The sequence below is a fragment of the Tardiphaga sp. 37S4 genome, assembly GCF_021044645.1.
GTDB lineage: Bacteria > Pseudomonadota > Alphaproteobacteria > Rhizobiales > Xanthobacteraceae > Tardiphaga > Tardiphaga robiniae.
The window spans coordinates 1,319,525-1,545,974 of record NZ_CP088008.1 but is presented as its reverse complement, the minus strand read 5'-3'; the positions used below and the strand labels follow the sequence as shown (position 1 = coordinate 1,545,974).

Annotated in this window: 217 protein-coding genes, 1 tRNA gene, 1 pseudogene and 1 riboswitch (1 of these 220 only partly in view); of the genes and pseudogenes, 110 read left to right on the top strand and 109 right to left on the bottom strand. The window is 61.9% G+C overall.

Annotated elements, in window-relative coordinates; genetic code table 11:
• The 4 genes in view from LPB73_RS07330 to LPB73_RS07315 are tightly spaced (each overlapping or abutting the next) and all read left to right on the top strand, a layout consistent with a single transcriptional unit that may run on beyond the window.
• On the top strand, positions 1-123 hold the 3' portion of the coding sequence (locus tag LPB73_RS07330; protein ID WP_231080128.1) for a hypothetical protein. The gene continues 114 nt to the left of window position 1, outside the view; only the last 123 of its 237 coding nucleotides appear in the window; its start codon lies beyond the left edge, outside the window; it ends in the stop codon at positions 121-123.
• Positions 120-455, top strand: a complete 336-nt coding sequence (locus tag LPB73_RS07325) for a hypothetical protein (protein ID WP_231080127.1) — start codon at positions 120-122, stop codon at positions 453-455. The genes LPB73_RS07330 and LPB73_RS07325 overlap by 4 nt, the downstream gene beginning before the upstream one ends.
• Positions 448-705 carry a hypothetical protein gene (locus LPB73_RS07320; protein WP_231080126.1) on the top strand — a complete coding sequence of 86 codons (258 nt, stop codon included), beginning with the start codon at positions 448-450 and terminating at the stop codon, positions 703-705. Before LPB73_RS07325 ends, LPB73_RS07320 begins: the two co-directional genes overlap by 8 nt.
• Positions 702-1,001 (top strand): hypothetical protein, encoded by a 300-nt coding sequence (locus LPB73_RS07315; RefSeq protein ID WP_231080125.1) that lies wholly within the window; start codon positions 702-704, stop codon positions 999-1,001. Before LPB73_RS07320 ends, LPB73_RS07315 begins: the two co-directional genes overlap by 4 nt.
• Positions 1,002-1,201: 200 nt before the next feature.
• On the opposite strand, the gene LPB73_RS07310 is transcribed toward LPB73_RS07315, so the two are convergent.
• On the bottom strand, positions 1,202-1,429 hold the full coding sequence (locus LPB73_RS07310; protein ID WP_231080124.1) for a hypothetical protein: 228 nt from the start codon (positions 1,427-1,429) through the stop codon (positions 1,202-1,204).
• 146 nt (positions 1,430-1,575) lie between these two features.
• Here LPB73_RS07310 and LPB73_RS07305 point away from each other — a divergent pair.
• From LPB73_RS07305 to LPB73_RS07295, 3 genes and pseudogenes are all read left to right on the top strand, one after another.
• Positions 1,576-1,953: pseudogene (locus tag LPB73_RS07305) on the top strand (DNA cytosine methyltransferase); the annotation flags it as partial.
• Positions 1,954-2,241: 288 nt separating this feature from the next.
• Complete coding sequence (locus LPB73_RS07300) at positions 2,242-2,427, top strand: hypothetical protein (protein ID WP_231081290.1); 186 nt, start codon at positions 2,242-2,244, stop codon at positions 2,425-2,427.
• A gap of 265 nt (positions 2,428-2,692) precedes the next feature.
• Positions 2,693-3,685 carry a tyrosine-type recombinase/integrase gene (locus tag LPB73_RS07295; protein ID WP_231080123.1) on the top strand — a complete coding sequence of 331 codons (993 nt, stop codon included), beginning with the start codon at positions 2,693-2,695 and terminating at the stop codon, positions 3,683-3,685.
• A 190-nt stretch (positions 3,686-3,875) separates the two neighbouring features.
• On the opposite strand, the gene LPB73_RS07290 is transcribed toward LPB73_RS07295, so the two are convergent.
• The 3 genes from LPB73_RS07290 to LPB73_RS07280 all read right to left on the bottom strand — a co-directional run bounded on the left by LPB73_RS07290 (position 3,876) and on the right by LPB73_RS07280 (position 5,004).
• A complete protein-coding gene (locus tag LPB73_RS07290; RefSeq protein WP_120286918.1) occupies positions 3,876-4,115 on the bottom strand; it encodes a hypothetical protein in 240 nt (79 codons plus the stop codon).
• 65 nt (positions 4,116-4,180) lie between these two features.
• Positions 4,181-4,552 (bottom strand): hypothetical protein, encoded by a 372-nt coding sequence (locus LPB73_RS07285; RefSeq protein ID WP_089264912.1) that lies wholly within the window; start codon positions 4,550-4,552, stop codon positions 4,181-4,183.
• A 155-nt stretch (positions 4,553-4,707) separates the two neighbouring features.
• Complete coding sequence (locus tag LPB73_RS07280) at positions 4,708-5,004, bottom strand: hypothetical protein (RefSeq protein ID WP_120286919.1); 297 nt, start codon at positions 5,002-5,004, stop codon at positions 4,708-4,710.
• 108 nt (positions 5,005-5,112) lie between these two features.
• Here LPB73_RS07280 and LPB73_RS07275 point away from each other — a divergent pair, with 108 nt between their 5' ends.
• Genes LPB73_RS07275 through LPB73_RS07265 form a run of 3 tightly spaced genes read left to right on the top strand, consistent with a single transcriptional unit; the run spans position 5,113 to position 5,823 of the window.
• On the top strand, positions 5,113-5,394 hold the full coding sequence (locus LPB73_RS07275) for a hypothetical protein (RefSeq protein WP_093762019.1): 282 nt from the start codon (positions 5,113-5,115) through the stop codon (positions 5,392-5,394).
• A gap of 8 nt (positions 5,395-5,402) precedes the next feature.
• Positions 5,403-5,681 (top strand): hypothetical protein, encoded by a 279-nt coding sequence (locus LPB73_RS07270; RefSeq protein WP_093762017.1) that lies wholly within the window; start codon positions 5,403-5,405, stop codon positions 5,679-5,681.
• On the top strand, positions 5,650-5,823 hold the full coding sequence (locus LPB73_RS07265) for a hypothetical protein (protein ID WP_170849843.1): 174 nt from the start codon (positions 5,650-5,652) through the stop codon (positions 5,821-5,823). The genes LPB73_RS07270 and LPB73_RS07265 overlap by 32 nt, the downstream gene beginning before the upstream one ends.
• A 78-nt stretch (positions 5,824-5,901) precedes the next feature.
• Here LPB73_RS07265 and LPB73_RS07260 read toward each other — a convergent pair whose 3' ends face one another.
• Complete coding sequence (locus tag LPB73_RS07260; protein ID WP_089264916.1) at positions 5,902-6,432, bottom strand: gamma carbonic anhydrase family protein; 531 nt, start codon at positions 6,430-6,432, stop codon at positions 5,902-5,904.
• A gap of 48 nt (positions 6,433-6,480) precedes the next feature.
• Positions 6,481-6,810 carry a DUF6949 family protein gene (locus tag LPB73_RS07255; protein ID WP_092147243.1) on the bottom strand — a complete coding sequence of 110 codons (330 nt, stop codon included), beginning with the start codon at positions 6,808-6,810 and terminating at the stop codon, positions 6,481-6,483.
• A gap of 229 nt (positions 6,811-7,039) precedes the next feature.
• Here LPB73_RS07255 and LPB73_RS07250 point away from each other — a divergent pair, with 229 nt between their 5' ends.
• On the top strand, positions 7,040-7,747 hold the full coding sequence (locus LPB73_RS07250; protein WP_231080122.1) for a hypothetical protein: 708 nt from the start codon (positions 7,040-7,042) through the stop codon (positions 7,745-7,747).
• 867 nt (positions 7,748-8,614) lie between these two features.
• Here LPB73_RS07250 and LPB73_RS07245 read toward each other — a convergent pair.
• Genes LPB73_RS07245 through LPB73_RS07235 form a run of 3 tightly spaced genes read right to left on the bottom strand, consistent with a single transcriptional unit; the run spans position 8,615 to position 10,621 of the window.
• On the bottom strand, positions 8,615-9,220 hold the full coding sequence (locus LPB73_RS07245; RefSeq protein ID WP_231080121.1) for a hypothetical protein: 606 nt from the start codon (positions 9,218-9,220) through the stop codon (positions 8,615-8,617).
• Between the two features lie 4 nt (positions 9,221-9,224).
• Positions 9,225-9,863 (bottom strand): hypothetical protein, encoded by a 639-nt coding sequence (locus LPB73_RS07240; protein WP_089264921.1) that lies wholly within the window; start codon positions 9,861-9,863, stop codon positions 9,225-9,227.
• A complete protein-coding gene (locus tag LPB73_RS07235; protein ID WP_231080120.1) occupies positions 9,860-10,621 on the bottom strand; it encodes a MotA/TolQ/ExbB proton channel family protein in 762 nt (253 codons plus the stop codon). The genes LPB73_RS07240 and LPB73_RS07235 overlap by 4 nt, the downstream gene beginning before the upstream one ends.
• A gap of 194 nt (positions 10,622-10,815) precedes the next feature.
• Here LPB73_RS07235 and LPB73_RS07230 point away from each other — a divergent pair, with 194 nt between their 5' ends.
• Positions 10,816-12,195 carry a HAMP domain-containing sensor histidine kinase gene (locus tag LPB73_RS07230; protein ID WP_231080119.1) on the top strand — a complete coding sequence of 460 codons (1,380 nt, stop codon included), beginning with the start codon at positions 10,816-10,818 and terminating at the stop codon, positions 12,193-12,195.
• The gene (locus LPB73_RS07225; protein WP_068736182.1) at positions 12,192-12,842 is read left to right on the top strand and encodes a response regulator; all 651 of its coding nucleotides are present in this window, start codon (positions 12,192-12,194) and stop codon (positions 12,840-12,842) included. Before LPB73_RS07230 ends, LPB73_RS07225 begins: the two co-directional genes overlap by 4 nt.
• A 74-nt stretch (positions 12,843-12,916) precedes the next feature.
• On the opposite strand, the gene LPB73_RS07220 is transcribed toward LPB73_RS07225, so the two are convergent.
• From LPB73_RS07220 to LPB73_RS07205, 4 genes are all read right to left on the bottom strand, one after another.
• Positions 12,917-13,135: a DUF3126 family protein gene (locus LPB73_RS07220; protein ID WP_068736180.1), complete on the bottom strand. Its 219-nt coding sequence runs from the start codon at positions 13,133-13,135 to the stop codon at positions 12,917-12,919.
• A 174-nt stretch (positions 13,136-13,309) separates the two neighbouring features.
• Positions 13,310-14,137: a serine O-acetyltransferase gene (gene cysE, locus LPB73_RS07215; protein ID WP_068736178.1), complete on the bottom strand. Its 828-nt coding sequence runs from the start codon at positions 14,135-14,137 to the stop codon at positions 13,310-13,312.
• A gap of 226 nt (positions 14,138-14,363) precedes the next feature.
• Entirely contained in the window at positions 14,364-15,116 is a 753-nt protein-coding gene (locus tag LPB73_RS07210; RefSeq protein WP_231080118.1) for an alpha/beta fold hydrolase, read from the bottom strand.
• Positions 15,117-15,186: 70 nt separating this feature from the next.
• A complete protein-coding gene (locus LPB73_RS07205) occupies positions 15,187-16,395 on the bottom strand; it encodes a hypothetical protein (protein ID WP_231080117.1) in 1,209 nt (402 codons plus the stop codon).
• A 229-nt stretch (positions 16,396-16,624) separates the two neighbouring features.
• Between LPB73_RS07205 and LPB73_RS07200 the strand changes: the two genes are divergently transcribed.
• Both LPB73_RS07200 and LPB73_RS07195 read left to right on the top strand, forming a co-directional pair.
• Complete coding sequence (locus LPB73_RS07200) at positions 16,625-16,870, top strand: zinc-finger domain-containing protein (RefSeq protein ID WP_089265655.1); 246 nt, start codon at positions 16,625-16,627, stop codon at positions 16,868-16,870.
• Positions 16,871-16,879: 9 nt separating this feature from the next.
• The gene (locus LPB73_RS07195) at positions 16,880-18,046 is read left to right on the top strand and encodes an FAD-dependent monooxygenase (protein WP_231080116.1); all 1,167 of its coding nucleotides are present in this window, start codon (positions 16,880-16,882) and stop codon (positions 18,044-18,046) included.
• A 10-nt stretch (positions 18,047-18,056) separates the two neighbouring features.
• Here the strand turns inward: LPB73_RS07195 and LPB73_RS07190 are convergent, their stop codons facing one another.
• From LPB73_RS07190 to LPB73_RS07180, 3 genes are all read right to left on the bottom strand, one after another.
• Positions 18,057-18,473, bottom strand: a complete 417-nt coding sequence (locus LPB73_RS07190; protein WP_231080115.1) for a twin-arginine translocation pathway signal — start codon at positions 18,471-18,473, stop codon at positions 18,057-18,059.
• Positions 18,474-18,555: 82 nt separating this feature from the next.
• Positions 18,556-18,642: transfer RNA gene (locus LPB73_RS07185), tRNA-Leu, on the bottom strand.
• 126 nt (positions 18,643-18,768) lie between these two features.
• The gene (locus LPB73_RS07180) at positions 18,769-19,092 is read right to left on the bottom strand and encodes a c-type cytochrome (RefSeq protein WP_231080114.1); all 324 of its coding nucleotides are present in this window, start codon (positions 19,090-19,092) and stop codon (positions 18,769-18,771) included.
• A gap of 212 nt (positions 19,093-19,304) precedes the next feature.
• Here LPB73_RS07180 and LPB73_RS07175 point away from each other — a divergent pair, with 212 nt between their 5' ends.
• Both LPB73_RS07175 and LPB73_RS07170 read left to right on the top strand, forming a co-directional pair.
• Positions 19,305-20,672: an HlyD family secretion protein gene (locus LPB73_RS07175; RefSeq protein ID WP_231080113.1), complete on the top strand. Its 1,368-nt coding sequence runs from the start codon at positions 19,305-19,307 to the stop codon at positions 20,670-20,672.
• The gene (locus LPB73_RS07170; protein ID WP_231080112.1) at positions 20,669-22,615 is read left to right on the top strand and encodes a glycosyltransferase; all 1,947 of its coding nucleotides are present in this window, start codon (positions 20,669-20,671) and stop codon (positions 22,613-22,615) included. Before LPB73_RS07175 ends, LPB73_RS07170 begins: the two co-directional genes overlap by 4 nt.
• 47 nt (positions 22,616-22,662) lie before the next feature.
• On the opposite strand, the gene LPB73_RS07165 is transcribed toward LPB73_RS07170, so the two are convergent.
• The 8 genes from LPB73_RS07165 to LPB73_RS07130 all read right to left on the bottom strand — a co-directional run bounded on the left by LPB73_RS07165 (position 22,663) and on the right by LPB73_RS07130 (position 30,570).
• The gene (locus tag LPB73_RS07165) at positions 22,663-23,427 is read right to left on the bottom strand and encodes a DeoR/GlpR family DNA-binding transcription regulator (RefSeq protein ID WP_231080111.1); all 765 of its coding nucleotides are present in this window, start codon (positions 23,425-23,427) and stop codon (positions 22,663-22,665) included.
• A gap of 148 nt (positions 23,428-23,575) precedes the next feature.
• Positions 23,576-24,577 carry a 4-hydroxythreonine-4-phosphate dehydrogenase PdxA gene (gene pdxA / locus LPB73_RS07160; RefSeq protein WP_231080110.1) on the bottom strand — a complete coding sequence of 334 codons (1,002 nt, stop codon included), beginning with the start codon at positions 24,575-24,577 and terminating at the stop codon, positions 23,576-23,578.
• A complete protein-coding gene (locus LPB73_RS07155) occupies positions 24,574-25,824 on the bottom strand; it encodes a four-carbon acid sugar kinase family protein (RefSeq protein WP_231080109.1) in 1,251 nt (416 codons plus the stop codon). The genes pdxA and LPB73_RS07155 overlap by 4 nt, the downstream gene beginning before the upstream one ends.
• A gap of 1 nt (position 25,825) precedes the next feature.
• Complete coding sequence (locus LPB73_RS07150) at positions 25,826-26,854, bottom strand: 2-keto-3-deoxygluconate permease (RefSeq protein WP_305801702.1); 1,029 nt, start codon at positions 26,852-26,854, stop codon at positions 25,826-25,828.
• Between the two features lie 287 nt (positions 26,855-27,141).
• Entirely contained in the window at positions 27,142-28,098 is a 957-nt protein-coding gene (locus LPB73_RS07145; RefSeq protein WP_231080108.1) for a PDR/VanB family oxidoreductase, read from the bottom strand.
• On the bottom strand, positions 28,095-28,610 hold the full coding sequence (locus tag LPB73_RS07140) for an MOSC domain-containing protein (protein WP_231080107.1): 516 nt from the start codon (positions 28,608-28,610) through the stop codon (positions 28,095-28,097). Before LPB73_RS07140 ends, LPB73_RS07145 begins: the two co-directional genes overlap by 4 nt.
• A gap of 155 nt (positions 28,611-28,765) precedes the next feature.
• On the bottom strand, positions 28,766-30,022 hold the full coding sequence (locus tag LPB73_RS07135) for an MFS transporter (RefSeq protein WP_414716903.1): 1,257 nt from the start codon (positions 30,020-30,022) through the stop codon (positions 28,766-28,768).
• A gap of 200 nt (positions 30,023-30,222) precedes the next feature.
• Positions 30,223-30,570 (bottom strand): RidA family protein, encoded by a 348-nt coding sequence (locus tag LPB73_RS07130; RefSeq protein ID WP_231080105.1) that lies wholly within the window; start codon positions 30,568-30,570, stop codon positions 30,223-30,225.
• A 329-nt stretch (positions 30,571-30,899) separates the two neighbouring features.
• Between LPB73_RS07130 and LPB73_RS07125 the strand changes: the two genes are divergently transcribed.
• Positions 30,900-31,463 (top strand): helix-turn-helix domain-containing protein, encoded by a 564-nt coding sequence (locus LPB73_RS07125; protein ID WP_068736144.1) that lies wholly within the window; start codon positions 30,900-30,902, stop codon positions 31,461-31,463.
• Between the two features lie 109 nt (positions 31,464-31,572).
• Here the strand turns inward: LPB73_RS07125 and LPB73_RS07120 are convergent, their stop codons facing one another.
• Positions 31,573-33,198: an ABC transporter substrate-binding protein gene (locus LPB73_RS07120; RefSeq protein WP_120292628.1), complete on the bottom strand. Its 1,626-nt coding sequence runs from the start codon at positions 33,196-33,198 to the stop codon at positions 31,573-31,575.
• Positions 33,199-33,357: 159 nt separating this feature from the next.
• Between LPB73_RS07120 and LPB73_RS07115 the strand changes: the two genes are divergently transcribed.
• Complete coding sequence (locus LPB73_RS07115) at positions 33,358-33,597, top strand: hypothetical protein (RefSeq protein ID WP_231080103.1); 240 nt, start codon at positions 33,358-33,360, stop codon at positions 33,595-33,597.
• On the opposite strand, the gene LPB73_RS07110 is transcribed toward LPB73_RS07115, so the two are convergent.
• Positions 33,594-35,213, bottom strand: a complete 1,620-nt coding sequence (locus tag LPB73_RS07110; protein ID WP_231081099.1) for an ABC transporter substrate-binding protein — start codon at positions 35,211-35,213, stop codon at positions 33,594-33,596. The two genes, LPB73_RS07115 and LPB73_RS07110, sit on opposite strands and share 4 nt — an antisense overlap.
• 330 nt (positions 35,214-35,543) lie before the next feature.
• Between LPB73_RS07110 and LPB73_RS07105 the strand changes: the two genes are divergently transcribed.
• The 8 genes from LPB73_RS07105 (at position 35,544) to LPB73_RS07070 (ending at position 45,016) form a co-directional block, all read left to right on the top strand.
• Entirely contained in the window at positions 35,544-36,677 is a 1,134-nt protein-coding gene (locus tag LPB73_RS07105) for a M20/M25/M40 family metallo-hydrolase (protein WP_184518207.1), read from the top strand.
• Between the two features lie 246 nt (positions 36,678-36,923).
• Positions 36,924-37,865: an ABC transporter permease gene (locus tag LPB73_RS07100; RefSeq protein ID WP_089264942.1), complete on the top strand. Its 942-nt coding sequence runs from the start codon at positions 36,924-36,926 to the stop codon at positions 37,863-37,865.
• Positions 37,866-37,878: 13 nt separating this feature from the next.
• Entirely contained in the window at positions 37,879-38,763 is an 885-nt protein-coding gene (locus LPB73_RS07095; RefSeq protein ID WP_089264943.1) for an ABC transporter permease, read from the top strand.
• Positions 38,760-40,445 carry an ABC transporter ATP-binding protein gene (locus LPB73_RS07090; RefSeq protein ID WP_414716872.1) on the top strand — a complete coding sequence of 562 codons (1,686 nt, stop codon included), beginning with the start codon at positions 38,760-38,762 and terminating at the stop codon, positions 40,443-40,445. The genes LPB73_RS07095 and LPB73_RS07090 overlap by 4 nt, the downstream gene beginning before the upstream one ends.
• Positions 40,446-40,475: 30 nt before the next feature.
• On the top strand, positions 40,476-41,999 hold the full coding sequence (locus LPB73_RS07085) for a M81 family metallopeptidase (protein WP_089264944.1): 1,524 nt from the start codon (positions 40,476-40,478) through the stop codon (positions 41,997-41,999).
• A gap of 11 nt (positions 42,000-42,010) precedes the next feature.
• Positions 42,011-43,171 carry a M20 aminoacylase family protein gene (locus tag LPB73_RS07080; RefSeq protein WP_089264945.1) on the top strand — a complete coding sequence of 387 codons (1,161 nt, stop codon included), beginning with the start codon at positions 42,011-42,013 and terminating at the stop codon, positions 43,169-43,171.
• Positions 43,172-43,445: 274 nt separating this feature from the next.
• On the top strand, positions 43,446-44,336 hold the full coding sequence (locus LPB73_RS07075; protein ID WP_231080102.1) for a crotonase/enoyl-CoA hydratase family protein: 891 nt from the start codon (positions 43,446-43,448) through the stop codon (positions 44,334-44,336).
• Between the two features lie 8 nt (positions 44,337-44,344).
• Complete coding sequence (locus tag LPB73_RS07070; protein WP_231080101.1) at positions 44,345-45,016, top strand: alpha/beta fold hydrolase; 672 nt, start codon at positions 44,345-44,347, stop codon at positions 45,014-45,016.
• A 4-nt stretch (positions 45,017-45,020) separates the two neighbouring features.
• Here the strand turns inward: LPB73_RS07070 and LPB73_RS07065 are convergent, their stop codons facing one another.
• From LPB73_RS07065 to LPB73_RS07055, 3 genes are all read right to left on the bottom strand, one after another.
• A complete protein-coding gene (locus LPB73_RS07065; protein ID WP_231080100.1) occupies positions 45,021-45,998 on the bottom strand; it encodes an NADPH:quinone oxidoreductase family protein in 978 nt (325 codons plus the stop codon).
• A complete protein-coding gene (locus LPB73_RS07060) occupies positions 45,998-46,627 on the bottom strand; it encodes a 2-hydroxychromene-2-carboxylate isomerase (RefSeq protein ID WP_231080098.1) in 630 nt (209 codons plus the stop codon). The genes LPB73_RS07065 and LPB73_RS07060 overlap by 1 nt, the downstream gene beginning before the upstream one ends.
• Before the next feature lie 61 nt (positions 46,628-46,688).
• A complete protein-coding gene (locus LPB73_RS07055) occupies positions 46,689-47,393 on the bottom strand; it encodes a glutathione S-transferase N-terminal domain-containing protein (RefSeq protein WP_231080096.1) in 705 nt (234 codons plus the stop codon).
• Between the two features lie 134 nt (positions 47,394-47,527).
• On the opposite strand from LPB73_RS07055, the gene LPB73_RS07050 reads away from it, so the two are divergent.
• On the top strand, positions 47,528-48,550 hold the full coding sequence (locus LPB73_RS07050; RefSeq protein WP_231080095.1) for a methionine synthase: 1,023 nt from the start codon (positions 47,528-47,530) through the stop codon (positions 48,548-48,550).
• 112 nt (positions 48,551-48,662) lie between these two features.
• Here LPB73_RS07050 and LPB73_RS07045 read toward each other — a convergent pair whose 3' ends face one another.
• The 3 genes from LPB73_RS07045 to LPB73_RS07035 all read right to left on the bottom strand — a co-directional run bounded on the left by LPB73_RS07045 (position 48,663) and on the right by LPB73_RS07035 (position 50,642).
• Positions 48,663-49,286, bottom strand: coding sequence for a hypothetical protein (locus LPB73_RS07045; RefSeq protein ID WP_231080094.1), 624 nt, complete (start codon positions 49,284-49,286; stop codon positions 48,663-48,665).
• Between the two features lie 23 nt (positions 49,287-49,309).
• On the bottom strand, positions 49,310-49,834 hold the full coding sequence (gene gpt / locus LPB73_RS07040; protein WP_068736116.1) for a xanthine phosphoribosyltransferase: 525 nt from the start codon (positions 49,832-49,834) through the stop codon (positions 49,310-49,312).
• 73 nt (positions 49,835-49,907) lie between these two features.
• Complete coding sequence (locus tag LPB73_RS07035; protein WP_231080093.1) at positions 49,908-50,642, bottom strand: competence/damage-inducible protein A; 735 nt, start codon at positions 50,640-50,642, stop codon at positions 49,908-49,910.
• A 221-nt stretch (positions 50,643-50,863) separates the two neighbouring features.
• Between LPB73_RS07035 and LPB73_RS07030 the strand changes: the two genes are divergently transcribed.
• The 7 genes from LPB73_RS07030 (at position 50,864) to LPB73_RS07000 (ending at position 57,731) form a co-directional block, all read left to right on the top strand.
• Positions 50,864-52,282, top strand: a complete 1,419-nt coding sequence (locus LPB73_RS07030; protein WP_089264954.1) for a circularly permuted type 2 ATP-grasp protein — start codon at positions 50,864-50,866, stop codon at positions 52,280-52,282.
• A 156-nt stretch (positions 52,283-52,438) separates the two neighbouring features.
• Positions 52,439-53,383, top strand: coding sequence for an alpha-E domain-containing protein (locus LPB73_RS07025; protein ID WP_068736110.1), 945 nt, complete (start codon positions 52,439-52,441; stop codon positions 53,381-53,383).
• A gap of 40 nt (positions 53,384-53,423) precedes the next feature.
• A complete protein-coding gene (locus tag LPB73_RS07020; RefSeq protein ID WP_231080092.1) occupies positions 53,424-54,266 on the top strand; it encodes a transglutaminase family protein in 843 nt (280 codons plus the stop codon).
• A 78-nt stretch (positions 54,267-54,344) separates the two neighbouring features.
• On the top strand, positions 54,345-55,091 hold the full coding sequence (locus LPB73_RS07015; protein WP_093756417.1) for a proteasome-type protease: 747 nt from the start codon (positions 54,345-54,347) through the stop codon (positions 55,089-55,091).
• Positions 55,088-55,621 (top strand): GNAT family N-acetyltransferase, encoded by a 534-nt coding sequence (locus tag LPB73_RS07010; RefSeq protein WP_231080091.1) that lies wholly within the window; start codon positions 55,088-55,090, stop codon positions 55,619-55,621. Before LPB73_RS07015 ends, LPB73_RS07010 begins: the two co-directional genes overlap by 4 nt.
• Before the next feature lie 22 nt (positions 55,622-55,643).
• Positions 55,644-56,402, top strand: coding sequence for an SDR family oxidoreductase (locus LPB73_RS07005; protein ID WP_231080090.1), 759 nt, complete (start codon positions 55,644-55,646; stop codon positions 56,400-56,402).
• A 78-nt stretch (positions 56,403-56,480) separates the two neighbouring features.
• Entirely contained in the window at positions 56,481-57,731 is a 1,251-nt protein-coding gene (locus LPB73_RS07000; protein WP_184518253.1) for a NupC/NupG family nucleoside CNT transporter, read from the top strand.
• Positions 57,732-57,750: 19 nt separating this feature from the next.
• Here LPB73_RS07000 and LPB73_RS06995 read toward each other — a convergent pair whose 3' ends face one another.
• The 3 genes from LPB73_RS06995 to LPB73_RS06985 all read right to left on the bottom strand — a co-directional run bounded on the left by LPB73_RS06995 (position 57,751) and on the right by LPB73_RS06985 (position 59,854).
• Positions 57,751-58,812: a dipeptidase gene (locus LPB73_RS06995; protein ID WP_231080089.1), complete on the bottom strand. Its 1,062-nt coding sequence runs from the start codon at positions 58,810-58,812 to the stop codon at positions 57,751-57,753.
• A 101-nt stretch (positions 58,813-58,913) separates the two neighbouring features.
• The gene (locus tag LPB73_RS06990; RefSeq protein WP_231080088.1) at positions 58,914-59,462 is read right to left on the bottom strand and encodes a cupin domain-containing protein; all 549 of its coding nucleotides are present in this window, start codon (positions 59,460-59,462) and stop codon (positions 58,914-58,916) included.
• A gap of 107 nt (positions 59,463-59,569) precedes the next feature.
• Positions 59,570-59,854: an usg protein gene (locus LPB73_RS06985; protein WP_089265658.1), complete on the bottom strand. Its 285-nt coding sequence runs from the start codon at positions 59,852-59,854 to the stop codon at positions 59,570-59,572.
• A gap of 419 nt (positions 59,855-60,273) precedes the next feature.
• Between LPB73_RS06985 and LPB73_RS06980 the strand changes: the two genes are divergently transcribed.
• The 3 genes from LPB73_RS06980 (at position 60,274) to LPB73_RS06970 (ending at position 63,054) form a co-directional block, all read left to right on the top strand.
• Entirely contained in the window at positions 60,274-60,591 is a 318-nt protein-coding gene (locus LPB73_RS06980; protein ID WP_089264960.1) for a co-chaperone GroES, read from the top strand.
• Positions 60,592-60,633: 42 nt separating this feature from the next.
• Complete coding sequence (gene groL / locus LPB73_RS06975; RefSeq protein ID WP_089264961.1) at positions 60,634-62,277, top strand: chaperonin GroEL; 1,644 nt, start codon at positions 60,634-60,636, stop codon at positions 62,275-62,277.
• Positions 62,278-62,658: 381 nt separating this feature from the next.
• Positions 62,659-63,054, top strand: coding sequence for a RidA family protein (locus tag LPB73_RS06970; RefSeq protein ID WP_414716871.1), 396 nt, complete (start codon positions 62,659-62,661; stop codon positions 63,052-63,054).
• Here the strand turns inward: LPB73_RS06970 and LPB73_RS06965 are convergent.
• Positions 63,051-63,365 carry an ArsR/SmtB family transcription factor gene (locus LPB73_RS06965; RefSeq protein WP_116664309.1) on the bottom strand — a complete coding sequence of 105 codons (315 nt, stop codon included), beginning with the start codon at positions 63,363-63,365 and terminating at the stop codon, positions 63,051-63,053. The two genes, LPB73_RS06970 and LPB73_RS06965, sit on opposite strands and share 4 nt — an antisense overlap.
• An 83-nt stretch (positions 63,366-63,448) precedes the next feature.
• Here LPB73_RS06965 and LPB73_RS06960 point away from each other — a divergent pair, with 83 nt between their 5' ends.
• The gene (locus LPB73_RS06960) at positions 63,449-64,201 is read left to right on the top strand and encodes an SDR family NAD(P)-dependent oxidoreductase (protein ID WP_231080087.1); all 753 of its coding nucleotides are present in this window, start codon (positions 63,449-63,451) and stop codon (positions 64,199-64,201) included.
• Positions 64,202-64,295: 94 nt separating this feature from the next.
• Here LPB73_RS06960 and LPB73_RS06955 read toward each other — a convergent pair whose 3' ends face one another.
• Both LPB73_RS06955 and LPB73_RS06950 read right to left on the bottom strand, forming a co-directional pair.
• Positions 64,296-64,649, bottom strand: coding sequence for a hypothetical protein (locus LPB73_RS06955; RefSeq protein ID WP_231080086.1), 354 nt, complete (start codon positions 64,647-64,649; stop codon positions 64,296-64,298).
• Between the two features lie 127 nt (positions 64,650-64,776).
• Positions 64,777-65,604 carry a transglutaminase domain-containing protein gene (locus LPB73_RS06950; RefSeq protein WP_120292670.1) on the bottom strand — a complete coding sequence of 276 codons (828 nt, stop codon included), beginning with the start codon at positions 65,602-65,604 and terminating at the stop codon, positions 64,777-64,779.
• A 277-nt stretch (positions 65,605-65,881) separates the two neighbouring features.
• On the opposite strand from LPB73_RS06950, the gene LPB73_RS06945 reads away from it, so the two are divergent.
• From LPB73_RS06945 to LPB73_RS06925, 5 genes are all read left to right on the top strand, one after another.
• Positions 65,882-66,145: a hypothetical protein gene (locus LPB73_RS06945; protein ID WP_068736091.1), complete on the top strand. Its 264-nt coding sequence runs from the start codon at positions 65,882-65,884 to the stop codon at positions 66,143-66,145.
• Positions 66,142-66,438, top strand: coding sequence for a hypothetical protein (locus tag LPB73_RS06940; protein ID WP_068736086.1), 297 nt, complete (start codon positions 66,142-66,144; stop codon positions 66,436-66,438). Before LPB73_RS06945 ends, LPB73_RS06940 begins: the two co-directional genes overlap by 4 nt.
• 62 nt (positions 66,439-66,500) lie before the next feature.
• Positions 66,501-66,680 (top strand): hypothetical protein, encoded by a 180-nt coding sequence (locus tag LPB73_RS06935; protein WP_068736084.1) that lies wholly within the window; start codon positions 66,501-66,503, stop codon positions 66,678-66,680.
• Positions 66,681-66,695: 15 nt separating this feature from the next.
• The gene (locus LPB73_RS06930) at positions 66,696-66,971 is read left to right on the top strand and encodes a DUF1488 family protein (protein WP_231080085.1); all 276 of its coding nucleotides are present in this window, start codon (positions 66,696-66,698) and stop codon (positions 66,969-66,971) included.
• A 69-nt stretch (positions 66,972-67,040) separates the two neighbouring features.
• On the top strand, positions 67,041-67,955 hold the full coding sequence (locus tag LPB73_RS06925) for a tetratricopeptide repeat protein (RefSeq protein ID WP_089264968.1): 915 nt from the start codon (positions 67,041-67,043) through the stop codon (positions 67,953-67,955).
• Between the two features lie 47 nt (positions 67,956-68,002).
• Here the strand turns inward: LPB73_RS06925 and LPB73_RS06920 are convergent, their stop codons facing one another.
• Positions 68,003-69,139, bottom strand: a complete 1,137-nt coding sequence (locus tag LPB73_RS06920; protein ID WP_231080084.1) for a DUF2778 domain-containing protein — start codon at positions 69,137-69,139, stop codon at positions 68,003-68,005.
• A 475-nt stretch (positions 69,140-69,614) separates the two neighbouring features.
• On the bottom strand, positions 69,615-70,316 hold the full coding sequence (locus LPB73_RS06915; RefSeq protein ID WP_231080083.1) for a DUF899 family protein: 702 nt from the start codon (positions 70,314-70,316) through the stop codon (positions 69,615-69,617).
• Positions 70,317-70,482: 166 nt separating this feature from the next.
• Between LPB73_RS06915 and LPB73_RS06910 the strand changes: the two genes are divergently transcribed.
• The gene (locus tag LPB73_RS06910; protein ID WP_231081097.1) at positions 70,483-71,004 is read left to right on the top strand and encodes a DUF6886 family protein; all 522 of its coding nucleotides are present in this window, start codon (positions 70,483-70,485) and stop codon (positions 71,002-71,004) included.
• Between the two features lie 167 nt (positions 71,005-71,171).
• Here the strand turns inward: LPB73_RS06910 and LPB73_RS06905 are convergent, their stop codons facing one another.
• Together LPB73_RS06905 and LPB73_RS06900 are read right to left on the bottom strand one after the other, a co-directional pair.
• Entirely contained in the window at positions 71,172-71,978 is an 807-nt protein-coding gene (locus tag LPB73_RS06905; protein WP_231080082.1) for a sensor domain-containing diguanylate cyclase, read from the bottom strand.
• Positions 71,959-73,722, bottom strand: coding sequence for a CHASE domain-containing protein (locus tag LPB73_RS06900; protein WP_231080081.1), 1,764 nt, complete (start codon positions 73,720-73,722; stop codon positions 71,959-71,961). The genes LPB73_RS06905 and LPB73_RS06900 overlap by 20 nt, the downstream gene beginning before the upstream one ends.
• 180 nt (positions 73,723-73,902) lie before the next feature.
• Between LPB73_RS06900 and LPB73_RS06895 the strand changes: the two genes are divergently transcribed.
• Both LPB73_RS06895 and LPB73_RS06890 read left to right on the top strand, forming a co-directional pair.
• A complete protein-coding gene (locus tag LPB73_RS06895; RefSeq protein WP_089264972.1) occupies positions 73,903-74,406 on the top strand; it encodes an RrF2 family transcriptional regulator in 504 nt (167 codons plus the stop codon).
• A 38-nt stretch (positions 74,407-74,444) separates the two neighbouring features.
• Complete coding sequence (locus LPB73_RS06890) at positions 74,445-74,909, top strand: carboxymuconolactone decarboxylase family protein (protein WP_231080080.1); 465 nt, start codon at positions 74,445-74,447, stop codon at positions 74,907-74,909.
• A 111-nt stretch (positions 74,910-75,020) separates the two neighbouring features.
• Here the strand turns inward: LPB73_RS06890 and LPB73_RS06885 are convergent, their stop codons facing one another.
• Positions 75,021-75,995 carry a Bug family tripartite tricarboxylate transporter substrate binding protein gene (locus LPB73_RS06885; protein ID WP_231080079.1) on the bottom strand — a complete coding sequence of 325 codons (975 nt, stop codon included), beginning with the start codon at positions 75,993-75,995 and terminating at the stop codon, positions 75,021-75,023.
• A 294-nt stretch (positions 75,996-76,289) separates the two neighbouring features.
• Between LPB73_RS06885 and phhA the strand changes: the two genes are divergently transcribed.
• On the top strand, positions 76,290-77,177 hold the full coding sequence (gene phhA, locus LPB73_RS06880) for a phenylalanine 4-monooxygenase (protein WP_231080078.1): 888 nt from the start codon (positions 76,290-76,292) through the stop codon (positions 77,175-77,177).
• Here phhA and LPB73_RS06875 read toward each other — a convergent pair.
• Positions 77,163-77,612: a helix-turn-helix transcriptional regulator gene (locus LPB73_RS06875; RefSeq protein WP_068736063.1), complete on the bottom strand. Its 450-nt coding sequence runs from the start codon at positions 77,610-77,612 to the stop codon at positions 77,163-77,165. The two genes, phhA and LPB73_RS06875, sit on opposite strands and share 15 nt — an antisense overlap.
• Positions 77,613-77,982: 370 nt before the next feature.
• Here LPB73_RS06875 and LPB73_RS06870 point away from each other — a divergent pair, with 370 nt between their 5' ends.
• The gene (locus LPB73_RS06870) at positions 77,983-79,359 is read left to right on the top strand and encodes an outer membrane protein (protein ID WP_231080077.1); all 1,377 of its coding nucleotides are present in this window, start codon (positions 77,983-77,985) and stop codon (positions 79,357-79,359) included.
• A 51-nt stretch (positions 79,360-79,410) separates the two neighbouring features.
• Here the strand turns inward: LPB73_RS06870 and LPB73_RS06865 are convergent, their stop codons facing one another.
• Together LPB73_RS06865 and LPB73_RS06860 are read right to left on the bottom strand one after the other, a co-directional pair.
• A complete protein-coding gene (locus tag LPB73_RS06865; protein ID WP_231080076.1) occupies positions 79,411-80,919 on the bottom strand; it encodes a glycosyltransferase family 39 protein in 1,509 nt (502 codons plus the stop codon).
• Positions 80,920-80,926: 7 nt separating this feature from the next.
• Entirely contained in the window at positions 80,927-82,060 is a 1,134-nt protein-coding gene (locus tag LPB73_RS06860; protein ID WP_231080075.1) for a glycosyltransferase, read from the bottom strand.
• Positions 82,061-82,515: 455 nt separating this feature from the next.
• Here LPB73_RS06860 and LPB73_RS06855 point away from each other — a divergent pair, with 455 nt between their 5' ends.
• A complete protein-coding gene (locus tag LPB73_RS06855) occupies positions 82,516-83,823 on the top strand; it encodes a M20/M25/M40 family metallo-hydrolase (protein ID WP_231080074.1) in 1,308 nt (435 codons plus the stop codon).
• Between the two features lie 35 nt (positions 83,824-83,858).
• On the top strand, positions 83,859-84,662 hold the full coding sequence (locus tag LPB73_RS06850) for a DUF72 domain-containing protein (protein ID WP_231080073.1): 804 nt from the start codon (positions 83,859-83,861) through the stop codon (positions 84,660-84,662).
• 16 nt (positions 84,663-84,678) lie between these two features.
• On the opposite strand, the gene LPB73_RS06845 is transcribed toward LPB73_RS06850, so the two are convergent.
• Positions 84,679-85,641 (bottom strand): Bug family tripartite tricarboxylate transporter substrate binding protein, encoded by a 963-nt coding sequence (locus LPB73_RS06845; RefSeq protein WP_231080072.1) that lies wholly within the window; start codon positions 85,639-85,641, stop codon positions 84,679-84,681.
• Between the two features lie 145 nt (positions 85,642-85,786).
• Between LPB73_RS06845 and LPB73_RS06840 the strand changes: the two genes are divergently transcribed.
• Together LPB73_RS06840 and bcsS are read left to right on the top strand one after the other, a co-directional pair.
• Positions 85,787-86,251 carry a DUF488 family protein gene (locus tag LPB73_RS06840; protein WP_175365812.1) on the top strand — a complete coding sequence of 155 codons (465 nt, stop codon included), beginning with the start codon at positions 85,787-85,789 and terminating at the stop codon, positions 86,249-86,251.
• Positions 86,252-86,384: 133 nt separating this feature from the next.
• A complete protein-coding gene (gene bcsS, locus LPB73_RS06835) occupies positions 86,385-87,227 on the top strand; it encodes a cellulose biosynthesis protein BcsS (protein WP_231080071.1) in 843 nt (280 codons plus the stop codon).
• 8 nt (positions 87,228-87,235) lie between these two features.
• Here bcsS and LPB73_RS06830 read toward each other — a convergent pair whose 3' ends face one another.
• The 10 genes from LPB73_RS06830 to LPB73_RS06785 all read right to left on the bottom strand — a co-directional run bounded on the left by LPB73_RS06830 (position 87,236) and on the right by LPB73_RS06785 (position 96,009).
• Positions 87,236-88,558, bottom strand: coding sequence for an adenylate/guanylate cyclase domain-containing protein (locus tag LPB73_RS06830; protein ID WP_231080070.1), 1,323 nt, complete (start codon positions 88,556-88,558; stop codon positions 87,236-87,238).
• Between the two features lie 53 nt (positions 88,559-88,611).
• Entirely contained in the window at positions 88,612-88,938 is a 327-nt protein-coding gene (locus LPB73_RS06825) for a DUF4189 domain-containing protein (protein WP_315844185.1), read from the bottom strand.
• Positions 88,939-89,093: 155 nt separating this feature from the next.
• Complete coding sequence (locus LPB73_RS06820) at positions 89,094-90,698, bottom strand: NTP transferase domain-containing protein (RefSeq protein ID WP_231080069.1); 1,605 nt, start codon at positions 90,696-90,698, stop codon at positions 89,094-89,096.
• Positions 90,695-91,411 carry an XdhC family protein gene (locus LPB73_RS06815; protein ID WP_231080068.1) on the bottom strand — a complete coding sequence of 239 codons (717 nt, stop codon included), beginning with the start codon at positions 91,409-91,411 and terminating at the stop codon, positions 90,695-90,697. The genes LPB73_RS06820 and LPB73_RS06815 overlap by 4 nt, the downstream gene beginning before the upstream one ends.
• Entirely contained in the window at positions 91,408-91,737 is a 330-nt protein-coding gene (locus tag LPB73_RS06810) for an XdhC family protein (RefSeq protein ID WP_068736040.1), read from the bottom strand. Before LPB73_RS06810 ends, LPB73_RS06815 begins: the two co-directional genes overlap by 4 nt.
• 11 nt (positions 91,738-91,748) lie before the next feature.
• Positions 91,749-92,915, bottom strand: a complete 1,167-nt coding sequence (locus LPB73_RS06805; protein WP_231081096.1) for a vWA domain-containing protein — start codon at positions 92,913-92,915, stop codon at positions 91,749-91,751.
• Positions 92,916-93,105: 190 nt separating this feature from the next.
• Positions 93,106-94,014 carry an AAA family ATPase gene (locus tag LPB73_RS06800; RefSeq protein ID WP_231080067.1) on the bottom strand — a complete coding sequence of 303 codons (909 nt, stop codon included), beginning with the start codon at positions 94,012-94,014 and terminating at the stop codon, positions 93,106-93,108.
• Between the two features lie 38 nt (positions 94,015-94,052).
• Positions 94,053-94,859, bottom strand: coding sequence for an FAD binding domain-containing protein (locus LPB73_RS06795; RefSeq protein ID WP_089264989.1), 807 nt, complete (start codon positions 94,857-94,859; stop codon positions 94,053-94,055).
• Between the two features lie 46 nt (positions 94,860-94,905).
• Positions 94,906-95,391 (bottom strand): (2Fe-2S)-binding protein, encoded by a 486-nt coding sequence (locus tag LPB73_RS06790; protein WP_089264990.1) that lies wholly within the window; start codon positions 95,389-95,391, stop codon positions 94,906-94,908.
• A gap of 171 nt (positions 95,392-95,562) precedes the next feature.
• On the bottom strand, positions 95,563-96,009 hold the full coding sequence (locus tag LPB73_RS06785; RefSeq protein ID WP_089264991.1) for an SRPBCC family protein: 447 nt from the start codon (positions 96,007-96,009) through the stop codon (positions 95,563-95,565).
• A gap of 209 nt (positions 96,010-96,218) precedes the next feature.
• Between LPB73_RS06785 and LPB73_RS06780 the strand changes: the two genes are divergently transcribed.
• Genes LPB73_RS06780 through LPB73_RS06770 form a run of 3 tightly spaced genes read left to right on the top strand, consistent with a single transcriptional unit; the run spans position 96,219 to position 98,773 of the window.
• Positions 96,219-97,568, top strand: a complete 1,350-nt coding sequence (locus LPB73_RS06780) for a 3-carboxy-cis,cis-muconate cycloisomerase (RefSeq protein ID WP_231080066.1) — start codon at positions 96,219-96,221, stop codon at positions 97,566-97,568.
• Between the two features lie 22 nt (positions 97,569-97,590).
• Positions 97,591-98,370, top strand: coding sequence for a 3-oxoadipate enol-lactonase (pcaD, locus tag LPB73_RS06775; RefSeq protein WP_231080065.1), 780 nt, complete (start codon positions 97,591-97,593; stop codon positions 98,368-98,370).
• 13 nt (positions 98,371-98,383) lie between these two features.
• The gene (locus LPB73_RS06770; protein WP_231080064.1) at positions 98,384-98,773 is read left to right on the top strand and encodes a carboxymuconolactone decarboxylase family protein; all 390 of its coding nucleotides are present in this window, start codon (positions 98,384-98,386) and stop codon (positions 98,771-98,773) included.
• Here the strand turns inward: LPB73_RS06770 and LPB73_RS06765 are convergent.
• Together LPB73_RS06765 and LPB73_RS06760 are read right to left on the bottom strand one after the other, a co-directional pair.
• Positions 98,770-99,381, bottom strand: coding sequence for a hypothetical protein (locus LPB73_RS06765; RefSeq protein ID WP_231080063.1), 612 nt, complete (start codon positions 99,379-99,381; stop codon positions 98,770-98,772). The genes LPB73_RS06770 and LPB73_RS06765 overlap by 4 nt on opposite strands.
• A gap of 236 nt (positions 99,382-99,617) precedes the next feature.
• On the bottom strand, positions 99,618-99,770 hold the full coding sequence (locus tag LPB73_RS06760) for a hypothetical protein (protein ID WP_170849538.1): 153 nt from the start codon (positions 99,768-99,770) through the stop codon (positions 99,618-99,620).
• 304 nt (positions 99,771-100,074) lie between these two features.
• Between LPB73_RS06760 and LPB73_RS06755 the strand changes: the two genes are divergently transcribed.
• The 6 genes from LPB73_RS06755 to LPB73_RS06730 all read left to right on the top strand — a co-directional run bounded on the left by LPB73_RS06755 (position 100,075) and on the right by LPB73_RS06730 (position 106,556).
• Positions 100,075-100,992, top strand: a complete 918-nt coding sequence (locus LPB73_RS06755; RefSeq protein WP_089264995.1) for an ABC transporter permease subunit — start codon at positions 100,075-100,077, stop codon at positions 100,990-100,992.
• Between the two features lie 10 nt (positions 100,993-101,002).
• Positions 101,003-102,325 (top strand): high-affinity branched-chain amino acid ABC transporter permease LivM, encoded by a 1,323-nt coding sequence (gene livM, locus LPB73_RS06750; RefSeq protein WP_305801701.1) that lies wholly within the window; start codon positions 101,003-101,005, stop codon positions 102,323-102,325.
• Positions 102,322-103,152: an ABC transporter ATP-binding protein gene (locus LPB73_RS06745; RefSeq protein WP_231080062.1), complete on the top strand. Its 831-nt coding sequence runs from the start codon at positions 102,322-102,324 to the stop codon at positions 103,150-103,152. The genes livM and LPB73_RS06745 overlap by 4 nt, the downstream gene beginning before the upstream one ends.
• A gap of 11 nt (positions 103,153-103,163) precedes the next feature.
• Positions 103,164-103,886, top strand: a complete 723-nt coding sequence (locus LPB73_RS06740) for an ABC transporter ATP-binding protein (RefSeq protein ID WP_175365835.1) — start codon at positions 103,164-103,166, stop codon at positions 103,884-103,886.
• Positions 103,887-104,025: 139 nt separating this feature from the next.
• Entirely contained in the window at positions 104,026-105,135 is a 1,110-nt protein-coding gene (locus tag LPB73_RS06735; RefSeq protein WP_089264999.1) for a branched-chain amino acid ABC transporter substrate-binding protein, read from the top strand.
• A gap of 305 nt (positions 105,136-105,440) precedes the next feature.
• Positions 105,441-106,556: a branched-chain amino acid ABC transporter substrate-binding protein gene (locus LPB73_RS06730; RefSeq protein WP_093756457.1), complete on the top strand. Its 1,116-nt coding sequence runs from the start codon at positions 105,441-105,443 to the stop codon at positions 106,554-106,556.
• A gap of 263 nt (positions 106,557-106,819) precedes the next feature.
• Here the strand turns inward: LPB73_RS06730 and LPB73_RS06725 are convergent, their stop codons facing one another.
• Positions 106,820-107,554, bottom strand: coding sequence for a cytochrome c biogenesis CcdA family protein (locus tag LPB73_RS06725; protein ID WP_231080061.1), 735 nt, complete (start codon positions 107,552-107,554; stop codon positions 106,820-106,822).
• A gap of 138 nt (positions 107,555-107,692) precedes the next feature.
• Between LPB73_RS06725 and LPB73_RS06720 the strand changes: the two genes are divergently transcribed.
• Both LPB73_RS06720 and LPB73_RS06715 read left to right on the top strand, forming a co-directional pair.
• Entirely contained in the window at positions 107,693-108,685 is a 993-nt protein-coding gene (locus tag LPB73_RS06720) for a P1 family peptidase (protein ID WP_231080060.1), read from the top strand.
• Between the two features lie 66 nt (positions 108,686-108,751).
• Entirely contained in the window at positions 108,752-109,003 is a 252-nt protein-coding gene (locus LPB73_RS06715; protein WP_231080059.1) for a KTSC domain-containing protein, read from the top strand.
• On the opposite strand, the gene LPB73_RS06710 is transcribed toward LPB73_RS06715, so the two are convergent.
• Positions 108,968-109,717, bottom strand: coding sequence for an EF-hand domain-containing protein (locus LPB73_RS06710; RefSeq protein ID WP_231080058.1), 750 nt, complete (start codon positions 109,715-109,717; stop codon positions 108,968-108,970). The genes LPB73_RS06715 and LPB73_RS06710 overlap by 36 nt on opposite strands.
• A 278-nt stretch (positions 109,718-109,995) precedes the next feature.
• On the opposite strand from LPB73_RS06710, the gene rpe reads away from it, so the two are divergent.
• A complete protein-coding gene (gene rpe, locus LPB73_RS06705) occupies positions 109,996-110,697 on the top strand; it encodes a ribulose-phosphate 3-epimerase (RefSeq protein WP_231080057.1) in 702 nt (233 codons plus the stop codon).
• A gap of 541 nt (positions 110,698-111,238) precedes the next feature.
• On the top strand, positions 111,239-112,027 hold the full coding sequence (locus tag LPB73_RS06700; RefSeq protein ID WP_231080056.1) for a DUF2259 domain-containing protein: 789 nt from the start codon (positions 111,239-111,241) through the stop codon (positions 112,025-112,027).
• A 267-nt stretch (positions 112,028-112,294) separates the two neighbouring features.
• Here LPB73_RS06700 and LPB73_RS06695 read toward each other — a convergent pair whose 3' ends face one another.
• Positions 112,295-112,804 carry a hypothetical protein gene (locus LPB73_RS06695; RefSeq protein ID WP_120292740.1) on the bottom strand — a complete coding sequence of 170 codons (510 nt, stop codon included), beginning with the start codon at positions 112,802-112,804 and terminating at the stop codon, positions 112,295-112,297.
• Positions 112,805-112,811: 7 nt separating this feature from the next.
• Positions 112,812-113,678, bottom strand: a complete 867-nt coding sequence (locus LPB73_RS06690; protein ID WP_158596866.1) for a hypothetical protein — start codon at positions 113,676-113,678, stop codon at positions 112,812-112,814.
• Between the two features lie 211 nt (positions 113,679-113,889).
• Between LPB73_RS06690 and purB the strand changes: the two genes are divergently transcribed.
• The 5 genes from purB to LPB73_RS06665 all read left to right on the top strand — a co-directional run bounded on the left by purB (position 113,890) and on the right by LPB73_RS06665 (position 118,224).
• Complete coding sequence (purB, locus tag LPB73_RS06685; protein ID WP_231080055.1) at positions 113,890-115,200, top strand: adenylosuccinate lyase; 1,311 nt, start codon at positions 113,890-113,892, stop codon at positions 115,198-115,200.
• 80 nt (positions 115,201-115,280) lie between these two features.
• Positions 115,281-115,835: an MOSC domain-containing protein gene (locus LPB73_RS06680; protein WP_231080054.1), complete on the top strand. Its 555-nt coding sequence runs from the start codon at positions 115,281-115,283 to the stop codon at positions 115,833-115,835.
• A gap of 322 nt (positions 115,836-116,157) precedes the next feature.
• Positions 116,158-116,949 carry a glutamate racemase gene (gene murI, locus LPB73_RS06675; protein WP_231080053.1) on the top strand — a complete coding sequence of 264 codons (792 nt, stop codon included), beginning with the start codon at positions 116,158-116,160 and terminating at the stop codon, positions 116,947-116,949.
• A gap of 79 nt (positions 116,950-117,028) precedes the next feature.
• Positions 117,029-117,436: a cupin domain-containing protein gene (locus LPB73_RS06670; protein ID WP_093756467.1), complete on the top strand. Its 408-nt coding sequence runs from the start codon at positions 117,029-117,031 to the stop codon at positions 117,434-117,436.
• A 17-nt stretch (positions 117,437-117,453) separates the two neighbouring features.
• The gene (locus LPB73_RS06665; protein ID WP_231081094.1) at positions 117,454-118,224 is read left to right on the top strand and encodes an HpcH/HpaI aldolase family protein; all 771 of its coding nucleotides are present in this window, start codon (positions 117,454-117,456) and stop codon (positions 118,222-118,224) included.
• A gap of 58 nt (positions 118,225-118,282) precedes the next feature.
• Here the strand turns inward: LPB73_RS06665 and LPB73_RS06660 are convergent, their stop codons facing one another.
• Complete coding sequence (locus LPB73_RS06660) at positions 118,283-118,720, bottom strand: hypothetical protein (RefSeq protein WP_231080052.1); 438 nt, start codon at positions 118,718-118,720, stop codon at positions 118,283-118,285.
• Between the two features lie 355 nt (positions 118,721-119,075).
• Between LPB73_RS06660 and rpsD the strand changes: the two genes are divergently transcribed.
• Together rpsD and LPB73_RS06650 are read left to right on the top strand one after the other, a co-directional pair.
• Complete coding sequence (gene rpsD, locus LPB73_RS06655) at positions 119,076-119,693, top strand: 30S ribosomal protein S4 (RefSeq protein ID WP_089265666.1); 618 nt, start codon at positions 119,076-119,078, stop codon at positions 119,691-119,693.
• 247 nt (positions 119,694-119,940) lie between these two features.
• Positions 119,941-121,008 (top strand): threonine aldolase family protein, encoded by a 1,068-nt coding sequence (locus LPB73_RS06650; RefSeq protein ID WP_231080051.1) that lies wholly within the window; start codon positions 119,941-119,943, stop codon positions 121,006-121,008.
• A gap of 156 nt (positions 121,009-121,164) precedes the next feature.
• On the opposite strand, the gene LPB73_RS06645 is transcribed toward LPB73_RS06650, so the two are convergent.
• The 4 genes from LPB73_RS06645 to grxD are packed head-to-tail and all read right to left on the bottom strand — an operon-like array spanning position 121,165 to position 124,648.
• On the bottom strand, positions 121,165-122,445 hold the full coding sequence (locus tag LPB73_RS06645; RefSeq protein ID WP_231080050.1) for a serine hydrolase domain-containing protein: 1,281 nt from the start codon (positions 122,443-122,445) through the stop codon (positions 121,165-121,167).
• Positions 122,426-123,724: a serine hydrolase domain-containing protein gene (locus LPB73_RS06640; protein ID WP_231080049.1), complete on the bottom strand. Its 1,299-nt coding sequence runs from the start codon at positions 123,722-123,724 to the stop codon at positions 122,426-122,428. The genes LPB73_RS06645 and LPB73_RS06640 overlap by 20 nt, the downstream gene beginning before the upstream one ends.
• A gap of 46 nt (positions 123,725-123,770) precedes the next feature.
• Entirely contained in the window at positions 123,771-124,313 is a 543-nt protein-coding gene (locus tag LPB73_RS06635) for an O-acetyl-ADP-ribose deacetylase (RefSeq protein ID WP_231081093.1), read from the bottom strand.
• Positions 124,313-124,648, bottom strand: a complete 336-nt coding sequence (gene grxD, locus LPB73_RS06630; RefSeq protein WP_068736311.1) for a Grx4 family monothiol glutaredoxin — start codon at positions 124,646-124,648, stop codon at positions 124,313-124,315. Before grxD ends, LPB73_RS06635 begins: the two co-directional genes overlap by 1 nt.
• Positions 124,649-125,007: 359 nt before the next feature.
• Here grxD and egtB point away from each other — a divergent pair, with 359 nt between their 5' ends.
• The gene (egtB, locus tag LPB73_RS06625) at positions 125,008-126,243 is read left to right on the top strand and encodes an ergothioneine biosynthesis protein EgtB (protein ID WP_231081092.1); all 1,236 of its coding nucleotides are present in this window, start codon (positions 125,008-125,010) and stop codon (positions 126,241-126,243) included.
• A gap of 43 nt (positions 126,244-126,286) precedes the next feature.
• Complete coding sequence (gene egtD, locus LPB73_RS06620) at positions 126,287-127,252, top strand: L-histidine N(alpha)-methyltransferase (protein ID WP_231080048.1); 966 nt, start codon at positions 126,287-126,289, stop codon at positions 127,250-127,252.
• Positions 127,253-127,418: 166 nt separating this feature from the next.
• On the opposite strand, the gene LPB73_RS06615 is transcribed toward egtD, so the two are convergent.
• Positions 127,419-127,655, bottom strand: coding sequence for a BolA family protein (locus LPB73_RS06615; protein ID WP_068735968.1), 237 nt, complete (start codon positions 127,653-127,655; stop codon positions 127,419-127,421).
• 181 nt (positions 127,656-127,836) lie between these two features.
• Between LPB73_RS06615 and LPB73_RS06610 the strand changes: the two genes are divergently transcribed.
• The 3 genes from LPB73_RS06610 to LPB73_RS06600 all read left to right on the top strand — a co-directional run bounded on the left by LPB73_RS06610 (position 127,837) and on the right by LPB73_RS06600 (position 130,499).
• The gene (locus LPB73_RS06610) at positions 127,837-128,199 is read left to right on the top strand and encodes a DUF427 domain-containing protein (RefSeq protein ID WP_093756475.1); all 363 of its coding nucleotides are present in this window, start codon (positions 127,837-127,839) and stop codon (positions 128,197-128,199) included.
• Positions 128,200-128,308: 109 nt separating this feature from the next.
• Complete coding sequence (locus LPB73_RS06605) at positions 128,309-129,481, top strand: acyltransferase family protein (RefSeq protein WP_231080047.1); 1,173 nt, start codon at positions 128,309-128,311, stop codon at positions 129,479-129,481.
• 58 nt (positions 129,482-129,539) lie between these two features.
• Positions 129,540-130,499 carry a 2-hydroxyacid dehydrogenase gene (locus tag LPB73_RS06600; protein WP_231080046.1) on the top strand — a complete coding sequence of 320 codons (960 nt, stop codon included), beginning with the start codon at positions 129,540-129,542 and terminating at the stop codon, positions 130,497-130,499.
• A gap of 73 nt (positions 130,500-130,572) precedes the next feature.
• Here LPB73_RS06600 and purL read toward each other — a convergent pair whose 3' ends face one another.
• Complete coding sequence (gene purL / locus LPB73_RS06595; RefSeq protein WP_231080045.1) at positions 130,573-132,780, bottom strand: phosphoribosylformylglycinamidine synthase subunit PurL; 2,208 nt, start codon at positions 132,778-132,780, stop codon at positions 130,573-130,575.
• 222 nt (positions 132,781-133,002) lie between these two features.
• Here purL and LPB73_RS06590 point away from each other — a divergent pair, with 222 nt between their 5' ends.
• The 4 genes from LPB73_RS06590 (at position 133,003) to LPB73_RS06575 (ending at position 136,641) form a co-directional block, all read left to right on the top strand.
• Positions 133,003-133,482 (top strand): PaaI family thioesterase, encoded by a 480-nt coding sequence (locus LPB73_RS06590; RefSeq protein ID WP_371419948.1) that lies wholly within the window; start codon positions 133,003-133,005, stop codon positions 133,480-133,482.
• A 196-nt stretch (positions 133,483-133,678) separates the two neighbouring features.
• The gene (locus tag LPB73_RS06585) at positions 133,679-134,425 is read left to right on the top strand and encodes a helix-turn-helix domain-containing protein (protein ID WP_231080044.1); all 747 of its coding nucleotides are present in this window, start codon (positions 133,679-133,681) and stop codon (positions 134,423-134,425) included.
• A 114-nt stretch (positions 134,426-134,539) separates the two neighbouring features.
• On the top strand, positions 134,540-135,448 hold the full coding sequence (locus LPB73_RS06580) for a PhzF family phenazine biosynthesis protein (protein WP_231080043.1): 909 nt from the start codon (positions 134,540-134,542) through the stop codon (positions 135,446-135,448).
• Entirely contained in the window at positions 135,445-136,641 is a 1,197-nt protein-coding gene (locus tag LPB73_RS06575) for a serine hydrolase domain-containing protein (RefSeq protein WP_231080042.1), read from the top strand. Before LPB73_RS06580 ends, LPB73_RS06575 begins: the two co-directional genes overlap by 4 nt.
• Positions 136,642-136,704: 63 nt before the next feature.
• Here the strand turns inward: LPB73_RS06575 and catC are convergent, their stop codons facing one another.
• The 4 genes from catC to LPB73_RS06555 form a co-directional block, all read right to left on the bottom strand.
• Positions 136,705-136,995, bottom strand: coding sequence for a muconolactone Delta-isomerase (gene catC / locus LPB73_RS06570; RefSeq protein WP_231080041.1), 291 nt, complete (start codon positions 136,993-136,995; stop codon positions 136,705-136,707).
• 3 nt (positions 136,996-136,998) lie between these two features.
• Positions 136,999-138,174 carry a muconate/chloromuconate family cycloisomerase gene (locus LPB73_RS06565; RefSeq protein WP_231080040.1) on the bottom strand — a complete coding sequence of 392 codons (1,176 nt, stop codon included), beginning with the start codon at positions 138,172-138,174 and terminating at the stop codon, positions 136,999-137,001.
• A gap of 91 nt (positions 138,175-138,265) precedes the next feature.
• The gene (locus LPB73_RS06560) at positions 138,266-139,471 is read right to left on the bottom strand and encodes an ABC transporter substrate-binding protein (protein WP_231080039.1); all 1,206 of its coding nucleotides are present in this window, start codon (positions 139,469-139,471) and stop codon (positions 138,266-138,268) included.
• A gap of 91 nt (positions 139,472-139,562) precedes the next feature.
• A complete protein-coding gene (locus LPB73_RS06555; protein ID WP_231080038.1) occupies positions 139,563-140,561 on the bottom strand; it encodes a Bug family tripartite tricarboxylate transporter substrate binding protein in 999 nt (332 codons plus the stop codon).
• Positions 140,562-140,706: 145 nt separating this feature from the next.
• Between LPB73_RS06555 and LPB73_RS06550 the strand changes: the two genes are divergently transcribed.
• Complete coding sequence (locus LPB73_RS06550; protein ID WP_231080037.1) at positions 140,707-141,603, top strand: LysR substrate-binding domain-containing protein; 897 nt, start codon at positions 140,707-140,709, stop codon at positions 141,601-141,603.
• Positions 141,604-141,713: 110 nt separating this feature from the next.
• Here the strand turns inward: LPB73_RS06550 and LPB73_RS06545 are convergent, their stop codons facing one another.
• The 7 genes from LPB73_RS06545 to purC form a co-directional block, all read right to left on the bottom strand.
• Positions 141,714-143,258, bottom strand: coding sequence for a L,D-transpeptidase (locus LPB73_RS06545; protein WP_231080036.1), 1,545 nt, complete (start codon positions 143,256-143,258; stop codon positions 141,714-141,716).
• A 224-nt stretch (positions 143,259-143,482) separates the two neighbouring features.
• Positions 143,483-144,937, bottom strand: a complete 1,455-nt coding sequence (locus LPB73_RS06540; protein WP_231080035.1) for a GntP family permease — start codon at positions 144,935-144,937, stop codon at positions 143,483-143,485.
• Between the two features lie 4 nt (positions 144,938-144,941).
• Positions 144,942-145,961 carry a patatin-like phospholipase family protein gene (locus LPB73_RS06535; protein WP_231081091.1) on the bottom strand — a complete coding sequence of 340 codons (1,020 nt, stop codon included), beginning with the start codon at positions 145,959-145,961 and terminating at the stop codon, positions 144,942-144,944.
• A 346-nt stretch (positions 145,962-146,307) separates the two neighbouring features.
• Positions 146,308-147,267 carry a tripartite tricarboxylate transporter substrate-binding protein gene (locus LPB73_RS06530; RefSeq protein WP_414716902.1) on the bottom strand — a complete coding sequence of 320 codons (960 nt, stop codon included), beginning with the start codon at positions 147,265-147,267 and terminating at the stop codon, positions 146,308-146,310.
• Positions 147,268-147,275: 8 nt separating this feature from the next.
• The gene (gene purQ, locus LPB73_RS06525) at positions 147,276-147,977 is read right to left on the bottom strand and encodes a phosphoribosylformylglycinamidine synthase subunit PurQ (protein WP_231080034.1); all 702 of its coding nucleotides are present in this window, start codon (positions 147,975-147,977) and stop codon (positions 147,276-147,278) included.
• 14 nt (positions 147,978-147,991) lie between these two features.
• A complete protein-coding gene (gene purS, locus LPB73_RS06520) occupies positions 147,992-148,231 on the bottom strand; it encodes a phosphoribosylformylglycinamidine synthase subunit PurS (RefSeq protein ID WP_089265033.1) in 240 nt (79 codons plus the stop codon).
• 10 nt (positions 148,232-148,241) lie between these two features.
• Positions 148,242-149,009 carry a phosphoribosylaminoimidazolesuccinocarboxamide synthase gene (purC, locus tag LPB73_RS06515; RefSeq protein ID WP_170849540.1) on the bottom strand — a complete coding sequence of 256 codons (768 nt, stop codon included), beginning with the start codon at positions 149,007-149,009 and terminating at the stop codon, positions 148,242-148,244.
• Between the two features lie 347 nt (positions 149,010-149,356).
• Here purC and LPB73_RS06510 point away from each other — a divergent pair, with 347 nt between their 5' ends.
• The 3 genes from LPB73_RS06510 to LPB73_RS06500 all read left to right on the top strand — a co-directional run bounded on the left by LPB73_RS06510 (position 149,357) and on the right by LPB73_RS06500 (position 153,444).
• Positions 149,357-149,680 carry a DUF1476 domain-containing protein gene (locus tag LPB73_RS06510; protein ID WP_089265035.1) on the top strand — a complete coding sequence of 108 codons (324 nt, stop codon included), beginning with the start codon at positions 149,357-149,359 and terminating at the stop codon, positions 149,678-149,680.
• Between the two features lie 390 nt (positions 149,681-150,070).
• A complete protein-coding gene (locus LPB73_RS06505; protein WP_231080033.1) occupies positions 150,071-152,416 on the top strand; it encodes a TonB-dependent siderophore receptor in 2,346 nt (781 codons plus the stop codon).
• Positions 152,417-152,418: 2 nt separating this feature from the next.
• Positions 152,419-153,444 (top strand): extracellular solute-binding protein, encoded by a 1,026-nt coding sequence (locus LPB73_RS06500; protein WP_231080032.1) that lies wholly within the window; start codon positions 152,419-152,421, stop codon positions 153,442-153,444.
• A gap of 244 nt (positions 153,445-153,688) precedes the next feature.
• Here the strand turns inward: LPB73_RS06500 and LPB73_RS06495 are convergent, their stop codons facing one another.
• Positions 153,689-154,711 carry an LLM class flavin-dependent oxidoreductase gene (locus LPB73_RS06495; RefSeq protein WP_093756492.1) on the bottom strand — a complete coding sequence of 341 codons (1,023 nt, stop codon included), beginning with the start codon at positions 154,709-154,711 and terminating at the stop codon, positions 153,689-153,691.
• A 271-nt stretch (positions 154,712-154,982) separates the two neighbouring features.
• Between LPB73_RS06495 and LPB73_RS06490 the strand changes: the two genes are divergently transcribed.
• Positions 154,983-157,001 (top strand): phospholipase D-like domain-containing protein, encoded by a 2,019-nt coding sequence (locus LPB73_RS06490; RefSeq protein ID WP_231080031.1) that lies wholly within the window; start codon positions 154,983-154,985, stop codon positions 156,999-157,001.
• A gap of 33 nt (positions 157,002-157,034) precedes the next feature.
• On the opposite strand, the gene LPB73_RS06485 is transcribed toward LPB73_RS06490, so the two are convergent.
• Entirely contained in the window at positions 157,035-158,099 is a 1,065-nt protein-coding gene (locus LPB73_RS06485; RefSeq protein WP_231080030.1) for an alpha/beta fold hydrolase, read from the bottom strand.
• A gap of 120 nt (positions 158,100-158,219) precedes the next feature.
• Between LPB73_RS06485 and LPB73_RS06480 the strand changes: the two genes are divergently transcribed.
• Positions 158,220-158,984 (top strand): hypothetical protein, encoded by a 765-nt coding sequence (locus LPB73_RS06480; RefSeq protein ID WP_231080029.1) that lies wholly within the window; start codon positions 158,220-158,222, stop codon positions 158,982-158,984.
• A 209-nt stretch (positions 158,985-159,193) separates the two neighbouring features.
• Here the strand turns inward: LPB73_RS06480 and LPB73_RS06475 are convergent, their stop codons facing one another.
• Positions 159,194-160,072: an AraC family transcriptional regulator gene (locus tag LPB73_RS06475; protein ID WP_231080028.1), complete on the bottom strand. Its 879-nt coding sequence runs from the start codon at positions 160,070-160,072 to the stop codon at positions 159,194-159,196.
• A 378-nt stretch (positions 160,073-160,450) separates the two neighbouring features.
• Here LPB73_RS06475 and LPB73_RS06470 point away from each other — a divergent pair, with 378 nt between their 5' ends.
• Positions 160,451-162,793, top strand: coding sequence for a DUF2254 domain-containing protein (locus tag LPB73_RS06470; RefSeq protein WP_231080027.1), 2,343 nt, complete (start codon positions 160,451-160,453; stop codon positions 162,791-162,793).
• Positions 162,794-163,048: 255 nt separating this feature from the next.
• Here the strand turns inward: LPB73_RS06470 and cynS are convergent, their stop codons facing one another.
• From cynS to LPB73_RS06450, 4 genes are all read right to left on the bottom strand, one after another.
• On the bottom strand, positions 163,049-163,537 hold the full coding sequence (gene cynS / locus LPB73_RS06465; protein ID WP_231080026.1) for a cyanase: 489 nt from the start codon (positions 163,535-163,537) through the stop codon (positions 163,049-163,051).
• Positions 163,538-163,577: 40 nt separating this feature from the next.
• Entirely contained in the window at positions 163,578-164,465 is an 888-nt protein-coding gene (locus LPB73_RS06460; RefSeq protein ID WP_231080025.1) for an ABC transporter ATP-binding protein, read from the bottom strand.
• A gap of 222 nt (positions 164,466-164,687) precedes the next feature.
• A complete protein-coding gene (gene ntrB / locus LPB73_RS06455; RefSeq protein WP_175367927.1) occupies positions 164,688-165,527 on the bottom strand; it encodes a nitrate ABC transporter permease in 840 nt (279 codons plus the stop codon).
• Between the two features lie 205 nt (positions 165,528-165,732).
• The gene (locus LPB73_RS06450) at positions 165,733-167,118 is read right to left on the bottom strand and encodes a CmpA/NrtA family ABC transporter substrate-binding protein (RefSeq protein WP_231080024.1); all 1,386 of its coding nucleotides are present in this window, start codon (positions 167,116-167,118) and stop codon (positions 165,733-165,735) included.
• Positions 167,119-167,284: 166 nt separating this feature from the next.
• Between LPB73_RS06450 and LPB73_RS06445 the strand changes: the two genes are divergently transcribed.
• From LPB73_RS06445 to LPB73_RS06435, 3 genes are all read left to right on the top strand, one after another.
• Complete coding sequence (locus tag LPB73_RS06445; protein ID WP_231080023.1) at positions 167,285-169,189, top strand: sigma 54-interacting transcriptional regulator; 1,905 nt, start codon at positions 167,285-167,287, stop codon at positions 169,187-169,189.
• A gap of 391 nt (positions 169,190-169,580) precedes the next feature.
• Entirely contained in the window at positions 169,581-170,672 is a 1,092-nt protein-coding gene (locus LPB73_RS06440) for a tetratricopeptide repeat protein (protein WP_231081090.1), read from the top strand.
• A 131-nt stretch (positions 170,673-170,803) separates the two neighbouring features.
• Positions 170,804-171,439 carry a hypothetical protein gene (locus tag LPB73_RS06435; RefSeq protein WP_231080022.1) on the top strand — a complete coding sequence of 212 codons (636 nt, stop codon included), beginning with the start codon at positions 170,804-170,806 and terminating at the stop codon, positions 171,437-171,439.
• A gap of 156 nt (positions 171,440-171,595) precedes the next feature.
• Here LPB73_RS06435 and LPB73_RS06430 read toward each other — a convergent pair whose 3' ends face one another.
• The 6 genes from LPB73_RS06430 to LPB73_RS06405 all read right to left on the bottom strand — a co-directional run bounded on the left by LPB73_RS06430 (position 171,596) and on the right by LPB73_RS06405 (position 181,712).
• Entirely contained in the window at positions 171,596-172,309 is a 714-nt protein-coding gene (locus tag LPB73_RS06430) for a M48 family metallopeptidase (RefSeq protein ID WP_231080021.1), read from the bottom strand.
• A gap of 2 nt (positions 172,310-172,311) precedes the next feature.
• Entirely contained in the window at positions 172,312-175,527 is a 3,216-nt protein-coding gene (locus tag LPB73_RS06425; protein ID WP_231080020.1) for a type I restriction endonuclease subunit R, read from the bottom strand.
• Complete coding sequence (locus LPB73_RS06420; RefSeq protein WP_231080019.1) at positions 175,520-176,698, bottom strand: restriction endonuclease subunit S; 1,179 nt, start codon at positions 176,696-176,698, stop codon at positions 175,520-175,522. The genes LPB73_RS06425 and LPB73_RS06420 overlap by 8 nt, the downstream gene beginning before the upstream one ends.
• Positions 176,695-179,142 carry a type I restriction-modification system subunit M gene (locus LPB73_RS06415; RefSeq protein ID WP_256461267.1) on the bottom strand — a complete coding sequence of 816 codons (2,448 nt, stop codon included), beginning with the start codon at positions 179,140-179,142 and terminating at the stop codon, positions 176,695-176,697. Before LPB73_RS06415 ends, LPB73_RS06420 begins: the two co-directional genes overlap by 4 nt.
• Before the next feature lie 321 nt (positions 179,143-179,463).
• Positions 179,464-180,282 (bottom strand): isocitrate lyase/PEP mutase family protein, encoded by an 819-nt coding sequence (locus LPB73_RS06410; protein WP_231080017.1) that lies wholly within the window; start codon positions 180,280-180,282, stop codon positions 179,464-179,466.
• Positions 180,283-180,497: 215 nt separating this feature from the next.
• Entirely contained in the window at positions 180,498-181,712 is a 1,215-nt protein-coding gene (locus LPB73_RS06405) for a TrmJ/YjtD family RNA methyltransferase (RefSeq protein WP_231080016.1), read from the bottom strand.
• Between the two features lie 287 nt (positions 181,713-181,999).
• Between LPB73_RS06405 and LPB73_RS06400 the strand changes: the two genes are divergently transcribed.
• From LPB73_RS06400 to LPB73_RS06375, 6 genes are all read left to right on the top strand, one after another.
• Positions 182,000-183,721, top strand: coding sequence for an alpha/beta hydrolase (locus LPB73_RS06400; protein WP_231080015.1), 1,722 nt, complete (start codon positions 182,000-182,002; stop codon positions 183,719-183,721).
• A gap of 250 nt (positions 183,722-183,971) precedes the next feature.
• The gene (locus LPB73_RS06395) at positions 183,972-185,696 is read left to right on the top strand and encodes a carbamoyltransferase C-terminal domain-containing protein (protein ID WP_231080014.1); all 1,725 of its coding nucleotides are present in this window, start codon (positions 183,972-183,974) and stop codon (positions 185,694-185,696) included.
• 220 nt (positions 185,697-185,916) lie between these two features.
• Positions 185,917-187,131 (top strand): NADP-dependent isocitrate dehydrogenase, encoded by a 1,215-nt coding sequence (locus tag LPB73_RS06390; RefSeq protein WP_068735892.1) that lies wholly within the window; start codon positions 185,917-185,919, stop codon positions 187,129-187,131.
• Positions 187,132-187,225: 94 nt separating this feature from the next.
• The gene (locus LPB73_RS06385) at positions 187,226-189,292 is read left to right on the top strand and encodes a prolyl oligopeptidase family serine peptidase (RefSeq protein WP_231080013.1); all 2,067 of its coding nucleotides are present in this window, start codon (positions 187,226-187,228) and stop codon (positions 189,290-189,292) included.
• A 45-nt stretch (positions 189,293-189,337) separates the two neighbouring features.
• Positions 189,338-189,865, top strand: coding sequence for a DUF3455 domain-containing protein (locus LPB73_RS06380; RefSeq protein WP_231080012.1), 528 nt, complete (start codon positions 189,338-189,340; stop codon positions 189,863-189,865).
• 140 nt (positions 189,866-190,005) lie between these two features.
• Entirely contained in the window at positions 190,006-190,710 is a 705-nt protein-coding gene (locus tag LPB73_RS06375) for an SDR family oxidoreductase (protein ID WP_231080011.1), read from the top strand.
• Positions 190,711-190,732: 22 nt separating this feature from the next.
• Here LPB73_RS06375 and ybaL read toward each other — a convergent pair whose 3' ends face one another.
• Both ybaL and alaS read right to left on the bottom strand, forming a co-directional pair.
• Positions 190,733-192,424 carry a YbaL family putative K(+) efflux transporter gene (gene ybaL, locus LPB73_RS06370; RefSeq protein WP_231080010.1) on the bottom strand — a complete coding sequence of 564 codons (1,692 nt, stop codon included), beginning with the start codon at positions 192,422-192,424 and terminating at the stop codon, positions 190,733-190,735.
• A gap of 257 nt (positions 192,425-192,681) precedes the next feature.
• A complete protein-coding gene (gene alaS / locus LPB73_RS06365; protein WP_231080009.1) occupies positions 192,682-195,363 on the bottom strand; it encodes an alanine--tRNA ligase in 2,682 nt (893 codons plus the stop codon).
• Positions 195,364-195,635: 272 nt separating this feature from the next.
• Positions 195,636-195,728, top strand: a riboswitch (glycine riboswitch).
• A 141-nt stretch (positions 195,729-195,869) separates the two neighbouring features.
• Here alaS and gcvT point away from each other — a divergent pair.
• The 3 genes from gcvT to gcvP are packed head-to-tail and all read left to right on the top strand — an operon-like array spanning position 195,870 to position 200,320.
• Positions 195,870-197,018 carry a glycine cleavage system aminomethyltransferase GcvT gene (gene gcvT, locus LPB73_RS06360; RefSeq protein ID WP_231080008.1) on the top strand — a complete coding sequence of 383 codons (1,149 nt, stop codon included), beginning with the start codon at positions 195,870-195,872 and terminating at the stop codon, positions 197,016-197,018.
• Positions 197,019-197,029: 11 nt separating this feature from the next.
• A complete protein-coding gene (gene gcvH / locus LPB73_RS06355) occupies positions 197,030-197,395 on the top strand; it encodes a glycine cleavage system protein GcvH (protein ID WP_231080007.1) in 366 nt (121 codons plus the stop codon).
• Positions 197,396-197,455: 60 nt separating this feature from the next.
• Complete coding sequence (gene gcvP, locus LPB73_RS06350; RefSeq protein WP_231080006.1) at positions 197,456-200,320, top strand: aminomethyl-transferring glycine dehydrogenase; 2,865 nt, start codon at positions 197,456-197,458, stop codon at positions 200,318-200,320.
• Positions 200,321-200,362: 42 nt separating this feature from the next.
• Here gcvP and LPB73_RS06345 read toward each other — a convergent pair whose 3' ends face one another.
• Both LPB73_RS06345 and LPB73_RS06340 read right to left on the bottom strand, forming a co-directional pair.
• Positions 200,363-200,860, bottom strand: coding sequence for a ferritin-like domain-containing protein (locus LPB73_RS06345; RefSeq protein WP_089265675.1), 498 nt, complete (start codon positions 200,858-200,860; stop codon positions 200,363-200,365).
• A 113-nt stretch (positions 200,861-200,973) separates the two neighbouring features.
• Positions 200,974-202,146 (bottom strand): M20 aminoacylase family protein, encoded by a 1,173-nt coding sequence (locus tag LPB73_RS06340; RefSeq protein WP_089265062.1) that lies wholly within the window; start codon positions 202,144-202,146, stop codon positions 200,974-200,976.
• Between the two features lie 165 nt (positions 202,147-202,311).
• Between LPB73_RS06340 and LPB73_RS06335 the strand changes: the two genes are divergently transcribed.
• The 5 genes from LPB73_RS06335 (at position 202,312) to LPB73_RS06315 (ending at position 206,693) form a co-directional block, all read left to right on the top strand.
• A complete protein-coding gene (locus LPB73_RS06335; protein WP_093756521.1) occupies positions 202,312-203,931 on the top strand; it encodes a GMC family oxidoreductase in 1,620 nt (539 codons plus the stop codon).
• 77 nt (positions 203,932-204,008) lie between these two features.
• Positions 204,009-204,959: a metallophosphoesterase family protein gene (locus tag LPB73_RS06330; RefSeq protein ID WP_231080005.1), complete on the top strand. Its 951-nt coding sequence runs from the start codon at positions 204,009-204,011 to the stop codon at positions 204,957-204,959.
• 12 nt (positions 204,960-204,971) lie between these two features.
• Positions 204,972-205,301, top strand: a complete 330-nt coding sequence (locus tag LPB73_RS06325; RefSeq protein WP_231080004.1) for a cupredoxin domain-containing protein — start codon at positions 204,972-204,974, stop codon at positions 205,299-205,301.
• A 79-nt stretch (positions 205,302-205,380) separates the two neighbouring features.
• Positions 205,381-205,944: a sigma-70 family RNA polymerase sigma factor gene (locus tag LPB73_RS06320; protein WP_231080003.1), complete on the top strand. Its 564-nt coding sequence runs from the start codon at positions 205,381-205,383 to the stop codon at positions 205,942-205,944.
• Positions 205,941-206,693 (top strand): anti-sigma factor family protein, encoded by a 753-nt coding sequence (locus tag LPB73_RS06315; RefSeq protein WP_231080002.1) that lies wholly within the window; start codon positions 205,941-205,943, stop codon positions 206,691-206,693. Before LPB73_RS06320 ends, LPB73_RS06315 begins: the two co-directional genes overlap by 4 nt.
• Before the next feature lie 3 nt (positions 206,694-206,696).
• Here the strand turns inward: LPB73_RS06315 and hpnO are convergent, their stop codons facing one another.
• Positions 206,697-208,088, bottom strand: a complete 1,392-nt coding sequence (gene hpnO, locus LPB73_RS06310) for an aminobacteriohopanetriol synthase HpnO (RefSeq protein WP_089265067.1) — start codon at positions 208,086-208,088, stop codon at positions 206,697-206,699.
• Between the two features lie 99 nt (positions 208,089-208,187).
• Between hpnO and LPB73_RS06305 the strand changes: the two genes are divergently transcribed.
• A complete protein-coding gene (locus tag LPB73_RS06305; RefSeq protein WP_231080001.1) occupies positions 208,188-208,895 on the top strand; it encodes a DUF2147 domain-containing protein in 708 nt (235 codons plus the stop codon).
• On the opposite strand, the gene LPB73_RS06300 is transcribed toward LPB73_RS06305, so the two are convergent.
• Complete coding sequence (locus tag LPB73_RS06300; RefSeq protein WP_231080000.1) at positions 208,885-211,473, bottom strand: MMPL family transporter; 2,589 nt, start codon at positions 211,471-211,473, stop codon at positions 208,885-208,887. The genes LPB73_RS06305 and LPB73_RS06300 overlap by 11 nt on opposite strands.
• Positions 211,474-211,858: 385 nt before the next feature.
• Here LPB73_RS06300 and ispH point away from each other — a divergent pair, with 385 nt between their 5' ends.
• Both ispH and hpnH read left to right on the top strand, forming a co-directional pair.
• Positions 211,859-212,812 carry a 4-hydroxy-3-methylbut-2-enyl diphosphate reductase gene (gene ispH, locus LPB73_RS06295; protein ID WP_231079999.1) on the top strand — a complete coding sequence of 318 codons (954 nt, stop codon included), beginning with the start codon at positions 211,859-211,861 and terminating at the stop codon, positions 212,810-212,812.
• Between the two features lie 42 nt (positions 212,813-212,854).
• Positions 212,855-214,024, top strand: coding sequence for an adenosyl-hopene transferase HpnH (gene hpnH / locus LPB73_RS06290; RefSeq protein ID WP_120292861.1), 1,170 nt, complete (start codon positions 212,855-212,857; stop codon positions 214,022-214,024).
• A gap of 105 nt (positions 214,025-214,129) precedes the next feature.
• Here the strand turns inward: hpnH and LPB73_RS06285 are convergent, their stop codons facing one another.
• The 6 genes from LPB73_RS06285 to LPB73_RS06260 form a co-directional block, all read right to left on the bottom strand.
• Positions 214,130-214,864, bottom strand: a complete 735-nt coding sequence (locus LPB73_RS06285; protein ID WP_120292863.1) for a phosphorylase — start codon at positions 214,862-214,864, stop codon at positions 214,130-214,132.
• Entirely contained in the window at positions 214,861-216,834 is a 1,974-nt protein-coding gene (shc, locus tag LPB73_RS06280) for a squalene--hopene cyclase (RefSeq protein WP_414716870.1), read from the bottom strand. The genes LPB73_RS06285 and shc overlap by 4 nt, the downstream gene beginning before the upstream one ends.
• 42 nt (positions 216,835-216,876) lie before the next feature.
• Positions 216,877-218,127 carry a hydroxysqualene dehydroxylase HpnE gene (gene hpnE / locus LPB73_RS06275; RefSeq protein ID WP_231079998.1) on the bottom strand — a complete coding sequence of 417 codons (1,251 nt, stop codon included), beginning with the start codon at positions 218,125-218,127 and terminating at the stop codon, positions 216,877-216,879.
• Positions 218,127-218,981, bottom strand: coding sequence for a presqualene diphosphate synthase HpnD (gene hpnD / locus LPB73_RS06270; RefSeq protein WP_374725736.1), 855 nt, complete (start codon positions 218,979-218,981; stop codon positions 218,127-218,129). Before hpnD ends, hpnE begins: the two co-directional genes overlap by 1 nt.
• Positions 218,978-219,859, bottom strand: a complete 882-nt coding sequence (gene hpnC, locus LPB73_RS06265; protein ID WP_068735856.1) for a squalene synthase HpnC — start codon at positions 219,857-219,859, stop codon at positions 218,978-218,980. The genes hpnD and hpnC overlap by 4 nt, the downstream gene beginning before the upstream one ends.
• Positions 219,860-220,090: 231 nt before the next feature.
• Positions 220,091-220,333, bottom strand: coding sequence for a cysteine rich repeat-containing protein (locus LPB73_RS06260; protein WP_068735855.1), 243 nt, complete (start codon positions 220,331-220,333; stop codon positions 220,091-220,093).
• 438 nt (positions 220,334-220,771) lie between these two features.
• Between LPB73_RS06260 and LPB73_RS06255 the strand changes: the two genes are divergently transcribed.
• Positions 220,772-221,272, top strand: coding sequence for a hypothetical protein (locus LPB73_RS06255; protein WP_068735853.1), 501 nt, complete (start codon positions 220,772-220,774; stop codon positions 221,270-221,272).
• A gap of 85 nt (positions 221,273-221,357) precedes the next feature.
• On the opposite strand, the gene LPB73_RS06250 is transcribed toward LPB73_RS06255, so the two are convergent.
• The 3 genes from LPB73_RS06250 to LPB73_RS06240 form a co-directional block, all read right to left on the bottom strand.
• Positions 221,358-223,697 (bottom strand): efflux RND transporter permease subunit, encoded by a 2,340-nt coding sequence (locus LPB73_RS06250; RefSeq protein ID WP_231079997.1) that lies wholly within the window; start codon positions 223,695-223,697, stop codon positions 221,358-221,360.
• A 247-nt stretch (positions 223,698-223,944) separates the two neighbouring features.
• A complete protein-coding gene (gene eutC / locus LPB73_RS06245) occupies positions 223,945-224,730 on the bottom strand; it encodes an ethanolamine ammonia-lyase subunit EutC (protein ID WP_231079996.1) in 786 nt (261 codons plus the stop codon).
• A gap of 16 nt (positions 224,731-224,746) precedes the next feature.
• Positions 224,747-226,330, bottom strand: coding sequence for a B12-binding domain-containing radical SAM protein (locus LPB73_RS06240; protein WP_231079995.1), 1,584 nt, complete (start codon positions 226,328-226,330; stop codon positions 224,747-224,749).
• Between the last annotated feature and the right edge of the window lie 120 nt (positions 226,331-226,450).

Sequence of the window (226,450 nt, the reverse complement as noted above, 5' to 3'; positions counted from 1 at the left end):
TCCAAGGGAATGCTGCGCCCACTTTGCATATCGGGGCGATGGACTTGGCACGCAACCACTGACGGCCGCGCCGCCCTCGCGTCTATTCCAGAACAACGTGGCAGCGGAGGTCAGAGGTCATGAGCGGTTTCAAACCTTCAGACCTGGCTCGTGCTGCCCTGCATGAAATGCACGGTGATCTCGCGGACACAGCTTTGAAAAAGTTTTTTGAGATGTGGGAGGCTGAGGTCGAAGATCTTGAGGCCCCTCGCAAGGCCGGTTCGGTGATCGCTCACGCTTATATGGGCGTAGCCGCACGGTTTGCGATTTTAGGCTGCGAGTATTCTGACACGAAGCCCAGCCTTGAAGTGTGGATGGCATTCGCAAAGGAAGAATTCGAAAGCGCCATTCGGATGTGGGAGAGCGCTGACCCCAGCCCAGAAGTCCCAGCGACGGAGGGCCGTAGCGATGGCTGATCGTAAGATGATCCTTCTGCTCAAGATGATCGATGCGGCACACGGATCAATTGATGCGTCTGATCAGTCGCATTCTCTGCTCAACTATTTTTGCGGAGACCGCGATCGGGGCGACGACACATTCAATCTCGTGGCGAAAGCCGGTCTCATCCGCGTCACTCACGATTCGCGGATGGAAACCTCAACGGCATATCTGACCGACGCCGGGAGGCTTGCCATCTCCCCTCCTGACGGAAAGGTCGCGCCATGACCGACGATGAATTGCTTTACGCTGCCAACGAGACGGTCGAGCAGCTTAAGTCCTATGAGGCAGAGCTTGCTGGGCGGCACCTCGGCAAGATCGTCAAAGCCTACGGTTCAAAGGAATTTCAGGTTGACGGCGTTGAATACCAGTATGGCGAGCTTCGCCTCGTAGGCTTCATTCTGAAGGTCAACGGCACATGCGGCGTCCGCCGATACGCCATGTCGGTCGAGGAAGCGGAGTTTATCGAGGTATCCTCCGACACGCGCCATGATGGCGACACCGCTACGGATGGTGCGGCATGATCAGCCTAGCCGCTTCATCGCGTACTCGCCAGAACGGCCTGTTGCTATCAGGTAGAGCAGGAAACGCTGTGCTGGCGGCGGAACGTCCCGCTCGCCGGACGCCCAGCGCCGCGACGTTCGATCGTCAACGCCAAGCAGCCGAGCTGCCGCGACTTGCGACAGGCCCAGCTTCTCAATCGTCTCTCGGTATTCGTCGGGGGTCATTGGATGGTAGAGATCGTGACGCTGGCGACGCGAACCGTGCTGCCGGTCGCGCGGTCAAGCAGATCATGGCCGACCTTGCGGCGCTCACCGATGGCCCAATTCTCCGCCTGTGCAGCACCGCGCGTGTCGTGGGTCTTAGTGGCACCCGAGGCGTAATGGGTCGTCACACGATGCGTGTACGGCGCGGCGGCAAGAACTTCGAGGCGGCTGCGGATATCGGTCATCTGTCTCTCCATCACCGGACAAAATCGCCCTTGCGATGGATCTGGTATAGGGCCATTGGCCCTTCCCGTCAAGGGGGAGTTTTGTGAATGTCCTCGACCTGTTCAGCGGCATCGGCGGATTCTCGCTCGGCCTTGAGCGAGCCGGAATGCGGACAGTCGCATTCTGTGAACTCGATCCATTCGCCCGCCGCGTCCTCGCTAGGCACTGGCCGGACGTCCCCTGCTTTCACGACGTCACACAGCTTGACGTTGCCCATCTCGACGAGCGCATTGACGTCATCTGCGGCGGCTTCCCATGCCAAAACGTCAGCGCCGCTGCTACCGTTCATGGAGGGCAGTCCGGCCTCGATGGAGAGCAAAGCGGCCTCTGGTCCGAGTACGAACGGCTTATCCGAGATTTGCGCCCCCAATATGCGATCATCGAAAACGTCGATCGCCTCACCCGGGACGGACTTGACCGAATACTCAGGGCGCTTGCCGCCCTCGGGTATGATGCGGAATGGGACACTATCCCAGGGTGGCTTGTTGGCGCCCCTCAGGCCCGCCAAAGGGCTTGGATTGTTGCCTACCCTGCCGGCAAGCGAGTGGAAGGACTGTTCGAAAGCGTCCGTCTTGGCGCGGCTCGACAAGGGAGGCAGGGTAGCGCGCCGCATCTGCTCGACGTCGCGCATTCTGCCTTTGGTGGAGATGATCGTTTTCCTCAACCCCTCCTTCGGGGAATGGATGACCGGCCTGCCAATTGGGTGGACCGACTGCACACCCTTGGCAACGCCGTCATCCCCCAAATTCCAGAACTCATCGGACGCGCGATCATGACCGCCCATCACCCCGCGGCCTTCATCAACGCGCTGGCAGAGTCGCGAGACGTCGATCTGACGCTCAAGCACTTGCAGGCGACATGGAACGATTACTGTGAGCAGCGGGCAGAGATCGCGCGGCTTCGCGAGCAGTTGAAGGCATCCGCGCTCCCTCCGCAACAATCGGGAGGCGGCACATGAGCCGAGCCCTGACCTTGGCCGAAACGGCCTCCGAGCTGCGCAAATCCAAGCGCTGGTTTCAGGATTGGCTGTCAAAGCACCCTGTGGATGCTTACGGTAAACCGTATTTCAGCACGCTCGGCCGGACTAAGGTTTTCCAGGAAACCGACATCTCCCGTATTCTTGAGGCAACAAGGGTCGCACCACAATGCCCCTCAAAGTCGTCCCGCCCCGCGCCGGTAAGACGCCGAATTGGTCCATCCGAGGCACATACCTTGGAATCCCAGTGGACCGAAGCGCAGGCTCTCCTAAGAAAGCCGTTGCGGAGCGAGAGCTTAAAAAGCTCGAAGGCCGGATCGAACGTGGTGAGTATCCCGAGAAACCCCAGCAGCCGGGCGCCCCAACCTTCCTGAGCGCCGCCATCGCTTACATGAAGGCCGGCCGATCGAGCCGGTATGTCGGTCGTTTGATCGAGCACTTTAAGGACACGCCGTTGCACGAGATCGACCAGAGCGCGATCAACGAGGCTGCCGTCACGCTGTATCCCAGCGTGTCGCCGGCCACGCGCAACGTGGCGGTCTACACACCCGTGAGCGCGATCTTGCATCATGCGGGGATCGAGATCGTGGTGCAGCGGCCGAAGGGTTACAAGGGCAACGCCAAGACGCTGTGGCTGTCCCCGCCCGACGCGTTCGCCATCATCAAAGCTGCGAACGCGCTGGACCCTGAGATGGGCCGTCTGCTGTCGTTCCTGCTGTTCACTGGCTGCCGTATCGGTGAGGCGCTGGCGCTGGACTGGCGCGGCGTCAGCCTGGACCAGCGGACCGCCTACATCGAGAAGTCGAAGAACGAAGACCCACGGACAGTCAGGATGAAGCCCGAGCTGTGCGCCCTTCTGGAGCCCCACAAGAGGCAGTCCGGCAAGGTGTTTCGTTTCCACCAGGGCGGGCACCGGAACTTCATCTTCCTCAATGCCAAGGTCACGGCATGCGGACTGCCGGCGGTCGCGCGGCCGAAGAAAGGCGAACGCCAGCAAGTGCCGCCCTATCGCTTTTCTTGGGTCACCTTCCATACGTTCTGCCACACCTGGGCGACGTGGATGCGGATGTTCGGCGGCGCCGACGTGCAGGGCTTGGTATCAACCGGGCGCTGGCGCGATGAGCGATCTGCAAAGCGCTATACGCACACGGTCGCGCATCAGGAATGGGATCGCACCGACCTTCTGCCATCAAGTGGAGAATACGTGGGAACGCCTACCCGAAAGGCAAAAGCTCAATGATTTCAATTACCGGGTTATCTCTCCCCCAAGAGCTGGCCGCAACTTTTTGGAGTGGTGCTCGCGCAGCTTCCGACAGGAAGCGGCCGACAATGGGTGGGAACAGATGCAGGCTTGGCTGACGAACTACAAAGTGCTTGACTGATCCCGGACTGACGTCCGAGGAACACGAACAGACAAGAAAATCGCCGCACTAGTCGCGGCGATTTGCGTTTCGGTCGATGGTGCCGTCGGGCCGATAGCCGAAGCGCACGAGTGCAGTCGCTGTCAACCGCTTCCCGAACCGGCGTTCGAACTCACAGAACATCCAGACGAAAGCCATCACCAGCGCAAAGACGGTGGTGACAAACAGCAGCGTGAGATTGGCAATGTCGAGGGTCATGGTCATCGTTTCGATTTTGCAAAACGCGTACCAGGCAATCTGACCAGCCATGATGTGGCTCCAGCACAGCCATGCTGGAGCCGACGAGGTAATCAGGTGGCGTCGCTCAAGGCCAATCAGTCACAAACCTCGACACGACGCACCCGATATCCAGCCGGTGTCCGTACGCGCTTACGCGTTATGTAACATCCGCCTTCGTCATCATAACCGCCATAAGCGTAGGGGTACCCACCGTAATACGCATAGGGGCCGTAGCCGTAGTAACCGCCATAAAGGCCGGCGCCGGCGAGGCCAAATCCCAATCCTATTCCAGCACCGCGAAATCCACGGCCGAAGCCGCCGCCATGCCAGCCACCACCACCATGGAATCCACCGCCGTGGAATCCGCCGCCACCATGCCCGCCGCCACCGCGCGCCGATGCGGCTGTCGGCGCGACCAGCGCGACTGCGGCAAGGGTCAACAGACCAAACACCAATTTGCGTAACATCAACTACACTCCGTCACGGGTCACTTACAGCGCCGCCCAGTCAAATAGGTAGCTCTTTCGTTCGCGAACCGCCACGGTGCGACGATCAATAGCCGTCACTTGTTCGCGACTGTCGGTTACGGTGTGTTGCTGAAAGCCTGTCGCGCAACGTTGCGCTAGCACCCCTTGCAGATGCTCTTCACCTTGCGATCAACGGCACGATCCTGCGCATCGACCGCTGCATCGCCTGTCGCCGGCTTGCCATCCGGCGACGCCTGTCCGGTCCCGCTCGCGCCTGCCGTGATCCCGGTCGCGGCGCGTCCACCGCTCGCATTCGCCGTGCCTGCACTATTGGTGCCCGCAGCGCCACCTGTCGCGCCGCCGCCTGCGCCGCCGGATTGGGCGAACGCCGCGACTGACGACAACAGGACGGTAGCCGTTGCAGTCGCGATGAGTTTCGAGGAATGCGCCATTGGAAATCTCCTTTGGCGTTCAACGAGACCAGCGGAAACGGGTTCCGTTGCGGGAACGAATTTGGCGCTCGCGGCTTGAATCCCTGACATTGCCGAGGAGAAGCCTGCGTGTCCTGGGACAAGCCGTTTCGCGAACCGATCGAATTGCCCGACGGCAACACGCTGGTGTCGCTGCGCGACGCCGGCGCTTACATCACACAGCTGTCACCGTCTGAACACGATGCGAAGGAGTGGCAGACCGCGATGCATTGCCTGATCGAGGCGGCTGACTACGGCGGCCCTATCAGTTTCGCGCGGCTCGGCGTTGCACAGGCGCTGCATCGCCATCAGGAGAAAGTATTCGACCCGACGCGCAAGCGATCGCGCTGGCGCAAGCCGGGCCTGAGTTAGCAGATGTCATGCGCAAGCTGATCGACTTCGACGACGAGACCCTCGACAAGCTCATCCAGCTTGGCCGCGACCGCATGGCGACGACGCAAGAACTTGCGGATGAAGCCTTCGCCGACCTCCTGAAGAAGCACGGCGTTCCGATCGATCTCAAGGATGCGCTTCGCAAGAGCGTGAAAGCCGCCGGTCCATCATCGGCATCAAGCCGCAACACTGCGATGCGCCCCGCCTCGTCACGTCCAGCAAGGAAGAAGGCCCATGCCAAACGATCCGCAAAAAGATCCATTTGAGGAAGGCGAGCGTGCCGCCAGCGAGGGCATCCCCGCCGAAGCCAATCCCTATCAGGATGGCACCGAGGAGCATTCGCTATGGAGTGCCGGCCACGAGCGCGTGGCCGGCGAGACAGAAGCCAATGAGTCCGAAGGGACGTGATCGCGCTGCAAGGCTCTGGCTTTGTGTGGTGACGCGTTTTCTTGATACGAACCGGTACCCGCTTCGCTCGAAAACGCTCTAGCCGATCTTCTTGAGACCTTTCTGGAAACGCGGGCCGTTGGCCGCATAGAATCGCGCCGCGCTGCCCATCGCCGTCACCTGCTCCGGCGACAGCGTGCGAATGACGCGCGCCGGCGATCCGATGATCAGCGAATTCTCCGGAAATTCCTTGCCCTCGGTGATCACCGAGCCGGCGCCCACGATGCTGTTCTTGCCAATTTTTGCGCCGTTCATCACGATCGAGCCCATGCCGATCAGCGCGCCGTCTTCAATCGTGCAGCCGTGCAGGATGACATTGTGGCCGACGGTGCAGTTCTTGCCGATGGTCAGGGGAAAGCCCTTGTCGGTATGGCACGTGCAGTTGTCCTGCACATTGGAGCCTTCACCGATCTCGATCCATTCGTTGTCGCCGCGCAGCACCGCGCCGAACCAGACACTCGCCTGCTCCAGCAAACGAATCTTGCCGATCACATCGGCCGTGTCGGCGATAAAGTAATTTCCGCTAGCCGGAAGATCCGGTCCCTGCCCGTCGAGTTCGTAGATTGCCATGATTTAGTGGTCTCCCTTTGCGGGAGACACTGCCACGGATTCTTGCGCTTAGGCCAGTATGCCCAGCGCTTCCAGGGTCATCACGATGAAGGTGCCCGACATCAGGCTCCAGATGCCCGACAGCACCGTCGCGATCATCACGAACTGAATGCGATGCTGCTCGGCTGCACCGTTTCGGAGCGTGTTGCGCATGATGATGAAAGGCGCCGTGAAGACCAGCAGCGGCACGGCTGCGAAGGCTTCAGGGGATGGCCCCTGCTGGAGCAGGCTGAAGCTCGGGGGACGTTTGGCAAAGGCCTGATAGGCGCTTGCAATGGCACCTGCGAGCGCGAAGCCAATGCATAGCTGGAAGAATGAATTCAACGCATCGGGGGACATCGAAGCTCTTTCACGGCACGTACAAACACCGCCCTGCATCGCAAAATGCGAAGCTCCCCGCCAGCACAACGTTAATAAAGGGTTAACGGCACGGTCGGGAACCGCGTGCGGTGCATGGCTCCCGGATACCGCCTGCGGTGAGGCGCGCGAGGCCGTTAACCATCGGCTGGCATATTCGCGGTTGATTCGCCCACCCGGTACACCGTCCCAGTTCCAATTTAGCGTGCGCATGTCTCTGCTGTTTCCGACCCACCCGACGACGCGGCCGCGGCGCCGCCACCGCCGCAACCACGTCGTACCGATGCTGATCGGTGCAGCGCTTGCAGCCCCCGCTATCGCAGTGGTGGCGTATCTGCTGTGGCCGACCTGGCAGAGCCAGAAGCCCGGCGATCCCGACCGTATTCCGGTGAGCGTGGGCGCCACACTGCTCAACGTCCCCACCCATGCGTTTCGCCGCAAGGTGCAGAAACATTCAGGGCCGCAGGAACGCGTCGATCTGAGCTATGTCTATCCATCGCTGGAAGCGAGCAACCTGCCGAGGCATGTCAGCGTCGAGAATTTCGATGAGAACGCACAGCCGATCGATCGCATCTTCGTCTCGATCTCGGCGCATCACGATGCAACCTCGCCGGACACCCGCCTGCGCACGATCTATCCGCGCTATATCGACCGTGCGACATCAAGCGAAGACGGCTTGACCACGCAGCCATTCCGCGACAACTCGCCCTACAGCAATGAAGATCTGTTTCTCGGCACAACGCCGGCGCTGGTGGCGCGCTGCACGCGCGACGGTGCCACGGAAGGCATGTGCATGAGCGAACGCCGCATCGGCGGCGCCGATCTCATTTTCCGCTTTCCACGTAGCTGGCTCGCGCAATGGCGCGACGTGGGCAATGCGATGGATCGACTGACGATGCAGCTCAGCGGGCTGCGGTAAACGCCCTCGTCGTGATTGCGCTGATCGTCGGATGTGGGGTGAGCGTCTGCTCCCTAGCCACCCTACGATCTTGCGTAACGCTCTCCGTCGGACTCGTTCCGGCCATCCACGCCTTTCACCGCCGCCAAGGCGTGGATACCCGACATGCGCCGGGCATGACGGCGTCTGGTTTGAGCGTGCGCGCGTCACGTTATTTCAGATTCAACTGTCAAACAGCCACTGCTCTTCAGACATGCGTCATCGCCCCCATTTTTTGCGGCGCGGGGGCGCCGTCGTGTCTTGCATTCCCGCCCCCTTGTGAGAGGGCGTGCGGAACGCCAGGTGCCCGTTGCACCCTTGGGCCTGATGCGAATGCGGTCTTCCGCAATCTAGAGTGCATCAGGACTTTCGGAGGCGCCGAGCGAGTGCCCGACGTTCCGCCTGCGGTGTTTTTTCGGTTGCTTGCACTTTGCCTCGACGAACGCTCCGATCGCGAATTAAAGTCCCAAGGCGATGGGAAGGGAGCCTCAAGCGAGTAAGCCGGACGCGTTCTGACTTTGGTCGTCCGTCACACTGTCCAGGAGTCTTTCCATCCGAAGGCTGGCCGTCTCCTTGCCAGTGGCAGTGCTGGCGCAGATCCGTCCTGCCCGAAGACAGACGTCACCCCCAAACCGCGTGACGCCGCATCTCCGGCGTCCACCGCATCCCACCCCGCGAACGTGACGATCGCGATCGCCCCTCTCGGTGGGGCAGGACGGAGGGGAATATAAACCTGATAGGGATACTGTCAACGGGGATAGGAAAAAATGTTTGATGGCTGCATCACCGCCCCAAACTGTCATTCCCCGCCACCCCAAGCGGAGTTAACGCTCGCGCCGGCCATCGCCGCTACGGCACATCTTTGGCTGGCAGGACGGGCACGGACAGCGGGGCGAATGTGATGGACTGGGAGTCGCCGCGCATGAAAGCGGGGTCCAGCAGGCCACCGCCGGACGGATCGCCGCCCGGCTCCCCGCTGGCGAACAACGCACCTGGCGGTCCCCCTGGTGGCAACTCGCCCTCGCCGGATCCGAATTGCGCGGCACGCCCGCCTTGCGGATGACCCGCGGCGATCTCGGTGCGTGCGCGCTCGGCCTTGCGCGCCAGCGCGGTGGAGTAAGGCCGCCGATAGGCCCGCGGCGCCCCGCTCGGGAGATTGTCGTCGTCGAGGGCCTCGACCCACATGTGGATGGCACCTGGCTCGCCCTGGGCGATGTTGGGCTCGACGCTGCGCACCCACAACAGCTGGAAGTTCGGCGGCAGCGGATCGTCCGCCGACCAGCCGAGCAGGCCCTGGGTGCGGAAGAACACCAGCACGTAAAACGCCGAAGTCACCGCCACCGCACCGGCCTTCACCGGCCACGGCAGCCGCGTCCGCACCACCGCCAGCAACAGCAACAGGCCGAGCAGCACGTAGCCGAGCGACAGACCGATAATGCTGGTTTGCAGGCTCATCGCTTCATCCGGCCTTGCGCTCCCTGTACCGCTTGTTCAGCATCTGCACGAGCGATGTCTGGTCGTGATTGACCTCGGTAACGTTGCCGGTCTTGTCCATGATGAAGCGCACCGCGGTTGTCTCGGCGCCGCCATGATCGACATTGACGGTGTCGTAGTGCACCACCTGTACTTTCGGATTCAGCTTCTCGACCTTGACCGTCACTGGCACTGGCTGTCCGGTCAGCGCGGCGAAATGGTAGATGTTGACGATGTACTCGCCGGCCACGATGCCGCGCAGGCTGACGATCTCCTGGCGGATCGGCGACCGCACCTTCTGGCCGTTGACCATGATGAAATCGTTGAGCCCGCCGCGGTCATCGCGGTCGAGCACCATGAAGCCGGTCTCGCGCCGCCGGTACCATACAATGTTGCCGAGCGGATCCTGCACGAACATGTCGATGTCGTCCGGGTGCTTGTCGGGCCAGCTCACCGTGATCATGAATTCCAGCTTGGGATCGACCTTGCCTTCGTCGTCCTTGGTCTTGATCGCCAGCAGCGCAATGAAGAACAGGAAGGCGATCACCTGCAGCGCCTTGAACAGCATGACGCCGAGCGGATCGAACGGCGCTTCCTTGCCAGAGAATTCAAACTCGTCGATCACTTCGCGTGCTCCGCTTCACGTTCGAGCAGCGACACGGCGTGGACGTCGATGACGCCGACGGCAAAGGCGAACAGTTTGGCGGTCGCGTCCTCCAGCATGTAATATTGGATGCGGATCAGGATCGAACCGATCAGCCCTGCCAGCGTGGTATACATCGCCACCGCCATGCCCTCGCTCATCAGGTTCATGGAGGCCTTGATGGCGCCCTGATTGCCGGTGTCGAGGCCGGCGATCGGCGCCAGCATCATGATGAAGCCAACTATCGTGCCGATCAGGCCGAGTTTCATCAGCGTGTCGCCGGCAAAGCCGCCGAAGCCGTTCGAGCCGCGCAAATTGCCGGCGAGACGACGCAGCAGCAGCGTCTGGTCGAGCTGCCGACCGCTTTGCAGTGCGGATTTCACGGCGAGGTCGCGGATATGCGACGCCATCAGGCCTTTCGGTAACGCACCGACGCCGTCGATCGCAACACCGTCGCCGGCCACGACGATGCGTTGGCCGCCCTCCGCGAATAGCTCCGCTGCACCCCGCGCAGCATCGGCTTCGCGCGACACCGCGATCAGGCGCCACAGGCAATGCAGCGACGCACCGAAATAGAGCAGTACGATCACTGACGAGATATAGGTGCGATCGACGGCAAGCATCTGCCGCACCAGGCCATAGTGCCAGAGCAGAACCGCGGCGAACAGGCAGAGCCCGGTAAAGATCAACCAGTGCAGCAGCGGCGCGCGATCTGCCGGATCGAGATGATGCCGGCTCACCACATGTCCCTCCTGCTGGTTGTTTCACCGATCACGATCGGCGGTTGGTTTCAATCTGCCGCCTGTATGACTGAGCCTCCAAGGGCATCGCACCCGCCACATACCGGGCAAATTGCCCAAACGATGCAGAACCGCTTGCCAGACCGCGGTGCGTGCCGCTTTAATATCAATGTCTCACCGCGGGGAATGCGATCATGCGCCTGCTGATACATCTCGTTCTTCGTCTCGTCGCCGTGGTGCTGCTCTGTCTGGCCTGTACGATCGGATGGATTCTGGTCGATGCGCACCGCACCATCGAGGCCGACACCGCCGCCTCCGCCGACCGCGTCGCGACAACCCTGCAGAACCTGTACTGGCGCGAATTGCTGTGGCGCGATGGCACTTACCGCGATGCACTGCTGCCGCTGCCGGACTGGAAATCCATTGCGACCATGAAGGTGATCGCGCCAGGCGTGTGCATTGACTTCCGGCTCGGCAGCGCGCCGCCGTTCGACCTGTGCAGCCAGACCGAAGACATCGGCAGCCCGGCACCATCATGGTTCGTCAGTCTCTACGGCGCGCTGTTCGGGCCACATGCCACGGTGACGCGGCCGCTTACCGTGCGGCAGCGCGATGCCGGCACCGTGCAAGCCCGTGTCGACCCCGCCACCGCCGTGCGTCAGGCATGGCGGCAGGTGACCGTGATGGTCAGCATCGCCGCGGCGATGGCGCTGGCCATCAGTCTGCTCGCGATCCTCCTGATCGGCCATGCGCTGATGCCGGCCCGGAGCATCGTACGCGGCCTGCGCCGCCTCGAACATGGTGACCACCGCCATCGCCTGCCCGCTTTCGGCGCCACCGAATTCAGCCATATCGCCCGCGCCGTCAACGATCTCGCCGGGCGTCTCGCGGCCACCACCGCCGAACGCGTGGCGCTGACCAAACGACTGTTTCAGGTACAGGAAGAAGAACGCCGCGCACTGGCGCGCGATCTGCACGACGAGTTCGGCCAGTGCCTCACCGCCACCGCGGCGCTCGCCGCAGCCATCGAGACCGGCGCCACACCGTCCCGTCCCGATCTGGCCGACGATGCCCGCGCTATCGCCCGCATCACCGGCCAGATGATGACGACGCTGCGCAGCGCGCTGGCGCGGCTGCGCTCGCAGGATCTCGAGGAACTGGGATTGCAGGCCAGCCTTGTGCAACTGGTGGCGCAGTGGAATGCGAGCACAACGCGGCGCGCCGTGTTTCATCTCGACGTAACCGGCGATCTCACCGCCGTCCCCGCAGAAGCCGCCGTCAACATCTACCGCATCGCGCAAGAGTGCCTCACCAACGCCGCACGCCACGGCCGGCCGCAGCACGTTCATCTCCGCGTCAGCCATGGGGAAGAGGTCCGCGACGCCGTCGCCCTCAGTGTCGAGGATGACGGCGGCGGCGACGCCAGGCAGGCCCACACCGCCTCCGGCCACGGCATTCTCGGCATTCGCGAGCGCATCGCAGCGCTTGGCGGCAGCCTGTCGATCGGCCCGGCGGCACACGGTATCCGCGTGGCCGCGGTGATTCCGCTGCTGCCACGACAAGCGGCGGCATGACCGCCGTCAGCATCTTGCTGGTCGACGACCATCCGGTGGTGCGCGAAGGCTATCGCCGGCTACTGGAGCGGCAGGTCGGTTTTCGCGTCAGCGCCGAGGCCGAGGATGCCGCTGCGGCCTATCGCGCCTATCAGGCAGAGCGCCCGGACGTGGTGGTCATGGATCTGTCGCTGCCCGGCCCCGGCGGGCTGGAAGCGATCCGGCATATCCGGCAATGGGATCGCACCGCGCGCCTGCTGGTGTTCACCATGCATGCAAGCGCCGCGTTCGCGCTGAAAGCGTTCGAGGCTGGCGCCTGCGGCTACATCACAAAGAGCAGCGCGCCGCACGAACTGGTGCGCGCCATCGCTACCGTCGCCCGCGGCGGACGCGCATTGAGCGAAGACATCGCGCGCGAAATCGCCAGCGAGCGGCTCGGCAACGAACGGTCGCTGGTGGAAGATCTCGGGCCGCGCGAAACGGAAATCCTGCGGCTGGTGGCGTCAGGCTGGACCACGGAGCAGATCGCGACGTCGCTCAATCTGAGCACCAAGACCGTGCAGAATTATCACTACCAGATCAAATCGAAGATCGGCGCGCGCACCGACGCGCACCTGGTCTGGCTTGCCACCGCCGCCGGCCTGGTCGCGCCGGACAACGCGGCCTAGCGTGTGATGTACAGAGCGCGAGGGCCTGCGCTTGCGCTGATCTCGCCGCCGCCAAGCGGGGGCAAGGTGCATCCTCAGCCGTTATCGACGAGGTCTTCTTCCAGGATCGCCATCTGGAACTGGAACGAGCGATCGTCGTCTTCGTCATCGACGAACAGCACGCCGATAAATTCTTCGCCGATATAGACTTCGGCGGAGTCGTCCTTCTTCGGGCGCGGCACCACGCGGAGCTTCTGGTTGCCGAACACGCGCTTGAGATAGGCGTCGAGCTTTCTGACTTCCTGAACGTCCACAGGTGTCTCCAATGCAGTTGATGTCTGTTGAGCTGATGGAGAGAAGCTTTAATGCGAGATGGCGTCCACGGCTAGGCCGTTTCTCGAAAAATCACGCCATCCCACAAGTGAACGAAAACGCGTGCAATATCAGCGCTTGCAAATCGCAAGCCCAGAAGTCTCAGCCCCTGAAAATCAGAGCCCGATCGCGTTCAGCATCTGGTTCATGGTGCGCGACGGCTCCGAACAGCCGGCTTCGCCAACGATCTTCGCCGGTACGCCCGCCACGGTGACGTTGTGCGGCACAGGCTTGACGACGACCGAGCCCGCGGCAATCCGCGCGCAATGGCCGACTTCGATATTGCCGAGAATCTTGGCACCGGCGCCGATCAGCACACCGTGACGAATCTTCGGATGGCGGTCCTCGTTTTCCTTACCGGTGCCGCCGAGCGTCACGCCGTGCAGGATCGACACGTCGTCTTCGATCACAGCCGTCTCGCCGACGACAAAGCCGGTCGCGTGATCGAGAAAGATTCCGCGGCCGATCTTGGCGGCAGGATTGATGTCGGTCTGGAAGGCGGCCGACGAGCGGCTCTGCAGATACCACGCAAAGTCCTTGCGGCCTTTTTTGTGGAGCCAATGCGCAAGACGATGCGCCTGGATGGCGTGGAAGCCCTTGAAGTACAGCAGCGGATCGATGAAGCGCGTGGTGGCGGGATCGCGGTCGAACACGGCGACGAGGTCGGCGCGGAACGCATTGCCAAGATCCGGCTCGTCGCGCAGCGCTTCGTCGAAGGTCTGGCGGATCAGGTCGCCGGACAGCGCTGCGTGATCGAGACGTTCCGCAACCCGGTGCACCACCGAATCTTCCAGACGGTTGTGATGCAGCACGGTCGAATAAATGAAGGATGCGAGTTCAGGCTCGCGATGGACGATGTCTTCCGCCTCGGAACGGATGCGATCCCAGATCGGATCCAGCGTTGCGAGTTTTGAATTCTGCGGATTGATGCTCTGCACGGCCATGGCGGACTCGCAATTTCCTGAATACGGCGTCGATTATAGCACAAGGCGCATCGCTGTCGCGACACGGCTCCTGCCATCGTGAACGGTGGCTTACCCGGCAATCACCTGCCAACACTTTGAAAGCGCAGGCGTTTCCGGTGGAAGCCCCGTCCGCCCACAAACCGGGCGTGCATCAGAAGTGGGCGCTCATGTGATCAAAACAAGGTGCGCCCCTCGCCAATTGTCATCACGGGCGGCGGGACAGGAAATCCAGCACACCTTCCTTGTAGACGCGATCGCCGACCGCCCGCATGTGATCGCGGTTCGGAATATCCAGCACTTCGGAGCCGGCGATGACCTTCTGCAACTCCTGTGCGGAGCCGCTGATCTCGTCCGTCGTTCCCACCGCGATCAGCAGCGGCACCTTGATGGCGGCGGCTTCCTCATTCGTCATCAGCCGGCGCGAGCCGCGCAGACAGGCTGCGAGCGCGCGGCGATCCGAACGGGTCTGATCGGCAAAAGCGCGGAACGTGCGGCCGACGGGATCGGTGACGTCGTCGAGCGAGTCCGCCTCGAGCGCGAGGGCGACATTCTCGCCGGGACCACCGCCCTTGATGAGGCCGATGCCGAGACCGCCGAAGATCGCGCCGCGGATCAATTCGGGATGGCTATAGGCGATATAGGCAGTGATGCGCGCCCCCATCGAATAACCCATCATGTCGGTGCGCACGATACCAAGATGCGCGAGCAGCGCGCGCACGTCGGCGGCCATCGCACCGATGCTGTATTGTTCGGAATCGTAGAGCTTGCTGGAATCGCCGTGGCCGCGATTGTCGAGCGCGATGACGCGGCGATTGTGCTTCTTCAATTCCGACACCCAGGTCGGGTAGACCCAGTTGACGTTCTTGCTCGATGCAAAGCCATGCACGAGAACGATCGGATCGCCCTCGCCTTCATCGAGATAAGCAATTTCGACAGCGCCGTTGTGAAAGCTCGGCATCCAGAATTCCGTTACGATTGAGAGATGGGGTGATTGAGAGAATGAATGGTGGTGATGGGAAGCGCTCAGTTTACCCGTGGACGAGCACCGGCGCCAGTGAGTGAGCCGGCGCCGGATGGCGGAGAGCCATGTCCCTGAGTAATGCGTCCTTGCGTGAGATGTCCTGCAGCAGAGCGTCCTGTCGTACCGCCAGATCACGCTGCGCGCGCCTCGCCTTGGAGCGCAGCAGCCACGACCAGGTGATGCGTTCCGTGGTTGCCTTGATCGACACGACAAATCCAAGCAGCGCGAACAATGCCCAGAACACCCACATCGAAAGATTGAACGCGCCAGCCGCCAGCAGCAGCGCGCCGCGGCCGAACATCTTCATGATGGCGCGGGTCTGACCGCCTTTGACTTCGGCGAGTCGCGCCGCGCGCGTGACGTCTTTCGGGCTCTGGGCGATACGCAGCGTATCGAGCGCGCCGCGCGTGCCGGCCTTCTCGCCGACACGGCCGACATCTCCGGCAAGACGCACGATGCCGCCTGCCTTCTCAGTGCGGAACGCCGCCTTCACCGCGGTGATGGTCTGGCCCGGCCGCAGCACGGAGGCATCGGCCACGGCCGCGCGCAACATCGGCCCATCCACCACGCCCCGCGCCGAGCGTGCCGCCCAGGTGGTGAGCCCCTCGCCGATCCGTCCGACCTTGCGCGCGTCCTTCACCAGCGTAAGACCCGCGCGCACCGGCGCGACTCCGCCAACGCTGACATAGGTCGCTGCGGTGACAGCCAGACCGGCCGCGGCAAGGCCGAGGATCAGGTGATCGGTATCCTCACCCATCGCCATGTGCTTGCCCTCGCGCACCACGTCGCGGATATCGCCGAACACAAAGAGATCGCCGGCAACGGTACCCGACAGGCTGCCGACATCATCGGCCGTGCCGGTGACAAAGCCGGTCGCAAAGCGGCTGGCGAAATGGGAGGCGGAATTCTCGTCCGCAACCGCCTCGGTCACGCGCCTGGCGAGATCGTCCGGCAGTTGAACATTTCTGGCAGCCGCAACATCGGCAAAGCTTTTGGCGAGGTCGGCATCCCTGGCCGCGAGCGCCTCCTCGATATTGCGGGCGAGCACCGCGGGATCCTTCCGCAATGCAGAGCTGAGTTGCGCATCGGCCAGAGCAACCGGGTCGTCCTGCGCGGCCAGCACGGCGCCGGCGTCGCGCGCATGCGGCAGCAACAGCAGGCCGGCGGTCGCGCAGACCGCTACCCCCGTCAAAGCTGTGTCGAGCCGGAACCACATGGCAGAAAACCCTATCCTTGCACCTCTTTAGAAATGGTGCGTCACATCGTGGACACAACTGCCCCGACGAAAGAAGGGCTATTCGGAGACACCCGAATTGTGTCGAATTTGTACGGATGAATGACCCCTGCACGGTCTAGGAATCATGGTTCCGGACCAGTATGGTGCGCCGCACTGAATGGCGCGCCGGTTCATACGCCCGCGGCTGTTGCGAGCAAAGGTAGAGAAGATGTCCGACCACGTGGTTCCGCACTTTCACAATGACGCCGGCGTTCCGATCATCGAGATCGGCTCGCAGGAATTCATGTGCGTGGGTGCCAATCCGCCGTTCGATCATCCGCATGTCTTCCTCGACCTCGGCAACGACAACGAGATCATCTGCCCGTATTGCTCGACCTTGTATCGCTTTGCCGCCGATCTCGGCGCCGGCCAGTCACGTCCGCCGGAATGCGTGGTGAAAGACAAGGTTGCCTGATTTCCGGCCGTGACGGCGCCGCGCACCATCGTCATCGCTGGTGCGGGCATCGGCGGACTGACGGCCGCGCTGGCGCTCGCCGCCCGGGGCTTTCGCGTCCTCATCTGTGAGAAGACGGAACGGCTTGAAGAAGCCGGCGCCGGACTGCAGCTCTCGCCCAATGCGACCCGCATACTGATCGGCCTCGGCCTGCAATCGCGCCTTGCGCCCCATGTCACGACGCCCGCCCGTGTGAGCATCATGACCGCGCGCAGCGGCGGCGAAGTGATCCGCCTGCCGCTCGGCAGCGCAAGCGATGACGCGCCCTACTGGCTGGTGCACCGGGCCGATCTGCAATCGGCCTTGCTTGGCGCGGTCACCGCGCATCCCGACATCGAACTGCGCCTCGGTTGTCCCGTGGACAACCTCCGCGCCACGCCCGCCGGCATCACGGTCAACGGCGAGTCGGCGCTGGCCTTGATCGGCGCCGATGGCGCGCGGTCTTTCGTGCGACGGCAACTGTTTCCCGAAACGCAGCCGCACTTCTCCGGCCTGATCGCCTGGCGTGGGACGCTGGAAACGAGCCGGCTGAAAAGCGACTTGGTCCCCCATGGCGTCCAGCTCTGGATGGGGCCGAAGGCCCATCTCGTTGTCTATCCGGTGTCATCGGGCGAGCGGATCAACATGGTCGCCATCATGCCCGGCGCCGTGATGCAGCCGGGCGGCAGCGATGCTGGCGACGCCAGCGAGATCCGCCAACATTTTGCAGCGTCGCGCTGGCCCGCCAATGCACGCGCCATGATCGAGAGCGTCGATAACTGGCGGCGCTGGCCGCTGTTCACGATGCCGGATGGCGGCGTGTGGCACGAGGGATCCGTGGCGCTACTGGGTGATGCCGCCCATGCGATGCTGCCTTTCGCCGCGCAGGGCGCAGGCATGGCCATCGAGGATGCGGCGGTGCTGGCGGAGTGCCTTGCCGCCGCTGGCCACGATGCCGCAGCGATCGCGCCCGCACTCGCGCGCTACGCCGCGCTGCGCCAGCCGCGCGTGGCCCATGTCCAGCGAACCGCGCGGCAATCCGGCCAGATCTATCATCTGCGCGGGCCCATGGCGCTGGCGCGCGATCTCACGATGCGCGCGCTGGGTGCAGAACGTCTGCAGGCGCGGCAGGACTGGATCTATAACTGGAGACTGTGACCCGGGTGGCTCAGGAGCGGGCGCCAGCACGCTTGCGCGGCGTAATGGGTTCTGATGCCACCGGCGCTTTTGGCGGACTGGCCACACACTTGCTCTTCTGCCAGTTCTCTTCCGCCAGCTTCGCCTGCGCCCGCGTCGAGATGTAATCGTTGCGATAAGCGAGTTCGCTGACCACCGCGCCGCCCGTGCCGGTCTGCGCCTTGTCGATCAGCCCCTGCAATTCGGCCGTCCGCGTCGCAAGCGTCTTGCGCTCGGTCTCAAGCTGCGGGCAGTCATAGAGGTCATATTTCGCAGGATCGACAAAGGCGCCCGACACCATGCCATCGCCCATGCTCGCGCAGCCGCCGAGATAGCCGGCAAGGACAAACAGCGACACTATCGCAGCAGCGCGCGTCGGCAGGCGGAAACGAGGGTGACGGTCGATCATCGGGACTTTCTAGCCGGGCAGGATTGACGTTGCGTAAAGCAGCCGCCGGTGGCCGGATTGAGGCCGAAGTTCCCCTGAAGGCTGGTGCGGACGGCGGGAATCGAACCCGCACGACGTTGCCATCGAGGGATTTTAAGTCCCTTGCGTCTACCAGTTCCGCCACGTCCGCGCGCGTTGTTTCTTCTAGGCTTTTGGCCTTCCGGTCAACGCATGTTTTGCAGCTTTTCCGTCGTGTTCTGCAGACTGCACTGAGCCCCGCCAGCAACGAGTCATCGGGAATTGCGCGACATCCAGATTATTTGGCCTTGGCGATCTTGTCAGTCAGGTACTCATTCAGATCCCGAAAGTCCCTGACCGTCCATGCGAACGGCGGCAATTTCACGCCGTTTTCGCGCAACGTTCTTGGAATGAGATCGCCGTTGGGACGGAGTATGACGGACGATACGATCACGCCGGGATAATCAAGCAGGCGCTTCTTGAACTCGGGTGTCGTGAGATCGGGTGCAGGCGGATTGCTCTTATCAGCCAAAGGCCCTGTGCCCTTAAAGTCATTTCCGTGGCACATCGCGCAGCGGCTCAAGAAAATCCGCTCGCCATTCCTGTTGTCTGCAAGAGACATCGACGGCATGCAAAGCACGATCGCTAATGCAGCAGCAATGCCTCCCTTCCTAGGTATCATAGCGCCCGGCCTCCGAGATTGCGCAGTTTTATCGAAAGATGCGGGGTCTACCTTAGCGGGCTCTTAAGCGGGCGCACACTCTACTCACCTGACATGGAATCGCTTCGAAGGACCGAGTTGGTCCGCTCACCGACAATTTGGGTTCGGCTGCCATGGATCGTGCGCAAAAGACTCAATTTCCTTCGGGGTTCGCACCTTCGTCCGTTGTCGAGGAAGATGTTCCATCCTTCGATCCCGGCGCCAGAGGATTGCAGCGCGATCTGGAAGACCGACTGAAGCCGGATATCGACGAGCCCGCAAACCGCGGTTCGCCTGATCAGACAACGCCTCCGCGCTCATATAGCACCGTTCGGCGGGTGCTGAAGATCGCTGCCGGTCTCACCATTGTTGCCGTGTTCGGATGGCTGCCACTCAGGGCAATCCTGCAGACCTCCAGCGTGGAGGCCGTGGTCAATGCCAGGCTCGTGACGCTAAGGTCGCCGATCGATGGCGAAGTCAGTTCGAAGTCCGGCCGTTCGACGTCGAGCGCAGTGAATGAAGGTGACCTCCTCCTTCGCGTCGTGAATGCACGGGGCGATCGAAATCGGCTGGATGATCTCAGACGACAGATGTCGCGACTGGACAATGAGCGCCCAAGTCTGGCGACCAAATTCGCCTCGGCTCAAGCCGCGCAGCAAGATCTCGCGCGCCAGGCCTCCCAATTCAGGGAAGGCCGTACCCTCCAACTGGAAGCGCGCATCGCTGAAATACAGTCGGTGATCGAAGCCGCTGCGTCCCGGCGGGAAGAGGCAACCGCCGCCGTAGAGCGAGCATCGTCGCTGATCAAGTCGGGCAGCGTCTCCAGCGTGGAATTCGCCCGCTTGACCCGGGAACAATCGGTCGCCCAGCAAACCGAAATCGGCGCCCGTCGCAGACTTGATGCCGCCAAGATCGAGCTCATTGCCGCGCAGAAGGGCACGTATCTGGGCGATAGCTACAATGACCGCCCAAGTTCGGTCCAGCGCGAAGAAGAGATGCGGCAACGTGCAAATGATCTCCAAGCCGATCTGGCGCATGCGAATGCCCAGATCGCGTGGCTCGCGAGCGAGATCGCGTCCGAGCAACTGCTTTATGTCAGCCGATCGGAAGCGGACATCAAAGCGCCCGTGACTGGCCGGATCTGGGAGATGATGACGTCGCCGGGCGAGGATGTCCGGGCCGGACAACCATTGCTGAAGCTACTTGATTGCAGCGGCGCTGTGGTAACGGCGAATGTCACCGAACGTGTTTACAACAGGCTCAGGCTGGGTGATCAGGCGATTTTTGAGCCAAATGATGAAAGTCCGGCGATAAAAGGGTTGCTCGTGAATCTCACTGGCGCGTCTGGCGCGCCCGCGAACCTGGCCATCAATCCCGACACGCTCAACAAGGAACCCTATCGTGTGACGGTCTCGATGCCCAATCTCGATACCACGGGCAAAGACTGCGCAGTGGGGCGCACGGGACGGGTCGTATTCAATCACGACACGTCGAAACCATGATCTCAGCCTTCGCACCAGGCATCGCCGCTCTCGGTGCTTGTCTCGCAATCACGCCGATGCTGAAGCGCGACAGCACGTTCGCCCGATCATTGATGACCGGGATATCCGTCATTCTGCTGATCCGATACTTCACGTGGCGTGTCACGCAGACGCTTCCGCCACCCGGCTTTACCGCCGACTTTTTCGTCGGGTACCCCTTCATGCTGGCGGAGGCTGCCTCGTTATTTGGCGTCTGCCTGTCGATGCTGTTTCTCAGCCGAACGATTGATCGCTCTGCCGACGTCGAGGTCGGAATAAAAAAAGCCGCGGCCGCCGCGCGGGTTCCGCTCGTCGATGTCTTCATCTGCACCTATAACGAGGAGCAAGCGATCCTCGAACGCACGATCATCGGCGCCACGGGACTGGACTACGGCAACTATCGTGTCTGGGTCCTGGATGATGGGCGACGGCTATGGCTCAAACGCCTGACCGAAGTGCTCGGCTGTCATTACCTGACTCGTCCAGACAATCAGCATGCAAAAGCAGGTAACATCAATCACGCTTTGCGCCATGTCGCTGGACTACAAAACAAACCGGATTTCGTTGCCATCCTGGATGCCGACTTCGTCCCTCTGCCGGAGTTTCTCACGCGCGCGACCAGTTTGATGGAAGACAAGACCATTGGCATCGTGCAGACGCCGCAGCACTTCATCAATCCGGATCCGATCCAGTCCAATCTGGCCGCCACCGAGGTATGGCCCGACGAGCAACGTTTCTTTTTTGATATTCTGATGCCGGCCAAAGACGCCTGGGGGGTGGCTTTCTGCTGCGGCACATCGTCGGTGATCCGCTTTTCAGGCCTCATGGAGATCGGTGGATTCCCGACGGACTCGGTGACTGAGGACTATCTCGTCACGTTGCGTCTGAAGGAGCGTAATTATCACACGGTTTATCTGAACGAACGGCTCACGCTTGGATTGGCGCCCGAAGGCCTCAAGGAATACATCACCCAACGCGGTCGATGGTGCCTCGGCTTCATGCAGATCGTAAGAGGCCGAAGCGGGCCCTTTTCATCGCAATCAAAACTCGCCCTGATCGACCGGCTTTCGCTCGTCGACGCTTTCATGAGCTGGGCCGGGGCTTATGGAACGAAGATGCTTGGCCTGATCGTGCCGTGGCTCTATCTCCTGTTCGGGATCAAGGCGATTTACGCCGATCTCTCCGAACTGTTGACATACTTCCTGCCCTTCTACGTCTGGCACGCATTTACGATGACCTGGATTTCCCGCGGTCGCTCGCTGGCGATTATGACGGACGTCTCGCAGTACATCGCGGCACCGGCGGTCCTGAAAGCAATCATCACGGGCCTGATCAGACCAAAGGGTCACAAGTTCAAGGTCACCGCCAAAGGTGGCGATCGCAATCAGAGGTTCATCGAGTGGCCGCTTCTGCGGCTTTATGGATCCGCGCTGCTGATAACCATGCTGGCGATCGCTTACGCTTTCATTATCAATCTGAAGGGAGAGAGCATTGCTTACGGCGGACTAGCGCTTGGCTGGAGTTTGTACAACTGCGTCGTCCTCGCAATCGTGTGCTTCATCTGTATCGAGCAGCCTCGCCGTCGGAAAGCCGAGCGATTTGAGCGCAATGAGCCCGTCCTCATTCACGAGGACAGCGCCCCGCGGCTGGTTCGCATGGCAGACATCTCGATAACCGGTGCTCGCTTCATCGATCCCGCGCCGCCGCAGGTGGGGACTGTTCTCAAGTGCAATGTATACGGTCAGAATGTGTCGGCAACGGTCATGCGACGAACGAGCGATGGTTTCGGCGTTCGCTTCGAAGAAGCCGCTGCAACGCGAATTCGCGTCGTACGCGCCTTTTACGCGGGAGAGTATGTTCGCGCTTTTCACGGTGTCCGGGCAGTCCCGGTTGGCAAAGCCTTACTGATGCGACTGTTCAATTGAATATCATACCCATATCGGCACGGCGTCAGAACACGCATACAGCCGCGCTACGCCCCCGCCACGACGATATGCGCCCCTGCTTCCTCCATCAGCTTGCGTTGCTCCGCCGAGGCGCCGGCGCCCGTCACCAGCGTCCAGCGCGGCGGCAGCGGCGCCCAGGCGTCCTGTTCGGCGCGGCCGAGCTTGCCGGCGTCGGCGAGCACGATGACCTCCTTGGCCTGCTGCATCATCAGGGACTTCAAGGCGACCTGATCGAGGTCGGCCTCGCACAACCCGCGACCGCTCACGACACCGTCGGCGCTCATGATGGCGCGGTCGGCCGTGAGCCGGCGCAGTCCCTCGCTGGCCAGCGGCCCCATGGTGCTCATGCTGGTCGAGCGCAGCGCGCCGCCCAGCACCACGAGTTCGATGCTTGGTGCCTTGGCGAGAAACGGCAGCAGCGCGATATTGTTGGTGATGATGCGCAAGCGGCGCTGCAGCAGCAGCTTGCCGAATGCCGCGACCGTCGATCCGGCATCGAGGATCAGCGTATCGCCGTCCTCGATCAGGTCGATCGCGGCGCGCGCAATGGCCTGCTTTTCCTTGCCCTGGACCGCGAAGCGCTGGTCGAGCGTGGTCTCTGCGACATGGCCGGTGAGAATCGCGCCGCCGTAAGTGCGGCGCACCGCGTTGTTCTTCGAGAGATGCTGCAGGTCGCGCCGCACGGTGGACCCGGACACACCGAAGCGCCGTGCGAGATCGTCGACATCGATCTCGCCGGCGTTCAGGGCGTCCAACAGGCGTGAGCGACGTTCCTTGTTGCGCATCGACATCGAACCTCAGCCAATCAAGCTGGTATTTACCAGCGTTTCGTCATGGCCGGGCAGCGCGAAGCGAGCTTCGCTTGACGTCCCGGCCGTCCACGTCTTCGAAGTAACAAGACGTGGATGCCCGGCACAAGGCCGGGCATGACGGAGATTGTCAGGCCGCCTTGGATCCCGGTGCGAGATCCACCGCCTGCCGCAATGCCTCCAGAAGGCTCCGCTCATCGGCGACGCCCTTGCCGGCGATGTCGAAGGCGGTGCCGTGATCGACCGAGGTGCGGATGACAGGAAGGCCAACCGTGATGTTCACGCCGGATTCCAGACCCAACACCTTGATCGGACCATGGCCCTGATCGTGATACATCGCGACCACCATGTCGTAGTCGCCGCGGCCGGCGAGGAAGAACAGCGTATCGGCCGGCAGCGGACCGCGGACGTCCCAGCCCTTCTTCTGGCAGACTTCGACGGCCGGCGTGATCTTCTCGGCTTCCTCGCCGTAGCCGAACAACCCGTTCTCGCCGGCATGCGGGTTGATGGCGCAAACGCCGATCTTCGGATTCTTGATGCCGGCCTTCACCAGCACCTCATGGCCGCGGGTGATGACGCGCTCGACCAGGCCCGGCTCGATCTTCTTGATGGCATCGATCAGGCCGATATGCGTCGTGACGTGGATCACGCGCAGCTTCGGCGACACCAGCATCATCGACACTTCCGGCGTGCCGGTCAGATGCGCGAGCAGTTCGGTATGGCCGGGATATTTGTGGCCCGCCGCATGCAACGCTTCCTTGGAGAGCGGCGCGGTGCAGATGCCCTGCGCGATGCCGGCCTGAACGATTTCCACAGCCTTCTCAATGAAACGGTAAGCCGCCTCGCCTGCCACCGGGGAGTTCTGTCCGAACGGCAGGTCATCGGGCACGATCTTCAGATCCACGCACTGGACGTTTTTCGACGCGAAATTCGCCGCCTTTGCATCGGCCAGTGAGTCCACGCCGATCCTGGCGCCGACGATCTCGCCCGCCTTGCGCAGGCGATTGGCGTCACCGATCACCAGCGGATTGCACATCGCGAGCATTTCCGGATGCGCGAAGGCCTTCATGATGACCTCGGGGCCGATGCCTGCGGGATCGCCCATGGTGATCGCAATGGTCGGACGGGTCATGTGAAGCTTCCTTGAGTTCGGACAGTGTGAAGACGTTCGCGAATTTTGATCAGGCTGTTCTCGTCGCCGAAGGCGCCGGCCTTGGTGGCGATCGGCACGGACAATGCGCCGAGCGTAAGCCCGAGCGAAACGCCGGGCTCGATCTCGTCGGCCAGACGGATTCCGTTGACACCGAAGCGCGACAGCAGTGCAGCGGCGGTCTCGCCGCCGGTCGCAGCAAAGGCACCGATGCTCGACGCCACGGGCATGAGCGCATCGGCGAGATTTTGCGCAAGCTGCGGGCCGAGCGACATTTTCGGATTGTCATCCATCACGATCTCGACCAGGACATCGCCGCCTGCGATCAAGCCTTCGGTCACGCGCGCGGCCAACGCCGCCTGCCCTACCTTGTCGCCAAGCAGGACTTCAGGTGTGACAGGCAGATGAGTGACGGTGCCGCTGGCGACAAGCTTGCGCGCTGCGGAGCGCGACGCGCCCGCGAGCGAGCCGACCACGATCAGCGTGCCGTAGATGCTGGGCGGAATTTCCAGCTTCTCGGCGGCACTGGTGTCATCGAGCGCCGCCAGCGCATGTGCAAGGCCGGCGCTACCGATGAACACTGTCGCCGGCGAAATCTTCAGGCTGGCTTCGGCGATCAGATGCAGGTCGTGCTCGGTCTCCGCATCGCAGATCGCAACGACGCTGTCGCCAGACGCGATACGCGCAAGGTGGGTTCCGAGATGCCCGCCGCGGATGATTTCGAGCAACACCTTCTCGCTGCGAATACCAGCCGATGCCAATACATCAGCGATGTCGGCATTGTCGTAGGTGTGATCGCGCTTCCAGACCTCGGCTTCCTCAAGCGGACGACCATTGACGACGACGCGGCCATTGATCGTGGTGCGGTTGGTCGCCGGAAAGGCCGGCGCGAAGATGCCGAAGGCCGAACCAGACTGCGCCTTGAGATGCGCGAGCGCAGCCGCCGTCTCGGAGGCCGGCTGGCCGCGCAGCGTCGAGTCGATCTTCTTGAACAGGAGCCGATCCGGCTCCATCAATTGTTGCAACACGTCGGCGTGGCGACGCGCAGCGGCCTCGGCCGTGAGGCCGCGGCTCGCTGCATCATAGGAGATAACCGGATGCTGGCGATCCCCGGCGCTTGCGACGTCGCCCCAGGTCACGGCAGCCGCAAGGCCCCGGCGACCGAAGGCGATGGCGCAGTCCGCTGCACCGGTGAGATCATCGGCGAGGATCAGCCAGCGTCCCGCCATCTTAGTGCCCAGCCACTGGTGCGGCTGATGCGACGCTTGGCGCGGCAGGCGTCGTCGCCTCTTCGCCCGGCTCGACATCACGGCCGACGATGCCGGCAACCCACGAGGTGAGGATCGGCGTCAGGATCGCCGTCACGACCACGCAGGCCGCGATGAGGATGGTCGCCGGGCCGGCAGCAGCGGCATAGGCCGGATTGGCCGCGGCGACGATTGCAGGCACAGCCGCAGCATTGCCGGCGGTCGACGCCGCAGCAACACCCGCAACGCCGTTGCCGCCGGTGAGACGATCAACGAGGAACAGCGGAATGCCGGTCACGATCACGACGGCAACGCCCATGCCGACGCCGAGCAGACCAGCCTGCCAGACCTGCGTCAGGTTCAGGCCGGTGCCGAGCGCGAAGGCGAAGAACGGGATCATCACAGGCACAGCCTTGCTGAGGAAGTCGCGCAGTTCGCGATCGAGATTACCAAGGATCATGCCGGCCACCAGCGGCAGGATCGCGCCGACGAGCGCAGGCCACTGGAACGACGACAAACCGGCAACGCCAAGCGTCACCATGGTGAGGAACGGACCGCTTTCCAGCGTCATGATGCTGTAGGCACCCACATCGCGCGGACGGCCATACTGGCCCATCAGCGCCATGTACAGACCGCCATTGGTGTCGTTCATGGCGGCGACGATCGCCAGCGTCGAGACGCCTGCGAAGATGCCGGCGGTGACCGGCGCTTCACCGAGGAAGCGGCCGAAGATCAGGCCCAAGATAATTGCGGTGCCGACCTTCACGATCATCAGGGCGCCGCCCTTCTTCACGATGTAAGGCGTCGCCTTGAAGTCGATGCTCGCGCCCATGCACACATAGAACACGGCGAGAATGCTGAGGGCGCCGCCGGAGAACAGCGCGCCGGTGAAGGAGCCGAAGAATTTCGGGGTGTTGGGGGCAAAGGTCGCGAACAGCGCGCCGATCAGCAGCGGCACCGTCATCATGCCGCCCGGCACCTTCTCAATCGCCCGCTTAATTGGAATCTGCATGGTCTATTTCCTTCCCGCGCCGTGCGCATCACTGATTATTCTGCGCAATTTCCCTCAGGAGCCCCTGCGCATACCGCCCGATATGCGCAATTTACGCAGACATCAAACACTTTTTGCGCACTTTGCGCAATTTTTAAAAATTAGTTAAGCGGTCAAGGTATGTTTGTAAGCCATCCAAAGCGGGCGGTTCGCTGACCGGAACGTCGGGCGTTGCGATGCGCTGCATGAAACGCAAACAGGCGGCAACGGTGCATCCGTTGCCGCCTGTTTGGCCGTCAGATCGGACGTCAGAGATCGAGAACCAGACGATCCCCAGCGGAACCCGCCACGCAGACCAGCAGGCTGCGTTCGCGTTCCGCCGGCGACAGCACGCGGTCGCGATGCACCGGCTGCCCTTCCAGCCAGTCCACCTTGCAGGAGCCGCAGATGCCGCCGCAGCAGGATGCCGGCACGTCGATGCCGATATCTGTCAGCGCCGACAGCATGGTCTGTCCTGCAGCCACGGTGATTTCCCGGTTCGATTTTGCGAGCGCGAGCACATAGGGCTTGGCGTCGGGATCGATCGGCAGCGGCGGCGGCACGAAGCGCTCGATATGAACGCGATCGGCGGGCCAGTCGCGTGATGCCTGTTCGAAGTCGTCGATCATGCCGTCGGGACCGCAGCAGGCAAGCGCGACATCCGACAGTGGCCGGCCGACCAGTGCCGCAATATCCGGGCGCTGCCCACTCGACGTGTCGTGAATCACCACATGACCGGACTTGCGCAGCGGCGCGAGCAGATCGGCGAGTGGCGGCTCACCGCGCGCAATCATGTGCAGCATGAATTTCGAACGGCCCATGCGCTTGAGCCAGGCCGCCGCCGACAAGAACGGCGTCACGCCTATGCCGCCACCGATGAAGGTGAAGCGCGTCACATCCGCAGACAGATCGAGTCCGCCGCGCGGCAGCGTCACGCCGATGGTGTCGCCGACCTTGACCGCGTCATGCAGCACAATCGAACCGCCCCGCCCTTCGGCCTCGCGCTTCACTGCCACGACATAGCGCTTGTCATCGGCGGGATCGTTGCAGAGCGAGTAAGTCCGCACCAATCCACGGGGCAAATGCAGATCGATATGTGCACCCGGCCGGAACGGCGGCAGCTCCCAGTGATCGGGATCGACCAGCGAGAACAGCTTGATGCCTTGGCCGCCGTCCTCGATCTTGTCGACGACGGTCCTAACCCTGGTGATCGGCACCGCGCTCATTGCACGTTCCGCACGGCGTCGCCGACACGCACGGTGCCACCCTGCAGAATCCTGCAGTTGAGGCCGGAGCGATTGATCAGCGGATCGAAGATCGCCTTGCCGGTGATCTCCTCGATATGCCGGCACGGGATCGACAACCGCGTCGATTCCAGCAGCGTCTCGCCGAGCCAGAACTGACGGCCAACAAGATGCGTCAGCGGCACGCCGGATACGGTGACATTGCGGCGATGCTCCTCGGGGGCGAGATCGATATTGTGATCGCGCTTCAGGGCTACCAGCGTCTCGTATTCGAACAACGTGACCTGACGCCCCTCTTCGGGCTTGTGCGAATAGAACCCCTCCTCGCGGCCGATCATGTAGCGATCGCCCTCGATGCCCTTGCCGGCAATCAAAGTGAGTTCTGGCATTTCACGCATCGGCAGGAACGCGCGCGGCGTGATGTGGAGATAGCGCACCACGCCGGTCCATGACGAGACCACGGCAGTGGATGCGGAAGTAACGGTATCGAGCATTGCTTTCGTCCTTGTAGAGGCTTGGGCGACACATCACTCCGTCATGGCCGGGCAAAGCGCGAAGCGCGGCTTCGCTGGATGTCCCGGCCATCCACGTCTTCATGCGGTCAAAGACGTGGATGCCCGGCATGCGCCGGGCATGACGAAGACTGCGTTCAGATCAGTTCCTTGTTCGCCATTTCCGGCGCAAAGGATGTCGCGATTGCGGTGATGCAGGCGCAGAAGATCAGGAACACCGATACCGGCCAGGTCGCACCGGCCCATGTCATCAGCGACGCCGCGATGAGCGGGCTGAGACCGCCCGAGATGGCCGCACCGACCTGGAAGCCGAGCGATGCACCGCTATAGCGCAGCTTCGCGGTGAACAGCTCCGAATACCAGGGCGCACCGATGCCGAACATCACCATCTGGCCGAACGAGATTGCGACGACAATGGTGAGGATCACGATGGTCGGATCGCGGGTATCGAGCAGCCAGAACATCGGGAATGCGAAAGCCGCGCAAAAGAGGCAGCTCGCATAGAACATCGCCTTGCGCCCGACCTTGTCCGACAGCCAGCCGAAGAACGGGATCGAGAACAACGCAACGAAGGATGCGATGAAGGCGCCGTTCAGCACCAGCCCGCGCGACAGGCCGAGCTTCGACGTCGCATAGGACATGATGAACACGCCGGCGATGCTGGCATAAGCGATCTCCGAGATCTTCAGTCCGACGGCGGTGAAGAACGGACGGCGGTGATACTTGAAGATGTCAACGATCGGCATCTTGGCGACTTCATTCTTCGCCTTGAGCGCGCGGAAGGCCGGAGTCTCTTCCATGCTCATGCGGATCCAGAGGCCGACGCCGACCAGCAGGATCGAGATCAGGAACGGAATGCGCCAGCCATAGCTCATGAAGTCTTCTTCAGGCAGTTGCGACACCAGCGCGAACATGCCGATGGCTGCGAGATTGCCGACGGGATTGCCGACCTGCACCATGCTGCCGAGGAAGCCGCGTTTATGCGTAGGACAATTCTCGACCACCATCAGAACCGCGCCGCCCCATTCACCGCCAAGGCCGATGCCCTGCAGGAAGCGGAGTGCGATGAGCAGGATCGGCGCCGCGATGCCGATCTGCGCATAGGTCGGCAGCAGGCCGATGGCGAAAGTGCCGAGGCCCATCACCATGATCGTAATCGCAAGCATCGCCTTGCGGCCGACACGGTCGCCATAGTGACCGAAGATCGCGGCACCAAGCGGACGCGCGAGGAAGCCAACCGCATAGGTGCCGAAGGCTGCAATAGTCGCGAGCGCCGGATCGCCAGCGGCGAAGAACACCTTGTTGAACACCAGCGCGGTTGCCGCGCCATAGATCAGGAAGTCGTACCATTCGACGGCGGTGCCGATCACGCTCGACCAGACGATCTTGCGCATGGCCGCATCGTCGGGATTCTCCGCCGTGGCGGTGACTGTATTGAATTCTTCTGCGACGGTCATGTTCACTCCTTCAAAAGACATGTTCAGTTTCAGGCGCGCGGGCTCTTTCCGTGCCGCGACATCTCGCGGCGCAGTCCGGGTCTTCTCGTGAACTTTCGCTGTTGCTTCAGTCGCCTCAGCGCAGGCGTCAGTGGCGCTTAAGGAATGGCTGCGATGGCTGCGATCTCGACTCTGATCGAGGGATTGGCGAGCCGCGCTTCGACACAGGTGCGTGCAGGCGATGCGCCTGCCGGCACCCACTCATCCCAGACTGTATTGAAAGCCGCGAAATCCGCGATGTTGGGCAACCACACCGTCGCGCTCAGGATCGATGACTTGTCGGTGCCGGCTTCGCCGAGCAGTGCATCGATCTTGGCGAGCACTTCGGCGGCCTGCGCTTCGACACCGACAGACAGATCGTCCGGCACTTGCCCTGCGAGATAAACGAGACCACCATGCACCGTGGCCATGCTGAGCCGCTTACCGGGCTTCAAACGCTTGATCATATATCTGCCTTCGTGTCGTTTTCTGAGGACATATTCCCGTCATCAAAATCCAACAGGTTTACTGACAGAAATCAACGTCACGAAAATCGGCATCTGATGCCTAAATCGGCAAAAGGCAGCTGATGCACATAACGCAGGCTAAAAATCTGCATTTCCCGGCACTTTTGCCTAAATTATCCTTGCTCGTGCTGGAAATATCTGCAGCAATGTTTTCCTGTAGAAACACTCCGGCATCGCTCTGGAGCTCTTTCAAAGAGATCAGCGAGACGGCCCTTCCACCATCGCCGCGCGCACTCTAAAAGAATAAGCACCTCATCAGGAGATCGACGTTGCTCGACGTCAGCAAGAATGCGGTTGGCTTCAACCTGCGCCAGCTACGCACCACCAAGGGACTGACGCTGGATCAGCTCGCCACCCAGAGCGAACTGACGCGCGGCTATATCTCCCTCGTCGAGCGCGGCCTGAAAACGCCGTCGGTCAATGCGCTGCTGCGCCTCGCCGCAGCGCTCGATGTCAACGTCACCTATCTGTTCGACCCCAACCCAACGCCGGCCCCGCGCTACACGCTGTTCCGGCAGGACGAACAGCAAACCCCCATGCAGGACGACGGCGTCGATCTGCTGGCGCTGGCTGCGGGACGCACACGCAAGATGATGGAGCCGTTCCTGATCCGGCCGCCGCTGAAATTCGCGCCGCGCGCATCGCATGCGGGCGAGGAATTCCTGTTCGTCATATCAGGCAAGATGGCTATCAAGATCGAGGACGAAGAGATCGTCCTGAAGAAAGGCGACTGCCTGTACTTTTCCGGAGAGACCCCGCACTGGGTGCGCAGCATCGGCAAGCCCAAGGCCGACGTGCTGCTCGTGGTGTCGGCGGCATCGCCCGAGCGGTAGTACCGGCTCATCCCCGTCATTACGAGGTCGTTCGCAAAAACAAAGACGCCGGCCTGATCAGTCAGGCCGGCGCTCTCTTATTCAAACCTGCCCGCCGCAGCGGCGCCGGTTACTCCTTCTTGTCGATGTTCCAGAACACCGGGGTGGCGGCGCCCGGTAGCACGCCGGTCAGCGACTTCCGCCATATGCTGGGGATCCGGTATTCGCCAAGCGGCAGATACGCGACCTGCTCGAGCGCACGGGCCTGGACTTCCGCAGCGGCAGCCTTCTGTTCCGCAGGCGTCGCTGCGCGCGCATACTTGTCGCGCAGTTCTTCGATCTTGGCGTCCTCGAACCATCCGAACCAGCCGCCATTCTTGCCGCGGCCCGACGTCGAGACGTTGGAAACCGGGTTAAGAATATCAGCAGCGACCCAATTGGTGAAGAACATGTTCCAACCGCCCTCCTTGACGGGCTTCTGGCTGGCGCGGCGCGTCACCACGGTCTGCCAGTCGGTGGCTTGCACTTCGACCTTGAAGCCGGCATCGCGCAGAAGCTGCGCTGCAACGATCGGCTGCGCCTTCAGCGACGACACATCGGTGGGCGCCATGATGACCACGGGCGTGCCATCGTAACCGGAATCGGCCAGCGCCTTCTTGGCTTCCGCCATGCCGCTGCCCTTGACCATGGTTTCCGAACCGACGTCGGTATCATTCGGCGTGCCGCAGCCGAACATGGCACCGCAGATCTTCATGTAGTCGGGATTACCGACCAGCGCATCGAGCACCGGCTTCTGGTTCATCGCGAGGAATGCCGCGCGGCGAACCTTGACGTTGTCGAAGGGAGGCAACAGGAAGTTCATACGCCCCAACGTCTGGTAACCGAGCTCGTTCAGAACCTCGATCTTGAGGTCCTTGTCCTTGACGAGAATCGGCAGCAGATCGTAGGGACCGTTCTCCATGAAATCGATGTCGCCGGACTGCAGCGCGTTCACCGCCGTCTGCGCATCGGGCATCGTGACCCATTCGACGCGGTCGACCTTGACGACCTTGCCACCGGCCGCCCAGCTCGCAGGCTCGGAGCGCGGCACGTAGTCCTTGTTCTTCTCATAGACCGCCTTCACGCCCGGCTGGAATTCAGCCTGCACGAACTTGAACGGACCCGAACCGATCTGCTCTGGAATAGCCTTGCCGGCGGGCGTCTCGGCGAGACGCTTCGGCATCATGAACGGCACCAGCGAGGACGGCTTGGCAATCGAGTCGAGCACGAGGCCATAGGGCTCTTTCAGCGTCAGCACGATGGTCTTGGCGTCTGGCGCCTCGATGCTCTTGGTGAAGTCCATGAGCTTCTGGCCCATGCCGTCGTTACGACCCCAGCGTTGCAGCGATGCGGCGCAATCTTCCGCGGTCACCGGCTTGCCGTCGTGCCACTTCAGGCCATCGCGTAGCGTGAAGGTGTAGACCATCTTGTCATCGGAGACCTTGTACTCCGCCATCTGCGGCTGGACTTTGAAGTTTGCGTCCATCGCCAGCAACGTGTCGTAAACCATGTAACCGTGATCGCGCACGATATAGGCCGTGGTGATGCCCGGATCGAGCACACGCAAATCGGAATGCATCACCGCAGTGATGGTCTTGCCGGCAGCATGCGCGGGCGACGACAAAACCGGCAGCGCCAGCGCAACGGCTACCGCCAGACCTGGTAGCGTCAATTTCGTGAAGGCCGCAGAACGCTGCCAACGTGACATGTAGGACATTCGATCTCTCCTGACTTGAAACTGACCATCGGTCGATGATTGCTTGTGCAACGCGATAGAAATTTAGGCGCCACCACGCGTTGGCTTTATCTTTTAGACATCAAAGACTTGCATCAAGCGTGATGCGCGTCAATCGCGTTTTCCACGCGCTACATCCACATGCTGCAGAATGCATTCCAATGCACATCGTCAATTGCAAAGGCAATTACCTGCTGCTGCCAAGTCACGCACGCAGTCAACGGCATGCTCGACCCCGCTGCACGCGACATGGCAGTCATGGGTGCGACCATCGAACGCATCGCTCGAGGAGAGGTCATTCGCAAAAACAAGAACGCCGGCCTGATCACTCAGGCCGGCGTTCTGTTACTTCACACGAACCGCGACAGCGGCGCCGGTTAGTCCTTCTTGTCGATGTTCCAGAACATCGGAATGGCAGCGCCCTGGGTGACGCCGGTCAGCGAGGTGCGCCAGATGCTCGGCACCTTGTATTCGCCGAGCGGGATGTAGATGACCTTGTCATAGATCTCCTTCTGGATCTCGGCGGCGAGCTTCTTCTGCTCTTCCGGCGTGGTCGCGCGTGCGTATTTGTCGCGCAGCACTTCCAGCTCGGCATCTTCGCTCCAGCCGAACCAGCCGCCATTGCTCTTGCCGCGGCCGGAGGTCGCGACATTGCTGATGGGATTGAGAATGTCGGCGCCGACCCAGTTGGAGAAGAACATGTTCCAGCCGCCCTCCTTGACGGGCTTCTGGCTCGGACGACGGCTGAGCACCGTCTGCCAATCGGTGGCCTGCACTTCGACCTTGAAGCCGGCATTGCGGAGCAGTTGCGCCGCAACGATCGGCTGCGCCTTCAACGTGGTCACGTCGGTCGGCGCCATGATCACCACCGGCGTGCCGTCATAACCGGCCTCGGCGAGCAGCTTCTTGGCTTCCTCGACGCCATTGCCCTTCACCAGGCTTTCCGAACCGACATCCGTCGCATTCGGCGTGTCGCAACCGAACACCGCGCCGCAGACCTTATAATATTTGGGATCGCCGACCAGCGCATCCAGCACCGGCTTCTGGCTCATTGCCAAAAACGCGGCACGGCGAATCTTCGGATTGTCGAAGGGCGGGTTAAGGAAGTTCATGCGACCGAAGGTCTGGAAGCCCAGAGGGTTGAGCACTTCGATCTTAAGCTCCGGATCCTTCGCCAGGACCGGCAGCAGGTCGTAGGGACCATTTTCCATGAAGTCGATGTCACCCGACTGCAGCGCATTCACCGCGGTCTGTGCATCGGGCATGGTGATCCATTCGACGCGATCGACCTTCACCACCTTGCCGCCGGCCTGCCAGTCGGTCGGCTCGGAGCGCGGCTTGTAGTCCTTGAATTTCTCGTAGACCGCCTTCACGCCGGGCTGGAATTCAGCCTGCACGAACTTGAACGGACCGGAGCCGACCTGTTCGGGGATCGCCTTGCCTGCGGGGGTCTCGGCGAGACGCTTCGGCATCATGAACGGCACCAGCGACGACGGCTTGGCGATCGAATCCAGCACGAGGCCGTAGGGCTCCTTCAGCGTCAGCACGATGGTCTTGGCGTCGGGCGCCTCGATGCTCTTGGTGAAGTCCATGAGCTTCTGGCCCATGCCGTCATTGCGGCCCCAGCGCTGCAGCGACGCGGCGCAGTCTTCGGCGGTGACCGGCTTGCCGTCATGCCACAGCAGGCCGTCGCGCAGGGTAAATGTATAGACAAGCTTGTCGTCGGAGACCTTCCAGTCGGCCATCTGCGGCTTGATCTCGTATTTCGAGTTCATGCCGAGCAGCGTGTCGTAAACCATGTAGCCGTGGTCGCGGACGATATAACCGGTGGTGATACCGGGATCGATCACACGCAGATCGGAATGCATCACTGCAGTGATGGTCTTACCTGCAGCATGCGCGGGCGACGACAGCACCGGCAGCGCGAGCGCAACGGCGACCGCCAGACCGGGCAGCGCAAATTTCGTGAAGGCCGCAGAATGCTGCCAACGTGACATGTAGGACACTCAATCTCTCCTGACTGGAATCTGACCATCGATCGATGATCGATTATGCAACGCGATAGAATTTTAGGCGCCTTCGCGTATTGCCTTTATCATTTAGGCTTCAAGGACTTGGCATCAAGCGTGATGCGCGTCAATCGCGTTTTCCACGCGATACATCCACACGGTGTAGAATGCATTGCAATGCACATTGTCGATTTGCAAAGGCGATTGCGCTGCTGCTAAGTCATGCGCGAACTCTCGCCGACAAACTCTCGCAATGTGCGCAGGCACGGAGCGCCTTGATCATCCGTGACGAAATTCTCATCCAAGAGGAATGACTTGATGAACCCCGCCGAACTCCCGTTTGATCTCGAGAACATGTTGCAGGGCCTGCGCATCTGGGTCGAATGCGAGAGCCCCACATGGGACGCGAATGCGGTCAACAGCATGCTCGACCTCGCTGCACGCGACATGGCAATCATGGGTGCGACCATCGAGCGCATCGCGGGACGTCAGGGATTCGGCGGCTGCATCCGCGCCCGTTTTCCACATCCGAAATTCGGCGAACCCGGTATCCTGATCGCGGGCCACATGGATACGGTTCATCCGGTTGGCACCATTGAAAAGCTGAAGTGGCGCCGCGATGGCGAGCGCTGCTACGGCCCGGCGATCTGCGACATGAAGGGCGGTAATTATCTATCGCTGGAAGCCATCCGCCAGCTCGCACGTATCTCCTATACGACGCCGCTACCCATCACCGTACTGTTCACGCCCGACGAGGAAGTCGGCACGCCATCGACCCGCGACATCATCGAAGCTGAAGCCGCGCGGAACAAATACGTGCTGGTGCCCGAGCCCGGTAGTGCGGGCAACGGTGTCACCACTGGCCGCTATGCGATCGCCCGCTTCAATCTCGAAACCATCGGCCGGCCCAGCCATTCGGGCGCGACGCTGTCGAACGGCCGCTCTGCGATTCGCGAAATGGCGAAGAAGATCGTGCAGATCGACGAGATGACCGGACCGGACTGCACGTTCAGCGTCGGCATCGTGCATGGCGGACAATGGGTCAACTGCGTTGCCTCGTCATGCACCGGCGAAGCGCTGAGCATGGCCAAGCGTCAGGAAGATCTCGATGCCGGCGTCCAGCGCATGCTCGCTCTCTCAAGTACCGAGAATGACGTGACCTTCAACGTCACCCGCGGCGTCACCCGCCCGGTGTGGGAACCGAACGCGGCGACCATGGCGCTGTTCGAGAAAGCCAAGGCCATCAATGGTCGCCTCGGCCTGCCCGAACTGACCCATGGCAGCAAGGGTGGCGGTTCGGATGGTAATTTTACCGGCGCAATGGGCATCCCGACCCTCGACGGCCTCGGCGTTCATGGCGCCGATATGCACACGCTCAACGAATATATCGTCGCGCAGAGCCTTGTTGATCGTGGCCGCCTGATGGCGGGATTGCTGGCAACCCTCGATTGATGCAACGTCGCCCGGTTTGCACATGCATCGCATGGCGCAAATCGGGCGGTGGCACAGGACTTGCTACCTTTACGTTTAAGTTTAGCGAACTTCGGGTTGAGGCAAGTTGCGACAGTGAATCATTGTTTCTCGAAAAATCTGTGTTTCTCGCGGACCATGACGACCAAGAGCAGCGAGCCCGTGACGTTTCCGGTTGACCGACGCGGTCCAGTTACGTTCGATCAACACCACCACTAGGAAAGCGCCATGCTCGGATACCTCATTCGCCGGATTCTTGCGGCCATACCCGTTATGGGTGTGGTGGCCCTGTTTGTCTTCCTGCTGCTTCGGCTGACGCCCGGCGATCCTGCCGCGATCATCGCCGGCGATAACGCGACGGCCGAGCAGCTCGACCGCATCAGGACGCAGCTCGGTCTCAACGAACCGCTCTACACGCAGTTTTTCAGCTGGGTCTGGCGGCTGCTGCACGGTGACTTCGGCACCTCGCTGATCTCCAACGTGCCTGTGCTGCAGATGGTCAACCAGCGCATCGAGCCCTCTTTGAGCATTGCATTGAGCGTGATGCTGGTTTCGATCCTTGTTGCGATCCCGCTCGGCGTCATCGCCGCATGGAAACACGGCACATGGATCGACCGTTTCGTGATGGCGCTGTCAGTGATCGGCTTCTCCGTGCCGGTGTTCGTGATCGGTTACGTGCTGGTCCAGGTGTTCGCGATCGAACTGCGCTGGTTTCCGGTGCAGGGTTTCCGCAGCATCTCGCGTGGATTCGGGCCGTTCTTTGAGCGCATCACGCTGCCGACCGTCGCGCTGTCCTTTGTCTATGTCGCGCTAATCGCGCGCATGACCCGCGCGGCGATGCTCGGAGTGCTCGGCGAAGACTATGTCCGCACCGCGCGCGCCAAGGGCATCAACGAGAGCGGGGTGCTGTTCCGCCACGCGCTGCGTAACGCCGCCGTGCCGGTCATCACGGTGATCGGTACCGGCTTCGCACTGCTGATCTCCGGCGTCGTCGTCACCGAAAGCGTGTTCAACCTGCCCGGCATCGGTCGCTTGACGGTCGATGCCGTGCTGGCGCGGGATTTTCCCGTGATCCAGGCCATGATCCTTTTGACCTCGGGCGTTTATGTCGGGGTCAATTTGCTTATCGACCTTGCCTACGCACTGCTCGATCCCAGAATTCGTTACTAGGAATCTGTATCTGATGGCGATCGAATCCCTTCCCAACCCGGCCCTCCCCTCCCGCAGCGGTCCGTCGCTCGGCTTTCTCACCGCGACGCCGATTATCGCCTTGGCAACGATTTGCCTGACGCTGGTGATCCTGTCGGCGATCTTCGCACCGTGGCTGACGTCGCACGATCCGCAATTGCTGGCACCCGCCTTGCGGCTGAAGCCGGCCAGTTCGGAATATCTGCTCGGCACCGACGCTTACGGCCGCGACGTGCTGGCGCGCATCCTCTATGGCGGTCGCATCTCGCTCCTGATCGGCCTCGGCGCCGCCGTCACCAGTATTGTCATCGGCCTGTTCATCGGCCTGTTCTCGGGCTTTTTCAAATTGGCTGACGCTGTGATGATGCGTGTCATGGACGGCCTGATGGCGATGCCCGGCGTGCTCCTGGCCATCGCCGTCGTGTCGCTGTCAGGCGCCACCCTGACGACGGTGCTGATTGCGATCACTATTCCGGAAATCCCCCGCGTCGCGCGACTGGTGCGTTCCGTGGTGCTGTCGGCGCGTGAGGAGCCCTATGTGGAGGCGGCGATCTCGCTCGGCTCCAGCATGCCGAAGATCATGTTGAAGCATCTGATGCCCAACACGGTGGCGCCGCTGATCGTCCAGGGCACCTTCATCGCCGCATCCGCCATTCTCACCGAGGCGATCCTGTCGTTCCTCGGCGCCGGCATCAGCCCGGAAACCCCGACCTGGGGGAATATCATGGCCGAGGGTCGCGCCTTCTTCCAGGTCAAGCCATCGCTGATCTTCTGGCCGGGACTACTGCTCTCGATTGCCATCCTCTCCGTCAATCTGATCGGTGACGCTGCCCGCGATGCGCTCGATCCCCGCATGAAACAGCGTGAGGCCGGCAAGTGAGTGAACTAGTGAACCCCACCGTGAATACCCGCCCCGTCGCACTGGAAATCGAAAACCTCGTTGTCGGCGTCGGCAAGAGCGGCACCGGCAAGAAGATCATCGACGGCATTTCTCTCCAGGTGCGCCAGGGCGAAACGCTCTGCGTGGTCGGCGAAAGTGGTTCCGGCAAGTCGGTGACCTCCCTCTCCACCATGGGCCTGCTGCCGCGAGATTCACTCAAAGCCATCGGCGGCAGCATTAAGTTGGTCGGTGAGGACGTGCTGCAAGCCAGCGACCGGCGGCTGCGCGAACTCCGCGCCACCACCATGGCGATGATCTTCCAGGAGCCGATGACGGCGCTCAATCCAGTCGTCCCCGTTGGCAAGCAGATCGACGAAGTACTACGCACCCACACCAGTCTCGGCGCCAGCGCCCGCCGTGCGCGCATTCTCGACATGATGGAGCAAGTGCGGCTTCCCGATGTGAAGCGCATCTTCGCGTCCTATCCGCACCGCCTGTCGGGCGGCCAGCGCCAGCGCATCATGATCGCCATGGCGCTCGTGCTGGAGCCGAAACTGCTGATCGCCGATGAGCCAACGACAGCGCTCGACGTCACCACCCAGGCGCAGATTCTCAAGCTGATGCGCGACCTTCAGAAGGATCACGGCACCGCCGTGCTGTTCATCACTCACGACATGGGCGTGGTGGCCGACATCGCCGATCGCGTCGCCGTGATGCGTCATGGACGGTTGGTGGAAACCGGAGCATTGAAGGATATTCTGAGCGCGCCCACGCAGGACTATACTCGTAACCTGCTGTCGTCGGTGCCGAGCCTCATTCCCCGCGCGGCTCGCGAGGAAGTGGGCTTCAATCCAGTCGTGCTCGAAGCGAATGAGCTCGGCAAGGTCTATCGCGAGCGTTCCATGTTCGGGAAACCACGCGAGGTCCACGCAGCCCAGGACGTCACGCTGACACTGCGCAAGGGCCGCACGCTCGGCATCGTCGGCGAAAGCGGCTCCGGCAAATCGACCGTGGCGCGCTGTATCGTCCGACTGATCGATCCAACCTCGGGCGGCATCCGTCTCGCCGGACGCGAAATCTCCGACCTGTCACGTCATGCGTTGCAGCCGCACCGCAAGAAGATACAGATCGTCTTCCAGGACCCCTATCGTTCGCTCAATCCGCGCATCACCATCGGCGAGTCCATTTGCGAAGGTCCGATCAATTTCGGCACCAAACATTCGGTGGCCATGGCCAGGGCGCGCGAACTGCTCGAACTGGTCGGTCTTCCACCTGACGCAGTGTCGCGCTATCCGCACCAGTTCTCCGGCGGCCAGCGCCAGCGCATCGCCATTGCGCGCGCGCTTGCCCTCGATCCGGAAGTGCTGGTGGCCGACGAAGCCGTCTCGGCGCTCGACGTCTCGGTGCAGGCGCAGGTGCTGCGGCTGCTCGACGACATCCAGACCCGCCTCGGCATCGCCATCCTGTTCATCACCCACGATCTGCGCGTCGCCGCCCAGATTTGCGATGACGTTGCCGTGATGCAGCATGGCCGGGTGGTGGAACAGGGCCCGGCAGCGGAAGTCCTCGCAAATCCGCAACAGCCCTATACGCGCCAGCTGCTTGACGCGGCGCCCGGACGAGGATGGGATTTCGCCAACTTCCGCGCGGTCGATGGCAGCACCACCGTGCCGGCGGCCTGAGCCCATACCGAAACTGACCCTGGATTCTGAATGACCCGTATCGCTGTCGGCGGCTTTCTGCACGAGACGAACACGTTTGCGCCGACCAAGGCGACCTATGAGGCCTTTGTACATGGCGGCGGCTGGCCGTCGATGACCCATGGCGCCGACGTCCTCAAGGTGATGCGTGGCATCAATGTCGGCCTCGCCGGCTTTGTCGAGGAAGCAGAAATCCGCGGCTGGGAGCTGATCCCGACCATCGCCTGCGGCGCGAGCCCTTCGGCGCATGTCACCAGGGACGCGTTCGAGCGCATCGTCGGCGAGATGATTGACGGCATCAGGGCAGCGCTGCCCCTCGATGCGGTCTATCTCGATCTGCACGGCGCCATGGTCACCGAACATCTCGACGACGGCGAAGGCGAAATCGCGCGGCGCGTGCGTGAGGTGATCGGGCCGGACATTCCGTTCGTGGTCAGCCTCGACCTGCATGGCAACATCTCGCCGGAGACGGTCGAATACACCGACGCGCTGATCGCCTATCGCACCTATCCCCATGTGGACATGGCCGACACCGGCCGCGCCTGTGCACGCCACATGGACTTGCTGCTCGCCGGCAACCGCTTCGCCAAGGCATTCCGGCAATTGCCGTTCCTGATTCCGATCAGCTGGCAATGCACCAATGACGAGCCGACCAAGAGCATCTATCTGAAGCTGGCCGCGCTGGAACATGACCAGGTGCCTACGCTGTCGTTCTGCCCGGGCTTTCCTGCCGCCGATTTCCCGCATTGCTGCCCGAGCGTGTTCGCCTATGGCGTGACGCAGGCTGATGCCGACGCCGCAGCGGACACCATCGTCAAGCTGGTGATGGGCCACGAGGATGATTTCGACGGCAAAATCTACAGGCCGGACGAAGGCGTGCTGCATGCCATGGAGCTGGCGAAGACCCTCACCAAGCCGGTCGTTATCGCCGACACCCAGGACAATCCCGGCGCCGGCGGCGACAGCGACACCACCGGCATGCTGCGCGCGCTGGTGAAGAACAAGGCGATCAAGGCCGCCCATGGCGTGATCTACGATCCCGCTGCAGCGAAGGCTGCCCATCAGGCCGGCGAAGGCGCTACGGTCAAACTCTCCATCGGCGGCAAGTCGGGCATCCCCGGCGATGCGCCTTACGAGAACACGTTCGTGGTCGAGAAACTGTCGGACGGCAAGTTCGTCGCCAATGGCCCCTATTATGGCGGTCGCGACATGGATATGGGCCTCTCGGCCTGTCTGCGTATCGACGACGTTCGCGTCGTCATCTCCTCGCACAAGGCCCAGCTCGCCGACCAGTCGATGTATCGCTATGTCGGCATAGAGCCGACCGAGCAGAACATTCTGGTCAACAAGAGCTCGGTGCATTTCCGCGCGGACTTCGAGCCGATCGCCGGCAAGCTGCTGATCTGCGCCGCGCCCGGCGCGATGCCCGCGGATACGTCGGTGCTGCCCTGGAAGCATCTGCGTCCGGGCATTCGGCTGAAGCCGAACGGCGAACCATTTACGCCCCAGACCTCATCACCTGCCCTCGTGCCGTGAACGGATAACTTATGCCCACACTCGAACGTATCGACGCTTTCGCCGACGAACTCACCGCCATCCGCCGCGACCTGCACGCGCATCCGGAAATCGGCTTCGAGGAAGTCCGCACCTCCGGCATCGTTGCCGACAAGCTGACTTCATGGGGCGTCGAAGTGCATCGCGGCTTAGGGGGGACCGGCGTCGTCGGCGTGTTGAAGGGCAAAGGCTCGGGCACCAAGCGCATCGGCCTGCGCGCCGACATGGACGCGCTGCCGATGGAAGAGAACACCAATCTCGCCTGGCGCTCGACCATTCCGGGCCGCTTCCACGGCTGCGGCCATGACGGCCACACCACCATGCTGCTCGGCACCGCACGCTATCTCGCCGAGACCCGCAATTTCGACGGCACCGTGCATTTCATCTTCCAGCCCGCCGAAGAAGGCCTCGGCGGTGCGCGCGCGATGATCAAGGACGGTCTGTTCAAGCAGTTTCCTTGCGACGAGATCTACGGCCTGCACAATGCACCGGACATGAATCACGGCGAAGTCGGCATCTTCCCGGGTCCTGCAATGGCCGCCGCTGATTTCTTCGACATCACCATCCGGGGCTATGGCGCCCACGGCGCGATGCCGGAGCGCTCGAAGGACCCTGTCGTGATCGCGATGTCGCTCGGTCAGGCAATGCAGTCGATCGTCAGCCGCAATGTCAATCCGTTCGAATCCGCGGTGCTGTCGATCACCCAGATCCATTCCGGCTCGGCCTATAACGTCATCCCGGATGATGCGAAGCTCTGCGGCACCGTGCGCTGTTTCTCCGAGAAGGTCCGGATGCAGATCCGCGAGCGGATGCATGCGCTCGCTGCTGGCATGGCGACGGCATTCGACTGCGAGATCAAGGTCGATATCCGCGACGGCTTCAGCGTGCTGGTCAATCAGGAAGAGCATTCGAAGGCCGTCGAAGACGTTGCACGCACGATCGTCGGCGACGCCAATGTGATCACCCGCGCGAAGCCGAAAATGGGCTCCGAAGATTTCGCCGACATGCTGCATGCCGTGCCCGGCGCCTATTTCTGGGTCGGCCAGGAAGGCTCGGTGCCGGTGCACAATCCCGGCTATTATCTCGACGATAAGATCCTGCCCATCGGCGCCAGCATGTTCGCCCGCATCGTCGAAACCCGGCTGCCGGCGTAGGAAGCGGCAGCCAACGCTGCAGGCATAATTCCGCAGGATGGGTTGAGAGCAGCGAAACCCGTCACGCTTGTGTGCGAAGGATGGGTTTCGCAAGAGCCCTACCCATCCTACAATCCTGCACCTAGCACGTCATTCCGGGGCGCGCGCATCTTCGCGCGCGAACCCGGAATCCAGTAGTAATGAAAACACGTCGGGATTCCGGGTTCGCGCCAAGTGGCGCGCCCCGGAATGACGATTTCAACGACAACAAAAAATAAACAGGGAAGAAACCATCATGGCCTATGAGACCATCCTCTACAGCGTCGACGAGCAGATCCTCACCATCACGCTCAACCGCCCTGAAAAGCTCAATGCCTATAACGCCAGCATGCAGGCCGAGCTGATCGACGCCTTCGACAAGGCCGATGCGGACGACAACGTGCGCGCGATCATCGTGACCGGTGCCGGACGTGGCTTCTGCGCGGGTGCTGATCTCTCCTCGGGTGCTGACACCTTCGATCGCGACGCGCGGCGCGGCCCGGTGAAGCGCCTCGCCAGTGGTGATGTCGATTACAGCGATCCGATGGTGCGCGATGGTGGCGGTCAGGTGACCCTGCGGATCTTCAAATGCCTCAAGCCGGTCATCGCCGCGGTGAACGGGCCGGCCGTTGGCATCGGCGCCACCATGCAGCTCGCGATGGACATCCGCATCGCCTCGGAAGCTGCACGCTTCGGCTTCGTGTTCTCCCAGCGCGGCATCGTGCCGGAAGCCGCGTCGAGCTGGTTCCTGCCGCGCCTCGTCGGCATCTCGCAGGCGCTGGAATGGTGCTACTCCGGTCGCGTCTTCCCGGCGCAGGAGGCCCTGGCCGGCCGACTCGTCAGCAAGGTTGTGCCGCCCGACGATCTGCTGCCAACCGCTCGCGCGCTGGCCAAGACCTTCATCGACAAGACGGCGCCGGTCTCCGTCGCGCTGATCCGCCAGATGATGTGGCGCATGATGGGCGCCGACGATCCCATGGAAGCGCACAAGATCGACAGCCGCGGCATCTATGCGCGCGGTCGCTCCGAGGACGTCAAGGAAGGCGTCGTGGCCTTTCTCGAGAAGCGCCCGGCCGAATTCAAGAACAAGGTCAGCACGGACATGCCGAGCTATTTCCCGTGGTGGGACGAGCGCGACTACAAATAGGACGACGAATGAATCCGACGCCCTCTGGTCGTCCACGCGAGGGCGTCATTTTTCTGCACGGCATCAGCCGGTCGTTCCGATCTTTCATCAAGATGCAGCAGGCGGTCGAAGCCGCAGGACTCGCCACGCGGAACATTGGCTATCCCAGCCGGCGCAAGACGCTGTCTGCACTGGCCGATGACATCCATCCCGCCATCGCGCCGTTTGCCGAAGCCAACGAAGGCTGCACGCATTTCGTCTGCCATTCGATGGGGGGCCTGCTGGCGCGTGTTTATCTGGCGCGCCACCGTCCATCACGTCTGGGCCGCGTGGTGATGCTGGGCACGCCGAATGGCGGCAGCGAAATCGCCGATCTGTTCAAGAACTGGCTGCCCTATCGCCAGTATTTCGGCCCGGCGGGGCAACAACTCGTTACGATGCGGGATGACGTAACTGAGGCGATGCTTCCCCCAGTTGACTATCCGGTCGGCATCATCGCCGGCGATCGTACGCTCGATCCGATCGCTTCGCGCTTGATGTTGCGTGGCCCGAATGATGGCCGTGTCACCGTCGCGCGTACGAAACTTGAAGGCATGACCGACCACCTCATCATCCATGCGTCACATGCGATGATGATCCGGAATCGGGAAGCAATCATGCAGACCATCGCCTTCCTGAAGGACGGCCAGTTTCGGCGCTGAGCGCTCAGCCCATGGTCAGCGCCACACGCCCGATCGCCTTGCGCTCCGTTAGCAGCCGCATGGCAGCCGCAACATCCGCCAGCGGCAGGCGATGCGAAACGTTTGGCCTGATCTTTCCTGCCTCTGCCCATGCGAGGAGCTGCGCAATGCGGGCTTCGCCGATCTTCGGATCGCGCCGCGCCGCCTCGCCGGCGCGGACGCCGAGCACGCTGGCGCCTTTGATGAGCACGAGATTGGTTTTCGCCACGCCGATGCCTCCGGTGAAGCCGATCACCAGCAGGCGGGCGCCCCAATTGATGCAGCGCAGGCTCTGCTCGAAGATGTCGCCACCGACCGGGTCGAACACCACATCGGCGCCCTTGCCATCGGTGATGCGTTTCACGGCATCGCGGAACGGCTCCGAGCCATACAGCACGCCGTGATCCGCACCGCGCGCTTTGGCGACTGCAAGCTTCTCTTCAGATGACGCCGCCGCAATCACCGTAGCCCCAAGCAGCTTGCCGATCTCCACCGCTGCCAACCCCACGCCGCCGCCGGCGCCATGCACCAGCAGCACTTCGCCCGCCCCGATCTGGCCGCGATCGACCAGCGCGTGATGCGCGGTGCCGTGGGCGGCAAGAAACGTCGCCCCCTCCGCGTAGTCGAATGTCGACGGCAGTGGAGCGAGTTGTGCCGGCGTCACCACGACTTCGTCCGCATAGCCGCCATGACGCAGCTTGACGATGACACGATCCCCGACCGCGATGCCGGGCACATCGCTGGCGATTTCGCTGACGTCGCCCGCCGCTTCCATACCCGGCGTGAACGGCAGCTCCGGTTTGAGCTGATATTCGCCGGCCGCCATCAGGATATCCGGAAAATTGATTCCGGCAGCGCGCACGGCAACGCGGACCTGCCCGGGTTTCAGCGGCACTGATGCAAATTGTTCGAGGCGCAGGCTTTCAGGTGACCCGAGCTCGCGGCAAACGATTGCTTTCGGCATCAGGCGGCGCTCTCGGCGCTTCCAGCGCCAACGCGGCGACGCTGCAGCGCCTCACGGATCAACGGCAGGCGGTCATTGCCGAAATACATGTCGGTCCTGTTGAGATAGATGGTCGGCGAGCCGAAGCCGCCCCGTGCGATCACGTCATCCGTATTGACCTTGAGCTGGTCCTTGATCGCCTGATCGCCGATGCCCGCGAAGAATTTCGCGGGATCGATGCCGGTGCGCGTACAGATCTCGGTGAGAATATCATCTTTCGAGATATCCTTGTCGTCCCCCCAATAGGCTTCGAACACCCCGCGCGCGAACGGCACCATCGCGTCGCTTCCAAGCCAGATGCAGCCGCGCATCGCCTTGACGCTGTTCACGGGAAATACCGTCGGCGGCATCTTGATCGCAAGGCCCGCCGAGCGCGCCCAGTCGCCAAGGTCCTTCTTCATGTAGCGCGCCTTCGCCGGCACCGGCGTCTTGCGCGATTCATAGACGCTGGGATTGATCGAATTGAAGATGCCGCCGACCAGAATGGGCCGCCACGAGATCTCCTCGCCGAATTCCTTCGCCAGTGGCTGGATGTTGTGGAAGGCGAGGTAGGTCCAGGGGCTGGAACAGTCGAAGAAGAATTCGATCATGGGTGTTTCCTCGTTTTGTTATTATTTTCTTCGTCATGCGCGCGTTCCGGAATGACGAGCTCTATTGCTGCGCCTGCGCATGCGCCGGCGCATCGACACCGAACATGATCTTCCTCGCCTGCTCATCCATCGGCTTCTTCTCTTGCTTGCCGACGGCAAGCCCCGCCTGCACCTGCGGCCGTGCGCGGACGAGCGCGAACCAGCGCTTCACGTTCGGGAAATCATCCAGCGTCAACCCCTGCGCCTTATGGGTCATGATCCACGGAAAGCACGCCATGTCGGCGATGGAGTAGTCGCCGGCGATGTAATCGCGGCCTTCCGCGAGATGCGCATCGAGTACGCCGTACAGGCGCTTGGCTTCGCGGGTATAGCGATCCATCGCATAGGGAATCTTCTCGGGGGCATAGAGCAGGAAATGCCCGTTCTGGCCGAGCATGGGGCCGAGCCCGCCCATCTGCCACATCAGCCATTGCATGACGTCGAAACGCTTGCGTATCTCGGTCGGCATAAACCGGCCGGATTTCTCGGCGAGATAGATCAGGATTGCGCCGCTCTCGAAAATCGACACCGGCGCGCCGCCATCGGCAGGCGCATGATCGACAATGGCCGGCATGCGGCCGTTGGGGCTGAGTTTCAGAAACTCCGGCTGGTGCTGGTCGCCGCGACCGAGCTGCATCGGGACGACCGTATAGGGCAGCCCGCATTCTTCCAGCATGATCGAGATTTTCCAGCCGTTCGGCGTCGGTGCGTAATGCAGGTCGATCATGTAATTTTCCCGGCGTCCTCGATACGTTTTGGGCGATCCTAGCCCTCCCTTATGGATGCGCCAATCCCATATACGGAGGGTCAGGAACGTGGCAGATAGGCCTCCGCAAAACACAATTTCCGGGGAGCGAACAAATGCTGTTTCCAACCACCATCGCCGGCTCGCTGCCGAAGCCCGAATGGCTCGCCGAGCCGAACAAGCTGTGGCCAACCTGGCGCTCCTCCGGCGACGAACTGCTGCGCGCCAAGCGCGACGCGACGCTGCTGGCGGTGAAAGTGCAGGAAGATGCCGGCGTCGACATCGTCACCGAAGGCGAGCAGGCGCGGCAGCATTTCGTCCATGGCTTTCTGGAAAAGGTCGACGGCATCGACTTCGCCCACAAGGTCGAGATGGGCATCCGCAAGGACCGCTACAAAGCGATGGTGCCGCAGGTGATCGCGCCGCTGCAGCTCAAGGGCCGCGTGCACGCCTTCGAGGCGCAGGCTGCCCGCGCGCATACGACGAACAAGTTCAAGTTCACGCTGCCCGGCCCAATGACCATTATCGATACCCTGTCGGACAGCTATTACGGCGACCGCGTCAAGATGGCCTTTGCCTTCGCCGAACTGCTGAACCAGGAAGCGCTCGCGCTGCAAGCCGACGGCGTCGACATGATCCAGTTCGACGAGCCGGCCTTCAACGTCTTCATGGACGAAGCCGCCGACTGGGGCGTCAAGGCGCTCGAGCGCGCCGCGCAGGGCCTTACTTGCGCGACAGCCGTTCACATCTGCTACGGCTACGGCATCAAGGCCAATACCGACTGGAAGGAAACCCTCGGCAGCGAGTGGCGACAGTATGAAGAGATCTTCCCGGCCATCGATGCCAGCCCGATCCAGCAGGTCGCGATCGAATCCCGCAATTCGCGCGTGCCGCTGGAATTACTGGGACTGCTCAAGAACAAGATCGTGCAGGCCGGTGTGATCGATGTCGCCAGCGATGAGGTCGAGACGCCGGAAGACGTCGTCGCCACCATCGAGGCCGTGATGAAGCACGTGCCGAAGGACAAGATCGTGCCGACGACCAATTGCGGCATGGCTCCGATGCAGCGCGATATCGCGGAAGCGAAGCTGCGCGCACTGGGTGCGGGTGCGAAGCTCGCAAGGCAAAAGCTGGGGTAAGCCGTTCCCCGCAACAAACGCCGTCATGCCCGGCCTTGTGCCGGGCATCCATGTCTTAGCACCAAGCAAGGAAAGACGTGGATGGCCGGGACAACCCCGGCCATGACGAATTCTAGTTTCCCGCGGCAGCACTCACATGCAGCACCGGACGATAGCCGGCGCGAAATGCATTCAGCGTCGATGGTGGCGTCAGCAGCTGCGCGTCGACGAGCTCGACATCCGCCGCGCGATAGCCCGCAAACGACCACCGCAACGCCCGCGCCTCCAAGATCAGATAGCTCTCACCACCCGCCTGCACCATCGCCCCATCCGGCAATGCCTCGACGGGTCCATCCGGCGGATGCACTCGCTTCTTCCTGTTATCCAGCCGCTCGCGATGCAGTACCGCATCGATCTCCGTCGCCCGCACACGCGTGACGCCGTTGCCCTCCTCCCACGCCGCGCGAAAGCGGTTGGCATCGTCGCGGCGGCAATAGAAGCATGGGCGGTGACCGGCGGCGAAGGATGTGGCCTCGTCGAGGAAGAACAGTTCGGTCCAGCTACGTGTCGCCATCACATCGCGGCGACGCCCGCGAAACTCGCAGACGCAGGTGATCCAGGCCGGATTGGACCAGCGCCTGTTCAGGAGCGTTTTGGTCGAAGGATCGTGGATGATGCCACGATTGCCGGTGAACGTCCCGCGCTCCGGTGTCGCGACGATATCGCCTGCCGGCGTGACACGATTTTGCAGCGGCAATCGCGTCTCCTCGCAACGAGCGCCTAGCCTGCGCCTTCGCGCATCGGCGGCTGGAACGACAGGCCGAGATCCCACGGAAAGAAGATCCAAGTGTCCTGCGACACTTCGGTGATGTACGTATCCACCAGCGGCCGGCCCATGGGCTTGGCATAGACAGTCGCAAAGTGCGCTTTCGGCAGCATGTCGCGAACGATACGCGCCGTCTTGCCGGTATCGACGAGGTCGTCGATGATCAGGAGGCCCTTGCCGTCGCCGCCACCGAGTTTCAACGCATCCGCCGACAGCCCCTTCAGTACCTGCAACTCGCCGCGCTTGTTGTGCTCATAGCTGGCGATGCACACCGTATCGATGACGCGGACGCCGAGCTCGCGCGCCACGATCGCTGCCGGCACGAGGCCGCCGCGGGTGATGGCGATGATCGCGTGAAATGGACCGGCGCTGTTCAGCCGCCAGGTCAGCGCGCGGCAGTCGCGATGGAATTGATCCCAGGACACCGGGAATGCCTTGCCGGCGCGCTCCTCAGCACTCAATTCCGGATGATCGGCCATGTTCGTCTCCTCACATCGGTCGCCCTCAGGCGGCCGGACTTATGTTGATCCACTCGTTAGTTCACTCTCAATTTCACTTGGGCGCGTTGATTGTCGCCAACATCGCCTTGACGGCCTCCATTGCCGCATTGAGCTTATCCTGATCGCGCGAACGCACCACCAGATTGGTGTTCGGCTTGCCCTGTTCGTCCATGAACGGATAGCTGCCGATGATCGTGTCGGGATGCGCCTTCGCGATATCGCGCAGCGGACCACCGACGTCGCCCTCCCGCGCATTGGCCTTCACTGTGTCGGACAGCATGCGTACGCCGGACTTCAGCTTTGGCGCGACGATGTCCATCATCGCCTGCATGATCGTCGGCACGCCGGCCATCACGATCACATTATCGATCTTGAAGCCGGGCGCCAGGATGGTCGCGCTCTGGATCAGGTCGGCGCCATCAGGGATGCGTGCCATCCGCAGCCGAGCTTCGTTCAGGTCGGCGCCGAAGCGCTCCTGGAAACGCGCGACCACTTCGGGATGATGATCGATCTTGACGCCGAACGCCTTGGCCACCGCATCGGCGGTGATGTCGTCGTGGGTGGGGCCGATGCCGCCAGTGGTAAAAACGTAGGTGTAGCGTTTACGCAGCGCATCGAGCGCAGCGATGATGTCCGGCTCATCGTCAGAGACGACACGGACTTCCTTGAGATCGATGCCGATATTGGTGAGGTACTCGGCAATGAATCCGATGTTCTTGTCCTTGGTCCGACCTGACAGAATCTCGTCGCCGATCACCAGGATGCCCGCGGTCACAATCTCGGTCATTTGTCGTTCCTCACCATTCCCGGGACCATGCGCAGGCAAAGTCCTGATGTCACGGGGTTTTGCTGCCGAAACGAGCAGCGTCCAGCCGTTTTTTCAGGCAGCTTTACACGCATCTCATACGAATTGCTCTTGTTGAATGCATATCGTGCTGGCCCGCCCCTTGCTACCATCCCTTTCAGTCGTGCAATCTCCGTACGGCCTCGAAACAACAGTCAGGGTACATGGCAGTCGCGTTCGACGAAATGAACGGGCCCCAAGGCGAACTCCGCCCGGCCTATGAAGAACTCTCCCGCTGGCTCAAGGAGACGCCTCCGGACGCTTTGGAACATCGCCGCCAGGAAGCGGAGCTGCTGTTCCGCCGGATCGGCATCACCTTCGCGGTTTACGGCGACTCCGAATCCACCGAACGGCTGATCCCCTTCGACGTCATTCCGCGGATCATTTCCGGCAAGGAATGGACCCTGCTGGAAAAGGGCCTGAAGCAGCGCACCCGCGCCATCAACATGTTCCTCAAGGACATCTATCACGGCCGCGAAATTCTCCGCGCCGGCCTGATCCCCGATGACCTGATCTTCCAGAACCCGGTGTTCCGTCCGGAGATGAACGGTCAGGACGTCCCCCACGATGTCTATGTGCACATCGCCGGGATCGACATTGTCCGCACCAATCCGGACGAATTCTTCGTTCTCGAAGACAATGCCCGCACGCCCTCCGGCGTCTCCTACATGCTGGAGAACCGCGAGATCATGATGCGGCTTTTCCCCGACCTGTTCGCGCGACATCGCGTCGCGCCGGTCGAGAAATATCCAGACGAGCTACTATCCTGCCTGCGCTCTGTCGCACCGCGCTCGGCCTCGACGGAGCCCACCGTCGCGCTGATGACGCCCGGCGTTTACAACTCGGCCTATTACGAACACTCGTTCCTGGCCGACAAGCTCGGCGTCGAACTGGTCGAGGGCCGCGACCTTATCGTCAAGAACGATGAGGTCTTCATGCGCACCACCGAAGGCCTCAAACGCGTCGACGTGATCTATCGCCGCGTCGATGACGATTTCCTGGATCCCCTCACCTTCCGCCCGGATTCAGCGCTCGGCGTCCCCGGCCTGATGTCCGCCTATATGGCCGGCAACGTCACGCTGGCCAACGCGGTCGGCACCGGCATCGCCGATGACAAGGCGATCTACAGCTACATGCCGGAAGTGGTGAAGTTCTATCTCGGCGAAGAGCCCATCCTGAAGAATGTGCCGACCTGGCGCTGCCGCGAACCTGGCGATCTCGCTTATGTGCTCGATCACTTAAGCGAACTCGTCGTCAAGGAAGTCCACGGCTCCGGCGGTTACGGCATGCTGATCGGGCCTGCCGCCACCAAGGCCACCATCGAAGCGTTCCGCGACAAGCTCAAGCGCGAGCCGGAAGGCTTCATCGCCCAGCCGACGCTGGCGCTGTCGACCTGCCCGACCTGCACCGAGTCAGGCCTCGCGCCGCGTCACGTCGATCTTCGCCCCTTCGTGCTCACCGGCAGCAAGAACGTCTCCATCGTCGCAGGCGGCCTGACCCGCGTGGCGCTGAAGGAAGGCTCGCTGGTGGTGAATTCCAGCCAGGGCGGCGGCACCAAGGATACATGGATACTGGATGAGTAATTTAGGTTTGATAGCATTACTGACCACCGCCGCCGGTGCGCTCCCCTCCCCCTTGCGGGGAGGGGTCGGGGGTGGGGGTCCACAATTGACGTCGTCCCGTGTTGTTACCCCCCTCCCCAACCCTCCCCCGCAAGGGGGGAGGGAGAAGAGCTGAGCATGCTGTCGCGCACCGCCGAGAACCTTTACTGGCTAGCCCGCTATGTCGAACGCGCCGAATATCTCGCGCGCACGATCGAGGCGACACTGCGCGTCACCGCGCTGCCGAACACCTATATCGGCCAGACCAATGAATGGGACTCGGCACTCCTTACCGCAGGCGTCAGCGCGGCCTTTTACGAGATCTACGAGGAAGCCAACGAGACCAATGTCGTTGAGTATCTCTCGTTCTCGACAGCCAATCCCTCCTCGATCCGCAACTGCATCGAGGCGGCGCGGCTGAATTCGCGCTCGGTCCGCACCGCGCTGACTGGCGAGATGTGGGACACGATCAACAGCGCTTGGCTGGAATTGCAATCCGCTTGGAGCGGCGGTGCCAAGACACGCGAGCAGCTGGCGAATTTCTTGCGCTTTGTGCAGGAGACATCGCTGCGCTTCGACGGGTCAGCCTACCGCACCATGCTGCGCAACGATGCCTACTGGTTCTCGCGGCTCGGCCTGCATCTGGAACGCGCCGACAACACCGCGCGCATTCTCGACGTCAAATATCATCTGCTACTGCCCGAAGACGAACATGTCGGCGGCCCGCTCGACTACTATCAATGGACCTCGATCCTGCGTTCGGTCTCCGCACTGACTGCCTATCACTGGGTCTATCGCGAGACGCTGAAGCCCTGGCTGATCGCTGATCTGCTGATCCTCAACGACACGCTGCCGCGCTCGCTGGCGAGCTGCTACGGCAATCTGGTCCGCAATCTCGACCAGATCGGCGTGTCCTATGGCCGTCAGGGCGCAGCGCAGCGCCACGCCCGCGGCGTCCGAAACCGCCTCGAACACAGCAACATGCAGGATATTTTCCAGCATGGGTTGCATGAATTCATCCAGGAATTCATTGCAGATAACAGCCGTCTGGGCGACATCATTGCCAAACAATACCTGATTTGAGCTAGCGTCCCGGCTCATCTGCAGATTCGGACACGTTGCCATGCGCCTGCGTATCGCCCATTCGACCACCTATCGCTACGAGCCGCCGGCTTCGGGCGTGATCCAGATTTTGCGGATGACGCCGGGCAGCCATGACGGCCAGTATGTCGCCGAGTGGCAGATCGATGTCTCCACGGATTCGCGCCTGGATTTGCATGAGGACGCGTTCGGCAACGTCACCCATGTGCTGACCCATGGGCCGATCGCCGACCTCACCGTGACCGTCGAAGGCCTGATCGACACCCAGGATACCGGTGGCGTGCTCAAGGGCACCGACGAGCGCTTTCCGCCGAGCTTCTTCCTACGTCAGACCGATCTCACCGACCTCAGCGCAGCGATGCAGACCTTTGCCAAGGATCTGTCACCAAGCGCGGAGACCGACGTACTTGGCTTCCTGCACGCGTTGATGATGGCCATCAACGAGCACATGACCTTCGACGTCGATCCAACCAGCACCGGTACTTCGGCCAGCGAGGCCTTCATCGGCAGGCGTGGCGTCTGCCAGGATTACGCGCATATCTTCATCGCCTGTGCCCGCTCGGCCGGCGTCCCTGCCCGCTTCGTCTCCGGCCATTTCTGGCGTGCCGATGGCGAGACCAACCAGCAGGCTGGCCATGCCTGGGCCGAGGCCTATGTGCCGGATCTCGGCTGGGTCGGCTTCGACCCCGCCAATGCCATCTGCACCACCGACGCCCATGCCCGCGTTGCCATCGGCCTGGATTACCTCGGCGCAGCCCCCGTCCGCGGCACCCGCTATGGCGGCGGCACGGAAACCCTGACCGTCGCCGTCAAGGTCGATCAGGCCAACGGCCGCGGTCAGTCCCAATCGCAGAGCCAGTCCTGAACAACCTCAAACTGGTTTTCCGAGGTTGCCCGGTCGATACCCACCGCGTAAGACGCTTCCCTGACCAAGGGACCGACGATGACCTATTGCTGCGGAATTCTCGTCAAGGACGGCCTGGTGATGATCGCGGACACGCGCACCAATGCCGGGCTCGACAACATCTCGACCTTCCGCAAGCTGCACATCTTCAACCAGCCCGGCGACCGCATCATGGCGGTGGCCTCCGCCGGCAATCTGGCGATCAGCCAATCGGTGCTCTCCACCCTGAGCGAGGGGCTGGAGAACCCGACTACCGGCGAGCTGGAGACCCTGCTGAACGCGCCCACGATGTTTCAGGCTGCGCAGCGCATCGGCCGCGCCATCCGGCACGTCAACGCCACCGAGGGCAAGGCGCTGGAGGCCGAGGATATCAATTTCGACGTCTCGTTCCTGTTCGGCGGCCAGATCAAGGGCGCCAAGATGCGGCTGTTCATGATCTACCCGGCCGGCAACTTCATCGAATGCACGGTGGACACGCCCTATCTGCAGATCGGAGAGCACAAATACGGCAAGCCGGTGCTCGACCGCGCGATGCATTACGACGTCGAACTCTATGAGGCGCTCAAGACCGGCCTGATCTCGATGGACTCGACCATGCGCTCGAATATCGGCGTCGGCCTGCCGATCGATGTGCTGGTGGTGCGCACCGATGTCTGCGACGCCGATCTCAATCACCGTATCGAAGCCGGCGAGCCCTATTTCCACGACCTGCGCTCGCGCTGGTCGGCAGCACTGCGCGCGGCCCATCAAAACATTCCGCGCCCGCCCTACAAGAAAGACAATTGAGCGCGGCCGCAATGACCGCAGTTCCGATGAAATGGCGCATCATGACGGAGGCAGACCTGCCGTCCGTCCTCGCCATCGCCGATGCCGTTCATCCCGATTTTCCCGAAGATGAGGTCGTGTTCGCGAACCGCCTGGCGCTCGATCCAAACGGTTGCGCCGTGCTCGAGGCCCAGGACGGGATCAAGGGTTATCTCGTCAGCCATCCCTGGCAATTCAGGGAGCCACCGTCACTGAACAGCCTGCTGACAATGCCCGCAGCGCCCTCGACCTTCTACATTCACGATCTCGCATTGCTGCCCGAAACCCGCAGATCCGGCGCGGCGACCGTGGCCGTCGATATGATGGCGGCACGCGCCAGGCTCATGCAACTGCCCAACATGACGCTTGTTGCCGTCAACAATTCAGTTCATTTTTGGCAGCGGCACGATTTCACCATCATGCGCGATTCCGAATTGGATCGGAAACTGCAAAGCTACGGCGACAACGCACGTTTCATGGTCCGGGACCTCACTCAAAAAGACCTCTCGTAAAAAGAAAACAGGGACGAAACAGATGACCAACAAGATCGCACTTGTGACCGGAGCTGGCACCGGCGTCGGCCGTGCCGCATCGCTTGCGCTGATGAATGCCGGTTTCACCGTCGTGCTCGCCGGTCGCCGGCTCGAACTACTGCAAGAGACCCAGAAGCTCGGCGCGGCCAATGGCGGCAAGAGCCTCCCTGTGAGCGCCGACATGGCCGACCCCACCTCCATCGCCGCGCTGTTCGCCAGGATCATGCAGGAATTCGGCCGGCTCGACGTGCTGTTCAACAATGCCGGCATGGGCGCGCCCGCGATTCCGTTCGAAGACCTCGGCCTCGAACAGTGGCAGGCTGTGGTGAACACCAATCTCACCGCACCGTTCCTGTGCACGCAGCACGCCTTCCGCATCATGAAGGATCAGACGCCCCGCGGCGGCCGCATCATCAATAACGGCTCGATCTCAGCGCATGCGCCGCGCCCGTTCTCCGCCGCCTACACGTCGACCAAACACGCCATCACCGGCTTGACCAAGGCCAGCAATCTCGACGGCCGCGCCTATGACATCGCCGTCGGCCAGGTCGATATCGGCAACGCCGCCACCCCGATGACCGACCGCATGGTCAACGGCCCTGGCGTGCTGCAGCCCGACGGCACCTCGAAGCAGGAGCCACGCATGGACGCCAAAGCCGTCGGCGACGCCGTCGCCTATATGGCCGGCCTGCCGCTCGACGCCAATGTGCTGACCATGACGGTCATGGCGACGAAGATGCCGTTCGTCGGACGCGGCTAAAACGTAATCCGCCTCAGCGGCATTGCGATTGCATGACATGGGAAGCCGCGGCATCATCGCCGCGGTTTCGGGGGATTTATGCTTCAGCTACAATCGGCGTTCGGCGTCATCGCACTTTTGGGGATCGCCTGGGCGCTCGGTGAAAACCGCAGCAAGGTGTCGCTGAGACAGGCCGCGATCGGTCTCGCATTGACGATCGTCGCTGCCGTGATCCTGCTGAAGCTTCCCGTCGTGACGCGCGCCTTCAGCAGCATCAACGATGCTGTCAGCACCATCGCCGCAGCGTCGCGCGCCGGCACCTCCTTCGTGTTCGGTTATCTCGGCGGCGGCGCACTACCGTTCGATCTCAAGAATCCCGGCGCGGATTTCGTGCTCGCACTGCAGGCACTCCCCGTGGTGCTGGTCATCAGCGTGCTGACCAGCCTGCTCTTCTACTGGCGTATCCTGCCGCCGATCGTGCGCGGCATGGCGTGGCTGCTTGAACGCACACTCGGCATCGGCGGCGCGGTCGGGCTGTCAACGGCCGCGAACATCTTTCTGGGCATGGTCGAAGCCCCGTTGTTTATTCGCCCTTACCTCGCGCAGCTCACGCGCAGCGAACTGTTTCTGGTGATGACGGGCGGCATGGCGGGGATCGCCGGTACCGTGCTGGTGCTCTACGCCACTTTCATGGCGCCGCTGATCCCCGATGCATCGGCGCATTTCGTGATTGCTTCCGTGCTCTCGGCGCCAGCTGCGATCCTTGTCAGCCTGATCATGGTGCCTGAGACGGAGGATCGTCGCACCGGTGGATTGCTGGCCAATCCGGACGCATCGGCCACGAGCACGATAGATGCGATCGTCAAGGGCACGAGTGCAGGCATCGAACTGCTCGTCAACATCATCGCCCTGCTGCTGGTCTTCGTGGCGCTGATGTATCTCATGAACGCGATCCTCATGATGATGCCGACCGTGGGAGGCAACACGCTGTCCGTGCAGCGCCTACTGGGTTACGTGATGGCACCGGTGTGCTGGCTGATGGGCCTGCCGTGGGACCAGGCGCTGACCGCGGGCTCGCTGATGGGCGTCAAGACGATCCTCAACGAGTTGATCGCCTATGTTCAATTGGCGAAGCTCGGTCCCGATGCGCTGGATGCACGCTCGCGCCTCATCATGCTTTATGCGCTGTGCGGATTTGCAAATTTTGCCAGCCTCGGAATTATGATCGGAGGCCTGGGCACCATGGCGCCGGAACGTCGTAACGAAATCAACGCGCTCGGTGTGAAGTCGATCGTCTCGGGGACGCTGACGACCTGCCTGATGGGCGCGATCGTCGGCATGCTCACCTGAGACACGCCGCCAGCGCCGGTCAGCCGATCGTCCGCTGCAGCAGATCGAACCAGTTGCGCGCGCCGAGCTTGCCGAGCAGCGTCTCGGAATAGCCCTTGTCGCGCAAGGCCACGAACAGCGCCTGCAGGCCCGCGGCGGATTCGATGGCCTCGGGCACCACTGCGCCGTCGAAATCCGATCCCAGCCCGACGTGATCCTCGCCCAGCTTCTCCAGCAGATAGTCGATCTGCTGCACCATCAGCTCGATGCCGGTGTCGGGCCGCATGCTGCCGTCGGGGCGCAGGAAGCAGGTCGCGAAATTCAGGCCGACCATGCCGCCGGTGTCGCGGATCGCGGCGAGCTGCTTGTCGGTGAGATTGCGCGGCGACGGGCACAGCGCGTGGGCATTGGAATGGGTCGCCACCAGCGGCGCCTTCGACAGCCGCGCCACATCCCAAAAACCCTTCTCGGTGATGTGCGACAGGTCGACCAGAATCTTCAGATCATTGCAGGCGCCGATCAACCGCTCGCCGGCCGCGGTGAGACCGTCGCCGAGATCGGGCCCGGACGGGAAGTGAAACGGCACGCCATGGCCGAAGATGTTGGTCCGGCTCCACACCGGCCCGATCGACCGCAACCCCGCCGCATAGAGAACGTCGAGGAATCTGAGCTCGGCGTCGATGGCCTCCGCGCCTTCCAGATGGACCACCACGGCCAGCGCCTTGCGCTCAATGGCGGACCGGATTTCGGCGGTGGCGGTGCAGATCGCCACCGCGCCTGCGGAAGCACGTTCGAGCTGCAGCAGGATGGCCAGTTCGGCGACGACGGAATTGCGCGCCTCGTCCATCGTCAGCGGCTCGGGAAGCGGCACGGCGTAGCGTCCGCCCGTCATCTGCGCCATGAATCCCGATGACGCCTGAGCCGCCGGCGAATACAGCGCGAACAGCCCGCCGACGAACGCGCCGGCCTTCGCCTTCGGCAGGTCGATGTGACCGGCGGCTTCCCCGGTCAGGAAGTCGGATACCGGATCGTGCGATTGCGATTTGTACAGCCGCAGCAGCACATCGTTGTGACCGTCGAAAACCGGAACGGATGCAGTCATGAGATACTCGTTGAGGGCCAGGGCAGCGACGGGCTCAGCATAGCTGATTCAATGCCACTGCGACGCGCGAACAAGGCACGCGTCGCATTTCCGCACGCGAACTACCGGACTTCCACCGTCTTGAATTCCGCCGGCAGGATTACTTCAAGCAATTCGCAATTGTCGGAGTAATCGCGGATCAGGTGCCTGATGCGCGGCGGCTGGGTCCAGCATGACCCCTGACGCATGGTCATCTCGCCCTCGCCTTCCATATAGGCCTTCACCCAGCCATTCAGCACATAGACCAGCTGAAACTCGGCATCGTGATAGTGAAGCTTGGAGACCTCTTTCGGATCGCAAGGTCCGATCAGCCGGATGACATGCGCATGCGCCAAACCGCCGGTCGCAGCGGCAACGCCGAGATCGCGATACTTCGCGTAGGCACGCAGGCCGTCGCCGAGAAATGCTTCTTCCTGATAGTGGCTGATCGCGACGCGCTGCTTGCGGCGCGGGCCGGGTTTCGCCGCGGCCTTGGCGACAGCTTTTGTACTCGCCTTGGCCGGCTTGCCAACAGCGAGCTTTTTTGCTGCTTTCGCTACCACCTGTGTCGCAGGCTTCTTCGTCACAGCCGTTTTCGCCGCGCTCTTTGACGTTCGCTTCAGCTTCGCCATGTCGTGTTTCCCACCCGGCGCAATGCCTAACAAACGGCCAGCGCGTCCGGGAACCTAGCTGTAGTTCAGCACAGCGGCAATTCATCCGGCGCGTTGAGAGGCGCGGACTAGTGCAACCGGAAGACGCCATCCACGGCACGAAGCTCGGCCGGCTTGATCAGTTTCGAATGCGCGACGGTGACCGCAAAGAGCGGGCCATCGAGCTTCTCCTGCCAGAAATCAAGGAAATCCTTCAGCGCGGGAAACTTCGGAAACAAATCATAGTTCTGCCAGACATAGGTCTGCAGCAGCGAGGGATGGTCGGGCATGCGGTAGAGGATCTGTGCCGTCGTCAGTCCGTAGCCAAGCACCTGCTTTCTGAAATCGTCAGAAACTGCATTTCTCGAGACCATGTTCAACCTCCATGGACAGAGCGCATTCGGCTAAGTGGATTCCGGTTTGACGTCGAACTTCGCTCTGCTCTCCTGTGACCGTGCTGACTGCAGCGAACCGGCTTCCACTTCGCCCATGACAACACGATGCATGAAATGTGACGCAAGCAACGTCTTCATCACAAGCTTAAAAGTTTAATAATGTATTGAAAGCCGAGTGTTAGCAGCCACTTACCGTGGATGCTAACGGATTCGAGAACCGGTATCGGAGGGTCTTAACCAATTCTGGCACCCGTCATATTTGAGTGCCAAAATATTTGATACAGACCCTTGCCGGTGAGGAACGTTCGGCCTATGTCCGGACAAGCTGCGCTGGCACTTGTTGGCTCAGACTGCCAATTTAAATTTCTCAAGCATCTACAGAAACTTAGGAGGACTGCATGAAATTCCGTCCGCTTCACGATCGCGTTGTGGTTAAGCGTATCGACGCCGAAGAGAAGTCCGCTGGCGGCATCATCATTCCGGATAGCGCCAAAGAGAAGCCCTCCCAGGGCGAGATCGTCTCCGTCGGCCCGGGCGGCCGCGACGAAGCCGGCAAGCTGATCCCGATCGATCTGAAGGTCGGCGAGCGCGTGCTGTTCGGCAAGTGGTCGGGCACCGAGGTCAAGATCGATGGTCAGGACCTGCTGATCATGAAGGAAAGCGACATCATGGGCGTCCTCGAAGGTGCCGCTCCCGCCAAGAAGAAGGCCGCTTAAGCGCCTTTTCCCCACCCATCCTGATTTTCAAGGAAGCAAAACATGTCAGCTAAAGAAGTGAAATTCGGCGTTGATGCCCGCGACAAGATGCTGCGCGGCGTCGACATTCTCGCCAACGCCGTGAAGGTGACGCTCGGTCCGAAGGGCCGCAACGTCGTCATCGACAAGTCGTTCGGCGCGCCCCGCATCACCAAGGACGGCGTCACCGTCGCCAAGGAAATCGAGCTCGACGACAAGTTCGAGAACATGGGCGCCCAGATGGTGCGCGAAGTGGCCTCGAAGTCGGCCGACGCAGCCGGCGACGGCACCACCACTGCTACCGTGCTCGCCCAGGCAATCGTCCGTGAAGGCGCCAAGTCGGTTGCTGCCGGCATGAACCCGATGGATCTGAAGCGCGGCATCGACCTGGCTGTGGAAGCCGTGGTTGCTGACCTCGTCAAGAACTCCAAGAAGGTCACCTCGAACGACGAAATCGCCCAGGTCGGCACCATTTCGGCCAACGGCGACGCGGAAATCGGCAAGTTCCTCGCAGACGCGATGAAGAAGGTTGGCAACGAAGGCGTCATCACGGTTGAAGAAGCCAAGTCGCTCGAAACCGAACTCGACGTCGTCGAAGGCATGCAGTTCGACCGCGGCTACATCTCGCCCTACTTCGTCACCAACGCCGACAAGATGCGCGTTGAATTCGACGACGCCTACATCCTAATCAACGAGAAGAAGCTCTCCTCGCTGAACGAGATGCTGCCGCTGCTCGAAGCCGTCGTGCAGACCGGCAAGCCGCTCGTCATCGTCGCAGAAGACGTTGAAGGCGAAGCTCTCGCCACCCTCGTCGTCAACCGTCTGCGTGGCGGCCTCAAGGTCGCTGCCGTCAAGGCTCCGGGCTTCGGCGATCGCCGCAAGGCCATGCTGCAGGACATCGCGATCCTGACCGGCGGCCAGGCGATCTCGGAAGATCTCGGCATCAAGCTCGAGAACGTCACGCTTGCCATGCTCGGCCGCGCCAAGAAGGTGATGATCGACAAGGAAAACTCCACCATCGTGAACGGCGCCGGCAAGAAGGCCGACATCGAAGCACGCGTGGCGCAGATCAAGGCGCAGATCGAAGAAACCACTTCGGACTACGACCGTGAGAAGCTGCAGGAGCGTCTCGCCAAGCTGGCTGGCGGCGTTGCCGTCATCCGCGTCGGCGGCGCGACCGAAGTCGAAGTGAAGGAGCGCAAGGACCGCGTTGATGACGCGATGCATGCGACCCGCGCTGCGGTTGAAGAAGGCATCGTCCCCGGCGGCGGCGTCGCTCTGCTCCGCGCTTCGGAACAGCTGAAGAAGATCAAGACCGCGAACGACGACCAGAAGACCGGCGTCGAGATCGTCCGCAAGGCCCTGTCGGCTCCGGCTCGCCAGATCGCCATCAACGCAGGCGAAGACGGTTCGGTCATCGTCGGCAAGGTCCTCGAGACCGCAACCTACAGCTACGGCTTCGACTCGCAGACCGGCACCTACGGCGACATGCTCAAGAAGGGCATTATCGATCCGACCAAGGTTGTCCGTGCAGCGATCCAGAACGCAGCTTCGGTTGCCGGCCTGCTGATCACCACGGAAGCCATGGTTGCCGAGCTGCCCAAGAAGGGCGGCGCAGGCGGCGGCGGCATGCCTCCGGGCGGCGGCATGGGCGGCATGGACTTCTAAGTCCAACCACTCAAGCTTCGATCAAATAGAAAACCCCGGCAGCAATGCCGGGGTTTTTGTTTGGCTGATACTCAAGTCTTTTGATCTTCATGTCTGATAAAGTTAGACTCTTTCACTTTTCGTCGGCAGTTTTTCCAGTACAGCTTCGAGAAGCTCTTGAAGGCTCGTGATTTGATTGATTAGTTCGACGGCCTCTCGCCTATTAATCCCCTGACAATTATCTCGCTGCCAAAGCACACCGGCCCGAGGATTTCCTTGAACCCATCGCAATCCGAAAGATGGGTATCGCTGCGCTCACCCATCCGACACACTTCGACCTCCGCCGAAACATCGCCGTTGGCGATCCTGTACGACGTGACCATCGCCTAGGGAGCATGGATCATGAAACAGGTTATCCGCATCGAGCCGCTATCGACCTACATGGAGCGGCGGCGGGCGCCGGTGTCCGCCGTGACCCGCCACGGCGACACGCTCTATGTGTCGGGTTTTCCGCCGTTCGATCCAGCCACGGGTGAGATCGTGGTCGGCGCGTCGGTGGAGCGCCAGACCGAGATCGCGCTTGATCGGCTGAAACTTTGCGTCGAGACCGCGGGCTCATCGCTGGACCAGGTGCTCAAATGCAACGTCTATTGCACCTCGGCCGAACACTTCCCCGCCGTGAACGCGATCTACGCGCGTTATTTTCCCAACGACCCGCCTGCCCGCATCTTCGTCTGCGTGCCGACATGGTTCGCCGATTTCGATATCGAAATCGATTGCATCGCGGCGATCGGCTAACCCGCCTCCGCGTGCGTCAGGATCAGCTTCAGCAATCCCGGAAACCGCGCGTCAATGTCGGCCTCGCGGACAACGTTGCGATGCTCGACGCCGCGCTTGGTGGTCTGCACCACGCCAGCCTCGCGCAGGATGCGAAAGTGATTGGAGACCGTCGACTTGGCCATGGTGCAGGGTGCCGCCGCCGCGCACGACATGCAGTCGTGCTGGCCGATCATCGCCTTGACCATCTGCAACCTCGCCGGATCAGCCAGCGCCGAGAGCACGCCGGCAAGCGTGATGTCCTTGGTCGCGGGGTGAACGAATTGAACCATAAAAAAGATATAGGCGCCCCCTTGCGCTGGTTCAATAGTCCCATACTTCCGAACTATTGAAGCATCCAAGAGGGATCACGACCATGACCAAGACATTCGAAGGCAAAGTTGCGCTGGTGACCGGCGGCTCCAAGGGCATCGGCGCTGAAATCGCCATCCAGCTCGCCGCCGAGGGCGCTGCCGTCGCCGTCAATTACGCATCCAGCAAGAAGGGCGCCGACGAGGTTGTCGCGAAGATCACTGCCAAGGGCGGCAAGGCCATCGCCGTGCACGGCAATCTCGCCGAGCCGGACGGCGCCAAATCCGTGGTGGCCGAGACCGTCAAGGCGTTCGGGCCGATCGACGTTCTCGTCAACAATGCGGGCGTCTACGAATTCGCGCCGCTCGATAGCATTACGCCGGAGCACTTCCACAGACATTTCGATCTGAACGTGCTTGGGCTGCTGCTCGCCTCGCAGGAAGCGGCCAGACACTTCAACGCCAATGGCGGCAGCATCATCAACATCTCATCGGGCGTCTCGACGATCACCCCACCGGGCTCGGCGGTCTACACCGCGACCAAGGCCTCGGTCGATGCGATCACATCGGTACTGGCAAAGGAGCTTGCGCCGCGCAAGATCCGCGTCAACGCCGTCAATCCCGGCATGATCGCGACCGAGGGCGTGGTATCAGCCGGATTCCATGAAGGCGACATGCGCAAGTGGATCGAATCCGTCACGCCCATGGGCCGCATCGGCAAGGTCGAGGAAATCGCCTCCGTTGTGGCATTCCTGGCTTCGGATGCTGCATCTTACGTGACGGGCGAAACGCTGCACGCCACCGGCGGCTTCAGGTAACCCACGCGCTCTGCTCAACAATCCGACATAGGCCAAGGGCGGTGCAATCAGCACCGCCCTTGCTTGTTATCGCGAGGCCAGATCTCGCCTTGCCTCAATCATCATCACCGCCGGCCGGCGGCATCTGCGGCATCGACGGTGTCTGCATGCGATCCGCCGCTGATGGCTTCATGCGTTCGCGTGACGGAGCTTGCCCACGCATCATCTGAGCCTGATCGTGCTCGATCTGCGGAAAGAACACATCATAGCAGGCGCGGCTCAAGCGCGGTCCTGCGCTGCGCAAGCAATTTTCTACCCGCCCCTCATCCGGCATTGCCGATGTACAGAGGCGAAACGCATCCGGCGTGCAGGCTTCGCGCTGCGCCTCCGTGCCGCTGCCCAAAGCCACGACGCTGGAACCCGCAATCAATGCCACGGCGGTCGTCAGGCTTGTCAGAGTGTTTGCCATCGGTCCTGTCCTTACGAAGTTATGACAGGTGAAATTCTCAGCGGCGCGCTCGGTTCCTTCCTGGCCGCTCACATGCTGCTGAAAATGCAGGCCTAAGCGAGTGTAACGACAGAGCCCACAAAGCGAGTCAGTTGACCGCCTGCGTGCTTTCGTCGATCTCGTCGGTCCACACCTTGAAACTCACCAGCGTGTTCGGCCCAAAAGTTTGCGTGATCGGCACATCCGCGGCATCGCGGCCCTGCGCGATCAACACACGTCCGATGCGCGGGATGTTGTTGCGGGCGTCAAATGTATACCAGCGGCCGCCGATATAGGCTTCGAACCAGCCGGCGAAATCGCCGTCGGCCCATGGCTTCGGCATACCGATGTCACCGAGATAGCCGGTGCAGTAGCGCGCTGGAATATTCATGCAGCGGCAGAAGGTGATGGCCAGATGTGCATAGTCGCGGCAAACGCCCTTCCCCTCGTTGTAAGCGTCCCAGGCGGTCTTGGTCGCGCGTGCGTGCTCGTAACCGAACTGGATATGGTTATGCACGAAATCGCAGATTGCCTGCACGCGCGCCCAGCCAGGCACAGTCTTCTCAAACAGCTGCCAGGCGACGTCCGACAGCCGATCCGTCTCGCAGTAACGGCTGCCGAGCAGATAGACGATCGTCTCGGCCGGCAGATCCTCTACCGCGTGCTGGATGGCTGACGGCACGATAATGTCCGGCTTGCCGCTATCGTTGACGATCCCGTCGGCTTTGAACGTGATGCGGCCCGTCGGCGCAACAATGCGGCTGCACCAGTTGCCAAAGCCATCGCGATAGGGCGTGATCGGAACTGAGGGATTTATCGTGAGATAGTCCGGCACCACCACGTCGGAGGCACGCGTGAAGTGCATGCCCATCACGATCATGACGGGCGTCGGCTGCGGGAAATCATAGATCATCTCGTAGCCAACACGGATCTTCATGCAAAACACCTCATCCCGGCAAATCGTTGATTTCAAAAGCGAGACATCGCAAGCGTTGCACATTGCACGACGATCTTGCGAGAAAAACCCAGCGCAAGCGTCGGCGAGAATGTCATCGATGTCAGATACATCCTCGAAATGGCGACAAAACGTCCAATAACAAGACAATCATAGCGAAATTCGACGAAACACCGGATCGCTCAAAGAAATCGATGGCTAATGTCTGTGAATAGGCGCACGCTGAAAGCATGCCGTATCTCAGCAGCGACATGCGCGCGTGACCACGAGATCGCGCCGTGAGACCGTTACTTTCAAGCATCCTTTCCAGTTGAAGGGCCTTGGTCGTTTGATCCCGGCAGGGTCGTATGACGTCATCACCGATGAGGAGATGATCGAGGGACTGTCCTTCGCCAGCTATCGGCGCACGGCGACCATGATGATCGTGCCCGGTGCACCACCCCATACAAGTTCCATGGAGATGATCTCCATTGGGTCGCTTGAGCTGGCAGATGTGCAGCGTATCGATGCGAGCGCACCATGACCGACACTCCCGTCGAGCTGGATAGCCGCCGCGGCATGGCGGCACAGAAAGCCACCGATATCCGGCGCAGTCTCGCCGAAGTCGAATCCAATGCCGCAGCACTGCGTGAGCGGCAGCTGGCACTCGAAGAGCAGTTACTGACCACGCCGGCCACCACATGGCCTGAGGCTGCAGCGAAGGCGCGCTACGTCCTCAATCTCTACGGCGCATCGCTCAGCGCACAGGATACCCAGCACCGCGATCTGATCGCCATCGTTCTGGACGATTTTACGCGGCTTGCCGCCAACGACTGATCCCATCATTACGCAGGTCGCAGCGATCCCGCAGCAGCCAGCGCTCAACCGAAAGCATCCTCATGCAGAACCTCTTGCACCGTCACGTTCAAGTCGCAGAATCTCTCCGCCTCGGCGTCGAGTCCGGCTGGTACAGCACCAAGATCAGCGGAACCTTTGTCACGGGCCCACATCCCACCGAGGCCGAATGCTTGCGCAAGATCGCTGAACTCAACCCTGTCGTGCCGAAGCGCAAGGCCTAACGCGGGAAGACGACGATGGCGCTTACACACGGTGTTTTCCAGAGCTTCGAATATAATCGCATGGTCGTCCTGTTCTCGATGATGAATGACGCGATCGAAGTCACCTGCGCGATCAGCACCAGTGCGATGGACGAGCTTGAAAAGGCGAAACGCACCAAGCCCGAACAACGCGAGGAGCAATTCGTCCGGCTGCGCGATCGCATCGAGGCCTGCGCAGCGCGCAAATTCGCGAACGCCGAATTTGAGGGCAAGCCGCCCGGTATCGTGCTGCGCAGCATCGATTTCCGGTAGCCTCTCCCACCATTGAACCCTTCCTCCTCGCGGTGTGACCAACGCCTGTCACACGCGAGAGGTCGAGCCATGCGCCACTTTCCAAGCCTGAACCGTTGCGCCATCCGCGTCCTGTTCGCTGCCATGCTGGCGAGCGCAGCAATGCCGATCGCGCAAGCTGCCGCCGACGATGCACAGCAATGTACCGATGCCTCCGGCGTCCTGGCGATCGCGGCCTGCGACCGCGCCATCGCGTCAGGCAACTACCGCGGCCGCCAGCTTGCTGAGCTGCATTTCAACCGCGCCTTCGAATATAATGAACGGCACGAGAGCGGCCCTGCCATGGCTGCCTTCGACGAAGCCATCCGCCTGAACCCGGATTATGCCCGCGCCTATTTCATGCGCGGCAATCTCTGGCTCGCCCGCGGCGACAACGACCGCGCCATCAGCGACTTCAGCGTGGCGCTCGGTCTCGATCCCAACAACACCGATGCCTATGTCAATCGCGGTGTCGCCTGGTACGCCAAGGACGATAACGACCGCGCTATTGCCGACTACGACATGGCGATCCGTCTCAATCCGCAGGAAGGCGGCGCCTATAGCAATCGCGGCGGCGCCTGGCTGGTGAAGGGCGATCATGCGCGCGCCATCGCCGATTTCGGCGAAGCGATCCGGATCAATCCGAACGATCCCTGCCCGGTGTTCAACCGCGGCTTCGCCTTCAGCCTGAAGGGGGACAACGATCGTGCCATCGCCGACTACAACGAGGCGATCCGCATCGCACCGACCTATGTGGCGGCGCTGACCAATCGTGGCAGCGTGTGGTCCGACAAGGGCGACAACGACCGCGCCATGGCCGATTTCAATGCGGCGCTGCGCATCAATCCGAAATACGCCAAGGCGCTCTATCTGCGCGGCATGACACGGCTTGAAATGGGCGACATTACGGGCGGCGCAGCAGATGTCGCCAGCGCACGGAAGATCGATCCGAAGGTCGGCTCATAGTCACTTAACGCGCATCGCCTTCATGAGCGGCACGTCAGTCATATCGATCAGTCGAGTTTGGCAACCACGATGAGGCGCTTCACTTCGCCGTTGCGATAGGCCTGCAGAAACTTGTTGTAGTCCCGGAACGAGACGCAGCCATTGGAATCGCCATTAGGACCGAGCATGTAGGTATGCGCGAGCAGACCCGTGCGGCCATGGATCGCGCCCTCGCCGCCGACCGGCGTCAGGCGCAGCGCGGCCACACCGTGGAACAGAGCCTCGCGCGGCTTCAGGTCATAGATGTGCGGCGGCGTCACGCCGCGCATCTTCTCATGGGCATAAGCGGGATTGTCGAGACGGCTGCCGAGGCCGGAATGCGCTTCCAGCTTGGTGCCGTCGGGCATGTACACTTTACGCGCGGAGATGTCGTAGACCGCGGTGGTGCGATCGCTCAGGGTGGGCTCATTGCTAGCCGCCGCATCGGTGCCATTGCTCAGCACGCCGCCGTCGGAGCCGGCATAAGCGAGCACGGGGCCGGACTGCGGAGCGTTGCCGCCGAACAGTTTCTCGAAGACGTTGAAATTGCCGGACTTGGGCTGCGCAGCCAGCGCCAGCCGCGCCTTCTGAACCAGTGAGTCGTGGCCATAGGCACCGCCCCTGGCGGCGCTGGCCTGTGCGACCGGCTGCGACGGCGCTTGTGTTGCCTGCTGCGGCGCGGACGGCGTACGGGCATCGGAGGGCCGTGCGGCCGGCATCGGAATGCTGTCGACGAGCTGGCGCACCGTCGGTGCCGGCTGCATCAGTGCGACTTCCTGCGGCTTCGCGGCTGGTGCAGGGATCACAGCTTCAGAAGCCGCGTTGCGCTTGACGAAGCGCTCGGGCGCGGCGCCCATCGAATAGGTCGGGTCGAACCAGGCGACCTGACGCTTGGGCTCGGTCTGCGCGGCAGCGAGCGGCGCATTAACGGCCGGCTCGAAACGCTCTGAGAAGGAAGTACGGTGTTCGGTGCGCGAGAAACGGCTGTCGAAGCGCTCAGCGAAGGACGACTGGCCAATGCCTGCATCATTGCCGAGATTGGCCGAGACCATCGCAGGCTGCACGCCGTTCTGGAAAAGCTTGCCGGCGAGCGTCCATCCACCGGTCAATGCGACGGCGGCAAGAGCAGCGCCGGTCACGAAGATACGTGAACTGGATTTCGACACTTGATGCTGGCCTCGGCGTGAGGGTGCAGAATGGTTCAACGCACGTTTACTGCTGCTCATACGCCTGACGTCCAACACACGTTTACTAAGCTCCCTGCCCGTTGTGCCTGACGAGACACACAGGTCTCGAAAAGCACCGCGCAGGGATGCGAAACGCCATTAAGGCGAGTTTTAGTTAAATGCGAATTAATTGGAGGTCCCCCACCGATTGCCTACCTAAAGGCCTGCCAATCATGGCCTTTTTGAGTAACCGACAGGACGAATTCGGGGAACCTGCGAGAGCTTTGTGGGCTCTCGCAGGCCGGTCTCAGGCGCGCTGGGGTTTTGGGTCACGCCCGGCCCGAACTATTGGCGCGCTGTGATTAGGCCATTGGCCTAGTGCGAGGCTGGTGCGCGTGGAACCATGTTGGTTTCGCGGTATTTAGGTAATCTGAGCCATCGATTTGGCCCGCGTAGCCGCTAAATGGCCACGACCTCAGTAGTTCAGCTTCGGATACCAGTCGGTGCCCCGCCCTTCCGGCGTAACGTCCAGAATCGTCCAGAGCGGCATCAGATCTGGCGCCCCGCGCGGGTCCTGGCCGGGATCGGCCGTAGATCCATCCATCTCGCCGCTCCAGAAATGGCGAATCTTGCCGCTGCGGCGGGTGAAGACGTTGAAGGCAGCATCGTCGCCACCGTCCTTGGTCAGCCCGTGATAGTCGCGGCTGAACGCGCCGGAGGTGTCCGAGAACAAAGGCAGGTAATGCCAGCCACGCTGCTTCTTGAAAGCGACCAGCCGCTCGATCGGCGAGCGCGCCACAACGGCCAGCGCCACGCGCTGCGTAATGTCAGGCACCTCGCCGTCCCAGGCCGACAGCAGCGATGTGCACATCGGGCACGGCTTCTCGCGCTGCGGCCCGTACATGTAGGAGTAAACGACGAGCGTCTGCTTGTCGCCGAACAGGCCCGCGAAATTCACGGGGCCCTTCTCTCCGATGAAGTCGTAGTCCTTGGTCACCTCGCCGCCATCTGGTAGCGCACGACGCAGCTCCGCGACGCGTTCGATCTGACGCCGCAGTTCGATCTCCTCGACAAGCAACGCATTACGCGCATCGCGGTATTCACGGCTCTCATTGGGATAGCGAAAACTGGCCTTCTTCACGAGTTCGGCCACAGGCGTCAGGCTGGAACCGGTCATGACATGATCCTCCCTTGGTGAATTTCAACGTGTTCCGTCTGAAAGACGTTCCGGGAGCGGCCGATCCGACATGACGATCCACAAATTCATCACGCGCAGCTTCGTGAACGGCCAAACACGCATGACGGTCATTGACGCGCCGAGCATGGACGCACATGAGTGCGCCATGCGCCTGTTTCATTTCAGCGAAGAGAACAACATCGAAGTCTTCATGCCGCGGCAGGTGGAGGTTGCGACGCCTCGCGCCCAGGGACAGGAGTGGCTCAACGGCCCCTTGGTCTGGGCGATCGATGACTGGCATGCGCCGATGTATCTGTTCCCGCGCGACTGCCCGCGTATTTTTGTCTGGCCGACAGCGAGCACGACGCCGGAATACCTCACGGCCTACAAGAAGATGACCACCTGCCGCATGGTCGCGCATATAGAGCTTGCCTGGCTGGACCGGCTCTCCCACACCACCATCTATCGCTACGAGCTTTCGCCGGACGGGTTTGAATCGCTGGACGATGCGGGTATGTGGATTTCGCGCACGCCGTCCATGCCGCTGAACATGGAGCGGATCGACAACATCGAAAAGGCACTGGAAGCCGCCGGCGTCGAATTGCGCGTCCTGCCGTCCCTGAAGACGCTGGCGCCCTTGTGGGAGACATCGCTGCATGTCAGCGGCATTCGCCTCCGCAATGCATAGGACGGACCGATCGCGCCGCCTTAAACCGACAAAGTATGCCTGGACGTTCAGGAGTCGTAGGATCGTAGCATCCTCGCGACATTCATCGCTCGTTGTCACGATGTGTGAGGGGTATCGCTTCGGCGCGATGCGCCTACGTTCTACCCATCCTGTAATGACCCACGAGCTCAGGCCGCGGTGTCGGCCTTTGCACGGCGATGACTGACCACGACGCGGTTGCGGCCCTCTCGCTTGGCCTCGTAAAGCGCGGCGTCGGCGGCCGCGAGCAGATCATCGCCCTCGGCGACGTGCACCGGCATCACCGCCAGACCGATCGACAGTGTGACGCCATCGAGCGTGGCCGATGGCAGCGTCACCTGCATGCGATACACGGCATCGAGCACCTGCTGCGCCCGCTGCGCCGCAACCTCGACCGTGACGCTCGGCATCAACATCAGGAACTCCTCCCCGCCGAACCGGCCGATGATATCCGAGGCGCGCGTCGTCTCACGCAATATCCTGCCGAGGCCGCGCAGCACGGCATCACCGGCCTCATGGCCGTGGCTGTCATTGATACCCTTGAAGTGATCGATGTCGAGCATCGCCAGCGCGAGCGGCTTGCCGTCCTGCTGGCTGCGCGTGGTCTCGCGCACCAGGGCATCTTCTAGGTAGCGGCGGTTGTGAAGATCCGTCAGCGGATCGCGCACCGCCTGCTGACGCAGCAGCTCGCGGAGTTCGAGATTGGCCATCGCCAGCGACACCTGTTCGGCCAGCATCGTCGCCAATTGATCCGCCCCCTCACCGAACACAGAAGTATGCTCGCGATACAGCAGACCAAGCAGGTTGTTCTGCGCGATCAGCGGCTGACAAACGAACCCCGTACCGGTGACACCGCACGGACCGGCATGATTGCAGACCAGTCCCTGACTCGCCTCTGAAATCGGGAATGTCGTGCCACGACGCAGCGCCCAGCAGTCATCGATCGGAAACGACACCGCATCGGCCTGTAGTGCGCCCCCAATGGGCGCCGCGCTGAACTGCGTTGCGTGCGTTATTCAGATAGTACAGCGCTCCTGCCTCTTCCGTGAACAGGTAGCCTGCATAGGTCTGAACCGCCGCGAAAATCTCTTCGCGCGACTGACACGACTGCAGCACGCCCGAGAGTTCAGTGAGCAGAACGATTTCCTTGGCGCGAATTTCCGACAGTTGCAGCGAGGTCGTCAGCCGTTCGTTGGCCTCCTCCATAGCCTGCGCATGCGCGCGCCGCTCCGCCTCGACAGCGAGCGCGTCGGTCTTGTCCTGGATCACCCAGAGGATATCGCCGGTCGCCAGCGGCTTGCCATAGGCATCGACCAGCAGCGTGGAACCGTCGCTGCGGCGCAGATGCAGTTCGACTTCCGTCGCCATGGCGCTGTCACGAATACGATCCAACGCGGCATCGAACGCCTCCCCGTCCTCCTTCGTCGCAACCAGCTCGTCGATCGTGTTGCCGAGAAGCGCAGCGGAGCTGCGACCGCAGAGTTCAGCGATCCGGCGATTGCCGCGCAGGATCCGGTGGCCGGCCGTAAACAGGATGCCTGCCAGCGGATTGTCGACCAGCGCGCGCTGCTCGGCATCGAGCGTGCTGAGATTGCCGGACAACCGGCGCGATCTCATCGTGATCACGGCGAGCAGCATCATCAGGAGGCTGATGGCGGTGCCGCTGGCGAGGACGACGTTCGGCACTGTATGGCTGACTTCGTAGATCGAGCCGGGATTGGTGGTGAACAGCACGCGCCAGACGCGCTCGCCGACAACCAGCGAACGATCCGCCGAGATCCCCGCCGACATCACCATTTGCGTCACGAGACCGAGATTGGGCTCAAGACTGTCATACATGAGGGTCGGAGTGACGGTCGCATCTTCCGGCTCGCCAATCATGACGCCTTCCTGCGTCGGCTTGGCATAACCGCGATCAACCACCTGGATATGCATCTGCTGCAGCGTGCGCGGATCGAGGATGCCGCGCATCAGGTCATTGGTGCGATAGACCGATGCAACAAAACCGTGGAGCGCTGCGTTTCGCTGCGAGACGGTCTGCGTGGGCTCGCCGGCCCGGTAGATCGGCGCACGGATAATGAAACCGAGGCCACCCGAGGTGTCCTGCACCAGTTTGACCGGCGGCGTCGCGACAATCCGGCCGGTCTCCGCGGAACGCCGCAGCGAGTCCAGTTGCGCAGGATTGGCACCGGCATCGAAGCCCAGCGCATTTTCGTTGCCACGCATCGGCTCGACGAATTCGACTACGTTGTAGATTGATCGTGGCCCCGGCGGACGCACGGCGAAATCCGGCTGTCCGGAATGCTCGATGCTCTTGTCGGCACGAACTTCCGCAATGAAGGCATCTAGATGATCCGGCGTCACATGACGCAGCGACTGCAAGGCCTGGAAGCCGGGATAGCGGCGGCCGAGATCGAGCACATCGATGTAGCGACGGAACTGGGCGCGATCGACGCGGCCGATCGAGGCGTACAACCCCTGCATGCTGACCAGTACTTCGGCGTGGGTGCGCAGCCGTTCGCTGATCGCATTGGAAATATCAACCGCGTCGACCGCGAAGCGACGCTGCATATCGGCCGCAATCAGACGCTCCGAGAATTCGCGAATGGCGAATGTCGCGGCGAGGCCGGCTCCGAGAATGGCTGCTGCAACGAAAGTCGTCCGCCGCGCCTGCGGCGCCAGCAAGTCACGCAATGCCATGTCGAGTTCCCTGAACTGACCCGGCCCCCGGCTTCGGATCACAGTACCTAGGTCGGGTGATACCGGCTTCGGGATTTAGATTCTGTTGCGCTGCCCACCAGCGAACCACCTCAGGACCTGACACTTGACGACATCCTTAATCGCGGATAATAATTATCCACGATAGAGGTGAAATAAGCCATGAAGATGAGCGACGGGGTTGAGCAGGCGATCCACAGCGTGGCGATGCTCGCAGGCCTGCAATCGAACGGCGTGTTGTCCGCCGGCGCCCTCGCCGAATTCCATGGCGTGTCCACCAGCTATCTCCTGAAACACCTGCAGGCGCTTTCGGGCGCCGGCTTGCTCATCGCACAGCCTGGCCCGACCGGCGGCTATCGCCTTGCCCGGACGCCAGACCAGATCACCTTGCTCGATGTCGTCCTTGCCGTTGAGGGCGATGCGCCCGCCTTCCGCTGCAGCGAAATCCGCCAGCGCGGGCCCAATCCCCTGCCCGGCAAACCCACGGCGCCCTGCGGCATCAATGCCGCGATGCTGCGGGCCGAGCGCGTCTATCGCGATGAGCTGGCCAAGGTGAGCATCGCCGATGTGCTCGGCGATCTCCGCGCCAAGGACACCGACGGCGCCATTGCCGCCCGCGGCTGTGCCTTTCTGGAGCTCAACGAACGACGCCGTAACGCCAACTGAAACCTGAAACCTGAAACCACACACCAAGGAGAAAGACCATGCAAGCCCGCCTCAACATCGCCAAGGCCGCCCCCGACGCCTACAAGGCCGTCGCCGCGCTCGATCAATATGTCGTCAAGGAAAGCGGCCTCGAGCCTGCGATCGTCCACCTCATCAAGCTCCGCTCGTCGATCATCAATGGCTGCGCCTTCTGCGTCGACATGCATGTGAAGGAATCCCGTCACGACGGTCTCAGCGAACAGTGGATCAACATGATGTCGGTCTGGCACGAATCCACGGTCTATACGCCGCGCGAGCGTGCCCTCCTCGCCTGGGTCGATGCCGTCACGCTGATCGCGCAGACGCGCGCGCCCGATGCCGATTATGAAGCGCTGCGCGCGCATTTCTCGGAAGAGGAATGCCTCAAGATCACGGTGGCGATCGGCGCCATCAATGTCTGGAACCGTCTTGCCGTCGGCTTCCGCGTTCCGCATCCGATCGAGAAGCCGAAGGCTGCTGCCTGAACACAGGCTTCAGCAGATAATCGATAAGCGAAAGGCCGGGTTGAAAATTCAACCCGGCCTTTCTTGGTTTCAGCTTGGCCCGACCGATGTGTCAGGCAATATGGCTAGTAGTCAGAAAAGCTTCGCGCCAGACGCATCGACGACGCGTCCCCAGCGGGCGTAATCGTTCTTGATCGTCTTGGCGAAGGCCTGAGGCGTCGAGGTCGTGATGCTGAGGCCCTGCTTTTCGAGACGCTCGCGAACATCCGGCAGCGCGCCGATGCGCACCACTTCGGCGTTCAGGCGATCGACAATGGCATCGGGCGTCCCTGCAGGCACGACGAGGCCGAACCAGGAGTCGACGACAAAGTCAGCCACGCCTGCTTCCGCCGGCGTCGGCACATCGGGCAGCTGCGACGAGCGCTCGCGGCTGGTGATCACGAGACCCTTGACCTTGCCGTCGCGGATCTGCGGCGCCAGCACCGTCAGGGTGTCGAAAGACAGGTTCACCTGATTTCCGAGCAGTGCATTGACGGCCGGAGCGCTGCCCTTGAACGGCACATGCAGCAGATCCGTCTCGGTCAGGCTCTTGAACAGCTCGCCGCTCAGATGGCAGAGCGTGCCGGGTCCGCACGACGAGTAGGTGAATTTCCCCGGCTCGCGTTTCGCCGCAGCGACGAGCTCCTTCACTGATGACACGGGCGTATCTGGGCTGGCCGCGAGCACGTATGGCACCGACGTGAGCATCGCCACCGGCGTGAAGCTCTTGAAGGGGTCGTAAGAGATGGTCTTGTTGATATGCGGCAGGATCGTGAGCTGCCCTGCGGGCGCCAGCGACAGCGTGTAGCCATCCGGATCGGCCTTGGCGACCGCGTCGGCAGCAATAGCCGTACCGGCACCAGCCTTGTTCTCGACCACGACTGTCTGCTTCAGCGCCTCGCCGAGCTTGTCGGCATAAACCCGCGCCGTGATGTCAGCAGCGCCGCCCGGCGGGAATGGAACGATCAGCTTGATCGTCCGGCTCGGCCAGTTATCAGCGAAAGCCCCTGTGGCGCCGGAAACCAGCAACACTGCCGCGAAAGCGCCTGAGAGGAAGCGAGAAGACATGACGGACCGCACGGTCGTATTCCTTATGATCGATGATGGGAGTGTTCTGCCCGTGGCTCCCGCGAGGTTTCGCCGAGATTTCGCAATCATTTCAGCGATGTGGGACCACGTTTGTTACCACTGAAAATGTCATCGAGACGGGTGTCCGACAAGGAAACGCCTTTGCAAATAAGATCTGGACGATGGTGGATTGCTATCGTCGGACGGGCGGATGCGAGAAGTTGCTTCTTTTGACGGAACTATTCGGCAGCGGAACCTTATGCTCTGATCGGACCGTCGGAGTCGGAGAGCGTCATGACCGAGCTGAACCAGTCGACCGAGAAGAGCCGCTACCTCAGCGCCCCGAAACGCCCTGACTTCACGCTGGACCAGGACTGGGGCTCCTACTCCGCCGCCGAGCACGATCGCTGGGACCGCCTGTTCGCCCGCGCACAGACCGTCCTTAAAGGCCGGGCTTGCAACGAATTCCTCGTTGCGCTGAACACGCTGCAGCTGTCCGAATCCGGCATTCCCGATCTGGAGAAACTGAGTGCACGTCTAAAGCCGCTGACCGGCTGGCAGGTCGTGCCGGTCGCCGAACTGGTGCCCGACGAGATCTTCTTCGATCATCTTGCCAATCGCCGCTTCCCGGCCGGCGCCTTCATCCGCCCCGAACACGAAATGGACTACCTGCAGGAACCGGACATCTTCCATGACGTCTTCGGGCACGTTCCGCTATTGGCGAACCCGGTCTATGCCGACTTCATGGAGGCCTATGGAAAAGGCGGCCAGCGCGCGATGGCGCTCGGCCAGTTGAAAAACCTGGCACGATTATACTGGTACACGGTGGAGTTTGGACTGATGAACAGCGCGGACGGGTTGCGCATCTTCGGCGCCGGCATTCTGTCGTCAGCAACAGAGTCGGTCTTCGCCCTGGAAGACGCCTCGCCGAACCGGATCACGTTCGACCTCGAACGCGTGATGCGGACGAACTACATCATCGACGATTTCCAGCAGAGCTATTTCGTCATTGAGAGCTTCGAGAAACTGCTGCAGGACAGCTATCAGGATTTTGGCGCACTCTATACCCGCCTGGCCAAAGCAGACGACATCGCGGCCGACGAGGTGACCCCTGAGGATCACGTCATCAGCCGCGGGACGCTGGACTATTTCAAGCGCAAGCGCGCGTCAGCCATTCATTGACTGGATGCGGAATTTAGCCGGCGACGCGCCGAAGCGACGACGGAAGCTGCGGTGGAAATAGGATAGTTCGTTGAAGCCGCAGGCGGCCGCGACTTCACTGATCTTCAGGCTGCACTGCCGATCGCCGGTCAGCATGCTGCGGGCCTTTTCAAGCCTCAGCTCCATGATGCGATCGGTGATGCTGAGGCCGGAACCCTGCAGCAAATCCTGAACGTAGCGGACGGACAGGCCGAGCTTCTCGGCGACCACCCGGGTCGAGAACTGCTGGTCGGCAAAGCTCTCATTGATCTGGTTGATCACGCTGGCGATCCGCGCTCCGCGCAGGCCGCCGACCTCGGTGAGGTTCACGGGGTCCGGCTTTTCGATGCTGTGCACCTTGGCACGGTCGGATCCAAAGTCGGAGTGGCTGCTGAATGCGAGATTTGTGTTTTCCATGTTCCCAATCACCGCCCATTTCAATGTGTGCGGAGATAGGTCGTCCGGACCCCTGACTTTGGTTCAACGCCGACGACGATAATTTATCGTCTTTCGAAACCATAGCGGCGCACTGCGCCCCGATGGTGACCCATAAGTCGTTGGCCGGTGGTCGTCGTGTGGTCCCAAGATCGCGTTCCCCAGTAGTACTTCCAGGTGAGACCGAGCGGCGACAGCCGCTCACAATGCGACGCCAAGAGCGCGATCCAGCACAAGTCACGCGCTTACGACCACGACGAGAGCGGTATTTTTATACATGGTCGCTGCCGAAATGACGCGCGAAGCAGCTCCGATTCCTCGAGGGCCGCCAGCGCACCTGCAAGGAAACGACATGAAACAGCTTCTCCTCGGCACCATCGGCATCCTCAGCCTCGGCAATGTCGCCATCGCCGCAGACGTGCCGGCCCGCGCCTATACCAAGGCCTCCGCCATCGATCCCGCCTATAACTGGACCGGCTTTTATGCCGGCGTTCATGCCGGTTATGGTCTCGGCGGGACCGAATGGCAGATCCTGAATATCCGGACCGACGGCGCGCTGGGCGGCATTCAGGCCGGCTACAATCAACAGATCGGCAATCTGCTACTCGGCATCGAGGCCGACATCAGCTTTAGCGGCATCAAGGGCAATCGCACGGTGAGCGTTCTGAACCAGGCCACCCTGTCCCAGACGTCGCAAATCAACTGGCTATCGACCGTGACCGGACGCGTTGGCTTCGCCAATGGCCGCTGGCTCACTTACGCCAAGGGCGGCTTCGCCTGGGCCAATGAAGATCACGGCTACGACGTTCAGGTTTCGGTGCCGGGGCCGGACCGGCTTACACTGTCCGGCAGCGAGACACGGCGGGGTTGGATCGTCGGCGCCGGCATGGAATATGCGCTTGCCAACAACTGGTCGCTGCGCGGCGAGTATAATTTCATCGGCTTCCCCGACCACGAGTTCGATTTCAGCGGCACGCGGGCCTCCACCGGGCCGATCGCCTCCACGGCTTCGACCAAGCAGACGCTGCATCTCATCAAGCTCGGCGCGAATTACCAGTTCGGCGCTCCCGATGCCGCCAAACCGATCCCGCCGCTGCAATACGCACAGTCAGGATTCAATTGGACCGGGCTCTATCTCGGTGCGCAGGCAGGCTACGGATCGGGACACGGCGACTGGCGCGACTACACGCCCGATGGGAAGTTCTCGATGACCGGAGGCTTTGGCGGCGGCCAGATCGGCGCCAATGTGCAGCTCGGGGTGATCGTCATGGGTGTTGAAGGTGAACTGGTCGGCGGCAATATCGGCGGCGGTACTCGCACCAATTTTGATAACAATCTCGATATGCGCTCGCGCACCGAATGGCTCGCAATGGCCACCGCACGTATCGGCATGGTGACCAACGAGCGCTGGCTGACCTATCTCAAGGGCGGCGTCGCCCTCGCCGGGGATCATCACGCCATATCACTGTCGTCGGGTCCACAATACGCAAATCTCGACGGATCCCGCCTTCACACCGGTTACGTGGTCGGTGCCGGCGTGGAATACGGCTTCGCGCCAAACTGGTCCGTCAAGGCGGAGTACAACTACATCGGCTTCGGCCACGACAATGCGAGCCTCGAAGGCGTGATCAATGCCCCTCCGATGGTCGGCCCTTATTATCTGAATGCCGATATTGCCCAGACCATGCAGCTCGGCAAGATCGGCGTGAACTATCACTTTGCGCCATGAACGCGACAGCCGACCACCATCGCGCTATCAAGCGCATGGTGGTCGCGCCTCCTAGCGCGGCAGCATCTCGGGTGGCGGCGAACGGTCCAGTACATCGCCTTTCGCGCCTTCCAGCAGATTCAGCTCGACATTCTCCACGACCAGCGGGCCACGTTTGCGTTTGAGGTCAGCCACTTTCTCGATATTCGCAAAAGCCGCCCGCCATTCCGGATTGGCCGCAGCATTTTGCTCACCCACCAGCAAAAGGTTGCCGGATAGCTGCTCTGCAGTCGGCTCCGGCATGTTCACCCAGCGAATCCGCTGGGTGCGCTGGAAGACACAGGTCCCCTTCGGCAGATAGAAGGTCAGCCATCCCGTGGTGCCGTAATCGGGCGCCACCACGCATGTGGCCCCGACACGGACGCGAACCGCCTCGACGTCGGCCGCCAGTTCGACAAAACCCACGCCGATGCTGCGTACTGTCGCATCACGCTTGTAGCCGGACAGCAGACCCGTATTGGCCTGCACCACCAGTGCCGTGAACATGACGACGCCGGTCGGCCCCGCCCAGCGCAGGCAGAAATCCACCGTGCGCTGCTCGCGAGGCTTCCATTGCACGATGGTTGCCGCGACGGCAGCAATGATGGCCAGCGTCGGATAGACTGGCGCGAACCAGTTGGCTTCGACGCGGCTGTGCAGCGCATGCCAGCCGAAATACAGCACGATGACCCAGAACATCGCATTCAGCAGCACCCGCGCCGGCCACGCTCCGGGCCTGCGGACGGCCAGGGCATAGAGGCCCATCACGCCGAGAATGAATACCAGCGGTGTCGCGAAGGCGAATTGGGTCGGAATCAGTTCGGCGATGAAGGCCGGATTGAAGTGATCGATCCGGGCGCGTCCGAGCTGCTTGATGAAAGACACCCAGCCATGTTCGGCATTCCAGAACAGCACCGGCGAGAACACCGCGAGCGCTACCAGACCGCCGAGATAGGGCCATGGCGAGATCAGCCAGCGCCGCATCTTCGGTACGGCAATGAGCCAGATCAGGATCGCCGGCCCGAAAAACAGCGCGGTATATTTCGATAGTAGCGCTACGCCGACAGCCAAGCCCACCGCGAGCCACCACGCGCCCTGCCCGGTGGCCAGCACCTGGGCCAGCGCCAACAACACGAAACTCGAGGCGACCAGCACCGGCGCGTCCGGCGTGACGATCATCAACCCGACCGACGTGATCATCGTCGCGTTGAGCAGGATCACCGCCGTTGACGCGGTCCGTCGACCGCCGAACAGCAGCTCGGCCGTGCGATACACCGCCCAGCTCATCGGCAGTGCCAGCAGGACCGAGACGACACGTACACCGAATTCGGTATCGCCCGCGATCATGGTGCCGAGCCGGATCACCACTGCGACCATCGGCGGGTGATCGTAGTAACCGCCCGCCAGATGTTTCGACCACATCCAGTAATAGGCTTCGTCGAAGGTCAGCGGCGTCCATGCGGCCGCCGCGAGCCGCAGCAGCACCAGACCGACGACCACGGCCGCAGTGCCGCGAACCAGCCGCAGTTCCTGCGCGGTCATCCAGCGATCACCGTTTCCGCCACACGAACAGGCCCGACATCGCGTAGTTCCAGACCACGCCCATCAGCGCGCCGGAAGCACCCGCCAGCCACCAGATCGGCTCCTGGTCGAAGACCGACCAAGCCACGCCGACATTGGCGAGCAGACCCACGCTGCAGACCACGTAGAAGATCGCCAGACCACGCAGGATGCCGAAACCTTTCAAACGCTGGTCGCGATAGGTCAGGAAATTGTTGAGCAGGAAGTTGCCGGTCATCGCGCAAAACGCCGCAATGGCCTGCGCCTCTGCGAATGGCGGATCGAAAACTTCCAGCGTGACGAACAACACGGCGAAATGCACGAACAGGCCGATCGAGCCGACCATAGCAAACAGCAGGAAGCGCAGCGACACGGTATCGTTGGTCAGCTTCGCCAGCACCAGGCCCAGGAAGTCGAGCGCCACCATGGAATCGAGCTTGCTCTCACCATGCAGGCGTGAGCCGAAGGTGTAGGGCACCTCGATGACACGAAGATCGCCTTCTGCCGTCGCGACAACATCGAGCAGGATCTTGAAGCCCTGCGTTGAGAGTTTCGGCGCCAGTTGTTCGAAGCGATCGCGGCGGATCATGAAGAAGCCGCTCATCGGATCCGCGATCTTCACGCGCAATACGCGTTGCGCGACAGCAGTGGCGAATTTACTGGCGCCGAGGCGCTGCTGGTTGAAACTGTCGGCACTGCCGCCCTCGATATAGCGGCTGCCGATCACCAGTTCGGCGGCGCCGCTTTCGATCAGACCAAGCATCTTGCCGAGCTGGGTCTCATCGTGTTGCAAGTCGCCGTCGATCACCGCCGCGCAGGGCGCGCTGGAGGCCAGCATACCTTCGATACAGGCGCCTGACAGGCCGCGCCGGCCGATGCGGCGGATGCAGCGGACACGCGAGTCACCCCGCGCCAGCTCACGGACCGCGTCGGCCGTGCCGTCCGGCGAATTGTCGTCGACGAAAATGACTTCCCAGGAAATGCCGACCAGCGCCGCGTCCAACCGCTGCACCAGGGTGGCGACATTGCCGCGCTCGTTGAAAGTGGGGACGACAACGGACAGCTGCAGCGGAGCGCCCGCCTGCAATATCTGTCCGGGCCCCGGTCTGATGGCTTCGTTCATGGCGCCAGCATATATCTGCCGCGCCGGACCATGCCAAGGCGGACAGGGAACGGCGAGGCCTTAACTGGTGCCGGAACAAGCCATCAGAGGGGGAATGGCCAAAAGTGGCCCAAAAATGCCAACGACCCCGAACAACAGGCGCACGTACATCCGGCGCACCAAGCTATTCAAGGTCGTCCCAGCGCCGGAGCTATTAAGCATCATCGTCGCCGTTGGAAACAAAATAGGGATGCTGGAGACGTTCCGCAAGGGGGTCCCGGGACTGCGTTCAACGCCGCACCGGCCGCAAACACCGCACCCTGGCACCATTCTGTTGCTGGCGAGCTATAGCCAGTCTCGCGGGTGCCCGCTACCTTACCCTGGTCAACAGCGGCGCGTTCGCGCGGTTTTCTCGAGGCGGAAGCCCTCCTGAACCGCGACCACAATCGTCTCCGCGCATGATAATCGGAGATGCCATGCGACGCTCGCTCGGACCATGCCTATTCGCTGCATCGCTGACGCTGGCATCCTTCGGCGCCAGCCATGTCACCGCGCAGACAATTGATACCGTCACGACGACGGTGCTGTCCGATTCGCGCGTCATGGCTGCGCTCGATGCCATCAAGGCCGACGATGCCCGCACCCTGAAAGAGCAGATCCGGATCACCGAAATTCCCGCGCCTCCGTTCAAGGAGAATCTGCGCGGCAACTATATTCTGTCACGGTTTCAGGAACTGGGCTTCAAGGACGCCGTGATCGACGCCGAGGGCAATGTGACCGCCCGGCGCAAGGGCACCGCCGGAACGCCGAAGCTGGTCATCTCCGCACATCAGGACACTGTCTTTCCCGAGGGGACCGACGTCACGGTGAAGGAAAAGGACGGCGTCTATCTGGCGCCGGGGATCGGTGACGATGCCCGTGGGCTCGCGGCCTTGCTGTCTTTGATGCAGACCCTCAACACCCAGCAGATCGCGACGGTCGGGGACGTCATGTTCGTCGCCAGCGTCGGCGAAGAAGAGCTGGGCAATCTGCGCGGCGTCAAAGCCCTGTTTCGCGACAACAAGGACATCGACGGCTTCATCTCGATCGACGGCCTCGGCGTCACGCGCATCGTCAACCAGGGAACCGGAAGCCACCGCTACGAGATGATCTTCAAGGGTCCGGGCGGTCACAGTTTTCAGGAATTCGGCCTGCCGAGCGCGACCCATGCGCTGGGTCGCGCGGTCGCGAAAATCTCGGAGCTGCAGACACCCTCGGATCCGAAAACCACTTTCACAGTCGGAACGGTAAGTGGCGGCACATCCGTCAACGCCATCGCAGCCGAAGCCCGCATGACGATCGACATGCGATCGAATTCGACCGAAGAACTGTTGAAACTCGAAGCGAGGCTTCTCGATCAGGTGAAGGACGCAGTTGGTGAAGAAAACAAACGCTGGGGATCGGACAAGATCACTGTCGAGATCAAACTGATTGGCGACCGCCCGGCGGGCGTTGTCGCAGAGGACTCTCCCCTCGTGCAGGCGACCGCGCGCGCCGTGACCGCGCTGACCCGCGCGCCCCATGTCACCTTTGCCGGCTCCAGCACGGACTCCAATCTCGCGATGTCGCTCGGCATCCCTGCGGTGACCATCGGCGGCGGCGGCCAGGGCGGCAACTGGCATTCGCGCAATGAATGGTACAAGCCCGTCGACGCTTATATCGGGCCGCAGAATGCACTGCTGACGATGCTGGTGCTGACCGGCGTGGAGGGCGTAACCAAGCCGGTGCTGCCGGCGCGGCACTGAGTAACACGGCGAATACTGAAAGGATCGGCCTCACAATGGTTGCGAAATCCGGACAAATCCGTATCGGCATCGGCGGTTGGACTTTCGCGCCGTGGCGCGGGGTGTTCTATCCGGAGAAACTCACGCAAGCGAAGGAGCTCAGCTATGCCGCGTCCAAGCTGACCTCGATCGAGATCAACGGGACCTTCTACGGCTCGCAGAAGCCGGAGAGCTTTCGCAAATGGGCGCGCGAGGTGCCGGAAGATTTCGTATTCTCGCTCAAGGGCCCCCGCTTCGCAACCAATCGCCGGGTGCTCGCCGAAGCCGGCGAGAGCGTGAACCGGTTCTATGATTCCGGCGTGCTCGAACTCGGCGACAAGCTCGGCCCCGTTCTGTGGCAATTCGCGCCAACCAAGAAATTCGACGAAGCCGATTTCGGGAAGTTTCTCGAATTGTTGCCGACCGAGCTCGGTGGGCGCAAGCTGCGCCATGTGGTCGAGGTCCGCCACGACAGTTTCTGCGTGCCGGCCTTCATTGCGCTGCTACGACAGTTCAAGATCCCCGTGGTATTCTCCGAACACGCCACCTACCCGGCCATTGCCGATGTCACCGGCGACTTCGTCTATCTGCGTTTGCAGAAGGGTGAGGACAGCATCAAGACTGCCTATCCACCGAAGGCGCTGGATGCCTGGGCCAAACGTTTCGAGACCTGGGCCGGCGGCGGCGAGCCAACCGACCTACCGCGCGTCGACGACGCCAAGGTCAAGAAGCAGCCACGCGACGTGTTCGCCTATGTGATCCACGAGGCCAAGGTGCGTGCACCACACGGTGCCATGGCGTTGATCGAGCGGGTGACGTAGCGCCCGCCAGCATTACTCAATCGAGCTTGATGCCGGCCTCGCGGATCAGTTTTGTCCAGGTCGCATGTTCTGATGCGATGAAGCCGTTGAGCTTGTCGTCGGGCATATCCCAGGGCTCACCGCCGCTTTTCTCGAACCGCTCCTTCAGATCGGGCAACACCGCCCGAATGTCCTGGCGGAGTTTTGCGATTACCGGAGGCGGCGTTTTTGCCGGCACGAAAATGCCCAGCCATGAATCCACGTCGAAGCCGGGCACGCCCGCTTCGGACATGGTCGGCACGTCAGGCGCCAGCGGGCTCCGCTTCGACGACAGCACCGCGATGCCCCTCACCTGCCCCGTCTGCACATAAGGCAGCCCGGCAGCAATCGAATCGAAGAACAGATCGATACGCCCCGCCAGCAAATCGGCGAAGGCCGGTGGAGATCCCCTGTAAGGCACCTCCTGCAGCTTGACGCCGGCAGACTTCATGAAGGCCGCGGCCACCAATTGCTGGCCGGTCCCGACGCCGGCCGTCGCCACAGTGATCGACCCCGGCTTGTCCAATGCGGCCGCGACGATCTCCTTCGGCGTCTGCTGCGGCAGATCCTTGCGGCCAACCATGATGTAGCCAAACTTGTAGACCAGCGCGACCGGCACGAAATCCTTCAGCGGATCATAGGCAAGCTTGGCGTAGAGCGCGGAGTTGAAGGCCATGTTGGAAAGGCCGCCGACCATCAGCGTATAGCCGTCGGCCTCGCTCTGGGCCGCAGCCTGCGTGCCCACGACAGTGCCCGCTCCTGGCTTGTTCTCGACAAAGAACGCCTGCCCCGTTCGCTTCGCCAGCGCGTCGGCGAGATGCCGCCCGACCAGATCGTAGCTGCCGCCGGGCGCGATCGGCACGATAATTCTGACCGGACGATCCGGATATGCGCCTTGCGCCAGAGATGTGGACTGAAACGACACAAGCGCGAGCGCGATTACGCCTAACGCACCAACCATGCGAACCATTATTCCCCCGGTGATATCAGCCATTGAACTGGCGGAGTTTGTTGAGTTGACTATGTGCCATGTTGCAAATGGGAGCAACGCCTCGCGGCCTGCCGCGACATTGTGCCAATCATTCGTCGATCACGGGGATGCTCACATGGCCCGAAAAGCGCCTCAACTCTTCACCGTCGGTTACGAGCAGACGCCAGCGAAAGCCGTGCTCGATGAACTGCAAAATGCCGGCGTCAAGCTGCTGGTCGATGTGCGTGCCGTCGCCGCGTCGCGGCGGCCGGGTTTCTCCAAGAACCAACTCGCCGCCGGCCTCGACGAGCGCGGCATCGGCTACATCCATCTGCGCGGACTGGGTACGCCCAAGGACGGCCGCGAAGCCGCACGCAGCGGCAAGCTCGCAGCGCTCGAAAAGATCTATATGGCTCACCTCAAGACACCGCAGGCACGGGAGGAGATGGATGAGCTGGCGGCGCTGGTGACGAAGTCCGGACCGGTCTGCATCCTCTGCTACGAGCGCGACCACGAACACTGCCATCGGCGCTGGATCGCCGAGATCATCGAGGAGCGCGAAGGTGCCAAGGTTCAGAACCTGCTGCCGTCGCAGCTTTGAAGCCGCGCGACGATCTCACAGCAGATTTTTTCAGATTATTACTTATCCACACTGGACGTAGGCTTATCCCCAAGATAATCTACCTTAAGTTGTATTTTTATGTTGTGTTTCTGTTGCGTTGGGTGGGGGCTCGATGCGTTGGGGACTGGCGTTACGCGCATTATGCGTTGCAGCGGCCGCATATTCCTGCGGCGTAGCCTCGGCTCAGGATGTCGGCGAGATCGATACGACGATCGAGCCGGCATCCGGCTCATCGAGCTTTTGGTCGTCCCTGTTCGACACGCGTACCAAAAAACGGCGCGCCTTCGATTTTCTCTCCGGAGGCATGCCGGACCGCCTGATGTATTTCGGCGGCGTGGACGCGTCGCATTGGAGCCTTGGTGCCTATTTGGGGCTGCAATGGGCTCCCGCCGGCCTTAACAAGGACGGTTTCATTCTGCGTTTCTTTCTGTCGGAAAACCTCGAACGCTACACAACAGGCACGCGCTCAGACTACACCCAGATCAGCCGCGCAGCGATCCTGCCGGGCTACCTCATCCGAAGCGGCAATCTGGAAGTTCAGCTATTGGCTGGCCTCGATATGGAAGCCGACTATTTCTACCACGAGCAGCACCGCTCCCGGCTTCGCGCGATGCTCGGCGCGCGGGGCACGATGGACGTCTGGTGGGAGCCGACACGCGAGCTGATGCTGCAATATGCCATCTCAGGCACGACCATCGATACTGGCTATACCACGCGCATTGCAGCCGGCTGGCGCCTGTTCGATTTGTTCTGGATCGGCCCGGAGGCCGCACTGTCGAACGACTATTTCAGCCAGCAGACCCGGATCGGCGGCCATCTGACTGGCTTGCGCACCGGCCCCTACGAATGGTCATTCGCCGCGGGACACGTGCGGGACAATTTCGAGCGCCAGGGAGTCTATGCGCGCTTCGGCATGGTCATGCGACCGCCCCGGGCGCCATTCTTCGAGAACTGACGCAGCACTCAGCCCAAGCGCCAGATAGCTTGCGGCAGGTCATAGCCGCGGATCGGCACATCGCCGAGCAGCTCCGCGTCGCTGCAAGTGTCGCCCAAGGCATCGCGTATGGAAGCAGAGATCAGCAGTTGCGAGCCGAACTGTTTGTTGAGCGCCTCAAGCCGGGCCGCGAAGTTCACGGTATCGCCGATGACGGTGTATTCCTTGCGGCGCGGGGAGCCAACGTTGCCGGCAATCACGGCCCCAATATGAAGCCCGATGCCGATGCGCAGAGGCCATTCACTGTCCCGATTGCTTTTGTCGACAGCTATGAGCATCTCGCGTGCCGCTTGTACGGCGCAATGCGCCGCATTCGGATCCTCAATGGGCGCTCCGAACAGCGCGAGAAATCCGTCACCGAGAAACTTGTTCACGATCCCGGAATGTCGATCCAGCACGTCGACCAATAGAGCAAAGGTCTCGTCGAGCCGATCCACCACCTCGCGGGGCGAATGCACACGGGTCGCTGCGGTAAAGTTACGGATATCGACGAACATCACCGCGACCTGACGCATCTCGGTCGTAGAGCTCGTTCCCGACGCCAGCAACTGCTCCACAACCTGCGGCGAGACATGCTGACCGAACAGATTGGTGACACGATCGCGCGCCGAAGTTGCCGCGATGCTCGCCTCGAACTGGCGACGGAGTTGCAAGCCGACCGCGCCTGCAAGAATACCGCAGAGCAAGACCATGGCGCTGCGGATAAGCTGAAACGCAAAATCCGGTGCCGGTTCCGAGGCGAATTGCACCGGATGATACAGCATGGCCAGCGCGAGCATCTGGGCGGCCGCGACAAAGCCGGTAAATGTCGACAGCCAGAAATCGAGCCGAAGCGTGGATAGAATGATGAAGATGAAATAGGACAAAGGCGCCGCAAATGCCAACGCCGCCGCCGGCCCCATCCAGCCCATATGGAGATGCAGTGCAGCCGTTGGAATGCTGGTCTCGATGAGTGCGCTCAGATAGCGCCGCCCCTGCGCAATATCCTGCCCTGCGGCGATGCGCTGATTGATCTTGTAAAGAACGAAGAATTCGAACAGCAGCAGCGGGCCCGTGATCATAAAAGACGATTTAAGATCGAACTGGCCATTGGATATGCGCGCGAAGCTCGACGGCGCCACCAGATAGGCGATGGACAGCGACAGCGTCACGATCACCACGGTGCCAATGACCGTCTTGACCCGCAACCGTTCGGTCAACAGCATCTCGCGGCTCAGCGCCTTGCGAAATTCGCGAACGGACGGATCGGCGTCGGCGGCAGACTTCAGAAGTGTCCGGAAAAATTGAATCATTGCAGCAGTCTAGCTGCCGCAGGCCCATTGAACGAGATATTTGTCAGGGAGCTCTAGCCCTTGGCGTCGCAGGCCCAGGCGCGGATAACGCATTCCTTACCGCCGTAGTCATAGCATTTCTTGGTCGCCTGATTCAGCGAACTCGAAATACGGGGCGCCACGGCATAGCCGTGTGCGCCGCAGGGGTTCTTCATATCGACGGCGAAGGCTGCACAGGCGCGGTTCATCGTTACGGTCGTGCATTCGCCCTTGCACTGCTTCTTAGCGGCCGCCAGCGCCGCCCCCTGTGCCGGGTAGTCGAATGCCTGACCATAGGCACCGCACTTGCCCACGGCGAGGGCACCAGCGGCCGAAGCCACGTCCATGGCACCGACGCTCATCAACAAGGCAACGGCGAGAATCGCGCGACGACGCGCGGCAACAAACAGTGACAATTTCCCCTCCCCCGAGGTCGATCGAGGCAGACGCTAAAGGAAGGGCGTTTCAACTTGGTGAACGAAAGTGCAATGCGGTGGCCCGCCGCATGCGCCATGTGTTAGCCGCTCCGCGCGTCTTCCAGCGCCTGCGGTGTATCGATATCGAGGAAGGCCCCGTGACCTTCGACCGCCACGTCGGCCACGGCTTCGGCGTGCTTCATGATCAGGTGCCGCGCGCCGATATCGCCGTCCAGCGTCATCAACTCGTTGAAGAAGCGCCGAGACCACAACACGGGATTACCGCGCCGGCCGTCGCTCACAGGGACAACGATGAGGTTGCCGCGATCCGGCGCGAAGGATTCGATCAACCGGTCGATCAAGCGGGCATCGATCAGCGGCATGTCGCCAAGACAAACCGCAGCTCCATTGGCATCGGCCGGGACTGCCGCGATGCCGGCTTTCACCGAACTGGCAAGGCCATCGGCAAAATCAGGGTTGTAGACGAACGTGACTTTGAGTCCGGCCAGCGCCTTCTCGACCTCTGGCGCCTGATGACCTGTCACCACCGTTACGCTCGACGCTTTCGATGCGATCGCCTGTTCGGCGACGATCCGGACCAATGCCTTGCCGTTGAGTTCGGCGAGCAGCTTGTTCGGCCCGCCCATTCGGGTCGAGCGGCCCGCAGCCAGAACGACCGCCGCGACATTGCTGTTGCCGTCGCTGCCAACGGGCACGCGCGGTTGCGGCCTGGTGACGATTTCCATCAGCAGACCGCCGACGCCCATACCGGTGAGATCGGTGCGGGTCACCTTGAGACCGGCCAGCAGCCGCATCAACACCCAATCGAAGCCGTTCTCGACTGGGGAGCGCGCGCAGCCCGGCGCACCCAGCACCGGCACGTTGCCCGCCCTGCCGATCAGCAGCAGATTGCCAGGATCGACCGGCATGCCGAAATGCTCGATGGCGCCGCCGATTTGCTCGATCGCCGACGGGATGACATCACGGCGGTCGGCAATGGCCGAGGCACCGAACACGATCACCAGCTCGGCGCCGAGCCCGAGCAATTCCCTGATTGTCTTCGCCAGCACTTTCTCGTCGTGCGACACGCGGCGCTCGGCGATGATCTTCGCACCAGCAGGCGCAAGGCGCTCTTCGGTCACACGCAGCGTCTTGTCGATCACCTTCGGCGACAGCCCCGGCAACAGCGTCGAGACGATGCCGACTTTCTTGACCGTGTAAGGCGCGATTCTCATTGCGCCGCCCGAGGCAGCCTGGACGGCCGCGTCGCGCAGTGTACCGGCGACGCCGAACGGGATCAGCTTGACGGTCGCGATCATCTCGCCTTCGACCACCGGCTTGTAGGCCGCGAGCGTTGCAAAGGTGATCGCTTCATCGACCGCATTGATGCGATCGACGATGGCGCGATCGACGACCAGCACGCCCGGCGTCCCCGCAAACAGATTGGCGCGGCCCGTGAAGGCACGCTCGACATTAACGCCCTCGCCCGCCACCGCCCGCGCGATACTGGCTGCAGCGACGTCTTCGGACACATCACCGTCCTCGAGACGCACGACGACCACGTCCTTGACCCCCGCGCCGGTCAGCGCGGCGACTTCATCGGGACCGATAGTGGTGCCCTTCTTGAGAACGAGCGAACCCTGACGCAGCGTATGGACGGTCACGCCGCCAAGTGCATCCGCCGGACTGGCGGGACCGAACTTCATGGGTTGCTCACTTTGGACAATTCCGCGGGTATCGTCTTGGGCATCCGCAATTCGGCGGTGATCTCGGCCATGATCGAAACCGCGATCTCCGATGGCGAAACAGCACCGATATTGAGACCGATCGGCGCTTTGATCCGCGCGAAGTCAGCCGCGCTGACGCCCTGCGCCTTCATCCGGTCGCCGCGCTTGGCGTGAGTCTTTCGCGAGCCCAGCGCGCCGATATAGAAGCAGTTCTTCTCGAACGCGTGCAGCAGCGCTGGATCGTCGATCTTCGGATCATGGGTCACCGCAACGAAGGCCGTGTAGTGATCGATGTTGAGGCCCGGCAGCGCCTCTTCGGGCCATTCAGCGATCAACTTCACGTCCGGAAAACGCTCTGCGCTGGCAAAGGCTGTGCGCGGATCGACCACCGTCACATCGTAATCCAGCGACCGCGCCAGCGGCGCCAAAGCCTGGCTGATATGGACAGCGCCGATGATCACGAGCCGTGCAGTGGGCGCGTAGACATTCAGGAACAGCTTCTTGCCGTCGGCCTCGACCATGGCGCTCTTGCCCATGCGCAACTGCTTCTCGAGCTCGGCATGCAGCGGATCGGCGCCGAAATCGGCAGCCTTCACCAGGCGTTGTGTTCCATCGGATATATCGGTGATCAAAACAACGGGGCGCCGAGCGGCGCGTTCCATGTTCAGGGTGGCAAGTGTCTCGGCCTTCACGACTGACCGACCTTCTCGACGAACACACGAATGGTGCCGCCGCAGGACAGGCCGACATTCCAGGCGGTCTCGTCGGCCACGCCGAATTCGAGCAATTTGGGCTCGCCACTCGCAATCACATCGAGCGCCTCGGTGACCACGGCGCCTTCAACGCAACCGCCGGAGACCGAGCCCAGGAAGGTGCCATCGTCATTGATGACGAGATTCGAGCCTGCGGGGCGCGGCGCCGAACCCCAGGTCTCAACCACGGTGGCCAGCGCCACGCCGTGTCCGGCCTTCTGCCACGCCTCGGCGGCCTGCAGGATGTCTTCATCGCGATTGAGCATGGAAGCCTCTCTTAAGCTGCGGGCCGGATCAGGCTGCGGTGATGGACCGGGGGCGCCGATGACAGCGCCTTGATCAGTCCGTCGATCGAACTCAAATTATGCACCGGGCGGAATTCGTCAACGTGCGGGAGCATCATTTTGATGCCCTGCGCTTTCGGTTCGAACCCGTCGAAGCGCAATAGCGGGTTGAGCCAGATCAGCCGCCGGCAGGAGCGATGCAGCCGGTCCATCTCGAAGGCCAGTTGGGAATCCGCCTCCCGCTCCAAACCGTCGGAAATTAGCAGCACGATGGCGCCCTGGCCGAGTACGCGGCGTCCCCACAGCTTGTTGAAATTATGCAGCGACGCGGAAATGCGCGTACCGCCGGCCCAGTCTTCCACCGAGGCCGAGCACGAGGCCAGCGCCTCGTCGGGATCGCGCGACCGCAGCGCCCGCGTCACATTGGTCAGCCGGGTGCCGAACAGGAAGACCGAGACGCGCTTGCGGGCATCCGTAATGGCATGAAGGAAGTGCAGGAACAGCCGGGTATATTCACTCATCGAGCCGGAGATATCGAGCAATGCGACAATCGGCGCCGGCTTATCAATCAGGCCTAGCCTGCGGATATCGATGATGTCGCCGCCCGTACGCAAGCTGCCGCGCAGCGTGCGCCGCAGATCGAGCCGCGCGCCGTGCTTGTCCGGCTGAGTGCGGCGTGTGCGCAGTTCAGCTTGCGGCAGCCGCATATTGGCGATCGCGCGCGTGACCTCGGCGATCTCCGCTGCACTCATCTGCGCAAAGTCTTTCTTCTGCAAAACCTCGCGGTCGGAGACCGATAGCCTGATCTCCTGCTCCTGCGGTGCCTCGCGTTCTGCGCCCTGTGCCGGCTGTGCCATCGCCTCCTGCACGCGGCGCGAGGCCGGCGGCGGCTTGCGCTTGGCATCGTCGGGCAGCGGCACCGAATCCAGCATCTGCTTCCATTCGTCGGCCGCACGGAAAAACAGATCGAAGGCCTGGGCAAACACCAACGCATGCTCGTGGCGTTTGACGAAGATCGCTTCCAGCGTGGTGAAAACGTCGGCGCGCTTGCCGATCTCGATCATCTGCAAGGCATTCAGCGCATCGATCACCGCACCCGGCCCGACCGGCAGCCCGGCGGCGCGGAGCGCACGCGCAAAGCCGATGACATTATCTGCCATCTGGCCAGTCGGTGGGTTGAGATGGTCGATGGGCAAACCTAACTCCGTCGTTCCGGGGCGGGCGCGCCACTTGCGCGACCGAACCTCAGCCACTCCAATTGGAGTGGTGGGGAACCTCGATGTGTTCAACTACTTCGGGATTCCGGGTTCGCGTTCGACTATCGCCGCCCGCGCCCCGGAATGACGAGTGTTAATCGCTCGTCGCTTCCTTGATCACCTTCGCCAGCGCATCGCCCTGCATGCGCTGGATATCGTCCTGATACTTCAACAGCGCGCCCAGCGTATCGCCCACCACCTGCGGCGTCAGCGAGCGGGCGTCGAGTTCGGTCAGCGCGGTCGCCCAGTCCAGAGTCTCGGCAACGCCCGGCGACTTGTAGAAATCCTGATCGCGCAGTGCCTGCACGAATCTCACCACCTGCTGCGAGAGCTTTGCGGAGATGCCCGGCACCCGCGACTTGACGATGGCGAGTTCGCGCTCGGCGTTGGGATAGTCGACCCAGTGATACAGACAGCGCCGCTTCAGCGCGTCGTGAATCTCGCGGGTGCGGTTCGATGTGACGATGACGATGGGCGGCGCCGGCGCCTTCACGGTGCCGAGTTCAGGAATGGTCACCTGAAAGTCGCTGAGGATTTCGAGGAGATAGGCTTCGAACGCCTCGTCCGCACGATCGAGTTCGTCGATCAGGAGCACCGGCGCGCCGTTGACGTCCGGCTCGAGCGCCTGCAGCAGCGGACGCTTGATCAGGTAGCGCTCGGCGAAGATGTCGCTGGCCAGCTGATCGCGGTCGGTATCGCCGGCCGCTTCCGCCAGACGGATCGCGATCATCTGCGAGGCGCTGTTCCACTCATAGACCGCGGAAGACACGTCGAGGCCTTCGTAGCACTGCAGCCGGATCAGCTTGCGGCCGAGTGCTGCCGATAGCACCTTGGCGATCTCGGTCTTGCCGACGCCGGCCTCGCCTTCGAGAAACAGCGGCCGGCCCATTTTCAGCGAGAGATAGGTGACTGTCGCCAGCGAACGCTCGGCGAGATAGCCGCGCGATGTCAGCAATTCCAGCATGCCATCGACGGAAGTGGGGAACGCCGATGGCTTAGTCATGAGAGAACCAATCCGGAAAAGTGCGGACCTGACAAATATCAGGCCCGGTTGTTGGCAGCTTCGACCGCACGCTTGGCCAGCACGCCGATCAGATGCGCCCGATATTCGGCGCTGCCATGGAGATCGCTGTTGAGGCCTTCGGCCGGCACCGTAAGCCCGTCCAGCGCCTTTGGCGAGAACCGCTTCTGCAATGCAGCCTCGAACTCCTCGACGCGGAACACACCATCCGAGCCCGCACCGGTGACCGTGACCCGCACACCCGAGGGCAGACGCGCCACGAACACCCCAACAAGTGCATAGCGCGAGGCCTGGTTGCGGAACTTGATATAGGCCGCCTTCTTCGGCACCGGGAACGAGACCTTGGTGATGATCTCGTCCGCTTCCAGCGCCGTGGTGAACAGGCCCTGGAAGAACTCTTCCGGCTTCAGCTTGCGCTTGTTGGTGGTGATGGTGGCACCGAGGGCCATTACAGCTGCGGGATAGTCCGCCGTGGGATCGTTATTGGCGAGCGAACCACCGATGGTGCCCTTGTGGCGCACAGCGGGATCGCCGATCAGGCCGGCGAGTTCGGCCAGTGCCGGAATGGCTTCGCCAACGATCGGCGACGCCGCGACAGCGGCATGCTTGGCGAGCGCGCCGATCACCAGCGAACGCCCCTTCATCTCGATGCCGTCGACACCCTCGATATGCGAGAGATCGATGATATGCGGCGGTGCCGCCAAACGCTGCTTCATGACCGGCACCAGCGTGTGACCGCCGGCGATCAGCTTGGCGTCTTCGTTCTTGATGAGGAGATTGGCGGCCTGCCGCACGGTCGACGGACGATGATATTTGAATTCGTACATGGGTGGGGATCCCTGATTCGCGGTGCGCGATTATCGTTGTGCGTCGTTATGCGAGATCGGACTTCGCCATCGCCTTGGCGCCGGCTGCGATCGACGCCACGATGTTCTGATAACCGGTGCAGCGACAGAGATTGCCCTCGAGTTCTTCGCGGATCAGGTGATCGCTGAGATCATGTCCCTTACGATGCACGAGGTCCACCGCGGTCATGATCATGCCGGGAGTGCAAAAGCCGCACTGCAGACCGTGATGCTCGCGAAACGCCTCCTGCATCGGATGCAGCGGCGCGCCATCGGCGGCGAGACCTTCGATCGTCTTCACCTCGTGGCCATCGGCCATGACAGCGAGCGTGGTGCAGGACTTCACGGCCTTGCCGTCGAGATGCACAACGCAGGCGCCGCATTGCGACGTGTCGCAACCCACATGGGTGCCGGTGAGCCGCAGATTCTCACGCAGAAACTGCACCAGCAATGTGCGCGGATCGATATTGCCGGTGACGGGATTGCCGTTCACGATCATCGAGATTTTGGCCATATGCACTCTCTTGGTCCGCGTCCCATTGCGTGGCGACACGGTCATTAAAATCATTCCAAATGCATAATATGGCCCATCCCGGCAATGAGCAACCTCAAGTCGGGACGGTCTCTGGTGTGTTTTTCTGCGGTATCAAGCACACTTGATCGCCGCTATCAGACGCTCCGCACTTTAGCCTTGAACGGCTTTGGCGAAGTTTGCGAAGAACTCGTCGGCGATCTTCTTGGCTGAACCGTTGATCAGGCGCTGACCGAGCTGGGCCAACTTGCCGCCGATCTGGGCTTCCACATTGTAGGTCAGGAGCGTGCCGCCATCCTTGTCGGTCAGGCCGACGACAGCGCCGCCCTTGGCAAAGCCGGCCACGCCGCCCTCGCCTTCACCAGTGATCTTGTAGCCGTTGGGCGGATCGAGATCGCTCAGCGTGACCTTGCCCTTGAAGCGGGCGGAAACCGGGCCGACCTTGATCTTTGCGGTGGCGCGGAAGCCGCCCTCCTCTGTGGTCTCGAGCTCTTCGCAGCCCGGGATACAGGCCTTCAGCACCGCGGGGTCGTTGAGCTTTCCCCATACCACTTCGCGGGGCGCGGCAAGCTGAACTTCACCGCTCATCGTCATGGCCATGGGTCTGTCTCCTGAATTTGTCGCCGTCCGGAATTGAGGCTGTCATCCCCAAGGGATTGCCCCCAATCCCAAGTAATGCACGGACGGCGCAAAGGAAAGACCGCCTGGCGAGATGGGGCGATGCCTATTCGCAGTGCAACAGGCGACGGCGACAAGAAGATTGCGGGGGATTGGCAGACTCTCGCCGGAATGGTTAGGGTCCCGCACAAATGAGCACATCCCTGTCCCCCCTGCTGGCACCCTTGTTGTCGAGCCGCGCGATGCGTGCGGTTTGCGATGATACCGCCCATTTGCAGCATATGCTGGACTTCGAAGCCGCACTGGCGCGGGCCGAGGCCGCAGTCGGGGTGATTCCCGCCAGCGCGGTGGCGGCCATCGAGGCCGCCTGCAAAGCCGACCAGTTCGATCTCGCTGCACTTGCCGATGCGGCCACGCGGTCCGGCAACCTCGCCATTCCGCTGGTCAAGACGCTCACTGCCAAAGTGGCGAAGGCCGATACCGAGGCTGCGCGCTACGTGCATTGGGGCGCCACCAGTCAGGACGTCATCGACAGCGCCACCATGCTCGGCCTACGCGCCGCCATTGACGCTCTGCTCGCGGATCTCGACCGCGCCATCGCCGGCTTTGCAGCCCTTGCGGTCAAGCACCGCAACACCGCTGTGGTCGCCCGCACCTGGCTGCAGCACGCGCTGCCGATGCCATTCGGGCTGAAGCTCGCCGAATATGCCTCAGCACTGCACCGCTCGCGCCTGCGGCTGAAACGATTGCGCGCCGAAGGCGTCGCACTGCAATTCGGCGGCGCTGCCGGCACGCTTGCTGCGCTCGGCGACAAGGGGCTCGTCGTTGCAGAGCAACTCGCCAAGGAATTGCAGCTGCCGCTACCCGATGCGCCGTGGCACACCCATCGCGACCGGATCGCCGAAGTGGCTTCCGTGTTGGCGATCCTGTCCGGCAGTTGCGGCAAGATCGCTCGCGACGTCTCGCTGATGATGCAGACCGATGTCGGCGAAGCGTTCGAACCCTCCGGTGAAGGCCGCGGCGGCTCCTCGACAATGCCGCATAAGCGCAATCCCGTGGCATCAGCCTCCGCGCTTGGCGCCGCGACCATGGCGCCGAATCTGGCTGCAACGATCTTTGCCGCGCAGATCCAGGATCACGAGCGCAGTGCCGGACCGTGGCACGCCGAATGGCCGACGCTGCCGACGCTGCTGCTGGTGACATCGGGCGCCCTTGCCGCCATCGTCGATATCGCCGAAGGGCTCGAGGTCGACGTTGAGCGGATGCGCCTCAATCTCGATGAAACCCACGGCCTCATCATGGCGGAAGCCGTGACCTTTGCGCTCGCCGAAAAGCTCGGCAAGAGCGACGCCCATCATCTGATCGAGGCCGCCACCAAGCGCGCCGTCGCCGAGAAGAAACATCTGCGCGATATTCTCACGGCCGATCCCAAGGTCAACGCGCAGCTCAGCGCTGCCGCGATCGCCAAACTGTTCGAGCCGATGGATTATCAGGGCGTCTCGCAAGCCCTGATCGACCGCCAGCTCGCCTCACTCCGCTAAGAAGAAACTCGGGAGACACACCATGCCCATGATCGATGCCGACGGCTGCCTGCTGAATGTCTCCGTGGAGGGCCGCGACAGCGGGCCGACGCTGATGATGTCGAACTCGCTTGGCTGCACCATGGCGATGTGGGAGCCGCAGATGCCGGCGCTGACAAAGCTGTTTCGTGTGATCCGCTACGATCGGCGCGGCCACGGTAAGTCCGGCATGAACGGCCCGACCTCGATGGAGCGCTACGGCAAGGACGTGCTGGCGATCCTCGACGACCTCAACATCGATAAGGTCCATTGGTGCGGGTTGTCGATGGGTGGCATGGTCGGCCAGTGGTTGGGCGCCAACGCGCCTGAGCGTTTCAACAAGATCATCCTGGCCAACACCAGCTGCTACTATCCGGATCCGACCAACTGGCACAACCGCATCAAGGCCGTCCGCGAGGGTGGCCTCAAAGCGGTGGCCGATGCCGTCATCGGCGGCTGGCTGACCGCTGACTTTCGTGAGCGCGAGCCCGAGACCACCGCGAAGATGAAGGCGATGCTGATCGCCTCACCGGTCGAAGGCTATCTTGCTGCCTGCGAGGCGCTGAGCACGCTCGATCAGCGCGCGCTGCTGCCCAAGATCAAAAGCCCAACGCTGGTGATCGCCGGCCGTCAGGACAACGCAACACCGGTTGCGGCTGGTGAACTGATCCGCAGCAACATCCCCGGCGCCAGCATGACGCTCCTGGATGCCGCACACATCTCGAACGTCGAACAGCCTTACGCCTTCACCGACGCCGTAGTCGGCTTCCTGACACAGCGCTGAACGGAGACCTAAGATGGACGAGCAACAGCGCGCCGCCGAAGGCACCGCAAAACGCCGCAAGGTTCTCGGCAATGCCTGGGTCGACAAATCGGCCGCCGGCAAGAACACATTCAATGCGGATTTTCTCGACCTGATCAGCCGCTACGCCTGGGGCGAGATTTGGACGCGGCCGCATTTCGACGACCGCACGCGCCGCGTATTGGTGATCGGCACTATGCTCGCGCTCGGCCAGTGGGACGAATTTCGCATGCATGTGCGCGCCGCCCTCACCGAAGGCGGCTTCACACCGGACGACATCAAGGAAATCCTGCTGCAGCAGGCGATCTATTGCGGCGTACCGGCGGCCAATCACGCCACCAAGGAAGCTGGCGCGATCATTAAGGAGCTCGGGCTCACCATTTAGGCGACCTTCTGCAAAAGCTGCGCGTCGTTAGCTGCCTTGCCCGGCTGCCCGGGATCAAGCTCCTGCGCCGCCGCGCGACGCAGCGGCGGCTCGATCGCCATCAGCACAGCTGTGCCCAGCAGCAATAGCAATTCTGTGATGTGCAGCCGCATCGCAGCGATCTCGCCGACTTTCGATGCCATCATCATACTGGCGAACGAGATCACGCCACCGATACCAAGCGCCATCATCAACGCCTCGTCGCAGCCGCCCGTCTTGCGGATTTTCGGGCGTGTGATGAACACCAGGAATACCGTGAAGAAAGCCACCACCGTCAGCTTGCCGACGGCGAGCAGCCACGCATAGCGCACCGTGCCCATGCTGGAAAATTGCATGTAGTCGCTGAGAAACAGCGCCAGCGAAATATTGGGCCGCTCATAGAAGCCCTGGATCGGCGAGACCATGATGCGGAACGCGAAGATCGTCCAGGTCGGGATGAAATAGCAGGCGATCAGCGCGCCCGTGAACGTGCTGATCCGCCAAGTCTGAAACGTACCGGCCTGAAACGTGCCAGCCTGGAGAGTTCCACCCTGATGGGCTCCGGTCTGGTCTGCGCTGCTCTGATCCATCACGTCGTCCACCGCTCTGCCGGCGACTCGCAGGAGTCGCACGCCTGCGCCGACGTAACGCCCGTTCAATCAGACGGACAATGTAAACCAATTGGTAACCTTAATTCGAAAATTGCCGGGATAACGGCGGGGGAATACGATCGGGACTTGCCAAACGAAAAGCCCCGCCTTTCGGCGGGGCCTTCCACATGGGTGCTGAGAACGACCCAAATCTCGATTGATGTCTGCCTGACGGCCTATCTCTGGCCCTGCCGGCCCGGGTCCTGCTCGTGGTCGGGCTTCATTCCACCGCCCTGCTGCTGACCGGGCTTCTGGCCCTGCTGCCCGGGGTTCTGGCTCTGCTGGCCTGGCTTCTGCTGACCGGGCTTTTGCTGGTTCTGATTGGACATTCTTCAATCTCCTGTGTTGAACCATTCAACGCCCGACAACGTGCAGCCCCGATCTTCGTTTCGGTTCCCGCGTGATGATTGCAAGGCCGTTGCACGGCGCAACTGTGACATCGGAACAGCCGCAAATAAGGCGGGGATTTGTGTGCGCTGCGGCGCAAGTGAACGGACGCCAATCGCCGCGAAAAACAGCATGTACAGGCTACTTTAGCCGCACCGGCCCCTGTTGCCGCCTCCAATGGCCGCTGTTAGAAAACGATACAACGACGCCGGATCATGGTGGCGCCTCACTCGAATTCGGCAGCGCATGGATTATTTCGCCCAGCAACTGATCAACGGACTCGTGCTCGGCTCCATCTATGGCCTGATCGCGATCGGCTACACGATGGTCTACGGCATCGTCGGCATGATCAATTTCGCCCATGGCGATATCTTCATGATCGGCGGCTTCATCGCGCTGATCACTTTTCTCATCCTGGTGTCGATCGGCCTTACCGCGGTGCCGGTGATCTTGCTGCTGGTGCTTCTGGTCTCGATGGCAATCACCTCGCTCTATGGCTGGACCATCGAGCGCATCGCCTATCGTCCCCTGCGCCACTCCTTCCGCCTTGCGCCTATGCTGTCGGCGATCGGCATGTCTTTCGTGCTGACCAATTTCTCGCAGGTCGCACAGGGCGCCCGCGTCAAGCCGGTGCCGCCGATCATCACCGGCGGCTACACGCTGCACGAAGGTGCCGACGGTTTCGCCGTACGCTTGTCCAACATCCAGATCATCGTCGTCATCACCACCATCGTGCTGCTGGCGCTGTTCACCTGGCTGGTCGCGCGCACGCGCCTCGGCCGCGACATGCGCGCCTGCGAGCAGGACCAGACCATGGCGTCACTGCTCGGCGTCGATGTGGACCGCACCATCTCCATGACCTTCGTGATCGGCGCAGCCTTGGCTGCGGTCGCGGGCATGATGTACCTGCTCTATTACGGCCTGGTCGATTTTTTCATGGGCTTCGTCGCCGGCATCAAGGCGTTCACCGCCGCCGTACTTGGCGGCATCGGCTCGCTGCCTGGCGCCATGCTCGGCGGCTTGCTGATCGGCCTGATCGAGACATTGTGGGCCGCCTACTTCTCGACCGAATACAAAGACGTCGCCGCCTTTTCGATTCTGATCGTGGTGCTGATCTTCCTGCCGACCGGCCTGCTCGGCCGTCCCGAAGTCGAAAAAGTCTGACGGGATCCAAGTGGCAGCAAACGCATCACAAGCTAAAACTGCCCGCGGGCCGGACGCCGCATTCATCCTCAAGAAGGCCGTGATCTCCGCGCTGGTGGCGCTGGTGCTGTTCTCGCTGATGATCGGCATCCGCACCGAGGCCGGCTCCGACGGGCAACTGACCTGGTGGACCCGCTTCGGCGATCTCGCCGCGATGGTCGCCGTGGTGTTCGGCGGCAGTATCGTGATGGAGTTGCTGCGCCGCTGGTGGGGACCGGTGGACACCGTGCGCGTCGTGCCGCCATCGGCGCAGAAAGTATTTTCCTTCGCCGGCCGTGCGCTGGTGCCGGCGCTGTTGATCTTCACCTTTCTCGTCCCGGTGATCTTCTACGACGAGCGTTACATCCTCGATCTCGGAATTCTCGTGCTGACCTACGTGATGCTTGGCTGGGGTCTGAATGTGGTGGTCGGCCTCGCCGGTCTTCTCGATCTCGGCTATGTCGCGTTCTATGCCGTCGGCGCCTATTCCTACGCGCTGCTGGCCACCAATTTCGGCCTGTCGTTCTGGATCTGCCTGCCACTCGCCGGTATCCTCGCGGCGTTCTTCGGTGTGCTGCTCGGCTTTCCAGTCCTGCGGCTGCGCGGCGACTACCTCGCCATCGTTACACTGGCCTTTGGCGAGATCATCCGCCTCGTCATCATCAACTGGCAGACTCTCACCGGTGGTCCCAACGGCATCTCCGGCATTCCGCGTCCAACCATGTTCGGCATTCCGCTGACGCCGGGCGATGACGGCCTCGCTGACCGCCTTGGCATCGAGTTCTCGCCGACCCACCGCATCGTCTTCCTGTTCTATCTGATCCTCGCGCTCGCACTGCTCACCAACTGGGTCACCATCCGCCTGCGCCGCCTACCCATTGGCCGGGCCTGGGAGGCGCTGCGCGAAGACGAAGTCGCCTGCCGCGCGCTCGGCATCAATACGACGACGACGAAGCTCACCGCCTTCGCCACCGGCGCCATGTTCGGCGGCTTCGCCGGCGCGTTCTTTGCGACCCGTCAGGGTTTCATCAGCCCGGAATCCTTCACCTTCCACGAATCCGCACTGGTACTGGCCATCGTCGTGCTCGGCGGCATGGGCTCACAACTCGGCGTCGCCCTCGCAGCGCTCGCGATGATCGGCGGCTTCGAACTGTTCAGAGGCCTTGAGCAATTCCGCATGCTGGTGTTCGGCGGCGCCATGGTGCTGCTAATGATCTGGCGCCCGCGCGGCCTGATCGGCCACCGCGCGCCAACCGTCTTTCTCGAACGCAACACGGTGATCTCGTCCGACCTCGTCAAAGAGGGGCACGGATGAACATCAACGACATTCTCAGCGTTGAAAATCTGACGATGCGCTTCGGTGGCATCGTCGCCGTCAACGATCTCTCCTTCACCGCCGAGCGTGGCAAGATCACAGCGCTGATCGGCCCCAACGGTGCCGGCAAGACCACCGTCTTCAATTGCATCACCGGCTTCTACAAGCCCACATCCGGCACCATCAAGCTGCGCCACAGCGACGGTGAATGGCGGCTGGAGCGGCTGAACGACTTCCGCATCTCGAAGATCGCCAAGGTCGCGCGCACCTTCCAGAATATCCGGCTGCTTCCCGGCATGACCGCGCTGGAAAACCTGATGGTGGCGCAGCACAACACGCTGATGCGCGCTTCTGGCTTCACTCTTCTCGGCCTGTTCGGCGTGCCCAGCTATCGCGCCGCCGAGAAGGCTGCGATCGACCTGGCGCGCTACTGGCTCGATCAGATCGGCCTGCTGGAGCGCGCTGACGATGCCGCCGGCAACCTGCCTTATGGGGATCAGCGCCGCCTTGAAATCGCGCGTGCGATGTGTACCGAACCTGCACTGCTCTGCCTCGACGAACCCGCCGCCGGCCTCAATGCCCGCGAAAGCGCCGCGCTCAATGAGTTGCTGCTGAAGATCCGCGCCGAGCACGGCACCTCGATCCTGCTCATCGAGCATGACATGTCCGTCGTGATGCAAATCTCCGACCATATCAACGTGCTCGATTACGGCGTGAAGATCGCCGACGGAACGCCGCAGCAGATCCGCGACAATCCCAAAGTCATCGCCGCCTATCTCGGTGCCGACGAGGAAGAAGCTATCGCAGTGATGGAGGGCGAGACGTGAGCGCCGCCCCCATGCTCGCCGTCACTGGCCTGCACGCATCCTATGGCAAGATCGAAGCGCTGAAAGGCGTCGATCTCGACATCAAGCGCGGCGAGATCGTCGCACTGATCGGTGCCAATGGCGCCGGCAAGTCGACACTGATGATGACGATCTTCGGCAAGCCGCGGGCGCGCGCTGGCGCAATCATCTATGACGGCATTGATATCACCGATCTACCGACCCACGAGATCGCGCGCATGCGCATCGCGCAATCACCCGAAGGCCGCCGGATTTTCCCGCGTATGAGCGTGGCGGAAAATCTGCAGATGGGCGCCGACGTCAATGAGAGCACGCCGGCCGAACGCGCTGAAAGCCTCGACAAGGTATTGGCGCTGTTTCCGCGCCTCAAGGAGCGCATGACCCAGCGCGGCGGCACACTGTCCGGCGGCGAGCAGCAGATGCTGGCCATCGGCCGCGCACTGATGAGCCGCCCGCGCCTGCTGTTGCTCGACGAACCCTCGCTGGGTCTGGCACCGCTGATCGCCAAGCAGATTTTCGATGCAATCCGCGTGCTCAACAAGCAGGACGGATTGACGGTGCTGATCGTCGAGCAAAACGCCAATCACGCGCTGCGTCTGGCCCATCGCGGCTATGTCATGGTCAATGGATTGATCACCCTCTCGGGCACCGGCGCCGAATTGCTGAAGGCCCCGGAGATCCGTTCCGCCTATCTCGAAGGCGGCCGACACGGCTGACGGATCGATATCCTTCATCAAATGACGCGCAGCGCGATGCAAACAATCGACACTATTCTGAAGGTAGAATGATGCGCCAATCGCGATTCCGTCACGGCGTCGCGTTTGTCTGCATTCGAACGGAACACGGGGACTTCCTATGAAATTCATCAAACTCATCGGCCTGACGGCGGGTGCTTCGATTGCGCTGGCGTCCGTTGCACTGGCACAGGATATTCCTGTCGCCGTCGCATCATCGATGACCGGCAGCGAATCTGCCTTCGGCCGCCAGTTCAAGAATGGCGCCGAACTCGCCGTCGCCGATATCAACGCCGCCGGCGGCCTGCTGAACAAGAAGCTGGCGCTGCAGGTCGGCGATGACGCCTGCGATCCCAAGCAGGCGCGCTCGATCGCCGAGAAATTCGCCAGCGCGCGCATTCCGTTCGTCGCCGGTCACTATTGTTCGTCGTCGTCGATCCCGGCATCCGAAGCCTATGCCGACGGCAATGTGCTGCAGATCTCGCCGGGCTCGACCAATCCGCTGTTCACCGAACGCAAGCTCGCCAATGTGCTACGCGTCTGCGGCCGCGACGACCAGCAGGGTTTTGTCGCCGGCGAGTACATTGCCAAGAACTACAAGGGCAAGAATATCGCGATCCTGAACGACAAGACGACCTATGGAAAAGGCCTCGCCGACGAGACCAGGAAGGCGCTGAACAAAGCCGGCGTCACCGAGAAGATGTTCGAGAGCTACAACAAGGGTGACAAGGATTTTAATGCTATCGTCTCGCGCCTGAAGCGCGACAATATCGATCTGGTTTACGTGGGCGGCTATCACCAGGAAGCCGGCCTCATCGTGCGCCAGATGCGCGACCAGGGCCTCAAGACGGTGCTGATGGCGGGCGACGCTATCAACGACAAGGAGTTCGCCTCAATCACCGGCCCGGCTGCTGAAGGCACGCTGTTCACCTTCGGCCCCGACCCGCGCAACAAGCCGACCGCCAAGGCGATCGTCGACCGCTTCAAGGCCAAGAACATCGATCCCGAGGGCTACACGCTCTACACCTATGCGGCGTTCCAGGTCTGGTCGCAGGCCGTCGCCAAGGCCGGCACCACCGACACCAAGAAGGTGATGGACACGATCAAGGCCGGCGAATGGGACACCGTCCTCGGCAAGCTGGCCTTCGACGCCAAGGGCGACATCAAGGCGATCGACTACGTCGTCTACAAGTGGGACGCCAAGGGCGACTACGCCGAACTGAAGCAGTAACCCTTGTAGAGCCGCACTTCTCCGCGCGTAGGAGAGGTGCGGCTCGCCTCACGTCATGATGTCGATGCCTGAGCCGATGTGAGGCGCTGCCCACACCAGGGCGGCTTCGGCATCTTTTTTGATCCGCCGGAGCGGGCTCGCACCGCGAAAGCTATTGCGACGACCTGCCGCAGCCGGACTCACGGGCTGGCTGTTTGCGGCCGAAAATTGCCGATGACTCGGCATCAAAATAAGTTGAGAATGATCCTATCGTTCGGGCGGCCGATTGCGTTTGTGGCCGAAAACTCTTTGCGAGGATCATCCCCATGAAACCATTGAATGTAATCGGCCTAGCCTTTGCCGCGTCGCTGCTCTCAACCGCAGCTTTTGCGCAGGACATCAACGTCGCGGTCGCCGGCCCGATGACGGGCGGCGAATCGGCCTTCGGCCGCCAGATGAAGAACGGCGCCGACCAGGCTGTGGCCGACCTCAATGCCGCTGGCGGCGTGCTCGGCAAGAAGCTGGCGCTGCAGGTCGGTGACGATTCCTGCGATCCCAAACAGGCCCGCTCGATCGCCGAGAAGTTCGCAAGCTCCAAGGTGCCGTTCGTCGCCGGCCATTTCTGCTCGTCGTCGTCGATCCCGGCGTCCGAAGCCTATGCCGACGGCAACGTGCTGCAGATCACGCCGGCTTCGACCAACCCACTGTTCACCGAACGCAAGCTCGCCAATGTGCTGCGCGTCTGCGGCCGTGACGACCAGCAGGGCCTCGTTGCCGCCGACTACATTGCCAAGAACTTCAAGGGCAAGAACGTCGCGATCCTCAACGACAAGACCACTTACGGCAAGGGTCTCGCCGACGAGACCAAGAAAGCGCTCAACAAGGCCGGCTTCACCGAAAAGATGTTCGAGAGCTACAACAAGGGCGACAAGGACTTCAACTCGATCGTCTCGCGCCTGAAGCGCGACAATATCGACCTGGTTTATGTGGGCGGCTATCATCAGGAGGCTGGCCTCATCCTGCGCCAGATGCGCGACCAGGGCCTCAAGACCATATTGATGGCCGGCGACGCCATGAACGACAAGGAATTCGCCTCCATCACCGGCCCCGCGGCAGAAGGCACGCTGTTCACCTTCGGCCCCGACCCGCGCAACAAGCCGACCGCGAAGGCGATCGTCGAGAAGTTCAAGGCCAAGAACATCGATCCGGAAGGCTACACGCTCTACACCTATGCGGCGTTCCAGGTCTGGTCGCAGGCCGTTGCCAAGGCCGGCTCCACCGACACCAAGAAGGTGATGGATGTGATCAAGGCCGGCGAATGGGACACCGTACTCGGCAAGATGGCGTTCGACGCCAAGGGCGATATCAAGGCGATCGACTACGTCGTCTATAAGTGGGACGCCAAGGGCAACTACACCCAGATCGACGCGAAGGGAACCTGAGGCGACGCCGCGAGCGCTTCCCTTAACCTCTCCCCGCTCTTTGCGGGGAGAGGTCGGGCGGCGAAGCTGACCGGGTGAGGGGCATGGTATGCACCTGCCCCATCTCGGACTATCGGATCGAATATTGTCCGGGCGGGTTGCTAACTTTGTTGATCTGCCGACCCGATAGATATCGGTTATGTCTTCTCCAGCGTGAGGCCCCTCATCCGGCGCTGCGCGCCGACCTCTCCCCGCAAGTGCGGGGCGAGGTTAAGAGGGAGCCCTCACCCGAAATTCTGCAGCGCGGGAAACGTCTCAAGCAGCCAGATGCTGGCATTCGACACGGCGCCGGTGAGAAACGCGATGCCGGTGATCACCATCAACACGCCCATGGCGCGCTCGACGTGGACGAGATGCTTCTTCATGCGCGCGAACATGCTGGAGAATTGCTCCACCATGAAGGCCGCGATCAGGAACGGGATGCCGAGGCCGAGGGAATAAACCGCGAGCAATCCCGCGCCCTTGGTCACCGTTGCTTCTGCCGCCGCCACCGACAGGATCGCCGCAAGAATAGGTCCGATGCACGGCGTCCAGCCAAACGCGAAAGCCAGACCCATCACATAGGCGCCCCACAGGCCGACCGGCCTGGGCATGCTCAGGCGTCCCTCGCGCATCAGCAGCCCGATGCGCGTGAGCCCGAGGAAATGCAGGCCCATCAGGATGATCAGGATGCCGGCAACGATTGACAGTTCCGCCGCATAGGAGCGGACTACGCTGCCGACCAGGCTGGCGCTGGCGCCGAGCGCCACGAACACCGTGGAGAAGCCCAGCACGAACACGGCCGCCGAGATCATCACCGCGCGCCTGGAGGCCGCCTCCTGCTCGTCATTGGCGACGTGCTCGATGGTCGCGCCGGTGAGATAGATGAGATAGGGCGGCACCAGCGGCAGCACGCAGGGCGACAGGAACGAGACAATGCCGGCAATCAATGCGGCGGGGATCGTGACATCGGAGATCATGCGGCTAGATGCACTGCTGACATGACGGGATGCAAGCGGGATGGATCAAATGCCCGCCACTTCCGGCTGTTGTGATCACGCGTGATCGGTTGACCGGGCAGCCTTGCTGCGGTCTGGTCGGGCCAAGAGGGAACCGCCATGAAGAACCTGCTCACCGATATCCCCGGCGTTCGCGTCGGCCACGCCGACGACGCCCAACTGGCCTCCGGCGTCACCGCCATCCTGTTCGACAGGCCGGCCGTGGCCTCCGTCGACATCCGCGGCGGCGGACCGGGCACGCGCGAGAGTGCTCTGCTCGATCCTGTGAACACCGTAGACGCCATCCACGGCCTCGCGCTGGCCGGCGGCTCGGCCTTCGGCCTCGAAGCCGGCGGCGGCGTACAGGCCTGGCTCGCCGAACAGGGCCGCGGCTACCAGATCGGCAATGCCGTTATCCCCATCGTGCCAGGCGCTATCCTGTTCGACCTGCTCAATGGCGGCGACAAGGCCTGGGGCCGCTTTCCGCCCTATCGCGATCTCGGCTATGCCGCCGCGGCAGCAACCAGCGATGACTTCAAGCTCGGCAGCGTCGGCGCAGGGCTCGGCGCCACGACAGTCAACTACAAAGGCGGCCTCGGCTCGGCCTCCGCCGTCACGCCATCGGGCGTGCGCGTCGCCGCGCTCGCGGCAGTCAATGCGGTCGGCAGTATCACGATCGGCGATGGCCCACACTTCTGGGCAGCGCCATTTGAAGTCGGCAATGAGTTCGGCGGACACGGCATGCCGAACAAGTTGAAGCCCAAGGTGCTGGCGATGCGTATCAAGGGCGGACCGGCGGCAACCTCGATTGAGAATACGACACTTGCCGTCGTTGTTACCGATGCGATCCTGACCAAGGCGCAGGCCCGGCGTCTCGCCATGATGGCGCAGACCGGATTCGCGCGCGCAATCTATCCGGTGCATGCGCCGCTCGATGGCGACATCGTGTTTGCGGCCGCGACGGGCGAGAAGCCGATCGATCCGCTGGTCGGTTTGACGGAGCTCGGCATGGTCGCGGGTAATGTGATCGCCCGCGCCATCGCGCGCGGCGTGTATGAAGCGACAGCACTGCCGTTTCCGGGCGCGCTTCCAGCGTTTCGCGACCGGAACTAGGTCTTCGCTCCGCAACCAATCGCATCGGTAATCGTTTCTATCCGGGAGACATTTCGGAGAATTGCGATGCCGTCGACTGCGATTCGACATGTCACTTATGATCCGGTGAGCCGCGAACTACGCATCACCTTCACCAGCGGTCGCCGGTATGCTTATGCGCAGGTGCCGCCGGAAGTTCACGCGGCTTTCAGCAGCGCCGCGTCACGCGGCGCGTTCTTCAATCATCGTATTCGTGATCGCTTCGCCTATCGCGAACTGGCGCGTTCGGGATCGGAACGCAGATCAGGCGCTGATCGCCAGCGTCGACTTCGCGTTTGAGATCTGCTGCGCCTGACGCGCGATCATCTTTTCGATCGCGTTATAGGACGAGCTTGCGGTTGATGACGTGGACGACGTGGGGACGGCCGTGGTCGAACTCACCGTCGATCCGTCCGCATAGGCGATAGACGTCGTGGTGCTGCCATCAGCATTCACCGTGGTCGTTGTGGTCGAACCAGCAGTGTCAGAGCCACTACCAGATCCACCGCCCATACCGCCGCCGCCGGCGTGATGTGCCTTGCCGCCATTCAGCGCCGGACTCAGTTCATCGATATTGACCGAGCCGTCACCGTTCTTGTCGAGCTCGGCGAATACCTTGTCGGCATTGGCGGTGTTGGTGCCGCCGGCGCCAAGTTTCTTCTCGAACTCCGCCTTGCTGATGCCGCCGCTGCCGTCGCTGTCGAGCATCCCCATCAGTCTTTTCAGCGAGTCGGCTCGTTTCGCCGAAGAGGCTGCCGTCGCGGGCTGGCTCTGGGCATCGAGCAGCGTGCTCATGGTGCCCGGGGCCAGCTTGTAGGAGCTGTTCGTGCTGCTGGTGGCGGAGGTTGCCGTCGACGACGTGGCGCTCGCCGCCGTCGACGTGCTGGCGACATCGAACGGGCTGGCGGTCTTCTGGGTGACACCGGTCGCGGTGGTCGCGGCCTTCGACTTCGACTTCGTGAGTGCCTGCAGCGCATCGATCGCGGTGGTGGCAGCAGCAAGGGCTGGCAGCATCGTCAAATTCCTGATCATGCCGCAGCGTGCGGCGTGAATTCCCTGGGGAACATGGAGCAAGCCCCATGCCAGCGAAAAAAGTTCGATAAAACAACGGCCTTGGTCGCACGGGCCGCGCGCGTTTCCCGGCAAATCGTGCCCTTGCGGCAGAATGTGCCGGGACTATCCTGCTGCAGCGCGTCGATGGCGCGGCCGTGGCTGGCGCGTTGCCCGTCCCCCTGCCCCATGTTACGCGAGGCGGTCCATTCGTCGTCGCCCAAAAACGTTCAGGAAACCCGATGTCCCAGAGCTTCACGCCCCGCCCGCTGGTAATCGCCCCGTCCATCCTGGCGGCTGATTTCGCGAGGCTTGGCGAAGAGGTCCGCGCCGTGGATACCGCCGGCGCCGACTGGATACATCTCGACGTCATGGACGGCCATTTCGTGCCGAACATTTCCTACGGCCCCGACGTCATCAAGGCGATGCGCCCGCACACGACAAAGATCTTCGACGCGCATCTGATGATCGCACCATGCGATCCCTATCTCGAAGCCTTCGCCAAGGCCGGCTGCGATCACATCACCGTTCATGCCGAGGCGGGCCCGCATCTGCATCGCACGCTGCAGGCGATCCGCAATCTCGGCAAGAAGGCCGGCGTCTCGCTCAATCCCGGCACGCCAATCTCCGCCATCGAATATGTGATCGATCTCGTCGATCTCGTGCTGGTGATGTCGGTCAATCCCGGCTTCGGCGGTCAGGCCTTCATTCCGTCCGCGCTCGGCAAGATCTCGGACCTGCGCGCGATGACCGCGGGCCGTCCGATCGACATCGAAGTTGACGGTGGCGTGTCCGCTGCAGTCGCCGGGCAACTCGCCGCAGCAGGGGCCAATGCCTTCGTCGCCGGCTCGGCCGTGTTCAAGGGCGGCACGGTGGAAAGCTACAAGGCGAATATCGACGGCATCCGCGCGGCGGCCGCGAATGCGCGCGGGGAGATGGTGTAGCGCTCTCCGGATTCAAATATCAAACAGCCACGCTTCCGCAGTCTCGCGGCTCAATGAGCCCGAGTTGTTTGGATAGTCTCCCCTCAAACGATGAGGGGTGGCAGCGCGCCGTGAGGCGCAAGGGGTGGTTTCTGTCGCGATCCACCCCGCCGGAACGCCGGCAAGCTGCAACCGCGCAACGCCTCACGGCGCGCCACCGCGGCGATTTCTGTCCCCGGGACCGTTCTTCCGGGCAAAGGCGCAGAGCTCCGCACTCCGCTGATCCCGACGGTTTCCCGCCGTTCACCAATGCCACGTCCAGCCAGCATGAGTGGCAGACCCCCGTAGTGAGGCCGGACGGTGACCCAAGGCCTCCCGAGTGCGTGAGGGAACGTCTCCCTCCCGCCCGCAGGCGCCGCATCCCTGTTCCACCTCAAGACGCCTCTAGAAGCGCCCCTCGCGAACCGGACAATTCGGATAATAATCCTTAAAGGAATGTTGTCAATACCTGCGAAGACCCATATAGCCATGAACTTCGCGACACGTCGCGCGACCAATCGGGATGACACAGCATTCAATCGCCGGCTTTCGCCGCTTCCTGCTCGCTCCCCTGCTCTCGCTCGCCTTGCTCGGCACGGCGCAGGCCGGGGATGCCGCCGCGCGCAAAGTGATCGGCTTCTCGCCGGACGGCGCGCATTTCGCCTTCGAGCACTATACGCAGCTCTATGATGCGACCGAGATCGTCGCCGAGATCCAGGTGATCGACACGCGCACCGACGACTTTGCGAAGGGCACGCCCTTCTCCATTCGCACCAAAGACGATGACGAGCGCGAAGTGGATGCCGTGCGCGCCGAGTTGATGGCCAGGGCCAAGCCGCTGCTGGGCAAGCTTGGTATCACTGAGCCCGGCACGCGCTTCGCCGGCAAGCCATCGATGGATCTGGACGAGATCGGCATCTATCAGATGGACCCGAAGCCGCTCGCCACCACGCAGGCCATCATCTTGTCCGACGGCCGCAAGCTGGCGTTGACGATCTCCGATCAGGCCCTCGGCAAGGCGTCATGTTACGGCGCCGGCGGCCGCGGCACCTTTGGCAGCGTCATCGTCGCCGGCATGAAGCTGCAACTGAGCATCGACGGCGCCGTACCCGTTACATTGGCGCAGGACAAACAATTGCCGAAGCGCCGGCGCTGCGTCACCGCCTATGGGATCGCCGAGGTCTACCATCACCTGGCCAAGGACGGCACGCAGACGCTTGCGGTGCTCGTGGAGACCGTGGACGCGCATGAATTTCACGCCGGGCCGAACCGGCGGTTCATGGCGGTGACGGCGAAGTTGCCGCTGAAATAGCATTCCTGCTTTGGGATCGCATTGTTTCAGATGCTACGCGAGCATTGCTATCTTGGCGATCGCGCCGACGGCCAGACGCCCCACTCAACAACTGACATCGTGTCTATGGATTCCGGGCCCGCGCAAGAGCGCCCCGGAATGACGGATGAAAGGTCGGCACTTGTATTCTGACTGAGAGAAACAACTTTCCGGAATGACTCGGTCCCGGACAGAACGACCAGGATGGTTCCCGACGCTGCGGATCGCGCAAAGAATGCCGCGGACCGATCAAGGCACCAGTCGGAGCCGCGGCGGCACTACGCTTGCTGACAGTCCAAGTTTCTCGATTTGCTCATCGCGCCAGGTGTCGAGCAGTGGTTGCAATGCTGCGGGGTCGTTTTCCAGCAGATCCAAAACCTGCGTAATCACCGACCGATACCTGTCCTGTCTTTGCGGCTTGTAGTCGGCGAGATCCCGTTCCATGCCGCGAAAGATGTCGGTCGCTTGCTGCAAGTTGCCGAGCAAATAATGCGTCAACCCGAAATCGAGACGAACGGGCATCATGCGGTTGCTCGCCATCCAGGAGATGTAACCAAGAAACTCTCGGGGGCCGTGAAGATTCCTTAGGGGTTCGATATGCGGGTTGATTTTATCGAGCACGATTGACGCAGACTCAGCGTAGGCTTTTCTGTCGACAAGAAATAACCCGGCGTGTTCGCCAGAAATCGTATTACTATAATTGAGCGAGAAATATTCTCCCGGGCGATACAATGGCATAACCACCCGGAAGAGCTTCATCTGATTCTTATGCGGCGTGGTGTCGAGAAAAAAGCCGCGAGCGACGTAGACGCTCGGCTTGATAATCAGATAATTCCCGCACACAACCGTCCCCGTTGCGCGGGGCTGGATCAACTCGAAAATTTTCCGCGATCTGCTCATGCTTTAGCCGTGATCCACGAAAAAAGTTCAATTCAATAACCGGTGTATTTGGCAACGCCCCTGTATGCGCTCTCAGTTCATCGGCCCTTGATGCGCCCAGTACCGCGCCTCCGGTCTTTAAGTCGTAGATCGCGATCACGTCACCGCCTACATCCCTCAAAGCTACGTCGGTTCGTATACTGCCGGCAATGCCATATTCGACGACCTCCTTGAAAAGGAAGCTTTGTTCAACTCCGTCCCCGCCAATCCCGGGATAGTCGGCGGCCCTGACCCTTGTGGCAAACGCGACATGCACCGCAATCCCGTATGCTTGCGGCGTTTGATCGGGGATAAATTCTAGTCCATCCATAACTCGGATTAAATCGGCCGATAGCTTCTCGGTTGTTTCGTCGATAGTCGGGATTCCCGTTCGTGCGGTATCCTGCGTAATCGTGGCCGCTATATTTTGAAGGAAGTCTTCAGTCGTATTACTGCCATTTCCGCCGAGCAATTCCTCGAACCGCGGAACGCTTGCCAGATCTGCGAATGTTGCAGATACCTGATTTTCGCCCGTCTCGTCGACTGACGCACCTCCACTACCATCGGTCCACATGCCAAGGGCGTCCCGCGGCTGACCGGCGTCGAATCCAGCTTTCCGATTGATCAACCTTCGAAACTTCAATTCCAATTTGAGCCCGCACAATTCGTACCTCAGGCGGGCTAGGGTTCCATCGATCTCGTCCAGTTCCTGCATTATTCCCATTGCAACCTCCACCCTTCTTTCCTATGACTATAATCATACAAGATCATAAACCTAGTGTCCAGCCACACTGCGCCGCCCGGGTGCCATGCCGGATGTTTGCGGTATCGTCGGCGGTTTCGCGCCAAGCCCCCTTCTCCGAGGTGGCCTCCCCCGCCCCGATCTGCTAAAGCGCGGCGTAATCCCCCAAACGTCAGAGTGCGCAATGATCCCTCGCTATACCCGTCCGGAAATGGCCTCCATTTGGGAGCCGCAGACCCGCTTCAAGATCTGGTTCGAGATCGAGGCGCATGCCGCCGATGCGCTGGCGGAACTGGGCACCATTCCGAAGGATGCGGCGAAGACGATCTGGGCCAAGGCCAAGGACGCGACCTTCAATGTGGAGCGCATCGACGAGATCGAGCGCGAGACCAAGCATGACGTCATCGCCTTCCTGACCCACCTCGCCGAGATCGTCGGTCCCGAGGCGCGCTTCGTGCATCAGGGCATGACCTCGTCGGATGTGCTCGACACCTGCCTCAACGTGCAGCTCACGCGCTGCGCCGATATCCTGATCGCCGATATCGACCGCCTGCTGGCGGCGCTGAAGACCCGCGCCTTCGAGCACAAGATGACGCCAACCATCGGCCGCTCCCATGGCATCCATGCCGAGCCGGTCACCTTCGGTCTCAAGCTCGCTTATGCCTATGCCGAATTCACCCGTAACCGCGAGCGCCTCGTCGCCGCGCGCAAGGAAGTCGCGACCTGCGCGATCTCTGGCGCCGTCGGCACTTTCGCGCAGATCGATCCGCGCGTCGAAGAGCATGTCGCGAAAGCGATGGGTCTCGTGCCGGAGCCGATCTCTACCCAGGTGATCCCGCGCGACCGCCATGCGATGTTCTTCGCGACGCTCGGCGTCATCGCCTCGTCGATGGAGCGCTTAGCTGTGGAAATCCGCCACATGCAGCGCACCGAGGTGCTGGAAGCCGAGGAGTTCTTCTCCGAGGGCCAGAAGGGCTCGTCGGCGATGCCGCACAAGCGCAACCCGGTGCTGACCGAGAACATCACCGGCCTTGCCCGCATGGTGCGCGCCTATGTGACCCCCGCGCTGGAAAACGTCGTGCTGTGGCACGAGCGCGATATCTCGCACTCTTCCGCCGAGCGCATGTTCGGCCCTGATGCCACCGTGACGCTCGACTTCGCGCTCAACCGCATGGCCAGCGTGATCGAGAAGCTGCTGGTCTATCCCGCCAATATGCAGAAGAACCTCGACCGCCTCGGCGGCCTCGTGCACTCGCAGCGCGTGCTGATCGCGCTGACGCAGAAGGGCGCGTCGCGCGAAGACAGCTACAAGCTGGTGCAGCGCAACGCCATGCCGGTCTGGCGCGGCGAAGGCGACTTCCAGACACTGCTGAAGAACGACCCCGAGGTGAAGAAATATCTCACCGACGACGAGATCTCCGAGAAATTCGACCTCGGCTATCACCTCAAGCATGTGGACACGATCTTCACGCGCGTGTTCGGTACCTCATCCTGAGGAGCGACGTCTTTCGCGTCTCGAAGGATGAGCGCCACACGCCATGGTTCGAGACGGCGCCGAAGCGGCGCCTCCTCACCATGAGGACGGAGTCCACTGGCTACATCGTCGCCGTAAGCCTGCGGCGCGGTCACCACTTCAGCAAGACGCCCAGCCTGAGCATTCGCCTGCGCGCGGGTCTCGGCGTCGAAGGCGACGGGCATATGGGCGCGACGGTGAAACACCGCTACGACCGCCGCCGCGATCCCGCCAGGCCGAACCTGCGCCAGGTGCATCTGATCCCGTCCGAGCTGTTCGACGAGTTGCGCGCCAAGGGTTTCACGATCCAGCCCGGCGATCTCGGCGAGAATGTCACCACATCGGGGATCGACCTTGCGGCACTGCCGACCGGCACGCGGCTGCATCTGGGCACACATGCGGTGATCGAACTCACCGGCCTGCGCGAACCCTGTGTGCTGATGGACCGCTTTCAGCAGGGATTGAAGGCAGCGACGCAAGATCGCGACGCAGAAGGCCGCGCCGTCTACAAAGCCGGCGTGATGGCGATCGTGGTGTCGGATGGCGAGGTTGCGCCGGGCGATGCGATTGAGACTGTATTGCCCGAAGTTAGGCAACGGCCATTAGAGCCGGTGTAGCCAGCCGCGAGCGCGGTAAGCTCCCTCTCCCCGCATCTTGCGCGGGGAGAGGGGTGGGGTGAGGGGCATGGCATTGGCCTGTCCTATGCGTCTCGTTTTCGGATCGAAGATTCCGATCCGAGAGAGAGCAACAAGCGGTGAGCCCGTGCCATGCCCCTCACCCGCCCGGCTTCGCTGCGCTACGCCGGTCGACCTCTCCCCGCGCAGAGCGGGGAGAGGTTAAGAAGGAGCCCAGCCCTTCCCGAAAAAGCCCGAATGCCCCTGTCTTGATTGCCAGACCCGCAGCAACTCCGCAGTAACCATCCTCCCCTAGGCTCTCATGATGCCGACGCGTCCCACCATCCTTGTGTTCGACTCCGGTCTCGGCGGCCTTACCGTCCAGCGCGAGATCGCCAAGGCGCGTCCGGATGCCCGCTATGTCTATGTGGCCGATGACGCGTTCTTTCCCTACGGCCAGCACACCGAGGAGGCGCTGATCGGCCGCGTGGTGCCCCTGATGGGCGAGCTGATCCTTGCGCACCGGCCGGATCTCGTGGTGATCGCCTGCAACACGGCCTCGACGCTGGTGCTCAGCCATCTGCGCGCCGCCTATGCCGTGCCCTTTGTCGGCACCGTGCCGGCGATCAAGCCGGCCTGCGCGCGCTCGGTCAGCAAGCGCGTCTCCGTGCTCGGCACGTCGGGCACCGTGAAGCGCGAATATACCCAGACGCTGATCCGCGAATTCGGCGGCGGCTGCATCGTCACGCTGGTCGGCTCCGCCGAACTCGCCGCACTGGCGGAAGGCGCACTCGGCGGCCAAGGCATCGACGACGCCGATCTGTTTCGCGAGATCGCACCCTGCTTCGTGCAGGACGCCGCCGGTGCCCGCACCGACACGATCGTGCTCGCTTGTACGCATTACCCGCTGTTGCTCGACCACCTCAATCGCATCGCGCCCTGGCCGGTGGCATGGATCGATCCGGCCCCGGCGATTGCCCGCCGCGTGGTCGGCCTGATCGGAGATCATCAGCCCGGCGTGCCGCCCGGCGATGCCGTGCTGCTCTACACCTCCGGCAAGCGCCACGCCTGGCCGGAAGCACTGGCGCCGTTCTTCGGCGGACAGGTCGCGGCCTAGCGAGCGCTCGACTTTCCCTTGCGCGCTGCTAGCTTTGCGGCGCGCCGTTCCGAAAAGAGAACGGCAAAGGGAGACCAGCATGCTCGATACGAATTTTCTGAAGAATGGCCTTCTCAAGACACTGCTCGTTGGCGCGGCGATCACGGCCTGCGCCGGTGCTGCCAGTGCACAAGGCATCAAGCGCACGCCGCTGCAGGACGTCAAATATCCCGCCGGCCATCGCATCGTGACGGTCGTGGCTGAGCTCGGCCCGAACCAGCTCGCCGGCCGCCATACCCATCCGGGTGTCGATACCGGTTACGTTCTCGATGGCGACGCGACGCTGATCGTCGAGGGCCAGCCGGACCAGGCACTCAAGGCCGGCGATTCCTATGCCGTCCCGGCCGGGATTCCGCATGACGTGAAGACCGGCGACAAGGGCCTGAAGATCATGGCAGTCTATGTCGTGGAAGACGGCAAGCCGGTGGCGACGCCCGCGCCGAAATAACAGGATCCCATGTGACGATGACGACCCCCGCGCCATTTCACGATCTCAAGCAGAAATGGCGCGAGGGGCGCCCCACTTTCGGGGCCATCGCGACCATCCCGTCGATCCAGACCGTGCGCATCATGGCGCAGTCGCTCGACTGGATCATCGTCGATCTCGAACACGGCCCGATCGATCTCAACACCGCCCATGGGATGATCATGGCCACCGCCGGCACGCCCTGCACGCCGCTGGTGCGGATCGCCGCCAACGAGCCATGGCTGGCGAAAGCGCCGATGGATTTCGGCGCGATGGGCATCAACTTCCCGATGATCAACAGCGCCGACGATGCCTACAAGGCCGCGCGCAGCCTGCGCTATCCGACCCAGGGCGAGCGGCTGTGGGGACCGTTCCACGCGCCGTTCCGCTGGAACGTGGGCATGCCCGACTATATGGCGCGCGCCGACGACAGCATGATCTGCATGATCACCATCGAGCATGTCGATGCGGTGAACCGGATCGGCGAGATCATGGCCACACCGGGCATCGATATCGCGGTGATCGGCGTCGGCGACCTCGCCACATCCATCGGCAAACGCGGCCAGCCGGGCGATCCCGAGGTGCAGGCGCTGGTTGCAAAGGCCGAAGCGGGAATCCTCAAGTCAGGCGTCCCGCTGGGCGGCGCGGCGCTGAACGCCGATATGGGCAACGCCATGATCGAACGGGGCTATGTGGCTCTGGCGCTGGGATTCGACTGGTCACTGTTCCAGCGCGGAATCGCCGCCGGCTTCGAGGGCATCAGAAGGTAGCGGCGTATACTTCGCTTATGATCGAGTGAGCTAACTGGCAGAAAAGTAAAGTAATCCATCAACTTTTAGGGCCTGTAATCCAGAACCATAGCGGCCGCTTGCGACCAACAATTGAGAGTTTCAAGTATAAGTCATTCTCTGCATCATCCCCCCAATCGAAATGATCTTCGTCGCTGAAATTTAGGGTGGCCAAGGAATAGCCATCAACCGAAATGTCTGCGGTGCTATCTTCGAGCGAGAACTGGTAACCAATTTGCTCCCTCCTGAGCCCAAGCCATCTAGTTACACGCTTCGGCTTCATCCAAATTAATTCGTAGTAGTACACGCGAGCGGGAATCTTTGAGGAATTGAAAAGAAGAATGTCGTTTCCCATTTCGACGCTACCGCGCAGAAGCGTCTCAATTGACAGTTTCGGTTTTCTGTCTCGAAAAAATTCCAATACCTTCAGGCCCGCCAAGACCAACGCCACATAAGACCCCAAGGTAGCAATATCCATAAAATTCCCCCATTGGCTGTATTTGATAAATAGCCGGGAACCGAGGTGAGTTCGAGGGGATTCCGCGGTAAAATCGCCGTTGCGGCCCTGATTTCGGGTCATCGTCGCCCGGGACAGTGCTAAAAGCCCGCCAAACGGCAAAAAGCCTGTCTTTCAATTGACATAACCGGGCCTTCCCCCTAGAAACCGCCTTGCTCGCGGGCCGTTTTCGGCCCGCGAAGCGTTTCGCACCCGTGGTTCTCCACCCAGCTTTGGGAATGAACCTGTCGGTGCCGAGATTTTCCAGACTCTGGACTGATCACGGTACACAGGAGGGCGCGTCTCCTCACATTGACCATTGAACATCGAGGACGCGATGACAAAGCGTAGTGAAGCTAAATATAAAATCGACCGCCGTATGGGCCAGAACATTTGGGGTCGTCCCAAGTCTCCGGTCAACAAGCGTGAATACGGCCCCGGCCAGCACGGTCAGCGCCGCAAGGGCAAGCTCTCCGACTTCGGCACGCAGCTGCGCGCCAAGCAGAAGCTGAAGGGCTATTACGCCAACATCTCCGAGCGCCAGTTCCACTCCATCTATGTGGAAGCCGGACGTCTCAAGGGCGACACCGGTGAAAACCTGATCGGCCTGCTCGAGCGCCGCCTCGACACCGTCGTGTATCGCGCCAAGTTCGTCGCCACCATGTTTGCGGCCCGTCAGTTCATCAACCACGGCCACATCAAGGTGAACGGCAAGCGCGTCAACATCGCGAGCTATCTCGTGAAGGTCGGCGACGTCATCGAGATCAAGGAATCCTCCAAGCAGCTCGCTTTTGTTCTGGAAGCCAGCCAGCTCGGCGAACGCGACACCCCGGATTACGTCGAAACCGACCACAGCAAGATGACCGCCAAGTTCATCCGCATTCCGCAGCTGTCGGACGTTCCTTTCGCCGTGCAGATGGAACCGCATCTGATCGTCGAATTCTATTCGCGCTAATTTCTAACAGCGCAGACAAGATCAAGGTCCCGGATTTTCCGGGGCCTTTTTTGTTTGGCCTCTGTCCCATCAGCCGTCATTGCGAGGTCAAGGAAAGTTGCATGCAACTTTCCCCTTAGCGTAGCGACGAAGCAATCCAGCCTTCGCTCGTTCACTCTGGATTGCTTCGCTCAGCAAAATCGCAAGACGATTTTGCGGGCTCGCAATGACGGGGTAGCTTGTGGTGTGTAACAACGTGGAATTCCCAATGCCCTTCACCCCTGCTCGCCCCGACCGATCACAGCCGCCGGTTCGCATCAATCTGCTGTCGGACACACAGACGAAGCCCACGCCCGCGATGCGCGCGGCGATGGCTGCGGCAGATGTCGGCGATGAGCAGGTCGGCGACGATCCCACCGTCAACGCGCTCTGCGACCGCGTCGCCGAACTGCTCGGCAAGGAAGCCGCCGTGTTCATGCCATCGGGCACCATGTGCAATGTCGCCGGCCTGCTGGCGCATTGCCGGCCCGGCGACGAAATCCTCGCGCATCGCACCGCGCATATCCTCTCGCGCGAGGGCGGCACCCATGCCGCGCTTGGCGGCTTCCAGATTACCGGGCTGGACGGCGCCGACGGCAAATTCACACCCGATGCGCTGCGCGCCGCATTGCATCCGCGCACGCGCTACGAGGCAGCGCAGACCGTGGTCAGCGTCGAACAGACTGCCAATATCGGCGGCGGCACCATCTGGTCGAAATCCGATCTCGAAGCGATCGTCACCATCGCGCGTGACCGCGGCCTTGCCACGCATATGGATGGCGCGCGACTGATGAATGCCTGCGTCGCCACCGGTATCGGTGCGAGCAGGATGTCCGATGGCTGGGACTCGGTGTGGATCGATTTCAGTAAGGGGCTCGGCGCGCCGATCGGAGCCGTGCTCGCCGGCACGCGCGACTACATTGATGCAGTGTGGCGCTGGAAGCAGGGATTGGGCGGCTCGATGCGCCAGGCCGGCATCGTTGCCGCCGCCTGCATCCACGCGCTGGACCATCACGTCGAGCGCCTCGCCGACGATCACGCCAATGCGCACGCGCTGGCGCGCGGACTGGCCCAGATTGACGGGATCGCCATTCAGCAGCCGGAGACCAATCTCGTGTTCTTCGATCCCGCGGGCGCAGGCATCAGCGGTGCTGCTATGGTGAAAGCCTTGCGCACGAAAGGCGTGCTGCTCGCCACCATGGACGGCCGCATTCGTGCGTGCACGCATCTGGATGTGACGGCCGAAATGATCGAGGAGACGCTGGGATTGATCAGGGACGTGGTGCGAGCGGTTTAGCCTTATCCCGACGGCCCTCATGGTGAGGAGGCGCCGCTTGGCGCCGTCTCGAACCATGAGATGTTTGGCCCATCCTTCGAGACGCGCGCAAGAGCGCGCTCCTCAGGATGAGGACTGAGTATGTGGAACAGGCACCACGATGACCTGCCCTGCCGTTTACTCCAGCGCCTCGGCGATGATCTTCCGCACGTCCACCTCCATCCGCACCCGCTGCGATGGCGATTGCGCCATCACCAGCACGAACATGTCGTTCTTCGGATCGACCCAGAAGAACGTGCCGCCGACACCGTCCCAGCGATATTCGCCGACCGGGCCGGGCTCGCTCGCGAGCTCTTTCGTCCGCACCGCGAAGCCGAGGCCGAAGCCGCTGCCGGCGCCCGGGAAATAATAGTAATCGCGCTTCACGCCGCTATCAGGCCCGACGTGATCGCGCGTCATCTCTGCCACTGTTTCCGGTTTGAGATAGCGCTTGCCGTCCAGCGTGCCGCCATTGAGCAGCATCTGCAGGAAACGCGCATAGTCCGAAATCGTACCGACCAGACCGGAGCCCCCCGCCTCCCATTGCATGACCTCCGCGGGATCGTGCATGCCGACAACCGGACCGACCATGCGATCTCCCGGGAACGGCTCGGCCACCCGCGAGCGCCGTTCGCCATCGGTGATGTAGAACGAGGTGTCCCGCATCCCCAATGGACCGAACAGCCGTTCCTCCAGAAAATGATACAGCGACTGGCCGGACACCACTTCGATGACGCGGCCGAGAATGTCGGTGGAATGGCCGTAGTCCCACAGCGTGCCGGGCTGCTCGGCGAGCGGAAGCTGCGCGATGCGGTCGGCCCAGGAGGCATTGTCCCAGTCGCGGCCGAAGATATCGAGCTGCGCATAACGTTTCCGCGCGGGATCGTCGCCATAGAAACCGTAAGTGATGCCCGATGTGTGCGTGAGCAAATCGGCGATGCTGATCGGCCGCTGCAGCGGCACGAGGCCGAATGTGGCGTGTTCGTCGCCGCCTTTAACGTCAACGCCCACCTTCGTCTTCGCGAAAGCCGGGATATATTTCGCAACGGGATCGTCGAGGCGCAGCTTGCCATCCTCGATCAGCATCATCGCGGCTACCGAGGTGATCGGCTTCGACATCGAATATAGCCGGAAGATCGCATCCCTCGTCATCGGGTGCCCGCTGTCGAGATTGCCGAACGTATCGAAATAGACAGGCTTGCCGTGCTGTTGCACCAGCACCACCGCGCCGGGAATCTTCCGCTCCGCGACCATGCCGAGAAAGTAGCGATCGAGCGCCAGCAGTTTTTCGGCAGAGAATTCGCGCGCAATGGATTGCGGTTTTTCGGCCCGGGCCGGCGGCGAAAGCGCGATAACGGTGCCGACGCAGCAGAGCGTCAGCAGCAGGAGTACGGCGCGCCTATTTCTCCAGCGCTTCATAGACCAACAGCTTCAAAGACCTTTGAATGCGCTGTCGCTCCGACGGCGTCTGCTCCAGCAGGATGAAGAAAAAATCCTGTTTGGGATCGATGATGAAATAGCAACCGCTGGCGCCGTCCCATTTCAATTCACCAAGCGATCCAGGCGGCGACGGCTTCGCATTGCCGGGATCGGTGCGCACGGCGAAGCCATAACCGAAGCCGAAACCGTCACCGGGGAAATACAGATAGTCACGGCCGACCCCGGAATCCTTGCCGATATGATCCGTGGTCATATCCTTGAACGTCGCCGCGTTCATGAAGCGCTTGCCGTCATATTCGCCGCCGTTCAGCAGCATCTGCGCAAATTTCGTGTAATCCGCCAGCGTCGAGACCATGCCGCCGCTGCCGGATTCCCATTTCTGATAGGTGTCGGGGCGGCCCTGTCGTCCGGTGCGAAAATCGCGGTCCCAGGCCATCGGCTTGGCGAGCATGACCTCCTTCGACTTCTCCTTCACGAAGAAGCCGGTGTCCTTCATGCCCAGCGGTCCGAGAAAAGCCTGCTCCTCGTAGCCGAGCAGCGACTTGCCGGTGACGACTTCGACCACACGGCCGAGAATATCGGTGGAGTGGCCGTAGTCCCACATGGTGCCGGGCTGGTGCTCGAGCGGCAGTTGCGCGATGCGGTCGGCGAATTCCTTGTTGTCGAAATCGCCGCTGTAGATATCGGCATTGCCATAGGCGCGGCGCACCAGGCTCTCGCCATAGAAACCGTAAGTGACGCCGGACGTGTGCAGCAGGAGATCGCGGATCGTCACCGGACGATTGGGCGCGACGATGTCCAGCGCCTTCTCGCCGTTATCCAGCTTCTTCTCGACGCCGACCTTGGCTTTGGCGAAAGACGGAATGTATTGCGAGACGGGATCGTCGAGCTTCAGTTTGCCCTGATCGATCAGTATCATCGCCGCAAACGACGTGATCGGCTTCGACATGGAATGCAGCCGGAAGATCGTATCATCGGTCATCGGCTGCTTGGTATCGGGATCGCGGACGCCGAAGAATTCCTTGTAGACCGGCTTGCCATGCTGCTGAATCAGCACGATGGCGCCAGGGATCTTGCCGTCGGCGATCTGCTTGCGGAAGAACTCGCCGATCTTGGCCAGCTTCTCCTGCGAGAATTTTGCGCCGGCGGGAATGTCGAAGGTGCCTTCGGCAGCAAAGCGATCCTGGGCGATAGCGGGCGATCCGGCGAGCAACAGCGCTCCGCAGAGCAGCGCGCGTAGTCTGTGCCGCAAATTCATCGCCGCTCCTTTTGCCTGATCAAAGGAGTGTAACGGCGGGGCGTTCTCAGACAAGGGGAAGAGCGCGTGCGAGCGCGAGGCGATGCAGATCCGCCGACGGCTGGGAAAAGCAGCAGAAGGTGATGGTCGTGACCACCGGCGCATCCTTCAGCGTCTGGATGACTGAGCCGACGGCGATGGGAGCCGCACGCGCCGCGGGAAAACCATAGACACCGGTGGAGATGGCCGGAAACGCAACGGAGGTCAGGCCATGCGCCTGGCACAACATCAGCGCCTGCCGGTAGCAGGACGCCAGCGCCTCATCCTCGCCGCTCCGGCCACCATGCCAGACGGGACCCACCGCGTGGATCACATGCGTGGCCGGTAATTTATAACCTTTGGTGATTCTGGCGTCGCCGGTCTCGCAACCCTTGAGGGTGCGGCATTCCGCGAGCAAGTCGGGGCCGGCCGCCCGATGGATGGCGCCGTCCACACCGCCGCCTCCGAGAAGCGACGCATTGGCCGCGTTGACGATGGCGTCAACGCGGAGGGTCGTGATGTCAGCCACGACGACGTCCAGCGTCGCCGTGCCTATTTGTCGACTTGAAATCAGGCGGAGGCCGGGGCGGCGATCACGCCCTTCTCGGCCAGCAGGCTCTGCAACTCGCCAGCCTGGAACATCTCACGGATGATGTCGCAGCCGCCGACGAATTCGCCCTTCACATAGAGCTGCGGAATGGTCGGCCAGTTCGAATAGGTCTTGATGCCGTCGCGCAGATCGGCGGATTCGAGAACGTTGAGGCCCTTGTAGCCGACACCCACGTGATCGAGGATCTGGACCACCTGGCCCGAGAAACCGCACTGCGGAAATTGCGGCGTGCCCTTCATGAACAGCACCACGTCGTTGGTCTTCACTTCGTTCTCGATGAATTGCTCAATGCTCATGTCACGTCCCTGTTCAAGGTCCAGATTCAAGGTCTGGAGTTGGCGGCCCAGCCATCGGGCGCTCGCCCGGTCAGACTTGTCATATATGTAGCCGAATCCGTTCCGCACCCCAAGTCTTATGGACGTGATCAAGAGCCTGAAATCACAGGCATTGGGGCTTATTGCCGGCCCGCCACGGTCACTTTTCCGCAGTTTTTGCCAAGTCCGGTCCGGCCAAAGATCATATGACGACAGGCCTTTTATAACCAATCGGATGACCTATTTAGGACAGGCTGCTCGGGAACCCATCACCAAGAGCAACGTTCTCTCCAAAATCGGAGACTTTCGTGACGAATCCAGCTTTCGCCAAGAGTTCAGGCATGAGTTCAGGCACCGCGTCCCCCGCCTCCGAATCCGCCCCCGCAGGCGCACTGGCCCAAAGACTGGGCGACGCCTTCCTGACGGTCCGCAACGAAACCGAACGCCGCGCTGCCCCGCTCTCCCCGGAAGACCAGTTGGTGCAGTCGATGCCCGACGCCAGCCCGGCGAAGTGGCACCGCGCCCATGTGACCTGGTTCTGGGAGCAATTCCTGCTCGGCGATCACGCCCCCGGCTACAAGGTCTACCACCCCGATTACGCCTATCTGTTCAATTCCTATTATGTCTCCGCCGGCCCGCGCCATGCCCGCGCGCAGCGCGGGCACCTCACCCGGCCCGGCGCCGACGAAGTCACCGCCTATCGCAAGCATGTCGATGCGGCCGTCATCAAATTCTTCAACGAGACCTCAGACGACAAGCTGGCCTCGCTGATCCCGTTGCTCGAAGTCGGCTTCAATCACGAGCAGCAGCATCAGGAACTGATGCTCACCGACATCCTGCATGCTTTCGCGCAGAACCCGATCCCGCCGGCCTATGACTCTGATTGGCGCTTCCCGGCCTCGACCACATCGGGCGATGCGTGGACAACGCTCACCGAAGGCATCCACACCATCGGTCATCAGAGCGAGAGCTTCCACTTCGACAACGAGAAGCCTGCGCATCGCGCGCTTGTCGGCCCGGTGAAGCTCGCACGCAATCTCGTCACCAATCGCGAATGGCTCGCTTTCATGGAAGCCGGTGGCTACGAGGAAGCCACGCTGTGGCTGATGGATGGCTTCGCCGCCGCCGCCCGCGAGGAATGGCAAGCACCCGGCCACTGGCGCAAGGTCAATGGCGAATGGCAGATCATGACCCTCGCCGGCCTGCAGCCGATCGATCTCGACGCGCCGGTGTGCCACGTCAGCTATTACGAATGTGACGCCTTCGCGCGCTGGAGCGGCAAGCATCTGCCCACCGAAATGGAATGGGAAGTCGCAGCGCGCGCCGGCCAGCTCAACGGCGCGTTCGGCATCGTCTGGCAATGGACGCGCTCCGCTTACGCCGCCTATCCCGGCTACCGCGCCATCGAAGGCGCGCTCGGCGAATACAACGGCAAGTTCATGATCAATCAGCTGGTGCTGCGCGGCTCGTCGCTGGCAACCCCGGACGATCACAGCCGCGTCACCTACCGCAATTTCTTCTATCCCCATCATCGCTGGCAATTCACGGGCCTGCGGCTGGCCGATTACGGCAACTGACTTCCTGACATCACGGCGCTTCGAAAGCGTTGAGGAGACTGACATGAACGTTCATGCCCCGTTGGCACTGTCGCTGCTGAATGCCTCGGCCTCCGCATTTGCCGCGGATGTCGCCGAAGCCCTGTCGCAGCACCCGAAAAAGCTGTCGCCGAAATACTTCTATGACGAAGCCGGCTCGGAGCTGTTCGAACAGATCACCAAATTGCCGGAATATTACCCGACCCGCACCGAGCTCGGCATCCTCCGCTCGCGTGGCAAGGACATCAACGCGATCATTCCGAAGAATGCCGCCTTGATCGAATTCGGCGCCGGCGCCACCACCAAGGTGCGGCTGCTGCTGGATGAATGCGATGTCGGCGCCTATGCGCCGGTCGATATCTCAGGCGACTTCCTGCAAACGCAGGCAGCCGAGCTGCGCAAGGATTTCCCGGGCCTGAAGGTGCTGCCGGTGAATGCCGATTTCACCGCACCGTTCGACCTTCCCGCAGATATCCGGATGATGCCGAAGGTCGGCTTCTTCCCGGGCTCGACGCTCGGTAATTTCGAGCCGCACGAGGCCTGCGCCTTTCTGCGCTCGGCCCGCGCTATTCTCGGCAAGGACGCCTTGATGCTGATCGGCATCGATCTGGAGAAAGACGAGAAGCTGCTGCACGCCGCCTATAACGACGCGGCCGGCGTCACCGGCAAGTTCAACATGAATGTGCTGGTGCGCATCAACCGCGAACTCGGCGGCGATTTCGATCTCTCCGCCTTCACGCATCGCGCGATCTACAACAAGGAACGCCACCGCATCGAGATGCACCTGATCGCCAGGAAGCCGCAGACCGTGCATGTGCTCGGTCGCAGCTTCGCGTTCCGTGCCGGCGAAAGCATCCACACCGAAAGCAGCTACAAATACAGCATCGAGCGTTTTGCAACGCTGGCCCGCGGTTCGGGCTGGGAGCCGAAGGCGTCATGGACAGATGCGGACAAGCATTTCTCGGTGCACGCGCTGATGGCGGTGGAGTAAAAGACCGCTCCACACTCAGCCTTCATCCCAGCCTAAACCCGAGTGGGTTTAGGCGAGAGGAGCACGCTCTTGCGCGCGTCTCGAAGGATGGCCGCACCCTTGGGTGCCCACAACTCATGGTTCGAGACGGCGCCAAATGGCGCCTCCTCACCATGAGGACTGAGCTTTACGCCTCTGGCACGCCCGTCTGCAGCGCCAGCGCGTGCAGCACGCCGCCCATCTGGCCTTTCAGCGACTGATAGACGATCTGGTGCTGGGCGACGCGGGATTTGCCGCGGAAGGATTCCGAAATCACGGTTGCCGCGTAATGGTCGCCGTCACCGGCCAGATCACGGATCGTCACCTGCGCGTCGGGAATCGCGGCCTTGATCATGGTCTCGATATCGCGGGCGTCCATCGGCATTAATCGGGTCTCCAGAAAGGTTCGAATCGCGGCCAGTCGGTGCCGCCTCGGATTGCGAGCCTATCGCGGCTGCCGCATGACGTCACGGCTTTCTAACGATAATCCCTCGCATGCCCCTTTTAAAGGCCAGGGAGATCGCACATCTGAAGAAGTGCAATATGACCGTCACAAGGGTTTAACCATGAAGCTTCCCGGCCCGGACCACCCGATCACCATTGCGCCCGCCGGCAAACACATCCGTGTTTCTGCCGGGGGCGTCGTGATCGCCGACACGACCAATGCCCTGAGCCTCAAGGAGGCCAGCTACCCCGCAGTGCTGTATATCCCCCGCGCGGACGCTAATATGGACGCGGTAGCGCGCACCGACCGTGTGACGCATTGCCCGTACAAGGGCGACGCGAATTATTACAGCATCAAGACCGGCGAGAAGGTTCTCGACAACGCGATCTGGACCTATGAGACGCCGTTTCCGGCGATGGCCGAGATCAAGGATTATCTCGCATTTTATCCAGACAAGGTGAAAATCGAGGAAGTGCCTGCGTGATCCTCGGCTGATTGCCGAAGCGGCTTTCGACATTTATCATGACGGCGCGCATCACTGATGCGCCCGGCGACGCCTGTTGCGCGCGGAAGCGAGGGGGCTCGCCGTTCACATGTCAGACCGTAACGCTGCGCTCGATCGCGCCCGCACCTTTGTCACGCTGCTCGTGCTGGCGAACCACGCCGCAGTCGCTTACACCGCCTTCGGGCGCTATTACCCGAACCACTATTTGTGGTCGACCGCGCCGATCGTCGACAGCCAGCGCTGGATCGGCTTCAACATCCTGACGCTGTTCAACGACACTTTCTTCATGTGTCTGATGTTCATGCTGTCGGGCCTGTTCGTGTGGCCGAGCCTGAAGCGCAAGGGCATCGCCGACTTCGTACGCGACCGCGCGCTGCGCCTCGGCCTGCCATTCCTGGCGATGATCTTCGTGCTGATGCCGATCGCCTATTACGCGTCGTTCAGCCTGTCGACGCACAAGACCGGCTTTGTCGAATTCTACGTCAACAATTTCAAACAAGGCCAATGGTTCGCCGGCCCCGGCTGGTTCATCTGGTATCTGTTGTTTCTCGATCTCGTCGCGATCCCGGTTTTCCTGCTCGCCCCGCGACTGGTGGACGGCATCAACCGGCTGTCGATCCGTGCCTTCGAACGACCATGGTTGTTCGCCGCCGTGCTCGCCGTCATCGCCGTGATCTCCTATGTGCCCTTCCTGTTTACGGTTGGCGCTGTCCGCTGGTTCAGCTGGGGCCCGCTGCAGGTGCAGTTCAGCCGCATGGCGATCTATGGCGTGTTCTTCTTCGCCGGCATGGGCATCGGCGCCGCCAATATCGATCAGGGCCTGCTGGCCCGCACCGGCGCGCTGGCACGGCAATGGCTGTGGTGGACCATCGCCGCCGCCGCCTCCTTTGGCTCGCTCGCTTTTCTCGTCAATTTTCGCCGCATGAAGCTCGCCAATCTCACCGGCGCGCCGCCGTTCTGGTGGCAGTCGAGCTATGGCGTGATCTATGCGGTCGCCTGCACGCTGATCTGCCTCGCAGTGCTGGCGCTGTTCCTGCGCTTCGGCCAACGCGAGAAGAGCATCTTCGATCCACTGCGCGGCGATGCCTATGGCATCTTCGTGCTGCACTACATCCCGATGCTGTGGCTGCAATATGCGCTGCTGAACGCGCCGCTCGGCGCCGGATCGAAAGCACTGATCGCCTTCGCGGGTACGCTGACCGCGAGCTGGGCGGCGACGCGGGCGCTCCGCGCTATCCCGGGCGTAAAACGGGTGCTGTAGCTTCGTCACACCGTCCTTTCCGCCTTCCAACATGAACGACGATCTGCAGGAGACCAGCATGCGCGCGCGCAACGGCGACAAGGCGATCAATCTTCTTTTCAACGTCACGCCGGCGCTGTTCGAGGACTATCGCGAACCCATTCTGGATGCGCTTCGGCGCCGGGGCATCGACGCGCGAGCCAGTCTCCTGGGTGACATTGCGCATCAGGACGTGGACTACATCATCCACGCGACCGGCGGTCCCATCACCGATTTCGCCCCTTTCAGCAATGCGCGCGCCGTATTGAGCCTTTGGGCCGGTGTCGAAAAGATCGTCGGCAACGCGACGCTGACGCAGCCGCTGTGCCGCATGGTCGATGACGGCCTCCGGCGGGGCATGGTCGAATGGGTCGTCGGTCATACCCTGCGTGCGCATCTCGGGATGGACCGCTACGTCTGTGAAAAACCTCTGACGTGGTCGCAGCACGTTCCGCCGCTTGCCACGGACCGATCGGTGACAGTGCTGGGTCTCGGCGAATTGGGATCGGCTGCAGCGAGCGCACTTGTGCAACTCGGCTTTCGCGTCACCGGCTGGAGTCGAAGCCTGCGCGAGGTGCCGGGTGTCCGCTGTCTCGCAGGAACGGAGAGCCTGCCGCAAGCGCTGGCTTCGGCGGAAATCCTCATCGGCCTCCTGCCCCAGACGCCGGAGACGATCGATCTCCTGAATGCGGAGAGACTGGCGCTGCTACCGAAGGGCAGCTTCATCATCAATGCCGGACGCGGCACGCTGATCGACGACGATGCGCTGATCGCGGCACTCGACAGCGGACGCGTGGCACAGGCGACGCTCGATGTCTTCCGCACCGAGCCAGTGCCATCAGGCCATCCGTTCTGGTCGCATCCCGGTGTCACGATCTCGCCCCACGTCGCCGCCGCAACGCGTGTTGGAACGGCCGCCGAAAACATCGCCGACAATATCGCGCGCGCGGAAAGCGGCACACCACTGATGAATTTGGTCGACCGGACGCTGAGCTACTGAGACGATTGCACGAACGCTCATGGCCTCCCTCCCCCAAGCGAAGCGCAGTGGGGAGGGAAAAGATCAGCGCCTGTTACGACGCCTTGCCGCTCATATAGTTCGGCAGCCAGCTTTCATGCGCATGCACAAGCGCCTTGATATCGACGGCGCGTTCACCGGCAATGGCCACCGCATGGCCGCCGGTCTTGCCGATCTGTACGCAGGGCACGCCGACATTCTTCAGTTTCGACAGCACGGTCAGCAACTGATCTTCCGCGACAGTCACGATGTAGCGCGCCTGATCCTCACCGAACCACCAGGCATGCGGCACCGTCGATGACGGCGCGGCATCGAGCTTGGCGCCGATACCGGAAGCCATCGCCATTTCGGTGAGTGCCACCAAGAGACCGCCATCGGCGATGTCATGCACGGCAGTCGCAGTGCCCGCATGAATCATGCCGCGGACCACGTCGCCGTTGCGCTTTTCGGTGGCAAGATCGACCGGCGGCGGAGCGCCCTCTTCCTTGCCGCAGATGTCGCGCAGATAGACCGACTGGCCGAGCCAGCCCTTGGTTTCGCCGATCAGCAGGATCGCTTCGCCCGGCGCCTTGAACGCCAGCGTCGCGGACTTGGTGAAATCGTCGAGCACGCCGACGCCGCCGATCGACGGGGTCGGCAGGATGCCGCGGCCGTTGGTCTCGTTGTAGAGCGAGACATTGCCGGAGACGATCGGGAAGTCGAGCGTGATGCAGGCTTCCGCGATGCCCTTCAGGCAGCCAACGAGCTGGCCCATGATTTCCGGCCGCTCCGGATTGCCGAAGTTGAGGTTGTCGGTGACTGCCAGCGGCTTGCCGCCCACAGCCGTGATGTTGCGCCAGGCTTCGGCGACGGCCTGCTTGCCGCCCTCGACCGGATCGGCCTCGCAATAGCGCGGCGTGACATCGACTGACATCGCGAGGCCCTTGGGGCCGTCCTCGATGCGCACCACCGCGGCGTCGCCGCCGGGGCGCTGCACGGTGTTGCCGAGAATGACGTGGTCGTACTGCTCCCATACCCAGCGCTTCGAGCACAGTTCGGGCGTGCCGATCAGCTTCTCCAGTGCATCCGGGATCGACGACGGCGCGGCGATGTCGCGCGCATGGATCACCGGCAGCGCCGGCGACGGCACATGCGGACGATCGTAGAGTGGCGCTTCGTCGCCGAGTTCCTTGATCGGCAGATCGGCCATCACCTTGCCGCCATGCTTCACAACGAAGCGCAGCGTTGGCGTGGTGTAGCCGACGATTGCGAAGTCGAGGCCCCACTTCCGGAAAATATCCTCGGCCTGCTTTTCCTTCTCGGGCTTCAGCACCATGAGCATGCGCTCCTGGCTTTCCGAGAGCATCATCTCATAGGCGGTCATGCCCTCTTCGCGCGTCGGCACCGCGTCGAGATTGAGCTCGACGCCGAGGTCGCCCTTGGCGCCCATCTCGACGGCCGAACAGGTCAAACCTGCAGCGCCCATGTCCTGGATCGCGATGACGCAATCGGCGGCCATGATTTCGAGACAGGCTTCCAGCAGCAGTTTTTCGGCGAAGGGATCGCCGACCTGCACGGTGGGACGCTTCTCCTCGGAATCCTCGTCGAACTCGGCCGAGGCCATCGACGCGCCGTGAATGCCGTCGCGGCCCGTTTTGGAGCCGAGATAGACGATCGGCATGTTCACGCCCGATGCCGCCGCAAGGAAGATCTTGTCGGCATCGGCGAGACCGACAGCCATCGCGTTGACGAGGTTGTTGCCGTCATAGCGGGTGTGGAAACGCGTCTGGCCGCCCACGGTGGGCACGCCGAAGGAATTGCCATAGCCGCCGACGCCGGCGACGACGCCCGACACGAGGTGGCGGGTCTTGGGATGTTCCGGCGCACCGAACGACAGCGCATTCAAACAGGCGATCGGACGCGCGCCCATGGTGAAGACGTCGCGCAGGATACCGCCGACACCTGTGGTCGCGCCCTGATAGGGCTCGATATAGCTCGGGTGGTTGTGGCTCTCCATCTTGAACACGATGGCCTGATTGTCACCGATATCGATCACGCCGGCATTCTCGCCCGGCCCCTGCAGCACCCATGGCGCCTTGGTCGGCAGCCCCTTCAGATGGATGCGCGAGGATTTGTACGAGCAATGCTCGTTCCACATGGCCGAGAAGATGCCGAGCTCGGTGAAAGTCGGCTCCCGCCCGATCAGCTTGAGAATGCGCTCATACTCGTCGGGCTTGAGGCCGTGGGAAGCGACGAGTTCGGGAGTGATCTTTGGCTCGGTCATGGGGTCTCTTGGCTCTGTAAGGCTTCTTCATAGGGAGATCGGAGCATGCGGAAAAGGCCTATTCCGGCCCGTTCCCCGCATGTCCCAAGCTTTGCCCGGGCAATGCCCGAACTGCTCGAAAAACAGCCTGCATAAGGCCCTGCGCCGGCGCCGGATTGCGCCCGCCGGATGGATCGGATTTAACACTTTTCGCAGCCAATCCAAGGAGTTCAGACCGTGAATGTGCCCGCCGATGCCACCATCCCGTTCCACGCCGACGCCTATACCGCGACGGAGGGGGAATTTGCGGGCTGGACCACCTGGAAGCGGGATTCTTTCGAATCGGTCTCCGGCCCGTTCTGGCACAAGGTCGAGGCCGACGGCTCCGTCCGCTGCGCCTTCCGGGTCGAGAAAAAGCACCTCAACGGCATGAAAAACGTTCATGGCGGCTGCTTCATGACCTTTGCCGATTACTGCCTGTTTGCGCTGGCCTCCCGCGAGTTGCAGGGCCCCGGCATCACCGTCTCGTTCGGCTGCGAATTCCTCGACGCGGCCCGCGAAGGCGAACTGGTCGAATGCCACGGCGAAATGACCCGGATCGGCGGCTCATTGATCTTCCTGCGCGGAATCCTGAAAGCCGGCGAACGTTCGCTGTTGACCTTCTCGGGCACCATCAAGCGCGTGAAGAAGCGCCCGAAGCCGGCGGCCATCGCGGCGGAGTAATCGGGCGTCGATTGGCGGGCATGGGCGCACCCTGCTAGGTTCGTCGACGACACATGTGGGCCCGAACATGCTGAGTTCATTCGAACGATTGCGTCACACGGCAAAAGCGGATCTCCTGATCGCGGCGGACGACGAGCATGCGGCTGTCGCCGGCCGCGGCGATTACGCCATGCCGTGGCACTGGCATGATTGCCTGATGTTCATCCTGCCGAGCCGCGGGACGATCGAGCTGAAGCACGAAGCCGGACGCGAAGGCACATGGCTGTCGCAGGACCGGTTCGCGATCGTTCCGCCGAACCAGGCACATGAGACGCGCGCGGGGATCGGCGCACACAGCCACGTCGCCATCTACGCAACTGGCTCGGTCCTGGAGCGCCTCGAAAGAGAGAACGGCTCGCTGAGCGAATTCCGCAGACGAACCACCACGACCCGGCTGTTTCGCCGGTCAGACAGACTGCGCGCCCTGCAGGCGCTGCTGGTCGGGGATGGCAGGCACGCCTATGGCAATGCCCATGTCCGGCACGGACTGTCCTCTGCCCTGCTCGTTCAGTGCATCGCCGAGGCTCTGACCGGTGATGCCGTATCCAGTGCCTCGCATCGCGAACACGGCATGACATTGGTCGCGGAGCTGAGGGACTATCTCACCCATCATGCCGACCGGGATGTTCCGCTCGACGCCCTGGAAGAACGGTTCGGCGTTTCGCGGCGTCACATCACCCGATTGTTCCGCGCGGGGACCGGGGCGTCGATTGGCGAATTCCAGCAACGGATCCGCCTCGACAATGCAAACGAGCTGTTGAAGGCAACCGATCTCCCGGTCGGCGAGATCGCGCTCCGCGTCGGCTTCGACAGCGGTGCGGCGCTGGCCCACGCGATGCGCCGGGCCGATGGTCGTTCGCCAAGCGAAATCCGCAAGCGCATGGCCCGGCCGATCAAAATCTAGGGCCCGCCGGAACGCGCGCCGCAGCAACATCCTCCGTAGCTTGATGCCGGTGAATTCCCTGCAGCGTTGGCTGACGTGCAGTGCGAACGCGCGAGGCTGCTAGAGGGTGCAAACATGATGACGACATCTCCCGAACCGCAGGTTCGATTTGTCAGTGTCTTTGCGGCAAGTCCGCAGGGCGGCAATCCCGCCCCGATCGTGATCGACGCTGCCGGCATGAGTGATGCAGAGATGCAGCAGGTCGCGCGCGACTACGGTCACGAGAGCGGATTTGTATTGCCGCCCCCAGCGGATTCCGGCTGCGATTTCGAATTTCGCTTCTGGGTGCCCAATCATGAGATGTCCATGTGCGGACACGCCACCGTCGGCGCGACATGGCTGCTTCAACGGCTCGGCCGGCTGCAGCGCGATCGGATCACGATCCTGACGAAGAGCGGCCGCGTCCATGCGCGGATCAGCCAATCAGACGAACAGGATATCTCGGTCGAGGTCTCGCAGCCTGCAGGGATCGTCGAGCCGCTTCCCGATGCAGGCCAAAGCACCAACGACATTCTCGACGTCCTCGGGATCGGCTCCGACTGCCTCGCGCCGTTCCCGATCCAGAATGCACGCACAAGCCGCATCAAGACCCTCATTCCGTTGAAGAGCGTGTCCATCCTCGACGGCCTGAAGCCTGACTTCTCGAAGATGGAGCGCCTGTGCAATGGCATCGACTCCACTGGTCTCTATCCCTATGCCGTGTCCGATCAGGACAACCAGATCATTGACGCACGGCAGTTTCCGAGTTCGTCGGGATATCCGGAAGACGCAGCGACGGGCATCGCGGCTTCCGCTTTGTCATTCGGCCTTCTCGCGAACCGGATGGTGGATGCGTCGGAGCGCCAGATCACCATTCGCCAGGGACGCGCCATGAAGCGCCCCTCCGCGATCAAGGTGCGTTTCAGCTTCGACGACGGCGATCTCAACGGCTGCTGGCTCGGCGGCGCCGTTCAGCCCACCGAATGCGAGAAGATTGCGTCATGACGAGCAAGGGACAGCCCTCGGCGTTCGAAGCCGACTATGGCTTTGCGCGAAGCGACGTTCGTCTCGATAACTGGCGTCAGGCGCCCTGGAATGTCTGGGCATTCCGTCACGTGTCCGAACTCATTCCGACGGCACGCATCGCAGCGACGCCGGGACTGATCGAGGACCCGTCCGTCCACGCCGGAGATCTCATCAAGCAGGCTTTTTCCACCGATAGAGAAACTGCGACGATCGAAGACGTTCTACGCAGGACCTCAACCGATGCCCTCGTCGTGATGAAATCCGGCCGTGTCGTTGCAGATTACCATGCGCCGAATTTCACGGCGCAATCGCGGCACATTCTGTTCTCCGCGAGCAAGTCGGTGACATCGGTCGTCGCGGGAATTTTATACAGCGACGGCCTGATCGATTTCGACGAGACCGTCTCGCACTACGTTCCGGAACTCAAATTCTCCGCTTTTGCGGATGCGCGGATACGCGATGTTCTCGACATGCGGGTGAGTGTGGATTTCGAGGAAACCTATCAGGATCCCCGCGGCGATTTCGCGCGGTACCGCCGCGCCGGCCTGCTCGAGCCGTCGGTGCCGGGAGATACTCCAGACTCACTGATCGCTTTCCTCGCTACGCTGCAAAAGGGCCCCGGCGATCACGGGGGCTCCTTCCACTACTGCTCGCCGAATTCGGACGTGCTGGGTCTGGTGATCGAACGCGCCTCGGGCCAGCGTTTCGCCGACTTTGCTGCCACGCGTTTGTGGCAGCCGCTCGGCGCGCGGCAGGATGCCTATGTCACCGTCGATGCGACCGGCAGCGCCCGGACCGGCGGTGGCTTCTGCATGACCCCGCGCGACCTCGCCCGTATCGGCGAGATGATGCGACAGGGCGGCATCGCCAACGGCCGCCGGATCGTCGCACAGGATTGGGTGTCGGATACGATCACGAACGGCTCCGCCGAGGCCTGGCGTGCGGGCAAATTCGTCGAATGGCTGCCTGAAGGCCGCTATCGCAACAAATGGTACCAGACCGGCAACGCAAGCGGCGCTTTCTTCGCACTCGGCATTCACGGGCAATATCTCTATGTGAATCCGCGCGCCGAAATGGTCGTCGCAAAATTCTCATCCCAGCCGGAGCCGGTGGACAACAATCTGAAGCGCCTCAACCTCGCGCTGTTCGATACGCTTGCGAGATTGTACTGATGAAGCTGCTGCGTGAGCCACCATCTCGCCGGAATACTGCGCTGGCGGAGGTCGGCCCCGCGCCTAGCCGTCGTCCGAGCGAACGGATGAAGGATGCCGACACAAAGGCGTCACGCTGACACGCATGAAGGGGAAGAGCGGCAATGTCGACAGAATGTCGTGCAGCGCTTCATTGCTCGCCACATCGAAGATACTGACATTGGCGTAACGTCCGGCGACCCGCCAGAGATGGCGCCATTCGCCTGTCTTTTGCAGCTCCTGCGCGCGTTCACGCTCGGTCTTTTTCAGTTGCTCGACCACATCGGGAGCGATCCCGGGCGGGATCTGCACGTCCATTTCGACCTGGAAAAGCATCGATCAAACTCCTGTTGTTGCGCCGGCCGGCTGAATGCGCGGCGCGTAACCATCGCGGCGGAAGAATGCGACGCGGTCCATGTCCAGCTCGACCCCGATGCCGGGCGCCGTCGGCACCTGCAACACGAAGTCGCCGTAACGCAGGGGCGTCGCGAGAATCTCCTCGGTCAGAAGCAGTGGGCCGAACAGTTCGGTGCCCCATGCGAGCTTTGGCAGCACGGAGAAAACCTGCGCCGACGCTGCGGTGCCGACACCGCCTTCCAGCATGGTGCCGCCATACAGGCCGATGCCTGCAGCGTCGCCGATCGCAGCCATCTTCACCGCATCGTACAGACCACCTGCCTGGTTGATCTTCAGAGCAAACACGTCAGCAGCGCCCCGCGAAGCAACATCGAAAGCATCGGTCGTGCCATGCAGTGCCTCATCCGCCATGATGGGCACGGCATAGCGGCCGCTGAGCCGGGCCTGTGCACCGCGATTGTCGCGCGACAGAGGCTGCTCGATGAGGTCCACGCCGGCCGCCTCCAAGGCGGGAATGCCACGCCGTGCCTCGGGCTCGCTCCAGGCCTGGTTGACGTCGACCCGCACGCGCGCACGATCTCCGAGGGCGCGCTTGATGGCCGCCACATGCGCCACGTCGTCGTCCACGGACCGCAGGCCGATCTTGAGCTTGAAAATATTATGCCGGCGCGCATCGAGCATCCGCTCGGCTTCCTCGATATCGCGCGCGGTGTCGCCGCTGGCCAGCGTCCAGGCCACCGGCAACGTGTCGTGCATGCGCCCGCCAAGCAGCTCCGACACCGGCAGGTCCAGGCGCTTGCCAAGCGCGTCCAGCAGCGCCGTCTCCACCGCGCATTTGGCGAAGCGGTTGCCCTTCACCCGTCGCTTCACGTCGGCCATGAGCGCTGCGACGCGTGACGCATCCATGCCGATGATCGCCGGAGCGATGTAGGTGTCGACGGTCAGCTTGATGCCCTCGGGGCTCTCCTCGCCGTAGCTGAGGCCGCCGATGGTCGTGCCCTCACCGATTCCGACCGTTCCGTCGGAGCAGCGGATGATGACCAGAACCAGGGTCTGGCTGTTCATCGTATGCATCGACAATCGATGGGGGCGGATTGTCGGCACATCGACCAGGATAGTCTCGACCTGGTCGACGCGGACTGCCACGCTGGTGCTCATGAGGGGCATCTTCCTGTTGTCCATGGATGGGGCCTTGAACGGATCGCCGCTACCTTCCCGGCGCCCCGTCGCTTTGCCATCTGCCGCTGCGCTACTTCTTGATGAGCGGGCAACGTGAGGCGGATAGCGGCTGGAACGCGTCGTCGCCGGAGACGGTCGCAAGCAGCTTGTAGTCGTCCCAGCGCGCCTTCGATTCCGACGGCTTCTTCACTTCGAACAGATACATGTCGTGCACCATGCGGCCGTCTTCGCGGATCCGGCCATTCTTCGCGAACATGTCGTTGATCGGCGTGTCCTTCATGACCTTCATCACGGTCGCGGCATCGGTGGTGCCCGCCTTCTTCACCGCGTTCAGATAGGTCGTGACGGACGAATAGACGCCCGCCTGCGCCGATGTCGGCGCGCGCTTGGTCCGCTCCATGAAGCGCTTCGCGAACGCGCGCGTTTCGTCGTTGAGATCCCAGTAAAACGCCTCGGCCAGCAACAGACCCTGCGCGGTTTCAAGTCCGACGCTGTCGATGTCGGAAATGAAGGCCAGCAAGGGCGACAGCTTCTGCCCGGACTGGGTCAGGCCGAACTCGGCGGCCTGCTTGATCGCATTGATGGTATCGCCGCCCGCGTTGGCGAGGCCGATCACGCTGGCCTTGGTGCTCTGTGCCTGGAGCAGGAACGACGAAAAATCCGAGGTGTTGATCGGGTGCTTCACATTGCCGACAACCTTGCCGCCCGCTTTGGTGACGACGTTCGAAGTGTCGCGCTCCAGTTCCTGGCCGAACGCGTAGTCGGCCGTGAGGAAGAACCAGCTATTGAGGCCGCGCTTCACTGTCGCCAGACCGGTGACGCTGGCCAGCGCATAGGTGTCGTAGGTGTAGTGAACAATGTAGGGACCGCACGCCTCGTTGGTCAGCCTGACCGCGCCGGGACCATTGAACATGATGATCTTGCCGCGCGTCCTGGCCATTTCCGCCGCAGCCAGCGCCGTGGCAGAGCCAGCCACATCGACGATGGCCTCGACACCCTGGTTGTCGAACATCTCACGGGTGAAATTCGCGGCCAGATCGGACTTATTGAGATGGTCGGCGACCACGATCTGGACCTTGCGCCCGAGAACCTCACCGCCGAAATCCTCAATGGCCATCTTGGCTGCGGTCTCGCTGCCCGGCCCCGTAATGTCGGCAAAGAGGCCGGACATGTCGAGGACTGCGCCCAGTTTCAGCGGTGCGGCGCTTTGCGCCATGGCGGCCGAGGTGGCGACGAGCATGACGGATGCCGTCAGGCCTGAAAGTAGCTTCTTCACATCATTCTCCATCAGCGCTCTCATCCTGAGTGCGCGTCTCTTGCTTGATATTCGTCAGTGATTGATCGCCGTATGTGTCAGGCGTCTGTCGTCACTGGCTGCCGCGAATGCCTGCCGTCTCGACGATCTGCTTCCACTTGGCGCTTTCCTGCGCCAGATGCGCAGCAAGTTCCTGGGGCGACGACGCGATGACGCGCCCGCTGACATCGGCGAAACGCTTCTGCACGTCGGGGTCTGCGAGAACCTTGCGGATATCGGCACTGATGCGCTCCGCCAGCGCCGGCGGAATCTGGCCCGGACCAAAAATGGCCCACCAGTTGGCGAGCTCGAAGCCCGGCAGACCGGATTCGCTGATCGTCGGCACGTCAGGCAGTGCGGCGATGCGCTCCTTGGTGGTGACGGCAATGGCGCGAAGGCTGCCGCCCTGCACCTGCGGAAGCGCCGTCGAGGCGTTGTCGAACATCAGGTCGATCCGGCCGGCCATCAGATCTGTCAGGGCCGGCGACGAGCCACGATAGGGAACGTGGGTCATCTCGACATTGGCCTTTTGCCGGAACACTTCCGCAGCCAGATGCAGAGAGGAACCGACGCCGGCAGAGCCGTAGGTGGCGCCACCCGATGCCGCTTTTTCTTTCGCGAAGGCGATCAGATCCTTGATGTTCTTGATCGGCGATGAGGGCGGCACAAGCACCACGTTCGGCGTCTCGAGCGCCAGCGTCAGCGGTGTCAGATCCTTCACGGGATCGTAAGGCATCGACTTGAAAAGCCACGGATTGACGGCCACGGCGATCGACGCGAGCACCAGCGTATAGCCATCGGGGGCACTCTTGGCGGCAGCATTGATTCCGATATTCGATCCGGCCCCGCCCCTGTTTTCGACGACGACTTGCTGGCCCCAGGTCTGGCTCAGCTTTTCCGCAATCGTGCGGCCGATGATGTCGGCGGCACCGCCGGCGGCGAAGGGAACGATCAACTGGACCGGCTTGGTCGGATAGTCCTGCGCCGTCGCACGGTTTGCGCCCAGGGCGATACAGCAAGCCGCCACCGCGGCGTGGGTCGCCCGGGCAAATAAGGTGCGTCGTGACAGCATGAAAGAGCCTCCCAGTCGGTTCTTATGTTTCGACGGCCGCACAAAAGCGTGCCGGCCAGGTCCGATATTGACAAACACTGGCACGGGACGCGTGATAGGCCAACACAGTCAAAACTATAGATGCGATAGAAGATTGTAATCGGTCATGGATCCCAGACGTCTCGGCTATTTTCTGGCAATCGCCACCCACAAGCGCATGGCGAAGGCTGCAGAAGCCCTCGGCGTCGCCCAGCCAACGCTGTCGCAGCAGATACGCGCCCTCGAGCAGGATCTCGGCACCGTTCTGTTCAACCGGACGCCCCAGGGCATGCAACTGACCGAGACAGGGCATGCACTGCGCGAGCATGCACAACGTCTGATGGTTCAGACCGAAGCGGCGCGCACGGCGATAGCCGAGCTGGAGGGCGGCATGGCCGGCACGCTTCGTGTCGGCGTCATCTACACCTACAGCACGACATTCCTGCCGAAGATCATCGGCAGCTTCGGCGAGAAATATCCTGACGTTCGGCTCAGCGTGGAGGTCGGCTCCGCAAACGATGTCGAGCGACGCATCCTGTCCGGAGATCTCGATCTCGCGATTGCTTTCGCCCCGCCCCAGCACGCAGAATTGGGCGTCGACCTGTTGTTCGAGGAGCGGCTCGTTCTGGTGCTTGCGAAGTCGCAAAGTCAATCACGGCAACAGTCGATCACGCTGCAGGCGCTCGCCCGCCGCCCGTTGGCACTCCTGACCACCGCTTTTGCAACCCGCCGCATTCTCGACCAGTCACTGCCGCCCGATATACAGCTCGACGTGCGCGTGGAAATGAACTCGGTCGAGGCCTTGATCGAACTCGCGAAATCGGGAGGGCTCCCGACGGTTCTTGCCGACCGAAGCCTGAACGCCCGAAAGGACCTTGCGATCATTCCGATCGGGCCTCCGTGGATACGCCGTTCCGGAGCCTTGCTGTGGGATGCCCATCGCTACCAGACGGCAGCCGCGCGCGCTTTCATGGCGATCGCCCGCAAGACGACCAAAAGCGCACAGACCATTCGCGCGTCATAGCGAACAATCGTGGACATCGGCGTTACCAGAGGAGCGTCGGCTGACGGCCCCGCGCGCGTCGATGCGATCAGGCCGCTCAGCGTCCCAGGCGAGCCATGGCCTGGAACGTCCTACCACCAGCCGGTTTGCGGCTGGCGCTGATACGGCGCGACCCTGCGGCGAGCCTGCACGGGCGCGGGGTCCGCATTCCAGCGCTGGAAGAACGAGCCAAAGCCATCACCATCCGCATCGTCGCTGCTCGCCATGAGATCGGCAGGTGGCGTCGGCTTGCGCGTAATGAAACCACCCTGGGGCTGATTACTCAGCACCACGACGAATTCGGTGCGATAGTTGGTCTCGGTGCTGAGCGGCTCGTCGGAAATAACGATCGACGACCGCGGCAGCGCAGTCGCGGCGATCCGGTCGAGCACTTCCTGCGGAATGGTGATGCGGTCGAGGGCTGCCTTCGCGCTATCGCCTTCATCGATCGAGACGGCGCTCCAGCGCAGGCCTGCATCGTTCCGCGCCATTGCCGTAAACACATGCGTGCCGATCGGCTTGCCGGGGTCGCGGATGGTGATGGGAACTTCGATGCTTGAATCGAACACTTCGCCGCCGCCGTCCGGCGCCGGCTTGTGCGTATTGCGCCGAACGTAAAGCATCTGCGTCTCGCGGCTGATATAGATCGAGACCGGCTCAAGCGCGAGTTTCGCATCGCTCGCTGCCTTGGCAGTGCCAACCTTTTTGGTCTCGGCCGCCTTGGCGGCGTCCTTCGCGGCGGCCGCGGCATCGAGCTTCGACGCCGTATCGGCCTTTGCGGTTTCGAATTGCGCCCCAAGCTCCGCGGCCCTGGCGGCGGCCTTCTGCTTTACGTCCTCCGCCCGTGCCTTGGCCTCATCGGTCTTTGCCGCAACGACGGCCTTGTCGGCGGATGCAAGCTCGACATCGGCGCGCGCCTTCAGCGATTGCAGCTTGCGCAGGGCTGCCGGCAGCGGCTTCGTCTCGCGCGCCGAGGTCGCTGCGAGTTTCTTCGTCGCGTCCGCGGCAGCAGCGGCCTCCGCAGCCTCGCGGGCGAGCACCTCGACACGGCCCGGAGCAGCGGCGATGGCTTCCGCTTTCGGCATCAGAAGCGCCGGATGGGAGAACTCAACGGGCGCCGCGTCATTCGGCGAGATGATCACCCGCATCCCGATCCGCGTCTTGTCGAACAACCTGTCCGCGAAGCCGTAGGGCATCCGCACACAGCCATGCGACGCGGCATAGCCGGGCAACGGCCCGCCATGCAGTGCGACGCCGTTCCAGGTGATCCGCTGCATGTTCGGCATCGCGGCATCGTCATACATGTTGGAGCGATGGTCCTTGTTCTTCTCAAGAACGGCAAAGACGCCTGCCGGCGTCTCGCGACCGGACACCCCGGTCGAGACCGGTGCGCGCGTGATCCATCCATCGGCGTCGTAGAATGTGACCTGCTGGCTCTTGATCGACACGATCGCCATCATCGGCTCGCCTGCTTCGCGCGGGGCGGTCGCCTCGACGACGCGGGCGGGACGCGCCTGCTTTGCGGCGGCTCCGGCCGCCGGAGCGGCCACCGCAACCATTGCTGCCAACACCACGACGGGAGATATCCAGTGCCGCATCCCGACGTTGGGTTGCGCCGTCGCCAATCGATTTGCCATTCAGTGCCCCGGTCAAATGCCTTCCGATCGCGAATCGTACGGGCGTTTGATTGCGATTGTATCAATTCGCCGCCGCTTCGCTTGCCCGATGTCTCGTTGACGCGGCGAGCGCGGCGAAAGTTCATTCGTAGCCGAGAAACGGCGCCGGACAAAGGTGGCTCACTGCCACACCCGGCACGTGGTCGACTACGAAATCTGGACAAAACGGCGGTTGGGGCCGGAGTTCAAAATGAGCCCAGTGCGGAGCCCATGGCAATCACGGCGGCAAGAGCGACAACCGAGCTCACGATGCCGACCATCACAATGTCGAAATAACTTTGGCGATGCGTCAGGCCGCAGATCGCGAGCAGGCTGACGACCGCACCATTGTGAGGGAGAATATCCAGGGTGCCGGAGCCGATCACAGCTACGCGGTGCAGCAACCCGGGATCGATCCCTTCCCGCGTGGCAACGTCCATATAGGTCTGACCGAGTGCATCAAGCGCGATCGTCAGTCCGCCGGATGCCGAACCTGTCAACGCGGCGAGCAGGTTCGTGGAAACGGCCAACGACACCAGCGGCCCACCCTTAATGCCCAGCGCCCAGTCCCGCACCATGTCAAATGCAGGCAGCGCTGCGATGACAGCGCCAAAGCCAACGAGGCTCGCGACAGTCAGCGCTGGCAGTACGGACGCGTTGGCCCCGGCATCCATCGTCTGTCGCAGTGCAGGCAATCGCGTCCAGTTGCAGATGACGACTGTCGCGGTCGCGCCTGCGAGCGCGACGACAACGGACCACACGCCGGCAACGGCAGGTAGAGACGTGCTGCCCCAGCGCTGCTCGGCCAGGAAGGAGACATCAAGCCGGGGCAGGACAACGAGCGACATCACGAGATTGACGACGACAACGACAACCAGGGGAAGAACGGCATTGATGACAGGCACTTCCGCTTCGCTGCGATGCCCGTGGGAAATTTCGGCCGGATCGAATTCGCGCGCCGTCGTGGCACGCGCGCGCAAGCGCTCGTCATCGGCAGCGGCGCTGGTCGCGATCGACAATTCTTCGCCATACCCCTCATTCGCTTGTCGTGCCGCCTTCTCGGCGCGAAGCAACCACCACAGTCCAATACCCAGCATGATCAATGACGCGATCATGCCGAGGCCCGGCGCAGCGAAAGGCGTGGTGCCAAAGAAGGGCATAGGTATCGCATTCTGAATCGATGGTGTGCCCGGCAAGGCTGACATGGTGAAAGTGGACGTTCCGAGAATGACCGTCGCTGGCACGAGGCGGCGCGGAATCTCCGCCGCGCGAAACAGCGACTGGGCCATCGGAACGATCACAAAAAATGCGACGAAAAGGCTGACGCCGCCATAGGTGACCAGTGCCCCCGAGAGCACAACGGCGAGGATGACCCGGCGCTCGCCAAGGCGGCGGGTGATGAAGTTCGCGACCGCAGTGACCGCGCCGCTGTCGTCCATCAGTTTCCCGAATACGGCGCCGAGCAGAAAGATGGGAAAGAACTGAGCGAGAAACTGGGCTGCGCTGCCCATAAAGGTCTGCGTCCAATTGGCAAGCAACGGCTCCCTGCCGAAAGCCGACGCAACCAGCGCGGAGAGCGGAGCAAGCAGCAGAACGCTCCACCCCCGGAAAGCCAGCCAGATGAGAAGACCAAGCCCGACGAGAATGCCGAGAAGCCCCATGACGTCAGCACTCCGCCAACAGGATGTCGAGATCGGCCGTCGAACGCTCGCCAAGATCGGCGCCATGCGCGTCGAGAAAGTCGCCGGCCGCTTGCCGCCCCTCGTCGCGCAGCTTGGATAGGAAGGCCCATTCGCCGTTGAGCTTGGATGACGCAGCGAAAGTCGCGAGCAGATCGCTCTTGATCCGGTGCGTCTTCATTTGAGCCCAGCGGGCGCCCTCCCCGGTGCCGGGATCCGCCACCTGACGAAGCAGCGCAATCATCCGCAGCTCCTTTGCCAGCGGCGAGTTGAATGAAATTTCATTGAGACGATTGAGAATGTCCGCAGCCGTGCGCGGCTCCTCCAGTCGCTCGGTCGGATTGATCTGCACGACGATGGTGTCCTGCGCGTCTGTCTCCCGAACAAGCGGCGTGATCGTGGGGTTGCCTGCATAGCCCCCATCCCAATAGGCTTCGCCTTCAATCTCGATCGCGCGGAACATCGTTGGCAGGCATGCCGACGCAAGCAACACATCCGCGGTGATCTCGGCGTTACGGAAAATTCGCCCGCGACCTGTTCGTACCCGCGTGGCCGTTACGAAGAGTTTGATCGGTGCACCGGCGAGACGCTCGAAATCGATGCTCTCGGCCAGTATCTCGCGCAACGGATTGTAACCGAGCGGATTGAGATCATAAGGCGACAGGACTCGCGACATCAGATCGGCGAAGAGATAGGCCGGAGAAGTGTCGAGCGACCAGCGTCCCATGAGGCGGTCGAGGGGGGAGCGTTGAAACGGACTGAAGGCCGCGGCACGCGAGACGCGCCGCCAGTATTTGTCCAGAGCCTCGCGTGCTCCGTCGGCACCTCCGGCAGTCCAACCGTCCGCCAGAACGGCAGCATTCATCGCTCCTGCCGATGTTCCGGATATGCCAGCAATTTGTAGCCACGGCTCCTCAACCAGCCGATCGAGGACACCCCACGTGAATGCGCCATGAGAGCCTCCGCCCTGGAGCGCCAAATCCACGAGTACCTGCCTTCGGTTCATCATGCAGCTTCTCCAACTGCCGAGAGACACGCTGGTAGCCAACCGTCGAGCACTTCAGAAACCACGCACCGAATAGGCGTGGCCATCATAGACTTGGAAAGTCTGCTTCAGGTCGCTTTCGACCGAGCCCTGCGACCTCTGCGTGCTATTTGATGCCCACCTCGCGCCAAAAGCAACCTGCCGAGCCTGACCAGAAACATCGTGCTGGATCCGACAATCGCACGCGGCGACCCGTAGAAGGACCCTGGCAGAGGCAAATACCAGGCCGACGCTCGGTGAATGAGGCAATGGGCGGCGCTGAAAATTTGAGCCGTACCGAGATGGCACAGCTTCAAGCAAAGGATGATTACGGCGTCAGGAGCTTGTTGTATTTCGCCACATCGCGCGTCACCAGCTGCTGCAGCACCTCCGGTGCATGCTCATTGGCGTCGGGCGCCACGGTCGACAGATCCTGGAAACGCTTTTTCACCAGATCACTCTCAACCGACGCGCGAGCAGCGGCATTCAGCTTGGCGATGATCTCTGGCGGTGTCCCCTTCGGCGCGAACAGGCCATTCCAGCCCTGCGCCTCGAAGTCCGGCAGCCCTGCTTCTGCCGAGGTCGGCAGATCGGGCAGCGTCGCCAGCCGCACGGTGGAGCCGACCACGATGCCCTTCACCAGCTTGTCGTCGATGGCCTGCGAGACGGAGGCCGCTGAATCGCAAACGCCGTCGATCTGGCCACCGATGGCATCAGTGAGCGCGGGCGCCGCACCGCGATAGCCGACCAGCGTGACGTCAATGCCGGCGGCCTGCACGAAGCTCTTGCAGATCAGGTAATTCGACGAGCCGATCCCGGCATGGCCGAGATTGACCTTGCCCGGATTGGCTTTGGCATAGGCGATGAAGCCCTTGAGATCACTCGCCGGGAAATCCTTGCGCAGCGCCACGACGCCGAAGGTCTTGGCCACCATGCCGATGGAGGCAAAGGAGTCCGGCGTGAAGGACAGTTTTGGGTAAATCGTGTAGGTCGCCGCACTGGTGCCGGCATTGCCAATGGCGATGGTGTAGCCATCGGGCGCAGACCGCGCGGCCCTGGCCAGCGCCGTGGAGCCACCGGCGCCGACGACATTCTCGATGATGATGGTCTGGCCCAGCGTCGCCGCCATCTGCTCAGCCACCGCACGCGCGATGACGTCCGACGTACCGCCGGCCGCGAAAGGCACGATCATGGTAATGGGGCGCTTGGGATAATCATCGGCGGATGCCGAGACGCTCGTAGCCAGCACGAGCGCAAGCGTTGCGGCGAGCTTCGACAGCCGCGCCACAGCGGCGATCACGCAGCGCGCTCCAGATGCTCGACAAGACCAGCAAACAGGCCGCGGCCGTCGGTGCAGCCCATGATGTCTTCGACGTGATTTTCCGGATGCGGCATCATGCCGAGCACGTTGCCCCTCTCGCTGACGATGCCGGCAATCGACGCAGCAGCGCCGTTGATGTTGTGCAGATCGCCAACCTCGCCCGTCGGCGAACAATAACGATACAGCACGCGGCCATCGCCTTCGAGGCGCTTCAGCGTTTCGGCATCGGCTGTGTAGTTGCCCTCGCCGTGGGCGATCGGCACGCGGATCACCTGACCGGCATTGTAGCCGCGGGTAAACGCCGTGTCGGAACGCTCGACGCGCAGATGCACATCGTGGCAGAGGAATTTCAGCTTGGCATTGCGCATCAGGATGCCCGGCAGCAGGCCAGACTCGCACAGGATCTGGAAGCCATTGCAGACGCCCATCACCAGGCCGCCATCGGCCGCAAACTTCCGGACGGCGTCCATCACCGGCGAGCGTGCCGCGATGGCGCCGCAGCGCAGATAGTCACCATAGGAGAAGCCGCCGGGGACGACGACGAGATCGGTGCCCTTGGGCAGCGATGTCTCGGCGTGCCAGACCATCGTGGACTCCTGCCCCGATGCCAGCTTGAGCGCCCGCGCCATGTCGCGTTCGCGGTTGATTCCGGGGAAGACGAGAACGGCGGATTTCATAGCGATAACCTGGCTCAGAGCACTTCGACGCGATAGTTTTCGATCACCGTATTCGCCAGCAGCTTGTCGGCTGCGGCTTTCAGCGCTTCCTCGGCTTTCGCCTTGTCGGCGCCATTCAGTTCGATGTCGAACACCTTGCCCTGCCGCACAGAGGCAATGCCATCGACGCCGAGCGATTTCAGCGCGCCTTCGATGGCCTTGCCCTGCGGGTCAAGGATGCCGTTCTTCAGGGTAACAGTTACGCGGGCTTTCACGTCTTGATCCTCAGCTCTTGACCAGTACCGGGCCGGTGCCCATCGGGCGTTCGTTTTCGGAGAGAATGCCGAGACGCTTGGCGACCTCGGTATAGGCCTCCAGCACGCCGCCGAGATCCCTGCGGAAACGATCCTTGTCCAGCTTCTCGTTCGACTTGATATCCCACAGCCGGCATGAGTCGGGCGAGATCTCGTCGGCGACGATGATGCGCATCATGTCGTTTTCGAACAGGCGGCCGCATTCCATCTTGAAATCGACGAGGCGGATGCCGATGCCCAGGAAAAGACCCGTGAGGAAGTCGTTGACGCGGATGGCGAGCGCCATGATGTCATCGATTTCCTGCGGGGTGGCCCAGCCGAACGCCGTGATGTGCTCTTCCGAGACCATCGGGTCGTTGAGCTGGTCGTTCTTGTAATAGAACTCGATGATCGAGCGCGGCAGCTGGGTGCCTTCCTCGATGCCGAGGCGCTGCGACAGCGAACCTGCTGCCACGTTACGGACCACCACTTCCAGCGGCACGATCTCGACTTCGCGAATCAGCTGCTCGCGCATGTTGAGTCGGCGGATGAAATGGGTCGGCACGCCGATGTCGTTCAGATGCTGGAACAGGTATTCCGAAATCCGGTTATTGAGGACGCCCTTGCCCTCGATCACCTGGTGTTTCTTGGCATTGAACGCGGTCGCGTCGTCCTTGAAGTGCTGAATCAGGGTACCGGGCTCCGGGCCTTCATACAGGACCTTGCCCTTGCCTTCATAAATGCGACGTCGACGGCTCATGGGGATGTACCGGGTGTTGTTGAAATCCATGGATGTGGTGTGCTCCGAATAACGGGATCGACCCACGACGGAGCTGCCGTGAAGGCCAGGAACGGGAAGAAACAGAACGAGAACCGGGCCTGCAGGCAACCTACCCGATCGGCCCTGCCAGTACAATCGACCCGGCCCGCCCAGTGGGGGTTTACCCCAACCTCGCGCAACCCTGGTCCGATAAGCCTCGCCCGATACCGTCTTGCCTGCGACCTTGCGGCCGATTGTTCCAACGGTATCTCGACCTTATTTAAGCTCCGAACCGGCGTTTACAACGTCGTCCTGACCGCCCAACAACCCCGACGGGAACTTTAACCATGTCATCATTCGACAAGCGCGGCGAAGCCTTCGAGAACAAGTATGCGCTCGACGAAAGCCAGAAGTTCAAGGCCGAGGCCCGCCGCAACAAGCTGCTGGGCCTGTGGGTCGCCGAGCAGCTCGGCAAGTCCGGCGACGAGGCCGCCGCCTATGCCAAGGAAGTCGTCGCAGCCGATTTCGAGGAAGCCGGCGACGGCGACGTGGTGCGCAAGGTGCTCGCCGATCTCACCGCCAAGGGCATCGCGATCACCGAGCCGCAGCTGCGCGTGAAGATGGATCAGCTGACCGCTGAGGCCGTCGCGCAGGTGAAGGCGGGGATCTGAGGTCAACAGCTTCGAGTTGCAGCGAGACATCTCGCTGCAACTCACGACGTTTCATAGAGAGCCGCGCATCACATGATGGCGCGGCTCTTGTCTTTTGAAACGTTCCAGACTCGCAGAGCCTGACTCAAGATTCCGAATTGCGATGTGCAAATTCTGAAACAGAGTCGCACAGCGTGCCGATGACGGCTCGCATGCGCGTGCTACAAATTGCTCAAAATGCACGTCGATTGTTCAATCGTGTCGCGGCTCACCTTGCGACTGCATCACCGAAGACACACAGGCTCGCCAATCTCGTCGCTTTAGAGCGATTCAACCTCCCATTCGAAGTTTTCATTCAAAGCTACTGCTAGATCGCCTGCGCATGTTTCTCAAACGCGAAGGCGACACAACGTGACGACGGACAACCATTGCAATCTCAACAGCAACGCACGCAGCATCTTCAAGTTGCGCCGCGCGTATTGGTTGATCGGCGCGACGTTCCTGCTCGGCGATTATGTCACCGGGGCCTCGATCGCCAATGCACAGACGAATACGACGCTGCCGCCGGTCACCGTCGAATCGCCAACACAGGCGCGCCGGCCCGCACGTGCTGCGAGCGCCACGCCGAGCCGGGCGCGAGCTGTCGCCGCACGCCGCAATGCCACGCCGCCCCCCGCCCCGCCGACACCGACCGAGCGCGCGATCGCTGCCGCCGCCGCGAAATACGAACAGATCCTCGGCTATCGCGCGATGCCGAGTGGGACCACGCTGCGGTCGGGCCAGCCGCCGCTCAACACGGCCCAGACCGTCAACGTCGTCCCCGAGCAGGTGATCAAGGATCAGTTGCCGCGCAACATCGACGACGCGCTCTCCAATATTAGCGGCATCACCCAGACCAATACGCTGGCCGGTACGCTCGACGCCGTCATTCGCCGCGGCTTCGGCGATAACCGCGACGGCTCGATCATGCGCAACGGCCTGCCGCTGGTACAGGGCCGCAGCCTCAATCCCGCGGTGGAGAGCGCCGAAGTACTGAAGGGCCCGGCCTCGCTGCTCTATGGCATTGTCGACCCCGGCGGCATCGTCAACACGATCAGCAAGCGCCCTGATCTGTATCAGCACGGCTCGGTCACCCTGCTCGGCTCGACCTATGGCAACTCGAAGAACGGCATCGACGGCACCTTCGACATCACCGGTCCGATCGGCAATGACGGTCTCGCCTATCGTTTCATCGCCTATGGCACGAACGAGGATTACTGGCGCAATTTCGGCACCCGCCGCGACACGCTGATCGCACCCTCGCTGTCCTGGTATGGCGACGACACCACGGTGCATCTGAACTACGAGCACCGCGACTTCTCCTATCCGTTCGACCGCGGCACATCGCTCGACAGCCGCACCAATACGCCACTTGCGATTCCGCGGGAACGCCGTCTCGACGAAGCCTATAACAACATGTGGGGCACCACAGATCTGATGCAGGCCTCGGTGGATCACCGCATCAACGAGAACTGGAAGCTCTACGCCGCCTACAGCTTCAACACCGAAACCTTCAGCGCGAACCAGCTCCGCATTGTCACCGTTAATCCGGTGTCCGGCCTCATCACCCGCAGCAATGACGGCACGCGCAATTCGTTCAGCAATGTAAGCGCCGGCACCTCCTACATGCAGGGCACGGTCTGGACCGGCGGCTTCCGCAACGATGTGGTGTTCGGCGGCGACGCCCAATATCGGACCATCTGGCGACAGGACCTGATCCGGCAGGCCACGCCGAACGTGTTCAACATGTACAATCCAGTCTATGGCCTGCTGTCGCCCGGCACGACGGTGCTCGCGACCGACAGCGACCAGACCGACGCGCTGTCGACGCGCGCACTCTTCCTCCAGGATACGTTCTATCTGACCAACCAGCTTCTACTGGTCGGCGGCGTGCGCTGGATGGAATTCGAGCAGCTTGCCGGCCGCGGGCGAAACCCATTCATTACCAACACCAACCTCGCCGGCGATAAGGTGCTGCCGATCGGCGGCGTGATCTACAAGTTCACCGACGAGGTCTCCTGGTATCTCAGCTACACGGAGTCGCTGAAGCCGACTGCAACAATCAACTTGTTCACCGGCGCTCCCGTCGGTTTCATAGTCGACTCCAACATCCAGCCTGAGGAAGGCGTGCAGTGGGAAACCGGCATCAAGTTCGACATCAACAAGCGGCTGTCGGGCAATGTCGCCTTTTACGACATCGACAAGAAGAATGTGCTCGTGTCGATTCCTATCAGCGGCGGTGTGAGTCAGGTGCGCGCGGCCGGCAAGGTGCGCTCACGCGGCTTCGAGGTCGATATCACCGGGCGCCTGACCGACAATATCAGCATGATCGGCAGCTACGGCTATACCGATGCCCGCGTGACCGACGATCCGACGCTAATTGGCAAGGCGCTGCAGAACGTCGCGCTCAACACGGCCTCGCTGTTCATGGTCTATGACTTCGGCACCATGCTGCCCGGCCGCCTGCGCATCGGCGGCGGTGCGCGCTATGTCAGCGATCGTCCAGGCGATGCCAACAATAGTTTCTACCTGCCATCCTACGTGGTCGCCGATACGTTCGCGAGCTATGAGGTCAAACAGATGGGATTCCCGGTGATCTATCAGTTCAACGTGAAGAACCTCTTCGACCAAACGTACTACCCGTCGGCCGTCAACAATCTGAACGTGGCGATCGGCGATGTGCGCCGGTTCTCGCTGGAAGCCACGGTGAAGTTCTGATCATGACCACGCCACGTCGCGCCACTGCAGGACTGATTGCACTGGCGACGACGTGGCTTTGCCTCAGCGTGGCCACAAGCCACGCCGAAGAGATCAATCTCTATTCGACGCGCGAGCCGCAGCTCGTCGAGCCGGTCATCGCATCCTTCACGGCGACGACCGGGATCACGGTCAAGCTCACTTACATCGAGGACAATCTCGTCAAGCGCATGAAGGCCGAGGGCGACGCCTCCCCCGCCGACGTGCTGATGACCATCGGTCTCGACAAGACCTCGCAATTCGCCGCGAATGATCTGTCGCAACCGACCACCTCTCCGCTGCTCGAGAAGGCAATCCCGCCGCAGCTGCGCGGCGCGGAGTGGATCGGCCTGTCGGTGCGGCCGCGCGTGGTAGTCGTACGCAATGACTCACCACAGGGCGCAATCCGCTATAAGGATCTCGCCGATCCCCGCTTTCGCGGCCAGCTCTGCATCCGCTCGCCCTTGCATCAAAACAATGTCGCGCTGATCGCGGCCTATCTCGTGCATCACGGTGCGGACGCCACGGAGACGTGGCTCGAGGGTATCAAGGCCAATCTCGCGCATGCGCCGGAAGGCAAGGACAACGATGTCATTCGCCAGCTTGCGGAAGGTCGCTGCAGTATCGGCATCGCCAATACCGTGGCGCTGGCACAATTGCGCGACGGCCGCGAAGGCGCGGAATGGACGGCCTGGGCGAATAAAGTGAAGACGGTGCCGACGACATTCGACACATCAGGCGCGCATGTGAACGTCACCGGCGCAGCGCTGGCGAAACATGCGCCGCATCGCGATGCGGCATTGAAGTTTCTGGAATTCCTGATGACACCGGCGGCGCAGAAAATCTACGCCGCGGCTGAGCTGGAATATCCGGTGACGGCAGGTGCCGAGAGCGCGCCGCTGGTGGCGGCGATGGGAGCGTTTCCGAGCGATACGCTTGATATCGATGCGATCACTGCCAGCCAGAAGGCGGCGATTGCACTGATCAGGAAAGTTGGGTTTGAGAAGTAGGCGCGCATGATGCGCCACCTCCGCCCACGCGTCATTCCGGGGCGCGTGCGTCTTCGCACGCGAACCTCAGCCACTCCACTTGGAGTAGCGGGGAATCCCGGCATGGCGGTCACCTCTCCGCCGCCCGGAATGTCGAGATGATGAACACGCGGGGATTCCCCGCCACTCCAATTGGAGTGGCTGAGGTTCGTGCTTGGCCGGCTTCGCCGGCGACACACGCCCCGGAATGACGACGTGTGGTTAGCTACCGCCAGCCCATGCCGGGCGCGACGTGTTTCAATATCGCCTCGATCACATGGGCGTTGTAATCGACACCCAACTGGTTCGGCACCGTCAGCAGCAGCGTATCGGCCTCCGCGATCGCCTCGTCGCCCTTGAGCTGCTTGATCAGTGCATCTGGCTCTGCCGCAAAGCTGCGGCCGAAGATGGCGCGCTCGGTGCCGTGCAGGTAGCCGACCTTGTCCTCGCCCTCGTTGCCCCGGCCGAAATAGGCGCGGTCGCGGTCGTCCACCAGCGCGAAGATGCTGCGGCTCACTGACACGCGCGGGTCGCGCGTATGTCCCGCCGCCTTCCAGGCGTCGCGATAGAGCCGGATCTGCTCGGCCTGCTGCACATGAAACGGCTTCCCACTCTCGTCGATCTTCAGCGTCGATGACTGCAGGTTCATGCCCTGCTTAGCCGCCCATTCCGCCGTCGCATTGGTGGAGGCACCCCACCAGATGCGCTCGCGCAATCCTTCGCTATGCGGCTCGAGCCGCAGCAGGCCCGGCGGGTTCGGAAACATCGGGTTGGGATTGGGCTGCGCAAAGCCCTTGCCTTGAAGGACGTCGAGAAACACCTCGGTATGCCGCCGCGCCATGTCGGCATCGGTTTGGCCCTCAGGGGGCGCGTAACCGAAATAGCGATAGCCGTCGATCACCTGCTCCGGCGAGCCTCTGGAGATGCCCAGCTGCAGCCGCCCGCCCGCGATGAGATCCGCGCTGCCGGCGTCCTCCGCCATATAGAGCGGGTTCTCGTAGCGCATGTCGATCACGGCGGTGCCGATCTCGATCTTCTTGGTGCGCGCGCCGACCGCGGCCAGCAGTGGAAACGGTGCGGCGAGCTGGCGCGCGAAATGATGCACCCGGAAATAGGCGCCGTCGGCGCCGAGTTCCTCGGCAGCAACGGCGAGATCGATGGACTGCAGCAGCGCATCGCCCGCCGAGCGCGTCTGTGACGAGGCCGACGGGGTCCAGTGGCCGAAGGAGAGAAAGCCGATGTTCTTCATGGGACGGATACTCAGGGTGGGTTTGCTGACCACCTATTTAGGCGTGAATGGGAGCAAGAAAAGGGAAACGATGGAAACGCATCGTTTCCGATGAGGCGATCATGCTCGTGGACTGCAGATCCGTGTCCACGTTCGCGCACCCGGCACGACGTCACACAGCCCCTCGCCCACACCCCTTAAGCGTGCATCCTGTCACAAATCTTCTATAGGTTGACCAAAATACGGCGTTGGGCGAGCATCAACGTCACATCGAAAAACGGGGGGACAGGCCATGCGCGTCACGACGTCTGCCGGAGCTTTCGAAGCGAGCGCGATCGCGGGCACGCGCGCCATCATGATCGCCCTCAATTGCGATGAGGCAGCGTGCAAGGGGCTGCTGGGATTTGCCTTCCGCCGCGCCAGGGGCGCCGGCAAGCCGGAATTCCTGCGATCGCTGAAAGTGTTCGAAGCGGTCGAGCCGAACCCCGATACCGAGCACGGAGAGTATTTCACCGACAAATTTCCGATCCAGAGTTTCCTCTGGAGCGACTACACCGCGGAGCCCGGCACGACCTATCACTTCGAGGTCATCCCCGTATTTGGCGATCCGACCGCGCCCGAACTGCGCGACGCCGAGAAGCTCGCCTTCACCGTCACGACGGAGAAGGAGGACGATGGTCAACACGGCATCTGGTTCAACCGCGGCGCCATCGCCAGCCAGGCCTATGCGCGCAAGTTCAAGAACCACAAACCGACCGAAGCGGAGATGGACAATCCGAAGGACGAGCACACGGTCTGGCTCTCGCGCGGCCTGCTGGAGGCCTGCCTGGACTATATCGACACGACAAAGAAGAGCGAGGCGCTGCGCGCCTGCATCTACGAATTCACCTACGCGCCCATCATCGAAGCGTTGAAGACGAAGATCGATGACGGCTTCGACGTCCGGCTGATCGTGCATGACGACAAGAAGGGCAAGAACCGCAAGGCGATGAAGGCCGCCGGCCTCGACGTCAAGGCAGAGCACAACGGCGAGCCGGTCGTGATCTGGCGCACGCGGCCGCCGATCCCGCACAACAAGTTCATCATCAAGCTCGACGGCGACGCGCCGCAAGAAGTGTGGACCGGCTCCACCAACATCACGCCGTCCGGTTTCCTCGGCCAGTCGAATGTCGGCCACCTCGTCCATGACAGCGACGTCGCCGAACAATACCTGAAATACTGGACGATCCTGAGCGACAACCCGACCGGCAAGCCGGCGAAGGAAGGCGTCGCGGAGATCTCGCCCTACCCGCCCGCCCTCGTGAAGCCGGGATCGCAGACCTGCATCTTCTCGCCGCGCCAGACGGCGTCGATGCTGAACTGGTATGCCGACCGGATGAGCGACGCCACCTCGTCGATCATGTTCACGGCCGCCTTCAACGTCGCCGCCGATTTCATCGAGCCGCTGGCGCGCGACCGCGACTTCCTGCGCTTCGTGCTCAAGGAAAAGCCGCCCACCGCCGACGAGCGCAAGGCACTCAAGGGTGACCGCGACCTGCAGATTTCCTTTGGCGCCGTGCTGGGCGCCGAGTTCAAGGTGGTCGACGGCAAGCTGGTCGCCAAGCGCAAGGTGAAGGAATTTCCGCTCGACCGCTGGTTTCTCAAGGAGGAGCTCACCCGCGACGAAGGCAACATCTTCTTCGTCCACACGAAATATCTGCTGATCGATCCCCTGAGCGACGATCCCCTGATCTGCACCGGCTCGGCGAATTTCTCGGGGGGATCGCTGACCACCAACGACGAAAACATGATCCTGATCCGCGGCTCGACCCGCGTGGCCGACATCTACATGACCGAGTTCGACCGGCTGTTTCGCCATTTCTATTTCCGCGATGTCGCCAATGACGTGGCCAGCAAGCGCAAGAAAGGCGAGAAGCCGGAAAAGGTATTCCTCGATCCGGACGACCGATGGACGGAGAGCTATTTCAAGCCCGGCGGATTCAAGTCGCGGCGGCGCGAGATGTTCTTCACGATCCCGGCGTCCAACTGGACCGTCAATGCCGCAACCCACAGCAATGACGAACCGGTGCGTCCGCCGAAGAAGAAAAAGGCGGCGAAGGCTGTAGCGAAGAAGGCGAAGACGAAGACAGCGAAGAAGAAAACAACCAAGAAGACGGCAAAGGCCGCGTCGGCCAAAAAGGCAAAGACCGTCAAATCCAAGAAGGTCGCGAAGGCGAAGGTCAAAAAAGCCAAGACCAAGACGACCAAGGCGAAGAAAGCCAAGACCAAGACGTCAAAGGCCAAGAAATCAAAGGCCAAGTCGAAACGTTGAGCACAACACCACGCCGGAGCCCCGCGCCCGGCGCTAGCTCAGCACGCCCGTCCCGTCGCGCGGCGCGCCGCCGCGGGTGGCGGCGGCCTTGATGCCCCAGTCGGCCATGAATTTCGGCCGCGGCTTGTCCTGCAGCATGAGTGCGCCGCCGACCAGTGCGCGTGTCGGGATCGCATCGCGGTCGATGGCGCCTTCGAGGGTCATGGCGAGATCGCGCGCGAAGACGCGGTTGCCGATATGCCAGGAATGGGTGAAGTCGCCGAAGAAGGTGCTCTTCTTCGGATCGAGCGTGGCGAAATAATCCCCGCAATTGACATTGGTCGCTTTCGAATGCGCGTCCGCCGGCAGGCCGACGCGGCCCGCGCGCGGCGCCACGCCGAGCCGCTTGGCATTGGAGGCCGCCAGCACGCTGTCATAGGGATTGGAATAATTGGTCAGCCGCAGGATGCGCTTGAACATCGGCTCCGACCAGGAGTCATTCGCCGACAGGCTCGACGACGCCACGTCGCCGGCGATGAAGGCGACCTGGCTGACGCGCCAGTTGCTCTTGAACAGCGCGCCGTCCTTCTCCGCCTGCACGAAGGCTTCCATGGCCACATAGGCGCCGGTGGAATGGCCGAGCAGATGGACATTGGTGACGCAGTCCTTCTCCTGTCCCTGCGCCAGCACGGTGATGCAATCGCTCACCAGCTTCACCGCCACTTCGGCGCCCTTGGAGCGATCCTGCCAATAGGCCAGCGTCTCGTTGTCGCTCGGCCAGTCGAAGCCGATGACGAGGCCCTTCCAGCCCTCGGCCTTGAGATCCTTCGCGAGCTGGCGCTGGCGCTTCATGATGATGTCGAGATCGTTATTGTAGCCGTGGATGAAGACGAGGATGTCGCCGGCCACGCTGATCGAATTCTGGTTGGGATCGCCATCAGCAATGTCGCGCACCTCCTTCACCCATTTGGCGAGATCGGTCTTGCTCGACGTCGCCATCGCCGGCGTCGGGATCGCCACATTGGTCGGCACCCGCAGATAGCGGATGGTGCCGACATTCTCGTTGAAGGCCGCGCCCGAGACGCCGCGCGCGGTGATCAGATAATCGACACCTGCCATGACGTCCCCCTGCCGTTCCCGTCGGGTTTCCTCCGCATCGCGCCGCCCCCTCTTTGTGAGCCAGGCACGATCGACGTGTGCCAGCCTATCGCGCAATCACAGGTGCAGCCAAGTGACCGGATGCGCGCCTCCCACGCCATCGACGACGACGGACGGCGACGCACCGGACGCCGCACGCCCGGCTTGCGCAATTCCAGAATTAGGTATATATTCTTTGGCATGACCCATCCGTTCTTCGGCCCCATCATCCGCCTTCGCGTCACGCCCGATGAGCCCGAGGCGCCGGACGCCTTTGTGGGCGGCCCACGCGTGCGCGGCTCAAAGCGGCCGCATGGGGATGCCAAATGCGCGCAGGTGCGCCGCCTGATCGAGACGACGACACTGACCTATGGCGAGATCGCGAAGCAGACCGGCGTCGGCCGCGCCTCGATCTGCCGCTGGACGCGCGACGGCGGCTGGAAGCGCCCGCTGTTCGCCCCGCGCGCCACCGACACGGTGCCCTCCGCCCGCGCCTCGCAGAAACTCAAGCTGCGCAAACTCGCCGAGCGGCTCCACGCGCTGGCGGAGCGCGCCGTGCGTGAACTGGAAGCGCAGCCCGATGTCGACATCGACCGTCTGATGCAGGCGCTGCAGGTGCTGAAGATGGCGCGGCTGGAGGCGATGGGCCGCCGGCGCCCGCGCCGCCACATCGACATGCCCGCGCGCACCGGCCGCGAGATGATGGAGCGCGACGCTGCAATCCGCACCGCGCTGAAGGAGATGCGCCGCGGCGGCGTCGATGTGACACAGATTCCGGACGACGCGATGGCGCTGCTGGAAGCGGCGCATACGCCGCCGGAGCGGGATCATCCGGCGCTGCGGCCAAGGGGGAGCAGGCGGAGATAGAATGCTCCGCGACACGCACACACCCGGCCTGCGTGAAGCTCGCCGTTAGCCCCACCCACTCCGTCATCCCCGGGCTTGACCCGAGGATCCACGCCTTTCTCATCTTGCGGCAAGACGTGGATGGCCGGGTCAAGCCCGGCCATGACGTGAGGAGAGAACAGCGTGCAACACGCGGTGCCGCCCGGCCACGACGTGGAGAAGACGGAGCCTCACACCTCCACCGGCAGATAGAAATCGATCACCGCGCCCTTCTTCGTCGGCGCGAACTCGCTGTCATAGCGTTCGAAATCCGGCCGGTCGGCGACCGTGAGCCCGGAGGCCGGCACAAGCTCGCCCCAGATGGTCGCCATCGCGCGCTTGATCTGCGGATGCACCGCCCCGCCGTTCAGCACGATGCGAAACACCGCATAACGCGATGCCGCGATGCGCTTCGCCGCAAAGCCCTCAGGCAGCGCCGCGTCTTCCGCGACGCCGACGCCGGCCATGTAATCGAAACTGCCTTCGGCGCGGTCGACATTCCAGACCACGCCATAGGTGGTCCAGCTCGGCGCCTGCCCTTCGAACGGCAATGCGCCCACCAGCTTCGACCACAGTTGCGGAATCTCGGCCTTGTTCGCTTCATCGAACCGCGCCGAAGGACCTGCGACGGTGAAGGCGTCCAGCGCCACCAGGTCCGGCAAGCAGTTGACAGCGACGGCGACGTCATCGGGCATGGTCATCGGATATTGTCCTTCGATGGGAGTGACACTGAAGCCGCGCCGAAACCGCCCGGGCGCAACGCCGAACAGGCGCGCAAAGGCGCGGGTGAACGCCTCCTGCGAGTCGAAGCCGCAATCGAGCGCGAGATCGACAAGGCGCAGATCGGGATCGGCCGTCAGCCGCTGCGCCGCGCGCACCAGCCTGCGCCCGCGCACATGCGCCATCACGCCCCGCCCCATCGCGGCCGAGAACAAGCGCGAAAAGTGATAGGGCGAGAGGTTGGCGCGGGCGGCGATCACATCGACGTTCAGGGGATCGTCGAGATGCTGTTCGATCCAGGCGAGGACAGCGACGAGATCAGGCGTGCGGTGCGGCATGGGCTGGTTCATGCGGCAGGTATCGCATGGGCGGATGGGGGTGTCTTGATCGGTCTTGCTACAGCAGGCAAGTTTTGGATGGCCAACACGATGCCCACCGATCCGCCGAGAATCCGTAGCTGCGGCCCTCGTGGACACCATCGACTACCAGCGTGGCCGTGCTAAGAAGCACGATCTGGGCGGCTGTCCATCGTCTCACCGGCCGCGTCTAAGTTGCATTTGCTAACTGTTTGAGTGTCGATACTGATTGACCTCCCACTACGCACGACTATGTGGCGGATTTAGCTCGGAGCTTCTGCAAGTCGACTTCGACCAACACGCACTACGCTTATGTCTTCCGCTTCCAATTGATCCACTCGATTGGCATTTACCAGCAGGACGATATTCGGCATGAAAACGGGTCGCTTGAGCGTTGCAGCGTCTAACGCCTGTTCCAACACGCTGCGCTTAATCTTAGTTGCTCGCGCCAGACTACGACGCGCTATGAAAAGAAGAAAAACAACGGCACGCCGCCAGTATATCTTAGCCCACCGGCGCTTCGAGATTCTTCGCTTCCAAGCCCTGAATTTGAAAGATCGTCACCGACGAAAACTCTATGCCCTTGCCGTGGTCGGGCTTTTGATCGCGAGCCTGGCCACAAGCCGCTTCATCACTCTCCCTCTTCAGCTATATTTCACACCCACCGACCTACTTTCGTCGCTTCGCAGCATACTGGGAACGGTGGGCGGCGCGTTGATGGGCGCCACAGCCATAGGATTCTCGGTTGTAATGCTAGCCGTTCAACTGAATTTTGCTCGCATTCCCCATGGACTATTTCGCAAACTAAGTTCCGATTTCAGATTATTGGGAGCCTTCGCCAGCACATTCATTCTAGCAATGATCGTAGCGGCACAATCGCTGATCCCAGACGCATCATGGGCAGCGTTCGCGCTTATGCTCACCACTTGGTGCTCAGGCACAACTTTGGTCCTGTTTCTTTACGCTTATCGAAGAGCCTTGGCGTTGATAAATCCACTTGTTCAACTGCATTTGGTTTACGAAGATGCAGACCGCGACATGCGCACATGGGCGCTACGAGCAGATCGGTTAGCTCCGTTGCTACAAAACGAACATAAAGGCCCGCCATCGCGCCGGCTTCAATCGACGCACGATATGGCGCGCGCCGCATTTTTCCAAGCAAATCCAGAATGGACAGCGGTTTCGCGCCGTGCGCTTGCACACGCGATTAGCTTCGCTCGCAGGTACGCAGAACAGAACGATTACGACGTATCGAGAAGGGCTATTGTGGCCATCGGTGCGATCAATGCGAAGTATGCCGAAGTAAAGGGAAGGACGTTTTTCTCCCACAACCCAGTCTTTGATAATCCCCTCTCAAGAGACGGCTTTATTACCGAGACACTTGAACATCTTCGGCTATTCATTCAAACGGCCCTGAAACGGGGCGACGAAGAGCAAATTCGGCAAGGTTTTTCAGGTATGGCGACGCTGGTTCGCGTCTACGCTACCATCGACTACGCCAACCCGAACATTGCGTCGAAACAAGACGCGCAACTTGCAGCTAGCTACCTCAGCGGTGCAGTTGAAAGTGTCATTCCGCACAACATGCCCGACGTCCTGATGGAAGGCGTTAGACTTATTGGGCAGTCCGCGCAAATCTTGCTAACATCAAATCCAAACGATGCAACGTCTCTCGCCCGCGACATTGCCGGCTTCGCAAGCCTAGGCTCAATTAAGGAGAACTATCGTCCTGTAACGTTAATTGGGATGGAGCAGCTTGCGAGACTTACCTTCAACCTTATCCAGAGCAATTCGCATGACATTGGATACGCATCGAAAGAAATTCGATCTGCTGTATCGTCAGTTGTAAAGACATTCCTGACTGTTCCTAGCGAGCCATTTTCTTCAACCCACAGCAGTTTTCTCGCGCCATATTATTCCTTGTCCAAGAGCGACACTCTTGGCGAATGGCTCACTGCGCTAGTCAACAAGATTGCGGAAGCGAACGTCGACGATGCGAGCGCGAAGAATTCCGCCGACCATGTGGAAGAATGGTCGACGGAAATGTATCGAATGGAAAAAGAGCTTCTCCTTCTTGCGATCGAAAGACGCTCACCATTCACGTTTGATATGGTGCATTGGATTGCTCACATCACGAAGCTACTGGTCACAACAGCACAGTCGCTCGCCACATCCGACTATGCAACCGACCAGCTAGAAAAGAATGCAACTTGGCTTATTTCGACCTTGTCGTGGATCCCAGACGACAAAGAGTCGGCAGGATTTGCAGACAACTACGGCGTCACCGATCAACTTTTTGACGTATCACTGCATACGGCCAACATTGGGTGCGAAGAAGTAGCGCAAGCGACGCGCGAGCTTCTTCTTTCTTGGGGATTAAAAGTTGGCAAGCAGAACGGCTTTGCCCTTGAAAAGGCTCTTCGCGTATCGGCACTAACAGTGCTTCCGAAAGACGATCCGCTTCATATACAATGGTTGAAGATGGAACTGCCGAAAAAACTAGCCGCACAAGCGATAGATCAGAAAGTGATAGATACGGCAGCAAGGGAACTCCGCACAAAAGCGGCATCATTTCGTCCGCGACAGTTTCCTACATCCCGAATTGACGCGGCAATGCAGCAGGTGAATCGAAAGAAAATGACCAACCTACTAAAGGAAATCGCCGACTTGATTTCACCCGACACAGCGAACGAAGAAGTAAGGATGGAGATTTGATCCAGCACGTGCCAGTTCGGGCTGACGTCGGCGACGGCTAGCATCATCGATGCATTCAGCGCGTCAGGAAGCATATCAACCCAAGCAAAAGCTACATACTCGTCAAGCACTCGATAGACACATTGATGTCTTTTTTTACACGCCAGACGAAGTCTGGCAGTCTCCTTGGTGAATATTATGCACCGACGCAGAGAATGGCATGGCCGGCGCATGCCCGGCCACGACCTTCAATAGCGGGTGCGTACAACGCCGCCCCTACCCCTCCTTGAACCCATATTCCGGCACATTGCCCGTCGCGCCGTAATACTTGTAGGGCAGGAACTTGCCGGACATCGTGATCTGGACGCGGTCGCCCTTGGGATTGGCGATGCGCTGCATCACCATGTCGAAATCGATCGCCGACATGATGCCGTCGCCGAATTCTTCCTCGATCAGCGCCTTCCAGGCCGGGCCGTTCACCATCACCATCTCGTAGAAGCGATAGATCAGCGGATCCTGCGGCGGCATCTGGACGTTTTCGGCGCGCATCGGGATCTCGTTGAGCATCGCGGTCTCCGCCTTGGTGAGGCCGAACAGCTCGCCGGCATTGGCCGCCTGCGGCTTGGTCAGCTTCATGTTGCCGAGAATGGCGCCGACGATCAGCACTTCGGAATAGCCGCCGATCTGCTCGCAGATATATTTCCAGGTCCATTCCTTCTCGCGCTTGATGTCGAGCAGCTTTTCGGTGAGGTCGGATCGCAGCATGGTCGTTTCTCCTTCGGTCTTAAGGCTTCGGGTGACGCGGCTAGCGCGTCGCGCTGTGAAGAGACGGCATCGTTGGCGCCTCGGGGAATGCAGGCCGCACCACCGGCACATGGCGCGGGTCGTGGTTCGGCGTGGTGGCGGTGAACGTCTTGCTGCGCGTCACCAGGAAATCGATGATGTGGTTGCGCAGCGCGTAATAATGCGGGTGCTTGTGCAGATCGATGCGCGAGCGATCCCGCGGCAGCGGGTTCTCGACGATCTCCGCCAGCACGGCGCCGGGGCCGTTGGTCATCAGGAAGATCTTGTCGGCGAGATACATCGCCTCGTCGACGTCATGGGTGATCATGAAGGTGGTCTGGCCGGTCTCCAGCGTGACGCGCCGCACCTCGTCCTGCAGCGTGCCGCGCGTCAGCGCGTCGAGCGCCGAGAACGGCTCGTCCATCAGCATGATCTTCGGCGTGATCGACAGCGCGCGCGCAATGCCGACGCGCTGCTTCATGCCGCCGGACAGTTCCGACGGCCGCTTGTGCTCGGAGCCGGTGAGGCCGACCTTGTCGATATAGGTCTGCGCATGGGCGCGGACTTTCGCCTTGTCCCACTTACGCCATTTCGACGACACCGCATAGGCGATGTTGCCCATGACCGTCAGCCACGGCAGCAGCGCGTGACTCTGGAAGATCACCGCGCGGTCGAGGCTGGTGCCTGATATCGCCTGGCCATCGACGATGACGGTGCCTTCGCTGGGCTCGTCCAGCCCGGCGAGGATGTTCAGCACCGTGGTCTTGCCGCAGCCGGAATGACCAATGATGCAGCCGAATTCGCCAGATGGCATCGACAGCCAGAGATCCTCGAAGATCGTCGTGCTGCCGCCCGCCGCCGCCGGATAGCGCTTGGCGATGCCCTCGATGGAAATGAATTTGGTGGTCATGACGATACTTTCAGCGACGCGCCACTCCTTCTCCCCGCTTGCGGGGAGAAGGTCGGGATGAGGGGGAGCCGCTGCGACGTCGTGCTGCCGAGAGTCCCCCTCACCCGACTTCCACGCGCTGCGCGCGTTACAGTCGACCTCTCCCCGCCTGGCGAAGCTTCGCTTCGCTGTGCGGGGCGAGGTAAGCAAGAAGCGCTCGTTAAGATTACAAATCGCATCGCATCACTCCGGAAACGTGACCATGCGGGTGAAGCGCGCTAATATCTGATCGAGCAACATGCCGACGATCCCGATCAGCAGGATCGCGATAATCACATTTGTGATCGATAAATTATTCCATTCGTTCCAGACGAAGTAACCGATGCCCGTTCCGCCGACCAACATTTCAGCGGCGACGATCACCAGCCACGCGATGCCGATGGAGATGCGCATGCCGGTGAGGATCGTTGGCGCGGCCGCCGGAAGAATGACGGTGAAGGCGCGGCGGAAGGTGCCGACTTCCAGCGTGCGCGCGACATTAATCCATTCCTTGCGCACGGCGGCGACGCCGAAGGCGGTGTTGAGCAGCATCGGCCATACCGAGCAGATGAAGATCACGAAGATCGCCGACAGGCTGGAATCCTTGATGGTGTAGAGCGCCAGCGGCATCCATGCCAAAGGCGAGATCGGCTTCAGCACCTGGATGAACGGATCGAGCGCCTTGTTCATCAGCGGCGACATGCCGATCAGAAAGCCGAGCGGGATCGCGACGATGACAGCGATCAGATAGCCGAGCCCGACGCGGCCGATCGAGTAAGCCAGCTGGATGCCGAGGCCCTTGTCGTTCGGCCCGTTGTCATAGAACGGCCGCTTCAGGTGCTCCCACAGTTTTGCGCCGACATCGAGCGGCCCGGGCATCGCGGATTTGCCTGAGGTCGCCGTAAGGCCCATCAGCTTTGCGTATTCCGGCGACATGGTGCCGACGCTCAAAGTCTGCCGCGTGGCGAGGTGCCACACGCCGATGAAGGCGAGAAAGATCGCGATGGACACGACGGCAGCGCGGAAGCGAAGGGATTGGATCATTGTGGTCCTTTCCTTCTCCCCGCTTGCGGGGAGAAGGTGGCGCGAGCTTGCGAAGCAAGTTCGCGACGGATGAGGGGGACTCTCCGCAAACTGCGGAGCGTGTGGAGAGTCCCCCTCACCCGACTTCCACGCGCTGCGCGCGCTCCAGTCGACCTCTCCCCGCAGGCGGGGAGAGGCAAGGAAGAAGCGCTCGCGACAACCATTCTCACGTCGCCTTCCTGATCTTAAAACTCGCCAGATATTCCTTCGGCTTTTCCGGATCGAAGGTCTTGCCCATCACGGCGAACGACTTGTAGCTCGTCGCCGGCGGCGTCAGGCCCATTTCCTTCATCACCTTCGCCGTATCGGTGGCGAGATAGATCTGTTCGGCGACGCCCTTGTAGTCGACGTCGCCCTTGATCTGGCCCCAGCGCTGCATCTGGGTCATCATCCACACCGCGAAGGACTGCCACGGGAACGGATCGAAATCGACGCGCTTCGCATCGGTCTTGATGCCGCCGAGACCGTCGGCATAGGTGCCGGTCAGCACCTGCTCCAGCACCACCGGCGGCGCGTTAAGATAGGCGGCCGGCGCGATGGCCTCGGCGATCGACTTGCGGTTCTCCGCCTTCGACGCATAGGCCGTCGCATCGACGATGGCGCGCGTCAGCGCGGCGAAGGAATTCGGCGACGTCGTGATGAACTCCTTGCTCGCCGCGAACGAACAGCACGGATGCCCGTCCCAGATTTCCTTGGACAGGATATGCATGAAGCCGACGCCGTCATAGATCGCGCGCTGGCAGATATTGTCGGGCGCGAGGAAGCCATCGATATTGTCGGCGCGGAGGTTCGCGACCATTTCCGGCGGCGGCACCGAGCGCAGCTGCACGTCGGTGTCGGGATCGATGCCGTGTTCGGCGAGGTAGTAACGCAGCAGATAGTTGTGCATCGAATAGTCGAACGGAATGGCGAGCTTGAAGCCTTTCCAGTCCTTCGGATCGCGCTTGTCCTTGTGCTTCATGGCGAGGGTAATGCCCTGACCGTTAATGTTCTCGATCGCCGGCACGGTATAGGGAATCGGCTGCGAGCCGAGGCCGAGTGAAATCGCGATCGGCATCGGCGCCAGCATATGCGCGGCGTCGTATTCCTTGTTGATGGTCTTGTCGCGGATGACGGCCCAGCCGGCGGTCTTCACCACTTCGACATTGAGGCCCTGCTTCTTATAGAAGCCGAGCGGATCGGCCATGATGATCGGCGTTGCACAGGTGATCGGAATGAAGCCGACCTTGAGATCGGTCTTTTCCAGTTTGCCCGCGCCCTGCGCGAACACTTCGGTCGCCGTCTTGATCGGGAAGAACTGCGACAGCGCCGCCAGCGCGCTGGACGCACCGACCGACTTCAGGAATGCGCGGCGCGCGACCTCTTTCGGAAACACCGCGCGCATCACCGCCGAGGCGACGACGCCCTCATAGCGCTTGGCCTCGGTCTCGGGAATGTCGCAGCTGAGCTGCAGCGTGGCCTCATGCTCGGATTGGCTGGCGTGCTGACCGCAACTGCAGGCACCGGCGCGCAAGCGGCGGGCGGGATCGAACGGATTGTCGAATGTGGACATGTGACCTCCTCGGTGACGCTCCGGTCAATTACGCAAGGAGTGTGCCAGCCCGGCCGGCGCCGGAATGTCCAATCGCCGCAGGCATTTCGGGCCTGCATTGGCGATTACGAGAATTCGTGCTACACGAAAATTCGTAGCCTGATTACGATTTTTCGGAGTTTCGCCGATGGATTTTGCAACGGCCCAGCCGCATGATTTGCGAACCATCGCCTTCGATTATTCGGTCGAGCCGACGCTGCTGCTCGATCCCCATGCCGACCAGATCATCGACGCCAACCCGGCGGCCTGCACCCTGCTCGGCTATGACCGCGCGCTGCTGCGCCAGATCAAGATCAGCGCGCTGCATGCGGGCCAGTTGCCGGCGCTGATCGTGTTCACCCAGGCGGTGCTGGCCAAGGGCTCCTACTGGACCAACACGCTGACGCCGCGCCACGCCACCGGCGAAGCGTTGCAGCTCGAATATGCGGGCTCGCTGGTGCCGCAAGGCGAACGCGCGCTGCTGCTGCTCACCATGAGCGATCTCGAACAGCGCCGCCGCCGCCATGTGGACGCCGCCGCCGAGGATCACATGCGCGGCGGCATTGCCGCCTGGCAGCGGGTCGAGCGCGTGTTTCAGGATATCGAACGCGAGAACCAGTTGATCCTGCGCGCTGCGGGCGAAGGCATCTACGGCGTCAATGCCGATGGCAAGACCACCTTCGTCAATCCCGCGGCGGAGCGCATGCTGGGCTGGACCGCCGATGAACTCGTCGGCAAGGAAATCCACCCGATCGTGCATCACAGCCATCACGACGGCAGCCACTATCCCGATCACGACTGCCCGATCTATGCCGCGTTTCGCGACGGCGCCGTGCACAATGTCGACAATGAGGTGTTCTGGCGCAAGGACGGCTCGCCGGTCTGGGTCGAATACACGTCGACGCCGATCCGCGACCGCCACATGGTGGTCGGCGCAGTCATCGTGTTTCGCGATGTCAGCCAGCGCCGCGAGGCCGACGAAAAACTCCATGCCGCGCTGGCCGAAGTCGACCGGCTGCGCGAGCGGCTCGAACTCGAAAACGCCTATCTGCAGGAGGAAATCCGCATCGAGACCAACCCGCGCGGCATCATCGGCCAGAGCGAGGCGATCCAGAAAACGCTGCGGCAGGTCAAGCTGGTCGCGCCGACCACCGCGGCGGTGATGATCACCGGCGAGTCCGGCACCGGCAAGGAATTGATCGCACGCGCGATCCACGAAGCCTCCGGGCGCCGCGACCGGCCGCTGATCCGCGTCAATTGCGCGGCGATCCCGCGCGAATTGTTCGAGAGCGAATTCTTCGGCCATGTGCGCGGCGCCTTCACCGGCGCCGTGCGCGACCGCATCGGCCGGTTTGAGCTCGCCGATGGCGGCACGCTGTTTCTCGACGAGGTCGGCGAGATCCCGCTGGAGCTGCAGGGCAAGCTGCTGCGCGTGCTGCAGGAGGGCAATTTCGAACGCGTCGGCGAGGAGCGCACCCGCTCCGTCGATGTCCGCGTCATCGCCGCCACCAACCGCAATCTCAAGCAGGAAGTGGCGCGCGGACGGTTTCGCGAGGATCTGTATTTCCGGCTCAACGTGTTTCCCGTGGAGTCGGTGCCGCTGCGCGACCGCCGCGAGGACATTCCCCTGCTGGCGCAGCACTTCCTGCTCAGCGAGAAACTGAAATCCGACCTGCGCCTGTCCGAGGGCGATGCGCGGCGGCTGTCGCGCTACGACTGGCCGGGCAATGTGCGCGAGCTGCAGAACGTGATCGAGCGCGCGGTGATCCTGGCGCAGAACGGCCGGCTGCGGATCGACCTGCCGGATGCGCCCGGCCCGCATCATGCCGCGGGTTCACATCGCGTGAAGCCCGACGCCCGGCCGGCGGTGATGACCTCAGCCGAACTGCGCGATCACGAACGCAGCAACATCCTCGCAGCTCTGCAAGCGACATCGGGCAAGGTGTTCGGTCCCGGCGGCGCGGCGGAGCTGCTGGACATCAAACCGACGACGCTGGCTTCACGGATGAAAGTGTTGGGGATCGAAGGTGCGCGAGCAAAAGCGGGCCCGTAAGCCCCACACCGTCATTCCGGGGCGCGGCCGGCACTTGCCGGACGCGAACCCGGAATCCCGACATGTTCGGCATCTCTCAATGCCGGGCGGTTCAGAGGCGATGAACACTCCGGGATTCGCCGCCACTCCAATTGGAGTGGCTGAGGTTCGCGCGCAAAAGACGGCCCCACGCCCCGGAATGACGACATTCCCGCAAATAACCTACTCAACTCTCCACGCTCCGCCGCAAAGCCAGTTGAGCGCCGCAACAGGTCAGGTAGTATACTACTTTTCGTTTTCGCTGGGGCAGACCGTGAATTTCAGCCAACAGAACGACATCAGCCCGAACAGGTCGAACCATCATCTACCGCATTCTCGGCTATGGTGTGCGTGGGTGCTCCTCGTGCAATTCATGATCGCAAGCGGGTCCATGCAGCTTGCCCGCGCTGCCGATCCACAGCCAGCGCTCGTTCTCTCTGCCTGCCGTGGCATGGCCTCCGCAGCGCCGTTCGAGCGAACTCCGAATGCCAGCGCTACAGAAGAAAGAGAAAGAGAGTTCGTTAGAACGATCGCCGACCATATGTATGGCGAAGGTTATGAGCGTTCAGTGCAGCAACTGACCGACGCCATCAAGCGTAATCCAACTAACTCCATCTTCTATATCACGCGTGGCCAAGCCCATTATGGGCACCACGACTTCGCCCGCGCTGTGGAAGATTTCAATCATGCGATCATGCTCGATCCCGATTCCTGGATCGCTTACTCTGGCCGTGGAGAGGCTTATGAGCGCATGTTTGAACATGATCGCGCCATCGACGACCTCGACAGAGCTATTCAACTTTCTCCTCGCAATGCCCGGGCGCTCACTTTCAGAGGGTCTGCTTACCTCAACAAACGGGAATATGACCGGGCGATCGACGATTTCAGCAGGGCGAACAAGCTCGATCCGCGATGCTCCGCTGTGCTTATCGCCCGGGGCACGGCCCATGAGCTGCAGGGAGACCGAAACAGCGCAATCGCCGACCATGATGCGGCGCTTGAACTCAATGCGAGGTGGCTGAATCCTCGCGGCTTTACACTGCGCGCGAGCGCATATGGCAAGACAGGTCAGTACGACCTTGCAATACGGGACCTTAGCCAGGCTCGTGGACGTTATGCCAAAGACGTTAGCTTTTGGAATAACCTGTGCCTCTACCAGGCGATAGCGGGCGCTTTTGACAAGGCGCTCGCCAATTGCAACGAGGCGCTACGGCGTCAGCCAGACGACCCGCATGTTCTCGACAGCCGAGGCTTTACCTATCTCAAGATGGGCTCGCTCGACGGAGCTCTTGCTGACTATGAGGCCGCGCTTCGTAAGGATCCCAAGCTTGCAAATTCGCTGTATGGTCGCGGCGTCGCGAAACGATTGAAGGGCGATTTCGCCGCCAGCGAGATCGACCTCGCGACAGCACAAGCCCTGAAGCCAAACATAGCAGAAGAAATGGCGCAGCTCGGCGTGAAGTAGGGCAACGAGGTCAAGTGAAGCCCGGCCCCCTTGCATCTCCCGAAAATGGGTTTATATTCCCCTTCATGCCATATCCATTCGTCCCTCTCTTCGACCCCAGGATCCGCGTCATCGACTCCTCCGCGGACGCGGTGGCGCGCGTTCGGGTCGATGCCGATCCCGGACCGCCGCCGGTTGCGGGCGGACGTCCCAAGGGATCCAAGCGTCCGCATACGAATGCCACGGTCGCGGGGGTGCGCCGCCTCATCGAGGAGACCACGCTGACCCACAGGGAGATCGCGGCGAGGATGGGCGTTGCCAACGGCACCATCGCGAAATGGACGCGCGACTTCGGCTGGCAGCGTCATCCGTTTGCGCCTGTTGCCAACGACAAGATGCCCACCGCTCGCGCCGGCCGCCGGCTGAAGCTGCGCGTGCTGGGCAACAAGCTCCATCTGCTGGCCGAGCGCTGCGCTGCTGAGCTGTGGAGCAGCCCCAGTGTCGATCTCGACCGGCTGATCCAGGCCATGCAGGTGCTGAAGATGGCGCGGCTGGAATATATGGGCAACCGGCGCCCGCGCCGCCGCCCCGATGGGCCGGCGCGCACCGGGCGGGACTGGATCGACCGCGACACCGCGATCCGCAATGCGCTGAAGCAGATGCGCCGCGGCGGCGTCGCTATTGACCGCATCCCCGATGAAGCCATGGCTCTGCTGGAAGAGGCGCATACGCCGCCGGAGCGTGACCACCCGGCGCTGCGGCCGAGGGGACCAAGGCGGAGGGTGTAGTGTAATTACGACGCTGACAGACATGCGGCGCGATCAGCCGCATCTGGTGAGACGCGGCATCGGGCACTCTGGCGTCCACTATTTTTAAACTTTCCGGCCAATCATCATTATAGAAAATTATGACCCGACATTTGAAGAGTCTTGCGACAACGATCCTCACTCGCTCCAGGTCTCAGCCGTAAGCGGCAGCTCGTTGAGTTCGACGCGGGCCTCGCGCCATGTCGGATAGTGATTTTCAAGTATCGCAATAAAGCGATCGTTGTGAGTCGGCTCAACCAGATGTGCCATCTCGTGGACGATTACATATTCCAGAAGATCTTTTGGTTTTTTTACCAGTTCCGTATTGAGACGGATGTGACCCGCGCGATGATTGCAGCTCCCCCACTTGGTCTTCATCCTTTGTAAGAAGTAGCCTCGGAGATCTACTTTGAGCCTCCGCTCCCACCTTTCGATAAGCGGCGGGACTTGCATGTGGAGCAGTGTCTTATGCCACTTGTGCATCACCTCGGCGCGCTTGGCAGCGTCGCTCTCAGGGCGCACGGTCAGGGTAATTCGTTTGTGATCAAGGGCAACATGCGGTTTGCAATCAGCGTGTACGACCGTGAGAAGATGGCGCCGCCCCCACAGAAAATGACTCTCCCGGTTGACAAATTTGCGCGGCGCCTCTCGAGTCTGAGCCGCCAATTTCTGCCGCTGCTCGCGAATCCAGCCGAGCTTCGAAATCGCGTAGGCCCGGGCCACTTCTAACCGCGTGTCAGTCGGGGCGACCAAAGTCACGCGGCCATGAGGTGGATGTACGGAAAGGTGGACGTTCTTGATCCCCTTCCGAGTCACCGCGATAGAGATCTCTCCAAGTTCGATCGTTTCCATCATCAGTAGCCAGGTTGGTTCTTGATGATCTCGAAAATGCTCTGCGTCGCTAGGCGATCCCGCGCCATGATCGGATAAAGCGCGTTCAGCACCTGCTTCTCCCTGGTGTCGTCGCCTTTCCAGCCCGCCGGCGCCCGCTCGCGCATCGCCCGATCGATCTCAAGCGCCAGCCTCGCCTTGCCGTCATCGTCGGCCGGACACTGGAACGTCGTCGCCTGGAGGCTGGCCAGATTGTTGAAGAGTACGATCGCCTCGGGCTTGCTATGCAGGACGGCCGGAACGCTGCTGGTCGGACCTTTTCTCGCCAGATGACGAACCAGCTCCTCGGCATTTTTAAGGAACGCCTCATAGGCCGCGGCGTCGGCCCGGCTCTGCCGGATCAGGTCGTCGAGCAGCATCGACATCTCCGCATAAAATTTGGGATCAGTGAGTTGATCGCGGATGATGGTCTTGCGGACGTTGTTGATGATGCCTTCGGCAATGGCATTCTTCGAGAGCCTGCCCTTCTCGTTCAGTTTGCGCGCGATAGCATCGTGGATACCGGTCTCGATGATCAACTCGGTCAACGACAAGGAGTTCAGATTGCCGAGGTCGTCGGCCGGGTCCGCCTGGATGTAGCTGTTGATGAGGTGGCGCATATCCGCCTCGAAGGGCTTGATGTCCAGTTCCTCACCAGAATGCCTTTTGATGGCGGCCCGGACATCGCTGTAAAACTCTGTCTCCTGCGTCAGCGCCGTTACCTCGCCGGCCGAATAGCCGGCCTCTGCTAGATTTTGCGCGATGTCCGCATAGGCCCGCAGAAAAGCGGCAGCTGCTTTGTAGAAGGAAACGCGGAGCGGCTCAGTCTCGGCGAGAGCGCTGGCGTTGCTGGCGTCGCCGCAGAAGTAATGCAGATATTGCTCCATCTCGCGCGGATGCGCCACGGGCTCGCACAAATAGCGCAGCGCTTCGCGGGCGTCATTGAGCCGCGCCTTGCCCTCCACCAGCCAGTCCTTGACGATGACGTTGCCATCTTGGCCGTCGGCGTCGATGTCGAGTTCATCCGAGCTATACACAGCGATGGAGTTCTGAACGTCCTGGAACAGCTCTTTGAAATCGACGATGTAACCGAAATCCTTATCGTCACCGTCCAGCCGGTTGGTGCGGCAGATCGCCTGGAACAGATTGTGATCGTGCAGCTCGTTATCGAGATAGATATATGTGCAGCTCGGTGCGTCGAACCCGGTCAACAGCTTGCTCACCACGATCAGCAGCTTGCAATTGGCCGGTTCCTCGATGAAACGCCGTTTCGTCTCGTCCTCATAGGCCTTGGTCGTCTGGCCGGTTTTGAGGACGTGTTTCGTATAGGTGTCGAACTTGTAGCGCTCGTCGCTGTTCGCGGGCTCGCGCGAGATCGCGTTGTGGTTCGGCTCGAAGGAGGTGATGATGCCGCAATATTGGCCAAACGACGTGTTCTGGAATAGGCGGTAATAGTGGCAGGCGTCATAGATCGAGGCCGCCACCAGGATGGCCGTGCCGCGGTCATTGTCGAGCCGCGGTTTGACGCCAAAATCATGGATGATACTAGCGATGATGCGCTGCTTGCGCTCGCCTGCGCTCATCAATTCTTCCATCGTCGCCCAGCGTCGGCGCAGGACGGCGCGTTGAAAATTGTTTAGCGCCTTCGTCTTTTGCTCGAACCAGTCGTCGATCGCCTTGCGTGAGGTGAGCCGCTGCGGCACGGCTCGGGCCTCATATTTAAGATCGAGCACGACCCTGTCGGCGACCGCCTCCTGGAATTTGTAGGTGTGGATGTAGGTACCGAACACGTCGCGGGTAGTCTGCCGGTCCTTGCGCAACAGCGGCGTACCGGTAAAGCCGATGAAGATGGCGTTTTCCAACCAGCGCTTCATCTGCTTGTTCATGTCGCCGCCTTGGGTGCGGTGGCACTCATCGACAAAGACATAAAAGCGCCCATGGGTAGCCGGCGGTGGCGCCGAGAGGTCGGGCTGGAATTTGTGCAACAGCGCGCATAGCAGCCGCGGCGTCGGCGCCGCGAGTTTGTCTGTGAACTCCCGCCGCGACGTGATGCGGGGCGAGGCTGCGTCCGCGCCGATGACATTGGCGTTGCGCATCACGCCCTCGATCTGCTTGTCGAGCTCGTCGCGATCGGTGACGATCAGGATGCGGGCCTCGGAATCGTGCTCCAGCAGCCATTTGGCGATCAGGACCATCAGGATGCTCTTGCCGCTGCCCTGGGTGTGCCAGATGACGCCGCCTTCCTGTTTGGCGATGCGTTGCTGCGCCGCTTTCACGCCGGCGAATTGATGCGGCCGCGGCACCTTCTTGCGGCCGGCGTCGAAGATGATAAAATTGCGGATGAGGTCGAGCAGCCGGGTCTTCTCGCAGATCTCCGCGAGAGGCCGGTCGAGCAGCGCGCCCGGTTGCGGCCCCGTTGCTGCCATTGCCGCGGATGTCGACCGCTTCCCTTGGGCTTCTGAGATCGCTTTTAAAACTGGTTCCGCATCGTACACGAAGCCTGTCTGAGGCGCCTCGCCGAGGCCCGCAGGAGATTCAAAGCCCGCGCCGCCATCCTGCGTCTTCCATTGGACGAAGAACTGCTCCGGCGTGTCGGTGGTCCCATAGCGCAGGCCCTGGGAATCGCTTCCCGCAAAAACCAGTTGCACGGTGCTGAAGAAACCTTTGTTGAAAATCTCCTCCTGGTTGGTGATGAGCTGTCGCACGCCGTCCGCCACCTCTACAGAACTGCGCTTTAGCTCGATCACCGCGATGGCGATGCCGTTGAGGTAGAGCACGATGTCGGGCCGCCGCTGGTAGCCGCCGCGTAGCGTCACCTCTTCCGCGAGGGCAAAATCGTTCGTCTCCGGGTGCTCCCAATCCACCAGATGCACCGTGTCATGAGCCTGCCCGACCGCAATCTGCACCGGCACGCCATAGCGCAGCAATTGGTAGGTGCGCAGATTGGCCTGGTAGAGACTGATGCCGCTAGCATCGGCGGCGGTCTCCAGCTTTTGCAACGCAGCAGCGATATGCGCGTCGGTGTAGCCCCGCGCCTTCAGATTTTCCCGCAGCAGCGCGGCCTCGATGGGCCGGTTGTTCGCTCGCTTATGCCACTCCCCGAGATAGCGGTAGCCGAGGCAATCCGGCCGCGCCGTATCGGTGAACAAAGCGACGACGCGGTTCTGAGTGCGGCGTTCGGAGCGGGGGAGTTCAGGCATGGACTGATTCCGGTGAAACGAGTCGGGTTCTACCGGTGAGAAGTTCCTGCATCATGCCATGCTTAAGGGCGCGGGTCTTGTCTTGCCGACGCTCAAGCGAGGCCAGCTCCATGTCTATGTCCGTCAATACATTGGCGATTGCGGTCTGCTCGCTGAGCTCCGGTACAAGAATCTCCACGTTTTGATACTCTGATATATAGTATCGTTTATGTTCTCCAATTGGATGGCGTAACAGTCGCATCCGCTCGAATACGAACTTTAGATTTACGTCTGCGGTTCTTGCTCTTAAGATCTTGATGGCAGACGACTTAACCTTGAATGGAAACTCAACGTATTTGCTGTCAGTGGTGAAATCATCGAAGATAATCGCCGGTAAATTATCGCAAATTCCAAATCTTTCGTTTGTGTAGCCCAAAATGAATGACTTATTTGCGGTTAATACTGGTGTGCTTCCAGTCTCTTCATAGTCAGTGCTCAACACAATATATTTGTCCGGCCGTTCATATATAAGCATGTCGGCGAGCATCTTTGATTTCCACTCGGCATGGTAGCCTGAAAGGCGAGTTTGACCAGTGAGAAGCTGCTGCATGGCAGCCTGTTTGAGGTCACGCTTTTTGGCGATGAGCCGGTCCAACGCCCCTAGCAGCGCATCCACATCGCTCAACGCCTCCGCGATGGCCCGCTGCTCGGCGAGAGGTGGGACTGGCAGCTTCACTTTGGTTAGGTCAGACTTTTTCACATGGACGAATGAGGCTTTGAAGCCATGAGCCTGCTTCGCTATGTCTTCTTCGATTCTTGCAAAAACAAGCAAAGAGAATGGGATTGTTATTCTTCGCTCATCCGGCAAGACTTTAAATATGTGTTGATTCAACACTCCTGAGGGGCCCGCCCATATGCGTGCACCGAAGGACGTGCCGATCGTTCCAGACCAAGCGAACAGTAAGTCGCCAGCCTCTACACGGTTTCGCTCGGCGACTGTCGACTGGGAATAGTTGAATGATGCATATGGATCATTCAGATTTTGAATTCGAATGATTGGTGTACCAGTTTGCTTCCAATCTTGCGGTTTGAAGGCGCAACCGTTGATGAGCTGAAACATTTGACCAATAGACCGAACATCCCAATCCTCTGGGATGAGGCCCACCTCCGTCTGCTTGCGGCTTGGCTTCATTTGGCGATTATTTTCAAAAGTTTCGAACGATGCAGGGGCTTGGCTTCCATCTTTGTGAGATGCGCATCCACGCGGGCAGCCAGCACGGAGACGTCATCGACAATCCGCGGCAGCGGGAGAGCGTAGCGATCGGCCAGAAGTCGAATACGACTTGTAAGCATCTGCGAAACGCGATCGAGCTCGCCTTGCACTGCGACGGCAATCGTAGTCAGCCATTTGTCGTCCACGACTAAAGCCTGAATTTCGACCGCTGTGAGCTTTGGATACTTGTCATAAGCAAGCCCATCGAGCGCAGCTTCAGCTTCCCGGATGGCACGCTTCAGGTCGGCTTCGTCCGAATTGAGCTTCAGCCATTGCTGAAGGACCGCAATCTCGTCCTTGGCATCCTTATCGCCCTTGATCTCCCTGAGCCGGGCGCTGACTTCCGCCTTGGCGATCTTCTCCAGCGTGCCGAGGAAACCTTCTTCGCCGCCGTGTTCCTCCTCCAGCTCGGTGAGGCCGGCGGTGGCGACCTCCAGCGCGGCCTGCTGTGCCTCGATAGCGGCCTGTTCTTTGGCGAAATAGCGGGCGACGATCAGTGGCTTGGGCACGAGGTCGCAGGTCCAGCCCTTGTCCCTGGTCTTGCCCTTCTTGTCGGTCTCCAGGATACGCGCAGTCTTCGCCACCCAGCCGTCGGCGGCAATGATGTAGCAATCGTCCTGCATGGTCTCGGCCCAGTAATCCATCAAATGCTGATAGACCGCGTAGGGGTCGATCAGCTTCTGGCCTTCTGCGTGGGCGAGCAACTGCTCGGATTGTGCGTGGATCACGTCCTTCGGCAAGCAATCCAGCTCGAGAGTTCGAAGGCTGACGGCGGCCGCTGTGCGCCACTTCGCAAAATGCGCCTGCAGGCCGGCGATGAAGGCGGCGAACTGCGGATGGCCGTGGATGGTGGGCTTGATCTCTGCGGCCTCGACCAGCAGGTCATGATAGCCGGGACGATTGGGCTTGAACAAAGCGGCGCGCAGCTCCGGGCAGATCGCCCAGTAGTCGCCGAGCGCATCGATATCGCGGGTAGGGATGCCACCATGCAGATGGCCGCCGATATCCTGGATGTCTTCCGCCTCCTGCGTGTCGATGTAGCGCGGCAGATTGAGATTGAAGTCGTTCTTCGCAGCGATCTCGTCATGCGGCACCAAGCGGGAATAGCCCGGATGGGTTTCCGCATTGGTGAATACATCGACGATCCGGTGCAGGTCGCGCTCGCGCAAGCGATTCTTGTTGCCGTCCTTGATGAAGCCCTTGCTGGCATCGATCATGAAGACGCCCTTGCGGGCGGCGGCGTTGTTCTTGTCGAGCACCAGGACGCAGGCGGGGATGCCGGTGCCATAGAAGAGATTGGCCGGTAGGCCGATGATGCCCTTGAGATAGCCGGAGCGAATGAGCTGGGTACGGATCACCGCTTCGGCGCCGCCGCGAAACAGCACGCCGTGGGGCAAAATGCAGGCGCCCTTACCGGTGCTCTTCAGCGAACGGAGGATGTGCAGCAGATAGGCGTAATCGCCCTGCTTGGCCGGCGGCTCGCCCCATTGAAAGCGCTGAAACAGGTCTGCCGACGGCGTGAGGCCCGTGCTCCAGGTCTTATCGGAGAACGGGGGATTGGCGACCACGTAGTCATAGGTCCGCAGCTGCTGGCCATCCTTGAATTTGGGCGCGGCCAGCGTGTTGCCCGAGAGGATGTTGGCTGTTGGGAAGTCGTGCAGGATCATGTTCATACGGGCGAGACCGGCGGTGGTCACGTCCTTCTCCTGGCCTTCCAGGGTGATGTGCTTGCCGGCCTCGGCCGCCACCTTCAACAGCAGTGATCCAGAGCCGCAGGTCGGGTCATAGGCCGTGGTGGATGCCACCGCATTTTGCGACGAGATGCCGATGACTTTGGCGATGACCCGGCTGACCTCGGAGGGCGTATAGAACTGTCCCTTGCTCTTGCCGCTTTCTGTCGCGAAATGCCGCATCAGATATTCATAGGCATCTCCAAGGATGTCGTCGTGATCGGCGCGGTTCTTGGAAAAATCGAGCTCCGGCTTCTGGAAGATGCCGATGAGATTGGTGAGGGTGTCCACCATATCCTTCCCTTCACCGAGCTTGTTCGGATCGTTGAAGTCCGGAAAGTCGGTGCGGGCGAGGCGTGAATTGGCATCGACCAGCTGCTGGATCACCCGGGTGTTGATCTTGTCGCCGATATCGCTTTTGCCCTTGAGAGCGATCATGTCCTTGAAGCTGGCGCCCTTGGGAATCGTGATCGGCGGCGCGAAATCATCGGAGTCACCGTATTTGTCGGAGACATATTTGATGAACAGCATGAACAGGACGTAGTCCTTGTACTGACTGGCATCCATGCCGCCACGCAGCTCATCGCACGAGGCCCAAAGCGAGGAGTAGAGATCAGATTTCTTGATTGCCATAATTGACGTTTGACCTGTCGAGAATTGCCCACACGCTTAGCGATAGCACTGACTCGGGCTCCGCGCCCAAGGGTTCCTGACGGGCTTCGCCTTCGTGACGACTCGCAGAGCCGTTCCGCTCTGTCACTGAGGCAGCGAAATAGCGCCGCCTGGCAACGGCAGCCAAAGGGGTTGAAGCCAGCATTCGTCATCGCAAGGAGCCACATAGCGACGAGGCAATCCAGTGCCGGCAAGGCAGGACTGGATTGCTTCGTCGCGGAGTTTATCACTGGGCCGGCGAAGCCGGACCCGTTACTCCTCGCAATGACGATGGAGGCCGAGTTACTGGCCAAAAAGCTTGTTCAGCTCCCCGCCCTTCGCCCCTTGCGCGAAAGCCGTGAACGTGCCCTGCCCGGCGATCTCCTGAGCCGCCGCCATGAACCCCGCCCAGGCTACGCGCGCCAGCGCGCCGCCGACGCTGATGCGGCGGACGCCGAGGCTGGCGAGATGCGCCACGGTCATGGTCGGCTGCACGGTCAGCACATTGAGCGGCTTGCCGCCGATCGCCTTCACCAGCGTGGTGATCTCCTCATCGGAAGCGACGCCCGGCGCGTAGAGGCAATCGGCGCCGGCCTCCGCAAAGGCTATGAGCCGCGCCGTGGTCTTCTTGAGGTCGCGCTCGCCATGCAGAAACCCTTCGCAGCGGGCGACCAGCATGACAGCGGGATCGACGCTGTCGATGGCGGCGCGGGCGGCCTTGATGCGCTCGACGGCGAGCGCGTCGTCATAGAGCGGCTTGTCCGGTTTGCCGGTGGAGTTCTCGATCGACAGGCCGGCGATTCCACTTTTGACCGCGCGGGCGACATTGGTGGCGACGCCGGCGGGGTCGTCGGCGAAACCGGCCTCGAAATCGGCATTCACGGGGAGATCGGTGGCGGCGGAGAGCAGCGCGAGATGCTCGATGACATCATCCGCGGTGACCTTGTTGTCGGGGCGGCCGGTGGACCAGGCATAGCCGGCTGAGGTCGAGGCCAGCGCCTTGAAGCCGAGATGCGCGAGATAGCGCGCGCTGCCGACATCCCAGGGATTGGGTAGCACGAAGCAGCCAGACTCATGGAGCTTGCGGAAGTTGGCGCGCTTCTCGGCGGTGGAGATGGTCATGGGGCCTCCCGGTTTTTGGATGCTGCGTTGGTCGCGGCTGGTCGCATTGTAGCGTCGGATTCGCGTCTCACCACGCTGTCATTCCGGGGACGGTCCGACGCCGCAGGCGGCGGGACGGAGCCCGGAATCTCGACATGGGAGTCTCCGGGGAGCCTGGCGACATCGAGATTCCGGGTTCGCGTGCGAAGGGGCACGCGCCCCGGAATGACAGTCTGTCAGCCCTGCCCCGGCATTCCGCTCGCCAGCAACGCCTCAAGCCGATCCAGCTCCGCCGCGATGTCGCTGATAACATCGTCCGCCCGCATCGCGATCACGCGGTAGCCGCGCTCCTGCAGCCAGGTCTGACGGGCGGCGCGGTCGCTGACAATCACCTCGGTCTCGCCGGCATTGACCAGCTCGATGGCGATGCGCTCCGGGAAGGAGACGAAATCCGGGATGTGGCGGCCCACCGGGGTCTGGCGCTTGAACTGGCCGGCGAAGCGGCGGTCGGCGCGGAGCTGGTCCCACAGCAGCCGCTCGGCATCGGTCGGGTTGCGGCGGAGCATGCGCGCGAGGCCGCGGACCGTGCCGCTCTCATGCGCCTGCGCGCCCTGCCCGTGTTCCGCCAGAAGCGCGCGCAAACGGGTCGCCTGTTCGCCGTCGAGCACGCCGCCCTTGGCCGGGCCCTTGCGGCCCTCGGCGATGGCCATGACCACCCCGTGCAGCGTGTGCATGTCCTGCTTGGTCGGCTCCATCCGGGTGAAGATGTTGCGCAGGTTGACCAGCATGGTGTCGCGCTTCTCGGGCGGGCGCAGGAACTCGACCTTGTCGAGTTCGCCGACGAGGTTGTCGAAGAAGGCGCTCATCTGGTGCTGGGAGGCCGGCTCCGACCGCTCCGGCATCGCATAGGGCAGCGCGTTCGCGGTTGCCTGCTTGAACCATTCATAGCCGCAGAGGAGAACCGCCTGGGCGAGGTTGAGCGAGGCGAAAGCCGGGTTGACCGGGAAGGTGATGATCCGGTTGGCGAGCGCGACCTCCTCGTTCTGCAGCCCGTAGCGCTCGCGGCCGAACAGGATGCCGGCGGTCGCGCCGGTGGCCACATGGGCGATGGTCTCGGCGGCGGCGGCCTCGGGGGCGACCACCGGCTTGGCCTGATCATGCGCCCGGGCGGTGGTGGCAAACAGCAGCGTGCAATCGGCGACCGCCTGCTCGACGGTGTCGAACAGCTCGACCTTGTCGAGGATGTGATCGGCGCCCGACGCTGCCCGGCGGGCATGGACGTTCGGCCAGCCGTCACGCGGATTGACGATGCGCAGCCGGGTCAGGCCGAAATTGCCCATGGCCCGCGCGCACATGCCGATGTTCTCGCCGAGCTGCGGTTCGACGAGTATGACAACGGGGCCGACGAGGTCGGTATGCGCCTTGGTCGAGTCGGTGCCTGAACCGGACATACACTTCACTTTCTGATTCAATCTCTGAAGGTCTTGAATCAACCCGTGAAGGTTTTGATTCAACACCTCATCCGGGCGCTGCAAGTCACATGAAGCTGGACGGTTTTTGCCAGCCGGATGAGCGGCTTGCCGGGATTTGGTAGATTTCCCCTAAAACCGGCCCGCGTGGTCGCGCGCTCCGTTTGCTTTGGGTCTGGTTTCGGTTACCGGTAGCAGTAACGTTCAAACGAAACTGCAAACGAACCCGGTCACCAGTATCACTGGCGCGGGATTATGGGAGGAATGCAATGCGCGCAAGATGGACATTGGCGATAGTTGGCGCCGCAATGATGGTTGCAGGCAGCCTGCTCGCCCATCTGACGCAGACCACCGGCGGCATCAAGATCGAGGACATTCGCTTCAAGGGCGCCAAGGGCAACACCATGAGCGCCCTGCTCTACACCCCGCCAAACGCCACGCCGCAGACCCCGGCGCCGGGCATCCTCGCGGTCCATGGCTACATCAATTCCCGCGAGACCCAGGACGGCTTCGCCATCGAATTCGCACGCCGCGGCTATGTGGTGCTGGCGCTGGACCAGACCGGCCACGGCTATAGCGACGGGCCGGCCTTCTCGAACGGGTTCGGCGGACCGGATGGCCTCGCCAAGCTCCGCAGCCTGGACATCGTGGACAAGACCAATATCGGACTCGAGGGCCACTCGATGGGCGGCTGGACCGTGCTCGCCGCCGCCACCGCCATGCCCAACGACTACAAGGCCATGGTGCTCGAAGGCTCCTCCACCGGCAAACCCTTCGCCGCCGACGGCACGCCCACCTGGCCGCGCAACCTCGCACTGGTGTTCGCCAAGTATGAGGAATTCTCGACCCTGATGTGGGGCGTCCCGAAGGCCCGCGACACCGTCAGCAGCCCGAAGCTGTGGGCGCTGTTCGGCACGAATGCGGCGGTCGAACCGGGCAAGGTCTATGGCGACCTCGCCGCCGGCACCGCCCGGGTGCTCTATACCCCGGCCATCACCCATCCCGCCGAGCACATCTCCCATGAGGCGATCGGCTATGCCCTCGACTGGTTCGGCAAGACGCTGACCGGCGGCACGCCGCTGCCGGCCTCCGACCAGATCTGGTTCCGCAAGGAGATCGGCACCGGCATCGCGCTGCTCGGTTTCGTCGCCTTCCTGATCGGCATCTTCGACGGGTTGCTGGAGGCCCGCATGTTTGCCCGGCTGATCCTGCCGGAGCCGGCGGATGGCTCGAAGCCTTTGGAGACCCCAGTCGACCGCAGCCGCTGGCTCGGCGCTCTGGTCCTCTCGGTTCTGATCCCGGCTTTGACCTATTATCCGGCCTTCACGCTGGCCGGGAATTGGGTCAAGGCCCAGCCCTGGCTGCCGCAGGCGATCACCAACCAGATCGCCGTCTGGGCCCTGATCAACGCCGCCATCGCGCTGGTGCTGATGCCGTTCGCGCCAAAACGCGCCAGCCGTCGCGGGATCATCGGCCTGTCGATCGCCATCGCGCTCGCCACCGTCGCGTCAGGCTACCTGGCGCTGTGGCTGGCCGACCTGATCTTCACGGTCGACTTCCGGTTCTGGATCGTGGCGCTGAAGCTGCTCAGCGCCAAGCAGGCGCTGATGGCCCTGATCTACCTCGCCCCGATCACCCTGTTCTTCGTCATCGCCCTGCACGTGATGCACCGGAATTTCAGCGCCAGCCGGTCCGCCGTCTACCTGACCAACATGACCGCGCTGGCCTTTGGCTTCGCTCTCTTGCTGGGCATCCAGTACGGCGCCCTGTTCCTGAACGGCCAGTTGATCGACCCGGCACCCGCGGTGATCACCTCGGTCCCGCTGAACACCATCGTGGCGATCCAGTTCGTGCCGCTGATGGCGATTGTGGCGGTCATTGCCACCTTCACCTGGCGGCGCACCGGATCGAGCCTGCCGGGCGCCCTGATCTGCAGCTTGCTGGTGACCTGGTACGTGGTGGCGGGCACAGCGACGCAGGCTGCATTTTAAGCACGAATAGCCTGCGTTTTGGGTTCAAAATTGGGCTGAAACCGCATAACGCCCCGGCTTTCGCCGGGGCAGGCGTGCGAGGCCGCGGACCGTGCCGCTCTCATGCGGCGACGATGCCTTGCCGTGTTCGCGGCCTGCCTGCCGCCTGACAATCCGGATGAAGGCGGGTTCCCGGCCAAGCGCTCGTGATTTGCCGGTCGTAGCGGGGGGTAGGTAATGTGCCGCTCCCGGGAACGACCTTGCAGCCTTCATGCCTCAGCTTATCCTCAGCGTTCACTCCGGCGTCCATGACGCCGCCGTCGCCATTTTCGAAGATTACGACCTGAAGGCCGCCATCGCGCTGGAGCGACTGACCCGGCGCAAAAGCGACGGCAGCACTCACCCCGATGCCGCCATCGACGAGGTGCTGTCGATCGCCGGCGCCACCCGGCGCGATGTCGACGTCGTCGCCACCAGCCGCGCGATGTTTCCCAAGGCCTACTTCCCCCGCCTCGGTGGCCTCCGCTGGCTGCGCGAGCAGTATCGCAGCCGGGTCGGCAAGGACCGCCTGCTGCTCGGCGCCGAGCAGCATCGCTACCGCGCGCCGCGGGCAGAGGACGTCTTCGATGCCGCGGCGTGGCGGCGCGACGGCGGTTTCCGCGACGACGCCGCGGTCCATTTTTACAACCACCACGAAGCGCATGCGCTTCCCACTTTGTTCTACAGCCCGTGGCCGGATGCCCTGCTGGTGACGGCCGATGGCGGCGGCGACAATGTCAATTACAGCTACCGGCACTTCACGGGCGGCCGCCTGACGACGCTCTACGGCGACGACGCCTGTCTGTTCCTGCCAAATCCCGTCGACAGCCTGGGCCGCGCCTATAGCGCGGCGACCAAGTCGCTCGGCTTTCGGCCCAACCGGCACGAGGGCAAGTTGACCGGGCTCGCGGCCATGGGACAACCGACAGCGGCCGAGACGATCGCCGGGTATTTTTCGGTCGCCCCGGACGGACGTATCCAGTCCGGCTTTCGCAGCTATCACCAGATGAACGCCTTGATGCGCCGGCTGGCCAAACAGGTCGGCCGTGCGGATTTTGCGGCGTCGATCCAGAAGGTGCTGGAAGACACCATGCTGCTGTCGCTGCAGCGGCTTTTGCAGCGGCATCCGGCGCGACATCTCGGCCTGTCCGGCGGCGTGTTCGCCAACGTCAAGCTCAACCGCCTGCTCGCGGAGCAATTGCCGATCGATGAACTCTTCATTTTCCCGGCGATGGGCGATGACGGCCTGCCGATCGGCGGTGCGCTGTCCTACCTGATGCAGCGCGACGGCCTGGCGCCCTGGCTCGAGCGCCGCCGCGAGCTCGGGACTGTCTATCTCGGCCGCGATTTTCAGGCCGGGCTCGACGCCGGCATCGCAGCCACCCCGGGGATTCACCGTGTCGACGAGGCACCGGTCGACGGCGCGGTGACGCGGCTGGTGGCGGGCGAGATCGGCGCGATCTTCAATGGCCGGATGGAATACGGCCCCCGCGCGCTCGGCGCCCGGACCATCCTCGCCAATCCGGCCCGGCGCGGCACCCACGACCTTTTGAACGAACGGCTGAGCCGTTCCGAATTCATGCCGTTCGCCCCCGTCATCACCACTGAGCGTGCCGCGGAGGTGTTCGACGTCAATCCCGTCAATGCGCGCGCCTGCCGCTACATGACCATCGCCTGCGATGTGAGGCCGGAATGGCGGGGCCGCATCCCCGCCGTGGTCCATGTCGATGGATCCGCGCGGCCGCAGGTGATCGCGCGCCCGGACAACCCGCTCTATTATGACATCGTCGAGGGGTTTGCGCAGGCCAGCGGATTGCCGGTGCTGGTCAATACCAGCTTCAATGTTCACGAGGAGCCCATCGTCAACAGCCCGGACGAAGCGCTGCGGGCGCTGCTCGACCGGCGGATCGATTTCCTGGTGACCACGGGCGGCCTGTACCGGCGCGACGCGGCGTAACGACAGCCTGCCGGGGGCCTTGATCTGCAGCCTGCCGGTGACCTGGTACGTGGTGGCGGGCCCCGCGGCGCAGGCTGCATTTTGAGCAAAAACAGCCTGCGTTTTGGGCTGAAAATTGCGCCGAAACTGCATGACGCCCCGGCTTTCGCCGGGTCCTGCGCGGTGCTATAGCCCCCCTACAAATCATCCCTCCCGCAACGCGCTAAAGGCCCGAACCACCATGGCAAAAATCAAGGTAGCCAACCCCGTCGTCGAACTCGACGGCGATGAGATGACCCGGATCATCTGGCAGTACATCAAGGACAAGCTGATCAACCCCTTCCTTGACGTCAACCTGATGTATTTCGACCTCGGGATGGAATACCGCGACAAGACCGACGATCAGGTCACCATTGACGCCGCCCACGCGATCAAGAAATACGGCGTCGGCGTGAAGTGTGCCACGATCACCCCCGATGAAGCGCGCGTGAAGGAATTCGGCCTCAAGCAGATGTGGAAGTCGCCGAACGGCACCATCCGCAACATCCTCGGCGGCGTGATCTTCCGCGAACCGATCATCTGCAGCAACGTGCCGCGCCTGGTCCCCGGCTGGACCAAGCCGATCATCATCGGCCGTCACGCTTTCGGCGATCAGTACCGTGCCACCGACTTCAAGTTCCCCGGCAAGGGCACCCTGACGATGAAGTTCGTCGGCGAAGACGGCGCCGTGATCGAGCGCGAAGTGTTCCAGTCCCCCGGTGCCGGCGTCGCACTGGCCATGTACAACCTCGACGACTCGATCCGCGACTTCGCGCGCGCATCGCTGAACTACGGCCTCTCGCGCGGCGTTCCGGTCTACCTGTCGACCAAGAACACCATCCTCAAGGTCTATGACGGTCGCTTCAAGGACATCTTCCAGGAAATCTTCGACGCCGAATTCAAGACCAAGTTCGAAGCCGCGAAGATCACCTATGAGCATCGCCTGATCGACGACATGGTCGCTGCTGCCATGAAGTGGTCCGGTGGCTATGTCTGGGCCTGTAAGAACTACGATGGCGACGTGCAGTCCGACACCGTGGCCCAAGGCTACGGCTCGCTCGGCCTGATGACCTCGGTGCTGCTGACGCCGGACGGTTCGGTTGTGGAAGCCGAAGCTGCCCACGGTACCGTGACCCGTCACTACCGCGAGCACCAGAAGGGCAAGGAAACATCGACCAACTCGATCGCGTCGATCTTCGCCTGGACCCAGGGCCTCGCCCACCGCGCCAAGCTCGACAACAATGCCGAGCTGGCGAAGTTCGCCAAGACCCTCGAAAAGGTCTGCGTCGACACCGTCGAAGCCGGCTACATGACCAAGGATCTGGCGCTGCTGGTCGGCGCCGATCAGCGCTGGCTCTCGACCACGGGCTTCCTCGACAAGGTCGCGGAAAACCTGACCAAGGAACTGGCGGCCTGATTTCCGCCCTCTCCTGACTGCACCATCCGAAAGTCCGGGTTGCCTCAGGCACCCCGGACTTTCTTTTTGAGACGTTCCGTTTTCGAGGTGACCCATGACTGCGCCAAATCCCGCCGACGGCAGCAATGATCCATATGTCTGGCTCGAAGAAATCGAGGGCGAGAAAGCCGTGGCATGGGTCGAGGCACAGAATGCGCGGACCGACGGCTTCCTCTGCGGCGATAGCTACAAGCGCGACTTCGACGCAGTCATGAAGATCCTCGATGCCGACGATCGCATTCCCTTCGTCGGAAAGTCTGGCGACTATCTCTATAATTTCTGGAAAGACGCCGCTCATCCGCGCGGGCTTTGGCGCCGCACGACGCTGGAGAGCTATAAGACCGATACGCCTGAATGGGACGTGCTGCTCGACATCGATGCACTGAACAAAGCGGAAGGCATCTCCTGGGCCTTTGCAGGTGCTGCGCGTTCCCCGGACAAGACCCGCGCGTTGATCAGCCTGTCGTTCAACGGCACTGACGCCATCGAAGTGCGTGAGTTCGATATTCCCAGCAAGAGCTTCGTTGCCGACGGCTTCATCATCCCGAAAGCCAAGACGCAGGTGAGCTGGATCGATCAGGACACGCTCCTGGTCGGCAGTGCGCAGACGCCCGAGGATAGCACCGAGGCCGGCTATACCCGCACCGTACGCAGGTGGATGCGCGGCACGCCGCTGGCCGCGGCTGAAACCGTCTTCGAGGTCGAGAAGCAGGACGTGGCCGCCTGGTTCGGCGTCAACCGCCGACCGAGCCATGAAGGCGTGATGTACTGGCGCGCGCTGGATTTCACGCGCTCGCATATCTTCGTCGAGCGCAAGCATGGCCCGCATGCCGGAAAGCGCCTGCGCCTCGAACTGCCGGAAGAAGTCTCGGTCTCGGCAGAAGCGGACGATCTCCTGATCAGCCCGAAACAGGACTGGACCGTCGGCGACCAGACGATCCCGACCGGCGCACTCGCCGTCATCGACCTCGATCGCTTCCTGTCTGGCGCACGCGATTTCGAGATCGTCTTCATGCCGACACCGACCCGCGCGCTGCAGTCATGGTCGGAGACCCGGCACGGCATCGTGCTCGAAATCCTCGATAACGTCCGCGGTCGCCTCGCTCTGCTGCAGCGGAGCGAGGCTGGCTGGCGCGAGACGGCACTTCCGGGATTGCCCGATAACGCCACGATCTCGGCGCAGAATTTCGGCGGCGAGGACGATCCCGATCTCGGCACCGACATGCTCTTCACCGTCACCGGCTTCGACCGGCCGACCACGACAGCGCTGTGGACAGGCCACGGCGCACCCGAGCCGCTGAAGAGCTCGCCGCCCAATTTCGATCCCGAGGGCATCGAGGTGCAGCAGCGCCATGCGGTGGCGGCGGACGGCACCAGGATCCCCTACTTCCTGATCGGCAAGAATCTCTCGGCCGGCGCCCCGCCCCGGCCGACGATTCTCTATGGCTATGGCGGCTTCGAGATATCGCTGACGCCCGCCTATATGGGCATCGCCGGTAAGCTGTGGCTCGAACAAGGTCATCTCTACGCCATCGCCAATATCCGCGGTGGTGGTGAGTTCGGCCCGGCGTGGCATCTGGCTTCGCGCAAGATCACCAAGCATGTGGCCCATGACGACTTCGCGACTGTCGCGCGAGATCTCGCTGCATCAGGTATAACAACGGCGCAGAAGCTCGCCTGCCACGGCGGCAGCAATGGCGGCCTGCTCGTCGGCAACATGCTGACGCGCTATCCGGAACTGTTCGGCGCCATCTGGTGCAGCGTGCCGCTGCTCGATATGGCGCGCTATACCAAACTACTCGCCGGCGCGAGCTGGATCGCCGAATATGGCGATCCGGAAATTCCCGACGAGTGGGTCTATCTGCAGAAATACTCGCCCTATCATCTCACCGCGGCAGGCCAGAATTATCCGCCGATCTTCATCACTACCAACCGCACCGACGACCGCGTCCATCCCGGCCACGCCCGCAAGATGGCCGCGAAGCTCGAAGAGCTCGGCTATCCCGTCTGGTTCAACGAGACGGTGGCAGGCGGACACTCCGGCGCCGTCGACAATACCAAGCAGGCACAGAGCCAGGCTCTGGGATTTGCGTTTCTACGGCGGACGATTGGAGCTGCGTAAAACGAACGACAGAGCAACTACCAACCAGAGCAAGAGAGGGTTCACATGACCTGCAATACGCAACATGTTTTCAAACGCCCGATCCTGACCACGATTGTCACGCTCTCGCTCAGTGTCGCGGGCGCATTCTCTGCTTTGGCGCAGGTGCCGGATGCGATTGCAGCCCCCGGCGAGACGCAGATCGCCAAGCTGCATGCTGAAGGCGCGCAGGTCTATGAATGCAAGGCCGACGCTTCAGGAAAGCTGACATGGACGTTCCGCGAGCCGATCGCCACGCTGATGGCCGATGGCAAGACCGTGGGGCGGCACTATGTCGGACCGAACTGGGAATACAGCGATGGCAGCGCGGTGGTCGGTAAGGTGACCGGCAACGCACCGGGCACCACGGCCAAGGACATTCCGTGGCTTCGCCTCGAGGCCACATCGCATCGCGGCAGCGGCATGTTGAGCGGCGTAACCACGGTACAGCGGATCAACACAGTGGGCGGCGCGCTCGCCGGCACCTGCAGCGGCGCCGGCACTTTACAGAGCGAGCCCTATTCGGCCGACTACGTGTTCCTGCGCAAGGGCTAAGGACATTTCGCCGGCGGACACTCCGGCACGGTGGAGAATACCAACCAGGCGCAAAGCCAGGCGCTGGGTTTTGCGTTTCTCCGCCGAACGATTTGCCGCTAGAGCAAGACGACCAGAAAAACATTCAGGGAGACCGCCTCATGTCATCTAGCAAAGTCGCCATCATCACCGCCGGTGGAAGCGGCATGGGCGCGGCATCTGCACGCCGCCTTGCAGCTGATGGATTCAAAGTCGCGATCCTGTCGTCGTCCGGCAAGGGAGAAGCGCTTGCGCAAGAACTTGGTGGCCTCGGTGTCACCGGCTCCAACCAGTCAAGCGACGATTTGAAGCGGCTGGTGGATGGCACGCTGGAGAAATGGGGCCGGATCGACGCACTGGTAAACAGCGCCGGTCATGGCCCGCGTGCGCCGCTGCTCGATATCACCGACGAGCAGTGGCACACCGGCATGGATGTCTATCTTATGAACGTGATCCGGCCAACGCGACTGGTGACGCCGATCATGCAGAAGCAAAAATCCGGTGCGATCATCAATATCTCCACCGCATGGGCATTCGAGCCCTCAGCGATGTTTCCGACTTCCGCCGTGTTCCGCGCCGGTCTCGCCTCTTACACAAAATTGTTCGCGGATAGTTTTGCCGCCGATAATGTACGGATGAACAATGTGCTGCCCGGCTGGATCGACAGCCTGCCCGCCACTGAAGAGCGGCGCCAGAGCGTCCCGATGCAACGCTATGGCAAGAGCGACGAGATCGCAGCCACGGTCGCATTCCTCGCATCGGATGGCGCTGGCTACATCACCGGTCAGAACATTCGCGTCGATGGCGGCATGACGCGATCGGTGTAATGGGCTGATTGCGACGGCGCGACTAAACGGCCGCCGTCGCACCGATCTGCAGCAGCATCGCCTTGGCGATTTCCTGTTCGCCCATGATCACGACATTGGCGCCGTGATGTTTAAGATGCGCGATCTCCTCTTCGGAATGCGCGCGGGCAATGATCGGCAGTGTGGGGCTGAGGGCGCGCGCCTTGGCGACGATCTGGCCGCCTTCGAAAGCGTCGGGGATGGCGACGAGCAATCCCCTGGCGCCCATCACATTTGCAGCCTGCAACATGTCCGGCGCCGCGGCATTGCCGGTGACGACCTCAACACCTTCCTTCTGCAGACGCTCGACAACGCCCGGCGTGTCCTCGATCACCAGCAGCGGCGTGTTGTTCAAGCGCAGCGCCCTGCTGACTACGCTGCCGACACGACCATGGCCGACCAGCACGACGTGATCCTTGAGTTGCGTCTCCGGCAACGGGACGCGCGTGACCGCTTTCTCCTTGCTGTCCGCAGCTGCCGCTTCACTCGCTGCCGCCGCTTTCGCGTCCTTATCGGCCAGTAGGCGATCGAGCAATGCGAAGAACAGCGGGTTGAGCATGATCGAGATAATCGCGCCGGCGAGCACGAGATCGCGACCGCGATCGGGCAGCAGGCCGAGGCCCACACCGAGACTGACGAGAATGAAGGAGAACTCGCCGATCTGCGCCAGCGAGGCGGAGATCGTCAGCGCCGTCGAGGTCGGATAGCCGAACAGCCGGACGATGCCGAAGGCAGCCGCCGATTTGCCGAACAGGATGATGAACACGGTGGCGAGCAGCGGCAGCGGTTCGCGCAGGATGATCGCCGGATCGACGAGCATACCAACCGAAACGAAAAACAGCACTGCAAACGCGTCGCGCAGCGGCAGCGTCTCATTGGCGGCGCGCTGGCTAAGTTCGGATTCGCTGAGGATCATGCCCGCAAAGAACGCACCGAGTGCGAACGACACGTCGAATACGAGGGCTGCGCCGAAGGCGACCCCGAGCGAGATGGCGAACACCGCAAGACGAAACAGTTCGCGCGACCCGGTATGCGCCACATAGTGCAGCAGCATCGGGATGACGCGGCGGCCGACCACCAGCATGAAGATGACGAAGCCCGCGACCTTGCCGAGCGTGATCAGCACCGGCATCGCCAACGCTGACATGCTGGCACCGTTGCCCTCGCCTTTGAGAAGCCCTGCGATCGCCGGAAGCAGCACCAGCGTCAGCACCATCGCGAGGTCCTCGACAATCAGCCAGCCGATGGCGATGCGGCCGCGCTCGCTGTCCACCAGCCGTCGTTCCTGCAACGCGCGGAGCAGCACGACCGTCGATGCGACGGAGAGCGCGAGGCCGAACACAAGGCCGCCGCCGAACGACCAGCCGAGTGCCTCGCCAAGGCCGATGCCGAGCAGCGTCGCCACGGTGATCTGCACGATGGCGCCGGGGATCGCGATATTCTTGACCGAGAGCAGATCCTTCAGCGAGAAATGCAGGCCGACGCCAAACATCAGCAGGATAATGCCGATTTCCGCGAGTTCATTGGCGATATTCTGGTCCGCCACATAGCCGGGCGTAAATGGGCCCATGAAGACGCCGGCGAGCAGATAGCCGACCAGTGGCGACACGCGAATGCGCTGTGCGATCAGGCCGAGGATGAATGCCAGTACGAGGCCGACGACGACGGTGGAAATCAGCGGGGTGTTATGCTCCATGCCGCTTTTTGCCGCATGGGCGCGTGGGATGCCACCCTTAACGAGGGCTACTCATGGTCGCAGGCGCGAGCGGTCACGTCATCGCGAGATGGGGTTGTGGACCCACACTGCCATTCCGGGGCGCGATCTCAGCGAAGCTGAGAGCGTGAACCTCAGCCATTCCAGTTGGAATGGCGGGGAATCTCGACATAGTAAAACACTACGGGATTCCGGGTTCGCGCCCGCCTGGCGGCGTTCGCGACACCGGAATGACGAGATTAGTTGCCGATCGCCGCTTCGATCGCCGCCAGCGCCGCATCGGCCTTGGCACCATCCGGACCGCCGGCTTGCGCCATATCTGGACGGCCACCGCCGCCCTTACCGCCCAAGGCTTCAGAGGCGAGCTTCACCAGATCGACGGCGCTGAAGCGCTTGGTCAGATCCTCGGTGACGCCGACCACGACGCCGGCCTTGCCGTCTTCACCGACATTGATGATCGCGACCACGCCGGAGCCGAGCTGCTTCTTGCCGGCATCGGCGAGGCTCTTGAGATCCTTCATCTCGATGCCCGACACACTCTTGGCCATCAGCTTGACGTCGCCGACAGTCTTGACGTCTGCGGACGCGCCACCAGCGGCCGATGCGGCAGCGGCAGCACCGCCGCCCATGGCGATGGTCTTCTTCGCCTCGGACAGCTCACGCTCCAGCTTCTTGCGCTCGTCCATCAGCGCAGCGATGCGCGCTGGCATGTCGTCGAGCGTTGTGCGGAGCTCGTTCGCAGCGGTCTTGGCGAGCTGCATCGTCTCGTTGGCGTGATGACGCGCATGATTACCGGTCAGCGCCTCGATGCGGCGCACGCCGGAAGACACTGCGCTTTCGCCGGTGACCGAGATCATGCCGATGTCGCCAGTGCGCCGGACATGGGTGCCGCCGCAAAGTTCGACCGACCAGCCGAGCGCATTGCTGCCGCTATCGCGCGGCATCTTGCCCATGGAGACAACGCGAACTTCGTCGCCGTATTTCTCACCGAACAGTGCGCGTGCGCCCGCCTCGCGCGCATCGTCCACCGCCATCAGGCGCGTGGTGACGGCGTCGTTTTCCAGCACGACATTGTTGGCGATGTCCTCAACGCGGCGGAGCTCGTCGGCCGTGATCGGCTTCTGATGCACGAAATCGAAACGCAGCCGGTCCGGCGCCACGAGCGAGCCGCGCTGCGCGATGTGATCACCGAGCACCTGACGCAGCGCTTCATGCAGCAGATGCGTCGCCGAGTGATTGGCGCGAATCGACGAGCGACGGGTGTGATCGACGTCGAGCGCCAGCGCAGCGCCGACTTTCAGCGTGCCCTGCTCGAGCGTGCCGACATGCACGAACAGATCGCCTGCGCGCTTCTGGGTTTCTGTGACACGGAAGGTTACGCCCTCGCCGGTAATCACACCAGTGTCGCCGACCTGGCCACCGGACTCTGCATAGAACGGCGTCTGGTTGAGAACGATGGCGCCGGTGTCGCCTGCCTTGAGGCTGTCGACTTCTTTGCCATCCTTCACCAGTGCCGCAACCGCACCTTCCGCAGACTCGGTCTCGTAGCCGAGAAATTCCGTCGCACCGAATTTTTCACGCAACTCGAACCAGATCGCTTCGGTCGCGGTCTCGCCGGAGGAAAAGCGCGACGCGCGGGCCTTCTGTTTCTGCTTCTCCATCGCATCGGTGAAGGACGCAATATCGACCGAGATGCCGCGGTTCCGCAGCGCATCCTGGGTCAGATCGAGCGGGAAACCATAGGTGTCGTACAGCGTGAACGCGGTCTCGCCGTCGAACATGTCGCCCTTCTTCAGCGACGCGCTCTTGTCATCGAGAATGCCGAGACCACGATCCAGCGTTTTGCGGAAGCGCGTCTCTTCGAGGCGCAGCGTTTCCTCGATCAGGCTCTCGGCGCGCACCAGCTCCGGATAGGCCTGGCCCATCTCGCGCACCAGCGCCCACACCAGGCGCCACATCAGCGGCTCCTTGGCGCCGAGCAACTGGCCGTGACGCATGGCGCGGCGCATGATCCGGCGCAGCACATAGCCGCGGCCTTCATTCGACGGCAGCACGCCGTCGGCGATCAGGAACGATGAAGCGCGCAGATGGTCGGCGATGACGCGCAGCGAGGCCTTCATCGGACCCTGCGGATCGGCACCGGTGAGATCGGCGATGGCACGGATCAGCGCGACGAACAGATCGATGTCGTAATTGTCGTGCTTGCCCTGCAGCACCGCAGCGATGCGCTCGAGGCCCATGCCGGTGTCGATAGACGGCTTCGGCAGCGAGATGCGGTTGCCCGGCGCCAGCTGGTCAAACTGCATGAAAACGAGATTCCAGATCTCGATGAAGCGGTCGCCGTCTTCATCGGGCGAGCCGGGAGGGCCACCTGGAATCTTGTCGCCATGGTCGAAGAAGATTTCCGAACACGGACCGCAGGGGCCGGTATCGCCCATCTGCCAGAAATTGTCCGAGGTCGGGATGCGGATGATCTTGGAATCCGGCAGGCCGATCTTCTTCCACAGCGCGAAGGCTTCATCGTCCTCGGAATAGACGGTGACCAGCAGGCGATCCTTCGCCAGACCGTATTCTTTGGTGATCAGGTTCCAGGCCAGCTCGATCGCGCGTTCCTTGAAGTAATCGCCGAACGAGAAGTTACCGAGCATCTCGAAAAAGGTGTGATGGCGCGCGGTATAGCCGACATTGTCGAGGTCGTTATGCTTGCCGCCGGCACGGACGCATTTCTGCGACGTCGTCGCGCGCTGATAAGGCCGCTTCTCGACGCCGGTAAAAACGTTCTTGAACTGCACCATGCCGGCATTGGTGAACATCAGCGTGGGGTCGTTGCGCGGCACCAGCGGCGACGACGACACGATGTCGTGGCCATTCGCCGCGAAGTAATTCAGAAATGCCGACCTGATCTCGTTAACGCCGCTCATATCAGTCCCATTGCGCCCAAGACTTGTTACGTTCAAGACTTGGCGCCTAAAAATCGCCCACGGCCAAATTGTTTGAAGATTTGCCGCCGGCCAATGCCACAACCGGTTGCTTTTAGACCGGCGGGACTAGGGCTGTCCAGAAACTGTGCAAGGGGATGACAAGGGATCATTCAAGCGGATCAGGGGCTTGCCGCAGCAGCACAGGGCCGTTGATAGGTGCCGGAACCGCGTTGACAGATTCAGGGAACGCATGCTCTTGTGCCGGCGTTGAAAGACGTCACGTCGGGAGAGACCGGCCCGTTTGGGCCGGCGCCGAAGGAGCAACCGCCCCGGAAACTCTCAGGCAAAAGGACCGCGTGACAGGTTAGCATCTGGAAAGAGATGCCTTTGAGCCCGAATGGGCCAATGGCGTCCGCCGACGGGATAATACTCTCAGGCACAGCGACAGATGGGGCTCGTACAGGCACTCCGGGAATGGTCCCGGGGAACCGCGAGGACCCGTCACCATGCTAGCGACCGATAAACCCTCAACTTTGAAACAAACGCCGCTGCACGCCCTCCACATCGCCCGTGGCGGCAAGATGGTGCCCTTCGCCGGTTATGACATGCCGGTGCAATTCGGCACCGGCGTGCTGAAGGAGCATCTCCAGACCCGCGCGGCCGCGGGACTGTTCGATGTTTCCCATATGGGCCAGCTCGCCTTGCGGGCGAAGTCCGGCAAACTCGAAGATGCGGCCTTGGCGCTCGAGAAGCTGGTGCCGATGGACATTCTGGCGCTGGCACCGGGGCGTCAGCGTTATGCCCAGTTCACCAATGAGGGCGGCGGCATTCTCGACGACCTGATGGTGGCGAATTTCGGCGATCACCTGTTTCTGGTGGTCAACGCCGCCTGCAAGGACGAGGACGAGGCGCATCTGCGCGCGCATCTCTCCGACAGCTGCATTATCGAAACCCTGCCCGACCGTGCACTGATCGCCCTGCAAGGGCCAAAGGCCGCGGATGTGCTGGCAAAATTCTGTCCCGAAGCACCTGTGATGAAGTTCATGGATGCCGGCCCGCATCAGGTGAACGGCATTGCCTGCTTCGTCTCACGCTCCGGCTATACGGGTGAAGACGGCTACGAGATCTCGATCCCGAACGATCAAGCCGAGGCCCTTACCTCCGCCTTGCTCGATCATGCCGACGTCCTGCCGATTGGCCTCGGCGCCCGCGACAGCCTGCGTCTCGAAGCCGGGCTGTGCCTCTACGGCCATGACATCGACACGACGACCACGCCCATCGAAGGCGGGTTGAACTGGTCGATCCAGAAGAGCCGCCGGACCGGCGGCGCCCGCGCCGGCGGTTTTCTCGGCAGCGACAAGATCTTGGCGCAGCTCGATGGCGGCGCGCCGCGTAAGCGCATCGGCCTGCTGCCGGAAGGCCGCGCGCCAGTGCGCGAAGGTGTGTTGCTGTTTGCGGATGCGACCTCCACCGAATCGATCGGCAGCGTCACCTCGGGCGGTTTCGGCCCCAGTCTCGGCGCGCCAATTGCAATGGGCTATCTGCCCAGCGCGCAGGCAGCCGACGGCACCACCGTCTATGCCGAGCTTCGCGGCCAGCGCATGCCGATGAAAGTGTCACCCATGCCCTTCGTCCCCCACAGCTACAAGCGTTGAGGAACTGACCCATGACCACCCTGTACACCGAAGACCACGAATGGCTGCAGATTGACGGCGACGTCGTCACCGTCGGCATCACCGACTACGCGCAGTCACAGCTCGGCGACGTCGTGTTCGTCGAACTGCCCAAAGTGGGCCGCGCGCTGAAGAAGACCGAAGCCGCCGCCGTGGTCGAATCGGTCAAGGCCGCCTCCGATGTCTATGCGCCGATCACCGGCGAGGTCGTCGAGATCAACGACGCGCTCGCAGCCGAGCCCGCACTGGTGAATTCCGATGCCGACGGCAAGGCGTGGTTCTTCAAGCTCAAACTCGCCGACAAGAGCGAGCTCGAAGGCCTGATGGATGCCGACGCCTACAAAGCCCACACCGCCTAGTCGTCATGCCCGGCGAATGCCGGGCATGACGACTTCTGAAATTCGTTCGAGGAACAACAGATGACCCTGAACAAATCTTCCGGCGACGTCGCCACCGATTTCGTCCGCCGCCATATCGGCCCTTCGCAAGCCGATATTCGTGTGATGCTTGAAGCGGTCGGCGCGAAAAGCCTGTCCGCACTGATGGGCGAGACGCTCCCTGCCTCGATTCGCCAGAAGGCGCCGCTCGATCTCGGCCGCGCGCTCAGCGAAACCGAGGCGCTGGCGCATATGACCGAGATGGCGGCCAAGAACGCGGTGTTCACGTCGCTGATCGGCCAAGGCTATTCCGGCACGGTTCTGCCGACGGTGATCCAGCGCAACATCCTGGAGAACCCGGCCTGGTACACGGCCTATACGCCGTATCAGCCGGAGATCAGTCAGGGCCGACTCGAGGCGCTGTTCAACTTCCAGACCATGATCTGTGACCTCACCAGTCTCGACGTCGCCAATGCATCGCTGCTCGATGAAGCGACCGCTGCTGCGGAAGCCATGGCGCTGGCCGAGCGCGCCTCAAACGTTCAGACCAAGACCTTCTTCGTCGACCATGAAGTTCATCCGCAGACCCTCGCGGTGCTGCGTACCCGCGCCGAGCCGCTCGGCTGGAAGCTTCAGATCGGCAATCCGCTGACCGATCTCGACAAGGCCGATGTGTTCGGCGCGATCCTGCAATATCCTGGCACCACGGGCATCGTGCGCGATTTCAAGCCGGCCATCACGGCGCTTAAAGCGAAGGGCGCGCTTGCCATCGTCGCCGCCGACCTGCTGGCGCTGACGCTTTTGGCCTCGCCAGGCGAACTCGGCGCAGACATCGCGATCGGCTCGGCGCAGCGCTTCGGCGTGCCGATGGGCTATGGCGGTCCGCATGCCGGCTACATGTCGGTGCGCGACGCGATCAAACGCTCGATCCCGGGCCGTCTCGTCGGCCTCTCCATTGATTCCCGCGGCGAGCCCGCCTATCGCCTGGCGCTGCAGACCCGCGAACAGCATATCCGCCGCGAGAAGGCGACGTCGAATATCTGCACCGCGCAGGTGCTGCTCGCCGTCATCGCGTCGATGTATGCGGTCTATCACGGCCCCGAAGGCCTCAAACACATCGCCCGCACGGTCCATCGTCGCACACTGGTGCTGGCCGCTGGCCTCAAGAAGCTTGGCTTCGCGCCTGAGAGCGAAGCCTTCTTCGACACGCTGACCGTGACCGTCGGCGACAAGCGCGAGGGCATCATTGCCGCTGCCCAGGACGAGAAGATCAACCTGCGCATCGGTGACGGCACGATCGGCATCGCGCTCGACGAGACCACGACGCCGGAAACCGTCGAAGCCATCTGGCGCGCCTTCGGCGGCAAGCTTGGCTATTCAGACGTCGAGCATGGCGTCAGCGACGCCCTGCCCGCCTCGCTGAAGCGCAGCTCGGCCTTCCTCACCCATCCCGTCTTCCACAGCCATCGCTCCGAGACCGAACTCCTGCGTTACATGCGGAAGCTCTCGGATCGCGATCTGGCGCTCGACCGCGCGATGATCCCGCTCGGCTCCTGCACCATGAAGCTGAACGCGACGACTGAGATGATGCCGTTGACGTGGCCCGCCTGGGGCTCGCTGCATCCATTCGTGCCCCGCGAACAGGCCGCCGGCTATCACCAGCTTTTCGCGACACTGGAAAAGTGGCTGTGCGACATCACTGGCTACGACGCCGTATCGCTGCAGCCCAATTCCGGCGCGCAAGGCGAATATGCCGGCCTGCTCGCGATCCGCGCCTATCACGCGGCGCGCGGCGACAGCCATCGCAATATCTGCCTGATCCCGTCATCGGCGCACGGCACCAACCCTGCCTCGGCCAGCATGGTCAATATGGACGTGGTTGTCGTCGCCTGCGACAAGCGCGGTGACGTCGACGTCAACGACCTTCGCGTCAAGGCGGAGAAGCATGCCGCCAATCTCGCGGCAATCATGATCACCTATCCGTCGACCCACGGCGTGTTCGAGGAACATATCCGCGAGATCTGCGAGATCGTCCACGCCAATGGCGGTCAGGTCTATCTCGACGGCGCCAACATGAATGCGCAGGTCGGCCTGTCGCGGCCCGGTGACTACGGCGCCGACGTCAGCCATCTCAACCTGCACAAGACCTTCTGCATCCCGCATGGCGGCGGCGGCCCCGGCATGGGCCCGATCGGCGTCAAGGCGCATCTGGCGCCCTATTTGCCCGGTCATCCCTCGGCCAACGGCGATGTGCCGGTGGGTCCGGTCTCCGCCGCGCCCTACGGTTCGGCGTCGATCCTGACAATCTCCTACATCTACATCCTGATGATGGGTGGTGCAGGCCTCACCTCCGCCACCGAACTCGCGATCCTTAACGCGAACTACATCGCCACGCGACTACATCCGCATTTCCCGGTGCTGTATCGCAACGAAAAGGGACGCGTGGCGCATGAATGCATCATCGATCCGCGCGCATTCAAGACGTCCGCCGGCGTCACCGTCGACGATATCGCCAAGCGCCTGATCGACTACGGTTTCCATGCGCCGACCATGAGCTTTCCTGTCGTGGGGACGCTGATGATCGAGCCGACGGAATCGGAATCGAAACTCGAACTCGATCGGTTCTGTGAGGCGATGATCGCGATCCGCAAGGAGATCACGGATATCGAGAGCGGTCGCTGGAACGTCGAGGCATCGCCGCTGCGGCACGCGCCGCATACGGTGCACGACATCGCCGAAGATGACTGGAAGCGCGCTTATACCCGCGCGGAAGGCTGCTTCCCGGCTGGGACCTCACGCACCGACAAATACTGGTGCCCGGTCGGCCGCGTCGACAACGTCTATGGCGACCGCAATCTGGTGTGCTCGTGTCCGCCGATGGAAGACTACGCACAGGCCGCGGAGTGAAATGAGAAGTGCCACCCGCAATGTGCGGGTGGCGCTTTTCAATTACGCCGCCGCAGCCAGATTGACCGCTGATTTCGCCAGCACCGACAGTGATTCATCGGTCTTCTTTTCCTGATTGAGCGTCTCGTCGAGCAGCCGCACCGCGTCCTTCATGCCGAGTTCCGTGGCCCAGGCCTTCAAGGTGCCATAGCGCGAGATCTCATAGTGTTCGACGGCCTGTGCCGCAGCAAGCAGGCCGGCATCGAGCGAACTCGTCCCCTTGTACTCGTCCATGATCTCCTTGCCTTCGTCGAGGATACCCAGGATGGCGTCGCAGGTCTTGCCGCGGGCGGGTTTGTCGAGCAGCTCGAATATCTGTTCCAGGCGCTCGACCTGGCCTTCGGTTTCGTCGTGATGCTTTTCGAAAGCGGCGCGCAATTTGTCCGAGGTTGCGGCCTTGGCCATCTTCGGCAGGGCCTTCAGGATCTGCTTTTCCGCGAAATAGATATCCTTGAGCGTATCGAGGAAGAGGTCGTTGAGGTCTTTGTCTTTGGTCGCCATGACGCGCACTCCGTTAAGCCAGGGGTTGTTTCCCGCGGCTCAACGTCACCTGTTGTGTCTTGTTCCTGAGGTTGTGACGCAACTATTAAAAATCGTTGCGTGGACGCCCGCTGTCAGGCCGCCAGCGTGGTCTCCACCAGCTTCACCCAATAGGACGTGCCGTAAACGATGGCGTCGTCGTTGAAATTATAGGCGGGGTGGTGCAGCCCAGCGCTGTCGCCGTTTCCGCAGAAGATGAAGGCGCCGGGGCGCGCTTCCAGCATATAAGCGAAGTCTTCGGCGCCCATCACCGGCGGCATGTCCACATTGACCTTCTCAGCCCCGGAGATTTCGCTGGCGACCCGCACCGCCATGTCGGTCTCGGCGCGGTGGTTGACCACGACGGGATAGCCGCGGTCATAGTCGAGCACGATCTTCGCACCGGTCTGCAGCGCGACGCCGTTGACCACCTCGTTCATGCGCTTCTCCATGAGATCGCGCACTTCGGCGTTCAACGTTCGCACGGTGCCGCGCAGTTCAGCGGTCGCCGGGATGACGTTGCTGGCATGCCCGGCATGGAATTCACAGATCGACAGCACCGCGGATTCCAGGGGATTGACGGTGCGCGACACGATCGTCTGCAGCGCCATCACGAGCTGCGAGCCGACCAGCACGGAATCGATGGTCTTGTGCGGATAGGCGGCATGGCCACCCTTGCCCTCGATCTGGATTGAGATGCGGTCCATCGCCGCCATGATCGGACCCGGACGCAGCGCGAAGGAGCCGACCGGCATGCCGGGATTGTTGTGCATGCCGTAGACCTGATCGATCTTGAAACGGTCCATCAAGCCATCCTTGATCATCGCCGCAGCGCCCGCACCGCCCTCTTCGGCCGGCTGGAAGATGACGACGGCATCGCCAGCGAAATTGCGTGTTTCGGCGAGATATTGCGCCGCGCCCAGCAGCATGGACGTGTGGCCATCGTGACCGCAGGCATGCATCTTGCCGGGGGTCTTCGAGGCGTAAGGCAGATTGGTCTCTTCCTCGATCGGCAGCGCGTCCATGTCGGCGCGCAGCCCGATCACCTTGTGCTCGCCCGAGGCCGGCTTGCGGCCCCTGATGACGCCCACGACACCCGTTCGTCCCAGGCCCGTCACAACTTCGTCGCAACCGAACTCCTTCAGTCGTTCCGCCACGAAGCCCGCGGTCCGGTGCACGTCATACATCAGCTCGGGATGGGCATGCAGGTCACGGCGCCAGGCCATGATTTCCGGTTGCAGATCGGCGACACGATTGATGATGGGCATGGGTCAAGGTCTCGATGCGGTGGAACGGCGATATCCTTGTCTAGCATGTCGCGTGCCAACGGCCCACCCCACCGGCCCCATCACACGCTGTACAGACGCCCGCCGCCTCGTTAATCCCTTTCGGCACGGCAGGTGAGACCGTGAAACGGATGCGGCAGGGAAACGATGACGACACGGCTCGAGGGTGATTTCGATTATATCGTGGTTGGTGCGGGTACCGCCGGTTGCATCGTCGCCAATCGCCTTTCGGCAGATCCCGGCAAGCGCGTCCTCATCCTGGAGGCCGGCGGCAACGACAACTGGATCTGGTTTCACATTCCGGTGGGCTACCTCTTTGCCATCGGCAATCCCCGCTCCGACTGGATGTTTCGCACCGAGCCGGAGCCCGGCCTCAATGGCCGCGCGCTGGCCTATCCGCGCGGCAAGGTGATCGGTGGCTCCTCCGCGATCAATGCCATGATCTCGATGCGCGGCCAGGCGGCCGACTACGATCACTGGCGCCAGCTCGGCCTCAATGGCTGGGGCTATGACGATGTGCTCCCGGCGTTCAAGACATTGGAAGATCATTTCCTTGGCGCCAGCGAACACCATGGCGCAGGCGGCGGCTGGCGCATCGAAGAACCACGGCTGTCGTGGAAGGTACTCGACGCCGTCGGCAATGCTGCGGCTGAAATGGGCATTCGCAAGACCGCCGATTTCAACACCGGCGACAATGAAGGCATCGGCTATTTTCACGTCAACCAGAAGCGCGGTCGGCGCTGGTCGTCGGCCCGCGGCTTTCTCAAGCCCGCACTGCACCGCCCGAACCTGCGGCTCGAAACCAAGGTGATGGTCGATCGCCTGATCGTCGAAAACGGCCGCGCCGTCGGCGTACGCTTCACCCAGAACGGCCAAGAGATCGAGGCACGCGCCAGGGGTGAAGTCGTCCTGTGTGCTGGCGCGGTTGGCTCGCCGCATCTGTTGCAGCGCTCCGGCATCGGACCCGCGGAGTGGCTGTCCGCCGCTGGTGTCGACATCACACTCGATCGTCAGGGCGTCGGTCGTAACCTGCAGGACCACCTGCAGCAGCGCGCGATTTACAAGGTCTCCGGCGTGCGCACGCTGAACGAGACCTACTACAATCTGTTCCGCCGTGGCTGGATGGGCGTCGATTACGCGCTTCGCCGCCGCGGGCCGCTCACCATGGCGCCATCGCAGCTTGGCATCTTCACGCGCTCCGATGCCCATCGCGAACGCGCCAACATCCAGTTTCACGTGCAGCCGCTCTCGCTCGACAAATTCGGCGATCCGCTGCATCGCTTTCCGGCGATCACCATTGCTGCCTGCAATCTGCAGCCGACATCGCGCGGCGAGATCAAACTGCGCTCGGCGAAGCCCGATGACGCACCCGCAATTGCTCCCCACTACCTCTCGACAGACGACGACCGTCAGGTTGCTGCCGATGCGATCCGCGTGACACGCAGGTTGATGAAGCAGCAGGCGCTCGCCGCCTATCATCCCGAAGAATATCTGCCGGGGCCATCGGTTGGCGACGATGCGGCGTCCCTGGCCAAGGCCGCCGGCGATATCGGCACCACCATCTTCCATCCTGTCGGGACCGCGAAGATGGGCACAGCCTCGGACCCGATGGCCGTGGTGGACGAGCGGCTGCGCTTTTACGGGATCTCCGGATTGCGCGTCGTGGACGCCTCGGTGATGCCGACGATTACATCGGGCAATACCAACACGCCAACCGCAATGATCGCGGAAAAAGGCGCGTCGATGATCATCACGGATTCGCGATAACCTCATTTCGCGGGAATAAACACCCGCCATCTCCGATCCAGTCCCCATAGCCCAATGCAGGGCGATGGAGATTGGCGATGAGTGCATTCGATCACGATCATTCCCAGGACGACCCGAGACTTAGCCGTCGAAAGGTATTGGAATGCATGACGTGGGCCGGCACCGGCGTGCTCTGGAGCATTTCCGGTGGCGTCCCGCACGCCCTTGGACTCATTGATTCAGCACAAGCGGCAGAGCCCACCGGCCTGACGTTCCTGCAGATTAGCGACAGCCATATTGGCTTCGACAAGCCCGCCAATCCCAATGCCATCGGCACGCTCGAGGAAGCCATCGGCCGGATCAAAGCCATGCCGGTCAAGCCGTCGTTCATGATCCATACCGGCGATATCAGCCACCTCTCCAAGGCCTCCGAATTCGACGATGCCGACCGCATCATCTCGCAAGCGCGGCTCGATGTGCATTACGTCCCCGGCGAGCATGATTTCATCGACGAAGAGGTCAAGCTCTACCGCGAGCGCTACGGACGCGGGACCAAGGGCTCCGGCTGGTATTCCTTCGACGCAAGCGGCGTACACTTCATCGGGCTCGTGAACGTCGTCGATCTCAAAGCGGGCGGACTTGGAAACCTCGGCGCCGAACAACTCGCGTGGCTGGAAGACGATCTTCGCGGCCGATCAAAATCGACACCTATCGTGGTGTTTGCGCATATTCCACTCTGGACCGTTTATCCGACCTGGGGATGGGGCACCGAAGACGGTGCGCGCGCGCTGGACTACCTCAAGGGCTTCGGCTCGGTCACGGTGCTGAACGGCCATATCCATCAGGTGATGCAGAAAGTGGAAGGCAACGTCACGTTCCACACCGCACGCTCAACTGCGTTCCCACAACCGGCACCGGGGACTGCGCCCTCACCCGGCCCCATGAAGGTGCCCGACGACAAATTACGCGGCCTGCTGGGCATCGCCAGCATCATCTTCAAACCCGGCGATGAACGCCTCGCCATCATCGATACCCCGTTGCAAGGCTGAGGGCATCGCAACATGACATCCGTCGCCTTACGCAACATCTGCATCCGTGTCACCGTTCTTGCCGTCATGACCGCTTGCATGACAGCGGCGCGGTGCGAAGACCTAGCGGTGATGATCGACAACTTCACCTTCGAGCCGGCGCAGCTCACCATCAAGGTCGGCACGACCGTCACCTGGAAGAACCGAGACGACATCCCGCACGCCGTGGTCTCAGCCGGAAAATTCAGGTCGAAAACACTCGACACTGACGACAGCTATTCCTTCACGTTCACGTCACCGGGTGACTACACGTATTTTTGCTCGCTGCATCCGCATATGACGGGGATGATCAAGGTTGAGTAGCAACCAAAACCAAGGCATCACAACGATGCCCGGCCTCTGGAAACCCGGCGGCCGGGCGTCGGCCGGCAAGGACAAGTCGATGCCAGCGCACAGAGCTGACGACGATGGCGAAAGGACGCGCCGTTTTCGCGACGCCGCGCTGCCATGCCTCGACGACGTCTATACGCTGGCCCGCTATCTGCTGCGCGATGCTGACGCCGCCGAAGACGCCGTCCAGGAATGCTATCTGCGCGCGCTGAAACATTTCGACAGCTATCGTGGCCCTGCAATCAAACCATGGCTGTTCGCCATCCTGCGCAATATCTGCCATGCGGAGTTCGCCCGTCGCATGAACTCACCAACCGCGATCGCCGAAATCGCCGAGGCAGAGTCGCAGGAAGCGCCGCCGCTCTGGCATGAGGCACAAGCTTCACCGGAGGCGGAATTGCTCCGACGTCGCGATGCCACGACGATCCAGCGTCTCGTAAGCGCGCTTGCCGAACCATTCAGGGAAATCCTCGTGCTGCGAGAAATGCAAAACCTGTCTTACCGGGAGATTTCCGACATCGTCGGCGCGCCCATCGGCACCGTGATGTCACGCCTCGCCCGCGCACGCGCGATGCTCCGGATCGCGTGGATGGCTGAAGAGGAGCCGTACAAATGACCTGCGACGAGGCCGAGATTCTTCTTCACGCATTGCTCGATGACGAGCTCGACGCCGGGCATGTCCGTGAGGTCGAGGCGCACATTGCCACGTGCCAGCGCTGCGCTGCTCAACTGAACGCCTATCGCGACATGCGATCCGCAATGACCACCAGCGATCTGCATTTTACGGCGCCTCCACAGCTACGCCAGCGCATCGAGGCGGCGCTCCCCAAGGCTCACACGCCAAATCGTCGCGCCGTGCTGAAAGGCTTCGCGATGGGATCGGTGTTGTCTGCTGTAGCTGCGACCGGCCTCGTCGTCGTCGTACTTCGCCATGAAGACGAGCAGCGCATTCTTTCGGAGGTGGTGTCGGCACATCTGCGCGCGCTGCAGGCCGGACATCTCACCGATGTACTTTCCACCGATCAGCATACGGTGAAGCCCTGGTTCAATGGTCGGCTTGACGTGGCGCCGCCGGTTGTCGATCTCACTGCGCAGGGTTTCACGCTCATCGGCGGGCGGCTTGATTATGTCAATGGACGAGCGATCGGTGCCATCGTCTACCGGCGGCGCACCCATGTGATCAATCTGTTCGTTGCACAGACGACAAATGCAGAATCACGGATGGCCAAGATCGAGACCGTTCAGGGCTTCAACATTCGCCACTGGAGCGAGCGCGGCCTGACCTACTGGGCGGTCAGCGATTTGAATGCCGATGAACTTGCTGATTTCGGCAGCAAGGTCGAACTTGCAACGGGAGCGAGCTGAAACCTAGGCTGACTTCCGCACGGCGTTGTCGACCAGCGTCTTGCCGAGCGACCAGATCGCACCAGGAACCTTATGGCTATCGGCGATCACGGTACGGAACGAGTTCTCGATCCACTTTCCGTCGTCCTCGGTGACCACCAGCGGCGGCAGTAGCTTGATCGTGTGACTGCCGTGGCCGGAGACCTGGGTCAGGATCTTCTGCTCCTTGAACAGCGGCACGGTGATCAACTGGCAAAACAGGCCTTTGCTGGCCGACTCCAGGATGTTCCACGATGCCTTGAGGCGCAGCGACTTCGGCGGGCCGAATTCGACACCGATCATCAGGCCCTTACCGCGTACTTCCTTCAGAAGCTCGAATTCGGGAATCATGTTCTGCAGAGCGAGCCGCAATTCGGCACCGCGCTTGGCCGCGTTCTCGACCAGCTTCTCATGCTTCATGATCTCCAGCGTAGCAATACCGGCGGCCATCGCCAGATCGTTCTTGCCGAAGGTCGAACCATGGACCAGCGAGCGATCCATCCGGTTGAAGATCTTGTCGAAGATGCTTTTTCGCGTCAGCAGCGCACCAACAGGAACATGACCTCCCGACAAGGCCTTTGCGAGAAGGATCATGTCGGGCTCGACATTCCAGTGCTCGATCGCCAGAAATTTTCCGGTGCGTCCGAGGCCGGTCTGGATTTCATCGGCGATGAACAGCGTGCCGTATTTGCGGCACAGCGCAGCGGCGCCCGACAGGAATTCGTCGGTGGGCAGGTTGACGCCTTTGCCCTGGATCGGTTCGACGATGAAGCCGGCAACCTGCTTGGACGATAGCGCCTTCTCCAGCGCTTCGAGGTCGTTGAATGGCACCGTGGTGCAGCCCGAGAGCAGCGGGCCGAAGCCGGTGCGGAAATTGGTGTCGTCGGTCAGCGACAGCGCGCCATAGGTCAGTCCGTGATAGGCGTGATCGCAATATACGATCCCGTCGCGGCCGGTCGCATTGCGAGCAAATTTGATCGCCGCCTCGACGGTTTCCGCGCCCGAGTTCGCGAAAAACACCTTGTCCATATAGGGGACGTTTTCCAGCAGCTTCTCTGAGAGGATACCTGCGAGTGTGGAAACATCCATTTGCACCAAATTGGGCATGTCGGCGTCGAGCACGCTTTTGAGCGCATTCCGCATCACCGGATGGTTCCGGCCAATCGCAAAAACGCCAAATCCGCTCAGTAGATCGAGATAACGGGCGCCGTCCCGGTCGAACAAATACTGGCCGATGCCTCGCTGAAAGCCAACGTCATATCCGATGGTCTTGAGGACTCGAACGAGCTGTTCATTAAGATGGCGCGTATGCATCGAGCTACGCTGCGCCTCCCGTTCAACAAACATCTCGGAAACGTCTAGATTCGGATATACCATGAGTTACATACGTCGGTTGATGGTCGCTTCGTCAACTGAAAACCGTAAATGCGGCGATTTGACTTCGCCGAGAACCGCTACTTAAGCATAGGTCTAAACATGTTGCAGCGCCCACGCATTACTACGCGTACTCTTACATATTGCGGAATCCTTTTTTCGGCAGGCTTGTTTTCGGCAGGGCTGGCTCCCGCATTTGCAGCTGATCCGACCGGCGATTGGAAGGTCGAGGACGGCGTCGCGCATATTCGTGTTGCTGAATGCGGTGGCAGCATGTGGGGGGCCGTAGCCTGGGAAAAGACCCCCGGCGGGATCGACAAGAACAATCCCGATGCCACCAAGAAGGCGCGCCCCACTCTGGGCATCGTGACATTGCTGGACATGAAAAAGAATGCCGCAAACGACAAATGGGCGGGTCAGGTCTACAATGCCAAGGACGGAAAATTCTATAAATCGACGATCAAGCTCGGTGATACTGCTGACGAACTTGAAATCGAAGGATGCGTCCTTGGTTTCCTGTGCGGCGGTCAGACCTGGACGCGCGTAGGCCCGTCGATTCCATCGAGCCCCTCGAACCTCACCGCCAAGGGCGCCCTGCCCAAGGCAGGCGCCGCCACCGGCGGCAAGATGGCCCCAGCGGCTACTCCGACAGCTGCTGCTGCACCCAAGGCTGCACCGGCTCCCGCTGCCGGCGCCCCCAAGGCCGCCGCTCCTGCCGGTCAGAAAACCGCTGCAGCGCCGGTGCCGGGACAGCCGGCCGATATCGGCGATATCTGCCTGCTGCCCGAAATCAACAAGGTCACTCACTAGTCTCGCGCGGCTTACCCATGAGAGCCGGCTGGAATAACAGCACGGCCGCCAGCGTCACGACAAAGGACATCGCGAGCAGTTTACCCATGCTCGCGGTGCCCGGATGGTTCGACAGCCACAGGCTACCGAACGCCGTGGCAGTCGTCAGCGCGCTGAAGAAAATCGCGCGTGTCAGCGATGACTGCAGCAAGTTCTTGTAGCCTGCCCGCCAGGCCGTCACATAGTAGATCTTGAACGCCACGCCGACGCCGAGCAGCAGCGGCAGCGCGATGATGTTGGCGAAGTTCAGTGGCAAGCCGATCAGCACACAGATCTCCAGCGTGACCGTTCCCGCCACCAGCAAGGGAACGATCGTCAGCAACACGTCGCTGATGCGCCGCAAAGCCAGCCATAGCAACAACGAGATCGAAAGCAGCGCCCAGATGCCCGCATGAATGAAGGCGGTCACAATGGTGTCGCCCGACTTCAGGATCGAGATTGGACCACCGACGGCAAGCGGCTCGGACTTCAGCACGGCGTCGGCGAACTTGCGCAACGTGTCGTTATCGTTCGGATCGCCGTTGGGCTGCGCCTCGACGCGGATCTGGCCATCCTTGGTCTTCCACGAATTCACCAATTCGGCTGGCAAGGTCTGCAAACTGATCGGGCTCGCCTGCATCAAATTACGCAACTGCCCCAGCGCGAGCTTAAGCGGCACCACAAAGGTCGCCTGCACTTGATCGCGCACAGGCTGGCTAGCATCAGCGGTCTTGGCCAATGCATCCGCCAGACGCTTGGCGGCGACGGCGCCGGGACTGGTCTGCGTTCCTGCAAGTTTGCGCAGGCTCGCCGCCGAATCCTTCAGAGAAGTGACGTTTTCCGCATCGGTCGGCGCCTTGTCGATCGACTCGGGATTCAAAGCCGGCTCGAGAATTTTCGCGCCTTCCTGAATCGCCTTCAGCTTGGCGGGCTGATCCTCAGGAACGAAGCTGCCGAGCGAAATCGTACGAGCAACTTCCGGGACCTTGGAGAGACGTTCTTCGACCTGTTTCGCAGCGGCCTCGTTTGGCGCCATGATGTTGACCGCATTGGCGCCGGTGTTCGGATCCTTGCGCAGATCGAGGAAGGTCGCGATCGACTCGACGTTCGGATTGCGCAGGTTGATCGGATTGAAGTCGAACTTCAGGAAGTAGAGTAATGGCAGACCGGCGATCGTGAGCGCCAATGTGATGCCGATAATCCAGAAGCGCTTCTCTTCCAGGAAACGGTCGACAGGCGCCAGGAACGCATAACCGACGGGCTCCTTTTCGCCCGCGGGATTCAACAGGTCGAGCAGTGCCGGCAGAACGGTGATGCTGGTCAGGAACGCGATCATCATGCCGGCGCCCGCGATCTTGCCGAGTTCAGACACGCCTTTGTAATCGGTCGGAAGGAACGACAGAAAGCCGGCAGCCGTTGCGAAAGCGGCGAGCGACAGCGGCACGGCGCAATATTCGGCCGCCTTCGTCAAAGCGAGCGGCAGGTTGTCGTTCTTGTAACGCTCGGAGCGGTAACGCACGCTGAACTGGATGCCGAAATCGACACCCAAGCCGACGAACAACACGGCAAATGCAATCGACAGCAGGTTCAGCGAACCCACCATCATGAGACCGACGGCGGTCGTTGTGGCGAGGCCCACGAATAGCGTTGCGAACACGGCACCGATGATCTTGGCCGAGTGCAGCGCCATCCAGAGGATGACCAGCACGATCAAAACCGTACCGATCCCGTTGACGATGGCTCCATCCTGCACGGTGGAGAATTCCTCGTTTGCGATGGGGACCGGGCCGGTCAACCGCACGCGTGCGCCGTATTCGCCAGCGATGTTCAGGTCGATCGCAGCCTGCCGGATCGCATCTGTCGCGGTCTTGCCGGGCTCAAGCGCGTTGAAGTCGAGGATAGGCTTGATTTCGATGAAGCCACGCTTGTCGCCATCCGTCAGAGGCCTGTCGCTGACCAGCCCGCGCCATGAGAAGGTGCCCTTGCCGTTTTTCAGCACGTCCTCAACGGTCTGCGAGACGGCGTTGAAGGTCGGCGCTGCAGCGTCAAGCTGAAGCTGCCCACGGCGAATGCCGGTAAGGCCGGTCTCCAGCGCGCCGGTGAGACCGCGCAGACTGGGATCGCCGGCCATGATTTCAATCAGGGGAGCAGCTTGCTGGAACTGGCCCGTCAGTTGCGCAACTTCCTTGGTCGGCAGGAACAGCAAGCCGTTTTTCTCGAAGAACGCTCCGCCATCCAATCGGCGAACCGAGTCGAAATCCGTCTTGTTGGTGACCAGCTTCGCTTCCATCGCATTGGCTGCGGCATTGGCGAATTCAGGCGTGGGCGCCTCAACCACCGCGATAATCAGTCGCTCCTGGTCGAAGGCCTTATCGAAGGCAATGTCGCGCTGACGCCAATCGAGATTGGGCGAAATCAGCTTGTTGATGTCTGTATTGATCGAGAAATTCTTCGCCGTGTAATAGCTCGCGCCAATCGAAAGAAGCACACAAACGAGCACCACCGGCAGGGCAAACCGGGTGCAGAAGTTCACGACCGAGACGACAACTCTTGTCAGCACGCTTTTTCTTTCTATTTGGGCGAGGCACGCAAAGAATGCGGTTCACGAGGGAGGGTTCCGCAAACCATTACTTTCGCATTGGATGCGCTTTGCTTTCAGCAATGTGATGGGATGGCATAAAACGTGCTGATCAGCGTAGCAACGGCCGTGTTAGCGACGCCTCGTCGCGCCGTAAAGTGACGAACAAGTGAGAGTTTTCAGGTTCTTGTGCCGCAACCGCAAGATATTACCGCAACCCGGCCAGTTGTCGCAAACCACGTTTTCGGTTCGTGATTGCATACTGAGTGATTTTTGTCACACAGAACGGCTCACATATCCAGCTGGGCTGGATATGTGCCTGATTGTGGTACAGAATTAAGGATTATACCGGAATCGATTATGGACTATGTACCACGTGCTTGATCGTCGTCCCCTTGAAATCTTTCTGGCTCAGCCGCGCGGCTTCTGCGCGGGCGTCGTGCGTGCCATCGAGATCGTCGAGCGTGCTCTCGAGCGCTACGGCGCGCCGGTCTATGTCCGCCATGAGATCGTCCATAACAAATACGTGGTCGAAAGCCTGAAGGCCAAGGGCGCCATTTTCGTCGAGGAACTCTCCGAAGTGCCTCCGAATGCCATGACCGTCTTCAGCGCCCACGGCGTCGCCCGGAGCGTCGAGGAAGAAGCGGCCAGCCGTGGCCTGCCTGTTTTGGATGCAACTTGCCCGCTTGTCACCAAGGTCCACAACCAGGGCAAGCGGTACATGTCCAAAGGCCGTAAGGTCATCCTGATCGGCCACGCAGGCCATCCGGAGGTCGACGGTACCATGGGACAGGTACCCGGCCCGGTTTACCTTGTTCAGAGCGTTGAGGACGTCAAGGCACTGACACTGCCACCGCGGGAACCGGTCGCCTATATCACCCAGACGACCCTCAGCGTGGATGACACCAAGGACATCATTTTGGCCCTGGAACAGCGTTTCAGTGACATTGAGGGCCCCGATACCCGCGATATCTGCTATGCAACACAAAACCGCCAATCTGCGGTAAGAGACCTCAGTAAACTTGTAGACGTCATCCTGGTCGTCGGGGCGACCAACAGTTCCAACTCGAACCGGTTGCGCGAAATCGGCACCGAAGTCGGTGTCGCAAGTTACCTCATTGCCGATGGCAGCGAACTCAACCCCGTCTGGTTGAAGGATGCGCGTGCCGTAGGCATCACGGCTGGCGCATCCGCGCCAGAAGTGCTTGTAGATGACGTGATCGAGACCTTACGGCGGATCGGGCCGGTTGCGGTGTCGGTGTTGCCCGGACGTGAAGAGAATATCGAATTCAAGCTACCCGCCGAACTGACCGCGGTTTGATCCACCTTCGTCACGATGTGATGCGCAGAGAGAAAATTCGAAATGGCCATTCCGTTTTTTAAAGAAATGAAGATCGGCTCCTATCTCTTGAAGAAGAAGCTGACTGGCCAGAAGCGCTATCCGCTGGTGCTGATGCTGGAGCCACTTTTCCGCTGCAACCTGGCCTGTGTCGGCTGTGGCAAGATCGACTATCCGAACGCTATCCTCAACCGCCGCATGTCGGCGCAGGAATGCTGGGATGCTGCGGACGAGTGCGGCGCGCCGATGGTTGCGATCCCGGGCGGCGAGCCGCTGATCCACAAGGAAATCGGCGAGATCGTGCGCGGCCTGGTCGAGCGCAAGAAGTTCGTCTCGCTCTGCACCAACGCGCTGCTGCTGGAGAAGAAGCTCGACCTGTTCACGCCGTCGCCCTACCTGTTCTTCTCGGTGCATCTCGACGGTCTCAAGGATCATCACGACAAGGCCGTGTCGCAGGAAGGCGTGTTCGACCGCGCCGTCTCCGCGATCAAGGCCGCCAAGGCCAAGGGCTTCGCCGTCAACGTCAACGCGACCATCTTTGACGGCCACGCGGCCGAGGACATTGCCAAGTTCCTCGACTTCACCGTGGAGCTCGGCGTCGGCGTCTCGATGTCGCCCGGTTATGCCTATGAGCGCGCACCGGATCAGGAGCACTTCCTGAACCGCACCAAGACCAAGAAGCTGTTCCGCGACGTCTTTGCACTCGGCAAGGGCAAGAAGTGGAACATCATGCATTCCGGCCTGTTCCTGGACTTCCTCGCCGGCAACCAGGAATACGAGTGCAAGCCGTGGGGCATGCCCGCACGTAACATCTTCGGCTGGCAGAAGCCCTGCTACCTGCTCGGTGAAGGCTACACCAAGACCTTCAAGGAATTGATGGACACCACCGATTGGGACACCTACGGCACCGGCAAGTACGAGAAGTGCGCCGACTGTATGGCCCATTGCGGCTACGAGCCGACTGCCGCGGACGCAGCCATCAGCAACCCGTTCAAGGCCATGTGGGTGGCGATGCGCGGCGTGAAAACGTCGGGCCCGATGGCGCCGGAAATCGACCTTACCAAGCAGCGTCCGGCACAGTACGTGTTCTCGTCGGAAGTGCAGAAGCGCCTGTCGGACATCCGCAAGGAAGAAGCTGTCGCCGCTGCCGCCAAGGCAGAGGAAAAGGCGCAGAAGGCTTCGACCGCCGCCTGAGCGATTTCAAGCTGAATATAAAAAAGGGGCGCGATGCAGATCGCGCCCCTTTTTCTTTGAAAATTGAATTCGCGAGACGCCCGGCAAACACCGCCAGAGCAGCGCTCAGACGTCCGCGGAAACGAGGTTGGTGTGACCCAGCAGATAGCTGCGGCAGTCGCGCAGGCTGCGCAGTGCACGATTGAAATCGCGCCCCGTCGAAACCAGCGCCCGAATCACCAGCGGATTGCGGGCGATGCCGCGCAGCACCTTGCGCAGATCGACATCACCATTGGGTTTGATCGCAGTGGTGGCGATTTCCGGCAGGGCGCGATGGGCGGGATCGCTGACGACGCGCAGTGCGGCGAACGGCAGTCCGGCCATGGCGGCAAATTCCGCGGCGATGTGGCTTTCCATATCGACGGCAGCGGCGCCGAATTCCGAGCGCAGCGCGGCCTTGCCGGCCTGCCCCGTCACGACCTTCTCGACACCAACCAGACCACCGCGAAACACTTTCTGGCGGCCGACGCCGGCACCGGCGATCAGTTCGTCGCTAAGGACCTCAGACGCTGACCAACGGCTGTTGCCGGCCACCACTTCCGTGGCCACGACGACAGCGCCTGATTTGAGATCGGGATCGAGGCCGCCGGCGACGCCGAAGCTGATAACGCCGCGGATGGTGGCGGGGTCGAAGTCAGCCAGCAGGCTGCGGAGCTGGACAGGGTCACTTGAACTGCAAATCACGGTCATTCCCGGCCCGGCAGCGATCTTCGCTTCCTGGACCAGCCCCGTGACGATCAATACCGGCCGCGGGTCGGTTGTATCACCCGCGGTCGAAATGCCCCCATCGCCCAAAATCACATCCCAACCCCTACGGTCTTGCTGTTGGTGCTCTTCAAATTCCGGAACCGCGCCAACGCCCAGAGCGGGAAGAATTTCGAGTAGCCATGATAACGCAGATAAAACACACGGGGGAAGCCGGTAGCGGTGTAACGGGCCTCGTCCCAGAGTCCTTTTTCCGTCTGTGTGTCCATCAGGTACCGCGTTCCACGGGCGACAGCCGGATTATCGACCTCGCCTGCCGCCATCAGGGCAAGCAAAGCCCATGCCGTTTGCGACGACGTGCTCGGGGCCGCCTCGAATCCCTTGTAATCGAGTCGGTAGCTGACCACATCTTCGCCCCAGCCGCCGTCCTCGTTCTGGATCGACAGCAGCCAGGCCACCGCCTTGCGGAACGCCGGATCCTGGTGGTCAATGCCAACAGCATTCAGCGCACACAGCACCGACCAGGTGCCGTAGATGTAGTTCAGGCCCCAGCGGCCATACCAGGAGCCCTCCGCGAGCTGGGTACGGCGCAGATATTCCACACCGTCTGCCAGCGGCTTTGAGGTCTCGACGGTGTCACCAAGCTGCGCCAGCATCGAGACGCAGCGCGCGGTGACGTCCTCCGTCGGCGGATCGAGCAGTGCACCATGGTCCGAGAACGGGATGTTGTTGAGGTAATATTCGAGGTTATCGACCTCGAACGCCGCGAAGCCTCCGTCGCTGCTCTGCATGCCCAGAATCCACTCCCGGCCGCGATCGAGCGCAACGTCGTATTCCTTGCCGCCGGTCTGACGGCGCGCGCGGTCCATCGCCATCATCACCACGGCCGTATCGTCGAGATCCGGGTAATAGGCGTTGTTGTACTGGAACGCCCAACCGCCCGGACGCAGGTCCGGCCGCTTCACCGCCCAGTCGCCCTTCACGTCGAGCACCTGCTTGGTCGCCAGCCAGTCGAGCCCTTCTTTCGCCGGACCGAACGCTTCATCGCCGCCGGTCTCCAGCATCGCATGCGCGGTCAGCGCGGTGTCCCACACTGGCGATACGCAAGGCTGGCAATAGGCTTCGACCTCACCGACAATCAGAAGCTTGTCGATACCGCGCCGCTGGATGGCGCGGGGCGGATAGTCGGCGGGGAAGCCGAGCACTTCATACATCATGACCATATTGGCCATCGGCGGATAGATCGCGCCGAGACCGTCTTCGCCGTTCAGGCGCTCCTCGCAAAACTCGACGGCTTTCGCGATCGAATGGGCGCGGAGTTTCTTTGGGAAATACGGTTCGGCGGCGCGGAGCAGAATATCGATGCCGGTGAAGAAGGCGAACATCGCGCGACTCTGATGCGGCGCGCGTTTAATGCCACCGATCCTGGATGGATCTTCCAGGAACAGCTCGTCGATGCCGACGCCCTTCTTGTTCTGCGCGCGCGGCTTCAGCGCTGCGAGCACCATGAGCGGCACGATCGTGGTGCGCGCCCAGTAGGACATCTTGTTGAGGTGGAACGGAAACCACATCGGCAGCAGCATGATCTCAACCGGCAGCACCGGAGTGGCGCGCCAGGAGAGGATGCCGAACATCGCGAGCAGAAAGCGCGTGAAGACGTTGACGTTGACAGCGCCGCCGCGCGAGCGGATCGCTTCGCGGGCGCGGACCATATGCGGCGCGTCGGTCGAATCGCCGATCATCTTCAGCGCGAAATACACTTTCACGCTGGCGCTCATGTCGAAGTCGCCGTCCTGCACCAGCGCCCAGCCGCCATGCTTGCCTTGGGTGCGGCGCAGATAGTTGGCGATCTTGCCTTCAAGCTCGGCATCGACGGGCTCGCCGAGGTAGTGCCGCAACAACACATATTCTGACGGGATCGTGCCGTCGGCTTCGAGCTCAAATACCCAATGGCCGTCAGGCTGCCGGAACTTCAGCAGGCCCTGCTTCGCCGAAGCGATGCTCGTCTCGAGCGCCGCGTTCTGAATTGTGATCTCTGGACTGACCGAATGCATCTCGCTCGCCATATCTCCGTACTCGTCGTGAATGATCGTCTGGCTGCGCAACAGTCAGCGCATCGCCAGAACGAGATCGGCCGCGCGGTCACCCGACCGCACCGATCCCTCAATAGTCGCCGGCAGACCGGTATCGGTCCAATCGCCTGCAAGAAACAGGTTCTTGAAATCGGTGCGCGTGCCCGGACGCAGGGCATCTTGGGCAGGCGTAGCCGCAAAAGTAGCACGGCGCTCGCGCACGATCTGCCAGGCGGGCAGCGGCGCCTGGATATTCGAAATCTTGCAGATCTCGTCCCAGATCTGTTGCGCAAACTGTTCGCGCGGTGTGTTCACGAAACGGTCGCCATTGCTGATCGTGATCGACAGGCGATTGTGGAAAGCAAACAGCCATTCCACCACACCGCCGACAACGCCAATCAGCGGCGCGTGGCCTGCTGGCGGAACATAATTGAAATGCGCATTCACGATCGCGCGGAATTCGGTCGGCGTCTTCACACCTGGCAATAGCGACTTCGCGGCCCATGGCGGAACAGCCATCACGACGACATCGTCCGCGCTAAGCGTGATGACGTCTTCAGCGCCAAACTTCAGCTCGGTGACGCGATCACCACTCATGGTGTAACCGCGCAACTCATGGCCAAAATGAACGCCTGCGCCCTTGGCACGCAGCAATTCGATCGCAGGCTCGACCAGAACATCGCTAAGACCAGCGCGCGCGATCAGCGGGCGGCACGCCTGGCCGCCTGCCAGCAGCGTTTCGCGCACGATGGCGCCGGCCAGACCAGCCGACCCTTCCGGCGGATCGACATTGAGCGCGGCCAGCAACAGTGGCTGTACCAGACGATCGTAGAGGACGCCTTCACAGCGAATGGTATCGCCGACCAGGCGACTATTCGATGACCAGATCAGCGGCGACAGCGCGAGATAATCGGCAACTGATGTGTCCGGGACGCGGCGCGTCTTGTCGAACAACCATGTCGGGATCTTGCCATCGCCGAGATCGAGCTGCCAGCGCTTGCCGGTTTTGGCATCGGCAAATGCGAATTGTGCCCGCTGCGGACCAACGAGCCCGGCTTCGGTGCCGATCGACTTTACATAAGCGACGACATGGCTGTTGCCCGACAGAACCAGATGGTTGCCGTTGTCGATCTGGAGCTGTGTCTGCGCGTCGAAATACGACCGGCAGCGGCCGCCGGCCTGCTGCGTCGCCTCATGGACGTGGACCTTGAAGCCGGCATTGACGAGACGCACGGCGGCCGACAGGCCGGAAACGCCGGCACCAATGATATGAGCGGTCTTTTGCATCAGATGATCGCGTATCGCAGCAGGATCGCTATCTTGGAGGCCTTGCCGAGACGAACGGGGTCGCGCGGCAAAGCAAAGCCGCGCGCCACCAGCAATTCCAGGATGGCGTGATAATATTTCGACATGATCCGCGGCGCGCGCACCACGCGGCGCTTGTTACGCGCCATGATCTCGTCGGATTTTTCGAAATGCGCCTGCGCCCGCTTCACCAGCGGCACACAGACCTTCGGCAATGCCGGGCTGGCGCGCACCACGTCGGGATCGCTCGACGTGATGCCGGCGTGATAGAGCAGCTCACGCGGCAGATAGAGACGACCGATACCGGCGTCTTCGTCGATATCGCGCAGGATATTGGTGATCTGCAGCGCACGGCCGAGATGATGCGCAAGCAGAATGCCATCTTCGTCCGGCATGCCGAACACCTTCACCGACAGGCGTCCGACGGCACTGGCAACACGATCGCAATACAGATCGAGCGTTGCGTCATCGGGCGCGCGAATATCTGCAGGGATATCCATCTCCATGCCGTCGATGACGGCGATGAAATCCTCCTTGCGCATGCCGAATTGCTTGATTGGCCCGGCATAGTCGCGCACACGCGCCGGCGGATTGCCTGCATAGAGCGCATCGATATCTGCGCGCCACTGCTGCATGTCGGCGAGCCTGACGTCGCGCGGACCATCGGAATCCGCGATATCGTCGACCTGACGGCAGAAGCTGTAGATCTGGAACATCGCATCGCGCTGGGCACGCGGCAGAATGCGCATCGCGGCATAGAACGAGCTGCCGGCAGCAACGCCCTGAACCTCGCTCTGAGATTCGCTATTATTCACCTGGCTCGTCATCTGGTTCATGCGCCCGGCGTCGTCGAACGAGGCATCGGCGCGCTGGTGGTGGCGCGGCGCCACAGCCCGCCGGCAATGCCGGCTAGCGCGTAGCCAGCCATGCTGGCCTTCGAGAGATGGACCTTCTCACTCAGCGGATCGCGCAACTTCAGCATCTTCAGGATCTGCCAGGCAAAAGTCTCGATGACGGCCACATCACAGCCCAGCCGGACGTCGGCGATATGGACCGTCAGTGTCTCGCTCTCATGCATCAGGGTCTCGGTCTTGGCGACCAGCTCGCGAATACAGGCCAGCAGCGCCGGCGACGCCTTCGCCTGCTTGAGATCTTCCACCGAGGCCCCGTGCCGGTCCAGCGTGTCCTGCGGAATGTAGACCCGATCGAGATCGCGATAGTCGTTGCCGCAATCCTGCAGGTGATTGTTGATCTGCAAGGCCGCGCACAGCGCATCCGACGCCGGCCAGGTGGCTTTGCTTTCGCCGTGCACGTCGAGCATGAAACGTCCGACCGGCATCGCCGAGAACGAACAATAATGAATGAGCTCATCCCAGTCGGCGTAGCGCAGCTTGGTCACGTCCATCCGAAAAGCTGTCAGGACGTCGAGCGCATGACGCGGGGGCATCTCGCGCATCTGGAGCGCCTCGCGCAGAACGACGGCTTCGGCCTGGCCGTCACCCTGACCGAGCAGGTCGGCCTCCAGCTCGTCGAGCAGGGCCAGTTTCGCCGGTGCATCGAGCAGCGCGTGATCGGCAATGTCGTCTGCGGTCCGGACGAAATTATAGAAGGCAAGAATCAGCGCCCGGTGGCGCGGATGGATAATCCACGACGCGACAGGAAAATTCTCGTCACGATCGGTCTTGCCGGATCGCAGTTCGCTCGCAGGGGTCATCCAGAACTGGCTACGTTGGATTTGAACAGGGTGGCTCGGGGGCCGCCAAGGTCCGGTAATACCGGCAGGCGGGGTCGGCCGCGAGCCCCCATATAGGGCAAATTGGCCCGTGAGACCAATGCCAATATGCCACTTTCGGCCGCAGCCGGTGCCGGGCCGGATCACGTCTTGGCGGGCTCGCGGCGAGACCAAAACGGCGCCACGAGCCCGGAATCTCGCATTAGGGCGGGGTTATTGGCCGTGGCTGACCAGCACGTCGTTGCAGGCCTTGCTGATCTTGGGGCGGTTTTCCTTCAGGCAGGACAGAACAACGAGGTCGCCCTGATCCATGACGGCGCGGCAGAGCTTCTGCACGTCGCGGGTGCAGGCCTTCTGCTCCGCGTCGGTGCCGCTGCGGGGCTGGTTTTGCTGGGCCAATGCGCCGGTCGAGGCAGATGCGGAAAGCACGGACAGTACCAGGAGAAATTTACGCATTGTCTTCCTTCAGTATGGTGACGAGATCACAGCCCGTGTGGTGCATAGCATAAACTGAAACATTCGCATCGCCGGGAAGGCTTTATCTTCAGGCACATCGGCGAATTCGCGGCGATGGATGCAATCAGGACACAGAACATTCCCGCCACCACAGGCACGAATAAATGCGGCGAAAGCTTGCGCACATGGCCGCACTGGCTGCAGCGCCGGCCGATGCCACCCCGCAGGACAAGATAAGGTTTTAGGACAATTGTTCAGACGCGCATCACCTCCGCCCGTTCCGCTCCGGGAACCTTCGCGCTTGTGGGCGGTGACATGTTACTTTTACAATCGTCCAATTATGATCGCTCTATTGAACCTAAAGATGTGCAGCGACACTTAAGCTTCGATGAGGCGCGGCATAACTCGGTTACACAGCGCTATTTTGGGAAAACTTACATGACATTCCATTCTGCAAAGCGGTTCGGGCACGCCCTCAAGGCCGCTGGCGCTGGCGCGATCCTGCTGCTGTCGGTGTCCGCAGGCCATGCCCAGTCCGGACCGTTCGCCGGCTTCGACGGGGCCTGGAGCGGTACCGGAACGGTCTCCATGTCGGACGGGTCCTCGGAGCGCATTCGCTGCCGGGCGACCTACAAGGTGGATGGCGGCGGCAGCGCGCTGGCTCAGACGCTGCGCTGCGCCAGCGACAGCTACAAGTTCGACCTCTCCAGCAATGTCACCAGCCAGGGCAACAATGTTTCGGGCAGCTGGAGCGAAGCCAGCCGCAACGTCTACGGCAATCTGGTCGGCAAGGCGGGTGGCGGCCAGATCGACGTCTTCGTCGAGGCCGCGGGCTTTGCGGCCAACATCACGCTGACGACCCGCGGCAACAAGCAGTCGGTGTCGATCAGCTCCAAGGGCGAAATTCGCGGCGTTTCGATCAATATGGTCAAGAGCTGACGCCGGCTTCCACGCCATTCACAAAAAAGCCCCCGGAGCGATCCGGGGGCTTTTTTATTTGATCGTCCTTGCTATGCGCGGTTGATTACTTCTCTTGCTTCGCAAGAACCGAACTGCCCGTAAGGCGCTGCTGCAGATTGATCAGCCACATCGCGGTCGGGCGCAGGATGAACAGGTCGGCCACCAGTGCCGCGACCATCGAGAAGGCGCTGAGCCAGCCGAACAGCCGCAGCGACGGCAGATCCGAGAACACCGTCACCACGAGGCCGCAGGCCAGCACCACCGTCGTCAGGATCAGCGCGGGACCAACGAGCACAGTCGCACGCTCGACGGCGATCGCGGGATCGGTGCCCGGCGTGTCTTCCAGACGCAAACGGTTGAGGAAGTGGATCGTGGCGCTAAGGCCGAGACCGAAGGACACTGTCAGTGCCACCACACTGGCGAATTGCAGCCCCTCCCCGAGCAGCCACAATACGAAGCCGGCCAGCACCACCGGGAAGATGCCCGGCAGGATACAGGCCAGCATCACCACCCACGAGCGGAACGCGAGGCCGATGAAGACGGCGACCAATCCGAATTCGATGGTCAGGCCGTGATTGAGCTTCTCGATCATCCCGGCGCTGTTACGCGCCGCGATCGCCGAGAGGCCGGTCACCGCAATCTCATAGCCCGGGTGCTTGGTGCGAACGGCATTCAGCGCATTGTCGAGCTTGTCGACCACCGGCAGGATCTTGCTCGAATCGCTGTCGGGCACACGGCCGGACACCACCACCGCCGTCTGGTCCGCCGAGATGAAGCGGCGCACCAGATGTTCGGGTATTACGCTGACATATTCCTTCAGCGTCGCGACATCCGACGAACCGGCCTTCTCCGCCAGCCAACGCCGCAGCGTTTCCAGCGACCAGACGTTACCCACACCGGCCTGCTTCTCGACCATGGCGTGGACTTCGGCGATGGTCGCCAACGTGTCCGGCGAATAAAGATCCGCGCCCTTCGGAAACTCGATCAGCACGTCGATCGGATTGGCGCCGGTCAGCTTGGCGTCGAGCCGTCCGCTGGCCGCAACCGCCTGCTCCTTGTCCGGCACCTGATCGGCCAGCCGATAGCGCGGCTCGAGATTGGCATAAACGATCCCGAGACCAACGACGACGACGAGCGAGATCAGGCTGAACAGACCAGGACGACCGACCATGCGCACCGCGATCCAGTAACAGAAGGCGCGCAGCGCCTGCACGCCGGCATCGGCGGTCTGGAACTTGGCGGCGAAGATCTTCTCGTTGCGCACCAGCAGCACGCCGAACACCGGCACCAGCGACAGCACCGCAACCAGCGCGATGATGGTGGCCGTGAGGCCGGCCTCGCCGAAGGCGCGGATCAGGTCCGAGTCGGAGAACTGCAACGCCAGGAACGAAATGCCGGCGGTGCCATGGGTGAGGACGCAGGCGGGACCCACGACACGAACCGCATTGGTAAATGCCGAATACTTGTCCTCGCCTGCGATCAACCGGTCACGCGCCGCGAAAGTGAGCTGCATCGAGTCCGCAAAACTGATCACCATGATCAGCGGCGTCATCACATTGAGGAACATGTTGAGGCTGAAGCCGGCCCAGCCGAGCGCGCCGAGCGACAACAGGATCGCCAGCAGCGGCGGAAACGCCGCGATGATCATGAACGAGATCTTGCGGAAGAAGATGATCGCAATGACGCAGCCGGCGAGAATGCCGGCGATGTTATAGATCAGGCCGTCGCGCTCGACCGCGTTGCGGATTTCGAGCTGCATCACCGGCACGCCCGACAATTCCTTGGTCAGACCGCTATTGGCCAGGTCCTCATTCATGGTCTTGCGGATATCGGCGACGACGGTGCTGAGCTTGCTGTTGCTGACCACGGCCGGGTCGAGCGACAGCACCACCAGCGCCAGAGTTCCATCGTCGGACAAAAGCTTGCCGCGGATCAGCTCGTTCTGCTTCACCGTCTCGATGAACTTGTCGTAGTCGGCGCCTTCAGGAAGATCGTTGGGAAACAGCGCTGCCGGCAACTTGCCGGGGGCCGGCGTCTGGCGCGCCGAGAAGATCGAGATCAGCCCCCGCACGCCATCAACCAATTGCAGGTCGGTGACGAGGTCGCGCATCTTTCCAAGATTGTCGCGCGCAAGCAGCGTCTTGCCTTCGAGCACCACGAGCACGTCGAACTCGGTGGACGGGAAGCGCTTCGTCACTTCCTCGTATTGCTTGTATTCCTTGCTGTCAGAACGAAATAGCTGGCTTAGCGAATCGTCGATCTTGATGCGCTGGATGCCAAAGATCGCACCGATCACCAGCGCGAGCAGGATCACGCAAGACAGCACCGGTGCCTTCACCGCGATCAGACCGATGCGCTCGAGCCCGAAGGCGATGCTGATCGGCCCCTTGCGCAATTTATTCATATCCGCGTCGTGGGGGGGAACCGTATCGTGCATACCCTGTCCAGTCCTGTCGTCAGCGGCGTCTGCCTAGCAAGCGTCGCGGGCAGTAGTAAGGCTGGAATCGGCGAGACCGAACAGCGCTAGCCCTTGAAAACATGCGGTAAATTTGCCGCGGGCAGATGTAGCAGGTCTGTATGACATATCGCAAGGCGGCGCGCGCGCCGAGGTTGCGTTTCAGGTCACAAAATGGAGCGCAGAGGCTGTTGTTTCATGCTGGTGCAACGAGCGGTGCTACCAGTTGCAGACCGCTTTCGTCTTTCAGAGCCACACCGGTGATGTTGCGATTCAGCCCTTCGCGCGCCAGCCAGGCAATCTTGCTCGCTGCCTCCTCGAAGGACAGACCGGCCACCTGGATGTTCGACACGCAGTTGCGCGCAGCGTCCGTCAGACCCGGCTGCGGTGCGAAGGTCAGGTAGGCACCGAGACTCTGCGGCGCCGAGAGACCCGGACGTTCGCCGATCAGCATGATCGTCATCCGCGCCCTCAATAACGCACCGATCTCGTCGCCAAGCGCGACTCGGGCCCCGCCGGCAACCACGACAGCGCCGATCCCGACCCCCGCCAATTTGGGCATTAAGGCACCCAGCAGGCCAAGCGCGTGCGCATTGACCGCAGCCGGAGACAGGCCGTCCGCAATCACGATCACCAGATCGCACGCGGCGCTGTCGCGACCTTTAAGCATCTCCTGTGACTCGCGAGACAGTCGGCGGCCGAGATCGGGGCGCTTGAGATAGTCGGCCCGATCCGCGACCTGGCTCGTCACCACCAGCGCGCTCGTCCCCAGCCCGGCCAGTGCGGCCGCGATGGCTTCGGCCTCGAAGGGCGCATGGACCGCGTCACGTGCGCGGGCATGGTCGAGCGTGAAATCAAGCAGGGCCCGCGTGGTCAGGCTGGCTCCGGCCCGGCCGAGCCCGACACGCGCCGGCGTCAACGCCCGCAGCTCCGCGAGGGAGCGCTGCGGCACCGGCGGCGTCACGTCATTCCGATCTGTCATGACGCCAGCCTATCGCTCATTCGGCCGGAACGGCAGCGTCCTGCAGCTTCAACGAATAATAGGACGCGTTGGTCTGACCACCGGACGCATCGCGGGCAAAGTTGATCAGGTGGTGCGCCACCATGATCCCGCTGATGAGATATTCGATCTCGCCACGGGCCAGCCGACGGAGCGCGAATTTCCAGAACGCCCGCTTGTAATCACCAAGCACGCCGACCTTCCAGAAGATGTTGCGCAGCATGACCAAACCGAGACGAATGCTCTTCCAGGTCAGCATGGCGCCGATCGGCGGCTTGATCCGGTTGGGATAGGTGTGGCGGATCTGGTATTCGAAACGCTCGAGCAGTTTTTCTGGCACATAGGCACTGCCCATGGCGCGCCGCCAGCTTTTCACGACGTCCTCATACGGCAACAGGAAGTCGACGTTGGAATCGCGGCCCTCGTCCTCGTTCAGGCGTCCTTCCTTCTTCAACCTGTCCCAAAGCGGCGTCTGCGGCAGCGCCTGCAGCAGGTTGATGGTCAGAAGCGGAATCTGCGACGTTTCCACGAACTCGAGCAAATGCTGGCCGGTCTCGGGCTTGTCGGTATCGAGGCCGAGGATGATGCCGGACACGACTTCCATGCCAAAGCTGTTCAGCGTCTCGATCGCCTCCATGATGGGGACCATCATGTTGTGATCCTTCTTCATCGCCTTGAGGGCGACGGGATCGGGCGTCTCGATGCCGCAGAAGATCGTGCCGAACCAGGCTTCGCGCATCAGCGAAAGGATTTCCGGCCGCTTGGCGATGTTCAGCGTCGCCTCGCAGGACAGGCGCAAGACAAAACCAGTCCTCTTCTGCCATTCGACGAGATGCGGCAGCAGATCGAGTGCGGCCTTGCGGTTGCCGATGAAGTTGTCATCGACGAAATACACTGAGCCCATGATGCCGCATTCGAGCAGCTTGTCGAGTTCGGCGGTGATCTGCTCCGGCGACTTCAGGCGCGGATTGCGACCATAGAGGCCGGGGATATCGCAGAATTCGCACTGATACGGGCAGCCCGAGGAATACTGGATGCTGCCCAGGAAGTAGCGCGGAATATCGGCCAGTTCATAGGCCGGAATCGGAAACCTGGTCATGTCCAGACGGTCGGTGGTCTTCAGCACGACCTGCTGGTCCGGCCGCGACGTATCCTTTTCCAGGATATCGATCAGTTGATCGGTGGCATCACCGAGTTCGCCGATATGGAGATAGTCGAAAGCCGGGTAGTAGTCCGGACAGGAGGATACCGAGGGTCCACCGATCGCCACCGGAAGATCGTAGGAATGCGCGCGGTAGCAGATGTCGTTCATCTGCGTGCGCTGGATGTGCATGCCTGACACCAGCACAGCTTCAGCCCACAGGAAATCATTGGGCGTGGCGGCGCGGATGTTCTCGTCGATGAAACGGACTTCCCAGTTCTCGGGCATGTAGGCGGCAATCAGCAGCAAGCCCTGGGGAGGCATGAAGGCCTGAACGCCGTCGGTCAGAGGATATGAATATTCAAACGTGCCAAATGAAGACGTGTATCGCGGAAAGACGCACAGGATGCGCCGGACCGTCTGCCTGCCCTCAGCTCTCATCAAAATTCCTCTGTGAATGCATCAGCAGTCCCCATAAGCGCTGAACCTTCAATAACGTCGCCGAGATAAAACCGTTCCACTCCTGCCGAATACTTTGAGCGATCTAATCACGGCGTCCGA

Bases quoted from the DNA above. Each gene is read 5' to 3' on its own strand.
- LPB73_RS06320 (WP_231080003.1), top strand. From the start codon at position 205,381: ATGCCAGCGCACAGAGCTGACGACGATGGCGAAAGGACGCGCCGTTTT.
- LPB73_RS06805 (WP_231081096.1), bottom strand. From the start codon at position 92,915: ATGGCAGATAATGTCATCGGCTTTGCGCGTGCGCTCCGCGCCGCCGGG.
- LPB73_RS06840 (WP_175365812.1), top strand. From the start codon at position 85,787: ATGGCCCGAAAAGCGCCTCAACTCTTCACCGTCGGTTACGAGCAGACG.
- rpe (WP_231080057.1), top strand. From the start codon at position 109,996: ATGTCCCAGAGCTTCACGCCCCGCCCGCTGGTAATCGCCCCGTCCATC.
- LPB73_RS06550 (WP_231080037.1), top strand. From the start codon at position 140,707: ATGGATCCCAGACGTCTCGGCTATTTTCTGGCAATCGCCACCCACAAG.
- LPB73_RS06415 (WP_256461267.1), bottom strand. From the start codon at position 179,142: ATGGCAATCAAGAAATCTGATCTCTACTCCTCGCTTTGGGCCTCGTGC.
- LPB73_RS06895 (WP_089264972.1), top strand. From the start codon at position 73,903: ATGAAGATGAGCGACGGGGTTGAGCAGGCGATCCACAGCGTGGCGATG.
- ispH (WP_231079999.1), top strand. From the start codon at position 211,859: ATGTACCACGTGCTTGATCGTCGTCCCCTTGAAATCTTTCTGGCTCAG.
- LPB73_RS06395 (WP_231080014.1), top strand. From the start codon at position 183,972: ATGCCTCAGCTTATCCTCAGCGTTCACTCCGGCGTCCATGACGCCGCC.
- ntrB (WP_175367927.1), bottom strand. From the start codon at position 165,527: ATGATCCAATCCCTTCGCTTCCGCGCTGCCGTCGTGTCCATCGCGATC.
- LPB73_RS06445 (WP_231080023.1), top strand. From the start codon at position 167,285: ATGGATTTTGCAACGGCCCAGCCGCATGATTTGCGAACCATCGCCTTC.
- LPB73_RS06855 (WP_231080074.1), top strand. From the start codon at position 82,516: ATGCGACGCTCGCTCGGACCATGCCTATTCGCTGCATCGCTGACGCTG.
- LPB73_RS06380 (WP_231080012.1), top strand. From the start codon at position 189,338: ATGACCTGCAATACGCAACATGTTTTCAAACGCCCGATCCTGACCACG.
- LPB73_RS06960 (WP_231080087.1), top strand. From the start codon at position 63,449: ATGACCAAGACATTCGAAGGCAAAGTTGCGCTGGTGACCGGCGGCTCC.
- LPB73_RS07190 (WP_231080115.1), bottom strand. From the start codon at position 18,473: ATGATCGACCGTCACCCTCGTTTCCGCCTGCCGACGCGCGCTGCTGCG.
- LPB73_RS06600 (WP_231080046.1), top strand. From the start codon at position 129,540: ATGCGCGCGCGCAACGGCGACAAGGCGATCAATCTTCTTTTCAACGTC.
- LPB73_RS06740 (WP_175365835.1), top strand. From the start codon at position 103,164: ATGCTCGCCGTCACTGGCCTGCACGCATCCTATGGCAAGATCGAAGCG.
- LPB73_RS06860 (WP_231080075.1), bottom strand. From the start codon at position 82,060: ATGAACGAAGCCATCAGACCGGGGCCCGGACAGATATTGCAGGCGGGC.
- LPB73_RS07170 (WP_231080112.1), top strand. From the start codon at position 20,669: ATGATCTCAGCCTTCGCACCAGGCATCGCCGCTCTCGGTGCTTGTCTC.
- LPB73_RS06260 (WP_068735855.1), bottom strand. From the start codon at position 220,333: ATGCGTAAATTTCTCCTGGTACTGTCCGTGCTTTCCGCATCTGCCTCG.
- LPB73_RS07180 (WP_231080114.1), bottom strand. From the start codon at position 19,092: ATGTCTCTTGCAGACAACAGGAATGGCGAGCGGATTTTCTTGAGCCGC.
- LPB73_RS06745 (WP_231080062.1), top strand. From the start codon at position 102,322: ATGAACATCAACGACATTCTCAGCGTTGAAAATCTGACGATGCGCTTC.
- shc (WP_414716870.1), bottom strand. From the start codon at position 216,834: ATGGCGAGCGAGATGCATTCGGTCAGTCCAGAGATCACAATTCAGAAC.
- LPB73_RS06640 (WP_231080049.1), bottom strand. From the start codon at position 123,724: ATGAATTTGCGGCACAGACTACGCGCGCTGCTCTGCGGAGCGCTGTTG.
- LPB73_RS07095 (WP_089264943.1), top strand. From the start codon at position 37,879: ATGGCGATCGAATCCCTTCCCAACCCGGCCCTCCCCTCCCGCAGCGGT.
- LPB73_RS06875 (WP_068736063.1), bottom strand. From the start codon at position 77,612: ATGGAAAACACAAATCTCGCATTCAGCAGCCACTCCGACTTTGGATCC.
- LPB73_RS07060 (WP_231080098.1), bottom strand. From the start codon at position 46,627: ATGATCGAATTCTTCTTCGACTGTTCCAGCCCCTGGACCTACCTCGCC.
- LPB73_RS06315 (WP_231080002.1), top strand. From the start codon at position 205,941: ATGACCTGCGACGAGGCCGAGATTCTTCTTCACGCATTGCTCGATGAC.
- LPB73_RS06650 (WP_231080051.1), top strand. From the start codon at position 119,941: ATGCCCTTCACCCCTGCTCGCCCCGACCGATCACAGCCGCCGGTTCGC.
- LPB73_RS07140 (WP_231080107.1), bottom strand. From the start codon at position 28,610: ATGCTCGATACCGTTACTTCCGCATCCACTGCCGTGGTCTCGTCATGG.
- LPB73_RS06345 (WP_089265675.1), bottom strand. From the start codon at position 200,860: ATGGCGACCAAAGACAAAGACCTCAACGACCTCTTCCTCGATACGCTC.
- alaS (WP_231080009.1), bottom strand. From the start codon at position 195,363: ATGAGCGGCGTTAACGAGATCAGGTCGGCATTTCTGAATTACTTCGCG.
- pcaD (WP_231080065.1), top strand. From the start codon at position 97,591: ATGCCCATGATCGATGCCGACGGCTGCCTGCTGAATGTCTCCGTGGAG.
- LPB73_RS06385 (WP_231080013.1), top strand. From the start codon at position 187,226: ATGACTGCGCCAAATCCCGCCGACGGCAGCAATGATCCATATGTCTGG.
- cynS (WP_231080026.1), bottom strand. From the start codon at position 163,537: ATGCTGCGATCCGACCTCACCGAAAAGCTGCTCGACATCAAGCGCGAG.
- pdxA (WP_231080110.1), bottom strand. From the start codon at position 24,577: ATGACCCGTCCGACCATTGCGATCACCATGGGCGATCCCGCAGGCATC.
- gcvP (WP_231080006.1), top strand. From the start codon at position 197,456: ATGACCCTGAACAAATCTTCCGGCGACGTCGCCACCGATTTCGTCCGC.
- LPB73_RS06400 (WP_231080015.1), top strand. From the start codon at position 182,000: ATGCGCGCAAGATGGACATTGGCGATAGTTGGCGCCGCAATGATGGTT.
- purC (WP_170849540.1), bottom strand. From the start codon at position 149,009: ATGAGCCGTCGACGTCGCATTTATGAAGGCAAGGGCAAGGTCCTGTAT.
- LPB73_RS06250 (WP_231079997.1), bottom strand. From the start codon at position 223,697: ATGAATAAATTGCGCAAGGGGCCGATCAGCATCGCCTTCGGGCTCGAG.
- LPB73_RS06615 (WP_068735968.1), bottom strand. From the start codon at position 127,655: ATGCCGATGGACGCCCGCGATATCGAGACCATGATCAAGGCCGCGATT.
- LPB73_RS06995 (WP_231080089.1), bottom strand. From the start codon at position 58,812: ATGACTGCATCCGTTCCGGTTTTCGACGGTCACAACGATGTGCTGCTG.
- LPB73_RS06970 (WP_414716871.1), top strand. From the start codon at position 62,659: ATGAAACAGGTTATCCGCATCGAGCCGCTATCGACCTACATGGAGCGG.
- purB (WP_231080055.1), top strand. From the start codon at position 113,890: ATGATCCCTCGCTATACCCGTCCGGAAATGGCCTCCATTTGGGAGCCG.
- LPB73_RS07290 (WP_120286918.1), bottom strand. From the start codon at position 4,115: ATGGCTGGTCAGATTGCCTGGTACGCGTTTTGCAAAATCGAAACGATG.
- LPB73_RS06440 (WP_231081090.1), top strand. From the start codon at position 169,581: ATGATCGCAAGCGGGTCCATGCAGCTTGCCCGCGCTGCCGATCCACAG.
- LPB73_RS07205 (WP_231080117.1), bottom strand. From the start codon at position 16,395: ATGTGGTTCCGGCTCGACACAGCTTTGACGGGGGTAGCGGTCTGCGCG.
- LPB73_RS06725 (WP_231080061.1), bottom strand. From the start codon at position 107,554: ATGATCTCCGATGTCACGATCCCCGCCGCATTGATTGCCGGCATTGTC.
- murI (WP_231080053.1), top strand. From the start codon at position 116,158: ATGCCGACGCGTCCCACCATCCTTGTGTTCGACTCCGGTCTCGGCGGC.
- LPB73_RS06410 (WP_231080017.1), bottom strand. From the start codon at position 180,282: ATGACCATCTCCACCGCCGAGAAGCGCGCCAACTTCCGCAAGCTCCAT.
- LPB73_RS07080 (WP_089264945.1), top strand. From the start codon at position 42,011: ATGCCCACACTCGAACGTATCGACGCTTTCGCCGACGAACTCACCGCC.
- LPB73_RS07065 (WP_231080100.1), bottom strand. From the start codon at position 45,998: ATGCCGAAAGCAATCGTTTGCCGCGAGCTCGGGTCACCTGAAAGCCTG.
- LPB73_RS07210 (WP_231080118.1), bottom strand. From the start codon at position 15,116: ATGCCGAGCTTTCACAACGGCGCTGTCGAAATTGCTTATCTCGATGAA.
- LPB73_RS06660 (WP_231080052.1), bottom strand. From the start codon at position 118,720: ATGGATATTGCTACCTTGGGGTCTTATGTGGCGTTGGTCTTGGCGGGC.
- LPB73_RS06985 (WP_089265658.1), bottom strand. From the start codon at position 59,854: ATGGTCTCGAGAAATGCAGTTTCTGACGATTTCAGAAAGCAGGTGCTT.
- LPB73_RS06900 (WP_231080081.1), bottom strand. From the start codon at position 73,722: ATGGCATTGCGTGACTTGCTGGCGCCGCAGGCGCGGCGGACGACTTTC.
- purQ (WP_231080034.1), bottom strand. From the start codon at position 147,977: ATGAAATCCGCCGTTCTCGTCTTCCCCGGAATCAACCGCGAACGCGAC.
- LPB73_RS07260 (WP_089264916.1), bottom strand. From the start codon at position 6,432: ATGGCAATCTACGAACTCGACGGGCAGGGACCGGATCTTCCGGCTAGC.
- LPB73_RS06585 (WP_231080044.1), top strand. From the start codon at position 133,679: ATGTTCATCCTGCCGAGCCGCGGGACGATCGAGCTGAAGCACGAAGCC.
- LPB73_RS06780 (WP_231080066.1), top strand. From the start codon at position 96,219: ATGAGCACATCCCTGTCCCCCCTGCTGGCACCCTTGTTGTCGAGCCGC.
- LPB73_RS06935 (WP_068736084.1), top strand. From the start codon at position 66,501: ATGCAGAACCTCTTGCACCGTCACGTTCAAGTCGCAGAATCTCTCCGC.
- LPB73_RS06645 (WP_231080050.1), bottom strand. From the start codon at position 122,445: ATGAAGCGCTGGAGAAATAGGCGCGCCGTACTCCTGCTGCTGACGCTC.
- LPB73_RS06580 (WP_231080043.1), top strand. From the start codon at position 134,540: ATGATGACGACATCTCCCGAACCGCAGGTTCGATTTGTCAGTGTCTTT.
- LPB73_RS06770 (WP_231080064.1), top strand. From the start codon at position 98,384: ATGGACGAGCAACAGCGCGCCGCCGAAGGCACCGCAAAACGCCGCAAG.
- LPB73_RS06545 (WP_231080036.1), bottom strand. From the start codon at position 143,258: ATGGCAAATCGATTGGCGACGGCGCAACCCAACGTCGGGATGCGGCAC.
- LPB73_RS07015 (WP_093756417.1), top strand. From the start codon at position 54,345: ATGACCTATTGCTGCGGAATTCTCGTCAAGGACGGCCTGGTGATGATC.
- LPB73_RS06375 (WP_231080011.1), top strand. From the start codon at position 190,006: ATGTCATCTAGCAAAGTCGCCATCATCACCGCCGGTGGAAGCGGCATG.
- LPB73_RS06485 (WP_231080030.1), bottom strand. From the start codon at position 158,099: ATGGCAGGTGTCGATTATCTGATCACCGCGCGCGGCGTCTCGGGCGCG.
- LPB73_RS07315 (WP_231080125.1), top strand. From the start codon at position 702: ATGACCGACGATGAATTGCTTTACGCTGCCAACGAGACGGTCGAGCAG.
- LPB73_RS06490 (WP_231080031.1), top strand. From the start codon at position 154,983: ATGCGCGTCACGACGTCTGCCGGAGCTTTCGAAGCGAGCGCGATCGCG.
- LPB73_RS06755 (WP_089264995.1), top strand. From the start codon at position 100,075: ATGGATTATTTCGCCCAGCAACTGATCAACGGACTCGTGCTCGGCTCC.
- LPB73_RS07000 (WP_184518253.1), top strand. From the start codon at position 56,481: ATGCTTCAGCTACAATCGGCGTTCGGCGTCATCGCACTTTTGGGGATC.
- LPB73_RS06915 (WP_231080083.1), bottom strand. From the start codon at position 70,316: ATGACCGGTTCCAGCCTGACGCCTGTGGCCGAACTCGTGAAGAAGGCC.
- LPB73_RS07120 (WP_120292628.1), bottom strand. From the start codon at position 33,198: ATGTCCTACATGTCACGTTGGCAGCGTTCTGCGGCCTTCACGAAATTG.
- LPB73_RS06980 (WP_089264960.1), top strand. From the start codon at position 60,274: ATGAAATTCCGTCCGCTTCACGATCGCGTTGTGGTTAAGCGTATCGAC.
- LPB73_RS07310 (WP_231080124.1), bottom strand. From the start codon at position 1,429: ATGACCGATATCCGCAGCCGCCTCGAAGTTCTTGCCGCCGCGCCGTAC.
- LPB73_RS07230 (WP_231080119.1), top strand. From the start codon at position 10,816: ATGCGCCTGCTGATACATCTCGTTCTTCGTCTCGTCGCCGTGGTGCTG.
- LPB73_RS06955 (WP_231080086.1), bottom strand. From the start codon at position 64,649: ATGGCAAACACTCTGACAAGCCTGACGACCGCCGTGGCATTGATTGCG.
- LPB73_RS07075 (WP_231080102.1), top strand. From the start codon at position 43,446: ATGGCCTATGAGACCATCCTCTACAGCGTCGACGAGCAGATCCTCACC.
- gcvT (WP_231080008.1), top strand. From the start codon at position 195,870: ATGCTAGCGACCGATAAACCCTCAACTTTGAAACAAACGCCGCTGCAC.
- catC (WP_231080041.1), bottom strand. From the start codon at position 136,995: ATGCTTTTCCAGGTCGAAATGGACGTGCAGATCCCGCCCGGGATCGCT.
- groL (WP_089264961.1), top strand. From the start codon at position 60,634: ATGTCAGCTAAAGAAGTGAAATTCGGCGTTGATGCCCGCGACAAGATG.
- LPB73_RS06605 (WP_231080047.1), top strand. From the start codon at position 128,309: ATGTCAGACCGTAACGCTGCGCTCGATCGCGCCCGCACCTTTGTCACG.
- LPB73_RS06910 (WP_231081097.1), top strand. From the start codon at position 70,483: ATGCGCCTGTTTCATTTCAGCGAAGAGAACAACATCGAAGTCTTCATG.
- LPB73_RS06720 (WP_231080060.1), top strand. From the start codon at position 107,693: ATGAAGAACCTGCTCACCGATATCCCCGGCGTTCGCGTCGGCCACGCC.
- LPB73_RS06785 (WP_089264991.1), bottom strand. From the start codon at position 96,009: ATGGCCATGACGATGAGCGGTGAAGTTCAGCTTGCCGCGCCCCGCGAA.
- LPB73_RS06450 (WP_231080024.1), bottom strand. From the start codon at position 167,118: ATGTCCACATTCGACAATCCGTTCGATCCCGCCCGCCGCTTGCGCGCC.
- grxD (WP_068736311.1), bottom strand. From the start codon at position 124,648: ATGAGCATTGAGCAATTCATCGAGAACGAAGTGAAGACCAACGACGTG.
- LPB73_RS07245 (WP_231080121.1), bottom strand. From the start codon at position 9,220: ATGAGCCTGCAAACCAGCATTATCGGTCTGTCGCTCGGCTACGTGCTG.
- LPB73_RS06460 (WP_231080025.1), bottom strand. From the start codon at position 164,465: ATGACCACCAAATTCATTTCCATCGAGGGCATCGCCAAGCGCTATCCG.
- LPB73_RS06885 (WP_231080079.1), bottom strand. From the start codon at position 75,995: ATGTCTTCTCGCTTCCTCTCAGGCGCTTTCGCGGCAGTGTTGCTGGTT.
- LPB73_RS06430 (WP_231080021.1), bottom strand. From the start codon at position 172,309: ATGGAAACGATCGAACTTGGAGAGATCTCTATCGCGGTGACTCGGAAG.
- LPB73_RS07030 (WP_089264954.1), top strand. From the start codon at position 50,864: ATGGCAGTCGCGTTCGACGAAATGAACGGGCCCCAAGGCGAACTCCGC.
- LPB73_RS06340 (WP_089265062.1), bottom strand. From the start codon at position 202,146: ATGCCCATCATCAATCGTGTCGCCGATCTGCAACCGGAAATCATGGCC.
- LPB73_RS06810 (WP_068736040.1), bottom strand. From the start codon at position 91,737: ATGCTCAATCGCGATGAAGACATCCTGCAGGCCGCCGAGGCGTGGCAG.
- LPB73_RS06575 (WP_231080042.1), top strand. From the start codon at position 135,445: ATGACGAGCAAGGGACAGCCCTCGGCGTTCGAAGCCGACTATGGCTTT.
- LPB73_RS06925 (WP_089264968.1), top strand. From the start codon at position 67,041: ATGCGCCACTTTCCAAGCCTGAACCGTTGCGCCATCCGCGTCCTGTTC.
- LPB73_RS06390 (WP_068735892.1), top strand. From the start codon at position 185,917: ATGGCAAAAATCAAGGTAGCCAACCCCGTCGTCGAACTCGACGGCGAT.
- LPB73_RS06480 (WP_231080029.1), top strand. From the start codon at position 158,220: ATGCGCGCCTCCCACGCCATCGACGACGACGGACGGCGACGCACCGGA.
- LPB73_RS07155 (WP_231080109.1), bottom strand. From the start codon at position 25,824: ATGGCGGGACGCTGGCTGATCCTCGCCGATGATCTCACCGGTGCAGCG.
- gpt (WP_068736116.1), bottom strand. From the start codon at position 49,834: ATGGCCGATCATCCGGAATTGAGTGCTGAGGAGCGCGCCGGCAAGGCA.
- LPB73_RS06965 (WP_116664309.1), bottom strand. From the start codon at position 63,365: ATGGTTCAATTCGTTCACCCCGCGACCAAGGACATCACGCTTGCCGGC.
- hpnE (WP_231079998.1), bottom strand. From the start codon at position 218,127: ATGCAAAAGACCGCTCATATCATTGGTGCCGGCGTTTCCGGCCTGTCG.
- LPB73_RS06690 (WP_158596866.1), bottom strand. From the start codon at position 113,678: ATGCAGGAACTGGACGAGATCGATGGAACCCTAGCCCGCCTGAGGTAC.
- LPB73_RS06850 (WP_231080073.1), top strand. From the start codon at position 83,859: ATGGTTGCGAAATCCGGACAAATCCGTATCGGCATCGGCGGTTGGACT.
- LPB73_RS06795 (WP_089264989.1), bottom strand. From the start codon at position 94,859: ATGTACGAATTCAAATATCATCGTCCGTCGACCGTGCGGCAGGCCGCC.
- gcvH (WP_231080007.1), top strand. From the start codon at position 197,030: ATGACCACCCTGTACACCGAAGACCACGAATGGCTGCAGATTGACGGC.
- LPB73_RS06890 (WP_231080080.1), top strand. From the start codon at position 74,445: ATGCAAGCCCGCCTCAACATCGCCAAGGCCGCCCCCGACGCCTACAAG.
- LPB73_RS06325 (WP_231080004.1), top strand. From the start codon at position 204,972: ATGACATCCGTCGCCTTACGCAACATCTGCATCCGTGTCACCGTTCTT.
- hpnC (WP_068735856.1), bottom strand. From the start codon at position 219,859: ATGACCCCTGCGAGCGAACTGCGATCCGGCAAGACCGATCGTGACGAG.
- LPB73_RS06330 (WP_231080005.1), top strand. From the start codon at position 204,009: ATGAGTGCATTCGATCACGATCATTCCCAGGACGACCCGAGACTTAGC.
- LPB73_RS06950 (WP_120292670.1), bottom strand. From the start codon at position 65,604: ATGAAGATCCGTGTTGGCTACGAGATGATCTATGATTTCCCGCAGCCG.
- LPB73_RS06500 (WP_231080032.1), top strand. From the start codon at position 152,419: ATGACCACGCCACGTCGCGCCACTGCAGGACTGATTGCACTGGCGACG.
- egtB (WP_231081092.1), top strand. From the start codon at position 125,008: ATGAGTTCAGGCACCGCGTCCCCCGCCTCCGAATCCGCCCCCGCAGGC.
- hpnH (WP_120292861.1), top strand. From the start codon at position 212,855: ATGGCCATTCCGTTTTTTAAAGAAATGAAGATCGGCTCCTATCTCTTG.
- LPB73_RS07070 (WP_231080101.1), top strand. From the start codon at position 44,345: ATGAATCCGACGCCCTCTGGTCGTCCACGCGAGGGCGTCATTTTTCTG.
- LPB73_RS06420 (WP_231080019.1), bottom strand. From the start codon at position 176,698: ATGAAGCCAAGCCGCAAGCAGACGGAGGTGGGCCTCATCCCAGAGGAT.
- LPB73_RS07225 (WP_068736182.1), top strand. From the start codon at position 12,192: ATGACCGCCGTCAGCATCTTGCTGGTCGACGACCATCCGGTGGTGCGC.
- LPB73_RS06735 (WP_089264999.1), top strand. From the start codon at position 104,026: ATGAAATTCATCAAACTCATCGGCCTGACGGCGGGTGCTTCGATTGCG.
- LPB73_RS06495 (WP_093756492.1), bottom strand. From the start codon at position 154,711: ATGAAGAACATCGGCTTTCTCTCCTTCGGCCACTGGACCCCGTCGGCC.
- LPB73_RS07175 (WP_231080113.1), top strand. From the start codon at position 19,305: ATGGATCGTGCGCAAAAGACTCAATTTCCTTCGGGGTTCGCACCTTCG.
- LPB73_RS06425 (WP_231080020.1), bottom strand. From the start codon at position 175,527: ATGCCTGAACTCCCCCGCTCCGAACGCCGCACTCAGAACCGCGTCGTC.
- LPB73_RS07165 (WP_231080111.1), bottom strand. From the start codon at position 23,427: ATGTCGATGCGCAACAAGGAACGTCGCTCACGCCTGTTGGACGCCCTG.
- LPB73_RS06940 (WP_068736086.1), top strand. From the start codon at position 66,142: ATGACCGACACTCCCGTCGAGCTGGATAGCCGCCGCGGCATGGCGGCA.
- egtD (WP_231080048.1), top strand. From the start codon at position 126,287: ATGAACGTTCATGCCCCGTTGGCACTGTCGCTGCTGAATGCCTCGGCC.
- LPB73_RS06240 (WP_231079995.1), bottom strand. From the start codon at position 226,330: ATGAGAGCTGAGGGCAGGCAGACGGTCCGGCGCATCCTGTGCGTCTTT.
- LPB73_RS06670 (WP_093756467.1), top strand. From the start codon at position 117,029: ATGCTCGATACGAATTTTCTGAAGAATGGCCTTCTCAAGACACTGCTC.
- ybaL (WP_231080010.1), bottom strand. From the start codon at position 192,424: ATGGAGCATAACACCCCGCTGATTTCCACCGTCGTCGTCGGCCTCGTA.
- LPB73_RS06825 (WP_315844185.1), bottom strand. From the start codon at position 88,938: ATGAGCGTCGGTGCCATGGACGTGGCTTCGGCCGCTGGTGCCCTCGCC.
- LPB73_RS07265 (WP_170849843.1), top strand. From the start codon at position 5,650: ATGCCAAACGATCCGCAAAAAGATCCATTTGAGGAAGGCGAGCGTGCC.
- LPB73_RS06990 (WP_231080088.1), bottom strand. From the start codon at position 59,462: ATGGCGAAGCTGAAGCGAACGTCAAAGAGCGCGGCGAAAACGGCTGTG.
- cysE (WP_068736178.1), bottom strand. From the start codon at position 14,137: ATGGCCGTGCAGAGCATCAATCCGCAGAATTCAAAACTCGCAACGCTG.
- LPB73_RS06510 (WP_089265035.1), top strand. From the start codon at position 149,357: ATGTCATCATTCGACAAGCGCGGCGAAGCCTTCGAGAACAAGTATGCG.
- LPB73_RS06790 (WP_089264990.1), bottom strand. From the start codon at position 95,391: ATGGCCAAAATCTCGATGATCGTGAACGGCAATCCCGTCACCGGCAAT.
- LPB73_RS07145 (WP_231080108.1), bottom strand. From the start codon at position 28,098: ATGAGCGCGGTGCCGATCACCAGGGTTAGGACCGTCGTCGACAAGATC.
- eutC (WP_231079996.1), bottom strand. From the start codon at position 224,730: ATGACAGATCGGAATGACGTGACGCCGCCGGTGCCGCAGCGCTCCCTC.
- LPB73_RS06610 (WP_093756475.1), top strand. From the start codon at position 127,837: ATGAAGCTTCCCGGCCCGGACCACCCGATCACCATTGCGCCCGCCGGC.
- LPB73_RS06475 (WP_231080028.1), bottom strand. From the start codon at position 160,072: ATGAACCAGCCCATGCCGCACCGCACGCCTGATCTCGTCGCTGTCCTC.
- LPB73_RS07135 (WP_414716903.1), bottom strand. From the start codon at position 30,022: ATGCGCAAGATCGTCTGGTCGAGCGTGATCGGCACCGCCGTCGAATGG.
- LPB73_RS06715 (WP_231080059.1), top strand. From the start codon at position 108,752: ATGCCGTCGACTGCGATTCGACATGTCACTTATGATCCGGTGAGCCGC.
- LPB73_RS06255 (WP_068735853.1), top strand. From the start codon at position 220,772: ATGACATTCCATTCTGCAAAGCGGTTCGGGCACGCCCTCAAGGCCGCT.
- LPB73_RS06470 (WP_231080027.1), top strand. From the start codon at position 160,451: ATGAAAACGGGTCGCTTGAGCGTTGCAGCGTCTAACGCCTGTTCCAAC.
- LPB73_RS06765 (WP_231080063.1), bottom strand. From the start codon at position 99,381: ATGGATCAGAGCAGCGCAGACCAGACCGGAGCCCATCAGGGTGGAACT.
- purL (WP_231080045.1), bottom strand. From the start codon at position 132,780: ATGACCGAGCCAAAGATCACTCCCGAACTCGTCGCTTCCCACGGCCTC.
- LPB73_RS06700 (WP_231080056.1), top strand. From the start codon at position 111,239: ATGACACAGCATTCAATCGCCGGCTTTCGCCGCTTCCTGCTCGCTCCC.
- LPB73_RS07270 (WP_093762017.1), top strand. From the start codon at position 5,403: ATGCGCAAGCTGATCGACTTCGACGACGAGACCCTCGACAAGCTCATC.
- LPB73_RS06930 (WP_231080085.1), top strand. From the start codon at position 66,696: ATGGCGCTTACACACGGTGTTTTCCAGAGCTTCGAATATAATCGCATG.
- LPB73_RS06665 (WP_231081094.1), top strand. From the start codon at position 117,454: ATGACGACCCCCGCGCCATTTCACGATCTCAAGCAGAAATGGCGCGAG.
- LPB73_RS07115 (WP_231080103.1), top strand. From the start codon at position 33,358: ATGCTGCAGAATGCATTCCAATGCACATCGTCAATTGCAAAGGCAATT.
- LPB73_RS06535 (WP_231081091.1), bottom strand. From the start codon at position 145,961: ATGAACCGAAGGCAGGTACTCGTGGATTTGGCGCTCCAGGGCGGAGGC.
- LPB73_RS07055 (WP_231080096.1), bottom strand. From the start codon at position 47,393: ATGATCGACCTGCATTACGCACCGACGCCGAACGGCTGGAAAATCTCG.
- phhA (WP_231080078.1), top strand. From the start codon at position 76,290: ATGACCGAGCTGAACCAGTCGACCGAGAAGAGCCGCTACCTCAGCGCC.
- LPB73_RS07100 (WP_089264942.1), top strand. From the start codon at position 36,924: ATGCTCGGATACCTCATTCGCCGGATTCTTGCGGCCATACCCGTTATG.
- LPB73_RS06335 (WP_093756521.1), top strand. From the start codon at position 202,312: ATGACGACACGGCTCGAGGGTGATTTCGATTATATCGTGGTTGGTGCG.
- bcsS (WP_231080071.1), top strand. From the start codon at position 86,385: ATGCGTTGGGGACTGGCGTTACGCGCATTATGCGTTGCAGCGGCCGCA.
- LPB73_RS07150 (WP_305801702.1), bottom strand. From the start codon at position 26,854: ATGCAGATTCCAATTAAGCGGGCGATTGAGAAGGTGCCGGGCGGCATG.
- LPB73_RS07035 (WP_231080093.1), bottom strand. From the start codon at position 50,642: ATGACCGAGATTGTGACCGCGGGCATCCTGGTGATCGGCGACGAGATT.
- hpnD (WP_374725736.1), bottom strand. From the start codon at position 218,981: ATGAACCAGATGACGAGCCAGGTGAATAATAGCGAATCTCAGAGCGAG.
- LPB73_RS06710 (WP_231080058.1), bottom strand. From the start codon at position 109,717: ATGCTGCCAGCCCTTGCTGCTGCCACCACCGCGATCGATGCGCTGCAG.
- LPB73_RS06800 (WP_231080067.1), bottom strand. From the start codon at position 94,014: ATGACTAAGCCATCGGCGTTCCCCACTTCCGTCGATGGCATGCTGGAA.
- LPB73_RS07110 (WP_231081099.1), bottom strand. From the start codon at position 35,213: ATGTCACGTTGGCAGCATTCTGCGGCCTTCACGAAATTTGCGCTGCCC.
- hpnO (WP_089265067.1), bottom strand. From the start codon at position 208,088: ATGGTATATCCGAATCTAGACGTTTCCGAGATGTTTGTTGAACGGGAG.
- LPB73_RS06830 (WP_231080070.1), bottom strand. From the start codon at position 88,558: ATGATTCAATTTTTCCGGACACTTCTGAAGTCTGCCGCCGACGCCGAT.
- LPB73_RS07320 (WP_231080126.1), top strand. From the start codon at position 448: ATGGCTGATCGTAAGATGATCCTTCTGCTCAAGATGATCGATGCGGCA.
- LPB73_RS06760 (WP_170849538.1), bottom strand. From the start codon at position 99,770: ATGTCCAATCAGAACCAGCAAAAGCCCGGTCAGCAGAAGCCAGGCCAG.
- LPB73_RS06730 (WP_093756457.1), top strand. From the start codon at position 105,441: ATGAAACCATTGAATGTAATCGGCCTAGCCTTTGCCGCGTCGCTGCTC.
- LPB73_RS07255 (WP_092147243.1), bottom strand. From the start codon at position 6,810: ATGTCCCCCGATGCGTTGAATTCATTCTTCCAGCTATGCATTGGCTTC.
- LPB73_RS06820 (WP_231080069.1), bottom strand. From the start codon at position 90,698: ATGAAGTTCGGTCCCGCCAGTCCGGCGGATGCACTTGGCGGCGTGACC.
- LPB73_RS07285 (WP_089264912.1), bottom strand. From the start codon at position 4,552: ATGTTACGCAAATTGGTGTTTGGTCTGTTGACCCTTGCCGCAGTCGCG.
- rpsD (WP_089265666.1), top strand. From the start codon at position 119,076: ATGACAAAGCGTAGTGAAGCTAAATATAAAATCGACCGCCGTATGGGC.
- LPB73_RS06870 (WP_231080077.1), top strand. From the start codon at position 77,983: ATGAAACAGCTTCTCCTCGGCACCATCGGCATCCTCAGCCTCGGCAAT.
- LPB73_RS06565 (WP_231080040.1), bottom strand. From the start codon at position 138,174: ATGAGCACCAGCGTGGCAGTCCGCGTCGACCAGGTCGAGACTATCCTG.
- LPB73_RS06680 (WP_231080054.1), top strand. From the start codon at position 115,281: ATGAGGACGGAGTCCACTGGCTACATCGTCGCCGTAAGCCTGCGGCGC.
- LPB73_RS07025 (WP_068736110.1), top strand. From the start codon at position 52,439: ATGCTGTCGCGCACCGCCGAGAACCTTTACTGGCTAGCCCGCTATGTC.
- LPB73_RS06405 (WP_231080016.1), bottom strand. From the start codon at position 181,712: ATGTCCGGTTCAGGCACCGACTCGACCAAGGCGCATACCGACCTCGTC.
- LPB73_RS07300 (WP_231081290.1), top strand. From the start codon at position 2,242: ATGACCGCCCATCACCCCGCGGCCTTCATCAACGCGCTGGCAGAGTCG.
- LPB73_RS07250 (WP_231080122.1), top strand. From the start codon at position 7,040: ATGTCTCTGCTGTTTCCGACCCACCCGACGACGCGGCCGCGGCGCCGC.
- LPB73_RS07280 (WP_120286919.1), bottom strand. From the start codon at position 5,004: ATGGCGCATTCCTCGAAACTCATCGCGACTGCAACGGCTACCGTCCTG.
- LPB73_RS07020 (WP_231080092.1), top strand. From the start codon at position 53,424: ATGCGCCTGCGTATCGCCCATTCGACCACCTATCGCTACGAGCCGCCG.
- LPB73_RS06695 (WP_120292740.1), bottom strand. From the start codon at position 112,804: ATGAAGCTCTTCCGGGTGGTTATGCCATTGTATCGCCCGGGAGAATAT.
- LPB73_RS06865 (WP_231080076.1), bottom strand. From the start codon at position 80,919: ATGACCGCGCAGGAACTGCGGCTGGTTCGCGGCACTGCGGCCGTGGTC.
- LPB73_RS07200 (WP_089265655.1), top strand. From the start codon at position 16,625: ATGTCCGACCACGTGGTTCCGCACTTTCACAATGACGCCGGCGTTCCG.
- LPB73_RS07085 (WP_089264944.1), top strand. From the start codon at position 40,476: ATGACCCGTATCGCTGTCGGCGGCTTTCTGCACGAGACGAACACGTTT.
- LPB73_RS06540 (WP_231080035.1), bottom strand. From the start codon at position 144,937: ATGGGGCTTCTCGGCATTCTCGTCGGGCTTGGTCTTCTCATCTGGCTG.
- LPB73_RS06555 (WP_231080038.1), bottom strand. From the start codon at position 140,561: ATGCTGTCACGACGCACCTTATTTGCCCGGGCGACCCACGCCGCGGTG.
- LPB73_RS07325 (WP_231080127.1), top strand. From the start codon at position 120: ATGAGCGGTTTCAAACCTTCAGACCTGGCTCGTGCTGCCCTGCATGAA.
- LPB73_RS07105 (WP_184518207.1), top strand. From the start codon at position 35,544: ATGAACCCCGCCGAACTCCCGTTTGATCTCGAGAACATGTTGCAGGGC.
- LPB73_RS07005 (WP_231080090.1), top strand. From the start codon at position 55,644: ATGACCAACAAGATCGCACTTGTGACCGGAGCTGGCACCGGCGTCGGC.
- LPB73_RS07130 (WP_231080105.1), bottom strand. From the start codon at position 30,570: ATGATCAAGCGTTTGAAGCCCGGTAAGCGGCTCAGCATGGCCACGGTG.
- LPB73_RS06845 (WP_231080072.1), bottom strand. From the start codon at position 85,641: ATGGTTGGTGCGTTAGGCGTAATCGCGCTCGCGCTTGTGTCGTTTCAG.
- LPB73_RS07050 (WP_231080095.1), top strand. From the start codon at position 47,528: ATGCTGTTTCCAACCACCATCGCCGGCTCGCTGCCGAAGCCCGAATGG.
- LPB73_RS06305 (WP_231080001.1), top strand. From the start codon at position 208,188: ATGTTGCAGCGCCCACGCATTACTACGCGTACTCTTACATATTGCGGA.